The 230,686-nt window shown below is 54.2% G+C and carries 199 protein-coding genes (1 of these 199 cut by a window edge); 116 read left to right on the top strand and 83 right to left on the bottom strand.

Going from position 1 to position 230,686, the window contains the following annotated elements; translation table 11 throughout:
- Both corA and METLA_RS0110635 read left to right on the top strand, forming a co-directional pair.
- A protein-coding gene (gene corA / locus METLA_RS0110640) for a copper(I)-binding protein CorA (RefSeq protein ID WP_024298543.1) crosses the window boundary here: on the top strand, window positions 1-502 show its 3' portion. Its footprint begins 170 nt before the window's first position; only the last 502 of its 672 coding nucleotides appear in the window; the start codon falls outside the window, past its left edge; the stop codon is at window positions 500-502.
- Between the two features lie 77 nt (window positions 503-579).
- Window positions 580-2,694, top strand: coding sequence for a cytochrome-c peroxidase (locus METLA_RS0110635; RefSeq protein WP_024298542.1), 2,115 nt, complete (start codon window positions 580-582; stop codon window positions 2,692-2,694).
- Between the two features lie 93 nt (window positions 2,695-2,787).
- On the opposite strand, the gene metG is transcribed toward METLA_RS0110635, so the two are convergent.
- Window positions 2,788-4,809, bottom strand: a complete 2,022-nt coding sequence (gene metG, locus METLA_RS0110630; protein ID WP_024298541.1) for a methionine--tRNA ligase — start codon at window positions 4,807-4,809, stop codon at window positions 2,788-2,790.
- Window positions 4,810-4,989: 180 nt separating this feature from the next.
- Here metG and apbC point away from each other — a divergent pair, with 180 nt between their 5' ends.
- Window positions 4,990-6,081, top strand: coding sequence for an iron-sulfur cluster carrier protein ApbC (gene apbC, locus METLA_RS0110625; protein WP_024298540.1), 1,092 nt, complete (start codon window positions 4,990-4,992; stop codon window positions 6,079-6,081).
- A 219-nt stretch (window positions 6,082-6,300) separates the two neighbouring features.
- On the top strand, window positions 6,301-6,960 hold the full coding sequence (locus tag METLA_RS0110620) for a hypothetical protein (protein ID WP_024298539.1): 660 nt from the start codon (window positions 6,301-6,303) through the stop codon (window positions 6,958-6,960).
- Window positions 6,961-7,067: 107 nt separating this feature from the next.
- Here the strand turns inward: METLA_RS0110620 and rpiA are convergent, their stop codons facing one another.
- Window positions 7,068-7,721 (bottom strand): ribose-5-phosphate isomerase RpiA, encoded by a 654-nt coding sequence (gene rpiA, locus METLA_RS0110615; protein ID WP_024298538.1) that lies wholly within the window; start codon window positions 7,719-7,721, stop codon window positions 7,068-7,070.
- Between the two features lie 118 nt (window positions 7,722-7,839).
- Window positions 7,840-8,298: an EVE domain-containing protein gene (locus METLA_RS0110610; protein WP_024298537.1), complete on the bottom strand. Its 459-nt coding sequence runs from the start codon at window positions 8,296-8,298 to the stop codon at window positions 7,840-7,842.
- 179 nt (window positions 8,299-8,477) lie between these two features.
- On the opposite strand from METLA_RS0110610, the gene METLA_RS0110605 reads away from it, so the two are divergent.
- The 3 genes from METLA_RS0110605 (at window position 8,478) to parE (ending at window position 12,033) form a co-directional block, all read left to right on the top strand.
- Window positions 8,478-9,239, top strand: a complete 762-nt coding sequence (locus tag METLA_RS0110605; protein ID WP_024298536.1) for a flagellar motor protein — start codon at window positions 8,478-8,480, stop codon at window positions 9,237-9,239.
- Window positions 9,236-10,063, top strand: coding sequence for a flagellar motor protein MotD (gene motD / locus METLA_RS0110600; protein WP_024298535.1), 828 nt, complete (start codon window positions 9,236-9,238; stop codon window positions 10,061-10,063). The genes METLA_RS0110605 and motD overlap by 4 nt, the downstream gene beginning before the upstream one ends.
- 77 nt (window positions 10,064-10,140) lie before the next feature.
- Window positions 10,141-12,033, top strand: coding sequence for a DNA topoisomerase IV subunit B (gene parE / locus METLA_RS0110595; RefSeq protein WP_024298534.1), 1,893 nt, complete (start codon window positions 10,141-10,143; stop codon window positions 12,031-12,033).
- On the opposite strand, the gene METLA_RS0110590 is transcribed toward parE, so the two are convergent.
- Window positions 12,026-12,808 (bottom strand): M90 family metallopeptidase, encoded by a 783-nt coding sequence (locus METLA_RS0110590; RefSeq protein ID WP_024298533.1) that lies wholly within the window; start codon window positions 12,806-12,808, stop codon window positions 12,026-12,028. The two genes, parE and METLA_RS0110590, sit on opposite strands and share 8 nt — an antisense overlap.
- Window positions 12,809-12,925: 117 nt before the next feature.
- Between METLA_RS0110590 and yoaA the strand changes: the two genes are divergently transcribed.
- From yoaA to METLA_RS0110570, 4 genes are all read left to right on the top strand, one after another.
- Entirely contained in the window at window positions 12,926-14,860 is a 1,935-nt protein-coding gene (yoaA, locus tag METLA_RS0110585; RefSeq protein WP_024298532.1) for a DNA repair helicase YoaA, read from the top strand.
- 90 nt (window positions 14,861-14,950) lie between these two features.
- Window positions 14,951-15,340: a preQ(1) synthase gene (gene queF / locus METLA_RS0110580; RefSeq protein ID WP_024298531.1), complete on the top strand. Its 390-nt coding sequence runs from the start codon at window positions 14,951-14,953 to the stop codon at window positions 15,338-15,340.
- 8 nt (window positions 15,341-15,348) lie between these two features.
- Window positions 15,349-16,203: an archaetidylserine decarboxylase gene (gene asd, locus METLA_RS0110575; protein WP_425411759.1), complete on the top strand. Its 855-nt coding sequence runs from the start codon at window positions 15,349-15,351 to the stop codon at window positions 16,201-16,203.
- Window positions 16,204-16,460: 257 nt separating this feature from the next.
- The gene (locus METLA_RS0110570) at window positions 16,461-16,808 is read left to right on the top strand and encodes a hypothetical protein (RefSeq protein WP_024298529.1); all 348 of its coding nucleotides are present in this window, start codon (window positions 16,461-16,463) and stop codon (window positions 16,806-16,808) included.
- Window positions 16,809-16,834: 26 nt separating this feature from the next.
- On the opposite strand, the gene METLA_RS0110565 is transcribed toward METLA_RS0110570, so the two are convergent.
- A complete protein-coding gene (locus METLA_RS0110565; RefSeq protein ID WP_024298528.1) occupies window positions 16,835-17,644 on the bottom strand; it encodes a GntR family transcriptional regulator in 810 nt (269 codons plus the stop codon).
- A gap of 226 nt (window positions 17,645-17,870) precedes the next feature.
- On the opposite strand from METLA_RS0110565, the gene hflK reads away from it, so the two are divergent.
- Together hflK and hflC are read left to right on the top strand one after the other, a co-directional pair.
- A complete protein-coding gene (gene hflK / locus METLA_RS0110560) occupies window positions 17,871-18,851 on the top strand; it encodes an FtsH protease activity modulator HflK (protein WP_024298527.1) in 981 nt (326 codons plus the stop codon).
- Window positions 18,848-19,816, top strand: coding sequence for a protease modulator HflC (hflC, locus tag METLA_RS0110555; protein WP_024298526.1), 969 nt, complete (start codon window positions 18,848-18,850; stop codon window positions 19,814-19,816). The genes hflK and hflC overlap by 4 nt, the downstream gene beginning before the upstream one ends.
- Window positions 19,817-20,093: 277 nt before the next feature.
- Here hflC and METLA_RS0110550 read toward each other — a convergent pair whose 3' ends face one another.
- Window positions 20,094-20,393 carry a hypothetical protein gene (locus tag METLA_RS0110550; RefSeq protein ID WP_024298525.1) on the bottom strand — a complete coding sequence of 100 codons (300 nt, stop codon included), beginning with the start codon at window positions 20,391-20,393 and terminating at the stop codon, window positions 20,094-20,096.
- 104 nt (window positions 20,394-20,497) lie between these two features.
- Between METLA_RS0110550 and METLA_RS0110545 the strand changes: the two genes are divergently transcribed.
- Both METLA_RS0110545 and METLA_RS0110540 read left to right on the top strand, forming a co-directional pair.
- Window positions 20,498-20,725, top strand: coding sequence for an MbtH family protein (locus METLA_RS0110545; protein WP_024298524.1), 228 nt, complete (start codon window positions 20,498-20,500; stop codon window positions 20,723-20,725).
- A 739-nt stretch (window positions 20,726-21,464) separates the two neighbouring features.
- Window positions 21,465-31,922 carry a non-ribosomal peptide synthetase gene (locus METLA_RS0110540; RefSeq protein ID WP_084480120.1) on the top strand — a complete coding sequence of 3,486 codons (10,458 nt, stop codon included), beginning with the start codon at window positions 21,465-21,467 and terminating at the stop codon, window positions 31,920-31,922.
- Window positions 31,923-32,353: 431 nt separating this feature from the next.
- On the opposite strand, the gene METLA_RS0110535 is transcribed toward METLA_RS0110540, so the two are convergent.
- The 4 genes from METLA_RS0110535 to METLA_RS0110515 all read right to left on the bottom strand — a co-directional run bounded on the left by METLA_RS0110535 (window position 32,354) and on the right by METLA_RS0110515 (window position 41,216).
- The gene (locus METLA_RS0110535) at window positions 32,354-34,060 is read right to left on the bottom strand and encodes a LeoA/HP0731 family dynamin-like GTPase (RefSeq protein WP_024298522.1); all 1,707 of its coding nucleotides are present in this window, start codon (window positions 34,058-34,060) and stop codon (window positions 32,354-32,356) included.
- Complete coding sequence (locus METLA_RS0110530) at window positions 34,060-36,261, bottom strand: AAA family ATPase (RefSeq protein WP_024298521.1); 2,202 nt, start codon at window positions 36,259-36,261, stop codon at window positions 34,060-34,062. The genes METLA_RS0110535 and METLA_RS0110530 overlap by 1 nt, the downstream gene beginning before the upstream one ends.
- A 710-nt stretch (window positions 36,262-36,971) precedes the next feature.
- Window positions 36,972-40,043 (bottom strand): efflux RND transporter permease subunit, encoded by a 3,072-nt coding sequence (locus METLA_RS0110520; protein ID WP_024298519.1) that lies wholly within the window; start codon window positions 40,041-40,043, stop codon window positions 36,972-36,974.
- Window positions 40,044-40,046: 3 nt separating this feature from the next.
- Window positions 40,047-41,216 (bottom strand): efflux RND transporter periplasmic adaptor subunit, encoded by a 1,170-nt coding sequence (locus METLA_RS0110515; RefSeq protein WP_024298518.1) that lies wholly within the window; start codon window positions 41,214-41,216, stop codon window positions 40,047-40,049.
- 560 nt (window positions 41,217-41,776) lie between these two features.
- Between METLA_RS0110515 and METLA_RS0110505 the strand changes: the two genes are divergently transcribed.
- The 7 genes from METLA_RS0110505 to METLA_RS0110475 all read left to right on the top strand — a co-directional run bounded on the left by METLA_RS0110505 (window position 41,777) and on the right by METLA_RS0110475 (window position 53,678).
- Complete coding sequence (locus METLA_RS0110505) at window positions 41,777-43,255, top strand: NarK family nitrate/nitrite MFS transporter (protein WP_024298516.1); 1,479 nt, start codon at window positions 41,777-41,779, stop codon at window positions 43,253-43,255.
- 12 nt (window positions 43,256-43,267) lie between these two features.
- The gene (locus METLA_RS0110500) at window positions 43,268-45,004 is read left to right on the top strand and encodes a bifunctional protein-serine/threonine kinase/phosphatase (protein WP_024298515.1); all 1,737 of its coding nucleotides are present in this window, start codon (window positions 43,268-43,270) and stop codon (window positions 45,002-45,004) included.
- A gap of 370 nt (window positions 45,005-45,374) precedes the next feature.
- A complete protein-coding gene (nirB, locus tag METLA_RS0110495) occupies window positions 45,375-47,942 on the top strand; it encodes a nitrite reductase large subunit NirB (protein ID WP_024298514.1) in 2,568 nt (855 codons plus the stop codon).
- Entirely contained in the window at window positions 47,939-48,271 is a 333-nt protein-coding gene (gene nirD, locus METLA_RS0110490; RefSeq protein WP_024298513.1) for a nitrite reductase small subunit NirD, read from the top strand. The genes nirB and nirD overlap by 4 nt, the downstream gene beginning before the upstream one ends.
- 2 nt (window positions 48,272-48,273) lie before the next feature.
- The gene (locus METLA_RS0110485) at window positions 48,274-49,185 is read left to right on the top strand and encodes a PhzF family phenazine biosynthesis protein (protein WP_024298512.1); all 912 of its coding nucleotides are present in this window, start codon (window positions 48,274-48,276) and stop codon (window positions 49,183-49,185) included.
- A gap of 372 nt (window positions 49,186-49,557) precedes the next feature.
- Entirely contained in the window at window positions 49,558-51,750 is a 2,193-nt protein-coding gene (locus tag METLA_RS0110480) for a molybdopterin oxidoreductase family protein (RefSeq protein ID WP_024298511.1), read from the top strand.
- Window positions 51,751-51,764: 14 nt separating this feature from the next.
- Window positions 51,765-53,678: a DmsC/YnfH family molybdoenzyme membrane anchor subunit gene (locus METLA_RS0110475; protein WP_024298510.1), complete on the top strand. Its 1,914-nt coding sequence runs from the start codon at window positions 51,765-51,767 to the stop codon at window positions 53,676-53,678.
- A gap of 52 nt (window positions 53,679-53,730) precedes the next feature.
- On the opposite strand, the gene METLA_RS0110470 is transcribed toward METLA_RS0110475, so the two are convergent.
- Window positions 53,731-54,372, bottom strand: coding sequence for a HEAT repeat domain-containing protein (locus METLA_RS0110470; RefSeq protein ID WP_024298509.1), 642 nt, complete (start codon window positions 54,370-54,372; stop codon window positions 53,731-53,733).
- A 242-nt stretch (window positions 54,373-54,614) separates the two neighbouring features.
- Here METLA_RS0110470 and METLA_RS0110465 point away from each other — a divergent pair, with 242 nt between their 5' ends.
- A complete protein-coding gene (locus METLA_RS0110465) occupies window positions 54,615-55,457 on the top strand; it encodes a GlcG/HbpS family heme-binding protein (RefSeq protein WP_024298508.1) in 843 nt (280 codons plus the stop codon).
- A 148-nt stretch (window positions 55,458-55,605) separates the two neighbouring features.
- On the opposite strand, the gene METLA_RS0110460 is transcribed toward METLA_RS0110465, so the two are convergent.
- Window positions 55,606-56,013: a ketosteroid isomerase-related protein gene (locus METLA_RS0110460; RefSeq protein ID WP_024298507.1), complete on the bottom strand. Its 408-nt coding sequence runs from the start codon at window positions 56,011-56,013 to the stop codon at window positions 55,606-55,608.
- 119 nt (window positions 56,014-56,132) lie between these two features.
- Between METLA_RS0110460 and METLA_RS0110455 the strand changes: the two genes are divergently transcribed.
- The 3 genes from METLA_RS0110455 (at window position 56,133) to METLA_RS23530 (ending at window position 57,477) form a co-directional block, all read left to right on the top strand.
- Window positions 56,133-56,786, top strand: a complete 654-nt coding sequence (locus METLA_RS0110455) for an SOS response-associated peptidase (RefSeq protein WP_024298506.1) — start codon at window positions 56,133-56,135, stop codon at window positions 56,784-56,786.
- Between the two features lie 104 nt (window positions 56,787-56,890).
- The gene (locus METLA_RS23535; RefSeq protein WP_024298505.1) at window positions 56,891-57,169 is read left to right on the top strand and encodes a hypothetical protein; all 279 of its coding nucleotides are present in this window, start codon (window positions 56,891-56,893) and stop codon (window positions 57,167-57,169) included.
- Window positions 57,160-57,477 (top strand): hypothetical protein, encoded by a 318-nt coding sequence (locus METLA_RS23530; RefSeq protein WP_024298504.1) that lies wholly within the window; start codon window positions 57,160-57,162, stop codon window positions 57,475-57,477. The genes METLA_RS23535 and METLA_RS23530 overlap by 10 nt, the downstream gene beginning before the upstream one ends.
- Here the strand turns inward: METLA_RS23530 and METLA_RS0110440 are convergent.
- The 8 genes from METLA_RS0110440 to METLA_RS0110405 form a co-directional block, all read right to left on the bottom strand.
- The gene (locus tag METLA_RS0110440) at window positions 57,461-57,631 is read right to left on the bottom strand and encodes a rubredoxin (RefSeq protein WP_024298503.1); all 171 of its coding nucleotides are present in this window, start codon (window positions 57,629-57,631) and stop codon (window positions 57,461-57,463) included. The genes METLA_RS23530 and METLA_RS0110440 overlap by 17 nt on opposite strands.
- A 35-nt stretch (window positions 57,632-57,666) precedes the next feature.
- Window positions 57,667-58,680 carry a Gfo/Idh/MocA family protein gene (locus METLA_RS0110435; protein WP_024298502.1) on the bottom strand — a complete coding sequence of 338 codons (1,014 nt, stop codon included), beginning with the start codon at window positions 58,678-58,680 and terminating at the stop codon, window positions 57,667-57,669.
- A gap of 10 nt (window positions 58,681-58,690) precedes the next feature.
- Complete coding sequence (gene hxlAB / locus METLA_RS0110430) at window positions 58,691-59,872, bottom strand: bifunctional 3-hexulose-6-phosphate synthase/6-phospho-3-hexuloisomerase (RefSeq protein WP_024298501.1); 1,182 nt, start codon at window positions 59,870-59,872, stop codon at window positions 58,691-58,693.
- A 222-nt stretch (window positions 59,873-60,094) separates the two neighbouring features.
- The gene (locus tag METLA_RS0110425) at window positions 60,095-60,517 is read right to left on the bottom strand and encodes a protealysin inhibitor emfourin (protein ID WP_198408467.1); all 423 of its coding nucleotides are present in this window, start codon (window positions 60,515-60,517) and stop codon (window positions 60,095-60,097) included.
- Window positions 60,518-60,560: 43 nt separating this feature from the next.
- Complete coding sequence (locus tag METLA_RS0110420; protein WP_024298499.1) at window positions 60,561-61,646, bottom strand: M4 family metallopeptidase; 1,086 nt, start codon at window positions 61,644-61,646, stop codon at window positions 60,561-60,563.
- Between the two features lie 353 nt (window positions 61,647-61,999).
- Window positions 62,000-62,995 (bottom strand): RNA polymerase sigma factor RpoS, encoded by a 996-nt coding sequence (gene rpoS, locus METLA_RS0110415; protein ID WP_024298498.1) that lies wholly within the window; start codon window positions 62,993-62,995, stop codon window positions 62,000-62,002.
- Window positions 62,996-63,037: 42 nt separating this feature from the next.
- Window positions 63,038-63,784, bottom strand: a complete 747-nt coding sequence (locus METLA_RS21450; RefSeq protein WP_245598781.1) for a peptidoglycan DD-metalloendopeptidase family protein — start codon at window positions 63,782-63,784, stop codon at window positions 63,038-63,040.
- A gap of 83 nt (window positions 63,785-63,867) precedes the next feature.
- Window positions 63,868-64,311 carry a DnaJ domain-containing protein gene (locus METLA_RS0110405; RefSeq protein WP_245598780.1) on the bottom strand — a complete coding sequence of 148 codons (444 nt, stop codon included), beginning with the start codon at window positions 64,309-64,311 and terminating at the stop codon, window positions 63,868-63,870.
- A 224-nt stretch (window positions 64,312-64,535) separates the two neighbouring features.
- Between METLA_RS0110405 and mobB the strand changes: the two genes are divergently transcribed.
- The 3 genes from mobB to METLA_RS0110390 all read left to right on the top strand — a co-directional run bounded on the left by mobB (window position 64,536) and on the right by METLA_RS0110390 (window position 67,122).
- On the top strand, window positions 64,536-65,060 hold the full coding sequence (mobB, locus tag METLA_RS0110400; RefSeq protein ID WP_024298495.1) for a molybdopterin-guanine dinucleotide biosynthesis protein B: 525 nt from the start codon (window positions 64,536-64,538) through the stop codon (window positions 65,058-65,060).
- A complete protein-coding gene (gene moeA / locus METLA_RS0110395; RefSeq protein ID WP_024298494.1) occupies window positions 65,057-66,295 on the top strand; it encodes a molybdopterin molybdotransferase MoeA in 1,239 nt (412 codons plus the stop codon). The genes mobB and moeA overlap by 4 nt, the downstream gene beginning before the upstream one ends.
- Before the next feature lie 311 nt (window positions 66,296-66,606).
- Window positions 66,607-67,122: a hypothetical protein gene (locus METLA_RS0110390; RefSeq protein ID WP_024298493.1), complete on the top strand. Its 516-nt coding sequence runs from the start codon at window positions 66,607-66,609 to the stop codon at window positions 67,120-67,122.
- Between the two features lie 185 nt (window positions 67,123-67,307).
- Here the strand turns inward: METLA_RS0110390 and METLA_RS0110385 are convergent, their stop codons facing one another.
- The 7 genes from METLA_RS0110385 to gcvH form a co-directional block, all read right to left on the bottom strand.
- Window positions 67,308-67,826 (bottom strand): copper resistance protein NlpE, encoded by a 519-nt coding sequence (locus METLA_RS0110385; protein WP_024298492.1) that lies wholly within the window; start codon window positions 67,824-67,826, stop codon window positions 67,308-67,310.
- Between the two features lie 263 nt (window positions 67,827-68,089).
- A complete protein-coding gene (locus METLA_RS20850; protein WP_024298491.1) occupies window positions 68,090-69,265 on the bottom strand; it encodes a D-alanyl-D-alanine carboxypeptidase family protein in 1,176 nt (391 codons plus the stop codon).
- 367 nt (window positions 69,266-69,632) lie between these two features.
- The gene (locus tag METLA_RS0110375; protein WP_024298490.1) at window positions 69,633-70,652 is read right to left on the bottom strand and encodes a glycoside hydrolase family 17 protein; all 1,020 of its coding nucleotides are present in this window, start codon (window positions 70,650-70,652) and stop codon (window positions 69,633-69,635) included.
- Between the two features lie 132 nt (window positions 70,653-70,784).
- Window positions 70,785-71,591 carry a nucleoside triphosphate pyrophosphohydrolase gene (gene mazG, locus METLA_RS0110370; protein WP_024298489.1) on the bottom strand — a complete coding sequence of 269 codons (807 nt, stop codon included), beginning with the start codon at window positions 71,589-71,591 and terminating at the stop codon, window positions 70,785-70,787.
- Between the two features lie 5 nt (window positions 71,592-71,596).
- A complete protein-coding gene (locus METLA_RS0110365) occupies window positions 71,597-72,532 on the bottom strand; it encodes a carbohydrate kinase family protein (protein WP_024298488.1) in 936 nt (311 codons plus the stop codon).
- On the bottom strand, window positions 72,529-72,900 hold the full coding sequence (locus METLA_RS0110360; protein ID WP_024298487.1) for a diacylglycerol kinase: 372 nt from the start codon (window positions 72,898-72,900) through the stop codon (window positions 72,529-72,531). The genes METLA_RS0110365 and METLA_RS0110360 overlap by 4 nt, the downstream gene beginning before the upstream one ends.
- A 70-nt stretch (window positions 72,901-72,970) precedes the next feature.
- Window positions 72,971-73,357 carry a glycine cleavage system protein GcvH gene (gene gcvH / locus METLA_RS0110355; RefSeq protein ID WP_024298486.1) on the bottom strand — a complete coding sequence of 129 codons (387 nt, stop codon included), beginning with the start codon at window positions 73,355-73,357 and terminating at the stop codon, window positions 72,971-72,973.
- A 238-nt stretch (window positions 73,358-73,595) separates the two neighbouring features.
- Here gcvH and METLA_RS0110350 point away from each other — a divergent pair, with 238 nt between their 5' ends.
- The 7 genes from METLA_RS0110350 (at window position 73,596) to METLA_RS0110320 (ending at window position 82,842) form a co-directional block, all read left to right on the top strand.
- Window positions 73,596-74,261 (top strand): protein-L-isoaspartate(D-aspartate) O-methyltransferase, encoded by a 666-nt coding sequence (locus tag METLA_RS0110350; RefSeq protein WP_024298485.1) that lies wholly within the window; start codon window positions 73,596-73,598, stop codon window positions 74,259-74,261.
- A 52-nt stretch (window positions 74,262-74,313) separates the two neighbouring features.
- Window positions 74,314-75,051 (top strand): protein-L-isoaspartate(D-aspartate) O-methyltransferase, encoded by a 738-nt coding sequence (locus METLA_RS0110345; protein WP_024298484.1) that lies wholly within the window; start codon window positions 74,314-74,316, stop codon window positions 75,049-75,051.
- A 17-nt stretch (window positions 75,052-75,068) separates the two neighbouring features.
- Window positions 75,069-77,489 (top strand): spermine/spermidine synthase domain-containing protein, encoded by a 2,421-nt coding sequence (locus tag METLA_RS0110340; protein WP_024298483.1) that lies wholly within the window; start codon window positions 75,069-75,071, stop codon window positions 77,487-77,489.
- Window positions 77,490-77,809: 320 nt separating this feature from the next.
- A complete protein-coding gene (locus METLA_RS0110335; protein ID WP_024298482.1) occupies window positions 77,810-79,435 on the top strand; it encodes a PD40 domain-containing protein in 1,626 nt (541 codons plus the stop codon).
- A 216-nt stretch (window positions 79,436-79,651) separates the two neighbouring features.
- On the top strand, window positions 79,652-81,298 hold the full coding sequence (locus tag METLA_RS0110330; RefSeq protein WP_024298481.1) for a PD40 domain-containing protein: 1,647 nt from the start codon (window positions 79,652-79,654) through the stop codon (window positions 81,296-81,298).
- Window positions 81,299-81,645: 347 nt separating this feature from the next.
- Complete coding sequence (locus tag METLA_RS0110325) at window positions 81,646-82,116, top strand: M23 family metallopeptidase (RefSeq protein ID WP_029646586.1); 471 nt, start codon at window positions 81,646-81,648, stop codon at window positions 82,114-82,116.
- A gap of 3 nt (window positions 82,117-82,119) precedes the next feature.
- Complete coding sequence (locus METLA_RS0110320; protein WP_024298479.1) at window positions 82,120-82,842, top strand: hypothetical protein; 723 nt, start codon at window positions 82,120-82,122, stop codon at window positions 82,840-82,842.
- Between the two features lie 82 nt (window positions 82,843-82,924).
- On the opposite strand, the gene METLA_RS0110315 is transcribed toward METLA_RS0110320, so the two are convergent.
- Together METLA_RS0110315 and METLA_RS0110310 are read right to left on the bottom strand one after the other, a co-directional pair.
- Window positions 82,925-83,812 (bottom strand): carbon-nitrogen hydrolase family protein, encoded by an 888-nt coding sequence (locus METLA_RS0110315; RefSeq protein WP_024298478.1) that lies wholly within the window; start codon window positions 83,810-83,812, stop codon window positions 82,925-82,927.
- On the bottom strand, window positions 83,802-84,401 hold the full coding sequence (locus tag METLA_RS0110310; RefSeq protein ID WP_024298477.1) for a GNAT family N-acetyltransferase: 600 nt from the start codon (window positions 84,399-84,401) through the stop codon (window positions 83,802-83,804). The genes METLA_RS0110315 and METLA_RS0110310 overlap by 11 nt, the downstream gene beginning before the upstream one ends.
- Window positions 84,402-84,961: 560 nt before the next feature.
- Between METLA_RS0110310 and METLA_RS0110305 the strand changes: the two genes are divergently transcribed.
- Window positions 84,962-85,888 carry a multicopper oxidase domain-containing protein gene (locus tag METLA_RS0110305; RefSeq protein WP_024298476.1) on the top strand — a complete coding sequence of 309 codons (927 nt, stop codon included), beginning with the start codon at window positions 84,962-84,964 and terminating at the stop codon, window positions 85,886-85,888.
- 15 nt (window positions 85,889-85,903) lie between these two features.
- Window positions 85,904-86,917, top strand: a complete 1,014-nt coding sequence (locus METLA_RS21445) for a multicopper oxidase domain-containing protein (RefSeq protein ID WP_051459768.1) — start codon at window positions 85,904-85,906, stop codon at window positions 86,915-86,917.
- Between the two features lie 89 nt (window positions 86,918-87,006).
- Here the strand turns inward: METLA_RS21445 and METLA_RS0110295 are convergent, their stop codons facing one another.
- On the bottom strand, window positions 87,007-87,261 hold the full coding sequence (locus tag METLA_RS0110295; RefSeq protein WP_024298474.1) for a Rho-binding antiterminator: 255 nt from the start codon (window positions 87,259-87,261) through the stop codon (window positions 87,007-87,009).
- Between the two features lie 185 nt (window positions 87,262-87,446).
- Here METLA_RS0110295 and METLA_RS0110290 point away from each other — a divergent pair, with 185 nt between their 5' ends.
- Window positions 87,447-88,166, top strand: a complete 720-nt coding sequence (locus tag METLA_RS0110290) for an SIMPL domain-containing protein (protein ID WP_024298473.1) — start codon at window positions 87,447-87,449, stop codon at window positions 88,164-88,166.
- Window positions 88,167-88,378: 212 nt separating this feature from the next.
- Here METLA_RS0110290 and METLA_RS0110285 read toward each other — a convergent pair whose 3' ends face one another.
- Window positions 88,379-89,482: a Do family serine endopeptidase gene (locus tag METLA_RS0110285; RefSeq protein ID WP_024298472.1), complete on the bottom strand. Its 1,104-nt coding sequence runs from the start codon at window positions 89,480-89,482 to the stop codon at window positions 88,379-88,381.
- Between the two features lie 421 nt (window positions 89,483-89,903).
- Between METLA_RS0110285 and METLA_RS0110275 the strand changes: the two genes are divergently transcribed.
- The 3 genes from METLA_RS0110275 to METLA_RS0110265 all read left to right on the top strand — a co-directional run bounded on the left by METLA_RS0110275 (window position 89,904) and on the right by METLA_RS0110265 (window position 92,786).
- Complete coding sequence (locus METLA_RS0110275) at window positions 89,904-90,941, top strand: transporter (RefSeq protein WP_024298471.1); 1,038 nt, start codon at window positions 89,904-89,906, stop codon at window positions 90,939-90,941.
- A gap of 110 nt (window positions 90,942-91,051) precedes the next feature.
- Window positions 91,052-92,221, top strand: coding sequence for a sialidase family protein (locus METLA_RS0110270; RefSeq protein ID WP_024298470.1), 1,170 nt, complete (start codon window positions 91,052-91,054; stop codon window positions 92,219-92,221).
- A 28-nt stretch (window positions 92,222-92,249) separates the two neighbouring features.
- Window positions 92,250-92,786 (top strand): TlpA family protein disulfide reductase, encoded by a 537-nt coding sequence (locus METLA_RS0110265; protein WP_024298469.1) that lies wholly within the window; start codon window positions 92,250-92,252, stop codon window positions 92,784-92,786.
- A 431-nt stretch (window positions 92,787-93,217) separates the two neighbouring features.
- On the opposite strand, the gene METLA_RS0110260 is transcribed toward METLA_RS0110265, so the two are convergent.
- The 3 genes from METLA_RS0110260 to METLA_RS0110250 form a co-directional block, all read right to left on the bottom strand.
- The gene (locus METLA_RS0110260; protein ID WP_024298468.1) at window positions 93,218-94,210 is read right to left on the bottom strand and encodes a zinc-dependent alcohol dehydrogenase family protein; all 993 of its coding nucleotides are present in this window, start codon (window positions 94,208-94,210) and stop codon (window positions 93,218-93,220) included.
- 126 nt (window positions 94,211-94,336) lie between these two features.
- Entirely contained in the window at window positions 94,337-95,518 is a 1,182-nt protein-coding gene (locus METLA_RS0110255; protein ID WP_024298467.1) for a type III PLP-dependent enzyme domain-containing protein, read from the bottom strand.
- A gap of 8 nt (window positions 95,519-95,526) precedes the next feature.
- Window positions 95,527-96,123: a 5-formyltetrahydrofolate cyclo-ligase gene (locus METLA_RS0110250; RefSeq protein ID WP_024298466.1), complete on the bottom strand. Its 597-nt coding sequence runs from the start codon at window positions 96,121-96,123 to the stop codon at window positions 95,527-95,529.
- Between the two features lie 144 nt (window positions 96,124-96,267).
- On the opposite strand from METLA_RS0110250, the gene METLA_RS0110245 reads away from it, so the two are divergent.
- Together METLA_RS0110245 and METLA_RS0110240 are read left to right on the top strand one after the other, a co-directional pair.
- Window positions 96,268-97,176, top strand: coding sequence for an NAD(P)-dependent methylenetetrahydromethanopterin dehydrogenase (locus tag METLA_RS0110245; RefSeq protein ID WP_024298465.1), 909 nt, complete (start codon window positions 96,268-96,270; stop codon window positions 97,174-97,176).
- Window positions 97,177-97,386: 210 nt separating this feature from the next.
- Window positions 97,387-98,292, top strand: coding sequence for an NAD(P)-dependent methylenetetrahydromethanopterin dehydrogenase (locus METLA_RS0110240; protein WP_024298464.1), 906 nt, complete (start codon window positions 97,387-97,389; stop codon window positions 98,290-98,292).
- Between the two features lie 147 nt (window positions 98,293-98,439).
- Here METLA_RS0110240 and rplI read toward each other — a convergent pair whose 3' ends face one another.
- Genes rplI through rpsF form a run of 4 tightly spaced genes read right to left on the bottom strand, consistent with a single transcriptional unit; the run spans window position 98,440 to window position 100,549 of the window.
- Window positions 98,440-98,886: a 50S ribosomal protein L9 gene (rplI, locus tag METLA_RS0110235; RefSeq protein ID WP_024298463.1), complete on the bottom strand. Its 447-nt coding sequence runs from the start codon at window positions 98,884-98,886 to the stop codon at window positions 98,440-98,442.
- A gap of 44 nt (window positions 98,887-98,930) precedes the next feature.
- Entirely contained in the window at window positions 98,931-99,824 is an 894-nt protein-coding gene (locus METLA_RS0110230) for a YybS family protein (RefSeq protein ID WP_024298462.1), read from the bottom strand.
- 22 nt (window positions 99,825-99,846) lie between these two features.
- The gene (gene rpsR / locus METLA_RS0110225) at window positions 99,847-100,071 is read right to left on the bottom strand and encodes a 30S ribosomal protein S18 (RefSeq protein ID WP_024298461.1); all 225 of its coding nucleotides are present in this window, start codon (window positions 100,069-100,071) and stop codon (window positions 99,847-99,849) included.
- Between the two features lie 31 nt (window positions 100,072-100,102).
- A complete protein-coding gene (rpsF, locus tag METLA_RS0110220) occupies window positions 100,103-100,549 on the bottom strand; it encodes a 30S ribosomal protein S6 (RefSeq protein ID WP_024298460.1) in 447 nt (148 codons plus the stop codon).
- Between the two features lie 303 nt (window positions 100,550-100,852).
- On the opposite strand from rpsF, the gene METLA_RS0110215 reads away from it, so the two are divergent.
- Entirely contained in the window at window positions 100,853-102,790 is a 1,938-nt protein-coding gene (locus METLA_RS0110215) for a hypothetical protein (protein WP_029646582.1), read from the top strand.
- Window positions 102,791-102,839: 49 nt separating this feature from the next.
- Here METLA_RS0110215 and METLA_RS0110210 read toward each other — a convergent pair whose 3' ends face one another.
- Together METLA_RS0110210 and METLA_RS0110205 are read right to left on the bottom strand one after the other, a co-directional pair.
- Window positions 102,840-103,163: a rhodanese-like domain-containing protein gene (locus METLA_RS0110210; RefSeq protein ID WP_024298458.1), complete on the bottom strand. Its 324-nt coding sequence runs from the start codon at window positions 103,161-103,163 to the stop codon at window positions 102,840-102,842.
- Window positions 103,164-103,166: 3 nt separating this feature from the next.
- Window positions 103,167-104,333: a pyridoxal phosphate-dependent aminotransferase gene (locus METLA_RS0110205; RefSeq protein ID WP_024298457.1), complete on the bottom strand. Its 1,167-nt coding sequence runs from the start codon at window positions 104,331-104,333 to the stop codon at window positions 103,167-103,169.
- 111 nt (window positions 104,334-104,444) lie between these two features.
- Between METLA_RS0110205 and dksA the strand changes: the two genes are divergently transcribed.
- Together dksA and gluQRS are read left to right on the top strand one after the other, a co-directional pair.
- The gene (dksA, locus tag METLA_RS0110200) at window positions 104,445-104,879 is read left to right on the top strand and encodes an RNA polymerase-binding protein DksA (RefSeq protein ID WP_024298456.1); all 435 of its coding nucleotides are present in this window, start codon (window positions 104,445-104,447) and stop codon (window positions 104,877-104,879) included.
- Between the two features lie 14 nt (window positions 104,880-104,893).
- Window positions 104,894-105,796: a tRNA glutamyl-Q(34) synthetase GluQRS gene (gluQRS, locus tag METLA_RS0110195; protein ID WP_024298455.1), complete on the top strand. Its 903-nt coding sequence runs from the start codon at window positions 104,894-104,896 to the stop codon at window positions 105,794-105,796.
- Between the two features lie 175 nt (window positions 105,797-105,971).
- Here the strand turns inward: gluQRS and METLA_RS0110190 are convergent, their stop codons facing one another.
- The 7 genes from METLA_RS0110190 to METLA_RS23335 all read right to left on the bottom strand — a co-directional run bounded on the left by METLA_RS0110190 (window position 105,972) and on the right by METLA_RS23335 (window position 111,870).
- Window positions 105,972-106,562 (bottom strand): LOG family protein, encoded by a 591-nt coding sequence (locus METLA_RS0110190; protein ID WP_024298454.1) that lies wholly within the window; start codon window positions 106,560-106,562, stop codon window positions 105,972-105,974.
- Between the two features lie 186 nt (window positions 106,563-106,748).
- Entirely contained in the window at window positions 106,749-107,342 is a 594-nt protein-coding gene (locus METLA_RS0110185) for a DUF2238 domain-containing protein (protein ID WP_024298453.1), read from the bottom strand.
- Window positions 107,343-107,562: 220 nt separating this feature from the next.
- The gene (locus METLA_RS23210) at window positions 107,563-107,736 is read right to left on the bottom strand and encodes a hypothetical protein (protein WP_198408465.1); all 174 of its coding nucleotides are present in this window, start codon (window positions 107,734-107,736) and stop codon (window positions 107,563-107,565) included.
- Between the two features lie 427 nt (window positions 107,737-108,163).
- Entirely contained in the window at window positions 108,164-109,180 is a 1,017-nt protein-coding gene (gene ilvC, locus METLA_RS0110165) for a ketol-acid reductoisomerase (protein ID WP_024298452.1), read from the bottom strand.
- Window positions 109,181-109,231: 51 nt separating this feature from the next.
- Window positions 109,232-109,726 carry an acetolactate synthase small subunit gene (gene ilvN, locus METLA_RS0110160; protein ID WP_024298451.1) on the bottom strand — a complete coding sequence of 165 codons (495 nt, stop codon included), beginning with the start codon at window positions 109,724-109,726 and terminating at the stop codon, window positions 109,232-109,234.
- On the bottom strand, window positions 109,726-111,465 hold the full coding sequence (locus METLA_RS0110155; RefSeq protein ID WP_024298450.1) for an acetolactate synthase 3 large subunit: 1,740 nt from the start codon (window positions 111,463-111,465) through the stop codon (window positions 109,726-109,728). Before METLA_RS0110155 ends, ilvN begins: the two co-directional genes overlap by 1 nt.
- A gap of 141 nt (window positions 111,466-111,606) precedes the next feature.
- On the bottom strand, window positions 111,607-111,870 hold the full coding sequence (locus METLA_RS23335) for a hypothetical protein (RefSeq protein ID WP_152539419.1): 264 nt from the start codon (window positions 111,868-111,870) through the stop codon (window positions 111,607-111,609).
- Window positions 111,871-111,898: 28 nt separating this feature from the next.
- Between METLA_RS23335 and METLA_RS0110145 the strand changes: the two genes are divergently transcribed.
- Together METLA_RS0110145 and trmL are read left to right on the top strand one after the other, a co-directional pair.
- Window positions 111,899-114,400 carry a glycogen/starch/alpha-glucan phosphorylase gene (locus METLA_RS0110145; protein ID WP_024298448.1) on the top strand — a complete coding sequence of 834 codons (2,502 nt, stop codon included), beginning with the start codon at window positions 111,899-111,901 and terminating at the stop codon, window positions 114,398-114,400.
- Between the two features lie 9 nt (window positions 114,401-114,409).
- On the top strand, window positions 114,410-114,880 hold the full coding sequence (gene trmL, locus METLA_RS0110140) for a tRNA (uridine(34)/cytosine(34)/5-carboxymethylaminomethyluridine(34)-2'-O)-methyltransferase TrmL (RefSeq protein WP_024298447.1): 471 nt from the start codon (window positions 114,410-114,412) through the stop codon (window positions 114,878-114,880).
- A gap of 77 nt (window positions 114,881-114,957) precedes the next feature.
- Here trmL and METLA_RS0110135 read toward each other — a convergent pair whose 3' ends face one another.
- On the bottom strand, window positions 114,958-115,590 hold the full coding sequence (locus tag METLA_RS0110135; RefSeq protein WP_024298446.1) for a helix-turn-helix transcriptional regulator: 633 nt from the start codon (window positions 115,588-115,590) through the stop codon (window positions 114,958-114,960).
- Between the two features lie 501 nt (window positions 115,591-116,091).
- Here METLA_RS0110135 and METLA_RS0110130 point away from each other — a divergent pair.
- The 8 genes from METLA_RS0110130 to METLA_RS0110095 all read left to right on the top strand — a co-directional run bounded on the left by METLA_RS0110130 (window position 116,092) and on the right by METLA_RS0110095 (window position 125,756).
- A complete protein-coding gene (locus METLA_RS0110130; protein ID WP_245598779.1) occupies window positions 116,092-116,949 on the top strand; it encodes a multicopper oxidase domain-containing protein in 858 nt (285 codons plus the stop codon).
- Window positions 116,950-116,966: 17 nt separating this feature from the next.
- On the top strand, window positions 116,967-118,781 hold the full coding sequence (locus METLA_RS0110125) for a YVTN family beta-propeller repeat protein (RefSeq protein WP_024298444.1): 1,815 nt from the start codon (window positions 116,967-116,969) through the stop codon (window positions 118,779-118,781).
- 233 nt (window positions 118,782-119,014) lie between these two features.
- Entirely contained in the window at window positions 119,015-119,422 is a 408-nt protein-coding gene (locus tag METLA_RS0110120) for a c-type cytochrome (protein ID WP_029646581.1), read from the top strand.
- A 77-nt stretch (window positions 119,423-119,499) separates the two neighbouring features.
- Window positions 119,500-119,826, top strand: a complete 327-nt coding sequence (locus METLA_RS0110115) for a cupin domain-containing protein (protein ID WP_024298443.1) — start codon at window positions 119,500-119,502, stop codon at window positions 119,824-119,826.
- An 872-nt stretch (window positions 119,827-120,698) separates the two neighbouring features.
- Window positions 120,699-121,136: a hypothetical protein gene (locus METLA_RS0110110; protein WP_024298442.1), complete on the top strand. Its 438-nt coding sequence runs from the start codon at window positions 120,699-120,701 to the stop codon at window positions 121,134-121,136.
- A 212-nt stretch (window positions 121,137-121,348) separates the two neighbouring features.
- A complete protein-coding gene (locus tag METLA_RS0110105; protein ID WP_024298441.1) occupies window positions 121,349-122,944 on the top strand; it encodes a DHA2 family efflux MFS transporter permease subunit in 1,596 nt (531 codons plus the stop codon).
- Window positions 122,941-124,530 carry an efflux transporter outer membrane subunit gene (locus tag METLA_RS0110100; RefSeq protein ID WP_024298440.1) on the top strand — a complete coding sequence of 530 codons (1,590 nt, stop codon included), beginning with the start codon at window positions 122,941-122,943 and terminating at the stop codon, window positions 124,528-124,530. Before METLA_RS0110105 ends, METLA_RS0110100 begins: the two co-directional genes overlap by 4 nt.
- 98 nt (window positions 124,531-124,628) lie before the next feature.
- Window positions 124,629-125,756 (top strand): HlyD family secretion protein, encoded by a 1,128-nt coding sequence (locus tag METLA_RS0110095; protein ID WP_245598778.1) that lies wholly within the window; start codon window positions 124,629-124,631, stop codon window positions 125,754-125,756.
- A gap of 71 nt (window positions 125,757-125,827) precedes the next feature.
- On the opposite strand, the gene METLA_RS23525 is transcribed toward METLA_RS0110095, so the two are convergent.
- The 3 genes from METLA_RS23525 to METLA_RS0110080 form a co-directional block, all read right to left on the bottom strand.
- A complete protein-coding gene (locus METLA_RS23525; protein ID WP_245598777.1) occupies window positions 125,828-125,995 on the bottom strand; it encodes a hypothetical protein in 168 nt (55 codons plus the stop codon).
- Window positions 125,982-126,197 carry an HTH domain-containing protein gene (locus tag METLA_RS23520; protein ID WP_024298438.1) on the bottom strand — a complete coding sequence of 72 codons (216 nt, stop codon included), beginning with the start codon at window positions 126,195-126,197 and terminating at the stop codon, window positions 125,982-125,984. Before METLA_RS23520 ends, METLA_RS23525 begins: the two co-directional genes overlap by 14 nt.
- 278 nt (window positions 126,198-126,475) lie before the next feature.
- On the bottom strand, window positions 126,476-127,705 hold the full coding sequence (locus METLA_RS0110080; protein ID WP_024298437.1) for a pyrophosphate--fructose-6-phosphate 1-phosphotransferase: 1,230 nt from the start codon (window positions 127,703-127,705) through the stop codon (window positions 126,476-126,478).
- Between the two features lie 236 nt (window positions 127,706-127,941).
- Here METLA_RS0110080 and METLA_RS0110075 point away from each other — a divergent pair, with 236 nt between their 5' ends.
- Genes METLA_RS0110075 through METLA_RS0110060 form a run of 4 tightly spaced genes read left to right on the top strand, consistent with a single transcriptional unit; the run spans window position 127,942 to window position 131,357 of the window.
- Window positions 127,942-129,288 carry an ABC transporter permease gene (locus METLA_RS0110075; protein WP_024298436.1) on the top strand — a complete coding sequence of 449 codons (1,347 nt, stop codon included), beginning with the start codon at window positions 127,942-127,944 and terminating at the stop codon, window positions 129,286-129,288.
- A 30-nt stretch (window positions 129,289-129,318) separates the two neighbouring features.
- Complete coding sequence (locus METLA_RS0110070) at window positions 129,319-129,501, top strand: hypothetical protein (protein ID WP_029646580.1); 183 nt, start codon at window positions 129,319-129,321, stop codon at window positions 129,499-129,501.
- Complete coding sequence (locus tag METLA_RS0110065; protein WP_024298434.1) at window positions 129,491-129,751, top strand: type II toxin-antitoxin system RelE family toxin; 261 nt, start codon at window positions 129,491-129,493, stop codon at window positions 129,749-129,751. The genes METLA_RS0110070 and METLA_RS0110065 overlap by 11 nt, the downstream gene beginning before the upstream one ends.
- Window position 129,752: 1 nt before the next feature.
- Window positions 129,753-131,357 carry an ABC transporter ATP-binding protein gene (locus METLA_RS0110060; RefSeq protein ID WP_024298433.1) on the top strand — a complete coding sequence of 535 codons (1,605 nt, stop codon included), beginning with the start codon at window positions 129,753-129,755 and terminating at the stop codon, window positions 131,355-131,357.
- On the opposite strand, the gene METLA_RS0110055 is transcribed toward METLA_RS0110060, so the two are convergent.
- The 3 genes from METLA_RS0110055 to METLA_RS0110045 all read right to left on the bottom strand — a co-directional run bounded on the left by METLA_RS0110055 (window position 131,309) and on the right by METLA_RS0110045 (window position 134,651).
- Entirely contained in the window at window positions 131,309-132,610 is a 1,302-nt protein-coding gene (locus tag METLA_RS0110055) for a glycosyltransferase (protein ID WP_024298432.1), read from the bottom strand. The two genes, METLA_RS0110060 and METLA_RS0110055, sit on opposite strands and share 49 nt — an antisense overlap.
- A gap of 81 nt (window positions 132,611-132,691) precedes the next feature.
- A complete protein-coding gene (locus tag METLA_RS0110050; protein WP_024298431.1) occupies window positions 132,692-133,120 on the bottom strand; it encodes a secondary thiamine-phosphate synthase enzyme YjbQ in 429 nt (142 codons plus the stop codon).
- A gap of 52 nt (window positions 133,121-133,172) precedes the next feature.
- Window positions 133,173-134,651 (bottom strand): lipase maturation factor family protein, encoded by a 1,479-nt coding sequence (locus METLA_RS0110045; RefSeq protein ID WP_024298430.1) that lies wholly within the window; start codon window positions 134,649-134,651, stop codon window positions 133,173-133,175.
- Window positions 134,652-134,808: 157 nt separating this feature from the next.
- On the opposite strand from METLA_RS0110045, the gene METLA_RS0110040 reads away from it, so the two are divergent.
- From METLA_RS0110040 to METLA_RS0109905, 26 genes are all read left to right on the top strand, one after another.
- Window positions 134,809-135,177 carry a thiol-disulfide oxidoreductase DCC family protein gene (locus tag METLA_RS0110040; protein ID WP_024298429.1) on the top strand — a complete coding sequence of 123 codons (369 nt, stop codon included), beginning with the start codon at window positions 134,809-134,811 and terminating at the stop codon, window positions 135,175-135,177.
- Between the two features lie 299 nt (window positions 135,178-135,476).
- Window positions 135,477-135,962 carry a ribosome maturation factor RimP gene (gene rimP / locus METLA_RS0110035; RefSeq protein ID WP_024298428.1) on the top strand — a complete coding sequence of 162 codons (486 nt, stop codon included), beginning with the start codon at window positions 135,477-135,479 and terminating at the stop codon, window positions 135,960-135,962.
- Window positions 135,952-137,466 carry a transcription termination factor NusA gene (gene nusA, locus METLA_RS0110030; protein WP_024298427.1) on the top strand — a complete coding sequence of 505 codons (1,515 nt, stop codon included), beginning with the start codon at window positions 135,952-135,954 and terminating at the stop codon, window positions 137,464-137,466. Before rimP ends, nusA begins: the two co-directional genes overlap by 11 nt.
- 14 nt (window positions 137,467-137,480) lie before the next feature.
- On the top strand, window positions 137,481-140,162 hold the full coding sequence (infB, locus tag METLA_RS0110025; protein ID WP_024298426.1) for a translation initiation factor IF-2: 2,682 nt from the start codon (window positions 137,481-137,483) through the stop codon (window positions 140,160-140,162).
- A 6-nt stretch (window positions 140,163-140,168) separates the two neighbouring features.
- On the top strand, window positions 140,169-140,543 hold the full coding sequence (gene rbfA / locus METLA_RS0110020) for a 30S ribosome-binding factor RbfA (protein WP_024298425.1): 375 nt from the start codon (window positions 140,169-140,171) through the stop codon (window positions 140,541-140,543).
- Window positions 140,540-141,442 carry a tRNA pseudouridine(55) synthase TruB gene (truB, locus tag METLA_RS0110015; RefSeq protein ID WP_024298424.1) on the top strand — a complete coding sequence of 301 codons (903 nt, stop codon included), beginning with the start codon at window positions 140,540-140,542 and terminating at the stop codon, window positions 141,440-141,442. The genes rbfA and truB overlap by 4 nt, the downstream gene beginning before the upstream one ends.
- A 297-nt stretch (window positions 141,443-141,739) precedes the next feature.
- The gene (rpsO, locus tag METLA_RS0110010) at window positions 141,740-142,009 is read left to right on the top strand and encodes a 30S ribosomal protein S15 (protein WP_024298423.1); all 270 of its coding nucleotides are present in this window, start codon (window positions 141,740-141,742) and stop codon (window positions 142,007-142,009) included.
- 94 nt (window positions 142,010-142,103) lie between these two features.
- On the top strand, window positions 142,104-144,188 hold the full coding sequence (pnp, locus tag METLA_RS0110005; protein ID WP_024298422.1) for a polyribonucleotide nucleotidyltransferase: 2,085 nt from the start codon (window positions 142,104-142,106) through the stop codon (window positions 144,186-144,188).
- A 690-nt stretch (window positions 144,189-144,878) separates the two neighbouring features.
- Entirely contained in the window at window positions 144,879-146,264 is a 1,386-nt protein-coding gene (locus METLA_RS0110000) for an undecaprenyl-phosphate glucose phosphotransferase (protein ID WP_024298421.1), read from the top strand.
- Window positions 146,265-146,749: 485 nt separating this feature from the next.
- Complete coding sequence (locus METLA_RS23205) at window positions 146,750-147,037, top strand: hypothetical protein (RefSeq protein ID WP_084480117.1); 288 nt, start codon at window positions 146,750-146,752, stop codon at window positions 147,035-147,037.
- 458 nt (window positions 147,038-147,495) lie between these two features.
- A complete protein-coding gene (locus tag METLA_RS0109990; RefSeq protein ID WP_024298419.1) occupies window positions 147,496-148,968 on the top strand; it encodes an O-antigen ligase family protein in 1,473 nt (490 codons plus the stop codon).
- A complete protein-coding gene (locus tag METLA_RS0109985; RefSeq protein WP_024298418.1) occupies window positions 148,958-150,244 on the top strand; it encodes an outer membrane beta-barrel protein in 1,287 nt (428 codons plus the stop codon). The genes METLA_RS0109990 and METLA_RS0109985 overlap by 11 nt, the downstream gene beginning before the upstream one ends.
- Before the next feature lie 16 nt (window positions 150,245-150,260).
- Window positions 150,261-150,809 (top strand): polysaccharide biosynthesis/export family protein, encoded by a 549-nt coding sequence (locus METLA_RS0109980; protein ID WP_245598776.1) that lies wholly within the window; start codon window positions 150,261-150,263, stop codon window positions 150,807-150,809.
- Window positions 150,810-150,868: 59 nt separating this feature from the next.
- On the top strand, window positions 150,869-153,094 hold the full coding sequence (locus METLA_RS0109975; RefSeq protein WP_024298416.1) for a GumC family protein: 2,226 nt from the start codon (window positions 150,869-150,871) through the stop codon (window positions 153,092-153,094).
- 688 nt (window positions 153,095-153,782) lie between these two features.
- Window positions 153,783-154,205, top strand: a complete 423-nt coding sequence (gene mntA, locus METLA_RS0109970; protein WP_024298415.1) for a type VII toxin-antitoxin system MntA family adenylyltransferase antitoxin — start codon at window positions 153,783-153,785, stop codon at window positions 154,203-154,205.
- Window positions 154,190-154,609, top strand: a complete 420-nt coding sequence (hepT, locus tag METLA_RS0109965; RefSeq protein WP_024298414.1) for a type VII toxin-antitoxin system HepT family RNase toxin — start codon at window positions 154,190-154,192, stop codon at window positions 154,607-154,609. Before mntA ends, hepT begins: the two co-directional genes overlap by 16 nt.
- A gap of 711 nt (window positions 154,610-155,320) precedes the next feature.
- Window positions 155,321-156,034: a tyrosine-protein phosphatase gene (locus tag METLA_RS0109960; protein ID WP_024298413.1), complete on the top strand. Its 714-nt coding sequence runs from the start codon at window positions 155,321-155,323 to the stop codon at window positions 156,032-156,034.
- Complete coding sequence (locus METLA_RS0109955; protein ID WP_024298412.1) at window positions 156,031-156,966, top strand: hypothetical protein; 936 nt, start codon at window positions 156,031-156,033, stop codon at window positions 156,964-156,966. Before METLA_RS0109960 ends, METLA_RS0109955 begins: the two co-directional genes overlap by 4 nt.
- Window positions 156,967-157,194: 228 nt before the next feature.
- Window positions 157,195-158,487 carry a lipopolysaccharide biosynthesis protein gene (locus METLA_RS0109950; RefSeq protein ID WP_024298411.1) on the top strand — a complete coding sequence of 431 codons (1,293 nt, stop codon included), beginning with the start codon at window positions 157,195-157,197 and terminating at the stop codon, window positions 158,485-158,487.
- A 27-nt stretch (window positions 158,488-158,514) separates the two neighbouring features.
- Window positions 158,515-159,786 carry an O-antigen ligase family protein gene (locus METLA_RS0109945; protein ID WP_024298410.1) on the top strand — a complete coding sequence of 424 codons (1,272 nt, stop codon included), beginning with the start codon at window positions 158,515-158,517 and terminating at the stop codon, window positions 159,784-159,786.
- A gap of 124 nt (window positions 159,787-159,910) precedes the next feature.
- Window positions 159,911-161,023, top strand: a complete 1,113-nt coding sequence (locus tag METLA_RS21965; RefSeq protein WP_084480115.1) for a glycosyltransferase — start codon at window positions 159,911-159,913, stop codon at window positions 161,021-161,023.
- Window positions 161,024-161,866: 843 nt separating this feature from the next.
- A complete protein-coding gene (locus METLA_RS21960; RefSeq protein WP_161635404.1) occupies window positions 161,867-163,018 on the top strand; it encodes a polysaccharide pyruvyl transferase family protein in 1,152 nt (383 codons plus the stop codon).
- On the top strand, window positions 163,011-163,568 hold the full coding sequence (locus METLA_RS21955; RefSeq protein WP_084480222.1) for an LbetaH domain-containing protein: 558 nt from the start codon (window positions 163,011-163,013) through the stop codon (window positions 163,566-163,568). The genes METLA_RS21960 and METLA_RS21955 overlap by 8 nt, the downstream gene beginning before the upstream one ends.
- A 12-nt stretch (window positions 163,569-163,580) precedes the next feature.
- A complete protein-coding gene (locus tag METLA_RS0109920) occupies window positions 163,581-164,540 on the top strand; it encodes a nitroreductase family protein (protein WP_024298407.1) in 960 nt (319 codons plus the stop codon).
- 26 nt (window positions 164,541-164,566) lie between these two features.
- Window positions 164,567-165,478 (top strand): glycosyltransferase family 2 protein, encoded by a 912-nt coding sequence (locus METLA_RS0109915; protein ID WP_024298406.1) that lies wholly within the window; start codon window positions 164,567-164,569, stop codon window positions 165,476-165,478.
- Window positions 165,479-165,963: 485 nt separating this feature from the next.
- Window positions 165,964-166,716 (top strand): hypothetical protein, encoded by a 753-nt coding sequence (locus METLA_RS0109905; RefSeq protein ID WP_024298405.1) that lies wholly within the window; start codon window positions 165,964-165,966, stop codon window positions 166,714-166,716.
- A gap of 85 nt (window positions 166,717-166,801) precedes the next feature.
- On the opposite strand, the gene METLA_RS0109900 is transcribed toward METLA_RS0109905, so the two are convergent.
- Window positions 166,802-167,827, bottom strand: a complete 1,026-nt coding sequence (locus METLA_RS0109900; protein ID WP_152539418.1) for a LamG domain-containing protein — start codon at window positions 167,825-167,827, stop codon at window positions 166,802-166,804.
- 138 nt (window positions 167,828-167,965) lie between these two features.
- Here METLA_RS0109900 and METLA_RS0109895 point away from each other — a divergent pair, with 138 nt between their 5' ends.
- The 10 genes from METLA_RS0109895 (at window position 167,966) to galE (ending at window position 177,722) form a co-directional block, all read left to right on the top strand.
- Window positions 167,966-169,246 carry a glycosyltransferase WbuB gene (locus METLA_RS0109895; RefSeq protein WP_024298403.1) on the top strand — a complete coding sequence of 427 codons (1,281 nt, stop codon included), beginning with the start codon at window positions 167,966-167,968 and terminating at the stop codon, window positions 169,244-169,246.
- Between the two features lie 163 nt (window positions 169,247-169,409).
- Window positions 169,410-169,793 (top strand): VanZ family protein, encoded by a 384-nt coding sequence (locus tag METLA_RS0109890; protein WP_024298402.1) that lies wholly within the window; start codon window positions 169,410-169,412, stop codon window positions 169,791-169,793.
- Window positions 169,794-170,160: 367 nt separating this feature from the next.
- The gene (locus tag METLA_RS21950; protein WP_084480113.1) at window positions 170,161-170,424 is read left to right on the top strand and encodes a DUF2442 domain-containing protein; all 264 of its coding nucleotides are present in this window, start codon (window positions 170,161-170,163) and stop codon (window positions 170,422-170,424) included.
- 324 nt (window positions 170,425-170,748) lie between these two features.
- Window positions 170,749-171,870, top strand: a complete 1,122-nt coding sequence (gmd, locus tag METLA_RS0109885) for a GDP-mannose 4,6-dehydratase (RefSeq protein WP_024298401.1) — start codon at window positions 170,749-170,751, stop codon at window positions 171,868-171,870.
- 5 nt (window positions 171,871-171,875) lie between these two features.
- Complete coding sequence (gene fcl / locus METLA_RS0109880; protein ID WP_198408464.1) at window positions 171,876-172,856, top strand: GDP-L-fucose synthase; 981 nt, start codon at window positions 171,876-171,878, stop codon at window positions 172,854-172,856.
- Window positions 172,857-173,059: 203 nt separating this feature from the next.
- Window positions 173,060-174,127 (top strand): dTDP-glucose 4,6-dehydratase, encoded by a 1,068-nt coding sequence (gene rfbB, locus METLA_RS0109875; protein ID WP_024298399.1) that lies wholly within the window; start codon window positions 173,060-173,062, stop codon window positions 174,125-174,127.
- Window positions 174,124-174,993, top strand: coding sequence for a glucose-1-phosphate thymidylyltransferase RfbA (gene rfbA, locus METLA_RS0109870; RefSeq protein ID WP_024298398.1), 870 nt, complete (start codon window positions 174,124-174,126; stop codon window positions 174,991-174,993). The genes rfbB and rfbA overlap by 4 nt, the downstream gene beginning before the upstream one ends.
- 2 nt (window positions 174,994-174,995) lie before the next feature.
- Window positions 174,996-175,544 carry a dTDP-4-dehydrorhamnose 3,5-epimerase gene (gene rfbC / locus METLA_RS0109865; protein ID WP_024298397.1) on the top strand — a complete coding sequence of 183 codons (549 nt, stop codon included), beginning with the start codon at window positions 174,996-174,998 and terminating at the stop codon, window positions 175,542-175,544.
- Window positions 175,541-176,461 carry a dTDP-4-dehydrorhamnose reductase gene (rfbD, locus tag METLA_RS0109860; protein ID WP_024298396.1) on the top strand — a complete coding sequence of 307 codons (921 nt, stop codon included), beginning with the start codon at window positions 175,541-175,543 and terminating at the stop codon, window positions 176,459-176,461. Before rfbC ends, rfbD begins: the two co-directional genes overlap by 4 nt.
- A gap of 232 nt (window positions 176,462-176,693) precedes the next feature.
- Complete coding sequence (gene galE / locus METLA_RS0109855; protein WP_029646572.1) at window positions 176,694-177,722, top strand: UDP-glucose 4-epimerase GalE; 1,029 nt, start codon at window positions 176,694-176,696, stop codon at window positions 177,720-177,722.
- 242 nt (window positions 177,723-177,964) lie between these two features.
- Here the strand turns inward: galE and METLA_RS21440 are convergent, their stop codons facing one another.
- Window positions 177,965-179,047, bottom strand: coding sequence for a hypothetical protein (locus METLA_RS21440; RefSeq protein ID WP_152539417.1), 1,083 nt, complete (start codon window positions 179,045-179,047; stop codon window positions 177,965-177,967).
- Between the two features lie 962 nt (window positions 179,048-180,009).
- Here METLA_RS21440 and METLA_RS0109845 point away from each other — a divergent pair.
- On the top strand, window positions 180,010-181,446 hold the full coding sequence (locus tag METLA_RS0109845) for a phosphomannomutase (RefSeq protein WP_024298393.1): 1,437 nt from the start codon (window positions 180,010-180,012) through the stop codon (window positions 181,444-181,446).
- Between the two features lie 416 nt (window positions 181,447-181,862).
- On the opposite strand, the gene METLA_RS0109840 is transcribed toward METLA_RS0109845, so the two are convergent.
- The 3 genes from METLA_RS0109840 to METLA_RS21435 form a co-directional block, all read right to left on the bottom strand.
- A complete protein-coding gene (locus METLA_RS0109840) occupies window positions 181,863-183,278 on the bottom strand; it encodes a mannose-1-phosphate guanylyltransferase/mannose-6-phosphate isomerase (protein ID WP_024298392.1) in 1,416 nt (471 codons plus the stop codon).
- Between the two features lie 462 nt (window positions 183,279-183,740).
- Window positions 183,741-185,843: a sodium-translocating pyrophosphatase gene (locus METLA_RS0109835; protein ID WP_029646570.1), complete on the bottom strand. Its 2,103-nt coding sequence runs from the start codon at window positions 185,841-185,843 to the stop codon at window positions 183,741-183,743.
- A 357-nt stretch (window positions 185,844-186,200) separates the two neighbouring features.
- Window positions 186,201-186,983 carry a methyltransferase domain-containing protein gene (locus METLA_RS21435; RefSeq protein WP_024298390.1) on the bottom strand — a complete coding sequence of 261 codons (783 nt, stop codon included), beginning with the start codon at window positions 186,981-186,983 and terminating at the stop codon, window positions 186,201-186,203.
- 81 nt (window positions 186,984-187,064) lie between these two features.
- Here METLA_RS21435 and METLA_RS0109825 point away from each other — a divergent pair, with 81 nt between their 5' ends.
- Together METLA_RS0109825 and METLA_RS0109820 are read left to right on the top strand one after the other, a co-directional pair.
- Window positions 187,065-187,805 (top strand): PEP-CTERM/exosortase system-associated acyltransferase, encoded by a 741-nt coding sequence (locus METLA_RS0109825; protein ID WP_024298389.1) that lies wholly within the window; start codon window positions 187,065-187,067, stop codon window positions 187,803-187,805.
- Window positions 187,806-187,919: 114 nt separating this feature from the next.
- The gene (locus tag METLA_RS0109820) at window positions 187,920-190,679 is read left to right on the top strand and encodes a bifunctional diguanylate cyclase/phosphodiesterase (protein WP_245598774.1); all 2,760 of its coding nucleotides are present in this window, start codon (window positions 187,920-187,922) and stop codon (window positions 190,677-190,679) included.
- 335 nt (window positions 190,680-191,014) lie between these two features.
- On the opposite strand, the gene METLA_RS0109815 is transcribed toward METLA_RS0109820, so the two are convergent.
- The 3 genes from METLA_RS0109815 to METLA_RS0109805 form a co-directional block, all read right to left on the bottom strand.
- Window positions 191,015-192,184 (bottom strand): hypothetical protein, encoded by a 1,170-nt coding sequence (locus tag METLA_RS0109815; RefSeq protein WP_245598773.1) that lies wholly within the window; start codon window positions 192,182-192,184, stop codon window positions 191,015-191,017.
- Window positions 192,185-192,233: 49 nt separating this feature from the next.
- Window positions 192,234-192,710, bottom strand: a complete 477-nt coding sequence (locus METLA_RS0109810; RefSeq protein WP_245598772.1) for a substrate-binding domain-containing protein — start codon at window positions 192,708-192,710, stop codon at window positions 192,234-192,236.
- 405 nt (window positions 192,711-193,115) lie between these two features.
- Window positions 193,116-194,624: a hypothetical protein gene (locus tag METLA_RS0109805; protein ID WP_024298385.1), complete on the bottom strand. Its 1,509-nt coding sequence runs from the start codon at window positions 194,622-194,624 to the stop codon at window positions 193,116-193,118.
- A gap of 121 nt (window positions 194,625-194,745) precedes the next feature.
- On the opposite strand from METLA_RS0109805, the gene METLA_RS23850 reads away from it, so the two are divergent.
- The 6 genes from METLA_RS23850 (at window position 194,746) to METLA_RS0109770 (ending at window position 201,043) form a co-directional block, all read left to right on the top strand.
- Entirely contained in the window at window positions 194,746-195,423 is a 678-nt protein-coding gene (locus METLA_RS23850; protein WP_342665868.1) for a pilin, read from the top strand.
- A gap of 513 nt (window positions 195,424-195,936) precedes the next feature.
- Window positions 195,937-197,673, top strand: coding sequence for a hypothetical protein (locus tag METLA_RS0109790; RefSeq protein WP_029646568.1), 1,737 nt, complete (start codon window positions 195,937-195,939; stop codon window positions 197,671-197,673).
- Entirely contained in the window at window positions 197,673-198,122 is a 450-nt protein-coding gene (locus METLA_RS0109785; protein WP_024298382.1) for a GtrA family protein, read from the top strand. Before METLA_RS0109790 ends, METLA_RS0109785 begins: the two co-directional genes overlap by 1 nt.
- 11 nt (window positions 198,123-198,133) lie before the next feature.
- Window positions 198,134-199,723 carry an NAD(P)/FAD-dependent oxidoreductase gene (locus METLA_RS0109780; RefSeq protein WP_024298381.1) on the top strand — a complete coding sequence of 530 codons (1,590 nt, stop codon included), beginning with the start codon at window positions 198,134-198,136 and terminating at the stop codon, window positions 199,721-199,723.
- Window positions 199,724-199,777: 54 nt separating this feature from the next.
- Window positions 199,778-200,545 (top strand): TfpX/TfpZ family type IV pilin accessory protein, encoded by a 768-nt coding sequence (gene tfpZ, locus METLA_RS0109775; protein ID WP_024298380.1) that lies wholly within the window; start codon window positions 199,778-199,780, stop codon window positions 200,543-200,545.
- A gap of 255 nt (window positions 200,546-200,800) precedes the next feature.
- Window positions 200,801-201,043, top strand: coding sequence for an AbrB/MazE/SpoVT family DNA-binding domain-containing protein (locus METLA_RS0109770; RefSeq protein ID WP_024298379.1), 243 nt, complete (start codon window positions 200,801-200,803; stop codon window positions 201,041-201,043).
- A gap of 308 nt (window positions 201,044-201,351) precedes the next feature.
- Here the strand turns inward: METLA_RS0109770 and METLA_RS0109765 are convergent, their stop codons facing one another.
- From METLA_RS0109765 to METLA_RS0109705, 13 genes are all read right to left on the bottom strand, one after another.
- Window positions 201,352-201,927, bottom strand: a complete 576-nt coding sequence (locus tag METLA_RS0109765) for a Uma2 family endonuclease (RefSeq protein ID WP_024298378.1) — start codon at window positions 201,925-201,927, stop codon at window positions 201,352-201,354.
- 37 nt (window positions 201,928-201,964) lie between these two features.
- Window positions 201,965-202,351, bottom strand: a complete 387-nt coding sequence (locus METLA_RS0109760; RefSeq protein ID WP_024298377.1) for a VOC family protein — start codon at window positions 202,349-202,351, stop codon at window positions 201,965-201,967.
- Window positions 202,352-202,524: 173 nt separating this feature from the next.
- Window positions 202,525-202,755, bottom strand: a complete 231-nt coding sequence (locus METLA_RS0109755; RefSeq protein ID WP_036282336.1) for a DUF4926 domain-containing protein — start codon at window positions 202,753-202,755, stop codon at window positions 202,525-202,527.
- Between the two features lie 2 nt (window positions 202,756-202,757).
- Window positions 202,758-203,093: a DUF6883 domain-containing protein gene (locus METLA_RS0109750; RefSeq protein ID WP_024298375.1), complete on the bottom strand. Its 336-nt coding sequence runs from the start codon at window positions 203,091-203,093 to the stop codon at window positions 202,758-202,760.
- A gap of 49 nt (window positions 203,094-203,142) precedes the next feature.
- Entirely contained in the window at window positions 203,143-204,324 is a 1,182-nt protein-coding gene (locus tag METLA_RS0109745; protein ID WP_024298374.1) for an O-succinylhomoserine sulfhydrylase, read from the bottom strand.
- Window positions 204,325-204,399: 75 nt separating this feature from the next.
- Complete coding sequence (purF, locus tag METLA_RS0109740; RefSeq protein ID WP_024298373.1) at window positions 204,400-205,908, bottom strand: amidophosphoribosyltransferase; 1,509 nt, start codon at window positions 205,906-205,908, stop codon at window positions 204,400-204,402.
- A gap of 27 nt (window positions 205,909-205,935) precedes the next feature.
- Entirely contained in the window at window positions 205,936-206,448 is a 513-nt protein-coding gene (locus tag METLA_RS0109735) for a CvpA family protein (protein ID WP_206740949.1), read from the bottom strand.
- Window positions 206,449-206,465: 17 nt separating this feature from the next.
- Window positions 206,466-207,266 (bottom strand): SPOR domain-containing protein, encoded by an 801-nt coding sequence (locus tag METLA_RS0109730; protein ID WP_024298371.1) that lies wholly within the window; start codon window positions 207,264-207,266, stop codon window positions 206,466-206,468.
- 4 nt (window positions 207,267-207,270) lie between these two features.
- On the bottom strand, window positions 207,271-208,545 hold the full coding sequence (gene folC / locus METLA_RS0109725) for a bifunctional tetrahydrofolate synthase/dihydrofolate synthase (RefSeq protein ID WP_024298370.1): 1,275 nt from the start codon (window positions 208,543-208,545) through the stop codon (window positions 207,271-207,273).
- A 21-nt stretch (window positions 208,546-208,566) separates the two neighbouring features.
- Window positions 208,567-209,520: an acetyl-CoA carboxylase, carboxyltransferase subunit beta gene (gene accD / locus METLA_RS0109720; protein WP_024298369.1), complete on the bottom strand. Its 954-nt coding sequence runs from the start codon at window positions 209,518-209,520 to the stop codon at window positions 208,567-208,569.
- Window positions 209,521-209,562: 42 nt separating this feature from the next.
- A complete protein-coding gene (gene trpA, locus METLA_RS0109715; protein ID WP_024298368.1) occupies window positions 209,563-210,366 on the bottom strand; it encodes a tryptophan synthase subunit alpha in 804 nt (267 codons plus the stop codon).
- On the bottom strand, window positions 210,363-211,565 hold the full coding sequence (gene trpB / locus METLA_RS0109710; protein WP_024298367.1) for a tryptophan synthase subunit beta: 1,203 nt from the start codon (window positions 211,563-211,565) through the stop codon (window positions 210,363-210,365). The genes trpA and trpB overlap by 4 nt, the downstream gene beginning before the upstream one ends.
- Window positions 211,555-212,193, bottom strand: coding sequence for a phosphoribosylanthranilate isomerase (locus tag METLA_RS0109705; RefSeq protein WP_024298366.1), 639 nt, complete (start codon window positions 212,191-212,193; stop codon window positions 211,555-211,557). Before METLA_RS0109705 ends, trpB begins: the two co-directional genes overlap by 11 nt.
- A gap of 286 nt (window positions 212,194-212,479) precedes the next feature.
- On the opposite strand from METLA_RS0109705, the gene METLA_RS0109700 reads away from it, so the two are divergent.
- Together METLA_RS0109700 and METLA_RS0109695 are read left to right on the top strand one after the other, a co-directional pair.
- Window positions 212,480-213,409 carry a Gfo/Idh/MocA family protein gene (locus METLA_RS0109700; protein WP_024298365.1) on the top strand — a complete coding sequence of 310 codons (930 nt, stop codon included), beginning with the start codon at window positions 212,480-212,482 and terminating at the stop codon, window positions 213,407-213,409.
- A gap of 450 nt (window positions 213,410-213,859) precedes the next feature.
- Window positions 213,860-214,957, top strand: a complete 1,098-nt coding sequence (locus tag METLA_RS0109695; RefSeq protein ID WP_024298364.1) for a DegT/DnrJ/EryC1/StrS family aminotransferase — start codon at window positions 213,860-213,862, stop codon at window positions 214,955-214,957.
- A 52-nt stretch (window positions 214,958-215,009) separates the two neighbouring features.
- On the opposite strand, the gene METLA_RS0109690 is transcribed toward METLA_RS0109695, so the two are convergent.
- Together METLA_RS0109690 and METLA_RS0109685 are read right to left on the bottom strand one after the other, a co-directional pair.
- A complete protein-coding gene (locus tag METLA_RS0109690; RefSeq protein WP_024298363.1) occupies window positions 215,010-215,531 on the bottom strand; it encodes an NUDIX hydrolase in 522 nt (173 codons plus the stop codon).
- A gap of 170 nt (window positions 215,532-215,701) precedes the next feature.
- The gene (locus tag METLA_RS0109685; RefSeq protein ID WP_024298362.1) at window positions 215,702-216,283 is read right to left on the bottom strand and encodes a beta-class carbonic anhydrase; all 582 of its coding nucleotides are present in this window, start codon (window positions 216,281-216,283) and stop codon (window positions 215,702-215,704) included.
- Between the two features lie 197 nt (window positions 216,284-216,480).
- Between METLA_RS0109685 and METLA_RS0109680 the strand changes: the two genes are divergently transcribed.
- The 5 genes from METLA_RS0109680 (at window position 216,481) to METLA_RS0109660 (ending at window position 220,828) form a co-directional block, all read left to right on the top strand.
- Window positions 216,481-217,395: a LysR family transcriptional regulator gene (locus METLA_RS0109680; RefSeq protein WP_024298361.1), complete on the top strand. Its 915-nt coding sequence runs from the start codon at window positions 216,481-216,483 to the stop codon at window positions 217,393-217,395.
- A gap of 50 nt (window positions 217,396-217,445) precedes the next feature.
- Complete coding sequence (locus METLA_RS0109675) at window positions 217,446-218,051, top strand: TetR/AcrR family transcriptional regulator (protein ID WP_024298360.1); 606 nt, start codon at window positions 217,446-217,448, stop codon at window positions 218,049-218,051.
- Between the two features lie 110 nt (window positions 218,052-218,161).
- Window positions 218,162-219,337, top strand: coding sequence for a cytochrome-c peroxidase (locus tag METLA_RS0109670; RefSeq protein WP_024298359.1), 1,176 nt, complete (start codon window positions 218,162-218,164; stop codon window positions 219,335-219,337).
- Window positions 219,324-220,400 (top strand): metallophosphoesterase family protein, encoded by a 1,077-nt coding sequence (locus tag METLA_RS0109665; RefSeq protein WP_024298358.1) that lies wholly within the window; start codon window positions 219,324-219,326, stop codon window positions 220,398-220,400. The genes METLA_RS0109670 and METLA_RS0109665 overlap by 14 nt, the downstream gene beginning before the upstream one ends.
- A 20-nt stretch (window positions 220,401-220,420) precedes the next feature.
- Window positions 220,421-220,828 carry a hypothetical protein gene (locus tag METLA_RS0109660; protein ID WP_024298357.1) on the top strand — a complete coding sequence of 136 codons (408 nt, stop codon included), beginning with the start codon at window positions 220,421-220,423 and terminating at the stop codon, window positions 220,826-220,828.
- Between the two features lie 285 nt (window positions 220,829-221,113).
- On the opposite strand, the gene METLA_RS0109655 is transcribed toward METLA_RS0109660, so the two are convergent.
- The 6 genes from METLA_RS0109655 to METLA_RS0109625 all read right to left on the bottom strand — a co-directional run bounded on the left by METLA_RS0109655 (window position 221,114) and on the right by METLA_RS0109625 (window position 227,068).
- Window positions 221,114-221,629: a hypothetical protein gene (locus tag METLA_RS0109655; RefSeq protein ID WP_152539416.1), complete on the bottom strand. Its 516-nt coding sequence runs from the start codon at window positions 221,627-221,629 to the stop codon at window positions 221,114-221,116.
- A gap of 284 nt (window positions 221,630-221,913) precedes the next feature.
- On the bottom strand, window positions 221,914-222,273 hold the full coding sequence (locus tag METLA_RS0109645; protein WP_024298355.1) for a DUF1428 domain-containing protein: 360 nt from the start codon (window positions 222,271-222,273) through the stop codon (window positions 221,914-221,916).
- A gap of 41 nt (window positions 222,274-222,314) precedes the next feature.
- Window positions 222,315-223,193 carry a GyrI-like domain-containing protein gene (locus tag METLA_RS0109640; RefSeq protein WP_024298354.1) on the bottom strand — a complete coding sequence of 293 codons (879 nt, stop codon included), beginning with the start codon at window positions 223,191-223,193 and terminating at the stop codon, window positions 222,315-222,317.
- A 59-nt stretch (window positions 223,194-223,252) separates the two neighbouring features.
- Window positions 223,253-223,726: a VOC family protein gene (locus tag METLA_RS0109635; protein WP_024298353.1), complete on the bottom strand. Its 474-nt coding sequence runs from the start codon at window positions 223,724-223,726 to the stop codon at window positions 223,253-223,255.
- A gap of 49 nt (window positions 223,727-223,775) precedes the next feature.
- Window positions 223,776-224,258 carry a VOC family protein gene (locus METLA_RS0109630; protein ID WP_024298352.1) on the bottom strand — a complete coding sequence of 161 codons (483 nt, stop codon included), beginning with the start codon at window positions 224,256-224,258 and terminating at the stop codon, window positions 223,776-223,778.
- Window positions 224,259-224,380: 122 nt separating this feature from the next.
- Window positions 224,381-227,068, bottom strand: a complete 2,688-nt coding sequence (locus METLA_RS0109625) for a cation-transporting P-type ATPase (RefSeq protein WP_036282333.1) — start codon at window positions 227,066-227,068, stop codon at window positions 224,381-224,383.
- Window positions 227,069-227,797: 729 nt separating this feature from the next.
- Here METLA_RS0109625 and METLA_RS21430 point away from each other — a divergent pair.
- The 3 genes from METLA_RS21430 to METLA_RS0109610 all read left to right on the top strand — a co-directional run bounded on the left by METLA_RS21430 (window position 227,798) and on the right by METLA_RS0109610 (window position 230,661).
- Window positions 227,798-228,625, top strand: a complete 828-nt coding sequence (locus tag METLA_RS21430) for a winged helix-turn-helix domain-containing protein (protein ID WP_024298350.1) — start codon at window positions 227,798-227,800, stop codon at window positions 228,623-228,625.
- 320 nt (window positions 228,626-228,945) lie between these two features.
- Window positions 228,946-230,187, top strand: coding sequence for a beta strand repeat-containing protein (locus METLA_RS0109615; RefSeq protein ID WP_024298349.1), 1,242 nt, complete (start codon window positions 228,946-228,948; stop codon window positions 230,185-230,187).
- Window positions 230,188-230,298: 111 nt separating this feature from the next.
- Entirely contained in the window at window positions 230,299-230,661 is a 363-nt protein-coding gene (locus METLA_RS0109610; protein ID WP_024298348.1) for a hypothetical protein, read from the top strand.
- Window positions 230,662-230,686: the final 25 nt, after the last annotated feature.

The raw sequence follows: 230,686 nt of genomic DNA, 5'->3' as shown, positions 1-230,686 counted from the left end.
GACCATGGGCTTCACCGGCTGGACGCATCACTCGTCCTGGGGCTGGATGAAGCTCAAAAAAGGCAAGCCGGTGACCATTGCGCTGGAAACAGCGGTTGCGGGATTGCACCCCGCGCTGACCGTTTGGAGCCGGCCGCAAAAGAAAGGCTGGGTCCCCGTAGATTATGTGGATTCTCATTCCTATAACCAGTCCAACGATATCTATGCTTCGAACGTTCAGCTGACAGACGATCCGGCAAAACCGGTAAAGCTTGGAAAGCTGCAAATGACTTTCATCGCGAATGCTTTCGACCGGGACGGCATGGGCGATATGCTGCCCGAAGAGTTTGATCAATCGATGCTGAATCGCGCATTGGACGGAACGCCAGGCAAGGTCAGTCTGACCTTTACCCCGGAAGTCAACGGCGTTTATCAATTCGTGGTGGGCGGCGTCCATCCGGACGAAGGACTCAGCACGACGGATTTCCACCCCGTGAAAGTGACGGTCAGCTTCCCGGAATGAGGGAGATTTTCGAACGTTGAGGTCATGCAGGCAGGGTGGTTGTCGTCCTGCCTGCTTCGTGATTGCGGGAAAAATGTATGTATAACCTCGAAACAAAGCACACGGCCCGGCGTTTAAGCCGGTTCAAACTCGGCGCGGCCGCCATCTCCCTTATCATGCCGAGCTGGGCGCTTGCGCATGGCAATATCAATGCCCAAACGCTCAAAGGCGTGAAAATCCCGGAGACTCCCGGCCTGGTCAACGGCAAGACCGCCGTAGTGGTCGATCAGGCTGCGGCCGTTCAGTTAGGCAAGGCCCTGTTTTGGGACACGCAGGTGGGTAGCGACGGCGTCGCCTGCGCCAGTTGCCATTTCCATGCCGGCGCCGACCGAAGAACCCGAAATCAGTTGGGGAGCGGCATTCTGCACACGAGCGACGCGGCGAGCGCGAGTACTTTCGCAATCGGCGGTCCCGATTACGAACTGAAAGCGAGCGATTTTCCTTTATTTCGTTTTGAATATCCTTGGGACAAATACTCAAAGTTACTTTTTTCAACGGATGATGTCGTGGCTTCGGCCGGTGCCTTCCGCCGGCAGTTTAATGAGGTGAATGAAACCGGCGACGGTCACGATCTGTGCGAGACGCAAACGGACGATATACACCATATCGTCGATTTCAATGCGCGTCAGGCCACCAAGCGTAATGCGCCGACTGTGATCAATGCCGCCTTTAACTTTCGGAATTTCTGGGACGGCCGCGCTAACAATCTTTTCAATGGCGCATCGGCTTTCGGTAACCGGGATCCGAATGCCGGGGTATGGGTCGCCAATAACGGCGGCAAAGCGAAGAAAAAACAGTTGTTGCTGAAAAACGCCGCGCTGGCATCGCAGGCCGTCGCGCCGCCGTTGGACATGATGGAGATGTCTTGCCAGGGACGGACATTTCTCGAACTGGGTAGAAAATTACTGGATCGCAGGCCTCTCGAAACTCAGCAGGTCCATCCGGAAGACAGCGTGCTGGGAAGCGTGCGCGATGTCTCCGGCAATGGGCTGAATACCTCTTATGGCGACTTGATCAAAAAGGCTTTTGCGAAAAAATTCTGGTTGGGCAAAGGCGACTTCGGCGCATCGGGTTCGGGTGTCCCGTATTCGCACATGGAGGCCAACTTTGCCTTTTTTTTCGGGCTGGCGATTCAGCTTTATGAAAATACCTTGATAGCCGATCAGACGCCCTTCGATGATGCAGTGGGCGAGGACGGATTTCCTGTCGGATACACCCTTCAGCAAAAAAACGGTTTGGCCGTATTTCAGGATGCGCATTGTTCCAATTGCCATTCCGGGCCGACCTTCTCGGCCGCGATCAATCCGGAGGTTTATGCGCCCCCCGGCAAAAAACTCAGCTATTATCCGCTGGTGGACAGAACCGTGTTGACCGAGCAAGGCGATAATTTCGGCGTCGACAGGACGCTTGTCGATACCGGTTTCGCGGATACCAGCGTCGTTCCGAATGACTACGATCCAGGATTGGGCGGCACCGACCCCTTTGGCAATCCGTTGTCCTTTACCGGGCAATATTTGGCGACTTTGGCCGATCCCAAGAAGAAGATGGCCGATCCCGTCAAAATTCTGTCCTGTGAGCTGGGCGACCCGTTCGTAATCGATTTTTTGTCCAATGAATTGATTGCCGACAAACGGGGTGGCGGGCGTTGCAAAGGCTACAAAAAATTGTCGAGGACGCCGTCGCCCGCTGTCGTCAAGGCTGAACTGCAAAAACCGGATCAGGGCCGCTTATCGATGGCCGTGAACGGCGCCTTCAAGATACCGACGCTCAGAAACATCGAACTGACGGGGCCTTACATGCACAATGGCAGCATGAAGTCGCTGGAAGAAGTCGTCGAATTTTACGATCGGGGCGGGAATGGGACCAACCGGCATCACTTCGCTACGCTGGTATTCCAGCAAGGGTTTACGGCGAAGGAAAAGGCGGACCTGGTCGCCTTTCTGAAGACCTTGACCGATGAACGCGTGCGCTGGGAACGGGCGCCTTTCGATCATCCGGAACTACTGGTTCCGCAGGGTCACGAAGACGGTGTGAATCCATTGGGGCCTGATCTGGCCAAGGACCGCTTTCTCCAGGTTCCTGCGGTCGGCCGCAGCGGCCGTACTGTCGAGCAGGGGCCTTTGAAACCCTTCGATAGTTATCTTGAGCCTTGAAGGTGAATGCCGGGCTGAATAGCGATTAAAAGTAACTGAAAAAAAGGGGCGTTTTAACGCCCCTTTTTTTACTGTTACCCTGCCGGTATTCGGCTATTTAACCCGCATTCCCGCCTCAGCCCCCGCATCCGGGTTCAACACCCATAAATCCTTGCCGCCCGGGCCCGCGGCCAGGACCATCCCTTCCGAGACGCCGAAGCGCATCTTGCGCGGCGCAAGGTTCGCGACCACGACGGTCAGTTTCCCTTCCAGGTCTTCCGGCGCATAGGCCGATTTGATGCCGGCGAAGATGTTGCGCGTTTCGTCGCCGATATCGACGGTTAGTTGCAGCAATTTCTCGGCGCCGTCGACATGCTGGGCTTTGACGATTTTGGCGATGCGCAGGTCGACCTTCGCGAAGTCGTCGTAATCGATGGTCGCCGCGATCGGCTCGCTGGTCTTCGCTTTCGGCTGGCTTGGCGTTTTTTCGAGATTTTCTTTCGAGGCTTCGACGATCGCGGCGATTTTGTCGGCCTCGACGCGGGTCATCAACGGCTTGAACGCATTGATCGTATGGTCGAGCAAGGGACCTGCCAGATTCGGCCAGGATTGCGGTCCGATGTTCAAAAACTCTTCGGCATTGGCTGCGAGTGCGGGCAGCACCGGGCGCAAATAAGCGGCGAGCAGGCGGAACAGGTTGACGCCCATCGAGCAGACCGCGTGCAGTTCGGCGTCTTTGCCTTCTTCCTTCGCGATCAGCCAGGGTTTTTTCTCGTCGATATACTGATTGGCCTTGTCCGCCAGCGCCATGATTTCGCGCATCGCCTTGCCGAATTCGCGCGTTTCGTAATGGCTTGCAATCGTTTCGTTAGCGTCGATGAAGTCCTGCCACAAGCCGGGTTCCGAACACTGAGCGGCCAGTTTGCCGTCGAAGCGCTTGGCGATGAAGCCGCTGCAGCGGCTGGCGATGTTCACGACCTTGCCGACCAGGTCGGAATTCACGCGCTGGGTGAAATCGTCGAAATTCAGGTCGATGTCGTCGACGCCGGCGCTGAGCTTGGCCGCGAAATAATAGCGCAGGTATTCGGGGTTCAGATGATCCAGATAGGTGCGCGCGGTGATAAAGGTGCCGCGCGACTTGGACATCTTCTCGCCGTTGACGGTCAAGAAGCCGTGCGCGAAGATCGCGCTCGGCGTTCTCAGCTCGGCGCCGTGCAGCATCGCCGGCCAGAACAGCGCGTGGAAATAGATGATGTCCTTGCCGATGAAATGGTAGAGCTCGGCATCGCTGTCCTTGGCCCAGAATTCGTCGAAGTTCAGGCCCCGGTTGTCGCACAGGTACTTGAAGCTGGCCATGTAGCCGATCGGCGCGTCGAGCCAGACATAAAAATATTTGCCGGGCGCATCCGGAATCTCGAAGCCGAAATACGGCGCGTCGCGCGAAATGTCCCATTGCTGCAGGCCGCCTTCGATCCATTCGGCCATCTTGTTGCGGACTTCCGGCTGCAGGTGGTCGCCGTCATTGATCCAATCGCCCAGCATGCCCTCGAAATCGGTCAGATTGAAGAAGTAATGCACCGAATCCTTTTCGATCGGTTTGGCGCCGGAGATCGCCGACACCGCGTTCTTCAGTTCGGTCGGGGAATAGGTCGCGCCGCAGGCTTCGCAGTTGTCGCCGTATTGATCCTTGGCGCCGCATTTGGGGCAGTCGCCCTTGATGAAGCGGTCCGGCAGGAACATGTTTTTGACCGGGTCGTAGGCCTGGGTGATCGTGCGCGAGCTGATATGGCCGGCGTCACGCAGGCGCTCATAGATCTGCGCGGACAAGGTCCGGTTTTCTTCGGAATGGGTGCTGTGGTAATGGTCGAAGGCGACGCCGAATTCGGTGAAGTCGGCCAGATGCTCCTTGCCGACCTTGGCGATCAAGTCTTCCGGCGTGATGCCTTCCTTGTCCGCGCGCAGCATGATCGGGGTGCCGTGGGTGTCGTCCGCGCACACGTAATAGCATTGCTGGCTGCGCTGCTTCTGAAAGCGCACCCAGATATCGGTTTGAATGTACTCGACCAGATGCCCGAGATGGATCGGGCCGTTGGCGTAGGGCAGGGCGCTGGTGACTAATATTTTTCTATCCGACATGAGTGATAACTGGTGAATACGAAGACAAACAAGTCTGGTATTATCGCATAAATCAGGCGCATCTTTCGAATATGGAAACGCCTCGCCGAAGTGTTGTAAAATGGTTTATATTCCGAGTAATTTAATGGGTTATTACCTGCGAATTGTCTCGGCCTCTCCATTCATTATCTGGAACAAACAATGGCTAGCATCGAAAAAATTGATGTCGAAAACTGCTTGAAAAACGTGATCGACCCGAATCACGGCCTCGATTTGGTCGCCGCCAAGTCGGTCAAGTCAATTACGGTCGAGGGTTCCAATGTCGCGGTCAAGCTGGAGCTTGGCTATCCTGCCAAGTCTTATGTGACGGAGCTGCAGGCGGCGGTCGAGCAGCAGTTGAAGACGCTGCCCGGCGTCGGCAGGGTGACTGTCGAAGTCACCGTCAAGATCATCGCGCATTCGGTGCAACAAACCCTGAAGCCGCATAGCCAGGTCAAAAACATCATTGCGGTCGCCTCCGGCAAGGGCGGCGTCGGCAAATCGACCACCGCGGTCAATCTGGCCTTGGCGCTAACAGCCGAAGGCGCGAACGTCGGCATTCTCGATGCGGACATCTACGGCCCGAGCATTCCGACCATGCTGGGGCTGTCGGGCTACCCGGTCAGCCATGACAATAAAACGATGCAGCCGAAGATCTCCTTCGGCATCCAGACGATGTCGATCGGCTATCTGGTGGATGCCGGCCAAGCGATGATCTGGCGCGGGCCGATGGCGACGAATGCCTTGCAGCAGTTGCTGAGGGATACCGCCTGGGACCACCTGGATTATCTGATCGTCGATCTGCCGCCGGGCACCGGCGACATTCAATTGACCCTGGCGCAGCAGATTCCGGTCAGCGGGGCGATCATCGTGACCACGCCGCAGGACATCGCGCTGATCGACGCGCAGCGCGGCCTCGGCATGTTCGAGAAGGTGAATGTGCCGGTTTTGGGCATCGTCGAAAACATGAGCGTACATATTTGCAGTGAGTGCGGCCATGCGGAAGCGATTTTCGGCGAAGGCGGCGGGGCGTTGATGGCAGAGACCAATCATGTCGATTTTCTGGGGGCGCTGCCGTTGGACATCCATATCCGCCAGTTTGCCGATTCGGGCCGTCCGACCGTCGTCGCCGATCCTGAAGGACGTGCGGCCGGAATTTACCGGGAGATCGCGCGCAAGATGGCGGCCAGGCTGGCGCTGAAGGCAAAGGATTTCAGCTCGAAATTTCCGAATATCGTGATCCAGAATACTTGATCTTGAGCGAGCGAAAGTCAAAACCAGCAAGGCAGGAGGCTATATACGTTAGGGTAAGGCTCTGTTGGCTATGTGTTAGCATTATCTTTCACGTTAATCTGTGAACCAGTTCCGCATCCAATCAGGTATCGAAACTAGACTCTAGTTCAACAATCTTGGTGAGGCTCCTAACGGGTTTCATCTAGTAATAGAGTTAAGCCGATATTTGAGGGGAAGAACATGAAGAACAGAGTGCTGATTTCATTGATCCTGATGGCCTCGGTTGGTGCTAGTGCTCCGGTTTATGCAACGAACGACGGCCATTTGGACGGCGTCTGGTTGAGCGGCCGCATTACCACGACGATTCCTAAAGCCATCAATACGTCAGGTCCAAGCCCCTGGGCGCAATTAAAAAACCTTAAAATCGATAGCGGGATTAATAATTGTTATGCCCAATTGACTTGGGCCGGCGAAGGCTCCTATGTCTATCAACTGGTTTCGTATTGTATGAATGGCAATGGACAATGGGAGCGGGGGGAATACAGCAGCGAGCTTTGGGAGCTTAATGACAGCAGGCAAAGTCTGGGTTCGGATTGGGGATCAATTTATTTTGTGCAACAAGGCAAGGCATTCCATGGCTTTCCAGCGAATTATGCATTCATCGGCTACGAAGGGTCGCTTGAATTCATGCCGAAATATAATCAGAAGGGCAGTCTGAGCGGTATTAGCGTCGGTGCCAGTTCCGGCATGGTTTACTCATGGGACTCAGGCTCAAAGATAGGAGGCACTTCGCGTTCGGGAGGATTGAAACTGCGTTTTGTCAATACGGATCAGGTTCCGCAAGGCGCCATCAATTGCGCGGCCGGCGCATCGCCGCTGTGTGTGGAGTCCGAGAGCTAGCCTTCGGGCGCTCAAAGGCAGCGGGCGATCGAAAAAGCCGTACTTTCAGGTACGGCTTTTTTATTGGAGCCCATGCCAATCGGCAAAGGCCCATGAGCCGATAAAAATTACCAGCTGCTGATTTCTTGACCTTGGCTGACCAGGATGATGTCGGCCGGGCGCATCGCGAACAGACCGACGCAAACCACGCCGGTAATGTCGTTGATGGTCTTTTCGAGTGCAATCGGGTCCAGGATGTCCAGGTTATGCACGTCCAGGATATGATTGTGGTTGTCGGTCACGAAGTTTTCGCGCCAGACCGGCTGTCCGCCCAGCTTGACCATTTCTCTCGCGACGTAGCTTCTGGCCATCGGGATCACTTCGATAGGCAGCGGGAATTTGCCCAGCACGTCGACGCATTTGGAGCCGTCGGCGATGCAGACAAATTTTTTGCTGGCCGCGGCGATGATTTTTTCACGGGTCAGCGCGCCGCCGCCGCCTTTGATCAATTGCTTGCGCGGATTGATTTCGTCGGCGCCGTCGATATAAATGTCCAGCGTGCCGACTTCGTTCAGGTCGAGCACAGGAATGCCGACTTTTTTCAGGCGTTCGGTGGTGCCGACCGAGCTGGAAACCGCGCCTACGATCGTGTTTTTATAATCGGCCAGCATGTCGATGAAATAATTGACCGTCGAACCGGTGCCGACGCCGATCAGCGGGATGTCCTTGACGTATTCCAGGGCGGCGGCAGCGACTTTTTGTTTTAATTCGTCTTGAGTCATAAATGTCCTGTTGTTCTTGTGAGGGTGGATTAATCCGCGCGATGATACCGCATAAATCGGCATTATTCAGCCGATTTTTGAAAAAATGATGGCCTGGCGGGAATCGGGCGATTGATGCTCATGCCAGCGAGAGAATGAAATCCCATTGCGCCTCCGTGACCGGCATGATCGACAGCCGGTTGCCGCGCCTGACCAGGGCAAGGTTGGCGAGTTCTGCTTTTTCTTTCAATTCCCGCAGCGTAATCGTGCGCGGCAAGTGCCTGACATACTTCACATCGACCATGAACCAGCGCGGATTGTCAGCAGAGCTTTGGGGATCGAAGTGCGGATCGCTAGGATCGAATGCCAGGAAGTCGGCGTAGCCCTCCCTCGCCACTTCCATGATGCCGACGATGCCGGGTTCGGCGCAATTCGAATGATAAAAGAAAACCTGATCGCCGAGCCGCATTTGATCACGCATCATGTTGCGCGCCTGATAGTTGCGCACGCCGTCCCAGTGTTCGGTGCCGCCGGGTCTTCGGCAGAGATCGTCGATACTGAAGGTATCGGGTTCAGACTTCATCAGCCAGTATTGCATGCGTAAGGGCTCCTTTGTGCTGGGTGGTATTGGCATTTATTGGCAAGGCGTTATAGCGTTTTTAGACGCCCGAGTCCACTTTGCATCGAGCGAATTTGACTATACTTTAGCTGCGTTACGCGCTTGCCGCGCGTTGACGATGGTATAAATTGCAAAACTGAGCGGATAAAACAAATTTGATGGATATCTTAAGTGTCATTGGCGTACTGATCGGCATCGGCGCGCTGCTGTTCGGAAACTTTCTGGAAGGCGCCAATCTCGACTCCCTGGTCAATGGTCCTGCCTTTATTATCGTGTTCGGCGGCACGATTGGCGCGACGTTGTTACAGTTTCCGCCGCAAATTTTTGTTCGCAGTTTGAAGCTCGGATTATGGGTGTTTTTTCCGAAGAAAAAGGATTTGACGGTCGAGATCGACAAGATCGTCGAATGGAGCCAGTTGGCGCGCAAACAGGGCCTGCTGGGACTTGAAGATAAGATCGATAGCGAGCCCGACCTGTTTATTAAAAAAGGCCTGCAATTATTGGTTGACGGCAATGAGCCGGAAGATATTCGCGATATTCTGGAGTTGGAGATCAACAACCGGGAGGACGTGGATATGCAGGGCGCGAAAATGCTCGAAGCGATGGGCGGTTATGCGCCGACGGTCGGCATGCTCGCGGCGGTGATGGGGCTGATCCATGTGATGGAAAACCTGTCCGATCCGCAATTGCTCGGCGCGGGTATCGCGACCGCATTCGTGGCGACGGTCTATGGCGTCGGTTCGGCGAATCTGTTTTTCTTGCCGATGGCGAATAAAGTCAAAACGTATGTGTACGCGTCTTCGCAGGCCCGGGAAATGATAGCGGAAGGATTGATCGCCATTTCGCAGGGCGAAAATCCGCGCAATATCAAATTGAAATTGAGCGGTTATCTGCATGAAAAGGAGAGCGTCAGCTTATGAGAAGGCGGCGCAGAAGAATGCCGAGCGAAACCGTCAATCATGACCGCTGGCTGATTTCCTACGCGGATTTCGTGACCCTGCTGTTCGCTTTTTTTGTGGTGATGTATGCGATTTCCGCGGTCAACGAAAACAAATACCGAGCGTTTTCGATGTCGCTGGAAAAAGCCTTTATCGAAAAAAAACGCCAGGTCAGCCAATTGGAGAATGCGCTGTCGGGCCCTGACAATGCCGCAAATCCAGCCAATACGGCAGAAAGTTTGGCCGCGGACAGCCGGCAGTTGCAGCATACGTCCGAGCAATTGACTCAAATCTTGGAAGGCTTGATTAGCGAAAATCTGGTGACCGTCAAAAAAGGCAATTACTGGATCGAGTTGCAAATGAACAGCGAACTGCTGTTTCTGAGCGGCTCGGCGGAGCTCGCCTTAGCCTCGCGGCCGGTGCTCAAAAAAGTCGCGGAAGTCCTGAAACCTTTGCCCAATCAGATCAATGTCGAAGGCCATACCGATAATTTGCCGATCGATACGGTCAAGTTCCCGTCCAATTGGGAGTTGTCATCGTCCAGAGCCACGACCGTGGTGCGCGAGTTCGTCAATAACGGCATCGATCCTCCGCGCCTGTCGGCGATAGGTTACGGCGAGTTTCATCCGATTGCGGACAACAGGGTAGAGGAAGGCCGCTTCAAGAACCGCCGGGTCGTGTTATTGATCATTTCGCAGGGCTACGCGCGCCACCGCTTGCTCGCAGAAACGGCGCAAAATGACCAGAAGCCCATGCCGGAATTAGCGCCGGCCGGTCAGCGCGAGATTGATCGTAACCGATTATAAAGTGTTCGTCCTTGATTGTTTCTAAAGCTGAACCCTACAATAACGCGAATAATCCTGGATCTTGAATTTGAGTCATCATGAGTAACGAATATAACGCCGCCGCGATCGAAGTCCTGAGCGGCCTGGAGCCGGTGCGAAAGCGCCCCGGCATGTACACCGATACCACGCGGCCGAATCATCTGGTGCAGGAAGTCGTCGATAACAGCGTCGATGAAGCCCTGGCCGGCCACGCGGACACGATCGAGGTGGTGCTGTACAAGGACGGTTCAGTCAGGGTCGGCGACAACGGCCGTGGCATGCCGGTCGACATCCACCCTGAGCAGGGCATGCCGGGCGTCGAGGTGATCCTGACGCAACTGCACGCGGGCGGCAAGTTTTCGAATAAGAATTACCAATTTTCGGGCGGTCTGCACGGCGTCGGCGTCTCGGTCGTGAATGCCTTGTCCGCGCATCTCGAAGTCGAGGTCAAACGCGGCGGCAAGGTTTACCGGATGGCATTCGCCGACGGCGAGAAACAAAGCGATCTGGCCGAAGTCGGCACGGTCGGCCGCAACAACACCGGCACGACGGTGACCTTCCGGCCGAACGAAAAATATTTCGATTCGAGCAAGATTTCGGTGACCCGGCTGAAGCAGAATCTGCGCGCGAAGGCGGTGCTGTGTCCGGGCTTGACGATCAGCCTGAAGGTCGAACAGCCGGAGGAAGAGATCGTCTGGTGTTATCAGAACGGCCTCAGGGAATATCTGCTCGACCGGATCGGCGATATCGAATACCTGCCCGAGCAGCCGTTCATGGGCAGCATGGCGGCCAATCATGAAGCGGTCGAATGGGGCATCATCTGGGCGCTCGAAAACCCCGGCGAAGTGCTGACCGAAAGCTACGTGAATCTGGTGCCTACCGCGCAGGGCGGCACGCACGTGAACGGTCTTCGCGCCGGTTTGACCGAGGCGATGCGCGAGTTTTGCGACATTCGCAATATCCTGCCGCGCGGAGTAAAGGTCGCGCCCGAGGACGTCTGGGAAAACTGCCATTTCGTGCTCTCGGTCAAGCTCGAAGACCCGCAGTTTTCCGGGCAGACGAAGGAAAGGCTCAGCTCGCGCGAATGCGTCGCCTTCGTCTCCGGCGTCGCGAAAGACAGTTTCAGCCTCTGGCTGAATCAGCATCCGGCCGAAGGCGAGAAGATCGCCGAAATCATCATTACCAGCGCCCAGAAACGCCTGCGCGCGAACAAGAAAATCGTCCGCAAGAAAATCACGTCAGGCCCCGCCTTGCCCGGCAAGCTGGCCGATTGTTCGGCGCAGGACATCAAACGCACCGAGCTGTTTCTGGTCGAAGGCGATTCGGCCGGCGGCTCGGCCAAGCAGGCGCGCGACCGCGATTTTCAGGCGATCATGCCGTTGCGCGGCAAGATTTTGAATACCTGGGAAGTCGATTCGAATCAGGTGATGGCGTCGCAGGAAGTGCACGACATCGCGGTCGCGCTCGGCATCGAGCCGGGCTCGGACGATCTGGCCAATTTACGCTACGGCAAGGTCTGCATCCTGGCCGATGCGGATTCCGACGGCAACCATATCGCGACCCTGATCAGCGCGCTGTTTTTCCAGCATTTCAACGCCTTGGTCAGGGCAGGTCACGTGTTCGTCGCGATGCCGCCCTTATACCGTATCGACGTCGGCAAGCGGGTGTTTTATGCGCTCGACGAAGCCGAGCGCCAGGGCGTGCTGGACCGGATCAAAGCCGAGAAGATCAAAGGCCAGATCAATGTGCAGCGCTTCAAGGGCCTCGGCGAAATGAACCCGAGCCAGCTTCGTGAAACGACGATGAACCCGGATACCCGCAGGCTGGTACAGATGACGGTGACCGACGATGACGACACCGGCGCTCAGTTCGATCTGCTCTTGGCCAAGAAACGCGCGCCGGACCGGAAAATCTGGCTGGAAACCAAGGGCAATCTGGCGGACATCAAGTGAAATCACGGGCTGTCCGCAATAACGGATTTTGCCGGTAATAGCGGCACAATTGCTCGTACACGGCCGCAAATTGCGACTGCAATAGGTCGGGCGCGCAGAAAAAATACTCGCTCACCACCGCGAAAAATTCGGCAGGGCTCTCCGCCGCATAAGGGTCGATGCAAGGCCGGTGATGATGATCGATCCGCCGGACCAATTGCTGATAAGCCGAGCTGAGCGCCGTTGACCAGGCGGAAACGGACATGCCGTGATGCAGCGGCGGATAGCCGTCGGCCGGTCCGTTCAGCATGTCGAGCTTGTGGGCAATCTCATGGATGACCACGTTGCGTCCGGATGGAGCCTTCCGCAGATCCTGTTCGATCTCGTCCCAGGATAAGATCAGGGGGCCCCGCGACCAGGATTCGCCGCACAACGCGTGTTCCTGATGATGCACGACGCCGGCGGCATCGGTTTCGTCTCGGCGGACGCGAAAAGCGGTCGGATAAACGATCACTTCGCTCCAGCCCTCCAGGCAGTCAATACCGAGCCCGAGTATCGGCAGGCAGGCGAGCGCGGCGATGACCACGCGCATCGCCTCGGTGAGGTCGAGTCCCTGGACGCCGACGAGGGTTTTCTGATGCAAAAACAGCGTCGCCAGTTCGCGCAAGTGCGCTTTTTCGACCGCACTCAATCCCTGAAAAACAGCGATTTCCTCGGTGGCTTGCCGCCACATATCATGCGCAATCGCATGGCGGTGCAGGATATAGCGAATCCGCGCGCGTTTGAAAAAGTGCATGACTTTGGCTTTTGAGACGAGTGAAAAACGAAAAAACATCACGATGGGGCTTTACCGGCCTTATTATATGCATTATTTATCACAGTGTCAGAGTCCAGGGCACAACCTGAAAACCGAGTGACCGAATTAGAATTATTTTTCAGCAGCGAAGGCGGCCTGGCCAAGACAATCAAGGGCTTCCGGCCGCGCGACCCGCAAATCGAAATGGCCAGGGCGATCGCGGCCGCGATTCAATCCCATCGGCATCTGATCGCGGAGGCCGGCACCGGCACCGGCAAGACCTTTGCCTATCTGGCGCCGGCGATCTTGTCGGGGCAAAAGGTGATCATTTCGACCGGCACCAAAAACCTGCAAGATCAGTTGTTCAACAAGGACCTGCCGGTGATCCGCAAGGCGATCAAGGCGCCGTTTCTGGCCGCGCTGCTGAAAGGCCGCAGCAATTATCTGTGCAGCTACCGGCTCGAAAATTCGCTGAATTCCGCCTTCGGTTTCAGTAAGGAAGATGCGGATGCATTGAGCAAGATCAAGTCCTGGTCGAAGCGCACGAAGACCGGCGATATTGCCGAAATGTCCGATGTGGCCGAGGCGAATCCGGTCTGGTATCAGGCCACTTCGAGCGTCGATAACTGTCTCGGGCAGGATTGCCCAAAATATTCCGACTGTTTTCTGTTCAAGGCCCGGAAAGAGGCGCAGGAGGCCGAAATTCTGGTCGTCAATCATCACTTGCTGTGCGCGGACTGGTCGATTCGCGACGGCGGCTTCGGCGAACTGTTGCCGCAGGCCGAAGTGATCATCGTCGACGAGGCGCATCAGCTGGCCGATACCGCATCCAATTTTTTGGGCATCAGCGTCAGCAGCAAGCAATTGCACGATCTGGCCGCTGACGCCTTGACCGAGTATTTCAAGGACGCGACCGACATGCCGGCCTTGCGCGCCGCCTGTGAAGAGCTCGAACACGGCAGCAAGGACTTGCGCCTGGCCTTCGGCATCGAACTGAAACGCGGCGAATGGCGGGACATCGACAGCAACCCGAAGATTACCGGCGCCCTGGCGGATGTTCTGGCGCAATTGCAGCGCCTGGCCGCAGAGCTCGAACTGGCGTCGGTCAAAAGCAAGGGGCTGGAGTCGTGCTTCAAGCGCGCCGAGGAACTGGTGCAGCAGTTGAAGGTTATCTCCGAAGAGCCGGGCGGCAAATGGATACGCTGGTATGAGACGCATCGAAAAACGGTCACCTTCAGCCGGACGCCGCTCGACATCGCCGCCGAATTCCGCAGTTTCATGCAGCTCAGCAAGGCGGTATGGATCTTTACCTCGGCGACCTTGAGCGTCGCGCAGAGCTTCGATCATTTCGCGAACAGTCTCGGTGTCGCCAATGCCGACAACGCGCGCTGGGACAGCCCGTTCGATTATGCGAGCCAGTCGCTGTTCTATCATCCGAAAGGTCTGCCGAAGCCCGATCATCCGGATTTTACCGCGATGATCGTCGATTTCGTGGTGCCGGTTTTGCAGGCGAGCCGGGGGCGGGCGTTTTTTCTGTTTACCAGCCACCGCGCCTTGAAAGAGGCCGCCGAACTGTTGGCGGATAAAATCCCCTATCCGCTGCTGATTCAGGGCAGCCGGCCGAAAGGCGCGCTGCTGGATCAGTTCACGAAGACCGAGCATGCGGTGCTGCTCGGCACCGCAAGCTTCTGGGAAGGCGTCGACGTGCGCGGCGAGGCGCTGTCGTGCGTAATCATCGACAAGCTGCCGTTTGCGTCCCCGGGCGACCCGGTGTTGAAGGCGCGGATGGAGGCGATGCGGAAGTCGGGCCGCAATCCGTTTTTCGAATATCAATTGCCGGCCGCGGTGATCGCGCTCAGGCAAGGTATCGGTCGGCTGATTCGAGACGTGACCGACCGCGGCGTGCTGATGGTCTGCGACCCGCGCCTGCTGAAACGCTCCTACGGGCAGATATTTCTGGACAGCGTGCCGGCCATGAAACGCTCCCGCGATATTGCGGAGGTGCAGGCGTTTTTCGCGCAGGAAAAGCAGGCGTCCAAAGACAAGGCTTAGCGGCATTGAGGCGCGCGAGTGATCCAGTCAGCCATTTTGTCCCGGATGCTGGTAAAATAAGCGGTTATTGATTCAACTCCCCTTTTTTAAATGAGCACAAAACCCAGCAAAGACCTCGAAACCTTCGTCAACCCCGAGCCCGGCCGGGACTACACGATCCGTATCGACATCCCCGAATTCACCTGTTTGTGTCCGAAAACCGGCCAGCCCGATTTCGCGACTATCCGCCTCGAATATGTGCCGGCGGCGGCCTGCGTCGAACTGAAGGCGCTGAAGCTGTATATCTGGACGTTCCGCGATCAGGGCGCCTTTCATGAAGCGGTGACCAATCAAATCCTGAACGACATCGTCGCCGCGATTCAGCCGAATTTCCTGCGCGTGCGCGCCGAGTTCAATGTGCGCGGCGGCATCTATACGACGGTCGTCGCCGAGCATCGCAATCCTGAGTGGCAGGCGCCGCAGCCGGTGCATCTGCCCTGAACATGACGATGATCAAAGACACGCTGACCACGCTGCCGCAATATCTGCTGCCGCAGCATACTTTGTCGCGGCTGATGAGCCGGCTCACGCATTCGAAAAACGTCGCCTGGAAGAATTTCTTCATCCGGCAGATCGTCCGCCATTACGGCGTCAATATGGACGAAGCGTTCGAATCGAATATCGAAGCCTATAAAAGCTTCAATCATTTTTTCACGCGCGAGTTGAAACCCGGCATCCGGCCGTTGACCAGCGCACCGAATGCGATCGCCTGTCCTGCCGACGGCGCGGTCAGCCAGGCAGGTGCGATCAGCGGCGGCACGATCTTTCAAGCCAAGGGCAAAAGTTTTACCGCGGTCGATCTGCTCGGCGGCAGCGCGGAACGCGCCGCGCCGTTTCAGGACGGCGTGTTTTCGACGATTTATCTGTCGCCGAAAGATTACCATCGCCTGCACATGCCGCTGACCGGCACGCTGCGCGAGATGGTGCACATTCCAGGCCGCCTGTTCAGCGTGAACACCGCCACCGCGAATGTCGTGCCGGGGCTGTTTGCGCGCAACGAGCGCGTCGCGGCGATTTTCGATACCGAGGCGGGGCCGATGGCCTTGGTGCTGGTCGGCGCGATTTTCGTATCGAGCGTCGAAACGGTCTGGCATGGGGTCGTGACGCCGCCGACGGTCAGCACGGTGCAAAGCTGGCGCTACGACAACGGCGCGCCGACGCTGCAAATCGGCGAGGAAATGGGCCGTTTCAACATGGGGTCGACGATCATCGTGTTATTCGGCAAAGACCGGGCGGCATGGACCGAAAGCCTTGCGGCCGGCAAATCGGTCAGGCTTGGAGAAATGATCGGCAAAAAGTTGTAACGACAACTTGCCGACATAAAAAAAGCGCCCTTGTGGCGCTTTTTTTATGTGTGCTCGGAATTTAAAACAACCTTTAATCGGAGCCATTGTCAAAACCAGTCGTCGGCACGGGGTTGCATAACATGAGAGGGTTAAGGCATTGGATATGCAAAGGAAAGTGCCGGCAGAATAGCGCCGAAAAACTTGCCGTATCGGCTTGCTGGCGAAGGATGCGCGAGAGGGCCGATGCGGGTTCGCTAATAAACGAGGAGAACATCATGAAACTGATCATCAATCCGCTGATTCACGGTTATATCGATTATGCTACCGTCGTCATCTTCCTGCTCGCGCCCTCGTTGCTGGGGCTGGGCGGCGTCGCCGGCATGCTGGCCTATGCGCTGGCGGTTATCCATCTGGCGATGACGCTGGTCACCGATTTTCCTTTGGGCGCCGTCAAGCTGGTGCCCTTCCGTCTGCACGGCTGGGTCGAAAGAATCGTCGGTCCCGCGTTATTGCTGGCGCCTTTTTTACTCGGATTCGAAGGCGCCGCGCGCGGTTTTTATTTCTTGCTCGGTGCGGTGATCATCGTCGTCGGTTTGTTGACCGATTACGAGGCGGCATCATAAAAAAAACAGCGCCTCGATGCCTTGTTTTACTTGATCAAAACGGGAGCCGGCGGCAAGGGGCCGAGATTGACTTTATAGACGTAGGAGTCGCCGCGAAAGGTGCCTTCGACATACTCGATCAATTGATTCGCGGCCGAATAGGTGTGACGTTTCAACAGCAGGCAGGGGCTCGGCTGCTCGAAGCCGAAGACTTCGGATTCCTCGGGCGTACTCATCACCGCTTCGATCGACTGAGCGGCGCGCACCAGCGCAATGCCGCAGTGATCCTGCAAAAAGGCATAGACGGAGCCGAGGGTGTCCCAGTCTTCCAGCGCCGGCGCGGCGGTTAAGTCGTACCAGGCGACCTCGCGGGTCACCGGCACGCCGTCGGCCATGCGCACACGCACCAGACGCAGCAACGGCGCCACCGACGGTCTCTTGAACAGGCAGGCGATCGTGCGTTCGCTGACCACCTCGCAGTGCAGCACCCGGGTCGAGGAGGTTTTACCCTGTTCGCGCATTTCTTCGGTAAGCCCCTTCAGGCGTCCCGTTGCCGAATTAGCGCGCGGCGGCGCCTGTACGACGGTGCCGCCGCGCCCATGCGTGCTCAGCAAGCAATTGGAGCGCAATTCGTCATAACACCGCTTGACCGTGGTCCGGCTGACCCGCATCGCTTCCGCCAGCGTCCGCTCGGAAGGCAGGTTCACGCCCGACTCCAGGACGCCGCCTTCGATCATCGCATGCAACTGCCGTTTGAGTTGCAAATAATAAGGCTCCGAACTCTGCTCGTTGAGCTGCAAGCGCTTGATCAAATCGGTGACTGGGTCGTTTTTTTGAGGCGAATAGCCTAGGGTCATAATTTAGTCACCTATATCAATTTGGCAGAGCTTATGCCATTATCAGCAAGGATCAGGTAAATAAAAGCTGGCTTTGGACGTTTGATTTTTAGGTTCGCCGGCGTTTATTTTTTGAGCATTTATGCGGCCTGATGGCTCTTGTTAAATGTAAGTTATTGACTAGTATAACAAATTAAAGTTTAGTGAATGCTTAACCGAAATCTGATTTCAAACGAGAGGAACTGCTATGGAGTACTCGAACACCGTGTGGGAGCGTCTGCCGGAACCCAAGCTGCCGGTATCGCTGCCGTTTCTGGCCTTGATTTTTTTTGTGTTGATCGGGCTATGGTCGTCTTTTTTCACGATTCCGGCCGAGTCCGAAGGCATCGTGTTGCGCTTCGGCAAATATATCAACAAGGTGCCGCCGGGGCTGCATTTCAAGATTCCATTCGGCGTCGATAAAATCGTCGAAGTGCCGACGCAACGCCAGCAAAAGCTTGAATTCGGATTTTTCACGCCCGGCTATTCGAACCCCGATCAGATAGGCGATGAGCCCGAACTCGAAAAATCGATGGTGACCGGCGACCTGAATTCGGCGCTGGTCGAATGGATCGTGCAATACCGGATCACCGAGCCGGAGAAATATTTGTTCGATGTGCGCGATCCCGGCCTGACCTTGCGTGATCTTTCCGAAGCGATGATGCGGGAAGTTGTCGGCGACCGTACCGTCGATGAGATCATCACGATCGGGCGGCAGGAGATCGAGGACCGCGTGCTGCAGCGTATGCGCGAGTTGGCCAAGCGTTATCAGCTCGGCGTGACGATCAACCAGGTGCAATTGAAAAACGTGAATCCGCCGCTGCCGGTGCAGTCCTCGTTCAACGAAGTGAATAGGGCGCAGCAGGACCGCGAGAACATGATCAACATCGCGAACGGCGAGTACAACAAGGCGGTGCCGCGGGCGCGCGGCGAGGCCGATCAAAGGATTCAGGCCGCCGAGGGCTACCGCTTCAAGCGCATCAACGAGGCCGAAGGCGATGCCAATGCCTTCACCTCGGTGCTGGAGCAATACATAAAGGCGCCGTCGGTCACCCGCGCCCGCATCTATCTCGAAACCCTGGGCCAAGTGCTGCCCCAGGCCCGGCAGCAGATCATCGTTGACGATACCGTGCAGCAGATCTTGCCGATGCTGCCTTTCCCGGCCACGGCACTGGAGGCAGGAAAATGATCCATTCCAAAACCCTGATTTCAATTGGCGCGGCGATTGCGCTGCTACTGCTGTTGCTGTCGGCCTATACGGTCAATCAGGCCGAGCAGGTGATCATCACGCAATTCGGCAGGCCGGTCGGCGATCCGATCATCGAGCCCGGCCTGCACTTCAAATTGCCGTTCGTCCAGGACGTGAATCGTTTCGACAAGCGCTATCTGGCCTGGGACGGGCCGCTGGTCGAGATGTCCACGAAGGACAAGACTTACATTCAGGTCGATACCTTCGCCCGCTGGCGGATTACCGATCCGATGCGTTATTACCTGCGTCTTCGCGACGAGCGCAGCGCGCAATCCCGGCTCGAGGACATTCTCGGCAGCGAGACGCGCACCGCGATCGCCCGCCATGAATTGATCGAAGTCGTGCGCACCGACAAGGAACGGACGCCGATGCGAGACGAAACCCTGGCCGTCGCGGCGGGCGAAGGCACGCTGGGCGTGCTGCGCCCGATCCAGTTCGGACGGGCGCGGATCGAACAGGATGTCTTTCATGCCGCCCAGCCGAAACTGGCCGAATTCGGCATCGAACTGCTCGACGTGCGCTTCAAACGGATCAATTACAACCAGCAAGTGCTGGAGCGGATTTATCAGCGGATGATCAGCGAACGCCTGCAAATCGCCCAGCGCTTCCGCTCCGAAGGCGAGGGCGAAGCCGCGCGCATCAACGGCAAGAAAGAGCGCGACATCAACGAAATCGAATCGGCCGCTTATAAAAAGATACAGCAGATTCACGGCGAGGCCGATGCCAAAGCGACCGAAGTCTATGCCCAGGCCTATACACAAAACCCCGAAGCGGCCGAATTCTTCAAGTTTACCAAGAGCATGGAAACCTACCGCAAGATTCTGAACAAAGACGCCACCATCGTGCTGTCGACCAACAGCGATGTGTTCGAATTGCTCAAACGGGGCGAGCAGAAGCGGCCGTAGCCTGCCGCCGGATGTGACGCTGCGGGCGCGGGTTGCGATGATCCCGATTCCGCTGCGTTGCATCCGGCCCGCCCGGCGCGGCGTAAAAACAATACGACGCCGCCCTTCAAATCATTCACGCCAAGTCAACCCGGGCATGTTTTCGATGAAAACAGCGCTGGATCTAATTTTTTAGCGCCCGTTAACTTTCGGTTAAGCACTTAAGCTGGGAAAGCCAGTATCATAAGCATTATCCCTTTTGTTTGTCAGTTTAATAACCAGTTAAGAAAAGCGCTGGTTAACTGCCGAAATCGATCACATTCAGACAGGTCGGGTGAGCCGTGATAACGAGTATCAGAGTGTTCCTGCCAATGCCGAAACAGGCCTTCTTAACTAACGTATCCCAACTGCTTTCTATCGGTAGCGGATAACAGATTTCATCGAGTTGTAAAAAAAAGCCCGTATCATAAGCGGTATGTATTTTTGTTTGCCAGGTGGTATCCAGGTGCGGTGAGTCGGGATAACCATTCCGTTCAGCCGGATTCGGCGATCCGTGATAACGAGTATCAGCGTATTGCAGGCAATGCAGAACGGCCATTTCTAACTAACATATCCAGGCTGTCTCCTGTCAGGGCGGAGCAAGGGATTTCGTGCCTGTGTAAGCGTCAGCGCAAGATTTGATTACGAAAAAGGAAACAGTGTATGAGTCGGGACAAAGAAGAGGACCGGACGACCTATGAGGTCGTTGTTAACCGCGAAGAGCAATATTCAATCTGGCCGGATTTCAAGGATATTCCGGACGGTTGGCAGGCAGTCGGCAAGAGCGGAAATAAAGAAGCCTGTCTGGCCTACATCAAAGAAGCATGGACCGATATGCGCCCCCTCAGTCTCCGCCGACAGGGGGATGCCGCTGAAAATGCGGAACGATAGCCGGAGAGCGTCACGCTGAGAAGGGATTAGCGCGCGCTTGGGTAGAGGGTGACGGGGTTTCCATCGAAGTCTCAAATCGGCAGCAAAAATAGGCCTTTTCTGTTTCCTTAGGCGAAGGGTGGCCACCGTATTCTGTTCTTGGTCAAAACATTTTTGGGATGGGCGGATGTGTGCCCGGTAAGTTTGCCAGGCCGGAATATCCGTCTTCACGAGAAAACCTTTAAGCCGTTGGCGCTGTGAGTGTCCGAACTCCGATCGGCGTGGCTCCGTATCTCGATTTTCCCTTTTCCCGGCGCCTCTTTCTTCATACCCGAATGATGACGCTATTGACCATGAGCGTCCTATATATCGATGTATGGGTTTACAGGGCGGCCTAATGGGCGTCAGGAGATCCCGTTTTCGACACTCCCGCACCCTTACCATCTCACATCCCTAACCCTAAATAGCTACAGTCCAGGAAGGAAATGATTGGCGGCCGCCTCATGCCGGCCAAGGCCTGGTAACCGTATGCTTTATTGCACACATTGCTTTAGACCAGTCCGCCTCCTCAGCACGGGAACATAATTCGCCCTAATCCCCGTTACGAATGACATTTGCTGCGAAGGCCGTCGGAATCGTCGCCTTTTTCGGGCGGTTCAAACGCTCGATACCGGGGAATGATTGCAGTCATCGTGCGCCACAAGATAACCGCCCATCGGCGAAAGACACTCTGAATCACAGGTAAAACAGGAAAAATTGTATGTGTGAATATGAAGCTCAACTTAGGATAGCAGAAAAAAATCATGTTGCTGGAATGCATAGTGAGCTATCTAAAAATAAATTCGAGAACGTTCTGTCTCTGTCCGCCGCGCAGACCGGAATGTGGTTCGCACAGAAGTTAAGTTCACCGGATTCGATATTCAATCTTGCCGAAGCCATAGAAATCCACGGGCCAGTCGATCCTGCGCTATTCGAGGCCGCGTTGCGGCAGGCCGCCATGGAGGCCGACACGGTGCGCGTACGCTTTATCGAGGATAGCGATGGGCTATCGCAGTGCATCGCCCCGTCTTTCGACGCCGATATCCCGTTTATCGATGTCAGCGCCGAGGTGGATCCGCAAGCGGCGGAACGCTGGATGATGGCCGAATTGACCCGGCCGGTCGATTTGCTGACCGGCACCCTCTGGAAGTCTGCCCTGTTTAAGGTCGCAGCCGACCGCTTCGTCTGGTATCACCGCAGCCATCACATCATCATGGACGGCTTTACTGCCGGCCTCTTTACCCGGCGCGTGGCACACATCTACACCGCGCTCGTCGAAGGGAGGTCTCCCTCTGATGACGATGCGTTCTCTCCTTTGTCCTTGCTGATCGAGGAAGAGGCCGCCTATCGCAGCTCGGAACGCTTCACGCGCGACCGCGAATATTGGCTGGGCCGCTTCGCCGATAAGCCGGAAGCCCTCAGCCTCGCGAGCCGGCAGGCGCCGAATGTCGGCGGGCTGCTTCGCCAAACGTCAAATCTCTCCCCCAATACCGTCAATGCGCTGCAGAGATTTGCGCAGGCCGCCGGCTCCAGCCTGCCGCAGACTTTGATCGCGGCAACCGCGCTTTATCTTTACCGGGTAACGGGCGTGGAGGATATGGTGATCGGGCTTCCGGTCACGGCGCGCTCAAATAACCGTATGCGGCGCGCACCGGGCATGGTTGCGAATGCGGTGCCGCTGCGTCTGGCGATGGCGTCGGAGATGAGTGTGGCCGAACTCCTCCAACAAGTCGGCAGGGAAGTTCGCCAGATCCTGCGGCATCAGAGCTACAGATATGAGGACTTGCGGCGGGATCTGAATCTTCTGGCCCATAACCAGCATCTTTTTTCGATGGTCATCAATATCGAGCCTTTCGATTACGACCTTAGCTTCGCGGGCCATCCTGTCACCCCGCATAACCTTTCGAACGGTACGTCCGATGATCTTGCGATCTTCGTTTACGACCGGGGCGACGGCAAAGGCCTTAGGATAGACTTTGACGCCAATCCGGCCCTTTACACCTCAGAAGATCTTGCCGCTCACCAGCAGCGTTTCTTAAAACTTCTGGAGGCCATTACGCACGATTCCAGCCTGCCCATCGGCCGGATCGACATTCTCGATCCGGCGGAACGCCGGCAGGTTCTGGCCGACTGGAACGCCACCGCGGCCGACTACCCGCAGGATCTCTGCATCCACGAGCTGTTCGAGGCGCAAGTGCGGCAGACTCCCGAGGCGGCGGCGGTGGTGTTCGAAGACCGGCAGCTGACCTATGCCAAGCTGAACGCCAGGGCCAACCGGCTGGCGCACCACCTCCGGGCGCAGGGGGTGGAGCCGGAGGCGCGGGTGGCGATATGCCTGGAGCGGAGTTTCGAGATGGTGGTGAGCTTGTTGGCCGTGCTGAAGGCGGGCGGGGCCTATGTGCCTCTGGACCCGGCCTATCCCGAGGAGAGGCTGGCCTTTATGCTGAGCGACAGCGCGCCGCGGGTGTTGCTGACCCAGGGCGATCTGGCCGCAGGTTTCCTCGATGCGGCGCCGGACGTTCCGGTGATCGACCTCGCCGAAGCGGAGCAATGGGCGCATCGGTCCGATCACAATCCGGACCCGGCGGCGGTCGGCCTGACCGCGCGGCACCTCGCCTACATGATCTATACCTCCGGCTCCACCGGCAGACCGAAGGGCGCGATGAATGAGCACCGGGGCGTGGTGAACCGCCTCCTGTGGAAGCAAAGCGTCTATGGGTTGGAAGCCTGTGATGCGGTATTGCAGAAAACCCCGTTCAGTTTCGATGTCTCGGTATGGGAATTCTTCTGGCCCTTGTTCACCGGTGCGCGGCTGGTCATGGCGCGCCCGGAGGGACACAAGGACCCCGCTTATCTGACGGATGTCATTCGGCGGGAAAACATCACGACGCTGCACTTCGTGCCTTCGATGCTGCAAGTGTTTCTCGACCATCCGCAGGCGGCGGCATGCACCCATCTGAGCCGCGTGATGTGCAGCGGCGAAGCGTTGCCGGAGGCGCTGGCGCGACGCTTCCACGAACGCTTGCCGGGCGTGGAGTTACATAACCTTTACGGGCCGACCGAAGCGGCCGTGGACGTGACCGCTTGGGCCTACACCCCGGATTTCACCGGCGCGAGCATTCCGCTCGGCCGGCCGATTGCGAATACCCAGATGTACGTCCTGGACCCGCAGGGGGAGCCCGTCCCGATCGGGGTGGCAGGAGAACTTTTCATCGGCGGCGTGCAGGTGGGGCGGGGCTATCTGGATCGTCCCGATCTGACCGCGGAGCGCTTCGGGCCAGACCCGTTCGGGCCAGCAGGCGCTCGCCTCTATCGGACCGGCGACTTAGGTCGCTGGCTGGCGGATGGTACGCTCGAATATCTCGGTCGCAACGATTTCCAGGTCAAGCTCCGCGGCTTCCGCATCGAGCTGGGCGAGATCGAGGCGCAGCTGGCATGCTATCCGGGCGTGCATGAGGCGGTGGTGCTGGCACAGGAGAGCGGCGCGGGCGATCCGCGGCTGGTCGCTTACTACACCGCCGAGGAACCCCTCGCGATAGATCTTCTGCGGCAGCAGTTGGGAGAACGATTGCCGGAGTACATGGTGCCGTCGGCCTTTGTCTGGCTGGAGGCATTGCCGCTGAGCCCTAACGGCAAGCTGGACCGCAAGGCGCTGCCGGCGCCGGAAGCCGACGCTTACGGCGTCATGGGCTACGAGGCGCCCCAGGGCGAGGTCGAAGAGCGCCTGGCGGCGCTGTGGGGCGAATTGCTGGAGCTGGATCAGGTCAGCGCGACCGCCAATTTCTTCGAACTCGGCGGCCATTCGCTGTTGGCAACCCGGCTGGTGGCACTGATTCGGCGGGAGTTCGGCGTGGATCTTCAGATCGTTACGGTGTTCAGCCATTCGACGCTCCGAGGACTGGCAGCGGCCATCGACCGCGCCGAAGCGCGCAGCGATATTCCTGCGCTCGAACGGGTCGCGCGGAACGGCGCCCTGCCGCTGTCCTACGCCCAGCAGCGGCTATGGTTCCTTGATCAGCTCGAAGGCCCCAGCTCCCGCTACAGCCTCTCGGCAGCGTTGCGGCTCCGGGGCACGCTCGATCGGGCGGCACTCGCGCGCACGTTCGGCGAAATCGTGCGGCGCCACGAGAGCCTGCGCACCACTTTCACCGCCGTCGACGGCGAAGCGCAGCAAATCATCCAGCCGGCGACCGAAGTGCCCCTGCCGCTGACGGATTTACGGGACCTGCCGGAGGCGGCGCGGGCGGCCGAGGCGGAGGCATTGCTTACGGCCGAGTCGGCGCAACCGTTCGACCTCGGCCGAGGCCCGCTGCTGCGGACCCGGCTGCTGCAATTGATGGACGAGGAACACCTGCTGCTGGCCACGGTACACCACATTGCCGCCGACGGCTGGTCGGTGGGTGTTCTGATCCAGGAGGTGGCGGCGCTCTATACCGCCTACGCGCGTGGTGAAGCCAGCCCGCTGACGGAACTGCCGATTCAGTATGCAGACTACGCCGCCTGGCAGCGGCGCTGGTTGCAGGGCGCCGAGCGGAATCGTCTGGAAAACTACTGGCGCCGCCAGCTCAAGGGCCTGCCGGAGCTGCACAGCCTGCCGACAGACAGGCCGCGGCCGGCGCTGCCGAGCGACCAGGGCGCGGTCTACCGGCAACAGCTCGGGTGCGAACTGACCGCCGAGCTAAACAAGCTGGGCCAGCGGGAAGGCGCTACCCTGTTCATGACCTTGCAGGCGGCTTTCTCGGTGCTGCTGGCGCGCTACAGCGGAGCCTCTGATATTGTGCTGGGTACGCCTATCGCCAACCGCACCCAGGCCGAGTTGACGCCCCTGATCGGTTTCTTCGTGAACACCCTGGTGCTGCGCCTGGATCTTTCGGAGGATCCGCGCTTTCTCGACCTCTTGCGGCAGGCCAAGCAGACGGCGCTGGAGGCCTACGCCCACCAATCATTGCCATTCGAACAAGTGGTGGAGCTGATGGACCCGGAACGGAGCCTCAGTCATCATCCTTTATTCCAGATCATGCTGGCCTTGCAGAATAACGAGCAGGCGGACCTGGCTCTGCCGGATCTCAGTCTGAGCGTGGTGGAGGCGCCGCTGATGGCGGCAAAGTTCGACCTCTTGCTGAACCTAGAGGAAGGGTCTGAGGGTCTGGAGGCCACCTGGGAATACGCCGCGGATCTATTCGATGCTGCCACTATTGAGCGCATGGCGGAGCACTTCCGGCACCTGCTAGAAGGGATAGCGCGCGCTCCCGAACAGCGCATCCGGCAATTGCCGCTGCTCGACGACGCGGACATCCGGCGGATTCTGATCGACTGGAACGCCACGGCGGTCGAGCTCCCTAAGGACCGCTGCATCCACATGCTATTCGAAGCGCAGGTCATCAACAAGCCGGAGGCGCCGGCGGTGGTCCATGGCACTCGGATTCTAAGCTACGGTGAACTCAACGCTCGGGCCAACCGGCTGGCCCACCACCTGCGCGGCTTGGGGGTGGGGCCGGATGTCCGGGTCGGGCTCTGCATGGAGCGTAGCTTCGAGCTGGTGTTGGGGCTGTTGGCGGTGCTCAAGGCGGGCGGCACCTATGTGCCGCTGGACCCCGCATATCCCGAGGAGCGGTTGGGATTCATGTTGGCCGATAGCGCGCCGCTGCTGATGTTGACTGACGCCGGCGTCAAGGCCCGGCTGGCAGGCCCTGCGCGGATCGATCTTAGCGCAGACGAGGCACAGTGGATGCATCAGCCCGCCGAAAATCTCGACCCGGCCGGCATCGGGCTGACTCCGGCGCATGTCGCCTACGTCATCTATACGTCCGGCTCCACAGGCCGGCCCAAGGGCGTCATGGTGCCCCACGCCGCCTTATACAACCATACTTTGTGGATGCAGGATGCGTTTCCTTTGGACTCGTCGGATCGTTTTCTGCAAAAAACGTCCATCGGCTTCGACGCCGCGGTGTGGGAGTTCTTCAATCCCTTATCTTTCGGTGCGCCGCTGGTCCTCGCGCCGTCCAATTGGCAAGAGGATCCGCGCACCTTGCTTCTGGCAATCCGGGAGCATGGCATTACGACACTGCAAGCCGTGCCCAGTCTGCTGCGGCTGCTGCTCGATACGGACGGCGGCGTCGCCTTGCGTTCTTTAAGGCGGATTTTCTGCGGCGGTGAGGAGTTGCCGGCGCCGCTGGCGCAACAGTGTCGCGGCCGTCTGGATGCAGAGCTGATTAATCTATACGGGCCGACCGAAACCTGCATCGATGCGAGTTTTTGGGTTTGTCCGTGCGATTTCGACGGCGCAAAAACGACGATCGGCCGGCCCGTCGCGAACACCCGCGCCTACTTGCTGGACAACAGCTTAGCGCCGGTCCCGGTCGGGGTTGCCGGCGAGCTGTACCTTGGCGGCGCCGGACTGGCACGGGGTTATCTGGACCGTCCCGATCTGACCGCAGAACGGTTCGTGCCGGACCCATTCGGACCCGCTGGCGCGCGTCTCTACCGGACCGGCGACCTGGCGCGCTGGCTGCCGGGCGGCACGCTCGACTATCTCGGCCGCAACGATTTCCAGGTCAAGCTCCGCGGTTTCCGCATCGAGCTGGGCGAAATCGAGGCGCAATTGGCAGGCTATCCTGACGTACGCGAGGCGGCGGTGCTGGCGCGGGAGAACGGCGCGGGCGATCCGCGGCTGGTCGCCTACTACTCCGCCGACGAGCCCATCGCGATAGATCTACTGCGGCAGCATTTGAGCGAACGGTTGCCGGAGTACATGGTGCCGGCGGCCTATGTACGGCTGGACGTGCTGCCGCTGACTCCCAACGGCAAGCTGGACCGCAAGGCGCTGCCGGCGCCGGACGCCGACGCATTCGGCGTCTTGGATTACGAGGCGCCGCAGGGCGAGGTCGAGACCGCGCTGGCTCGGATCTGGTCGGAACTGCTCAAGGTCGAGCGAGTGGGGCGGCATGACCACTTCTTTGCGCTCGGCGGTCATTCCCTGCTGGCGGTGACCCTGATCGAGCGGATGCGGCAGGCGGGCCTCAAGGCCGACGTGCGCGCTCTGTTTACCACGCCGACGCTGGCGGGATTGGCGGCTGCCGTAGGGACCCGAGTCAGTTTGGTCGAGGTGCCCAGCAACCGGATTCCTCCGGGAAGCGGGGAGATTACCTCCGAGATGCTGCCGCTGGTCGCGCTCCAACCGGCGGAGATCGCGCGCCTGGTAGACGCGACGCCGGGCGGCGCGGCCAACATTCAGGATATCTATCCTCTTGCGCCCTTGCAGGAAGGCATTCTTTTTCACCATCTGATGACCGAAAAGGGGGATACCTACCTGCTTCCTTTCATGCTGGCGTTCGAAACGGCCGTACGGCTTAGGGAGACCCTCGATGCGCTACAGTCGGTGATCGCCCGACACGACATCCTGCGCACCGCGATGGCCTGGGAGGGCTTGCCGGAGCCGGTGCAGGTGGTATGGCGTGAGGCCCAGCTGACCGTCGAGGAGGTCGTTTTCGACCCTGAAATGGGCGACATCGCCGATCAGCTGCGGGCACGATTCGACCCGCGCCATTTCCGCCTCGATGTGCGCCGGGCGCCGATGATGCAGGCTTACACGGCTTACGATGCAGCCAACAATCGCTGGCTTCTGCTGTTGCTCACCCACCATCTGGCGCTCGACCACACCGCGCTCGAAATCCTGCTGGAAGAGACTCGTGCCCATCTATCAGGCCACGCGGACCTGCTGCCGGAGCCGTTGCCGTTCCGGAACTTTGTGGCGCAGGCGCGCCTGGGCATTAGCCCGTCCGAGCACGAGGCGTTTTTCCGGGAGTTGCTCGGCGATGTGGACGAGCCGACGGCGCCGTTCGGCGTGCTGGATGTGCAGGGCGACGGTTCGGGCGTCGAAGAAGCGGCGCACACACTCGACGCCGATCTCGCCCGGCGCTTGCGGGAGCGCGCACGGGTGCTGGGCGTCAGTTCCGCGAGTTTGTGCCATCTGGCATGGGGGCAGGTGCTGGCGCGGACCACCGGGTGTCGGGACGTGGTGTTCGGCACGGTGCTGTTCGGCCGCCTGCAAGGCGGGGCCGGTGCCGACCGAGTGCTGGGCATGTTTATCAATACCCTGCCGGTGCGGCTTGAGATTGGCATCGAGGGCGCGGAGGAGGCCGTGCGGCGGACCCATGTGCGGCTGGCCGATGTGCTGCGCCATGAACACGCTCCACTGGCGCTGGCGCAGCGCTGCAGCGCCGTGCCGGCGCCGACGCCGCTGTTCACGACGCTACTCAATTATCGTCACAGTCCAGGCATGGAGAACGGCGAGACCGCGCGCCTATGGGAAGGGATCGAGGTGCTGGCGGGCGAGGAGCGCACCAATTATCCGATTGTCCTCTCGGTGGACGATATGGGAACGGGGTTCCGTTTGACCGTGCAGGCGCAGACGTCTATTGATCCTGCGCGTTTGTGCGGCTACATGCACAACGCGCTGGCGAGTCTGGTGGAGGCCCTGGAACAGGCGCCGCATAAGGCCGTTTGTGCCATCGATGTGCTGGGACAGGAGGAACGGGGCATGCTGCTGGAAGTGTGGAACGCCACCTCGGCCGCCTATGCTCAGGATCGTTGCATCCACGAGTTATTCGAGGCGCAAGTCCGCAACGCCCCGGATGCAACGGCGTTGGTCTATGCCGATATCCGCTTGACCTACGCCGAGCTCAACGCCCGGGCCAATCGGCTGGCGCACTACCTGCGCAGCTTGGGCGTGGGGCCTGAGACACGAGTGGCGCTGTGCCTGGAGCGGAGTGTCGAGGTGGTGGTGGGGCTCCTTGCTGTGCTGAAGGCGGGCGGCGCCTATGTGCCGCTGGACCCGGCCTATCCGAAGGAGCGGCTGGATTTCATGCTGGCCGACAGCGGCGCCGCCGTGCTGCTGACCCAGGCAGCGCTATTGGATGATCTGCCTTACCATCCCGTCACTTTCTGTCTGGATCGTGATTGGGCGACGATTGCACAGGAGAACTCGGCGAATCTTGACGGCCTGACGGTTCCGCAAAATCTCGCCTACGTCATCTATACCTCCGGCTCCACCGGTGCGCCGAAGAGCGTGGCGGTACCTCACGCCGGGGCGGTAAACCTGGCGTCCTGGCACAACCTGCGGTTTAAGGTGAGCGCCGCCGATCGGGCCACCCAATTGGCCGGCCTGGCTTTCGATGCGAGCGCCTGGGAAACCTGGCCCTACCTTCTGGCGGGCGCGAGTCTGCACCTGATCCGACCGGAATTGCTGGGTCAGCCGGAGGCGCTATGGCAGAAGCTGGCCGACGACCGCATCACCGTGTCGTTCATGCCGACGCCCCTCGCCGAACTGATGCTGGCCACGCCTTGGCCCGAGCATCTTGCCTTACGCTTCCTGCTGACGGGCGGCGACCAGTTGCACGGTTATCCGCCGGCCGGCCTGCCGTTCGAACTGGTCAACAACTACGGCCCTACCGAGAACAGTGTCGTCTCGACCTCCTGTGCGGTGCCGGCGGGCAGGGAAGGGCTGCCGCCGATCGGCCGGCCCATCGCCAACACCCGCGCCTACCTGCTGGATTCAACCTTCGCGCCGGTTCCGATCGGGGTGGCGGGCGAATTATACGTGGGCGGCGCCGGGCTGGCGCGGGGCTATCTGGATCGTCCTGAGCTGACCGCTGAACGCTTTGTGCCGGACCCGTTCGGGACCGCTGGCGCGCGTCTCTACCGGACCGGCGACCTGGGTCGCTGGCTGCCGGACGGCACCATCGAATTCCTCGGCCGCAACGACTTCCAGGTCAAGATTCGTGGTTTCCGCATCGAGCTGGGCGAAATCGAGGCGCAATTGGTGGGCTGTCCGGGCGTGCGCGAGGCGGTAGTGCTGGCGCGCGAGAGCGGCGCGGGCGACCTGAGGCTGGCGGCATACTATACCGCCGCCGAGCCTATCGCGGCAGATCTTCTGCGGCGGCATTTACAGGACCGGCTGCCGGAGTACATGGTGCCGACAGCTTATGTATGGCTGGAAGCGCTGCCTCTGACACCGAACGGCAAGCTTGACCGCAAGGCGCTGCCGGCGGATGCGGGCTTGGCGGACGGCAAAGTCGCCGTGGCTCCGCGGAATCGGTACGAGTTGCAGATGCTCAGGCTTTGGCAGTCGCTGTTCAAGCTCGACGAGTTGAGCATCGATGACAATTTCTTCGAGCTGGGCGGACATTCGCTGCTGGCCGTACAACTGATGGCGAGAATTGACGCCGAACTCGGCAAGCAGTTGCCTCTGGCGGCCTTGTTCAAGGCACCGACCATCGAGCAATTGGCGCGCCTGATTGCGGACGACTCCGCCGATGCAATGTGGGAGCCTCTCGTTCCGCTCCGCGCCACAGGATCTGGTCCGGCCCTGTTTTGTGTGCCCGGCGTGGGAGGACAATGTCACTATCTCTACCATTTGGCGGCGGCTATGGGGGGCGGGCATCCGGTTTACGCCTTCCAGGCTAAAGGGATGGATGGGCAAACTGCGCCTCACGCCAGCATCGAGGAGATGGCCGCTTATTACGTCGATCTTGTCTTGCAAACCCAGCCCGAGGGGCCGTATTACCTGGCAGGCCACTCTTTAGGAGGAAGCGTGGCGTTCGAGATGGGCAGACGGTTGGAAGCGTCCGGCCGGCAGGTCGGATTCGTGGCGCTCCTGGATGCGGGCATACCTTCCGGGGTAGACGCCTCCGACGCGGAGCTCATCGTCCAGGCTCTCAGGGTCATGGGTCACGCTTTCGGCCGAGACATCTCCATCAATGCGGAGGATCTAGCCGGATTAGCCGAGGAGGAGCAACTTCATCTGATCAAGCCTTATCTGGTGGACTTGGGCCTGGTGCGGGAAGATGCCGGCGTATTCATCGTGCGCGGCTTGCTCGACATCTTCAAGAACCAGTTCCGCATGACGTATCAGCCGGATGGCAGTCAGGTGGAGCAACTGCTGTTTATTCAGGCCCTGGAGAGAGGCGAGGAGGGAGAACCGCAGCCTCTGAGCCGCGCTGTCAGCCAGTGGAAGCTGCTGTCACGGCGTCCGGTGGTGCACGCTCATACGCCCGGAGACCATATCAGCATGTTGAATCATGAAAACGCGCGTATGGTGGCGGAGGTTCTGCAGGCGTGGATGCTGCCGGAAGAAGCGAAGGTTTCGGAGCCGGAAGCCTTGGAGTTGGAGATTGCGTAGATGGGTAGCGCTATAGTGAAACCCATCTACGCAGGCTCCGGGCCTTTCGCCAATTTGAAGTTAGGGTCGGGGCGAAGTTAACCTACCGAAATTCATTCACTTCTGGTTACCACGCGCCGCGTGGTAACCAGGGCGGACGCGCCAGCCGTCCCCTCTCGCGACGCTGGCGCGTCTTTGACTGCGTTCCCACGCGGGCGAGTCACTGCCATTAAGTTAAGGATGGCCGGTTCCTTCTCACTCCGGAAGAAGGCTAGGATGACGACTGCAAGGATGCAGGAGTTAGAGCAATGCCGGAGCTATTGCCGAGGAGATCAAAATAAAAAATTTTCCTTATTTTATTTCCCTCACCCCGACCCTCTCCCGAAGGGAGAGGGAGATAACCGCCTTAACTTAATGGCAGTGACGCAGGCGAGTGGGAACGAGGCAAGGGATCAATCCTGCAATACGCTGAATTCAGCGTCGATGACTTCAACTGTTTCGCACCATTCATGGAGCTTTTGCCGTTGTTCACGCCTTTGCGTCAGGATTTTCTGAACATCCTGCACTTTGCTTTGCAGTTCGAGATAATCGGCAAAGAACTGCTCGATGAATTGTGGTCCGCTGATCAAATCGAGCAGCTCGCTCCGTTGTTTGTTGAAATTTTCTACCATATCTTCTAACGACTTGTGGAAGGCTTCTTCACGCTTCGCTTGCTCCCAACTGTCCCATGCTTCCAGCGCAATCCCTGCGAAGGCGAGAGCTCCATTGATTCCCTTGGCAAGTTTTACGGCGCCCCAGGGCTTGAATTTCAGAAATTTACCCAGATCCATCCCAACCGTTTTTGCAACGGTAACGATACCATCACGCACACCTAGTACCGTGGTGTTGTTGATCAGGTTGCTTTTGACTACATAATTCAGCCCCTGCTTACCTAGCACGTTGACAGCGGTATTGTAGTGATTGATTTCCGCCTCAAAACCCACCTTCATCTTGCTAACTTCAAGAGTGACGGATCGTAACTGACGTTCAAATTCATTCTGCAAACGAGTCGCAAGGACTACGCCTTCCGCCCCCACTTCACGCTCGAAGAACTCAGTAAAGGTTTCAATGCTCAAGCCATTGGCCTGTAGAATCAGGTCTGAAAAGTAATCCGAAACAAACTGGCGCAAGCTGATTCGCAGGTCCGAGATCTGACTGTCGGTTGAATTGAGCTGTTTTTTCAACCTGACGCACATATCTTCGAGCCTGTCGACTTCCAGGCCTATTTTTTCATTGGTGTCGATCGCAATAGGCAATTGCGTGTGCAACACATCGCGAATGATACTCTTTTTAGTTTCGTCAACGATGGCTGCCGCGCCGCCATTAGCCCTGACTTTCTCAGATGTCGCCTCCTGCAGCAAAGCAATATGGGAGAGCTCTTTGAACTTGTCCAGGTTCGATAGCCAGTACTCAGTACCCATATCGAACGGGTTCGCTGCTACCGCGATAATGGCCAGTTCATCGGCTTCTTTCTTATCAAGGTCGATCAGGTCCTGTAAACGACCGATCACATTGTTTCGTTTAATCTTCAGGTTTTCCCTGTAATCCCAGTCGTCTTCTACATCTGCTACGTCATCGAAGCGACTCAGTACAAAAACCGTACGAGGCAGTAGGTTCAATGTTCTGAACAACCAAACTAGGTCTTCCTTGTGACTTTCCTTGATGGGGTTGGTTGAGTTCATCACGTAAAGAACTAGATGCGCTTCGCTCACATACTTCTTAGAGATATCCTTGTATTTTTCAATTGAATGGGTTTCTTCGTTGTACTGCTCCTTGAAGCCAAACAACCCCGGCGTGTCGATCAAGACAAAATCTGAATCTACATCGTACAATTTCACTTCATTGGAAGATTCCTGGTTACTAATCTTCATACTGGATTTGTCCAGTTGTTCCATCCAGGCGGCGGCGATAGAAGTCTTACCCTCCGAGAAGCCACCGACCAAGGCTATCTTGAGTTTGTCGCCGGCGATACTTTGGATAGCCGTCTGTAATTTGTTTTTTAGGTTGGGGTCTATCTGTACCCCGACACTTTCGCCCCGCTGCAAAAAAGCCTGGAGTCTTTCCAGAATTTTCAAGGCTTGGGATTGTTGTGTCTTGAATGCATCTAATGTTTTGTTCATTACCTAGCGCCTTTTGCTTCTATTGTGTTGGATAGTATCGTCAGCTTTTCTGCAGATTCGACTAGCGTCGCGATTATTTCAGCGACCTGTCTGGCGGGCTCTTCCACCGCGTTTTTGATCTCGTCTACCTTTGTCTGCAACGCCGGAAATGCGTCATCCAGGCTTTTGCGCATCTCGATCTCCATCTGATGTTTGATTTTTTGCAGGTTTTCATCAGCAGCTTGGCGCTGCTGTGACATTTTGTAGCTAGAGCTAAATAAGCTGATAAGCGCCTTACCTAGACTGACCAGTAAGGTAACGACACTCAACGCCAATACGACCCAACCGGCGGGGTTCCAAAACAGAAACGCACCTCCTACAAGAGTACCAACCAAGTTCTGCCACTTAACACCGTTATCGATATCAATTTTCAATTCGAACTTGCTATCCAAATGCCGCGCTTGAATCTTAGAGTAAGTTTCCATCGATTCTCTGACATATTCCCGGAATCTTTCGATTACCGCGGAAATTTCAGATTGAAATTTCTTCAGCTCAGATTCTATGGCCTGCGGCAGGCGACTCTGCAGGACTACCTGTTCTTCCTCGATAAAGTTTTGAAGCGCCGTCTTGAAAGCGTCATTACTAATGTCTTTTTCAATGCGTTCGTAAATTTTCTTTCGAACTGTATTATTGAAATCGCTGATCGCACGCTCCCCCTGTGTCTCCAGCCTGTTTTTCAAGCCTTTCAGCGCTAAATCCAACTGGATGCGCGCATCTTCTGTATTCTGCTTTAGTTGCTGGCTAAGCGGAAGGAATGTCTCTCTCTGTATTGTGGTGACTTGAGTTGTAGCAGCCTTAACTACTTGGTTAGCTTTATTGAAATTGGAGCGTTTAATCTTGCTCTTGGAGTCTTTTAACAGCTTACTAGTCAGCAGTTCATGGAAATTCGACACATTGGATTTACATAGCACTTCCTGGGTACTGAACTTGCTCAGGATTTTTGATCTGCTCTTGGCATTGGATGAGTCTGGCAACAGGCAGTCGGCAACTGCTAAGAAGGCAGGCTGAGCGCTCAACGGAAACACTTTCTGATAATTTTCCCCCAGTTGCTCGCGCATTTTACTGTCAAGATCTTGCAGGCTATCCTGCTCGTCCTGGCTGATCAGTTCGCCTTTCTCCAATTGGAGCGGGTTGGTAATGCGTTTATTGAAGATCGTCCAAACTTCAGTTTGCGCATCGAGATGCTCCTTGATTTTCTCAAGTGTACCTTTGTTACCTTCACTCCCCTTTTGAGGGGCCGCCGCCTTACCTGTCACATAAAATACCGCGTGCGCTTTCTGTACCGCATTTCCAATGCTCTCGATGACTTGTGATTCCTTGCCTTCGATGCCGGGCACATCAAGCAAGATAAATTTCTGATTTTCCCACTCGAATGTATAGGGCTCAGTTTCGACAGTAAAGTCTGAGCGGCCATTGCCGATGATTCCTCCATCGGCAAAGACCTCCAGGTGTTTCAATTTTTCTTCAAGGCGTTTGTGTTCCTTTTCGAGGGCTGTTTTCCGCCTCTGCTCCTTAAGCTGCTGCTGAGTGAACCGCTTGATGTCGTTGCGTCTCTCAGCCTCAACCGTTTTCAAGTTTTTCATTGCCTTCTTTCTTGCTTTTTCTTCAGGCAGCTTCAGAAATAAACGCAAGAGTTTCTGCCATAAAGACGCCGCTTTCATTTTTTCAGCTGTCAAAAGTTGTAAATGACGGATCTTTTCCTTTAGAGCATCTTCCCGCGCCTCATGCTGCTGAACGCTATCCTTCAGATCATTTTGCAATTGGGTGAGCGATTCTTCGTTCTGCAGGATCGCCTGACGTAAAGCCTCGAAACGTTCATCGCTAATGCCATGCTTGTTCATCAAAGATTTGAATCTATGCTGTGCCTTGATCTTACTCTGTTCCCTTAGCATGATCCGAAGTGTTTCTATGATTGTCGACTTACCGGCATTAGTTTCACCATAAAATGCGATGGTAAAGGTATCCCATTCTGCATGTCCCTTAAGTGCAGCTATATCAATATTAATCTTCTCCTGAAGGTCTTTCAGAATTTTCCTGGCACTTTCTGTTGCCGCCGAAATTTTCTCATTCTCTGGAGATCCTTCAAGTTTTTTTAAAATCCTGTCAACTTCAACCGAAACGTTTCGATATATGGTCTTCGGAGATTCCGTATCATTTAGCATTAAATCTCGTCCTTAATCAAAGTTTTTTGCGGTCTTCATGTGGTGACCTGCGTCAAAAAATAGATGGGTGATAGTGTTTTGCGGGAAACATGCTAGCGATGTAGCAAAAGTCATACAAATAATTTCCTATTAATCGAGTATCGGGTAATTAACTCGGAAATTCCATGATCCACAAAAAATAATCTCGATGAGGGTTGTAGCAAAGCTGTTCAAATAAGAATTGAACCTTGTATTTTAAAAGAGCATTCAAATTTTGCCAATTTTGTCGACTTTTCTGCACAAACAAAGCCTCGCTGAGCAGATGTTCCCGTCCTTTATATTCGTGCAAAACGATTGCACGGAGTTGATTTTTCAAAGCCCATTTCTTGTTCAAAAATTTCGATAGCTTTGTCCCATTCCTCACGACTTAAAACACGATCTGGGTTTAATTACGCGTGATAAAGCGGCTTTTGCATCGTGTGCTGTTGACGCCGTTAGATAGTCAAATTTCAACCGACACTAACACACAAAGGTTAACGAAACTATAAAGCCAACGTCAAAAACCGGCGCGACAAATGACTAACGATACGAATGACTACTTTCCGAGTTTGACCTGCCATCTGTTTAGTGCATTTGGTTGGCGGTTTTTGGCCTTGTTGCCAATGTATAAAACTCATCACCAACGGCAGTTTCGAAATTGCAGCAAGGCCGGTCCCAACCAATAAAACCGGTCAATTTGCCCCCGCCACCGACACCTTCCCCTGCCGACTAAGGCGTCCCAACCCTTGCTTCAACCCATCAACATAAGTAAACACCACCGGCACCACCAGCAAACTCAGCAGCGTGGAGCTGAGCAAGCCGCCGATCACCGCAATCGCCATCGGTTGCCGGAAGCTGGCGTCGGAACCGAAACCCAGGGCAATCGGCAGCATGCCGGCAATCATCGCGACCGTGGTCATTATGATCGGGCGGGCCCGCTTATGGCAGGCATCCACCAGTGCGTCATGCCGCGACAAGCCGCGCTCCCTCCTTGCCGCCAGCGCATATTCCACCAGTAAAATCGAGTTTTTGGTGACGATGCCCATCAGCATGATCAAACCGATCATCGAGGGAATATTCAACTCGCCGCCGGTGATCAACAGCGCGATAAACGCTCCGCCCAGCGACAGCGGAATCGCCGACAAGATGGTCAGCGGCTGGAAGAAATCCTTGAACAGCAGCACCAGCACGCAGAACACGCAAAGCAGGCCCGTCAACATCGCAAAACCGAAACCGCCGGCCATCTCTTCCATCATTTCCGCATCGCCGGTCTCGATCAGCTTGACGCCGGACGGCATGTTCTTCACCGCCGGCAGCGCCTTGGCGGCCGCCAAGGCGGCGCCCAACGACATCCCGCCCAGTTCGGCATTGACGGTGACGAAGCGGCGGCGGTCGTAACGGTTCAACTGCGCCGAGCCGCCAGCCAGCGATAACTCGGCGACGCTGGACAGCGGCACCAGGCCGTTGCTGGACTTGATCCTAAGATTGCTCAGCACCTGCAAATCCCGGCGGGCGGCATCGGCCATCCGCACCCGAATCCCAAGTTGCCGGTTGTCCAGGTTGAGCTTGGCCAGTTGCGTGTCGAAATCGCCGCTGGTGGCGATGCGCACGGTTTCGCCTATCAGTTCGGCGGTGATACCCAGTTCGGCGGCGCGCTGCCAGTCGGGCCGAATCACGATTTCCGGGCGTTCCAGACTCGCGGTGCTGGTAATGTTGCTTAGCGTGCCGATGCTGCGCAGGTCCCGTTCCAATGCCTGGGCGCTGGCTTTCAGCGCCGGGGCATTCTCGCTGGACAGAATCAGCGACATCTTTTCGCCCGGACCGCCGACGCCAAGGGAGAAACGCGCGCCGGCGACATCACGCAAGGCCTGACGCACCGCCTGTTCGATTTCGGTTTGCGACGGCCTTTGGTCGCGTTCCTGCAACGTCAGCGTCAATGAACCCTCGCGCACCTCGCCGGCCCGGATCAGGGCCCCGTCGGCTATATGGCCGCTGCCGACCGCCGTGAACAGGTGGTCGATGCCGGCTACCGGTTTCAGCGCCACCCGCACGGCTTCCGCCACCCGACTGGCATCGGTTATCGAACTGCCGGGCGGCAATTCGAAATGCACCAAGGTATAACCGCGATCGGAGGCCGGTACGAAGCCGGCCGGAATCATCGGCACCATGCCGCAGGCGACAACGAAGAACAGCGTCGCCAACCCCAGCGTGGTCTTGCGCTGCGTCAGCGTCCAGCGCACCATTTGCAGATAAGCCTGCATCAGCCTGCCGTCCGGCGTCGCCGGATGATGGCGGTCGGTAAGCAGAAACACCGCCAGCACCGGCGTCAGCAAGCGCGCGACCAGCAGGGATGCCAGCACCGCTACCACCGCCGTCCAGCCGAATTGCTTGAAAAACATCCCGGTAATGCCGTTCATCAATGCGGTCGGCATGAAGACCGCCACCAGCGTCAGCGTGGTGGCGATCACCGCCAGCGCGATTTCGTCGACCGCGTCGGCGGCGGCCTGGCGTACCGTTTTACCTTGCTGCACATGACGAGCGATGTTTTCGATTTCGACGATGGCATCGTCGACCAGGATGCCGACCACGATCGCCAAAGCCAGCAAGGTCAGCATGTTCAGCGAAAAACCCAACCAATGCATCACCGCAAAGGTCGGCAGGATCGACAAGGGCAAGGCCGATGCCGACACCAGCGTCGCCCGCCAGTCGCGCAGGAACCACCATACCACCAGCACCGCCAGCAGCGCGCCTTCGTACAGCATCGTCATCGAACCCTCATACTGTTCCAGCGCATAATCGACCGAACCGGAAATCAAGGTTACGCTGATGCTTGGATCGGCTTCCTGCAAACGTTGCAACGCCTGTTGCACACCTTCGGCGACTCGGGTTTCGTCATGGCCTTTGGCGCGGTAAACATTGAAGCCTATTACCGGCTTGCCATCCAGCAAGGCCACCTGGGTACGTTCGGCCACGGTATCCCTGACCGTGGCGACTTGCTCCAGACGCACGTCGCGGCCGTTGCCCAGCGCTATCGGCATAGCCGCCAGTTCCGATGCCTGACGTACCGTCGCCAAGGTGCGCAGCGATTGTTCCGCTAGCCCGAGATTGCCGCGTCCGCCGGAGGATTCCTGCTGCACCTGTTTTAGCGCCCTGGATACATCGGTGGCCGTCACGCCCAGCGACGCCATCCGCACCGGGTCGACTTCCACCTGGACTTCGCGCTGCACGCCGCCCAGACGTTCGAAGCGGCCGAGCCCCGCCACGCCGGACAGGGTCTTGCCGACGGTGTCATCGACATACCAGGATAAGGCTTCTTCATCCAGCTTTGAGGAGGCAATCGCATAGGTCAGCGTCGGTACGCCGCCGACAACGACGGCGCTGACGCTGGGTTGCTGCACGCTGGTGGGTAAATCCGAGCGCACCCGGTCGACGGCATCCTTGGTTTCGGTCAAGGCGTCGGACAGTTTCTTCTCCAGCACGAATTCGGCACTGATTTGCACCAGGCCGTCGGTGATCGAGGTGCGGATATGCTTGAGGCCGGACAAGGTGGCGATGGAATTCTCGACCTTGCGCGCCACTTCGGTTTCCAGCTGCGCCGGCGCGGCGCCGGGCTGGCTGAGCTGGATGATGATTCCGGGCAGATCGAGGTCCGGCAGGCTTTGGATGGACAACTGCTGAAAGCCGCGCAAGCCGGCAAACGACAGCATGATGAACAACAACACCGCCGGTATCGGATTGCGGATGGACCAGGTCGCCAGATTCATCGCTTAACCCTCGCTGCCGGCGGCAGGGGCCGGGGCAATCTGCACTCTATCGCCGTCGTTCAGAAAGCCCGCGCCTTCGACGACGATGCGGTCGGTGTCGCCGAGGCCTTTGACGATTTCGACCTCGGCGTCCTGCCGGCGGCCGGTCTCGACCGGATGCAAAGCGACCGGAGCGACGGCGTCGGCGCTTTTCAGTTTCAACACATAGCTGCGGCCGTCGCGGATCACCACGCTGGCGGCCGGCACCGTCAGCGCCGGGCTCTCGGTCAGCAGCAGCAGGCCGGCGGCATACATGCCGGCGCGCGCCTTGCTGCCGGGAAGCAGGTCGGCATAGACGATGCCCAGACGGGATTGCGGGTTCAGGGCGGGGGCCAGTTGCCGTAAGCGGGCTTCGGCACGGCTGCCGTCCGGCAGGCTAAGACTGATGTGCAGGCCGGGGCGGGTTTGCGCCATTTGCGCGGCGGTCAGTTCGCCGCGCCATTCCAGACGATTCTGGCGTATCAGCCGAAACAGCTCCTGACCGCCGGCGGTCACGGAGCCTAGCGTCGCCTGGCGGGCGCTGATGATGCCGTGGTCCGGCGCCAACACCTCGGTATAGCTTAATTCCAGCCGTTTGGCAGCCAGCTGGGCCTTGACCGCTTCGACCTGGGCGCGGGAGGTTTCCGCTTCGGTCTCATAGCGCAATATCTCCTGCTGGCTCAGGCTGCCGGCGTTTTTCAGCTTCAATACCCGTTGTTTATTGGTTTCGGCCTGCGCCGCCGTGGCCTGGGCCTGGGCCAGATTGGCTTTGAGCTGGGCCAGGTCGGCGCTGATCATGTCGGCATCGAAACGCGCCAGCAACTGACCGCGTTTGACCGCGTCGCCGACATTCGCCCGCACTTCGACCAAGCGCAATCCGGACAACTGCGCGCCGATCACCGCTTCCTGCCAAGGCTCGATGGTGCCCGAGGCGTCGATCGTCTCGGACCATTGCCGCCATTGCGGCGCGGCGCGGGTCACCGTCAATGCCGCCGCAGGTTGCGCTTGGCCGGTTTCAGTCGGCTTGGGCGCGGCCCGCAAGTACATAACGCCGGCCGACAACGCCAGTAAGGCAAAAACGCCTGCCAGTAAGGTCCCACGGCCGATGCCGCGCAGTGTCGATAGGTTGGAGGAAAGGAATTTGGGTGTCATCATGACGGATAATCTCGGCGGGGAAGAGTGACTTATAACTGAATCGTTCGGTTTAAATAGATTTGACAGAATCGAGCTGTCAATCGAACCTGAACCGGTTAGTTTACTCAAGAAATGTTACATGCGAATTTAATCGGCGATGTGACAGGCGAAAAAAAGCGACGAAAGCCGTCAGGCCCTCCTCGATAAAGAGGGATTCAATTCCCGTCCCGGCAATAAAGCGGTGCGCGGCGCACAAGCATCATTCACATGGCGCAGACGCCGGCCTCTTTTCGCTTCACTATTGTGGCAAAGCGCACCATGTTGATGCAATAGGCATTGCTTTGGTGCTTTCCCATGTGGCGCTTCACTGTCATTAAGTTAAGGCGTTCGCTGAGCGAAGTCGAAGCGATTTTCTGGTTCCCGCGCGCCGCGTGGGAACCCAGGGCGGACGCGCCGGCGTCCCGCCTCGCGACGCTGGCGCGTCGTGACGGTATTCCCACGCAGCGCGCGGGAACGAGGATTGAATTGGCATGCAACCTGCTTGTGCATAGCTCAATCGATTAACTTCTGAGAAATCCATCATGTCGAGCGCAAATTTTAATCTGTTGTCCTTTTCGGGAAGAATGAAGATTCTTCACATGACCTGGCTGGCGTTTTTTATCAGCTTCGTGGTCTGGTTCAACCATGCGCCGTTGATGCTGGTGATCGCCAAGACCTTGAATCTGGACGATTCGCAGATCAAGACGATCCTGATCCTGAACGTCGCGTTGACCATTCCTGCGCGTATCGTGATCGGCATCCTGGTCGACAAGTTCGGCCCCAAACGCACTTATTCGATACTGCTGGGGCTCGGCAGCATTCCCTGTTTCATGTTCGCGCTGGCGGAGAGTTTTGAGCAATTGGCGCTGGCCCGCTTCTTACTGGGCTTTATCGGCGCCGGTTTCGTGATCGGCATCCGGATGGTCGGCGAATGGTTTCCGGCCCGGCAGATCGGCATCGCCGAAGGCGTTTACGGCGGCTGGGGCAACTTCGGCTCGGCGGCGGCTGCGGGCTCCCTGCCGCTGATCGCGCTGCTGTTCGGCGGCGATGAAGGCTGGCGCTATGCGGTCGCGAGCACCGGCGCGATCGCGCTGGTGTATGCGTTCATCTATTATTTCAGCGTCACCGATACGCCGAAAGGATCGACCTATTTCAAGCCGAAAAAGGCGGGCGCGATGGAAGTGACCAGCGTCGGCGATCTGATTTTTTATATCGTGATGACGATCCCTCTGTATGCGACCTTGTCGGTGCTGACCTGGAAATTGTCCCCGGCCGGCGTGAGCCTGTTGCCGGGCATGATCGCCTATTATATCCATGCGGCCATCTGGGTCTTGTTTTTGTACAACGTCCATAAGATTGTTCAGGTGAACAAGGATCATGTCTTCGAGCCGGTCGAAGCCATTCACCAATACAAATTCAAGCAGGTCGCGATTCTGAATTTATCTTATATGATCACATTCGGCGCCGAACTGGCGGTCGTGTCGATGCTGCCGCTGTTTTTCTTCAATACCTTTCATGCAACGCAAGGCGTCACGATGGTGCAGGCGGGGCTTCTGGGCGGCAGCTTCGCGTTCATGAACATGGTCGCGCGCCCCGGCGGCGGTTGGTTCAGCGACCGTTTCGGCCGCAAGCTGTCGCTGACGATCGTGACCGCGGGCGTGTTGATCGGTTTCTCGTGCATGTCGCAGATCAATGCGTCCTGGCCGGTCTCGGCTGCGGTGGGTGTCACCCTGGTCTGCTCCTTTTTTGTGCAGGCCGGCTGCGGCGCGGTCTATGCGATGGTGCCGCTGATCAAGCGGCGGATGACCGGCCAGATCGCCGGCATGGTCGGCGCTTACGGCAACGTCGGCGGCGTGATGTTTTTGACCGTGCTGTCGTTCGTGACCCCGTCCGAGTTTTTCCTGGTGATCGGCGCGGTCGCTTTCTTCGTGATGGTCGCGGTGCAGTACATCGACGAGCCGGCGGGGCATATGGTCGAGGTGCAGGAAGACGGCACGATCGAGATGATTGAAGTGAATTGATAGCCGTTCTTCATGACTTCAGCCAAATTATCCGTCAGCATTGCCTTTGCCAGCGAGCCGGGCGTCAAGGAAGAGAATCAGGACTTTGCCGGTTCCCTGATTCCGGACGATCATCAATTGGCTTACAAAGGCATCGCGGCGGCGATTGCGGACGGCATGAGCGGCTGCGATGCGGGCAGGGAGGCGAGCCATTGCTGTGTCGCGGCGTTTCTGGACGACTACTACAGCACACCTGAATCCTGGTCGGTCAAATACGCCGGACAAAAGATTCTGTCGGCGACCAATTCCTGGCTGTACAGCCAGGGCCAGCGCCGTTATCAGTCGACGCACGGCATGGTCAGCACGCTCAGCGCGATCGTTCTGAAATCGAACACCGCGCACCTGTTCCATGTCGGCGATTCGCGCATCTATCGGCTGCGGGGCGGCAACCTGGAGCAGCTGACCCGCGACCACCGGGTCCGTGCCGGCAATGAGCGCGATTATCTGAACCGGGCGATGGGCATCGAGCCGCGCCTGGAGGTCGACTACCAGGCGCTGCCCTTGCAGAGAGGCGATCTGTTTGTGATGACGACCGACGGGGTGCATGACTTCATCGATCAGAAGTCGTTAAAAAAGCGGCTGCTGGATGGCGGCGATCTGGACGGTCTGGCGCAGAGCCTGGTCGATCTGGCCGCGCAAAACCGGAGCGACGACAACCTGACCTGCCAAGTGCTTAGGATCGAGGCACTGCCGCTGCTGAAGGAAGACGAAATTCTGCGCCGCCAGAGCCAGTTGCCGTTTCCGCCGCCTTTGAGCCCCGGCATGATTCTGGACGGCTACCGGATCGAGGCGGAAATGCATGCGAGCAAGCGCACGCAGATTTACCGCGCGCTCGACACCGAAACCGGCATGCGGGTGATCCTGAAAACCCCGTCCGTACTGTATGACGACGACACCCATTACATCGAGCATTTTCTGCATGAAGAATGGGCCGGCAAGCGCATTCATAATGACCATGTGGTCAAAATACTCGGCTCCGACCGCGACAAAAGCTGCCTCTATTATGTGACCGAATATCTCGAAGGGCCGACCCTGGCCGAATGGATGCAGGCGAATCCGAAGCCCGAGATCCGGGATGTCAGGAAAATCATCGAGCAGATCGCACTGGGCCTTCGGGCATTCCACCGGATGGAGATGCTGCATCAGGATTTGAAGCCCGAAAACATCGTATTCGACCCTAACGGCTCACTCAAGATCATCGATTTCGGCTCGGTCAAGATCGCCGGCATCGCCGAGATGACTCCGCTCGATCATGGCTCCCCCGAAAACATCCTCGGCACCTTGAACTATACCGCGCCCGAATACCATCTGGGCCTGCGCGGCTCGATCAAGTCCGATCTGTTCTCATTGGGCGTGATCGCGTATCAAATGATCAACGGCGCGCTGCCGTTCGGCCGGGATATGCCGGAAAAACCGAACCGGACGAATCTGGACAAACTCCGCTATGTGCCGAGCATTCATTGCAATCCGATGGTGCCGGTCTGGATCGACGGCGCGCTGAAAAAAGCGACCTCGATCCAGCCGGAGTTCCGCTACGACGACCTGTCCGAATTTCTTTACGACCTTTCCACCCCGAATCCGAAGTTTTTGACCGCCGAGGAAGCGTTGCCGCTGATGCAGCAAAATCCCTTGCTGGTCTGGAAAACGCTGGCTCTTCTCCTCCTCGTCGCCAATCTGGTGACGCTGTATTTCCTGCTCAAGTCGAACTGACTCCTATCCCCGAGATAACAAGTCGTTTGTGGGAGCGACGCCCACGTCGCGACTTGCGACTTGTTTTCAATCGCGACGTGGGCGTCGCACCCACTGTAATGCCTTCTCACGGATGATTTTCGGTCTGTGCTGTCTCCGGCTTGGCCTGGATCGAGGCTTTACGCACTAAAGGTGATTGCCGTGCACTATTAAAGGGTGCCGGATGGCCGATTGGCGGATGAATGCACCATTGTCGTGCGATTTGTGCGCGGTATTCTTTAGCGGTTTTGTCGGTTTTTGATAAAAATAATAATAAACAATGGGTTATATAAAATGGCCTGCATATTGCTTAGGTTGGGTACTGGGCGTTAATCTGTTGATTGAGGGTGTCATGAGTACAAAACAAACAATCGTCGTGATCGGCAACGGCATGGTCGGGCAGAATTTTTTGGCCAGCTTTGCCTCCAGCGGCAAACAAGCCGATTACAACATCGTGACTTTTTGCGAAGAACCGAGAGCGGCTTACGACCGGGTGCATCTCTCTTCGTTTTTCAGCGGCAAGACCGCCGACGATCTGTCCTTGGTCGAGGAGGGTTTCTTCGAGCAAAACGGCATCACCGTACACCTCGGCGACAAGGCCGCGAGCATCGACCGGGCCGCCAAAACGGTCAGTTCCGCCAAAGGCGTTACGGTCGCCTACGACAAGCTGGTGCTGGCGACCGGATCCTATCCTTTCGTGCCGCCGGTGCCGGGGCATGAGCGCCCGCACTGTTTCGTCTACCGCACGATCGAGGATCTCGAAGCGATCACCGCTTCCGCGCAAGACGGCAAGGTCGGGGTCGTGATCGGCGGCGGCCTGCTGGGATTGGAAGCGGCCAAGGCGCTGACCGATCTGGGCCTCAAAACACATGTGGTCGAATTCGCCCCGCGGCTGATGGCGGTGCAGCTCGACGAGTCCGGCGGCGCGATGCTCAGGCAAAAAATCGAAGCGCTCGGCGTGGACGTGCATACCGGCAAGAACACCAGCGTGATCAAGGACGGCGACACTTGCCGCCATAAGATGTGTTTCGCGGACGGCACAGAGCTCGAAACCGACCTGATCCTGTTTTCGGCCGGCATCCGCCCGCGCGACGAACTGGCCCGGGCCTCGGGTCTTGACATGGGGCCGCGCGGCGGCATCGTGATCGACAATCAATGCAGGACCTCCGATCCGAATATCTACGCGATCGGCGAATGCGCGCTCTGGAACGGCATGATCTTCGGCCTGGTCGCGCCCGGCTATGCGATGGCGCGGACCGTGGCCGCCGACCTGACCGGCGGCGAGGGCAGTTTCACCGGCGCGGACATGAGCACCAAACTGAAGCTGATGGGCGTCGACGTGGCCAGCATCGGCGATGCGCATGCGAAAACGCCGGGCGCGATGGTTTATACCTATCAGAACGGCGCGACCGAAGTCTATAAACGCCTGGTGGTCAGCCAGGACAAGAAACGCCTGCTCGGCGCGGTGCTGGTCGGCGATGCGTCCGGCTACGGCACCCTGCTGCAATACTGTCTGAACGGCATCGAACTGCCGGAAAATCCGGACGCGCTGATTCTGCCGAGCCGCTCCGACGAATCGGTCGGTTTGGGTCCCGATGCATTGCCGATGTCCGCGACGATCTGCTCCTGCTATAACGTGACCAAGGGCGACATCTGCCAGTCTATCGACGGCGGCTGCACCACGATCGGAGGACTCAAAGCCGAGACGAAGGCCTCGACCGGCTGCGGCGGCTGCGCGGCGCTGCTCAAATCGGTATTGAACTCCGAACTTTCGAAGCACGGTTACGAGGTCAATACCGACATCTGCGAACACTTTCCCTACACCCGCCAGGATCTGTACAACCTGGTGATGGTCAAGCAAATCACGACTTTCGACGAACTGCTCGAAAAATACGGCAAGGGCAGTGGCTGCGACATCTGCAAGCCGGCGGTCGGCTCGATCCTGGCCTCTTACTGGAACGATTACATCCTGAAAAACGATCACCTCGGCCTTCAGGACACCAACGATACCTTCCTGGCGAACATGCAGAAGGACGGCACTTATTCGGTCGTGCCGCGCATCACCGGCGGCGAGATCAAGCCGGACATGCTGATCGCGCTCGGCCAGGTCGCGAAGAAATACATGCTGTATACCAAGATCACCGGCGGTCAACGCGTCGATCTGTTCGGCGCGCGCGTCGAGCAGCTGCCGGCTATCTGGAAGGACCTGATCGATGCCGGCTTCGAATCCGGCCATGCCTACGGCAAGTCGCTGCGCACGGTCAAATCCTGCGTCGGCAGCACCTGGTGCCGCTTTGGCGTCGACGACAGCGTCGGCCTCGCGATCGAACTCGAAAACCGCTACAAGGGCCTGCGTTCGCCGCACAAGATCAAGTTTGCGGTCTCCGGCTGCACCCGCGAATGCGCGGAAGCGCAAGGCAAGGACGTCGGCGTGATCGCGACCGAAACCGGCTGGAACCTCTACGTCTGCGGCAACGGCGGCATGAAGCCGCGGCATGCCGATCTGTTCGCAACCGGGCTCGACAAGGAAACCCTGATCAAATTGATCGACCGCTTCCTGATCTTTTATGTGCGCACCGCCGACCGCCTGCAGCGGACCTCGGTCTGGATGGAAAACATGGAAGGCGGTCTCGATTATCTGAAAGCGGTGGTCATCGACGACAAGCTCGGCGTGTGCGAACAACTCGAACAGCAGATGCAATACGTGATCGACACCTATCAATGCGAATGGAAGACCACGATCAACGACGAAGCGAGGCTCAAGCGCTTCCGCCATTTCATCAACAGCGATGCGCAGGACGACAACGTGCTGTTCGTCGAGGAACGCGGCCAGTTTAGGCCGGCCGGTGAGGACGAGCGCAAGCATTTCAAACTGATTTCTGAAACAGAACAAGAAACCATAACGGGAGAGGTGGAATGACCGAATGGATCGATGTGTGCGGCGCGGACGACCTTCAGCCCAATTCGGGCGTCTGCGCGCTGGTAAATGGACAACAGGTGGCGATTTTTTTCATGCCGAAAGAACAGGCCGTGTTTGCGATCGGCAATTACGATCCGATCGGTCAGGCGAACGTGCTGTCGCGCGGCATGATCGGCGACATCAACGGCCAGATCGTGGTCGCCTCGCCCTTGTATAAACAGCATTTCAACCTGCAGACCGGGGTCTGCGTGGAGGATGCGGCGGTATCGGTGCCCGTGTACCCGATCCGGATTGAAAACGGCCGGGTCGCAGTCGGCATCGGAGACTAAAGATGAAATATCAGTATTACATTGCCGACGTATTTACCCGGCAGGTCTTCAACGGCGCGCAAATCGCGGTGTTCCCGAACGCGGACGGCCTTGGCGACGTTGAGATGCAAAAAATCGCGAACGAGTTGAATCTGTGGGAGACCGTTTTCGTCTTCCATCCCGGCGGCGACCTGCGCAAACTCAGGATGTTTTCGCCGAAGGCCGAGGTCGATTTCGCGGGGCACCCGATCATCGCGACCGCCTATGTGCTCGGGCTGTGCGGCGACATCAAGCTCGACGATCCGGTCACGCCGGTCGTGTTCGAACAGAATGCGGGGCCGATCGAGGTGAACATCACCGCCGAGAACGGCAAGCCGATGTTCGTGCAGTTCACGAACAAGGTGTCCTCGATCATCGACCGCTTCGCGCCGACCGACGAGGAACTGGCGGCCGTGCTGTCGATCCAGCAAGCCGATCTCGATCACATCAAATATTCGGCGCGCCTGGTCGCCTGCGGCATGCCGTATCTGGTCGTGCCGGTCTGGAAATATGAAACGGTGCGCAAGGCGCGCTTCAATTACGCGGCCTGGAGCCGGTCCGCCGCGCCGCAGACCGCCGCGCAGGAAATCCTGCTGTTCGCGCCGAAAACGCCTTATTCCGATTCCGATTTCAACCTGCGCCTCTTGGGGCCGCACATCGGCCATGACGACGATCCGCCGGTCGGCGCGGCGGTACCGGCCTTCGCCTCCTACCTGTGTTCGTTCGAGCAGACGCGCAAGGGCACCCATACCTTCGCGGTGGACCGCGGCGACGAGAACTCGCGCCGCAGCGTGATCAACATCGAAATGGATCACAAGGGCAAGGCGCAATTGACCCTCCGGGTCGGCGGCAGCGCGGTGATTTTTGCCCAGGGTACGGTGTTTTTGCCGGATTGATGGCCAATGTAAAGTGCGCATTTATGCCCTTCAGGGTATCGCGCCCCTTTTCCGGTTCCCGCGTGCTACGTGGGAACCGAGTCCAGCCGCGCTGCGGACTGGTTGCCGCGGCGCGGGCGCGCCTAAACCGCATGCCCACGCGGCGCGTCACTGCCATTAAGTTAAGGCAGTTATCTCCCTCGCCCTTCGGGAGAGGGTAGGGGTGAGGGGAATAAAATAAGGAAAAATACTTTATTTTGATCCCCTCATCCTAGCCTTCTCCCGGAGGGAGAAGGGACCGGCCATCCTTAACTTAATGGCAGTGACGCGGCGCGTGAGAACGAGGAGAGGCAAAGCAAAGGACGAATGATCACACAACAGAGTTGACGATTTATGCTATTTGGACGAAATAAAAAAAATCCGATCAAGATGGCCGATAAGGGCGTCGTAAAATGGACGTATTCAACTTGCGGCTATTGTTCCACCGGTTGTTCGATTGAAATCGGCAGCAATGCCGAGGGTAAACCGGTGGCGACTCGGGGCGTCGGCGGCGCCGATGTCAATCGCGGCAAGCTGTGTCTCAAAGGGATTTTCGAATATCAGGTGTTCGAAGCCCCAGGACGCGGCCAGAAGCCTTTGCTGCGAAACTCGATATACCAGCCCTACCAGGATGCGGAGTGGGACACGGCGCTGGATAAAATGGCGTCGGAAATCAAGCGGATTCAGCGCACCTACGGGCGCGACGCCTTCGCGATCGTTTCGACGGGGCAACTCCTGACCGAGGAGTTCTATACACTCGGCAAACTGGCGCGCGGCGTCATCGGTAGCAACAATTACGACGGCAATACCACGTTGTGCATGGCGTCGGCGGTGTCGGGCTATAAACGCTCGTTCGGTTCGGACGGCCCTCCGGGATGCTATGAGGATTTCGAGCATACCGACTGCCTGATTGCCTGGGGTTCGAACCTGCCGGAACAGCATCCGATCATTTACTGGCGTTTGAAGGAAGCATTGGAAAAACGCAAATTTCCGTTGATCGTCGTCGATCCGCGCGTGACGATGCTGGCGCAGTTTGCCGATATCCATCTGCCGATCACGCCGGGCACCGATGTCGTGCTGCAAAATGCGCTGATTCATGTGATTCTGGCCGAAGGTCTGGAAGATCGCGAGTATATCGATACCAACACCACCGGCTTCGAGGAGCTGGCCAAAGAAGTGCAAAACTACGATCCTGAGACTGCATCAATGATTTGCGGCATCGACGCCGAAACCATCCGCACAGTCGCAAGATATTACGCCAAGGCGGACCGCGCGATGAGTATCTGGACGATGGGCATCAACCAGAGCACCCACGGCTCGGACGGCGTCGTCGGTATCAACAATCTGAATCTGGTCACCGGCAACATCGGCAAGCCCGGCGGCACCAGTTTGTCGATCACCGGCCAGTGCAATGCGATGGGGACGCGCGAATGGTCCTCCTGTTCCGGCTTGCCCGGTTATCGGGCATTGGAAAAGCCGGAGGAGCGTGAGGAAATTGCAAAATTCTGGGGCATCGATCCCGAGTTTTTCCCCAAGCAGCGCGGCCTGACCGAAACCGACATATTTCCCGCCATTGAAGCCGGCGAGATCAAGGGCTTGTGGCTGGTTGCGACCAATCCGATGACGTCGATGCCCGACACCGCGCGCATACGCAAAACCCTGAAAAAACTGGAATGCCTGATCGTGCAGGATTGTTACGCCGACGCGGAATCGAATCAATACGCTCATATCTTTTTACCTGCGGCGACCTGGGCGGAAAAGGAAGGTGTGTTTACCAACACCGAACGTCGGGTCAACATTACCCGCCAGGTCAAAGCTCCTTACGCCGATTCGAAATCGGACCTGGAAATTTTCAATCTGCTGGCCAAGCGTTTTGAGCAAGGACAGAAGATTAAATTTCCGGATCGTCCCGCCGACGTGTTCGAGGAAATGAAGCAGCTGTCCAAGGGCCGCCTTTGCGATATTTCGGGCATGAGCCATGATCTGATCGAACAAAAGCGCGGCATCCAATGGCCCTATACCGAAGACCAGGCGAAGCAGGGCGTCAATGGCGAACAGCGGCTGTACACGCAGTCTCAATCCTTTCGCTACAAAGGCGGTAGGGCCAAATTGATTCCGCTGCCGTTTATCAATAACAATGAAGTACCGGATGGCGACTATCCGTTCTGGCTGAATTCCGGCCGTCTGGTCGAGCACTGGCATACCCGAACCAAGACCGGAAAAATCGGCAACAACAACAAATTTAGCCCGATCCCATTCATGGAGATGAATCCCGAAGCCGCGGAGGCCCTGGGTATAGAGCATCAATCTTATGTACGCGCTGTCTCGCGCCGGGGCGATGCGGTGGTGATGGTGATGTTGACTCAGCGCGTTCCCAAAAACATGGTGTTTATTCCGTTTCATTTTTTCGATTGCGTCAACCGGCTCACCTTGGGCCTGCTCGATCCCCACTCAAGGCAGCCCGCATTCAAGCAGCAGGCGGTCAGGATTGAAAAGGTCGATCAGCAAATTGCCGCCCAGCTAAACAAAGAATCGCGCACCTATTAATATCGGAGATCATGATGGCTGAAGTACGAGCAGACGAGCCCAAGTATGCTTTTTTAAATGACAAGGCGGCGCAAAAACAAAATCGTTATGGACAGAATATCGAGCTGACCCATAAAGCCAGCGAACTGAGAAACAGCAGCCTGAACATCAATAACATTCCCGTCATAGGAGAAAATCCCAACCGCTATAAACAGCACGGCTTTTATTTTAACGCCGACAACTGCATCGGCTGCCATGCCTGTGAATCGGCTTGCAGCGAAAAAAACGATCTGCCTGTTCATCTGGCTTACCGTTCCGTGGGCTTCGTCGAAGGCGGTTCTTATCCCGATTACAAGCGCCTGAATATCTCGATGGCGTGCAATCATTGCGACGATCCGGTGTGCCTGAAAGGCTGTCCGACCCGCGCCTACACCAAGTTCGCCGAATACGGCGCGGTGCTGCAGGACCCCGACATCTGTTTCGGCTGCGGCTACTGCACCTGGGTTTGCCCCTATAACGCGCCGCAACTCGATCCGGTTAAGGGCGAGGTGTCCAAATGCAATATGTGCGTCGACCGTCTAGAAGTCAATCTGAAGCCGGCCTGCGTCGCCGCCTGCCTGGGCAATGCGCTGGATTTCGGGGTGATTGAAAACATTCCGCAAAACCGGGTGCAGGCTAAAACCTCGATTCCGGGCTTCCCGTCCACCGATATTACCCATCCCAACATCCGTTTTCAGCAAAACCGCCCGATGCCGAAGGAAGTCACCCGCACCGATGCGGTGCCGCTGAAATATCTGCGCGACGACGAGGAAAAAGGCAAATTCAAGGCGACCGTCCATGACAAGCACCGATGGGAAAAGCACTGGAATTTGAAAAAACTGCTGACCAGCCATGAGAGCGCGCATGTCATCTTCACGTTATGCACCCAGGCGACGGTCGGGGCTTTTATCATGACGATAGCGGCTTCCTGGCTGGGCTTGCCTGCGCTGGCGGCATTGCAGGAACCGTATCTCAAATGGCCCTTGCTGACCGGCTTGGTGATGATTGCAACGACGGGGCTGTTCAAATTGAACATGCACCTCGGCAAACCGCATCGTTTTTACCGGGGTTTCAATAATCTGAGATGGTCGCCGGTGAGCCGGGAGATCGCTGGGGTTTCGCTGTTTTATACCGGTCTGCTGGGTTATGTCTTCTTTGCCTTATTCGATCATGTTTTTGCCCGGTTTCTGGCGAACGGTTTCGCGTTGATCGGCGTGGCCGGCGGCGCAATCGGTTTATTCTATATGTACAAACTCTATAGAATTCCAGCCCGGCCTTTTTGGAATCACTGGCAAACCGGAACGGCATTCTTCGGTTCCATGCTCAGTTTGGGGGCGTTGATCATTGCCTCGGTTTGTGTGCTGACACAGCCGCTTGCTGCCGAAAGCTCCCAAATATTGCTGCACATACTCGTCTTCATCATAATGACAGGACTGGCGCTGGAAGGCGTTGGCCATCTGGCGCATGCCCATGAAATGCAACACAGCAACCACGAAGGTGCGGCATCGTATTATCGCCAGGTGACCCAATACGGTAAGTCATATATATTCCGTAATGCCTTGCTGGTAACGAGCCTGTCGCTCGCTCTCCTGTTGACCGTCCATGGCTTTTCAGATGGTTTCGGCCTGATTGCAGGCCTGATGTTATGCCTGTTGATGCTGACCAGCAGCGTTTTCAGCCGTTCGCTGTTCTTCGTGCTGGTGATTCCGACCACGATGCCCGGCGCGTTCTTCTGGAAAAACAGCGGCTTCATCGAACATGCCCGCGAGACAGGACTGGCCGATATGCCTCAGCACGGCGTTGCTTATGAGCGGCATCATGAATTCAAGGTGAAGGAATTGATGCAGACGATCCGAGAAAATTCGCTCAAGGACATGATCGCGCATGTGAAGTGGATCGTTGGAAAATGAGTTCAGGTCCGACTGCCGGACAAGGTTTCCGGCAATCGGGTAGAGGTAAGATTTAGTCGAAGTCCGCCATTTCCAGCGCAGTCTTCGCGGCCTCGCTGATGTCTTCGTTTTTATCGTTGCTGAGCTCCTTGATTTTCTGCATCAACGCCGGGTCATCGAGTTCTGAAATCGATTCCAGCGTCAGCACCACGATATCGGGCTTGTCATTGGTCAAGGCCGTCAGCAGCATTTGCTGGCGTTCTTTTTCATCTTCCCAACTGGTGATCTGATTGACCGCCTGCTCCCGGACGCTGTCTTCCGGGTCGTTCAGCGCATAAAGTATCGCTTCCTTGGCTTTGGGATCGGGATATTCGCCCAGAGTCATCAGCGCCGCCTCGCGGTCTTGTTCGTCTTCAGCCGAATAAAAGTCGTTTAAGGCCTCCTGCAATGTTTCCAAGTCTTCCTGGGTGTCATCGATCCCCTCCGGATTGTTGGATGCCAATGGCGCCTGCGTGCCTTGCCGCAATAGATCGTTGATTTGATTGGTGCTGCTCGGAGTTGTAGGGCTTGAAGTTGATTGAGCGGGTGCCGCGGAGCTGTCTGGCGCTTCAGCAGACTCCGTTAAATTTGAAAGTCGATCGAAATTGAGCGCAACCAAAGCGGCAGCGATCAAAAACAGCGAAATAAGAGCGAAATAAAATTTTTTATTTTTCACGGTGTTAGAGGATTCGAAGTGGAAATTATTAAAAAATGCTTAGTGGAATGAACTTAGAAGTTAAGCAAAATTTACAAAGAAAGACCAAGCGGCTAGAATCTTGCTCCGACAATTATAATCTTGAAATTAAGACCAAGACAAATTGTCACGTCGGCACTATCAAGTTGTCTTCGTCCTTATAAATTTTAGAGTGACTGATAACTTGTAGCATCAAATTCCAACGATTGATAAGGGGTTCAAAAATGAATAAAGCATTAAAAACGATTGTGTTGGCAGGCGGTCTGGCATTGGTTTCGGCTCATGCCTTTGCAGATAAAGATAAAAAGGGATGTAAGGATCTGCCCGATTATGCTGATTTGACTGCAGCTTTGAAAGCGTCAGTGCCTGCATCTGCCGGTGGTACCTTATCTAAATACACTAGCGGTCCAGCAAATGGAGCAGCAAACGGAGGACTCGAAGTTCCCATGTGGGCGACGCTGGTAGACAAATTTGGACACGTTTGTGCCGTAACCTACTCAGGGTCTGATAATCGTGCGCAATGGCCGGCGAGCCGGATCATTTCGATGCAGAAAGCCTATACTGCAAATTCTTTGACCATTCCCGATTTTCCTGGCATTTGGTCCACCGCGAAATTATTTTATCCAACACAGCCAGGGCAGTTTCTTTGGGGTCTTGATCAAAGCAATCCGGTCAATCCTGCTGTCGTCTATCAAGGGCCGACTGCGCGTTGGGGAGCGGCCAATGATCCGGCCATTGGAGGAATACCCGGCGGCAACAACCGTTTCGGAGGGGGGCTCGCACTCTGGAAAAATGGTAAAATTGTTGGCGCGATCGGTGTCAGCGGTGATACTTCATGTGCTGACCACAATATTGCCTTGCGGGTTCGTAATAATTTGATAGCAAATAATGGGCTTAGCGATGTTCCCGGGGCAGATAAATACGCCGATAATATCATTTATGACATCGTGGGCGGTAAAAGTGCCTCCGGATTTGGCCATCCTGCTTGCCCAGGCACTTTAGAGGAAGAGGTTAATACTGAGATTACCGGAAAAGCACATCCTACACATGATGATTTTCCAAATTAATTACGGCTGGAGGTAACTGTTTAGGTTGGGTTGCTAACCAACAGGCACTCCAGCATTCAGTACGTTGGGTTAACGCCAAAGCCAAAGCCAAAGCCAAAGCCAAAGCCAAAGCCAAAGCATTAGCTGTTAACCCAATCTTCCCTGTTATTTAACCGCCAACCTGCGCGATCCAGTCGTTCAGGTTGTAATAATTCGTGATCCGCGCGACCTTGTTGTCGCGGATATCAAAAAATGCGCCGGCCGGCAGGCGGTATTTCTGGCCGTTCGCGGCGGGCAGACCTTCGTCGGATTGCAGATATTCGCCGAGCACCACAAATTCGGCCGCGGCGCGTTTGCCGTCTTCGCTTGCCATGATCACCATATCGACCAGTTGTTCCTTGTAGTTGTGGTTCATGCAGGCCATGAACTGCTTGAACGCATCCTTGCCGATCTCGCGCTTGCCCTGGTTGATGTCGTGAATCACGTCATCGGTCAACAGGTTCAAAAAAGTATCCATATCGCCGGCGTTGAAAGCGGCATAATAATTTTGAATCAGCTTGATGCTCTCTTGGTTCATAATGATTCTCTGGTGAAAAAAATAAAAGCCTGTTATTTTACCGCGAATGAGCCGTTTTTACCTTGTGAAATTTGACGATTTCCTGACCGCAGGCACGTCTATGGCAACGGAGATTGATGATGTGCGGACGCTTTAATATGCTGGCAACGCCCGAACAATTGATCGAAACCTTCGGTCTGGAATCGGTGCCGGGCTATAAGATCAGCTACAACATCGCGCCAGGGCAAAAAATTCTCGGCATTGTGCAGCCGGATCGGAACGGCCTTAGCGCGGTCAGCCTCGATTGGGGGCTGGTGCCTTCCTGGGCCAAGGACAGCAAAATCGGGCATTCGCTGATCAATGCGCGGGCCGAAACGCTCGGCGAAAAGCCGTCGTTCAAGGCGGCTTATCACAAGCGGCGCTGCCTGATTCCGGCGACCGGTTTCTATGAATGGCAAAAGACCGAAAACGGCAAGCAGGCCTACCATATCTGCCGGGAAGACCACCGGTTGTTCGCCTTTGCGGGCTTGTGGGAGCATTGGGAGCATGGCGCCGACACGCTGTATTCCTGCACGATCATCACGACCGCCGCGAATGCATTGGGGCAGACTATTCATGACCGGATGCCGGTGATTATCGATGCCGAAAATTACCGCTTCTGGCTGGATCCGCGGCAGTCGCAGCAGAGTCTGGATCAGCTCCTGGCGCATTCTGCTTATGACGGGATGCGCCTGTATCCGGTCAGCGACCGGGTCAATAATCCGCGCCATGATGATGAACATTGTTTAGAGTAAAGAAGCGGCTAAGCTCCGTTGTTGTCTTGGCGCGGCAGGAGAACTTTTTCAGGAAGGCAAGGACAAATAAGGAGCGCCCGCGCATTGAACAGTCGGGGGCTAACATGCATCACGATCATCGCATCAGGGTCCTAGGGATCATCACCTTGGCCTCGATTATCGCGGTCTTCAATTTTGCTCCGATTCCTCAGGACCCGGCCTATCATCGCTTCGCGGATCAGCGTCTGATCGCCGGGCTGCCGAATTTTTACAATGTGATTTCGAATATTCCGTATCTGTTGATCGGGTGGATTGGCATGCGGCTGCTTGTTATGCAGATGCCGACGGGAGGCTTAGCCGATTTGCGCTGGATCTATTTCACTTTTTTTTCGGCGTGTTTCTGACCAGAATCGGCTCTTCCTATTATCATCTGCATCCGGACAATCGGACACTGGTCTGGGACAGATTGCCGATGATTCTGACCCCGGTGATCCTGTGGCTGTTCAAGTCCGGCCCGGACGGAAACCTTTTCTACTGGGGTGTGATCGCGGCCTATGCACTATCGAAGGCCGCGGAGTATTTTGATGCGGGACTGTATGACTTATTCGGCGCGGTCAGCGGGCATACGCTGAAGCATTCGATCGGGGCCGTAGCACCCTACCTTTTCTATCGGGCGCTACGGCAAAAAGAAAAGATTATTCGAGCAGCTTGAAAAAACTTTTCGGCGCGCCGCAGATCGGGCATTCCCAGTCGTCCGGAATGTCTTCCCAGCGGGTGCCGGGCGCGATGCCGCTGTCCGGGTCCCCTTTGGCTTCGTCGTAAATGTGCTCGCATTCTTTGCAATGGTATTTCTTGTAATCCGCCATGTTTGCCTCTCGCGTGTTGTTGAAAGTTGTCTCTGTTAACCCAGTTTGATCAGCCGGCCTTCGGCGGCCGACTGCATCGCGGCCTCGAGAATCCGGCAGTTATCCTTTGCGTCATCCAGCGACAGCGCGGGTTCCCGGCCGTTTAATACGCAATCGCTGAAATGTTCGATTTCGAGACGGAAATGATTCGCCGGCGGCAGTCTTTCTTCGCACTGGCGGCCGTCTTCGGTCCACCAGGAAATGATCGGGATGTCGCCCGGCAATTGCCAGACCGTGTGGCATTTGATGCCGCCTTTGCTGCCGATCACCTCGTATTCGGAGCGGCGCGCGCGTTCGAAACTGAAGTCGAATTGCGCAAAGCGGCCGCGGCCGAAATCGATCACGCCGCTGCTCGAAATATCGGCGCCGCTGCCGACATAACTCGAAACGGCCGATACCGCGACCGGCGCGTCCTCGAAAAACATCCGCGCCGAATGCACCGCGTAACAGCCGATGTCCCACAAGGCGCCGCCGCCGTTTTCGATCGGCTGTTCGAGCCGGTATCTGCGTGCCGGACGCATCATGAACGAATAGGTCGCCCTGACCGAGCGGACTTCACCGAACAGGCCCGAATTGACCAGTTCCTGCACGCGGGCATGTTGGGGATGAAAGCGGTACATGAAGCCTTCCATCACGGTGACCCCATGTTGCTGCGCGGCGGTTTCTATCGTGCTGATATCGTCTACGGTCAAGGCCATCGGCTTCTCGCAGAGCACATGTTTGCCGGCTTCGATCGCGCGCAGCGCCCAGTGGGCATGCTCGTGATTGGCCATCGGCAAATACACCGCATCGACTTCGGCGTCGTTCAACAGGTCTTCAAGATCGACATAGGCGCGGGCCCGGGTTTGATCCGGGCCGTATTTGGCCAGCGTTTCGGCCGCAGCTCCTGGCCGGCGGCTCGCTATCGCAACGAGTTCCGCGTTTTCCGCTTCGACGATCGCCGGCAGCAGGCGCTCGTTGATGCGCGCCGCGCCAAGAATGCCCCAGCGTAGTTTGGTTCTGATAGTCATCGTTGTTCTCTTATTCGAGGTTGGCGTGCCGGTATCTCATCACTTCTTCGGCGATGCCTTTTTCGTGGATCAGATGCGATACCAGGGCTTCGAGGAAAGACAGGGTCGATAATTCGAACACCGTACCCATCGGCATGCCGACGACCTTAACATACTGGTCCGATGCGCCGACCTGGATCACCTCGTCGGCCATTTCGCCGATCGTCGAGCCTCCCTTGGCGGAGATCAGACAGATTTGCGCGCCGACTTCGCGGGCTTTCTTCGTGAACGCGATCAATTGCTCGGTTTCGCCTGAGCCGGAAATGATAATCAACAGATCGCCTTTTTTGATGCTCGGGGTCACGATTTCGCCGACCACGCTGACATCGTAGCCGCTGTGCATCAGCCGCATCGCGAAGAAGCGGCAGACCAGGCCGGAACGTCCAGCGCCCGATACATAGACGCGCTTGGCGTTGTCGAGCATGTGGGTCAGCTTGACCGGCAGGTTGTCGTCGGTGGCTTCCAGGATCGATTTGATTTTGTTGAGGATCAGCGTTTGATGCGGCGAGCCGATGGTGCCGTCCACGAGCTGACGGATCTGTTTGGCGGCCGTCGCCGGGCAGGGGGCGCCGTAAATCGCCGCGCCGACCACGATGATGTCCGCGCCGGCCTTGACGACTTGATCAATGGTGGCAGGCTTGATGCCGCCTGCGACCGAAATTCTGACATCCAGGCCGAGGTCGGCGATCTCTTGCAGGTCCCCGAACGGCGTTTGGCCGGCGGCTTGCGCGTCGAGACCGGTATGCACGCCGATGATCTGCGCGCCGAGTTCTGCCGCGGCGCGCGCGCAGGCGGCTTTATCGGGCACATTGATCAGGTCGAGCTGCACTTCGGCATTGTGCGCCCTGGCCGCCTTGATCACGCCGCCGATCGTCGCGAGTCCGGATACGCCGAGCACGGTGCAAATGTCCGCGCCTGCCGCATAAAAAGGCGTCGCTTCGTATTCGCCGGCGTCCATCGTCTTCAGGTCGACCAGGATCAGTTTGTTCGGAAATTTTTCCCGCAACGTTCTGACCAGTTCGACGCCGTTGTGTTTGATGCAGGGCGTGCCGATCTCGAAAATATCGACATAAGGCGCCGTTTGTTCGGCGAGGCTGAGGGTTTGGTCGAAATCCAGAGAATCCAGTGCCAATTGTATTAATGGTTTTGCCATTGTGCGCTCCCAATCGTTATTGTTATTGTCATGATGTGTATCAACGACCAACTCTAAATCAGGATGCGGGTGGATGTCAATTGCCCGCCGGCGTTGGCCAAAATGTCTGCGCACTTTAATGGCGGCGTTTTTTGCATCGGGTCGCGGCGCCTTCGGCAAGCGCGTGAAATCGTGAAGAAAAGCATCAAGCCGTCGGCTGCACGGTAAAGCCGGTCAGCCAGGCTATCTGGCGGTCCGGCCTAATCTGATCAACCAATCCACCAGCGGCTTTAATTCAGCGGGCAGCGCGTGCTCCGCGGCGGTGACGCTATGCTTTTTACCGTCCTCTTCGATGATGATTTGATATTCAAAGCGGTCGGGTTGGGGTTTTGAGGGGATCAACGCCGGCAATTCAAAAAAATGCGCCGTTTCGATCATTTGTTGCAGCGCGGTGATTTCGGATGCCGAAAGGCTGGCGGCATCGATCGACTTGATCAACGGGATGCCGGCAAAGCCGCCTGTTCTTTGAAGGGTCACATGCATGATTTTATCTTCCATAGTGATCGGCTTGGCTTGAAGAGTACACGCCACGGCGCCGGTGCAGAGCAGGCAGAGGGTCAAGGCGCGCAGGGCGATGTGCCGGCGCAAGGATGCGAAGATCAGCATCGGATTTCCGGACGGGGCGGGCCCCGTCCGTAGCGGCTGAACCTTAAATGACCCCCACAGCCCGCCAGGCCACGCGCACCGCCGTTTGTTCGGCGCTGTTTTGTCCGTAGAGATCGCCCGCCACCCGGATCGTGGCGCCGGCGGCGCCGCTGAAGGTCGAGCGGGAACGCAGCACGTCCCTGAGCGCGATATACCAGATTTTGCCGGCTTTTTCCCAGGCATGGCCGCCGATCGCGATGGCCGCCAGATAAAACGCATGGTTCGGAATGCCCGAATTGATATGCACGCCGCCGTTGTCCTGGCGTCCGCGAAAACGCTTCGCGTAATGCGAGGGCTGCGGATCTTTGCCGAGCATGGCGTCATCATAAGCGGTCCCCGGCGCTTTCAGCGAACGCAGTCCCTGACCGTTCACGCCCGGCGCGAACAGGCCCGCGCCGATCAGCCAGTCGGCCTGATCGGCGGTTTGATTCAACGTCCGTTGCTTGACCAGGCTGCCGAACACATCCGCGAACGACTCGTTCAAGGCCCCCGATTCATTCAGATACTGCAATCCGGCTTCAAACTGCACGACGCCGTGCGTCAATTCATGGCCGATAACGTCGATCGCAATCGTAAAGCGGTTGAACAGCCGGCCGTCGCCGTCTCCGTAAACCATTTGGTTGCCGTTCCAGAAGGCGTTGTCGTACTGCACATCGTAGTGTACGGTCGAATCGATTCGCAGGCCTCGGTCATCGACCGAATTGCGTTCGTAAATCTGGCTGAATAAATCATAGGTCCCGCCGGCGCCGTCATAGGCCTCGTTGACCGCGATGTCCCGCTTGGCCCGTCCGCCCTCTCCGCGCACCAGGCGGCCGGGCAGCGTTACGCCTTGCTTCGCATCATAAACGGTGCGCCGTTTCTCTCCGGTCGAAACCGCAAGCGCCGGCATGCTGCCCATGATGCCCCGGATGCCCCGGAACTGTTCGGTCATTCGCATCGTTTCCATGGTCAAGTCGCGCATGGCTTCATCGCCGTGCTTGAGGATGTGGTCGGTCATATGCGGCGGGATGATCGTGCAAAACGCGCAAGCGTGCGATCCGGATTGGCGAGCGTGTCTTGAGCCTTGTGAAGCATTGTGTTTGATTGCCATGACCCCCCCTTGACGGTTAATGAAAAAATCAACTGAGACTTTTGGGGTTTATAACGCGATGGCTTAGCGTTGTCAATCGTTGAGCGCGTTCGGGTGACGCGAACCGCGGCAGGCGATTGCAATGCAACGCCGGAAGATCGTTTTCGGTGATAAAGCCGCACGGCGGCTTCCAGCTTTTAAACTGAGTGGGTGACGGGCAAAAGGCTGTGCTTGAGCCCCGCAAACAGGGATTCGGCAAGCCTGTCGATCCGCTCCGATCTTATGCCTTGAAGCATTCTATGCCAGGGGTGGCGGCGCTCTGCGCCGGAGCGACGAGGGGGCGTCCGGGAACCCAATCCCAACCGGCCGCCAGTTCAATTGAAGATCGTTTCGAACGAATAGCCGTTCACATGCAGGATCTCTTTTAAGCGTTTCAATCCGTCCATCTGAATCTGCCGCACACGCTCGCGGGTCACGCTCAATTCCAGTGCGACCTGTTCGAGTGTTTCGGCCTCATAGCCGCAGAGCCCATAGCGCCGGCAGATCACTTCGCGCTGCTTTTCCGGCAATTGATAGACCCAGCCGGAAACGCTCTGGCGGATGCCGTCTTCCTGGATGCGGTCGGCGGCCGACGGGCTGTCTTCATCCGAAATCGTCTCGACCATCGGCTTATCGACATCCTTGCTGCACGGCACATCGATCGAGGTAACACGTTCGTTCAATTTGAGCATCTTCTCGACCTTATAGGCCGGTTTATCCATAAATTGCGCAATTTCCTCGGCGCTCGGATCGTGATCGAGCGTCTGTTGCAGATGGCGCTGCGCCTTCAGATACGTGTTCATTTCCTTTACGATATGAATCGGCAGACGGATCGTGCGGGTCTGATTCATGATCGCGCGTTCGATCGTTTGCCGTATCCACCAGGTCGCATAGGTCGAAAAACGGAAGCCGCGGTCCGGATCGAACTTTTCGACCGCGCGAATCAAGCCGAGATTGCCTTCCTCGATCAAATCGAGCAGCGGCAGTCCCCGGTTGAGATAACGGCGGGAAATCTTCACGACCAGGCGCAGATTGCTTTCGATCATGACCTTGCGGGCCTCGGGGTCGCCGCGTAAGGCTTTGGCGCCGTATAGTTTTTCCTGGTCGGCCGATAAGAGTTTCGAGCGGCCGAGATCGTTCAGATAGACGCGAGTCGCGTCGAAATTGTCATCGCGGGCTTTGAGCGTCTGGACTTCACTTTCGATGTCTATCTCGTCGATCACATCGTCCGCTTCCTCGAACTCTTCCGCTAAAAACAGCTCCTCATCCTCTGCATCTTCAAACGGTGGGCCGATGTCATCATCAGCGGGCTCTACTATCTCTTTTTTCATCTTATTCCCCCTGACGCTTCGCTTGATCATTCAACAGTATCGTCATAGCTTCGGTAATAATGTAAGCGGATTGACCGACTTACCCTGTTTGCGAATTTCAAAATGCAGCATGGCTTTTTGCGCGGCGCTCGCGCCAACCGTGGCGATCCCTTGTCCCTTCTCGACAACGTCACCCTCCTTGGCCAATAAGGCGCTGTTATTCGCATAAGCGGTCAAATACTGACTATTATGCTTTATGATAAGCAGATTACCATATCCGATCAATCCCTGTCCGCTATAGACGACCTTTCCGGCCTCGGCGGCCCGTACCGTTTGCCCTTTTTTGCCGGCGATGCGGATGCCTTTTTTGCCGGTCTGGGTATAGCTCTTCAAAATGTTGCCGGCCAACGGCCAGCCGAAGTTCAAATCGGCATGATCATTTTTCGCAAGGGTTCGGCTTGGCTTTTTTTCGTGTGCCGTGGCTTTCCGAGCCGGTTTTTCCGGCTCGGTCTTTGGCATTATACTTTTTTTGGCCGTTAGCGCAGAAGCAATTGTTTTGGGCTTGCGCTTGGCTTCATTCCTCTCGGCCGGCATGACGGGATCAGGCCTGGCTGCCGGCGCTTCCCGTTTCACCGGGATCGATGCCTTCGGGTAAGGATGGGGCGGCGCAGGCGGCATTTTCTGCTGGCGCTGCTGTGGTGGAACATAGCCGCTCGTCACCGGCGGCGGATAGGAATCATCTGGATAGGGCTCATCCGGATAGGCATCGTTGATATGTTGATGGCCGGACAGTACCGGCGCTAAATCCACGCGTTCGGTACAGCCGGCCGTGATCGCAGCCAAAACCGCAACCGACATCAACACGGCGCTTCGACAAACATTTGGCATGGCACTTATCTTTCTAATAGTGTCTTTTTGGCCAGATTGATTTTTGCGGCCAGATAATCGGAGCCGCCCCGGTCCGGATGAATTTTTTGCATCAGCCGGCGATGTGCCTCGATGACTTCCTTGTCGCTTGCGCCTATTTTCAATCCCAAAATCTCGTAAGCTTCCTCCGCGGTCATTTTGCCGGACGTATGCCGGGTTTCCTGTTGCTGAGATTGCCCCCGCTGCGAGCGTTGCCAGGCCATCCAGATTTGATGCAGATAGGGCGCATTTTGCAGCAAGGACGGCAGCAATCTGAGCAAAAACGCCGCCGCCAGGCCGAGCAAGGCAAACAGTCCGCCGAGCCAGCTGGTCATGCCCATATACCCCAGCACCACGAGGCCGCCGGCGAGCATCAGGTAACGCAGAAAACGGGCCTTTACGGCGGAAGGCGCTTTTTGTACTTTATGCAAAGCAAAAAAAACAAGCAAAATCAGCAGTAGAACAAACACAATGCGAATCAAGGTTGACTCCGGGGATCACTCAGGTTTGGCGCACACAATCAAAATCGCGCCGGACGACCGACCGGCGTGATGGCAGGCGATGATAACAGCCATGCCGCCGTTATCGTAGTGCCGGCGTAAATAATACCTTAGAATAGCCTGATTATTGACTCCGATCCAATCACGCTAACGCCATGCAACATGCACAAAAGCCGATCCTCGGTTTTGCCGCCGCCAGCGGCACCGGCAAGACCACCTTACTGACGCAATTGATTCCTTTGCTGAAACAACGCGGTCTGCGGGTCGGCCTGATCAAGCACAGTCATCATAGCTTCGACATCGACCATCCCGGCAAGGACAGTTATCGCCTGCGCATGGCCGGCGCCTCGCCGGTGATGCTGGTTTCCAAATACCGTTATGCGATCATCAACGAATTCGAAACGCCCGAGGAACCGAGCCTGGACCGGCAGCTTAAAATTCTGGATCAATCCGGCCTGGATCTGATTCTGGTCGAAGGCTTCAAGGCCGAAAAATTTCCGAAGATCGAATTGCACCGGCCGTCGCTGCAAAGGCCGCTGCTGTTTCCTGATGACCCGGATATCATCGCGATCGCGAGCGACAGCCCGGTCGAAGCGCCGGAATCTCTGGTCAAGCTCGATCTGAACCGCGCCGACCTGATCGCCCGCTTCATCCTGGAGCATTACCGGGAGTTCAAATGACCGATCTGTGCAGCCGCGAGGCCCTGCTTTCGATCGAGGCCGCGCGCGCGCGGATCGCGGCCGCGATACAGCCGGTTTCCGGCAGCGACAGAGTGACGCTGCAACACGCGCTCGGACGCGTATTGGCCGACCCGGTGCGCTCGCCGCTCAACATTCCGCGCGACAGAAACGCCGCGGTCGACGGCTATGCCTTCAGCAGCCGGGACATCGACGTAAGGCAGCCCTTCCATCTGCGTCTGGCGGGTGTTTCCTGGGCCGGCAAGCCGTTCCTGGGCCAGTTGAGCGCGGGCGAATGCGTCCGGATATTTACCGGCGCGGTCGTGCCCAATGAGGCCGATTCGGTCGTGATGCAGGAATTCGTGAGCGTTGACGGCGACCACATCGAGTTTCCGGCCGCGGTGCCGGCGCGCCGTTTTGTACGCGAAATCGGCGAAGATGTCAAACGCGGCGAGCTATTGTGCCGCGCCGGCAAAAAACTCGGCGCGATCGAACTCGGCCTCTTCGCCTCGGCCGGCATTTATGATGTCGCGGTCAAAAGGCCGGTCACTATCGCTTATTTTTCGACCGGCGACGAACTGACCGGCATCGGCCAGCCCCTGGCGCCCGGCAAGATTCATGACAGCAACCGCTACATTCTCGGCGGCCTGTTGGCCGATCCCGGCTACCGCGCCTCTGACCTGGGCGTGATCGGCGACGATAGGCAGCAGCTCGAAGACGCGTTGAGCCAGGCGGCCCTGAATCATGACGTGGTCATCACGACCGGCGGCGCCTCGGTCGGCGAGGCCGATTTCATTCAGCAGGTGCTCGAACGTCTCGGCGAAGTGCATTTATGGAAGATCGCGATGAAACCCGGCAAACCGCTCGCCTTCGGCAGAATCGGCAACGCCTGGTTCTTCGGCCTGCCCGGCAATCCGGTCGCTGTCGCGGTAACTTTTCAGCAAATCGTCGAGCCGGCGCTCAGGCGGCTGGTCGGCTTAGCGCCGGCAAACCCGCTGCGCATCAAGGCTACCTTGACGACCCCGCTCAAAAAGGAAAGGGGCCGCCTCGAATTTCAGCGCGGCATCCTGACCCAGGACGCGGACGGCGAATTTTTTGCCGCCTCCGCCGGCGGCCAGGGCTCGCACATGCTGGGCGCGATGTCCGCGAGCAACTGCTACATCATCCTGCCGGCCGACTGCGGCGGCGTTCCGGCAGGCGAGCCGGTTTGGGTCGAGCCTTTCCGGACGGCGCTATGACAAAAACGGCTGGCGGCGCGGCCTGGCTTATCCACAATTATTGTGGATAACTTTGTGGAAAAGCTCTCGATAACCGTTCGCGAAGCCGAGGAATCCTGCCCTGTCATCAAATTGTAAAAATTTTATACAAAATAAATTAGTTGTTTAATATCAGCGGCTTGTATAGATAAATCGGATGTTGGCGGAGCCTTGGGCCTGCCTAAATCAGAACGGATGACAAGCGCTCGACTGTGTGCATAACATAGACAAAAACCGCAAATCCAATCCCATTGGATGCCATTTTAATAACAATCAGATCAACGGATTAGCGCATGCTCGTTTTCATTCTGCTCAGTCTTACCCTTGGCTATCTCGTACAGACAGGGCATCCCTTGACAAGCCTGTTGGTGGGGGAGTTTTTTCTCTATCTTGGCATCGGCGGCGCCTTGCTGGCGATCGCCGGTTCGCTGGTCAAAAAAGGACATTTCAGGCTCTGGTTCGACCTGTTTGCTTCGAGCGCGTTACTGGTTTGGTTCGCCTATTGGAAAACGCAGTTCAACGATGACTCGCCGATGTTTTTTTTCTTTCCGGTGTATTTTGCCGCCATGAGCGCATTCATCTCGCTCGCTTTCATCGGCCCATCCGAACGCCTCGATCCGGAGTCCCTCCGCTACATGCGCCTGCTTGCAGAGCACAAAGGCTTGCAGCCCTGGATCATCATGCTGGGTACGCTCGGGAGTTTACAATTGCTGGATCATTATCTGGTTTTTCCGGTACTGATCACGCTGTTGCTGCTGCGCTTTGCGCTGGATTCTTGTGTCGAGCTGAATAACCGGAGGAATGCGTGAGCCGGAAAAAATTAACCGTCTCCCATCGCCCCCTTGTCGCCAAAGACACTGAGGGCGACAGAACCCTGATCGTATTTGACACCCTGCTTCGGCAATAAAAAACCGCCTTTGCTGTTACCAAGAGGCGGTTTGTTTTAAGACGCTCAGTCGGAAGCGCTTGCCGCTGCTTTCGAGCGGATTATCCGTTAGTGAATATGCACCTCACGCGACTTATAAGTATCGCTTCTTTGCAGAACATAATCATTCTTTTTTATGCCATCGGCATTCAGCTGAATCAGCGTTCCTTCGTCTTCAATATGATAACTCCGTGTGCTTGTCCCTCCGTTTTTTGGCGTTAACACCACGGTACGCTTTTCTTCATTCCAGTCATATTTGCCTCTTTCATAATACTCCCGCGATGACGCTTTGGCGGGCTGAGTCACCAACAGATAATTGTGCTTTTGTTGTAAAGACAGCGTCGTTTTAACCCCGTCGCAATCGTTGCAGGGGAGATAGCCGTAGAAAACGCCATGAAACTCCAGGCTTTTATCGGCAGGGTTTTGATGTGCTGAGTGATCTATGCCCGGCTGGGTCTTTGCACGCGCTCTGGCGAAACCTTCTTGGGCTTCGAAGTCCGATGCGGCCATGGCAGGAATGGCGGAAAGCAGACCGCTAAAAAGAAACAAAGCCAGATTGTGTTTTAATTGTTTTTTTAATGCTCGCATGATGACTTTCCAGAAAAGTAATGAGGGGGCTAATGGAAACGGAGTGGGAAATTTACCAGATTTACCCAAAATGAGCTTCTAAATTCGTCAGCACGTCGGCCCTGGAAGCGCCTTTGTGCGGAACTTGCCGTCGTTGATGACTGAGGCGGCGCGAGGAGAGGGCGCATTCAAGTCTTTGCAAGCATCGCGCACCTTTCAAAATCTCGGCTTGTGCTGAAACTGAAAAGGGTGCGCGGTGTGTAACCGGCAGGAAGTGATTTTTTCTACGCGGATTTGCTTCTTTTCTTGATTGTTTTTCGAGCGACCGAAGACTTCGCGGTTTTCTTGGCGACTCGAGTCACCCCGCCGCGCTTGTTTTTGGCGACCATAACGCTGCGCTTCGCGCTTCGCTTGCTGATTATCTTCTTGCCGGTTTTGGTTTTGCCGGCTGCGAGGCGGTGATAGCCGGAGGCGGCGCGGGTTCGCTGGTGAGCACGGTAATGCTTGGCGGCGGGCCGATGATAACTCGCCGGCTGGATATTGTCATTGCCATTGCCGGAAGCGACCGTAATGCCTTTGCGATTGCCGCAACCGAGCTGATAAGGTGGCTCGCCGCCCATGCTGGCGGTCAATGTGTCGATGTTGCGATACGAGCCGTCGCCATAGCGGTTGGAAAAGCCCCCATCCATCATGTTCATCATCAGCTGGTAGCGTTCCGCGCTGGTCATGCCGCCCATCACAACGCCGATCAAGCGCTTGCCGTTCTGTGATGCCGAGCTCATCAGGTTGAAGCCGGAGCCGCAGGTGAAGCCGGTTTTCATGCCTTCCGCGCCGGGGTAGCGGGCGGTGAACTTGTTGATGCCGCGCAGTTCGCGTCCTCTGAAGGAAAAACCGTGGCTGGCAAAATAAGGGTAATAGTTGGGAAAATTCTTCATGATTTTCCAGGCCAGCACGGCCAAATCGCGCGGGGTGGTGACCTGCAAATTGTTCGGCAAACCGGTCGCGTTCATGAAACGGGAATTATACATGCCCAACTGGTGCGCCTTGGCGGTCATCTGCGATGCGAATGCTTCCTCGCTGCCGCCCAGATGTTCGCCCAGCACGACCGCCGCATCGTTCGCCGAGCGGGTAATCACGGCCAGAATCCCCTCTTCGACGGTCAGGGTTTCGCCCGCACGGAGGCCCAGCTTGCTTTGCGGCTGCCGGGACGCATGATGGGACGCGGTCATCCTATCGTGCAGACCGATCTGCCCTCGGCTTAACGCCTCGAAGGTCATGTATAGCGTCATCACCTTGGTTAGCGACGCCGGATACCAGGGGTGCGTCGCATCGATTTCATGCAGCACATTGCCGTTTTCGGCGTCGATCATGATCGCGGCATAGCGCGCATGGGCGGAGCCGGCCAGCAGAAATGCCCCTAACGCCAGTAGTACAACAACAAACGACTTTACTTTACTCATTGAAAAATCTCAAAAAAATCTGACCGACTCAAACAGGGTGGGGGCATGGGACGCGCGGAACGGAGTAAGGCGAATCGCTCGGCGCGTTGCCGTGAGGTCAACGCGGGCCAAGCGGCATACCATGAAAACTGTGTGGCAACGGGACGAATAACCCGTTAGCATAACAGTAAATTCCGTAAATTTTCCTTAAGCTGTACCCATGGCTATTATTTTAGCAAAGTACGGAAAAGGGGAGGAATCTATTTAGGATCAGCTAATACTTGCCCCAGAGTCGCTCGGTTAAACCGTTCAGGGTTAGGCATTCTCACCGTGAACGGATTAACGAGATGGATTGAAGTTTTTCTTTAGAGTCTGCCGTTAGCCGAGCTCAGTGCCGCTTGTTTTTTTGGGGCTGGGCGGTCAAATCGGTCAGACATTCATGCGGCGGTTCGCCGGAACAGATGCCCCAGGAGCCTCCGAACTGGCCTTCGTGGCTGGATTTCCAGTTTTCCGAAATGGCTTCGAAGACAACGCCGGACCATTGCTTTTCGGCCAGTTTTTTCAGCGTCGAACGGATCACCAGAGCCTGATTTTTGCGGCTGGCGATGCCGCAATGCTCGCCGGTATGCACATTGGTTTCGGTTGCGCCTTCGGGCGCATAGGGCCAGCCGAATTCGGTCACGATCACGTCCTTGCCGGGGTAGGCGCGCCGGACATCTTCGATTCTCGCCAGATGAAAATCGGCCGCCTTCTCGGCCGGTGTGCAGGGAAACAGGTCGGCATACATGTTCTCCCACCAGGGAAATATATTGATGCCGATCCAGTCGACCGAGTTTGCAAAAACGGTCTGCTGGCAAGGCGTGGCGCGGTTGCACCATTCCCACCAGGTATCGATCGTGGTGACCGGCTGCGCGATCTTCGCCTCGCGCATCGCGTTGATGCAGCGGGTTATCTCGCTATCCAGCGCGTTGCCGTGGCGGGTGCGGACTTCCGAACCGCAGCTGAGCTTGACGATCGTTTTCGGATAGGTTCTGGCGAGGGCGATGCCTTTCGAGATCGAGGCGGAATTGACCTCGATGTCCTTGTCGATCCACAGGATCGCAATCACCTTGATTCCTCTCGCCTCGGTCGCCGCAAACGTCGCGTCGAGGCCGTTCAATACGCCGTAGGTCATGATGCAGCGGAAAGGCGTTTTTTTGACCAGCACGTCGAGCAATTGCTCGATCTGGGCTTTGGAGGGAGGCGGGCCGTAATCGGGGTTCAACTGGCCGACGTAAGGACTGAAGGCGACGCATTGCAGCGGCGCCGGTTGGGCGGGTTTCTGCGCGGCTTGTTGCCCGCGGGCTAAGGCGAGCGGGCTGGTCATCAACATCGATGCCAGCACTAGAGAGAATAAAATCTGTTTCATGAGAACCTGTAATCGAATCGACGGGAGTTGGCTTTCAGGGCGGGACGGAGGGCGACCTCTTTCCAAACTCACCCACCCTCGAAATCAATTTTCGAGATAGGGCAGGGAAGCATGAGGGGACGACAGATGAATCTAATCTGATTTACGCTTGAGCACTTGTTTCGCCTCGTGCCAGAAGGCATCGAGCTCATAAAGATCGCAATCGGTCAGATTGCGGCCGGAGGAGGCGACCTGCTGTTCGATGTAATTGAAGCGGCGCGAGAATTTTTTGGTGCTTTCCTTCAGCGCCTGCTCGGCATTCACATCGAGATGCCGGGCAAGATTCACGACCACCAGCAACAGATCGCCGATTTCCTCTCGAATATGATATTGATCGCCCGATTGCCAGGCTTCCCGGACTTCCTCAAGTTCCTCCATCACCTTGTCGAAGACCGGCGGCGCGTCGGGCCAGTCGAAGCCGTGCTGCGCGGCGCGGTCCTGAATCTTTTCGCATTCGAGCAAGGCCGGCAGACTGCCTGCGACGCCGGCCAGTACGCTGACCGGTTTTTCAGAGGTTTCTTTGGCCCGGCGCTCTTCGGCCTTAGCCTGTTCCCAGGCCTCTTGGCGCTCGGCGTCAGTTTCGAAGACCGCGTCGGCGAATACGTGCGGATGCCGGCGAATCAGTTTGTCGCTGATGCTTGCCGATACCTGCTCGAAATCGAACAGGCCGCGTTCCTTCGCCAGTTGCGAGTGAAAAACGACCTGCAATAACAGATCGCCGAGCTCGGAGCGCAGGTCGTCCATGTCGTTGCGTTCGATCGCGTCGACGACTTCATAGGCCTCTTCGATCAGATAAGGGATCAGCGTCGCAAAATCCTGGCGCAGATCCCAGGGACAGCCCTGCTCGGGATCGCGCAAGCGGGCCATGATGTCCAGGAGGTTTTGGGTGTTTTTCAGCATGTCGGTCAAAACTCGGAGCCGAAACTTTCCCGGTAGCGCTGCTTGAAGGCATCCATGTCGAAGCTGTGGTTCTGTGTGCCGTTATGTTCGATCTTGATCGTGCCCATCAGGGACGCGATCCGTCCGGTCACTGCCCAGTCGAATTCGTTCATCAGACCGTACAGGAGGCCTGCGCGGTAAGCGTCGCCGCAGCCGGTCGGATCGAGCAGTTGTTTCGGCGGCGCGGACGGAATGTCGATGCAGCGGCCATGCGTATAAATTTTCGAGCCCTGTGCGCCGAGCGTCACGATCAGCGCCTCGACCCGCTTGGCCAGTTCGTCGAGCGACAGGCCGGTGCGCTGTTGCAGCAATTCGGATTCATAGTCGTTGATCACCGCCCAGGTGGCCTGGTCGAGGAAGGTCAGCAGCTCTTCGCCGTTGAACATCGGAATGCCCTGGCCCGGATCGAAAATGAACGGGATATCGAGTTCTCTAAACTGCGCCGCATGCAAGATCATCCCGTCCCTGCCGTCCGGCGAGACGATGCCGATCGTGATGTCGTCCCGATGGGTCGGCACCGAATTCAGGTGCGACTCGCTCATCGCGCCCGGATGGAAGGCGATGATCTGATTGTCGTCTTCGTCGGTGGTGATGTAGGCCTGACCGGTGTAATGGTTGTCCAGAATCCGGATGTACTCGCGCGACAAGCCGGTCTGGCAAAGCCATTGCATGTAAGGCTCGAAATCGTGGCCGACGGTCGCCATGATCAGCGGCTCTTCGTCGAGCAGATTCAGGTTATAGGCGATGTTGCCGGCGCAGCCGCCGAACTCGCGGCGCATCACCGGCACCAGAAACGAGACGTTTAGGATATGCACCTTGTCCGGCAGGATGTGATTTTTGAAGTGGTCATGGAACACCATGATCGTGTCGTATGCCATCGAACCGCAGATCAATGCGCTCATGATTTAACTCCTAATAGTATGTAAGTCCAAGTCACCGCCGCCCAGACCAGCGACAGCATCACCGCCGACGAGCCGATGTCCTTGGCGCGGCCCGATAATTCGTGACGTTCCAGCCCGACCCGGTCGACGACCGCCTCGATCGCCGAATTCAGCAATTCGACCAGCAACACCAGCACGATGCTGCCGATCAATAGCAACTTTTCGATCGGCGTCTGGCCCAGCCAGATCGCCAATGGCATGGTGACCGCAAACAGCAGCACCTCCTGCCGGAACGCTTCCTCATGTATCCAGACCGCCTTGAATCCGGCCGCCGAAAAATAACACGCATTGATCAGGCGTTTTAGGCCTTTCTCATTTTGATTTGCCATGCACTTTCATAAAAGGTTGTTTGAAAACGAACTGACGATGCGCAAGGCGCCGTCGATTGCCGGGTTCTGCTTAATCGGCGTCTATCATTTGTTGATAGGCGCCGGCATCCATCAATTGATTCAAGGCGGAAGTCTCGTCGGCTTTTACGCAAAAAATCCAGGCGTCGTAGGGCGCATCGTTGACCTGTTCGGGACTGTCGGACAGACTGTCATTGACCGCGACAATCTCGCCGCTGACCGGACTGTACAGGTCGGAAGCGGTCTTGACCGATTCGACCACCGCGCACTGCTCCTGCGCCTTCACCTTGCGACCGACTTCCGGCAACTCGACATAGACCAGGTCGCCCAGTTCCTGTTGCGCGAAGTCGGTGATGCCGACGCGCACCACATTGTCGCCTTCCTGTTTTGCCCATTCATGGGTCGCGGCGTACTTTAGATTTTCCGGCAAATCACTCATATCGTCCTCTGTTGATAAATTACAAATTCTTTGGGCGGCGCAGAAGCCCGCGCCAGGCATCATTTCTGCGTCCATCATACCATTGAAGCGCCTGCTTTCTCCACCGGGCCGAGACGAACGGGCGCCCGGTTCGCCCGGCGCAGGCCGGCGGATATTTTTTAGCCGTCCGGAACCTTCAGGCGATAATCTTGTTTAACTTCAAGTCCAAATCTTCGTCAAGCCATTGTACCAAGAGACTATGAAAAATATTCATCACATGCTGGAAGACATTCGGCAGGAGATCCTCCTGACCGCTTTTTTGACCGGCCGTAAAACACTCTCGCCGGAGGTGATGGAGGCGATACGCGACGTGCCGCGCGAGCAGTTCGTCGATCCCGGCATGATATCTTTGGCATTTGATAACGGCCCCTTGCCGATCGGTTACGGTCAGACCATCTCGCAGCCCTTCATCGTCGCGCTGATGACCGACTTGCTGGCGATCCAACCGACCGATGCGATCCTCGAAATCGGCACCGGTTCGGGGTATCAGACCGCCATCCTGTCGCTTCTGGCCGCTCGGGTTTACACGCTCGAGGTGATAGAGGATTTGAGCCTCGAAGCGGCCGATCGTTTCAAAAAACTCGCTTATCAAAATATCCACGCCAGGGTCGGCAACGGTTATGAAGGCTGGCCGGAACAGGCGCCCTATGACGGTATCATCGTGACCGCCGCCGCGCCTTATGTGCCGGACGCGCTGATCGACCAGTTGAAAGCCGGCGGGCGGCTCGTGATTCCGCTCGGCCGGCCTTTCGGGCACCAAGAACTGATCGTGCTCGAAAAACGGGCGAAAGGGCCACACAAGATCAGCAAAATCCTCGATGTCGCTTTCGTGCCCTTGGTCGATCATCCGAAAAAATGGCACTAAATACAAGGTTAAGGGTCGCATAGCTAGTACCTGCGCGTAGGAGTTCATCGCGATGACCATGCCAAACTATTTGCCGGCCGCGGCGTTGCTGTTTCTCTCGATGGGCGCCGTAAGGGCCGAAGAGGATGTTTTTGCACGCCAGCGCGCGGCGATGGTGGCCGAAATCGAAGAGTATATGCAATACACGGCCGCTAGGCTGGGGCGAAAAGCCTTGAGCCATCCCGTCGCGGGCGCGCTGCGCAACGTGCCCCGGCATCAGTTCGTCGGCGAGGATCAACGCCCGTATGCCTATCAAAATCGGCCGTTGCCGATCGGCCATGGCCAGACCATTTCACAGCCTTACATCGTCGCGGTGATGACCGAATTGCTCGATTCGAAACCCGGCGACAAGGTGCTCGAGATCGGCACCGGTTCGGCCTACCAGGCGGCTGTGCTCGCCACGGTCGGCGCCGACGTTTACAGCATCGAGATCATCGAACCCTTGGCCGATAGCGCCCGCGAACGGATCAAAAAGCTGGGCTATCAAAACATCCACACCCGCACCGGCGACGGTTATTACGGCTGGCCCGAAGCCGCGCCGTTCGACGCGATTCTGGTGACCGCGGCGGCAAGCCACATTCCGCCGCCCTTGATCAAGCAGTTGAAAGCGGGCGGGCGCATGCTGATTCCGGTCGGCGACCGCTTCAATGTGCAGCAACTGGTGTTGGTCGAAAAAGACCGGGATCAGAAAATCAAAACCCGGCAGTTGCTGCCGGTGGCCTTCGTCCCTTTGACCGGAACGCACCCTTGAGCAACAACCCGGATGCAATGAAGCGCTGCCCGGGCCTGCCGCTGGCGATCGCGCTGGTTTCGGGCGCGGCGATCGGCTACGAAATTTTGCTGATGCGGCTGTTTTCGATCATCCAGTGGCATCATTTCGCCTACATGATCATCAGCCTGGCCTTGTTGGGCTACGGCGTCAGCGGGGTGGTTCTGGCACTCTGCCGGGACTGGCTGAACGCGCGCTTCGCATGGGTGTTTCCGGGCGGAATCGTGCTGTTCAGTCTCGCGGCGCCGGGCTGCTTCTGGCTCGGGCAGCGCCTGCCGTTCAATCCTTCCGAGCTATTTTGGTCGCCGGCCCAGCCGCTGTATCTGTTGACGCTCTATCTGCTCTTGGCCTTGCCGTTCTTTTTCGCGGCCTCAGCGGTCGGGTTGGCGCTGTTCCGCTTCCGCGATGAGGTGTCGAGCATCTATGCGGCCGATCTGGCCGGCGCCGGCCTCGGCAGCCTGGTCATTATCGGTTTATTGTTTCTGGTGCCGCCCGATCAGGCGCTGATCGCCTTGGCCCTGGTCGGCCTCGCCGGCATCCTGCCGGTCTCGATCGCCTGGAAAAAAAACGGGTGGGGGCCGGCCATCTGCGCGGCCGTGCTGGCGCTCCTGTGGCTCGCGCCTTCGGACTGGAAAACCCTGCACATTTCTCCGTACAAGGAGATGCAGCAATTGCTGCGCATTCCGGGAACCCGCATCATCGACAGCTTTTCGAATCCGATCGCCTATACCGATGTGGTCGAAAGCGTGACCACGCCGCTGCGGCATGCGCCCGGCCTCAGCCTGAATGCCGAGCGCGAGCCGCCCGCCCAGTATGCGCTGTTCTCGGATGCCGGCAACATGTCCGCGCTGACCCGCTACAATGGTGATCGGGCCACGATTTCGTATCTGGATCAGACCACTTCCGCGCTTCCTTTCCACCTGAACAAGCCGGAGCAGTTGTTGATCTTGGGCGTCGGCGCCGGCAGCGATCTGCTGCAGGCCGAATGGTTCGGCGTTCCCTCGGTCGATGCGGTCGAACTGAACGGCCAATTGATCGATTACATCAAGACCCGACACGACGCCTTCAGCGGCGGCATCTTCACGAATGAACGCCTCCGGCTGCACATCGGCGAGGCGCGCGGCTTCGTCTCCGGCACGAAGCAGCGTTTCGACCTGATCCAGATCGCCTTGATGGATGCCTACGGCGCCTCGTCGGCAGGACTCTATGCCTTGAGCGAAAATTATCTCTATACGGTCGAAGCGTTGCAGGAATATATCCGCCATCTGCAGCCGGGCGGCTATCTGGCCTTGACCCGCTGGGCCAAGATGCCGCCGCGCGATGCGTTGAAATTGTTTGCGACCGCCGCCGAAGCGCTGGAGCGCTCCGGCATCAGCGAGCCCGGCCGGCGACTGCTGTTGATTCGCGGCTGGCAGACCAGCACCTTGCTGGTCAAGAACGGCGAGGTCACGCTGGGGGACATCGGGAAACTCAAGACCTTTTGCGAGGACCGCAGTTTCGACATCGATTATTATCCCGGCATCACCGAGTCCGAGACCAATCGCTTCAATCAATTGCCGGAATCTTATTACTACCAGGGCGCAAGCCAGATGCTCGGCGCCGGGCGGGCGGCCTATCTGGACCGTTACAAATTCGCGATCGATCCCGCGACCGACGACCGGCCGTATTTCTTTCAGTTTTTCAAATGGACCACCTTGCCCGAAATCCTGTCGCTGTACGGGCAGGGCGGCATCTCGCTGCTAGAAACCGGCTACATCATCCTGGTCGCCGGCGCGCTGCAGGCGCTGTTTGCCGCCGCCCTGTTCATCGGCCTGCCGATGTGGCTCTGCAAGCAAAGGCTCGGGTTACCTGATTATTCGCCGCGCTTGTGGCGGATGATGGGCTACTTTTTCCTGCTCGGCAACGCCTTCCTGTTCATCGAAATCGCCTTTATCCAGAAATTCATCCTGTTTTTGCATCATCCGGTGTATTCGGTCACCGTGGTGTTGTGCACGTTTCTGATTTCGGCCAGCCTGGGAAGCTATGCGTCGCGGTCGCTGCACGCTATGCGCCATGGGCATTTTGCGCCGATCCTCGGCATTGCGGCGCTGGCGCTGTTCTATATTCTGTTCTTTAAAAACCTGACCGGTGTGTTTCTCGATCAGTTCGTCCCGGTCAAAATCGCGGTGACCGTGCTCTTGATCTCGCCCCTGGGGTTTTTGATGGGCATGCCGTTCCCGCTCGGCCTGCAACGCGCCGCCGTCTTATCGCCGAGCCTGATCCCCTGGGCCTGGGGCGTCAACGGTTTTGCCTCGGTGATCAGTGCGAGTCTTGCGACTCTGATCGCGATCCACGGCGGCTTCAATGTGCTGATTTTGACTGCGGTGGGGCTTTATTTGGGTGCGGCGGTTTGTCTGCCGCGTGTTGATGAAGCATTATAAAGCCTCGGCCGGACAAAACAGGAATGGCTGTCATGAATGGAATAATCCAATAAATTATTGGTAGTTAATCTTTCGCTTGAGTTCATTCAATTATGGGAAGGGAGTCGTGTTCTATCCTAACTTGATTAGAGCGTAGCGAAAAGTCTGTTTGTATTCTTCAGGTATTCATAAGGTATTGATTTAAGGTTAGCTTATGGGTTGCCTGTCTTAACGCAATCGATCAATATTCCCTGTCCAACTGCATTAAAAAAGCTTATTATTTCAGAGCTAGCTGTAGTTTTTTGACGTTAGTATTTATTATAAATATTGGGGGAAATCTTATGAAATTTTTTAACCGAAACTTGTTGTGGATATCCGTGCTAGCCGCCGTGACGCAACAAAATGCCATAGCGGGCAGCACCTCGATGGTCAGCGTCAACGCGCAGCAAATCGTCGGTAACAGCGACAGTTACGATGCCTCCCTGTCGAACGGCGGCGTAGCAGTCGCGTTTGAGTCGTCCGCAACTAATTTAGCTCAAGGTGACGGCAATAGGGCCAAAGACGTATTTCTAAAGAGCGGGGGTAAAACCCTGACCCGCATCAGCGTTAATAGCCTGGGCCAGGAGGGATTCAACAGCGCATCAAGTTGGGGGAGTTCGAATAACTATGCAGACAGTGGAAGCCCATCTATTTCAGCCGACGGAAAACTTGTGGTCTTCCAATCCAATGCAGACAATTTGGATCTATTAACGCAAGACACGAATAACGACACCAACAATGGCAAAGAAACGGATATTTTTCTGCGCGATGTCGCTAAAAAGAAAACCTATCGGCTGAGCGGGATTATGGACGGTGCCGACAATGTGATAACGCCCGACCTTAAAGATGCAAAGAACCAGCCCCTAGTAAAAGCCGACGCTCCCTGGAAAATTCTGACAGAAGCCAATGATGCCAGCACTAACCCAGTCATCGCCGGCACGCTGAAAGCCGGAGTTGTCGCGTTCGAATCGAAAGCAACCAATCTATCGCCTCTGACAACAACCGCCAATATTAGAAATATTTATATCATCGACCTGAAAACCAAAAAAATCGAATTGATCAGCGCAATCCATGATCCCGAGACCGGCGCTCCAACGGACCAGGCCCGAGATGCCACGCCCGCTGCTGTCGATAGTTTCAACCCGGCACTTTCTCCCGACGGACGTTTTGTCGCGTTTCAAAGCCGTGCGACCAATTTGGTATCTGGCGTCAGCGATACAGCGAAAACCGACATTTTTCTCTACGACCGGATAACTTTTAGAATGTATCAACTGAGTGGCGCCTTGAGTGCCGCTGCTCCATTTTCGGTGACTGCCGAAGGCAATGGCGACAGCGGCAATGCATCCATTACCGGAGGTGGCAAGAGCAAGAGCTACCTGATTGCATTCGACTCAACGGCTACCAATCTTGATTCCGTGCCAGGAGGCGATACAGGCTCCGACTTGGATGTTTTTGTGGTCGAATTTAAATCCGGCACATCCACAGTACCTAATGATCCTTTGAGCGTTGGCGAAATCCTGTCGGTTAAGCGAATCAGCGGGCCGGTTGACGCAAACGGCAATGTGACCGAGGAGGCACGAAGAGATGGCAGCGGTACAAGCGGCAGTGCTGCCCCAGTCATTGCGGGTAGCAATACTGCCTATACAGTGGCCTTTCATTCAATTGCAGACAATTTGTTAGCGGATACGCTGGATATTTTTTGGAATGAAGACAGCAATCAAAAAGCCGACATTTATGTTTACGACAGCAAGACCCGCTTATTCTCCCGTGCCAATGTCGACGCCGGGGGAGAACAAGGAAGCGTAGATGCTATACGACCTTCCTTATCACCGGATGGGAAAGCCGTTGGATTTGAAACTAGGGATGATTATCTGGTCCCATTTTTTGGTGACAACAACAACTCTCAAGTCTATCTTCGTAAACGTTAACCCCTATTGAGCCAATATTAACAAGGCCCGCTTAGCGGGCCTTTTTTTTCTCACCCAGGTTGTGCTGTTAACTTATTGCCAACGACTATTTTTGCCAACCACTTAACACAATCAATCAAGATTCCTCTGTTCCAGTGGCTTAAGAAAGTTTCAATTTTAAAGCTAGCTATACTTTTTAAGCTTTAGTTTTTCTTATTAATCTAGGGAGGAGATCCTGTGAAATATTTTAATCGAAACCTGTTGTGTATAGCTGTTCTAGCTGCTATGACGCAACACAATGCCATAGCGGGCAGCACCGCGATGGTCAGCGTCAATGCCCAGCAAATCGTCGGTAATGGCAGCAGTAACGATGCTTCATTATCGAAAGGCGGGACTGCAGTCGCATTCGAGTCCGATGCCGAAAATCTAGCATTCGGCGATGGCAACAACGCCACAGATGTATTTCTGAAGACCGGTGGCAAAGTCGTTTCCCGTATCAGCGTGAACAACTTGGGTCAGGAAACCAGAAACGACGATTCCGATTGGTGGTCGCCTGATGATTTTGCAGATAGCGAAAATCCATCCCTATCCGCCGATGGCAAGCTGGTGGTATTTCAATCGAATGCAGATAATCTGGATCTGCTAACGTTGGATAGTAATCTTGATACCGGCAATGATAAAGAGACGGACATTTTTCTGCGGGATGTCGCCAAAAAGAAAACCTACCGTCTCAGCGGCATTATGGACGGCGCTGATGGCTTGATAGATACCGCGAATTCGAAGGATATTTTCGGTAAAGCTTTATCCAAAATCGATGCGCCATGGAGAGTTGTTATCGAGGCTAACGACGCCAGCACCAATCCTGTCATTGCCGGCACACTCAAGGCAGGCTTTGTCGCATTCGAGTCGGAAGCGACGAACTTAATTCCCGGGTTTTCGATGAGTGCTAGCAATAAGAAAAATATTTACTTGCTCGATCTTAAAACCAAGACAATCGAATTGATTAGCGCTGTCCACACAGCCGGAACCAACACGCCATCCGATGAAGCTAAAGACAACTCGCCTGCCACAGTCAGCAGCACAAATCCGGCAATATCACCGGATGGACGTTTCGTCGCTTTTCAAAGCACTGCTACCAACTTGGTTTCGGGCGTGACGGGCACGTCGAAAAGGGATACTTTTCTTTATGACCGGCTTACGTTCAGAATGTACCAGCTTAGCGGCGCCTTAGAGGCTACCTCTGCAACGGGATTTTCCGTTTCTACTGAAGGCAATGACGACAGTTCTAACCCCTCGATTACCGGAGGCGGCAAGGGCAAAAGCTACCTGATCGCTTTCGAATCGAAGGCGGACAATCTTGATTCAGTTGCTGCTGACGTTGGTGACAACGATTCAGATGTGTTCGTTGTCGAATTTCAGCCCGGCTCTTCGAACGACCCTCAAGACGACTTGAGTAAAGGCGAAATCAAGTCCGTTAAACGTATCAGTGCCCCACATGGCGTAGATGGTAATGTGACTGGAGAGGCTTCTAGGGAAATAACTAAGAATGCAGAGAGTACGGCCCCTGTTATTGCGGGTATTTCCACAGCCTATACCGTGGCGTTTAGGTCAACCGCCGATAATCTTATATCGGATCAGTTGGGTTTGGGCCTGTTCTGGAATGGGGATACTAATAACAAAGCCGACATTTATGTTTATGACAGCAAAACCAATCTGATGTCGCGCGCCAACGTCGATTCCGGGGGTGAACAAGGAGCGGCTGATGCAGCTGGGCCCGCTATTTCGCCGGACGGAAAAGCTATTGGGTTTGACACCGCGGATGATTATCTGGTCCCATTTTTTGGCGACAATGACAAAACTCAAGTCTACATCCGCAAACGTTAACTCCTATTGAGTCAATATTAAAAGGCCCGTATTGCGGGCCTTTTTTTTCTCGCCCTGTCAGCCGGTGATGCATGATTTTGCATTTTGAGGGCTGCCTCTGCTTTCTTTCCATGAGTCCTGTAGGGCAATGACATTTCGCATGACTTACAGCTTGTCTCAGTTTTTTTTGATTCGACATGAAGGCCGGTATTGGGGTATGCTTTTTGCTTAAGAAATAATTAAAATGTTTGGGCTGATTCGAAATCAACATCGGTATGAGAGGTTGCAAATACAAGCCAATGGATGCCAAATTCAACATAAGCAAACGTGAATGGGGTGGGATTGCGCTCCTGGCTTTGCTTTTCTTTATGCTCGACATCGGACTCTTTCTCGAACAAGACCTGATCATTCCGGTGGAAGGCGCAACCGCGAAGGACTGGAATCGGGATGCGTTCTGGCGCGAACCTTGGGGAAAATCCGGTGTCCATAAAGGCATCGATATTTTCGCGCGCCGGGGAACGCCCGCTCTGGCGGCGGCTTCCGGCGTGGTCGTGTATCAGGGCGAATTGAAACTCGGCGGCAATGCGCTGATGATCTTCGATTCGAAATGGCGTCTGCATTATTACGCTCATCTCGACTCGGCAACGGTCGGCATGGGGACTTGGGTGTACAAGGGGAATGTGGTCGGCACGGTTGGAGACAGCGGGAACGCCCAAGGCAGGCCGACGCACTTACATTATTCGATCATGAGTCTGATTCCTTACCTCGACCGGTATTCCACGCGCACGGAGGGATGGAAACTCATGTTTTATCTGAATCCTACTGATTATCTGCGCTGACGTATGAAAAATACAAACGACGACGATTCAATCGCGAAAGCGCTCCAGGAGCGCTATACTCGCATACTGGGGGTGGATGAGACACTGGCGCCCACCGGAGTGCCTAAGAAAAGCCCGCGGCGGTATGTGTGGATTTTCATGATAACCCTAGTGATATTGGCCACGGCGTTTGGCGGCTGGTATTTCCTCAGGCCGCCTGCGTTGATCCCAACGGATGTCGCGGATACTTCTGCCGAAACGGAGCCTCAGCAACCGCAGCCCGGTCCTGCGCACTCGGTACCACTCCAAAAAACCGAGGCGGGGCAGTCGGAGCCGCTTATTTCTGAACAAGCCGTCTCGCACGCGAATGAGGGAGAATCCGCGGCGCCTGCTGAATCCGGTGATTTGGCGAGTATGTATAAGCAGCAGCTTTCCGAGTCGCGCCCTTCGAGCAATGGAGAGATGAAGCCTAAACCGGCAGTCCCCGGCGCATCGCTAGTCGTTCTATTATCGACAACATCGAAAGATGAAGCGATCGAGCGCGCCAAGGAACTTATTAACAGCGGTAACCCGAGCGAAGTGATATTAAGCGCATCGGGTTACTATGGTGTCGTGCTGCGGCGCGAGACCTACGAACAAGCCCAGGCCGCGATCAAAGTGCTTGTCGCCTCGGGCGTCGCCAAGACAGCGCCTTACATCATGTCCTCGGATCGCGTTAAAGAGCGGGTCTATCCTGAAATACGCTAAGGATTCGGGCAAAATGACGGCGCAGATGACCTGCGAGATTCTCAAAACCTCGCAGGTCCGGGCTGTTTTTCGCGGTTAAATCCTAGGCGTTGTTTGACGCGGTGCCGAAAGCCGGCGCATGCTGCAACGGCCAATCCCGGTAATTGAATACCTGACCGTTTTCCCGCACCCTGGCGATGCCGTCCAGATCGATTTCCGCAAACACCCACTGGCTCGCGTTCAACTCGCCGATCGCTAAAACGCCGTTATCCGGAAAGCCACGATCGACCGGCGTATAGATCGCCGCCGCGCCGATATTCACATCGACCGCTTCGGACCACGGTGCAAGGCCGACCGTCGGCGACTGCACCACATAGCACTGGTTTTCGAGCGCCCGCGCCTGGCAGCCGATGCGGACACGGTGATAACCGGCCAGCGTGTCGGTGCAGCTCGGCACCAGAATCAGATTCGCGCCCGCTTCGACCTGTTTTCTGGCCAGCACCGGGAACTCGCTGTCATAACAGACGTTGATCGCGATGCGGCCGTAGTCGGTGTCGAAACACTTCAATTCGAGGCCGCGATTGATCAGCCATTGCTCGTTCTCGAAGCGGGTCATCATCAGCTTGTCCTGATAATCGAACTCGCCGTTCGGCATGAACAGATAGGCGCGGTTGTGATAAATCTCGCCGTCGATCCGCACCGGAAACGTGCCGGACTGGATATAGCATCGATGCTTTTGCGCGAGTTCCTTGTACAGCGCGATATAGTCGTCGAGCAGAGACTGCATCGCTTCGAGCTGCTTGCTCAGCGAGGAATAAATGGCCTGGCCGAACAATGATGCGAGCTCCATGCTGCCGTATTCGGGAAACAGCAGAATCTTCGCGCCCTGGTCTGCTGCCTCGCCGACCCAGCGTTCGACCTTTTGCCGGTAATTGCCCCAGTTTTCGAGAAAACCGATGTCGTACTGCGCCGCAGCGATCTTAACTTTCATGTTTCAGCCAGAAGGTCATCGGTTTCGGGGTTTCGACTTCATCGTCCAGGTCTTTCCAGAGATAAGTCGTCTTCAGTTCGGGATGCTTCACATAGCCACGCTTGTTCCAGAACTTGTCGAGCGGCACATGATCGGCCGGCCGGCGCGGATGGTCTACAGGCCGTTCGACGCAGCAGAAGGTGATATGCTTGAAACCTCCCAGTTCCTGCGCATGCGCCTCTCTTTCCTCGAAAAAGCGCACGCCGATGCCGAGGCCCCGGTAATTCTTGTCCAGCACCGATTCGCTGCAATAAAAAACCTCTTCCAGCTTATAACCGTTTTCGATGAACGGCCGTTTCATCTCCTCGGTTTCGTACTGCATCGGAATCGCGGTCGAGGCGCCGACGATCTTGTCGCCGTCGAACGCAATCACGATCACGCTTTGTGGGCAGTTCAGATAGGTTTGCAGGTATTTTTCTTCATATTCATAAGTGCCGTCGTACAAATACGGGAACTCACGAAATACCTGGATTCGCAGACGAGCCAGTTCCTTGATATAAGGTTCGATGGCCTTGCCGCTAAATCTTGCAATGCGAATATCTTTGGACATGAAATGGATTAAAACGAGGTGAAAAAAGCGATAGTTTACCAGAGCTTATAAACCCTGTGCAGTCAGTGGCGCATTTGCCTTCTGCATTTGAGGCGATTTCCGCGAAAAATCCCACCCAATCATTCGATGAATTAATGTTTGCCGATAGGAATGAGCGCGACGGGGTTTCCAACCCCGTTGCTTACGTTTTGTGCCTTGCGCGATGGCAAAGGATACGAAACGTCACGGTCGGGTTTGCAAAACCCGACCGGCGGGTGGGGTAATCATTCACGGAAATGGTCTGAGCTATTTTACGCCATTCACCTGCTATTCCGAGCCTTCTTCTATGGATCAAAAAACAGGTCATATGCCACACCCATTCTGTGGCATATGACCTGTTTTTTTCTCAATCCCCCTCAAAAGCATTAGTTTATCGACATAAAGTAATTGGCATGCGTCTTGCCTTAAATGCGATCTTGTAGCCCGTTGTTCGATGGCAAAGCCTGAAAGCCGTCGCCGTCAAGCGTGGGATATAAAAAGACCGGGGACACCGGCAATCTCATTAACTAAAGGAAAGAAACATGCTTAAAAAATTGGGCTTTTATGCCTTGTTGCTGATAGGACAGCATTGTATTCTGCAAACCGACGCGGTGGCGGCGGTGCGAGACTTTACACTACACATCGATAACGGCGATTTAACCATCACCGGCGCAGGCGGCACCACCCTGTCGGTGTGGGGCTATGGGCAAACGGCCGGCTTGCCTATCGTGCCGGCGCCGACCTTGGCGGTCAATGAAGGCGATACGGTCAACGTGACCGTGTATAACCACCGCACGGTGCAACATAATTTTGTCGTCCAAAACGTGACGACAGATACCAATCCGATCGCGCCGGGCGGCAGCAAGGTCTATTCGTTCACCGCGCCGACCGCGGGCAGCTATCTGTACAGCGACACGCTGAACAACACTATCAACCGGGAAATGGGCATGCACGGCGCCTTCATCGTGCGCCCGGCCGACAACGGCAATACCGCCTGGAGCGGCGGCCCCGCCTATGACCACGAGCGCACCTGGGTGATCAGCGACATGGACAAGCCGCGCTGGAACGATGTCGCATCCACAGGCGGCACGGTCAACACTTCGGTGTACAAGCCGAATTATTTCATGATCAACGGCCTCGGCGGCTTCGACGCGATGATGGACCATGGCACGATGATCATGGGCATGATGGACGAGGTGACGCTGGTGCGCATCGTCAATGCCGGACAATTCAGCCACTCGCTGCATTTCCATGGCAATCACTTCGAGGTCATCAACATCAACGGCAACCGTCAGCCAGTGCCGTTTGAACAGCTAGACACGATCAATGTGCCGCCGATGAGCGTGGCCGAAGTGCTTTATACCGTCAACCAGACCGGCGAATACCCGATGCACTTTCATACCGCCCAGTCCGAGACCGCCAATGGGGTGTATTTGAACGGCGGTGCCACCATGATCATGATGCAATAATCCAGGAGGAAACCCATGAAAAAATCAGTATCCATTCTATTGTTAAGCGTCATAGGCCTGGCTTCATCGCCGCTATCGGCGGCTACCATTAACAAAACCCTCTGCGTCGGCTCGCTGAACAAGTCTCTGAGCGGTCAATCGGTCTCATTCTGGGGTTATTACGATTGCAGCGGCGGCATGATGGGCGGTGGAGGAATGGGGGGAGGTGGCATGATGGGCAGCGCAACTACCCCGGGGCCTATTCTGGAAATCGGCGCCAATGATACGCTGAACCTGACGTTGAACGTGAATATGATGACGCCGCAGGAATCGTTCCCCTATAACGGTCACACCGTTCATCTGCACGGCGCCGATGTTCAAACCAGCGAGGACGGCGTGCCCGAAACGAACGGCAACACCGTCACCGGCGATACTTACACCTGGTCGCCGTCTGTCGGGCATGAAGGCAGTTATGCCTATCATTGCCATGTGCACACTGTCAAACATCTGGAAATGGGGATGTATAGTGCCGTGATCGTGCGGCCGCGCGATGCGTCCGGCAATTTTCTGAACCGTCTGAATCAGGATCCGGCAACGGCCTATGATTATTCGCAGGTCTATGTGTTGAGTACGGTAGACCCTGCCTACCATAGCGCAAGCGGCGATTCGACGGTCTTTGCCGACTACAATCCGCAGTATTTCCTGCTCGGCGGCAAGGAAGGCAAAACGACTTCCGCGCCGGCCCAGACCCTGTCGGCGGCGAAAAATAAAAAGGTCGCGTTTCGCCTGATCGGCATGCATTCGACCAATTCGACTTTTCAAATCAAGGACGTGGCCGGCAATCTGAAAGCGTTCACCGTTTATATCCGCGACGGCCGCGCCCTGCCGACGTCGAAGACCGTGACCAGTTTCGACATTTCGCCGGGCCAGAAGGCCGACTTGCTGGTTACACTGCCTTCGACATCAAGCACTTGGTATCCGCAAGTGGTCTATAAAAAGCTGCGCGATAATGCGCCTTACGCGACCGTATACGGCAAAATTACCTTTTAACGGAATTTCAAAGCGGGACGGGATTTCCTATCCCGTCCTCAGCAGTGGACGGCGTTTCAAACGCCGTCCAGCCAAGATCCTGTGCGTTGTTAAAACGCCACTTCTTTAAAAGACGCATTCGGCGTCAATGTTGTCATCCGGGCGAGTTGGTTCAGTTCGACCTGCTGTTTCTGCCCGTTGTCGATCACCAAAAATTCCCGCTTTTCTGCCGTCGTCATCACATCGACCAACTTGCCTTCAAGACTTTGGCCGTCTTTGAATTCGAGTTTGACCCGGTAGCCGTACATGCAGGCGATTTCGATGTAATCGTGCAATTCGCAGGAGATAGCGTTGCATTGCGTCATGACAGTGTCTATTTAACGTTGTTGTGAAAGCCGGCATTTTAGCGCGGTATGGCGCAATTCCGGCAACGGATTTTTGTTGAATGGCTTGTGATTGCTTTAATGGTAACTTAGCATATATGTTAGTCTAATCGCGCCCAGCCTTTGCCTAGGCTGATCCATTTTCAAGCCCAAAGGACATCAGAGTTATGAAGAACATCACTGCTATCGTTGTCATGCTGCTATCGTCAATGACCGCTGCCATGGCAAAAGAATTGCCGGAATTTCCTTTTATCTACGTCGGGGGAAGTGCGGAAAAGGAAGTCCCGCCCGATATGGCGACAATTACCTTCACAGTAGAAGTGCAGGACTCGAAACCGGAGGCTGCGCTTGATGTGGTTTATAAACGGGGAGTGGAGTTGATTGCGTTGTTCAAAGAAATGGGAATTCCGGAACACGATTTTGAAACTTACAACATAGACAAACAGTACCGGAAAGATGACGAAAATCAAAAAATCAGCGGTTATGAGGTAACGCAGCGCTTCAAGGTCAAGCTGCGTGGTCTGACGCATTACATCCCTTTGTACGAAAATTTGCTGAAAATGAAGAACGTCGTGGATATCAACGCGGATTTCGACATCGTGAAGCGAAAAGAGATCGAGGCAAATTTGATGGCTGAGGCTTGCGCCGATGCGAAAAAACAGGCTGAGAATATGGCCAATGGGATTGGCGTTAAACTGGGTTCTGTATATGGTATTTCGAAACTCAGTTTTGATGCTATTGGAGACAGATTCAATGCGCCTGGCTATTTCAAAAAAAGCATGATGGGTAGCGACGACAGAAGCTCATCGCAAATCATTTTTGCTCCTGCCACGATCATGCTTAGAAATAGCGTCAATGTGATTTATAAGATGGAAAACCAACGATGAAAAAGCGTATCGGTAAAAATTCAAAATATCCAAAGGGTAATCTGTCCATACCATCGCCGTTCTCTGCATTATTCCAGGCGAAGGAACTATGACTGTTGGTGACATTTGCATGCCCTCTGTTATGCAGCGATACCGGTGTCTGTATCGACCACGCTTGAGCTGCGGTTCGGAACGCCGTAAAGCGTTACAAACCGCGGACTTTCGATCGAAGATTAATACGGCTGCGGCCGTCTGACCGCGACCGGTTTGGCGATCCTGGCCTTGATATTCAGTTCGCCACCGTCGCGCAGGATATCCAGGCTGACCATGTCGCCGACCTGCATCAGGGCAATGTGATTGTGCAGCTTGGTGGCGGAGTCCACGGCTTGGCCGTTCACCGCAATCACCACGTCGCCTCTTTGCAGTCCTGCGTTCTCGGCTGGCGAGCCCGGCACGATGCCGGCTATCACCGCACCATGCTGCTGTTTGATCCCGAACGCACTGGCTAGGTCCGGCGTCAGGTTCTGTATCTGAATGCCGAGCTGGCCGCGTTGAATCTTGCCGAACTGAATGATCTGGTTGACAACCTGATTGGCCAGGTTGATCGGAATCGCGAAACCGATGCCGACGTTGCCGCCGCTGGGGCCGACGATCGCGGTATTGATGCCGATCAGTTCGCCTTGCAGATTGACCAAGGCGCCGCCGGAGTTGCCGGGATTGATCGAGGCGTCGGTTTGAATGAAGTCTTCGTAGCCCTCGATGCCCAGGCTGCGGCGGCCCAAGGCGCTGACGATACCCGAGGTGACGGTTTGCCCCAAGCCGAAAGGGCTCCCGATCGCGACCACAAAATCGCCGACCTGCAAACTATCCGAATTACCTTTCGGTAGTTCGACCAGATTGCCGCCGGGTATCTGGATCAGTGCCACATCGGTGGTCGGGTCGCTGCCGACCAGCTTGGCTTCCACATTGCGGCCGTCCTGTAGCGTGACGGTGATCTTGTCGGCTTTGTCGATCACATGGTTGTTGGTGATGATATGGCCCTTTAAGGCGTCGATGATCACGCCCGAGCCCAGGCTCTGTCTTTCGCGTTCCAGCGGCATATTCGGAATGTCGAAAAAACGCCGGAAGAACGGGTCGCGCAGCAACGGGTTTTCTTCGTAGCGGATTCGTGTCCGGGTCGAAATATTCACGACGCCGGGAACGACTTTTTTGAGCATTTCCGGCAGCGGGTTATTCACGAGAGGCAAGTAGGCCGCCGCATGAGCCGGCTGCAAGCCGATTGTCAACATGACTAACAACATCGTGTATTGGAAATGGCGGAATATTTGCGTTTTCATATTACCGGTCCTTAATTTTAGGGTTTACCCCTATGAAGAATAAATTCATGCCGGTTATGCAACGGAAAATGAATTTCTGTAAGTTTCCGGCGTTGTATGCCTGGATTGCGGTGATAAAGGAGAGGGTTAAAAATCAAAACCTAGCCGCCTTAAGGTAAAATCAATTTCGCCTTGTGCACAGTAAGTAAATGGTTTAATTTATTATTGGTGAGAGACAAAATACCCAAATGTTTGGCGCCATTAGAACAAAGCAGGGTCAAGAAAAATAGTGGTATGAATACCTAGCAAAATCCTAATAAAGGGTTGGCAGAAGCATGCCGTTGAATGTCAGGTGTCTCATTGAATGGTCGATAGCCCATTTCGAATTCAAATAATCAATATTCATCAAAATTCTTTTTCTATCCTATAAGGAATCAAGCCTATGCAACAGTTCAAAAAAATCTTGCCGGCTATCCTTTTGGCTCCGGTCATGCTTGCGCAAAGCCGTGCGGTGTTTGCGGATCACGGATCCCTCGGTTTCGGTATCGGCACGGCCGCGCCGGTTATCACGCAAACGGCGGTTTCTTTGCCGGACGGTATGTGGGCGGGAGGCATCGTGACCAATTTCACGAGCTTCGATAGCGCTTCGGATGCTGAATTACTCAGCCTGAAGAATAATGCGGTCGACGATGCCCATGGCGATGTGCATAGCATCGGCACCTATTTGCAGCCGTCTGTGTTTGCCGCCTATGGAGTCACCGACGATCTGACGCTGGGTTTGCGGGTGCCCTATATATTGCGCTCCAACATTCGTTCGCCGGATGAGCCTGAAGATGAGGGCTCGCCTGTGGATCACGTGACCAAAATGGGCGACGCTAACGGTTTTGGCGATGTTAGGTTTTTCGGTCAGTACCGTTTTTTTCATACCGACGACAATTTGAATCATGTGGCGCTGCTTTTCAGCCTGAAAACGCCGACCGGCCGAACTTCGGTCAAGGACAATCAAGGCAATTTCTTTGAAGCGCATCATCAGCCGGGCAGCGGTTCCTGGGATCCTTCAATGGGGCTTGCCTTTACGCGAACGATGGGGGCGTTCTCCCTTGATACCAGCGGACTCTATACGGTCGCGACGAAAGGCGCGCAAAATACCAATCTGGGTGATTCGTTCGAATACAACATCGCGCTTTCCTATGCTTTCGGCGCGCCGGTGCGTAATGCGTTTTTCGCTTCCAGCAACAATGCGCCGTGGACGGCTATTTTGGAACTTAACGGCGAGTGGCGCGACAAACAAGAAACCGGCGGCTTATCCGATCCGAATTCGGGCGGCAATACGGTGTATATTTCGCCCGGCGTCCGTTTTTCCGGCGGTAAGCATTGGAATACCGCCTTGTCGTTTGGGGCGCCGATCGTAAAGGATTTTAACGGCTATCAAACACCGCCGGATTACCGGATCGTTTACCGTCTCGTTGCGGCATTTTAGTGTGCAGTCAGTCGCGTGGAGTGTTATTTTGTGACGATGAAGCGTAGGGCCTCTCTATGGCAATGAATGCGGGATATAGCTCGAGCGTGGCGTTGCGTCGACCTTCTTGGATGGGCTGGCTTTTTTTGATCGGCGCTTTCGGCCTGCTGTCCTGTGCGCAAAGCACACAGCCCGTCGATTCCGATGCGAGCCGTGTTCATGTTCACGGCGGATTGCAGGTAGCCGCGGCTTTCGGCCCTGACGGCAAATTATGGCGAGCCACGCCCGATAAACAGCATATTTATGTCGACTATTCGACCGATCAGGGCAAGACTTTCAGCGCGCCTGTGGTGATTAATCCCGAGTCGCAGCGGATCAAGGTCAGCGGTGAAAATCATCCCGGCATCACCGTCGATCGCGCCGGAAATGTCTATGTGATCTATCCGGCCGAAGGCGAAAAACAACCGGCGATGCTTTATTCCAGCGTGTCGGCGGACGCCGGCCTGCATTTTACTTCGCCCGCGCCGGTCGGCGGCAAGGAGGAAGAAGCGAACCGCTATCAAGCAAAATTAATTCCCGGCGAGGCGGGCCGGGTTTACGCTTTTTGGCATGATGAGCGCGATCGTAGCGACTGGAGGCTGCCCGGCAATGCGATTTATTCGACTGTCCTGGCGGCGAAGAGCCCTTCCGGGGAGATGGTTAGCAAGGTCGCCGACACGCTTTGCGAGTGTTGCCGCATTGCCGCGGCGTTGGACAATAAGCAGCGACCGGTGTTGCTGGCGCGCTTTATTTACCCCGGCAGTATCCGCGATCATGGCTTGATCTTGCTGCAGGAGGATGGCAAGCCGCCTTTATTGCGGCGCGCGACCGTCGATCAATGGAAGATCGAGGCCTGTCCCGAACACGGTCCGGCCCTGGCGGTCGGCGCCGACAACCGCTTCCATCTTGCCTGGTTTACGCAAGGCGGCGTCCGGCAGGGAGTGTTTTATGCGTATTCGATCGATCAGGGCGAACACGTTTCCGATCCCTTACCGTTCGGAAACGCCGAAAGGTTGCCCAGCCATCCCGACATTATGGCGCAGGGACAGCATGTCGTTCTGGCCTGGACTGAATATGACGGTGTTAAAACGCAGCTTCAGGTCATGGAGTCCGGCGACAGTGGCCAGAGCTGGTCTGCCGCGAGAGCGGTCGCCGAAGCCAGGAACGAAGCCGACTATCCTTTTTTATTAAGCCATCAGCAGGGCATTTTCGTTTCCTGGAACAGCAAAACCGAAGGATACCGCCTGATACCTCTGCATTGAAAACTTCAAAATTTCTCGATTATTTTCCATGTCACGAAAAACCCTTTTTGCCCGCCTGGTATTGATTGTCTTGGTCGCAGTCGTTCGGATCGCTCAGGCCGGTGATGAACGCTTGCCGGCCGAAAAAACGGAGGTCACCGTCCCGTCCACCACGCTGCAAGCCTTTGTTTCGGGAAGCTACCCGCAGATTTTGGCAAGCCATGCCGGTCAACCGTTCATCCTGGCGGTGTGGTCGGTCAATTGTCCATCCTGTATGAAAGACATGGCGTTGCTGCACCAAATCCACCAGGAAAAACCGGAACTCAAAATCGTCCTGCTGGCCGCCGATGATTTAAGCGCAAGCGAGGAAATTCAACAAATCTTGGGCAAAATTCATTTGGCCGATGTGGAAAACTGGGTTTTTGCGGAGGAGGACACGCAAAAACTCCGTTATGAAATGGATCCGAAATGGTATGGCGAAATACCCAGAACTTATTTCTTCGATGCGGCGCATCAACGCGAAGGCGTCAGTGGGGTATTGTCCGAGGCGGATTATCAAAACAGGATCAAAAAAATCTTACCGTAGCCGCTAACAATGGTCTGGATGTCCGTTTTCATGCTCTCTTTTCAAATCGAAACATGGGTCAAGTCTGTCTCTAACATGCTGGATACGCACTATAGGTGTGCAATCATCGCTCAAAAACCCACAAAAATCCTGTTTTTAGTGCACGATTTAATGCGTTAGGGTAACAGTCGGGACTTGCCGGGATCGGATGGCGCGGCTTTTTCAGGGTCAATCTCCTCAGCATCCAGTCTGATGGCAGAACTGCGCGGTCGCTCAATGAGGGGGCGGGTAGGCGCATTGCAATTTGGCACCAAAAATGCTGAGTAAATGATGTGTTCTAGGGATGGAGCTGTGAGTTCTCTCCTCCAATGTTGTTATGGATGTTGGCGCTTAATCGATTAGGTTAAGCGCCTTTTTTTTGTGACCGCAAATGATTTGGCGATCGGGCAGGGCTAAATCGTCAATACGATTTTTCCTTGGGCATGACCCTCTTCGATCTTTGCGTGCGCGAGCGCGGCGTCCGCCAGCGGCAATTGCTCGCCGACATGAATCTGTAAGCGGCCCTGGTCGAACCAGGTTGCGCATTGGTTCAGCATAGCCACATGCCTGTCGCGTGCCTCGTGCAAGTCCCTGAGCATCGGCGTCAGCATCAACTCGAAGCCGATCAGCAGATTGCGCATCCGGGCTTCGGCCCAGTTCAGCGCGCCGGGGTCGAGGATCGTGATCAGGCGGCCGAAATGCGCGGTGGCCGGAATGCTTTGTTCGAATACGGCAGGTCCGACCGTATCGAAAACCAGATCGCAGCCCTTGCCGGCGGTCAATTGATCGACCGCCTCGGCAAAGTCATGGGTTCGATAATTGATCACCTCGTCCGCGCCCAGCGCCTCGACGAATTCGGCTTTTTGTTCGGAGCTGACCGTCGTGATCACGCGCGCGCCTTTCAGTTTCGCGAGCTGTATCGCGACATGGCCGACGCCGCCCGCGCCGGCGTGGATCAGCACGGTTTGGCCGGCCTGCAGGCCGCCGTGGTCAAAGAGCGCGCCCCAGGCGGTGATCAACACCAGCGGGGAGGCGGCCGCTTCGGCGAACGACAAGGTCGTCGGCACCAAGCCGGCCCAGCGTTGGTCCAGCACCGTATAGTCGGCATAGTTGCCTTGTTCGCGGCCGAGTCCGCCATGACAGAACCAGACCTTGTCGCCGGGTTTGAAGCGGTCGACCGCGGCGCCGACCGCGACGACTTCGCCCGCACCGTCGCAGCCCAGTACCGCCGGCAGCGGATTCGGGAAAAACACGCCCCGGCTGCGGACCTTGGTGTCGATCGGATTGACGCCGGCCGCATGCAGTTTGACCTTGATGTCGGTCGGCGAGGCAATTTGGGGTTCGTCGATGTCCTGGAGCGACAAGACTTCGGGGCCGCCGGCGGCGGTCATCATGATGGCTTTCATGGCAATTCCTGTAGTCAATTAATGGCTGATGTTACGCATTGTCCACGAAAATCACGAAAGGCACGAAAAATTTTATGGCGCAATCCGTTAACCGTGGCTTTCGGATAGTTAATTTTGACCGAATCCTTAGGCGGTGAAGGCCGCTGCCGGGTTCAAGAATCTATCCCGTTCGCATCGCCATTGTCTGCGAAAATCATCAAAGCTGAACTGTTTCACGCAGTCGAGCCTGCCGTCGCCGGCGATATAAATATCGGGCAGGTTGCAGCCGTTGAAACGATTCGCCTTGACCAGGCTATAGGCGCCGACGTGCGTGAACACGACCCTGTCGCCGATCGCGAGCGGCGCCGCGAAGCGGTATTCGCCGAACAGATCGCCGGCCAGGCAGGTGCTGCCGGCTAGAATCGCCGCATATTGGCCTTCCGGCTGATGCTCGGCCAGGTCGGGCCGGCGCTGGTATTCGAACACCTCGGGATGATGGTTGACGCTGGTGTCCAGAATAGCGACGGTCTTGCCGTCGCTGATGAAAACATCCAGCACCGCCGCGACCAGATGGCACGCGTTGCCGACGACCGCCTTGCCGGGCTCGATAACGGCTTGCACGCCGTAGCGGCTTTCGAGCCGCAGGATGAGATCGATGAACGGGCGATGGTCGGTGATGTTGCCGTATAAATAGCCGCCGCCGAGATTGATCCAGTCGAGTTGGCCTAGCTTGTCGCCAAAACGGTCTTCGATCTTTTGCAGGGTTTCGATCAACGCGCTATAAGCGGTCGCGGAAAAGCTGTTGTGCAAATGCAGACCTTCGATGCCCGCCCAGGAATCCAGACTTTCGAGGTCCTCGATCGCCACGCCGAGTTTGGAATGCGGGCGGCAAGGGTCGAAGCGTTCATCATTTAAATTGGATAGCTTCGGGTTGATCCGCAGTCCGGCCGATGCCTTGCCGCGCAACGCCGGGCTAAAGCGCTGAAATTGGCTTAGCGAGTTGAAGCTGATATGGGTGCAGCACTCGCTCAAGGCGTCGATCTGATCCGGCCGGATGCCGGGCGTCGTCAGATGAATGCTGCCGGTTTCTTGCAGGATTTCTTTCGCGAGCCGGGCTTCAAACAGCGAGCTGACCGAAAAGCCGTCGACGAAGGGCCTTGCCGTTTGCAAGACCTCCGACAAGGGCAGCGACTTGATCGAATATAACAGGTTGACGCCGCTCTGTTTCTTCAGTTCGGCCAGGGTTTGTAAATTGGCGCGCAGGGCGTCCTTATCGATCACGAAGGCGGGCGAAGTCGCCAGTCCGCTCTTTATTGTGTTTAAATCCATCGTGCTGGCTAGCGTTCGCGGCAGGGATAAAGGGCTTTTTCGGTGATCACAAAGTCCATCGGGATGTCGTGAGCGTCCATCTCGACCCGATCCAGCAACTGCGACTCGAAACAGACGCCATACAACACCGTATCCTTTCTTATGCCGGCAAGCAGGCGGTCATAATAACCCGCGCCATTGCCGAGGCGGCCGCCATGCAGATCGAACGCGACGCCCGGAACGATGATCAGATCGAGTTCGGAAGGCGAAACTTCCTTGCCGGCTTCGCCCCAGCGCGCCTTCGGCGGCTCCGGAATAGCCCAGGTGCCGGGCGCCAGTTCGGCAAGATTTTGAAGATGCCACAAACCCAGCTTGCGCCGGCCGTGCTCGTCGTGCGTGCAATAAGGAATCACGATGCGCTTGTGCTTATCCAGTTCGAAGCGCAAGGACGGCAGCGTTCTGACCTCGGATTTGCAGCCGATATACCACAGCACCGTGTCGGCGGCTTGATAGGCGGCTTGCGCGTTGATTCGGGTGCAGAGAGCCGCGCTGAGCGCATCCTTGTCGGTTTGTCGATCGCGCGCCAGGCGGGCTGTGCGGCGTTGTTCGTCTTTGCGGGAAGGCATCGGATAAAGGGGCGAATTTCCCTGGTAAAATCCCAGATCATACACAAATTCCAGGCTATTTTAAATCCGTCAGGTGCTTTTGATTGTTTTTGCTGAGGGAATTCTTTTATACTTTACGGTTATTTTAGTTAAGGGGGTAGTACCATGGAAAAACCATTTATTTTACACATGCTGACAACCGCCAAAAATCTGAGTCCGTTCGACGTCAATATGGCGATGGATGCCGGCTGGATTTCGGCCGTGCCTTATATCAATGTCGAACCGAGCGAAGTTCAGGGTTTGGTTCAGGATGCGATTTTTTCGCGCAGCGCGAAAAACTTGAAACGCACCGGCATCTTTATCGGCGGACGCGATACCAAACAGGCGATGGACATGCTCAAAATCGCCAAACGCTCGATGGTGCCGCCTTTTGAAGTCTCGGTGTTTGCGGATCCGAGCGGCGCTTTCACGACGGCGGCCGGCATGGTCGCGGCGGTCGAGCGCGAATTGATCAATAAATTCAATACCACGCTGGAAGGCAAAAACATCCTGGCGCTCGGCGGCACGGGGCCAGTCGGTCAAGCCGCGGCGGTGATTGCGGCGCGCGCGGGCGCGAATGTCAGAATCATCGGCCGCCAGCTCGATAGAGCGCAAAGCGTGGCGGACATGTGCAGCAATGAATTCGGCGAGGGCGAGATCACGATCACGGCCGGCGCGGACGCAGACAAGGCCGAGTACATCAAAACCGCCGATGTGGTGTTTGCAACCGGCGCGGCCGGCATCGAGCTGTTGAGCGCGCAATTGATCGCTTCGGCGCCGCAACTGAAAGTGGCGGCGGATGTGAATGCGGTGCCGCCGGCCGGTATCGCCGGCGTCGATGCGTTCCATAACGGTACGCCGATCGCAGGTTCGATCAGCGGCGCGGTCGGCATCGGCGCGCTCGCGATCGGCAATGTCAAATATCAGGCGCAGAACTTGCTGCTAAAGAAAATGATCAGCACCGAAAAGCCGGTTTACCTGCATTTCGACCATGCTTTCGAAGTCGCGCGGGAATATATCAAAACCCATCCTTAAATTACGGCGAAGGTGAAGCCGGGTATCGAATGGAGTGCCCGGTTCCAAAAATTCCGGGGGCCGGGTTCAGACATGAAACCCGGCTTAGCGTTCCCGCCCTGCTTCATTTCGGCTTGGCTTATCCGTCTTCCTCCGCAAGCAAAGATGTTCTTTGTATTTTAGTCTTTCCCTTTTATATTACGCTCTCCAGCAACGAAACAAGGATCACCGATGGAAAAACGCAGCATACTTCACATGCTTGACCCGATGCCCAACAACAGCCCGTTCGATATCAACATGGCGGTGGATGCGGGGTTTGACGTGTTGATGCCCTATAGCAACGTCAAGCTGGACAGCGTGAATGGGTTGACCCAGGACGCGATCTTTTCGCGGGGGCCGGCCGGCGTCAAACGGACTGCGGTGTTCATCGGCGGGCGCGATATCGGCCTCGCGATCGACATGCTCGCCGCGGCTAAGCGCGCGATGGTGCCGCCGTTTGAAGTTTCGGTGCTGGCCGACCCGAGCGGCGCATTTACGACCGCCGCGGCGCTGGTCGCCTGTGTCGAAAAGGAGCTGGCCGCGAAGCACGGCAAGACCTTCAAGGATTGCAAGGCTGTGGTTTTCGGCGGCACCGGCGCGGTCGGCATCACGACCGGCGTGATCGCCTCTCTGGCCGGTCTCGATGTCGCGATCGTCGATCACTTGTCGCTCGAAACCGCGAACGAAATTGCCGCGGCCTATAACCGCCGCTTCGACTGCCATATGAGGGGCGCATTTGCCGGTTCCGATGCGGAAAAAGCCGCACTGATCGCCGATGTCGATATTATTTTCTGTACCGCGAAAGCCGGTGTGCAGGTGTTGAATGCCGGGGTGTTGAAGGCCGCGAAAAATCTGAAGGTTGCTGCCGACATCAATGCGGTGCCGCCGCTCGGCATCGAAGGCGTCAAGCGCAGTCATTATGGCGAGCCTTTGCTGAATGCGGAACAATCACCTGGCGCGGTCGGCATCGGCGCGCTCGCGGTCGGCGATGTCAAATACAAGCTGCAAAATAAATTATTGCGCTTGCTGCTGGAGGCCGAGCGGCCGTTGTATCTGGATTTCAGGGAAGCCTTTGCGAAGGCGCGGGAACTGGTCTAAGAATCGACGCGTAGAAAGGGCGGGGGAGATGCGGAGATAATCGGAAGACGGTGTCTCCGGATTGCGCGGAAACAGGGCAAGATCGGCAAAGAAGTGCCTAAAACCGGGCGCCGATCAGCGCCCGGCAAGAATCGCTAGGAAGCGTTTTTATTCCGCAGCGATCGTGACCGGCAGAGTCACCACGACATCGGAGTGCAGGTTGATGTCGATTGGGTACTCGCCAATGTGGCGGATCGCGCCGTGCGGCAGACGCACTTCCGCTTTCTCAACCGCAACGCCGGCCGCGGTGATCGCTTCGGCGATGTTGTGGGTGCCGACCGAGCCGAACAATCTGCCTTCGTCGCCCGCTTTGTGGGTGATCACGATTTGCAGTTTGCTGATCGCGGCAGCGCGTGCTTGCGCGGCAGCCAGCTTTGCAGCGGCGGCTTTTTCGAGTTCCGCGCGACGCGCTTCAAACTCGGCGATTTTTTTGGTGGTTGCAGCAACTGCCTTGCCGGTCGGTATCAGATAATTTCTGCCATAGCCGGCCTTGATCGTGACTTTGTCACCCAGGGCGCCCAAGTTCGCTATTTTTTCAAGCAAAATAACTTCCATCTTTTAATCCTCTTATTCGGACGTTTAACCGATAAATGGCGCCCTCAGGCGCTCGTTTGATTCGAATTTCTTTTACGAAGGTTAAGCCACGCGTCGATCAGGCCGACGACAGCGACCGGGGGTAAGACTTGCGGCACCAGAAACAGCGTCACATAAAACAGCGGCACCGCGAAGCGGCTGATTGGGGTTTGTGAGAACACCACATGCAGCACCGAGGTGCCGATGACGGTGTAGAGCACAAACAACAAAATGGTCATGTTCCATGCAACTTCGGCCACGGTCTCGGTAGCAAAAAATGCGACCGCCAGCACGATCAGGCTGCTGATCGCCAGTTTCGGGCTGGTGTTCAGCAGCAAAAACTCCTGTTTGAATCCGCCCGGATTGAACAGCTGCGATTGCCACCAGCGCCCGAGAAACAGTCCGAACAACAGACTGAATACGGTGCCGGCGGCAAACATGCCGGTCATGTAATGGGAGAATTCGCCGATCCAGTTCTTGATGTCCTGGAGCGGTGCGGCTTGCTGCATCATCTGCTCGAGCAGTGCGGTCCACAGCGCGGCGGGGTTATCTATGAATAGATAAAATCCCGCAACGCCCAGCATGCCGATGAAGACCGCTATTTCAACCGCCAGGGACAACTGCCGTCCTTCCCGCAGGATGATCGAGATCGCCCAGACCGGCAACCACAACAGCATTGCGTAGAGCAGGGCGAATTGAAAGTTGTCGATCGCGAAATAACCGAGCAGGGCGGCGGCGATGCCGGCGCCGAACAGGATGTACAGGCCTTCGACGGCGCCGCGCCGGAGCGTGACGAGTGCGATGGTGGCCGAACTGAGAATGCTGATCGGCGGGAATTTCAGCGACAGCAGTGCCAGCGTCGAGGCCACGATAATGGCCTGTGTTCGCCCGCGCATGATGTAATCCGCCAAAATTCTCACAGTCTTACCTGGTCTGGCTCAATTATTTGTGTGCGTCGCAGTAAGGCAGCAGCGCAATGAAGCGTGCGCGCTTGATCGCGGTGCACAGCTGTCTTTGATATTTTGCACTGACCCCGGTGATGCGGCTGGGTACGATCTTGCCGGTTTCGGTGACATAGTCACCCAGCAAGTTCAGGTCTTTGTAATCGATTTCCACGCCGTTAGTGGCGCCGAAGCCTTTAGTTTTACGTCTTGCGTTACGTGCCATGATGTTCTCTTAATCCTGTTAGGTTGATGGGTTAGTCGGCAGCCAATTCGTCGGCGTCGAAGTCCTCGATGTCTTCGTCGGCTACAGCTTCGGCTTCAGCGGCAGCGGCGCGAGCGGCGGCTTCCTTGGCTTTGACTTCGGCGTTTCTGCTTTCTTCAGCGGCTTGCGTCGCGATCGAAGAAGGCGTGGTGACCGCTTGTTTTTGCAGCAGGGTCATGCTGCGCAGGATTGCGTCGTTGAAACGGAAGTTGCTTTCCAGTTCCGCCAGTGTCGGCTGGTCGCATTCGATGTTCATCAGCACATAATGCGCTTTGTGGATCTTGTTGATAGGGTAGGCCAAATGTCTGCGGCCCCAGTCTTCCAGGCGGTGAATCGAACCGGAAGCGCCTTCGATGACGGCTTTATAGCGATCGATCATCGCAGGTACCTGAGCGCTTTGGTCAGGATGGACTAAAAAGACAATTTCGTAATGTCGCATGGTTTTTCCTTACGGTTGAAGCCTTCCGCCGAACCTAAGCGCGAGCGGTAAAGCAAGGATGAGGCAAATGCCCCGATAAAACTTACCATTATATAAGGTTTGTGGTGTAAGGAAAAGCTTTAATTTCAATCCTTTGTAGAAGGCATAAAATCGGTGCGACAGGGATTCTGTGCGCGGAAAAGGAGCGGGGGGGTATGCAAAAAATGACAATAAAATGAAAGGCTAGCACTTATAATCAGGCTCTTGACAAGAACTGGTGTTTCCTTCATTGTGGCGGCGTCCACTTAATCTACAGGGGGAGTTATGCTTTGGAAATCTACTGTTTTAGTCTTTACGGCTGTGCTGGCGGGTGTCGGGGCGGGAAGCGCCTTCGCGGTCAGCGTTCTGGAACGTGCCGGCAACCCTTTCCGCACCGCCGCAAATAATCAGGAGTTCATTCTGAACAAGCAGAATGTCAATGCCAATCAATTCGGCCTGTTGCGAACGCATGATTTCGACGCGAAGGTCGAAACGCAGCCGTTGGTTGTGCAAGGCGGCGTCGGAGCGGACGATCTGGTGATCGTGACCACGATGAAGAACCAGGTGATCGGTATCAGCGCACGCACGAATCAGCGTTTGTACGAAGTCGATTTGGGTGTTGAAGCGGATTCGGCCGATATGGATGCTTGGGGGCATACGCCAACCTGGGGTATCGCCGCCACGCCGGTCATCGATGCGGCCACCAATACCTTGTATGTGGTGGCCTGGATGCGCAAAAATGCGAATGACAACCGCTATCGCGACTATAAGGTGTTCGCGTTGAATCCGATGAACGGCATGCAGAAATCGCCGCCGGTGCGCATCTTCGGGCAATCGCAGGAAGGCAATGGTTGCTGGTTCAATGATGCGGATGCGGTTTTTACCGAAAACGGCCAAACTCAACAATATGTGTATCCTAAATTGCGTGCCGGTTTGGCGTTGACCGGCAATAACGGGTTGGTGCTGGCCTTCGCGGCCAATGGGGAAAGCTTTCAGGGCGGACGTAAAAATCCGCACGGTTTCGTGATCGCCTACGATACCCGCGGTTTGCTCGGGCAGACCGGCTTTTCACGCGAGCCGGGCATCTTTTGCGCGACCGCTTTCAATAACTGGGGCGCCGGCATCTGGCATGCGGGCGGCGCTCCGGTCACCGAAGGCGATACGATTTACGTCGCGACTTCGAACGGCACCTCGAACAACGGCGGCGTCGACCTGACCGAAAGCATGATCAAGCTGCGTTTCGTGCCCGGTGCGGGCGGCAGCCGGCCGCTGCTGCAAAAAGTCGATTGGTACAAGGCCTTTCTCGACGAGCGGACTTCCGGTGATGGCTGCCTCTGGCCGGACAACAAGACCGAGGTTTCCTGCGGCCGCGCGGCAATCAACAAGGCCGGGTCGGATTGGGATTTCGGCGCGACCAGCCCGATGTTGATTCCGGGGTCGAACATGCTGCTCCAGGGCACCAAGGACGGCCTCATTTACGCGTTGAATAAAAACGATCTCGGCCAAAACGACCGCTTCAACAAGCTGATGTTCAGGCCGCCGCTGGTCGCCTCCTATGATGGCGGCGATGTGAATGAAAACTGGGCGCGCGCGAATCGGTTGAACGCGAGCATTCCCTGTCCCGATCCCGGCGATGTCGACGACGGCACCCGCAATTGGTTCCTACCATGCAGCGATCTGCGCCCGGAAAACAACCGCATGCACCACATCCATGCGATGGCGTACGCCAAGCGCGATGCGGCGCGGGGTATCGTCTATGTCTGGGGCGAAAACTCGCAGCTCAAGAGTTACAATTTTTTTACCGGGCCGGATACCTTGCCGACGTTTCGTGCGCAAGGATCGGAAATCGCCTCGGGCAATATGCGATCGCCTGGAGGCATGCCCGGCGGCTTGCTTTCCATCTCCGGGCGGCCGGCGGCCACGGATGCGATCGATTTCAATACCGCGATCGTCTGGGGGATTTATGCCAAATTCGGCGACAGCAACAAGAGTTTCGGCGACAGTCAGTTGGTCGCCTACGATGCGTCAACGATTCTGCCAGGCGGTAAATTGCGCCGATTGTTCAGAACGGGCGACGATAATCAAGGCGGGCTCGGTCTGATGGGCAAGATGATTCCGCCGGTTGTCGCCAACGGGCGGGTGTATGTGATGATCTACCGCCTGGCGCCCGGAACGGACCGGGTAATCGGCAGCCAATTAAAGGTCTACGGGCTGAAATCCTGATCTTCCGGCAGGAGAGGGGCGGCCTGATTCGATCCGCCCCGGTCTTCCCTCAATAACGCGGCACCGAACTGTCGCAATGCAGAGACCAGGCGTCGATCCCGCCGGTCAGGCTCGCGATGTTCGCAAAGCCCTGCTGCGCCAGATAATTGGCCGCCTGCATGCTGCGCATGCCGTGATGGCAGATCACCACAATGTCCCGCGCCGGGTCGAGATCGGCAATCCGCTGCGGTATTTGCTGCAACGGAATCAACGTGCTGCCGTCGATGTTCGCATAGTGATATTCCTGCGGTTCCCTGACATCGAGCAGGAAAAGGTCGGCGCCTTGCGCCAGGCGATCTTTCAGGTCGGTTGCGGATAAAGTTGTGACTGCCATGTGTTACCTTGTATTGATGAATCGTTCGAGTCGTTGCACCGCGTCCGCCAATTTTTCGAGCGAGGTCGTATAGGCAAAGCGCAGGGCATGATGGGCTTCGTGCGTGCCGAAATCCTTGCCCGGCGTGACCGCGAGGCCTTCGCTTTCGAGCAGGTCCAGCGCGAACTTGAAGCTGTCGTCGGTGAATTTGGCGCAGCGCGCATAGATATAAAATGCGCCTTCCGGTTTGATCGGTACCTCAAAGCCGATCCGCACCAGCGCATCGTACAGGAAATCACGCCGCTTTTCGAATTCGAGGCGGCGGCTTTCCAGTTCGGCGAGCGTGGCGTCGTCGAAGGCGGCCAGCGCGGCATGCTGGGCATCGCTCGATGTCGAGATGAAGATGTTTTGGGACAGTTTTTCGGTCGCCTCGATAAAGATTTCCGGCACGATCAGCCAGCCGATACGCCAGCCGGTCATGCCGAAATATTTCGAGAAACTGTTGATCACGAAGACTTCGTCGCTGAATTCGAGCGCGGTCGCCGCGGTCTCGCCATAGACCAGGCCGTGATAAATCTCGTCCGAATAAAAGCAGCCGCCGAGCCGTTGAGTTGTGGCGATCACTTTTTTGAGCTCGTCGCGCGGAATCATCGTGCCGGTCGGATTGGAAGGCGAGGCGATCAGGACGCCTTTGGTATAGGCCGACCAATGGCGCTCGATCAGGTCGGCGGTCAATTGATAATGGCTGTCCGCGTCGACCGGGATCGTGCGGGTTTTGCCGTCATAAAGCTGCACGTAATTGCTGTTGCAGGGATAGCAGGGGTCGGCCATCAACACTTCCTCGCCCGGATTCAGGCTCGCGCCCAGGGCCAGCAAAAACGCGCCGGTCGCGCCGGGCGTCACAAAGATGCGGCGGACCGGGATCGTCACGCCGTATCTCAGGCGGTAGAATGCCGCGATTTTTTCTCGGAGTTCGGGCAAGCCCGCCGCCGACGTGTATTTGACGTCGCCGGTCGCGGTGTGCGCAATCGCCGCCTTCAGGATCGTTGGCGGCGTCATAAAATCCGGCTCGCCGATTTCCATGTGAATGATGTCTCGGCCTTCGGCTTCCAGTTCCTTCGCACGCCTGAGCAGTTCCATCACATAAAAAGGCTGAATGCCCGAAATTCGCTCCGCTACCCTTAAGCTCATGCTGTTGCCGCTCGTTTCAAAAGACAGAATGATACCAATAAATCTTGCCAACCCGTAACTATTCTGCTAAAAATATAGGGTTTATTTAGCCTATCCCTTGGGAGTTATTGGATGATCGAAAGTTCTAAAGTTGGTGCATCACCGTTCAGTTTTACGCCTTATGTGGAACAGGAAGGCGAAGAATACATGAATGATGCTCAATTAAAGCATTTTGAGAACATTCTAAAAAACTGGAAAGCCGAACTGATGAAGGAAGTCGACCGCACCGTGCACCACATGCAGGATGACGCAGCCAACTTTCCCGATCCGAACGACCGGGCCACACAGGAATCCGAATTCAGCCTGGAACTGCGGACCCGCGACCGCGAGCGCCGACTGATCAAGAAAATCGACGAAGCGCTGAAGGAAATCGAATCCGGCGGTTATGGCTTTTGCGAGTCCTGCGGCATCGAAATCGGCATCCGTCGTTTAGAAGCGCGTCCGACCGCGACCTTGTGCATCGATTGCAAAACCCTGGATGAAATCCGCGAAAAACAAATGGGCTGATCTTTCGCCGCGCCGTGGCGGGGGCTAAGCCTTATGTCGGCCGGTTTGCACCGTCGCCGACCGGTCCCTTGCATCTCGGTTCTCTCTACACGGCGCTGGCGAGTTTCCTCGATGCGCGCGCCCGGCGCGGCCGTTGGCTGCTGCGCATCGACGACATCGACACGCCGCGCAATGCGCCGGGCGCCGTCGGCAGCATATTAGAGACGTTGGCAGCTTATGGCCTGCATTGGGACGGCGCGGTTTATTACGAAAGCCAGCACTTGGCCGACTATGAACAGGCGCTGGCCCGGTTGCAGCGGGAAGACCAACTCTATCCCTGTATTTGCAGCCGCAAGCTGCTGGCCGAACTGCCCGGCCGGCACGGCATCTATCCGGGGCTGTGCCGAAACCGGACCGCGATTCCATCCGGCCAGCCCTTTGCCTTGCGCGCCAGAAGCGACGGCCGCGACATCGTCTTCGAAGACCGGCTGCAAGGGCTCATTCGCCAGAACCTCGCGACCGAACACGGCGATTTCATCCTGAAGCGCAAGGAAGGCATCGTTTCCTACCAGCTCGCCTGCGTGATCGACGATCAGCTGCAAGGCATCACGCATGTCGTTAGAGGGTTCGACCTCGTCGACTCGACCCCGAAACAGATTTTTCTGCAACAACTGCTCGGCCTGCCGACGTCTTCCTACCTGCATGTGCCGATCATCATCGACAGCCACGGCTATAAGCTCAGCAAGCAGACGCTGGCCGAGGCGGTGACCTTGCGGAATGCGCCTGCGGTGATGTTCAAACTGCTGGAATTATTGCGGCAAAAGCCGCCGGTTGAGCTGAAGCAGGCATCCTGTCCGGAACTGCTGGACTGGGGCGTGCGGAACTGGGATCCCGCATCGTTAATTAAAACTCATGCGATTCAGCCAGAGATAAATTGAAAAAAGTTGAATTGGAAAGGGTGATGCTCGGTTGGCTCTCCGTTAAGCATCTCAATGATATACTTTTTCTGGAGTGAGGTGTGGTGAGGAACGAACCGTATCGCATCGTTCGCGATTGATGCGGTTCCTATCGTCACCTACGGCCCTGCGGCCAAACGTCTGCTCCCGACTCGCTTTAAATCTCGTCCTTCTCTACCCAGGTTTTGACGATCGGGGGCTGGTAATTTGCAAAGCGGTCCAGCAACTTCTCGGGATCGCTTTCCACAATCAGTATTGCGCGGTGAGAGGGGTGGACAAATTGTTCCGTTACCGCGTGATCCAGAAATTCGATCAACGGATCGTAATAGCCTTCCACATTGAGCAAGCCGCAAGGCTTGTCGTGAAAGCCAAGCTGGGCCCAGGTCCAAATCTCGAACAGTTCCTCCAGTGTGCCGAGGCCGCCCGGAAGCGCGATGAAGCCGTCGGACAGTTCCGCCATCCGCATCTTGCGTTCGTGCATTGATTGCGTGACATAGAGTTCGCTCAGCCGATAATGCGCGACTTCTTTGCGCATCAAGGCTTCGGGAATTACGCCGACCGCCTTGCCGCCTAGCTGTAGCACATGATCCGCTACCGCGCCCATGATGCCGATGCTGGCGCCGCCGTAAACGAGGCCGATGTTGCGGCTTACCAGGGCTTCGGCGAGGGCGCGGGCGGCGTCCGCATAAGCTTTTAGCCGTCCGGGGCTGGAGCCGCAATAGACGCAGATATTTTTGAGTGGTTTCATGAATTCCTGGTGCCGGACGGGATACACCTTGCGTCCGTCATGATTGGGGTCTGGATGATAGTTTGCATATGCGGGAGTTGTCAAAACTTTGGGTCGGGGCTGCAAAGCCGATTTGCTCGGCTGGCGGTGTCGATTAGGTGTTGACGGGGTGTCTGAATATCAACAGTCGATGGGGCGATAATCGGGCTAAAGCAGCCTTGCCAATTGGCGGTCATGCGTGCGGCTCAATGCGATCAACGCCAGCGCCGCGCCGGCCAGGGCAAAAGCCATGTCCGATTGCGTGTCCCAGGAATAGCCTTGGGTGCCGAGAAAGGCTTCGGCGCCGTCTTTGCTGAACAAGGCCGCTCCCCATTCGATCATTTCGTAAACGGCGCTGAGTGCCAGGCAGAAACAGAGGATCATGAAATTCAGCCAGTTGCGGCTGCGGAAAACCGCGTTTCTGATCAGGATTTCCCGGCTGACGATCGCCGGATCGAAGCCTTGCATGAAATGGCCGAGTTTGTCGTAATTATTCCGTTCGAGGCCAAAAACACTCTTGATCGTGTCGAACAGCGGGACTTCCGCGTAGGTGTAATGACCGCCGATGAACAGAATGATGCTGTGCGCGAGGATCAGCCAATAGGCCAGCGGCGTCAAGCGAAAGCGATTTCGGGTCGCGATGACCGCGATCATGCCGATCACGGCGGGTAGGGTTTCCATTATCCAGGTCGGATAGTCTTTCGGGTGAATGCCCGACCAGATGAAAGCCGCCAAGAACAGCGAGAGTCCGGTTTTATACATGGCTTATTAACAGCGTGAGTCCGTTGAGTGCTGTTATTATCGCAAAGCGGCGGTATTTTTTCATGCATCGAACATTTTCGATGCGCGCTCAATAGGACCCAGCCTTTGATCAGGTGGGAAATAATGACCCGATTTGTGACTTGCAGCGCCAATTTGGTGCGCCGAAGTAAGTTGGCTGACGGCTTAAATTGCGTTAACCGGGGGTTTTAGCCCATTCGCATCAGGACAGAAAGAGGTAGATGGCGCGCCGTGCTCTTTTGATCGCTTCGTCGTCGTCTTCGGCGGTCACGTTGATGATCGACCGCAATTGAGTGCCCAAAAACACGCGCAAATGATAGCCGTAATTATCACAGATCAACTCCGCGTCATTCCATTTTTCAACGATTCGTATCATAAAGTCTCCTTATCCAATGGGTGTAAACTTTTTCTGTAAAAAGTTTTGATAAAGCCCAGCAAAAAACGGGCCATACTCAGTTTTCGTTTGGTCGTTGCGGTGAATAGCGCAAATTTATAAGACAAACAATGCTTATGACCATGATGATAAGGATTTTTCTCCCAGTCACAGGTCTATTATTTTCCATGCAAGATGAATCCGCGATGAACGCCCGCAGGAATAGCGAGCAGACGGTTGTCGGGGAGGGTGGTGCTCGTTAACGATTTGGGTCAGTTGATTAAGATAGCAGATTTTTGGAAAAAGTGTATGTGTTTTTCAACTGAGCCGAAAAATTAGACAGGCGTTGCGGGGGGGGGGGTAGTGATTTTCGTTAGGCAAAAAAAAGCCCGTCATGTGACGGGCTTTTTGTCGAGCCGAATGAAGCGGATCAGTTTTTGGCTTTATCGACGATTTTGTTCGCCTTGATCCACGGCATCATCGCGCGCAGTTTTTCGCCGACGACTTCGATCGGATGTTCCGCGTTCAGACGGCGGCGAGCGGTCATTTCCGGATAGTTGGTCGCGCCTTCCATGATGAAGCGTTTCGCGTATTCGCCGTTACGGATGTTGTTCAGCGCTTCTTTCATCGCGCGGCGGCTTTCGTCGTTGATCACGCGCGGGCCGGTCACGTATTCGCCGTATTCGGCGTTGTTCGAGATCGAATAGTTCATGTTCGCGATGCCGCCTTCGTACATCAGGTCGACGATCAGTTTCAGCTCGTGCAAGCATTCGAAATAGGCCATTTCCGGCGCGTAACCGGCTTCGACCAGAGTTTCGAAGCCGGCTTTGACCAGTTCGACCGCGCCGCCGCAGAGAACGGCCTGTTCGCCGAACAAATCGGTTTCGGCTTCGTCGCGGAAGGTGGTTTCGATGATGCCGGAACGGCCGCCGCCGATCGCCGATGCGTAGGACAGGCATAGGGCCTTTGCGTTACCGGAAGCGTCTTGCTGCACCGCGATCAGATCGGGCACACCGCCGCCGCGGACGAATTCGGAGCGGACCGTGTGGCCGGGCGCCTTCGGTGCGATCATTACCACGTCGAGGTCGGCGCGCGGTACGACCTGGTTGAACAGGATCGAGAAACCGTGCGCAAACGCCAGGGTCGCGCCCTGTTTGATGTTCGGCTCGATTTCGGTCTTGTACAGCTGTGCTTGAAATTCGTCAGGCGTCAGAATCATTACCACGTCGGCGCCGGCAACCGCTTGCGCAACGTCCTGGACGGCCAGGCCGGAGCCTTGCGCCTTCGCGACCGAAGCCGAATTCGGCCGCAAGCCCACTACCACATCGACGCCCGAGTCTTTTAAGTTGTTCGCATGCGCATGGCCTTGGGAACCGTAGCCGATGATCGCGACTTTTTTGGATTTGATGATCGAAAGATCCGCATCTTTGTCGTAATAAACTTGCATTGTTGTACCTGTTGTGACTTTTTAATTGGAAAATGAAACGGTGCGTTTGGCTTATAAGTGCAGGCCGCTTTCGCCGCGCGAAATGCCGGTCGGGCCGGAGCGAACGACTTCGATGATCGCTTCGGCCGCGATCGCGGCGATGAACGCGTCGAGCTTTTCGGATGGGCCTGTCATCTCGACGACATAAGTGGATGCCGTCACGTCGACGATCTTGCCGCGGAAAATGTCCGCGAGGCTTCTGATTTCAAGCCGGTTCTGCTCGGTGCTCCTGATCTTGATCAGCATCAGTTCGCGTTCGATATGCGCGCCGACATCGGCTAGATCGAGCACCTTGACCACGTCGATCAGCTTGTTCAGCTGTTTGGTGATCTGTTCGATGATGTCGTCGCTGCCGCGCGTCACGATCGTCATCCTGGATAAAGTCGGATCTTCGGTTGCCGCGACGGTCAAGGATTCGATATTGTAGCCGCGTGCGGAAAACAGGCCCGCGACGCGCGACAGCGCGCCGGATTCGTTTTCCATCAAAACGGAGATGATGTGTCTCATTAGGCCAATTCCCTGTCGTCTGTTGAGGCGGAGTCGAGACCCCGAAGCTTCATGTCGTTATGAGCCTTGCCGGCTTCGATCATCGGAAACACGTTTTCGGTGCGATCGGTGATGATGTCCAGGAATACGGTCCGGTCTTTCATCGCAAATGCCTGTTCGAGCGCCGGCCGGACTTGTTCCGGCTTGTCGATGTGCATGCCGACATGACCATAGGCCTCGGCCAGTTTGACGAAATCCGGAATCGTGTCCATGTAAGAATGCGAGTAACGGCTTTCGTAGGTAAACTCCTGCCACTGCCGCACCATGCCCATGTAGCGGTTGTTCAGGTTGATGATCTTGATCGGCGTGTCGTATTGCAACGCGGTCGACAATTCCTGAATGCACATCTGGATGCTGGCTTCGCCGGTCACGCAGGCGACATCGGCGTCCGGGAAACCGAGCTTGACGCCGATCGCGGCCGGCATGCCGAACCCCATCGTGCCGAGGCCGCCGGAGTTGATCCAGTGGCGCGGCTTATCGAAGCGGTAATATTGCGCGGCCCACATCTGGTGCTGGCCGACATCGGAGGTGATGTAGGCGTTGCCCTTGGTGACTTCCCAGAGTTGTTCAATCACATATTGCGGCTTAATCAAGGGGCTATTGCGATCGTATTCCAGGCATTTCAGCGCCTGCCACTCGCCGATTTGCGCCCACCAGGCTTCCAGCGCCTTTTTGTGCGGCTTATGTTTGTGATCCTTGATCAGTTCGATCATTTGCTCCAATACCGGCTTCACCTCGCCGACGATCGGAATGTCGACCTTGACGGTCTTCGAAATCGACGCCGGATCGACATCGATATGGATGATCTTCGCGTGCGGGCAAAATCTGTCCAGCTTGCCGGTCACCCGGTCGTCGAAGCGCGCGCCGATCGCGATGATCACGTCGCTCTCGTGCATCGCCATGTTCGCTTCATAGGTGCCGTGCATGCCGAGCATGCCGATGAATTGCTTGTCGGTCGCCGGGTAGGCGCCAAGCCCCATCAGGGTATTGGTGATCGGATAGCCGAGCAGGCGGGTGAATTCGGTCAGTTCCCGGCTCGCTTCGCCGAGTACGACGCCGCCGCCGGAGTAAATGATCGGGCGTTCCGCGGACAGCAGCAAATCGACCGCTCTCTTGATCTGGCCTTTATGGCCGACCACGGTCGGATTGTAGGAGCGGATCGACACCTTTTTCGGGTAGTGATACGGCACCTTGATGTTGGGGTCGGTCATGTCTTTCGGGATATCGACCACGACCGGGCCGGGGCGGCCGGTGGTCGCGATATAGAATGCCTTCTTGACCGTTTCGGCGAGCTTGGTCACGTCCTTGACCAGGAAGTTGTGCTTCACGCAGGGGCGGCTGATGCCGATCATGTCGACTTCCTGGAAGGCGTCGCTGCCGATCACCGGCATCGAGACTTGCCCGGAGATCACGACCAGCGGGATCGAGTCCAGGAAGGCAGTCGCGATGCCGGTGATCGCGTTTGTCGCGCCGGGACCCGAGGTGACCAGCACGACGCCGGGCTTGCCGGTCGCGCGCGCATAGCCGTCGGCCGCATGGGTCGCGCCTTGCTCGTGCCGGACCAGAATGTGCTTGATGTCCTGTTGCTGGAACAGTGCATCGTACAAGTGCAACACCGCTCCGCCAGGATAGCCGAAAATATATTCAACGCCTTCGTCTTTAAGACTCTGCACCAAAATTTGTGCGCCGCTTAATTCCACCCCAATACCTCGTTCAACCTGAATTGTTCTCAAGCCGGCGGTCCGGCTTTGTGTTTTGCCGCATGGTTAATCCCGATGCGTTCAAAACGCATCGAAGAACCGCTAATTATAAGTCATTCTTCCGGCAATATCTCCTGTATTCTACTCGTTTCTTGGCAAAATTGTAATGTTCAATCTTAAATCCGTCCATAGCGGCTTGCGCTTCCAGGGTGTCGGCACGAGATTTGCATGTTTTACCGAAAAGAGGGCGGTGAGGCGGCTGATGCGGCATCTTGGCAAAGTATGCGTTTCAGATTCGCTGTTTTCGCTCCAAAATAGGGCCGTTGGCGCAAATTTGACGAAGATCGGCGAAAATCTGAAAACTTTGCTGAATGTTTTATTTGAAACGCCTAAAATGGCCGTCATCTATTATCAACTTACCGTAATTTGACCGATGCCTAAGAGACAATTAACAAAGAGTCAACCGAAAGCCGATATTACGAAGCTGCCTGCTCTGGGAATGGACAAGGAAGGCCTGAAGGAGGATTTCAAGCGTTACTATGGACACAGGCTGGGCCGGGATGAGCATTGCTGTTCGCTGCATTATGCCTACGAGGGGTTCTCGCTGGCGATCAGCGACCGCTTGATCGAGCGTTGGAAAAAAACCTATAACGCCTACAAAGAGGCAGACTGCAAACGCGCCTATTACCTGTCGATGGAATTTTTGATGGGGCGTACGCTGAGTAATGCGATGCTGAACCTCGGGATCAACGATACGGCGAAAAACGCGTTGTATGATCTGGGCCTGGAATTGGAAGAGTTGGTCGATAACGAGCCCGACGCGGGACTCGGTAACGGTGGCCTCGGTCGTTTGGCGGCCTGCTTCATCGACAGTTGTGCAACGCTGCAACTGCCGGTTACCGGTTATGGCCTGCGTTACGAATACGGCATGTTCACGCAAATGATCGTAAGCGGCGAGCAGGTCGAAAAGCCCGACCATTGGCTGCGCAACGGCAATGTCTGGGAGATTGAACGCCTCGAATTCAAGCAAAGAATCAAGTTCGGCGGCCGCACCGAGGTGCTCGTCGATGAATACGGCAAGAAACGGGTGGCGTGGGTCGATACGCATGATGTGTTGGCGATACCTTTCGATACGCCGATTCCGGGTTTCCAGAACGGCACGGTCAATACCTTGCGCCTGTGGAAGGCGGCCGCGACCGAGGAATTCAATCTGGACGAGTTCAATGCCGGCGATTACGCCGAGTCGGTCGCCGCGAAAAACACAGCCGAAAACATTACGATGGTGCTGTACCCGAACGACGCGAACGAAAACGGCAAGGCCTTGCGCCTGAAGCAGCAATATCTGTTGGCTTCGGCGAGTCTGCAAGACGTGCTCGAAAAATGGGTCGGCCGCCACGGCAAGGATTTCAGCCAGTTCGCGGCGAAGAATTGTTTTCAATTGAACGACACGCATCCGAGCATCGCGGTCGCCGAGCTGATGCGGTTGTTGATCGACGAGCATGATCTCGAATGGTATGAGGCCTGGCTGATCACGCGCGAAACGATGGCTTATACGAACCATACGTTGTTGCCGGAAGCTCTGGAAAGATGGTCGGTATCGCTGTTCAGAAGCCTGTTGCCGCGCCTTTTGGAAATCATTTTTCAAATCAACGCGGATTTCCTGACCGAAGTGTCGGCACGCTGGCCCGGCGACACCGATCGTCTGACGCGCATGTCGCTGATCGAGGAAGGTCACGAACAACATGTCAGAATGGCCTATCTCGCAATCGTCGGCAGCTTCTCGGTCAACGGCGTCGCGGAATTGCATTCGAAGTTGCTGCAACAGGGCTTGTTCCGTGACTTTTACGAGTTGTGGCCGGAAAAGTTCAACAATAAAACGAACGGTGTCACGCCGCGCCGCTGGCTCGCGTCCTGCAATCCGGAATTGGCCGCTCTGATCAGCGAAACGATCGGCGACGGCTGGCTGACCGATCTGACGCAGCTGAAAAAACTCGAGAAATTTGCGGACGACAAAAAGTTCCAAAAGCGCTGGCAGGCCGTGCGCCATAATGCGAAGAAGCGCCTGGTCGATCTGAAGAAAGTTGAGCATGACATCGATATCAACCTGGACGCATTGTTCGACGTGCAGGTCAAGCGGATTCACGAATACAAGCGCCAGTTGCTGAACGTATTGCATGTGATCCATCTGTACGACCGCATCAAGCGCGGCGATACCGCCAACTGGACCAACCGTTGCGTGCTGATCGGCGGCAAGGCCGCGCCGGGCTATTTCATGGCGAAGCGGATCATCAAGCTGATCAACAATGTGGCTGATGTGATCAACAACGATCCTGTGGTCGGCGATAAGCTGAAACTGGTGTTTTTGCAGAATTACCGGGTGTCGGCGATGGAAAAAATCTGTCCGGGCGCCGATCTGTCCGAACAAATCTCGACCGCCGGCAAGGAAGCGTCCGGCACCGGCAACATGAAGTTCATGATGAACGGCTCGTTGACGATCGGCACGCTTGACGGCGCGAATATCGAAATCCGCGAGGAAGTCGGTGATGAGAATTTCTTCCTTTTCGGTTTGACCGAACAGGAAGTCGAGGAAAAACGTCACCATTACGATCCGGTTTCGATCATCGAAGCCGACGAAGACCTGAAGCGGGTGATGAACCTGCTCGAGATACGCTATTTCAACTCCTTCGAGCCGGACATCTTCGATCCGATCATCGCCTCGCTGAAAAGCCCGCACGATCCGTGGATGACGATCGCGGATTTCCGCAGCTTCCTCGATGCGCAGCGCCGCGTCGAAGAGGCCTATCAGGACCAGGAGCGCTGGACGCGGATGAGCATTATGAACTGCGCCGCCAGCGGCAAATTCTCGACCGACCGCACGATTGCCGATTATAACAACGAGATCTGGAAACTGACGCCGGTTTCAGCCAAAGGCTAACGGCGCGCGATGTTTCATGTCGTGTTGTACGAGCCGGAGATTCCGGCAAATACCGGCAACATCATTCGGCTTTGCGCCAATACCGGCGCAAAGCTGCATTTGATCGAGCCGTTGGGTTTTGAACTGGAAGACAAGAAGTTGCGGAGGGCCGGGCTCGACTATCATGAATGGGCCGAGGTGAAGGTGTATCCGAAATGGGCCGATTTCATTGACACGGTGCGGCCCGGCCGGCTCTTTGCAATGACCACGAAAGGCAAGACGCTGTTCAGCGGCGCGGCGTTCAATCCTGACGATGCCTTGCTGTTCGGTCCCGAAAGCCGGGGCTTGCCGGCAAGCCTGCTGGCCGAGGTGGGAGAGGCGCAATGCCTGTATCTGCCGATGCGGCCGGAAAGCCGCAGCCTGAATCTGTCGAATACGGTCGCGGTCGCCTTGTACGAGGCCTGGCGGCAGCAAGGCTATGACGGTGCGGCGCTCAAATGAGCTTTTTATCCCAGCCGTATAAAACCTAACGTTAGGTTCTTTAGCGATGGCCTACGGGAGTCGAGAATTATTTTGCGTCATCTCTTACTGACTTTAAAATTGCAGGCGCAATCGCCTTTTGCCAAGCAACTCAACTGCTCTACTTTTTCACCCAGCAATGCCGTTATTAAGGCGAGATCGAATTCGCAAATTTCGTCGTATTGTTTAACCAGGTCATGGTAGACGCAATTATGCGCCTGGATACTGAATTCATCGGATTCGATCCGGGCATCGGCTTGTACTTCATAGCCGAGTTCATTCATGATTTTGAGCAGCTCATCGATTTTTTCATTGAGCTCGTTCCCTTCAAACCGTTTGCGCAGCTTTTCTGCCAATTTGAGCCCCAATTTTCGCATATAGCCCCTAAAACGCTCGGGGCCTATTTCCTGGCGCAAATCGCTCAGCATTAATTCCGAAAACCAGGCATATTGCTTGGGAAAATAGTTGATGCCCTTATCCGTCAGCGCATACACCGTAACCGGCCGGCCGGCGGTTTTATTCAAAGTCTTTTTTTTAATGTAGCCTTCATTTTCAAGCGCGGCAAAATGTTTTTGAACCGCGGTTCTCGAAATATCCAAAGCATCGGCGACGTTGTCGATGCACAGTCCTTTCCTGTTCTCGAGTAATAATTTAAGTATTTGATTCTGGCGAGAACTTATCTCTTGAGACATGACAACCTTCATTCGGGAAAATGTTTTTTGCAAGGATAACACAGGTGTCTTCCATGCTATTTAAAATTATAAATAATCTTATAAAACTTATAAGTTGCAAAAGTTTTTTTTGGGGTCTACACTAATTGCAACTGGAGCTTCTTTGTAAACCGGCTGCTCAACGGGTCCTCCTCATGCGACCATTGAGGCTCCAGTTACAAAGCAAGCTCGCTTGCTAGGCTTTAGAAACGCTGAAGAGGACTTGGAAAAAATTCTCGCCAGGCTCGATCGATGACGGATCGACCGTCGCTTCATTAGACAATTTTTTTGCGAAAGTCTGCAGGGATCTTTTCAGCCCTGTTTTTCCAATAGGGCAGGATGAAACGGGAGCTTCAGTTACAGCTCACTTGATAGAGAGGCATAAAAATGACAACAAAAATAGCCGTTTTAATATTCTGTGTATTTACGTTTACCCACATGGCGCAAGCCAACACGGAGTCGGGAAAAACTCACCTGATCACGATGAAAGCAGCCAAACTGGACTCTGGACAGTTGGCTTACCAGATGGTGACTCACAAAATACGCGACGCTTCCGGGCAGACCGAAGATATTACCCATCAGTATAGCACCGAGCCGACCATCCCGGGACCTGCGATCATGATGACCGAGGGAGACAAGGCGGAAGTGACGCTGGAGCAAGACATCAAGGGATCGAATGAGCCGGTCAGTATCCATGTGCATGGCGTCCATTACAAGATGGACAGTGACGGCACGATGAAAGTGTTCAATCACACTGCCGATCAGGCTGCTTTTCCGGGTAAACCTTATACCTATAAATGGACGGCAGCGCCTGGCACCGCCGGCACCTGGCCCTACCATGATCATGCCTTCGGCAATCCGATGCTGGGCGCCGAAGACAAAGGCCTGTACGGTACCCTGATCATCAACCCTAAGGGCGGCAAGGTCTCGGCGATGATCGACGGCCAGATAAAACAGGTGGATCTTAAGGACATCAAGCGCGAGTTCATCCTGTGGATGCACGAAACCACTTTCTGGGGTATGGAGCTTAACCATCTCGCCAACCGCCAAGTGCCCTTGTGGACTAACCCAACTATCGGAGCGCGTGAGGACGAACTGGTGCGTTTCCATGTCATCGGCATCGGTACGGCTTTCCACACCTTCCATCTGCACGGCCACCGCTGGATTCAACCAGGAACCTCGCATCTGGTTGATACCGTCAATATCGGTCCGATCGTGCGGGAGGCCTTCGTAATCAAGGCTGGCGAAGGGGTGGGCCCCGGCAACTGGCATTACCACTGTCATGTCCTGCAGCATATGCAGAGCGGCATGATGGGCGGTTTCAGAGTAATAGAAAATTAAAACCGGAGAATATTGCCATGACAAAAATTTCCAAATTAACGGCAGCGATTTTGATGGCCGGTTTCTCCGGGTCTTCCTGGGCGGCTCAATCGGGGGTTGACGATCTCATTCTCAGCGTGCCGGGGCTGATGCCTTCGGCGGTACTGGAAATGTCGGACGAGCCGGGCCTGTGGTTTAAAGATCCGGTCGATGGCGATGCCTTGGTGGTCCTCAAGCCCAAGCAGGCGGCGATGATCAAGATGACCGACACCAATACCGAGCATACCATTACCAGCCTCTTGTGGCCAGCGGGCGCGGAAAACTTCCCGGTCGATCAGGAAAAGCCCTCCAGCGCCAGCGTGACTCAGGCTTTCGATAAGCCGGGACTCTACGTATTTACCTGCAAGGTGCATCCTTACATGTTCGGTGCGGTCGTGGTGGACGATCCGGACACGAAAGGATTGGATATCGGCAAAGAACTGCAATTGGTGACCGGCGCCAAAGTGCCTGCCAGCAGCGACATCGCCAAGCGCCTGCTGCGGACTTTCTTCGTGGCCACCACCCCGAGCCTCTGGCGCGATTACAGCAAGCCCGAATGGGACGTCAGCCTGCCCGACATTCCGCTCAACATCGAGGGCAATACGATCAGTCTCAGCGCGCTTAGCATGACCATGCCCAATGAATTGAAAAAGCCCGCCACGCCGGGGGTCGGCGAAGTCTGGGTCAACACGCAGTTCGAGATGATCGAGGGCAAGAAAAAGGCCGGCACCGCGACACGAATTAATACGGGAGACTGGAACGTAGTCAGCAAGTTCAAGGGCGTCAAGGAAGATATGAACAATCCCCACAACATGTGGACCGACAAACGCTATCAAAATATCTATCAGACCGCGTGGTTCGATAAGAAACTGCTCACCTTCGACCGCGTCAGCGGCCAAACCTATAGCGAGGTCGTGGTCGGCGAATCGCCATCCCATGTCATCTCAAGGCCTTCGGATGACATGCTGTATGTCGCCATCAACGCCGGAGAGCAGGTGGTCAAAATGACAGGCGGCAAAAATCCGTCTGCACAGAAGAGCATCAATACCGGCCCCCATACGTCACCTCACGGCCACTATATCACCGAAGACAGCAAGTACATGGTGACCCCGAATGCGCTCGCCGGCAGCGTATCGGTGGTGGATCTAAATACCGATACGAACACCGAGATCCCGACCGGCGGCGTCATTCCAATCGCTGTCTGGGGCACGCCGAACGGTTCCACCGCTTACGCCGCCAATTTGCTCGGCACGCCTCCGCTGCTGAGTTCGCTGACGGTCATCGATATTCCCGGCAAGAAAAAACTGAAGGATATCAATCTGGCCGCGGACTACGATCCGGTGACCGGCAAGATCAGCGGCGAAGCCTATGGCCTGCTGCCGATCCAGACGCCTGTCAGTCCGGACGGCAAGTATGTGGTCACCGCCAATACCTTGAGCGCGACGGTCACCATCGTCGACACCGCCACCAACAAGGTGGTCAAGAGCCTGCCTTGCGAACCGGGCTGCCATGGCGCTCATTTCGGGATGAAGAAGGGCGGCGGCTACTACGCCTATGTGGCGAGCAAATTCGCCAACGATTTGATCGTCATCGACATGGATAAGCTGGAAGTCGCCGGCCGGGTATTGTTGTCCGATCTCAAGGACGGCAGCATCACGGCTCACAACGGTATGGGCGGTCAGGGTATCTTGCCTTTGCCGATCGTGGAGCACGGCTATCTGAAGGAAACCCTGAAGCTGTCCGGCAAAGGGGAGTTAAGTCCGGAAGTGGAAGGCTGGCTCAACGCCTTGACACCCGAGCAGAAAGGGATATAGCTGCGATAGGCGGGGATCAATCCCCGCCTTTTCAGGATCGATAAAAAATCCGTCGGTTGTTCCGAAGCAGACGAGACACCCGTTATTTTCCAAATTTAAATTGGAATTTAGAGAGATAAATACGCTCTCATATTTTGCGATAACAAGATCCAAGAGGGTAAGAATACATATCCGATGAATCGATCGTGGAGATAATACGGTGATAATCCATAACTTATTTAGGAGAGGCAACCATGAATAAAACAGCTCGTTACAATCGGAAAATGATGCCTGTCTGCGTCATGAGCATAGGCTTGGCATACATCTTTAACCCGGCTGCCTTCGCGCAACCTCCCTATACAGTCGAAGGAAACAGCGTCGATAAAGCAACTTTCAACGGCTGGAACATTTACAGAACGGAGGCTTGCGGAAGTTGCCACGGACCTACTGGCGAAGGCAACGTAAGCAATCCCAATTTACTTCACAGCATGGAAAACCTGACAAAGGAGCAGTTCCGTCGGGTTCTTATTGAAGGGCGAGGGATTATGTATTCATTCCGCGGCAATAAAATGGTAGTCGATGGCATCGACGATTTGTATGCCTATCTCAAAGGCCGTTCCGATGGCGCCATTCCCGCGGGCGATCTGAAGGAAATGAAGTGATTTCTATCCAATAGGAATAATCCGAAAGCGAAGCCAGAATAGTTAATGAATTTTTTTAAAAAGGGAAACCCATAATCATGGCAACACATCATGCAGCTCCTGGAGAAGTTGTTGATCTCGCGAATTGGGCGGGCGATCTGTCCAGCGAAAGAACCAAGATCATCGTTAAAACGGATCAAATACAATTAGCGCGTCTGGTAGTACCCAAAGGTAAAGAACTCCCCAATCATAAAATAGCGGATCCCTTAGTGGTTCAATGCATTAAAGGACAGATCGAGTTTACTGCGATGGGCGTGACACAGGAGTTACATCCCGGCCAACTGCTCTATCTTATGGCGGAAGAACCGCATTCCCTTAAAGGTATCGAAGATGCCGTCATCCTTCTGACGATCGCGTTCGCATAATAGTCAGCGATAAATTCACTCCCAGGCGAAAGGCTCCTTCCTATGATGCGTCCTGGGAAAACGCATCCTATTCAAGCCGGCAGAACACATCTATGATTCTGCCGGCTTTATTTTTCCATGAAATTAGAGCCCGGCAAAGCAGTGCCCATTTTCTGGCGGGTAACGCGCGCTTGTTTCCGCCCTCTTCCTATTTTACAGGCTCAAAAATAATATTCGATAAACCGATATTAAGTGTAAATAAAATTCGCTTGTCAAATGTAACGTTTGGATTATCATTATCCATCATGTGATTGGATAATTCTTTGTTTGTTGCGGGTCGTTGAGTAATGACTGGATTATGTCAATCGCAGATTCACTCATTGCGGCTTAAATGAAGAAATTCTTTAGTCATGACTAGCGAGGCAGACTCCAATGAATTGTAAAACTATCGATGAAAAAAAACTCATAGCGAAATTTAAAGTTTTTGTTATGACGCTTCTAATTATTAGTTTGTTGCGGTTCGCTTCGCAATGGCCGGGTTATGTTAATCGCAGATTCACTCATCTCGGCTTAAATAAAAAATTATTTAATCATGGCTAGCGAGGCAAGCTCCAATGAATTGTAAAATTTTCAATGAAAAGAAACTCATAACAAAATTTAAAGTTGTTGTTATGTCGATCCTAATTATTATCATCTATGCTAATTTTGATTTACGATTGCTGCATAAATATCCAGGCTCGTCACATTATAAAGCATTGATAAATAAAGATAGTTCTACTAGATGATGGTTTAGAAATGGCTGGGTTACGGTAATCGGAGAGGTTTTTTAAAATAAAACGTTAACGGGAAAAATCTCAGGTATTTCTGAGTTATGGCTAGCGGGGCAAGTTCCAATGAATTGGAAAGTCTTCCATGAAAATAAATTTTCAACAACACATAAAGTTATTGTGTGGATAATCCTGTCGATTATGGTTTTTAGCCAATTAGATATGGTTATTCACCTTGCGTTTGAGTCCCTTCATATTTTATTTGAAATACTGGAGTCGACTCTGGATCACTTGGTTGAACATATTTTTCATACCGATACTCGTGCTACACAGATAATAACTTTTTACCTCATGCTCATTATTGCGGCGCTTATTTTTTATATGCTGATTATCATGATATCTGCATGGTGTTGCAGTGTTAAATATAAGCTCCGCAACAGTTATCATCGGTGGAACGAAAATATTTTTGGGTTTTGGCGGACGGCATGCGTAACAAACAAAGCCAAATGGTGGGCTGTTTTTGTCGTGTTTTCCAGTATGTTGGCATTGGGTTTATTAGGTTAAGCATAAACAGACCACGAAAATCAATTAATAAATAATCAACATTCAATAGAGCCGTCCGCAATGAAAAATAAAAATATACTTGGATATTATCAAGATGTATACGCGTTGTTGAGAATAGCTAAAAATATGTCTGAAAAACGCCGAATTGCCCAAAGGATGAGGCATTATAAAAAATACACCGCCTAATAAAGCAGCCGAATAATTGAATATTCATGGCTACGACTTTTAGTGAACGCTTGCACGGCTGGCGCTTCGTCCTGTTTAATGCCGTGCTGGCTTCTGGGCATATGGCGGTTTTGTTCAATGCGGGTGCTTATATTGCTTTAATGCCTCATGTCGCCGGGGATTTGGGTGGGGTAAAACCCAGTTTTGGAACTTGGGCTCAAACCGATTTCATGATTGCCTTGGCATTGGGTTTTCCGTTAAGCCGCTGGCTTTCAGGCAAATACGGTGCTTGTGCAGTGTGGGTGGCGGCATTCGTCGCCTACGCGTCGGCGTCTTATTTGTGCGCGATCAGCGACACCCTGTGGCTATTCCTTCCGGCGCGCATTTTGTTGGGGTTAGTGGGCGGGCTCACGCTCCCGGTTGGCCAGTCCCTGCTGCTCGAAGAATATCCGGATCACTTGAAGCTGCTGGGCTTGGGGGTGTGGGGACTGATCAGCATGATGCCATTCACGATCAGTTTTTCAGTCGGCGGCATTATTGCCGACGAGTTTGGCTGGCGTTCCTTATTTTATTTAAATATCCCCGTTGCTCTCATTGTTGCCGCAATCGCCGGCGCCTTGCTTGCCGGCCGGGAATTCGAGCGTAGTTACATCCGTTTCGATGCTGTCGGTTTCGTGCTTTTAGCCGTCGTTTTGGGCGGTATTCAGACCATTCTGAATCAGGGAAACGATTTCGATTGGCTGGACTCCGCTTTTTTGCGCGTAGTCCTGGCTCTGGTCATCGTCGCTTTAATTTTATTTGTTGTCTGGGAGCTAGGCGAGCGCCATCCGGTGCTCGATATACGCCTCTTTAGCCATGGCAATTTCGTTATCGGCGCGCTCGCTTCGACCGTCGGATTTCTGTTGATCCAGGGAATCCTGTCGCTGTTTATTGTGCAACTGCAGGTCTTGCTGGGTTATTCCTCTTTTTTAGCCAGCATGGTTTTTCTGCCCATGATCCTGCTCGCCGTTCCTGTCACCCTGGCGATGCATGTGATGACCCTGGAATGGGATGCGCGATGGCTGGTCTGTCTCAATTTTCTTGGCTTCGCGGGCGTCTGGTACTGGCTCGGCCTATTCGACGATGCCGCCTCGTTCGATCAAGTATTCTGGCCGATGCTGCTGCTCGGATTCTGTCTGGGTTCATTTTTTGTGCCGTTAACCCGTTTAACCGTACACGGGTTGTCGGGCCGGCAAGAACGGCGCGCGGCCGAAGAAACCGGCCTGCTGCGTATCGTGGCGGGGGCATTCGGCATTACTTTGCAAGGCGTTTTATTTTTTCGCAGGACACCGTTCCATCAACTGCATCTTGCGGATAATTTTGGCGGAAGACGCTTCGCCTCGCTAAACCTATTGCAAGAATTTTCGCTGCGGTTGAAATCCGCCGGCGTTGCGCCGGAGGCCATCAATCATGAATTCGGGCTTTTCATAAAGAAGCAAGCGGCCATCCTGGCCATGAACGATGCTTTTTTACTGGCCGGTTATTTATTTGCGGGGCTCGCCGGCCTGATTTGGCTCGCTCCCCCGGCGTACCCTTCTGCACATCCCGGCAGACGCAAGGAGATAGAAGATATTCAAGCGGAACAATTGATGGAGGAGCCATGAGGAGTCCATTCAAACCGCGCCGATGGATACTGATCGTAACGGGCGTGGTAATGCTTGCCGTCTCGGGCTGCGCCTGGATACCCGAAGGCGAAAAGCCTGCGCGGTTTATCGAGGCGCCGTCCACGGAACACATCTCATCGCATGTCCATTTCGATAAGGCGAAGGCTCCGGCGAAACAATGGCCGAAGCCGGAGTGGTGGCGCGAATTCGGCAGCGAAGAACTCAATAGCCTGATGGCAAAGGCTTTGCAGGGCAATCCCGACCTGAAGGCAGCGGCCGCCAGACTGCGTCAGGCGCAAGCCTTGATTCGCGTGGAAGGCGCCCGCCTGCTGCCGTTTCTGGACGCGGATGCGGAGTTTGCGAATGAACGGATCTCGGAGCATGGCGTTTTTGCGGCGCTCAATCGCGAAGAGGCGGCCGGCGCCAATATTGTCTTCGGAAAAATGAATCCCTTGAGTTTGCGCTATGAGTTCGATTTTTGGGGAAAATACCGCGCGGCGCTTGAAGCGGCGATCGGCGAAGCGGCTTCCGAAGACGCGGAGATGGCCGAAACCCGGCTGCTGTTGACGACCGCGATCGCGCGTTCCTATATCCGCGGACTGGCGTTGCGCAGGCAACTCGATCTATCGCGAAAAATCGTCGAGTTGCGGAAGGAAATGCTGCATCTAGCCGAGATGCGGCTCAAACTGGGACTCGATTCCGAAGACCCGGTGGAACAGGCCGGCATCGAATTGGAGGCGGCCAACAAGCGCGAAGCCGGTCTTCGCGACCAATTGGATATTCAGAAAAATCTGCTGGTGCGGTTGACAGGGGGCGGACCGATTCCGCTGGATAAGCTGTTCGCCGCCGGGATTCATGATTCAAAAGCCCTGCAATTGCCTGCGAAGCTGCCCCTGGAACTGCTGGCCCATCGTCCCGATCTGGCGGCGGCATTGCGCCGTGCCGAGGCCGCTTCGGAGCGCATAAAAATGGCCAAAGCCAGCTTTCTGCCTACCATCGATCTCACCGCATTCGCCGGCTTCAACGCGTTGACGATGACCAAAGGCGCCAGCAGTTTAGCCAACCTGTTATTTTCAGGCGCCAGTTTCTCTTATGGCGTGGCGCCCGGCGTTCGCCTTCCCTTGTTCGAGGGCGGACGGCTGCGGGGAGAATTATCGGCTCAACTCGCCGAGTACGACGGCGCGGTGGAGCTTTATAACGATACCTTGCTGCACGCCGTGCAGGAAGTCGGGGATAGTCTCAGCAGTTGGGAGGAAACCCATTCCATATTGAAAGCTCAAGTTCGCTTGCTGTCTTCGTCACGCAAGAACCAGACGCTCGCGGAAGAGCGTTTCAGTATTGGCCTGGACGATCGCCAAACCGCGCTGAGCCGTGAATACACCGCGCTCGACCAGGAACATGCCTTGCAGGCGGTGGAAGCCGAGCATTGGATCGCCAGGGTGGATTTAATCGAAGCGCTAGGAGGCGGATACTCCAATGATCTTAAGATCGTGCAACAGAAAATCGCGCATTCTCAGGACCATCCCGAAGGTTTCAGCTTGCTCCGATGGTTGATTACCATGCCGGCAATGTTCGATAAAAAGTGAAGTGAGTTTTGTTAATGACACGTTCTATGAAAACGCATCATCAAGGTATTCGCGTCCTCCGTAAGCGTCGCTTGCAATGGGTTATTTTAATGTTGGTCATGTCGGCTTTGATTTATACCGGTTATTGGCTGTATCGCCGTGACTTGATCGTCAGCCATAATGCCTTCGTCACCGGCAACCTGATTCCGGTCGAAGCGGACGCGACCGGCATTGTGACTCATGTCTTGGTGGAGGAAAGCCAATTTGTCAAAAAAGGCGATCTTTTAGTCCGGCTTGACGAGCACCGCGCGCAAACGGCTTTAAAACAGACCGAAGGCGAACTTGGTCAATCGGTACGGGACATCGGTGCGCTTTTCCCCACGCATCGGCAAATGTGCCAAAAACTCATGGGGCGCGCCTCCAAACTGGCCCGAGTGCGCCATGATGTCGTCCGGTTTCGGCAAGGCGTACCCAGCGGCTCGGTGTCGCAGCAGGTTTTGCAAAACGCCGAAGATCAAATGGCGGCGCTCGATGCCGAGATGTTGGAGGCCAGATCCGAGCTCGAGGCGATTCAAGCCAGAATCGGCGGCACCAGCAGAGAGGATCATCCCGACATCGAAGCGGCCAAACATCGATTTATCACGGCTTACATCGAGTATACCCGTCAGCAAATTTATGCGCCGGTTTCAGGCTATGTCGCAAAACGGCGGGTCCAGATAGGCGACCGGGTGCAACCGGGCGACTCTCTGATGACATTGGTTCCATTGAATCATCTGTGGGTCGAGGCGAACTTGCGGGAAACCGAGCTGCGGCGCGTTAGGCCGGGCCAGCTGGCGGAGGTTGCCGTGGATCTTTATGGAGGCAACTACACTTTTCAAGGGACTGTTGAAGGGTTGGTGCCGGGGACCGGCAGCGTTTTCGCCTTGTTGCCTCCCGACAACGCCACCGGAAATTTCATCCATATCGTCGAGCGGGTGCCCGTCCGCATTGCCTTGCGGGAAGACGAGTTATTGAAACACCCCATTCGTCCGGGGCTCTCCACCGTTACGACCATTCATGTGGACAACACGGAAAAATCCCCCGGCGAGTCGCTCACCCAAGCTGTCAGTCAGGAATATGAAACGGACATTTTCGCTGATGAACTAGCCAAGGCCGAAGCCAGAGCGAAAGCCATCGTTGCCGGGAATTTGGTTACGCCCGACGCGGCGCTGGATTTGGATTGCGGTAGGGTAGCGCTGATAAAATGATCGGCCGACCCTGCATCGGTCGCCCCTCTTCACAAAAGCTGCCCATCGGGCGGAGATAAACAGCCCAGCGACTAGAGCTTAAGCGAGTAACCGTTCACGCCCCCGACGCGTTGGCGCAATTGAGCGATGGGGTCGCCGAAAAGGCCTTGCGACAATCTGCCGAGCAGGGCATGGCAGGTCAGAAGGCCCCACAGTTCTTCGGTGTTGAACCAGAGTCCCGGCAATTCATGGATGGGCACCCTTTTGATTGTCGTAGCGGTAGCCCTTCAATTGCCGGTCATACATGATCGGCGCGGCGAAATGAGCGCGCATGACGTCGATCAGCCGCTTGACGGTGATTTCGGAACATTCCAGCCGTTCCCGAAGCTCCCGATTGGCGATCGGCGTGCGGCGCCCGGACAGGAGTTGGTGCAGCTGGTAAATACGTTCGAAACGCTCCATGGTTGGGCAGGCTAGAGTCAAAAGTGAGCGTAATATAAACGCTCTTACGAATGCGCCTAAAAATTCTTTGTTTCAAAGACAAGGCTTAACAACCAGGCTCCAAAGCAAACGAGCGCTTTTGTTTGCGCCCCGAACGAGGACGATGGCGTGTTGGTCTTGATTTTGTTGCGGTTACGCGCAGATGCTTGCGGACACTTAGGAATATCTAAATCCCAGTATAAGCGGCTGGATGGTGGCATAGACCTGCCCGGTTTATCGGGCAGGTCTGGGTGAGGAGCTTAATGCGCGCTGCTGACCTTCTTGCCCTTGGTCTGGCCGATTTCGCCCAGGGCTTTTTCGAACCAATGCGCATCGATGTCGAACGGCTTGCCGCCCTTGATGCGCGGGAATTCGATCGCGCGCAGCACGTTGCCGTTGTCTTCGTCATGGCCGATCACGCCGGCCTCGCGGCGCATCGCGCATTCGACCGCGAGGTCGGCGCAGGATTTGATCAGGCGGATGTCTTCGGCGTTCGCGGCGGACGCGCGCGCGAAATAGCCGGATTTTTGCACCAGCGTTTTTTCCGCGCCGATCATCTGTGCGAATTGCTCGCCGAACCATTTGCCCGGATTGACCGCATCCAGTTTGATGTGGCCGAACGCATCGCGCGGCACTTCCTGGCCTTTCGCTTGCATTTCGGCGACGATCGCTTCGACGCCGGCGCCTTCGGAGACGAAAATGTTCACGCAGTCGACGGTGTCCATCACTGCGCGGAGACGCTTCGCTTCGGCGGCCAGGTCAACGTGCATTTCCGGCACGAAAATGCCGTGGACTTCGTAGGTGTCACGGCTCAGGCCGAGATCCGGCAGCCATTCGGCGCGGTCGAGGAGCTTCCGGTATTCCACTGCGGTCGCGGCGGTCAGCCAGCCGCAGCTGCGGCCCATCACTTCGTGCACGATCAGCATGCGCGGGTTCGAATTGTTTTCCGCGACCACGTTCCAGAAATAACGCGCGCCTTGCTCGGCGGCGGTCCATGCACCCAAAGATTGCTTGATCGGGAACACGTCGTTGTCGACTGTTTTCGGCAGACCGATAACAGTCAGGCCGTAGTTGTTTTGCGCCAGGAACGCCGCGAGGTCAGCCGCCGCGGTATTGGTGTCGTCGCCGCCGATCGTGTGCAATACGTCGACGCCGTCTTTAACCAATTGGTCGGCCGCGACTTTTTGCGGGTCCTGACCTTCCTGAACCAGGCCGCGCTTCACGCAGTCCTTCGCGTTGGTCAGTTTGACGCGGCTGTTGCCGATCACCGAACCGCCGAATTTTTGCAACAGGCCGGCGTTGTCGCGCACCGCCTGGGTGACCTTGTAATAGTCGCCGAGCAAGAGGCCCTTGTAACCGCTGCGGTAGCAGATGATTTCGATCGACGGATCGATTTCATTGTAGCGCTCGATCAGGCTGCCGATCGCAGAGTTAAGGCAAGGGGCCAGGCCGCCGGCGGTCAAAATTGCAACTTTTTTAGGTTTGTTCATGTGCGTTTTTATAATCATTGATGGTTAAAAAATGCGTGGGTAAGGCGGCGACTCGGTGCCGGCTTACCCTTAGGTGCCCGCGTCATTCTGTCGGATACGGTTCACCGGGTTAACCGGTGAATTTTATCATAGAACCGGAAAATATCCCGGCATTATCAAAATGCCGCGACCGGCCGTAAATTATGGGAAAATAACGGCAGCCAACGCTTTCCCTTTTCACACCGCAGGTTGTTTGCATGATCGTTTTATGGACCGACGCCTTGATCTTTCTGCTGATCGCGATGATGATCGGCCTGGGAGTCACGATTCGCGGCAAGGAGCATTTCAGGCGTCCGCTCCGTCAAATCGCCGCGAGCCATAGCGGCATGGTATCCTTGATCGTACTGCTGTTCTTCATCGTGATCGGACTCGCCGATTCTATCCATTTCAAGGCCTCCGGCGATGACGGCAACGATGTGATCAGTGTGCTGGACACTTGGGCCGCGCCAATGCGCCGGCATGGCGAAAAAACCTATTCGGCGCCGTTTTCGGCATTCGGCTACGGCAAGGAAATGGTCACGGAGGACGACGGCACGGCGCATTGGGACTATCCGCGCCTGAAATACGGCGGCGCGCATTTGAGCGATCCCGAGACGCAGCTTGCCGCCGATATACTGAAAAAGGGTTTATACGGCCTGTTCCAGGGCGCGAGCCTGTGCGCGTTTTTTGGGCTCATGCTGTGGGGCATTTTTGCCGCGCGGCAAAAGCCATTCCTGCATGGCTCGGGCCCGGGCAGGAGCACGCTGGCGGTCGGTTTTGCGATCGTGACGGTCGGCTATGCGCTGTGTTATTTGTCCCTCTATTATCATGTTCTGGGCACCGACAAGGTCGGCGAGGACGTGTTTTATCAGACGATTAAAAGCATCCGCACCGGCCTCGTGATCGGCACGCTGACGACCTTGATCATGCTGCCGATGGCGATTTTTTTCGGCATCCTGGCCGGTTTTTTTCAGGGCTGGATCGACGATCTGATCCAGTATATTTATACGACCCTGAACTCGATCCCCGGCGTCTTGCTGATCGCGGCGTCGATCCTGATGGTACAGGTGTACATGGCGAATCATGAGGAAGCCTTCACCAGCGTGGTCGTGCGCGCGGACATGCGGCTGTTGTTTCTGTGCATGATCCTCGGCGTGACCAGCTGGACCGGCCTGTGCCGGCTGCTCCGCGCCGAAACGCTGAAACTCAGGGAAATGGAATACGTGCAGGCGGCCAGGGCCTTGGGCGTCAAACAGGGCGCGATACTGGCGCGGCACATCCTGCCTAACGTGATGCACATCGTCTTGATCTCGGTCGTGCTCGATTTCAGCGCGCTGGTCTTGGCCGAGGCGGTATTGTCCTACATCAACATCGGCGTCGATCCGACGACCTACAGTTGGGGCAACATGATCAACGGCGCGCGTCTGGAGATGGCCCGCGAGCCGGTCGTCTGGTGGTCGCTGACCGCCGCCTTCGTGTTCATGTTCATTCTGGTCCTGGCGGCCAATCTGTTTGCGGATGTGGTGCAGGATGCGTTCGATCCGCGGCGAGCCGGCAACGGATAATCTCTCCATAAAATGGTGCGAGGTAAAGCTATGGCAAAACAATATATTACCGATTCGGAAGGTCACAAAATATCGGTCATTTTACCTATTGCTGAATATGAGCAACTCATGGAGGATTTGGAGGACGCGATGGATGCCTGTGCGGCGTTGACCGAAGCCAAGCGCGATGGATTCATTGACTGGGAAGATATTAAGGCAAAGCATGGCTTATAAGATCAAATTTACGCCAGCCGCCGATAGACAATTTGCCAAGCTTATCCCAGAACGAAAACGAGCTATTTCCGACGCTTTAATGCGCTTGGCTGAGAATCCGCGTCATCATGGCGTCATTAAATTATCCGGTGAACATGATTTATATAGGGTCAGAGTCGGTAACTATCGGGTCATTTTTCAGATAGAAGACGATGTGCTTTATGTCGTGGTTGTAAAAATCGGTCATAGAAAAGAAATATATAAGAGCTAGCATGACGAATCCGCTATTGTCTGTTCACAGTCTCAGTGTTGCCTTCAATCGCCATCAAAAGGTCGTCGATAACATCAGCTTCGCGATCAATCCAGGCGAAACCTTCGCGCTGGTCGGCGAATCGGGTTCCGGCAAGTCGATGACCGCGTTGTCGGTGCTGCGTCTGCTGCCGGATAACGCGAGCATCGAAGCCGAAGCGATCACCCTGAACGGCGACAATCTGCTCGAACATTCGGAGCTGGAATTATGCAGGGTTCGCGGGCGCCGCATCGGGCTGATCTTTCAGGACCCGATGTCGTCTTTGAATCCGGTCATGACGATCGGCAGTCAGATCGCGGAAGTGATCGAGAGCCATTTTTCGCTGTCCAAGGCCGCCGTGCAGGCGCGCGTGCTGGAATTGCTGCAACAGGTCGAGATTCCTCAGCCGGAGCAGCGGATCAACGATTACCCGCATCAACTCTCGGGCGGCCAAAGGCAGCGCGTGATGATCGCGATTGCGCTGGCGGGCAAGCCGGATCTGTTGATCGCGGACGAGCCGACCACATCATTGGATGTGACGATTCAGGCGCAAATCCTCACGCTGCTCAAAAGCATTCAGCAGCACACCGGCATGGCGCTGTGGCTGATCAGCCACGATCTGGCGCTGGTGTCGACGATGGCGGACCGGGTCGCGGTGATGCAGCGGGGCCAGATCGTCGAGTCCGGGGCGCTGCCGGATTTTTTCCACCAGCCGAAACATCCCTACACACAAAAGCTGCTCAAGGCCTTGCCGTCGATGCAGAGTTGCCTGAAACATCAGGCCCAGGCTGCGCCGCCGCTGCTGAAGGTCGAGGATTTTCGCTGCTACTATCCGATCCGTAAGGGCCTGTTCAAACGCGTGGTCGATCATGTGCGCGCGGTCGACGGCGTCAGTTTCACGATTCCGCGCGGCACGACCTTGGCGCTGGTCGGCGAATCCGGCTGCGGCAAGACCACGCTCGGCAAGGCCTTGTTGAATCTGATTCCGGGCGGCGAGGGACTGGTCAAGCTCGATGGCGTCGATCTCGGGCAATTGAGCGGGGAAGCGCTGCGGCAAAAGCGCGCGGACATGCAGATCGTGTTTCAGGACCCGTTTTCGTCGATGAATCCGCGCATGCTGGTCGGCGACATCGTCGCGGAAGGCCTTCGCGCCCTGCATCCTGGCATCGGCAGCGAGGCCAGGCGGGAAAAGGTCCGGCAGCTGCTCGAGCAGGTTGGTCTTCCGGCCGATGCGGCGCTGCGTTATCCGCATGAATTCTCGGGCGGCCAGCGCCAGCGCATCTGCATCGCGCGCTCCCTGGCGGTGAACCCGAAGCTGATCGTCTGCGACGAGCCGACCAGCGCGCTCGACGTGTCGGTGCAGGCGCAGATCATCGAATTATTGAAAACCTTGCAGCGCGAAAGCCAGGTCAGCTATCTGTTCATCACGCACGATCTGGCGGTCGTTGCCGAAATCGCCGACGAAGTCGCGGTGATGTACCGAGGCAAAATCGTCGAGCATGGCGAGGTGAAGCAGGTGCTGATCGAGCCGCGGCATGACTATACCCGCAAGCTGCTGGCCGCCGCGCCCGTGCTGGCGGCCGGTTGACACTCAAATTTCTCCGTCAGTAACGCGATGGCTCTGGCAACGCCATCATGCGTTTGCATTTGCGCTCCGATGCGCTGGGCTTGTTCTCGATAGCAAGGTTCTGACAGTATCTTCCCAATTGTCTGCGCCAAGGCTTCAGCTGTTACGCTTTTTGCCGGTAACGGTTTGCCGGCCACGCCTAAGGACTGAAGCTGCCTCGCCCAGAACAATTGCTCGTCCATGAACGACACCACCACGGATGGACAGCCTGCGCGCGTCGCCGCATGGGTCGTGCCCGCGCCGCCATGGTGCACCACGGCGGCACAACGTGCGAATACCGGTTGATGCGGATGTTTGCCGATAAAATAGACATCGCCTTGTTGGCTGCCTGCCGGATAATGGGCGGAACTGGTTTGGATGATGGCTCGGCAAGCGGATTTTTCCACGGCCTGCAAAAATAGGCCCATGCTCCATTCCGGTACCGCCTGCTGCAAACTGCCAAAGGTCATATACACCGGTGCCGGTCCCGCTTCCAGAAAGGCCGACAAGGATTCGGGCCACCGCCAGCGCCGGGTATCTTCGGTCAAATTGAGAAAACCGCAACTTTGATGAAATGCGGACCAATATTCGCTGCCCCGGCAAAACACCGGATCGACCGCCACCAGGTTCAATTGCTGCGAGGTTAAGAGTTCGCTGAGCATATTGGCGGGCGGTGTTAAGCCTGCCTCTCGCCATAATCGCGTCAGCGGTTGTTTCAAAACCCAGTTGAAAATCGCATCCAGCAGTTTCCAGCTGATCGGATTGAGGCATTTACCCAAATCCGGAAAGCTGAACGGCGGCAAGACCGGATTGGGAATGGCGGCATGACAGAAAGTCACGCTGTAAAATGGCTTATGTTGCAGTAGCGCCGCCAGTTTTAGCGGGTAAAGAAAATGATGGCCAATCACGCAATCGTTTTCGGCCACGAGGGCCTCCGCGGCTCGATAGATTAACGCTTCGGTCGGAAAAAAGGCTTCATCCAATAAAGCCCGGAGCCATTGCAAAGGATTCATCCGAAACGAGCGTTCGGCAAAATCTTCCATATCGAATGCGATGTGTTCGGGGACTTGCCGGTAGCCGATGTGCATTTGCTCGCAGATCGACTGGTAGCTTTGATTGTCGATGCTGCTGACCACCAGCGTGACCTGATGCCCTGCTTTTTGCAAGCCATCGGCCAGCGCCAGCAAGGGCCGGATGTCGCCATTGGAACCCCAAGTTTGAATGCCGATTTTCATAGTCGATGTCTTCCTGTCCGATCATCACCGCAACAGCCAACCCATTCATGACCGCATGCCGGCGATTATTTTATTAAACGATTATTCAACCGACTCGCCTTGAAGCGTCACCACCAGCTCTCGGCTTCCGCCATGGTTCCTGTGCTCGCACAGATAGATGCCTTGCCAGATACCTAGGTTCAGCCGTCCATGGGTGATCGGAATATTCAAGCTGCAGCCCAGAATGCTGCTCTTCAGATGGCTGGGCAGGTCATCGCTGCCTTCATAGGTATGCTTGTAATAAGGTTCATCCTCCGGCACCGCGCGGTTAAAGAAACTCTCAAAGTCCTGCCTTACCGTCGGATCGGCGTTCTCGTTAATGGTGAGCGAGGCGGATGTGTGCTTGATGAACACATTCAGCATGCCCACCGATACTTTCTCTAGCTCCGGAAGCTGCCTGAGGATGTCTTCCGTTACCCAATGAAAGCCGCGCGGTCGGGCTTTGAGCCGGATTTCTTTTTGTATCCACATCGAGGCGGTCCCTCACTGAAAAGGCGCATGATAGCATGGCCTGAAACCCAAGCTAACCGAATTCAGGATGGGGCGGCGGCCAGTATTGGCCGATCGCTTCGCGCTGCCAGAGTTGGCCGGTTTGCGTGCGTTGCTCCGGCGTTGCATAGGCATACCGGTACAGCATCGCGCGCACAAAAACCGGCGGACGGTCCGGAAAAGGATTCGTGCGCAGCAAGGCCAGGACGGGCGGCGATCCTTCCTGCAAGCGCGCCATGAACGCCGCAAACCACCCATCGAGCCTGGGGTTTTCGAGCGCGGCAAACCACAGTTGCCAGTCGAGCCGGGGCTGATGCGGAATGTTCCAGCGCAGATTGCGGGACAGATCTCCGGGCTTATCGTTGAATTCGTAAGCCTTCCAGGTCTTGCCGTCGTCGGAGCCCTCGATGATGATCTCGTGCCGTTCGGTATTCATCACCCCAAACGGGCCGTATTGATTGATCACCGCGAAATTCGAGGTCGTCAGCACCCAGGAGCGGAAGATTTGCGGGGTCCGACCTTGGGTGTTATGCATCCAGGCCGTAAGCGCGCAGACAATCAGCACGAAGGCGGTCCATGATCCTGCGATAAGATGCGCGGCATCGCCCGGACGCGGCTGCTGTTGCTGAATATGGGCGACCAGGCGCGCAGGCAGTCTGCCGGCCAAGTCCCGGTCGTCGAACAGCCAAATGCACAAGAGGATCGTCAGCAGGTTGAAGAAATTATAATTGCCGGTCAGGATGATCGCGCTTTGCAGGCCGATAAAGCTCCATGCGGCGAACAGGCGGAAAGGGTGCGGCAGAAACACGAAAAACGGCACGATCAGTTCAAGCCAAAGCACGCCGGCCACGCAAAGCTTGTGAAACCAAGACGGCAGGAAATACGCGTAGTAGGCCAAGGGCGTGGGCAAGGGTTCGGTCAGGTAATGATAATTCAGCGCGGTCAGCTTGGCCCAGGCCGGATCGCCGCTCGCCAGCTTGACCACGCCGCCCATGAACATGAAGCGCGCGATCAGCCAGCGGTACAGAAAAACGTTGAACCGCGAGCCCCAGCTCAAAAAGATGCCGATAAACCCGGATTCGAGCAAGAACACGTCCCACTGAAACGAGAAGAAATCCTGCCCGGCGACCGTGACGGACAAATACAGCAGATAGCAGAGGATCAAGGCGGCTTTCTGCGCGATGTTCAGCAGCAACAGCAAGGACGCTGCGATGCCTGCATAACAGACCAGCTTGAGCGCCGGATCGGAAGCCGCGAGCCAGAACAGGGTCGGGAATTCGAAATAGCCGGCGCTGCCATAAATCGCCGCCATCTCCGTGAGTTTCGCCTCGATCGGCAGGATGCCCTGAACGCCGATCAAACCCTCGATTTGCACCGACATCGAGGCGAACGCGGCCAGATAAATCAGCGCCAGACCCCGCAGAAAAAGCCAGTTGACGAGCGCAAAAGGCGGCTCGGAGGAATCCGGTGGGTTCAGTCGGCGTTTGATTGAGTCGGGAACACGCAAGAGCATTCTGGGTTCAAAGAAAGATAAAACGCGTCCGTGGGAGCGACGCCTACGTCGCGATTAAAACTTGCAAGTCGCGACGTAGGCGTCGCTCCCACCCCGTTCGCCTATCGATTTTCACGGTAAAGGCGGCGGTCGGTTAGTCAGCAGGTAGAAATCGATTATGCAGCAAAATAAAGTCACGGTCTATTACGACGGCGCCTGCCCGAAATGCATTCGCGACCGGCAAAATTACGAGAAACTGTCGGGGGACACCGGTGAGCAGGTCTGCTGGTTCGACATTACCGGTCAGGAAAATCGGCTGCGGGAACTCGGCATCGATCCCGAGAAAGCCTTGACGGAACTGCATGTGCAGGATGCCGCCGGGCGGATTCATGCGGAGCTCGACGCGTACATTCTATTGATGCGCAAAGTGCGGCTACTCAGGCCGTTGGCCTGGGTAATCGGCTTGCCGGTGATCCGGCCGCTGTTGGCGCGTCTCTATCACTGGCAGGTGAACCGGCGCTTGCGGAAGAGAAGAATTTTGCTTTAAAATCAACAATGATCTTTCGGTGAAGTTGCCGCGGTATTTTTAGGTTAACGGCGCAAAACACTTTGAAAGTTATTAAGCCTGTGGTATATTAATGCCTTTAGGATATTCCAGTGAGTTATCCTAATAGCAGGGGCTCGTAAAAGGTTGTTGGTTCGGATCCAGCCCCCGCTACCACTTACACGGAAGCCCCTTTATGGGGTTTTTTATTTTCTGGGCTCCGGTTTTGTGGTTGTAGCATTTGCTTGTCAATGTGAAGAGCCCTGGGCTCTTTTTTTTTGTGCGGTGAAAAGGTAGGAAAAATGAAGCAGGCTCCCGAACATTTGGTTGCCTTAATCGAGCCGGTCGTGGAAGGCTTGGGTTATGAATGTGTCGGCATTGAATATCACCCACATCCGCGGCATGGTTTATTAAGAATCTATATCGACAGTGACAACGGCATTTTGGTCGAGGACTGTTCGAAAGTCAGTCATCAGGTCAGCGGCGTGCTCGATGTCGAAGATCCGATTCCCGACAATTATCAATTGGAAGTGTCCTCGCCGGGGGCAGACCGGCCGTTTTTCAAGCTCAGTCAGTTTGAACGCTTCACCGGCAGCACCGTGTTGGTGAATCTGTTCAAGGCGATCGGCGGACGCAAGCGGATTACCGGTCTGATCGAAAAGGTCGAAGAAGATATCATTACACTGACCGAAAACGGCCAAACTTTTGAAGTGCCGTTTTCGGCGATCAGTAAGGCGCGTCTGGTGCCGGACTATTTAATCGAAAAAGGAGTACGCAGTGGCAAATAAAGAGATTTTGTTGGTCGTGGATGTCTTTTCCAACGAGAAAGCGATTGAAAAAGAGGTTGTCTTTCAGGCGATGGAATCGGCACTGGAAATGGCAACGACCAAACGCTATGCCAATCCAATCAAAGCCCGCGTCGAGATCGATAGAAAAACCGGCGATTATAAGACTTATCGGCAGTGGGATGTGGTCGCGCCGAATAGCGAAATCAACGGCGATGTCGAATTTCCGGGCACGCAGATATTGATCGATGTCGCGAAGTTCGACAATCCGAATGCCGAGGTCGGCGATGTGGTCGAGGAAGAGATCGAATCGGTCGACTTCGGTCGTATTGCCGCGCAGACCGCGAAGCAGGTGATCATTCACAAGATCCGCGAGGCCGAGCGCAAGAAAATCGTCGATGCCTATCAGAGCCGAGTCGGCGAACTGATTACCGGCGTCGTCAAGCGCATCGAAAAGGGCAGCGTGTATCTGGATCTGGGCGGCCATGTCGAGGCTTATATTGCGAAGGAAGAGATGATTCCGCGCGAAGCGGTGCGCGTCGGCGACCGTATCCGCGGTTATTTGAAAGATGTTCGTTCCGAGCCGCGCGGCCCGCAATTGTTTGTCAGCCGGACCGCGCCGGAATTGTTGATTGCGTTGTTCCGCCTGGAAGTGCCCGAGGTCAGCGAAGGCATGATCTCGCTGATGGGCGCGGCCCGCGATCCGGGTTCGCGCGCGAAAATCGCGGTCAAGAGCAACGATCCGCGTCTCGACCCGGTCGGCGCCTGCGTCGGCATGCGCGGATCGCGCGTGCAGTCGGTGTCGAACGAACTGGCCGGCGAGCGTGTCGACATCATTCTTTGGAATCCGAACGAAGCGCAATATGTGATCAATGCGATGTCGCCGGCCGAAATTCAGTCGATCGTGGTCGATGAAGACCGGCATTCGATGGACTTGGCGGTCAGCACCGACAACCTGTCGCAGGCCATCGGCCGCGGCGGCCAGAACGTGCGTCTGGCGACGCTATTGACCGGTTGGGAACTGAACGTGATCGATGCGTCGAAAGCCGAAGCGAATAGCGAAGCGGAAGCGATGAAGATCAAAGATATGTTCGTCCAGGAACTCGATGTCGATGACGACATTGCGATGACCCTGGTCGAGGTCGGTTTCAATACGATCGAAGAGATCGCCTATGTACCGGTCAGCGAAATGCTCGAAATCGAAGGCTTCGATGAAGAATTGGTGAACGAGTTACGTAGCCGCGCGAAAGATGTGTTGTTGATCAGCGCAATCGCGGCCGAGGAAAAAATTGAAACCAACGAGCCAGCCCAGGATCTTTTGGAGATGGAGGGTATGGACGAGGATCTGGCTTATGAATTGGCCAGCCGCGGTATAATCACGATGGACGATCTGGCGGAGCAGTCGATTGACGATTTGCTGAGCGTACCTGAAATGAATGAGGATCGCGCGGCAAAGTTGATTATGAAGGCGCGAGAGCCCTGGTTTTCAGAAGAGAAAGGCGAGTAAGGCAGGAGTAGGCGATGAGCGATCAAACAGTACGGCAATTGGCCGAGGTAGTCAGAATACCTCTGGAAAAATTATTGGAGCAGTTGAAGGAAGCGGGTTTATCGGCCACTACGCCGGACGACGTGATCAGCGAAGAGGAAAAATTGCGGCTCCTGACGCATTTGCGCAAACGCCACGGCAAGGATGAAAGCGGGTCTAAAACCGCGCCTAGTCGCGTGACGCTGGAACGGCGCAAGGTAATCGAAATGAAGCAGGCGAGCGTGCCGGGCACGGCGACCAAGACGATCAGCGTCGAAGTTCGCAAAAAGAAAACCTATATCAACAAGCGCGAGCTTTCTGAAGCCCCTGAAACGAAAGTGGCGGTGCCGCCGCAGCCGGTACACGCAGAGCCGCCGGTCGTAACCGCGGCCGAACCTGCGATTGTGCTTGAGCAAGCAGCCCTCCCGGTCGAAGCGGTCAAGGTGACTGAGCCGGTGGCGGCAGCGGTACAGCCGGTGGAGGCCAAAAAGGCGCCGGCGGCGGAACCTATCGTTGAGCCGCAGGAAGAATATGAGGAAGAGGTCGTTGAAGTTAAAGTTGAGCCGAAAGCGGCGGAACCGGTAACCCCGGCGGAAGCGGCCAAAGCCAAGGAAGCTAAAAAAATCAAAACCGAAAAAGCCGGCAAGCCGAAGGAAGCCGAAGAGGTCAAAAAGAAGATGACCGAAAAGGAGATCCGGGTCGAAGAATCGATCAAGCGGACCGCCGAAAAAGTCCGGCAACAGGCCCAGCAGAAGCAGGAAACGCTGCATCGTAAAAAACAGCGCGACGTCGGTGTGTTGACCGAAGGCCGTGATGCTCCGCGCCGGCCGAAGAAAAAAGGCAGCAAGGCGCCGCAGCAGCAGCGTTCCAGTGCGCCGCATGAAGGCAAGCACCAATTCGAGATGCCGTCCGCGCCGATCGTGAAGGACGTCACGATCCCCGAAACGATTCTGGTTTCCGATCTCGCGAACAAGATGAGCGTGAAGGTGGCGCTGGTGATCAAGCAATTGATGAAGCTCGGCATCATGGCGACCATCAATCAAAGCATCGACCAGGAAACCGCGGTGATTTTGGTCGAGGAAATGGGCCATAAGGCGGTCATGCAGAGCGACGACGATCTTGAAAAAGAAATGCTCGCCGAGGCACAAGTGGAAGAAACCTTCCCCGAACTGCCGCGCGCGCCGATCGTCACGATCATGGGCCATGTCGACCACGGCAAGACCTCCTTGCTCGACTATATTCGTAAAACCCGGGTTGCCGCCGGCGAAGCGGGCGGCATTACCCAGCACATCGGCGCCTATCAGGTCAAAACCGACCACGGTTCGGTTACCTTCCTCGATACGCCGGGCCATGCCGCGTTTACCGCGATGCGGGCACGCGGCGCCGATCTGACCGACGTGGTCATCGTGGTGGTCGCGGCCGACGACGGCGTGATGCCGCAAACGAAGGAAGCGGTCGAACATGCCCGCGCCGCGAATGTGCCGATCATCGTCGCGATGAACAAGATGGACAAGCCGGACGCGAACCCCGACAAGGTGATGCAGGAATTGTCGGTGATCAACGTCCTGGCCGAAGAATGGGGCGGCGATGTGCAGTTCCTGAAAATCTCGGCGAAGACCGGCGAGGGCATCGACGATCTGATCGAAGCCTTGGTCGTACAAACCGAAATTCTCGAATTGAAAGCGCCGATCGAAGGCCCGGCCTCCGGTATCGTGATCGAATCCCGTCTGGACAAAGGCCGCGGCGCGGTCGCGACCATCCTGGTGCAAAGAGGCACGCTCGAGAGTGGCCAGATGGTGCTTTGCGGGCAAGAATTCGGCCGGGTGCGGGCGATGTTCAACGAAAACGGCAAAGCGATCAAGGATGCGGGTCCCTCGGTTCCGGTCGAAATCCTCGGCTTGTCGGGTACGCCGAATGCGGGCGACGAGTTCCTGGTCGTGCAAAACGAACGGATTGCCAAAGACTTGGCTAAACACCGTGAAGAACGCAAGCGGACCACCCGCCATGCGGCGCAACAGGCTTCCAAGCTGGATGAAGTGTTCTCCAGAATGACCGCCGGCGAGGTCGCGAGCCTGAATCTGGTGATCAAGACCGACGTGCAGGGCAGTCTCGAAGCGCTGCGCAGCGCCTTGGTCGATCTGTCGAACCCGGAAGTCGAGGTCAAGGTGGTCTTTGGCGGCGTCGGCGGCATCAACGAAGGCGATGCGAACCTGGCGTTGGCGTCCGGCGCTATCCTGATGGGCTTCAATGTCCGTGCCGATGCGACTGCGCGCAAGCTGATCGAAGAGAAGGGGATCGACCTGCATTATTACAGCGTCATCTACGAAGCGATCGACGAAGTCAAAAACTCGATCAGCGGCATGTTGGCGCCGGAAATCAAGGAGCAGATCGTCGGTTTGGCCGAGGTCCGCGATGTCTTCCGTTCGCCGAAATTCGGCGCGGTCGCCGGCTGTATGGTTATCGAAGGTTTCGTCAAACGCAACCTGCCGATTCGCGTACTGCGCGAAAACGTGGTGATCTATGAAGGTCAGCTCGAATCGCTGCGCCGCTTCAAGGATGACGTGGCCGAAGTCAAGATGGGCATGGAGTGCGGCATCGGCGTCAAAAACTATAACGACGTCAAAGCCGGCGACCAGATCGAAGTCTTTGAGCGGACCGAAGTTAAACGCGTATTGTAAATAACCATGGCAAAAGAATTTGGGCGCAGCGCCCGCGTGTCATCCGAAATGCAGAAGGAACTGTCGTTCATTCTGCAGCGGATTGTGAAGGACTACCGGCTCGGCTTCGTGACGATCAATGAAGTCGTTCTGACCAAGGATTTGGCGGTCGCGAAAATCTATTTCACGGTGCTGAATGCGGACGCCGACGGCAAGAAGAGTCATGTTAAAAAGCTGAATCAGCTGGCGCCGGTGATTCGGCACGAGCTCGCGCAGCGGATGATGCTGCGGCACATTTCGGAACTGCGCTTTCTTTATGACGATTCGTTCGATACCGGCATGCGCGTCGCGGAACTGCTCAGCGACATCGACAAGACCGACAAAGACCCCGAGCAGGAATGAGCAAACGCGCTAACCGGCGCAATGTGCACGGCATATTGCTGCTGGATAAACGCCTCGGCGTGTCTTCGAATCAGGCGCTGCAGGAAGTCAAACGCTTGCTGAATGCCGCGAAAGCCGGCCATACCGGCAGCCTCGATCCGTTGGCGACAGGGCTTCTGCCGTTGTGTTTCGGCGAAGCGACCAAGGTATCCGGCATGATGCTCGATGACGACAAGCGCTACCGGGTCGTGATCCGGCTTGGCGTGTTGACCGATACCGGCGATGCCGAAGGCGCGGTGCTGGAAACCCAGCCGGTGCCGGAGATCACGCAGGCGATGCTCGATGCCTGTCTGCAACGCTTCACCGGCGAGCTCGATCAGGTGCCGCCGATGTACTCGGCGCTGAAGCTGAACGGCAAGAAGCTGTACGAACTGGCGCGCGAAGGCAAGACGGTCGAGCGCAAGGCGCGGCGGATCACGATCTACGCACTGAAACTGCTCGATTTCGAGCGCGACCGGCTGACGCTGGAAGTGTTCTGTTCGAAAGGCACCTACATCCGCTCGCTCGCGGAAGACATCGGCGCGCATTTCGGCTGCGGCGGGACGGTCGCGGAACTGCGCCGCCTGCAGGCGGGCATGTTTGATCTCGACCAGGCGTTTACGATAGAGCAATTACGCGCGCTGGACGCGCATCAGCTCGATGCCTGTTTGCTCGCTGTCGATGTGCCGTTGCACGCGCTGCCGGCCGTCGAACTGCAGGATGTCGATGCCGGCAAGATCAGAAACGGACAAGCGGTCAATGCCGAATTGTCCCCGCCGGGGCAGGTGCGTCTGTACCACGCCGGCGCGTTTTTAGGCTTGGGCGAAATGCGAATGGATGGTAAACTAGCGCCTTGCAGAGTGTTCAATTTGGCCGAATAAGCCGTTTCTGTCGGCATATGCTGGCAGGCTCTAAAAAGCAATACGTAGGGTGGATAAGCGCAGCGCATCCACCTCGGCGCCCGGCGGATGCGCGATGCTTATCCGCCCTACGGCTGAAAACAGCTTCCGCTGATCGTTCCCACGCAGAGCGTGGAACCATAAGCAATGTTTCCCCGCACCTGCGCGGGAGCCTAAGTTTGACCCATTCTCTACCCCCTATCGTGGAAATGGGTGTGTGACCCCGCCCTCATCAGGGCTTTTTTTAATTATCTAACTATATCCATAGGGTTTAATAAAATGCCATTTACTGCGGAACAAAAGAAAAAAATCGTTGAAGAATACCGTCTGTCCGAAACCGATACCGGTTCCCCGGAAGTGCAGGTCGCTCTGTTGACCGCGCACATCCAACACCTGACGCCGCACTTCGCCGCGCACAAGAAAGACAACCACTCACGTCGTGGTTTGTTACGGATGGTCAATCAACGCCGCAAACTGCTCGATTATCTGAAAAGCAAAGACGGTGACCGCTACCGCACGCTGATCGAACGTCTCGGTTTGCGCAAATAAGACCAGACTGAAAACGGCGCCGGTTCGGCGCCGTTTGCATTTCAGCGTTACCCCCGTTTTATCCTAAACAATTTCTACGCAAAGGAACCTAATAGTGAATCCTATCAGGAAAGAATTTCAGTACGGTGATCGCACTGTCACGTTGGAAACCGGTGAGATCGCACGCCAAGCCCATGGCGCCGTGATCATCGATGTCGAGGGCACCTCGTTATTGGTGACCGTCGTTAGCAAAAAAGATACAGGCGGCAACGACTTTTTTCCGTTGACGGTGAATTATCAGGAAAAAGCCTATGCAGCCGGCAAGATCCCCGGCGGTTTTTTCAAGCGTGAAGGACGTCCGTCCGAACAGGAAACGCTGATTTCGCGTCTGATCGACCGTCCGATGCGTCCGATGTTCCCGGAAGGCTACAGGGATGAGGTCCAGATCATCGCGACCGTGATCTCGCTGAATCCGGAAGTCGATACCGAAATTCCGGCCCTGCTCGGCGCTTCCGCGGCCTTGGCCGTTTCGGGCTTGCCGTTCAACGGCCCGGTCGGCGCGGCAAGAGTCGGCTTCAAGGATGGTCAGTATCTGTTGAATCCGTCACCGGCCGAATTGAAGGAATCGCGCCTGCAACTGGTCGTTGCCGGCACCGCCAATGCGGTGTTGATGGTCGAATCCGAAGCCGACTGCCTGACCGAAGAAGAAATGCTCGGCGCCGTGCTGTTCGGCCATGAGCACATGCAGACCGCGATCAATGCGATCAATGAATTTGCCGCGGCGGCCGGCGCCGGCGTGGTTACCTGGACCGCTCCCGATGCCGATGTCGAACTGGTGCGCCTGGTGACCGCCGAAGTCGAGGAAGACATCAAGGACGCCTATCGCATCGCTGAAAAACTGGTCAGACAGGATAGGCTGAAAGTGATTCGCAATGCGGCGGTCGAAAAACTGACCGCGACCGGCGAATATGCCGAAAAAGCGATCCGCCACATTATCGAAGATCTCGAATACAACATCGTCCGTCACGCGATCCTGAGCGAAAAGCGCCGGATCGACGGCCGCGAACTCGCTACGGTTCGCCCGATCACGATCCGCACCGGCGTGCTGCCGAGAACACACGGCTCGGCCTTGTTCACCCGCGGCGAAACGCAAGCTCTGGTCGTCGCGACGCTGGGCACCCAGCGCGATGCGCAAATCATCGATGCGCTGGCCGGCGAATACAAAGACCTGTTCATGCTGCACTACAACTTCCCGCCGTTCAGCGTCGGCGAAACCGGCTTCGTCGGTTCTCCGAAGCGTCGCGAGATCGGCCACGGCCGTCTGGCGAAGCGCGGTGTGTTGGCGGTATTGCCGGTCATGGAAGAATTTCCGTATGTGATTCGCGTCGTCTCCGAAATCACCGAATCGAACGGCTCCAGCTCGATGGCCTCGGTGTGCGGCAGCAGTTTGGCGCTGATGGACGCCGGCGTGCCGATCAAGGCTCCGGTTGCGGGTATCGCGATGGGTCTGATCAAGGAAGGCGACGATTTCGCGGTCCTGTCGGACATCATGGGCGATGAAGATCACCTCGGCGACATGGATTTCAAGGTCGCGGGGACTTCTGACGGCATCACCGCGCTGCAAATGGACATCAAGATCGACGGCATCACCGCCGAGATCATGAAGGCCGCGCTGGCGCAAGCCAAGACCGGCCGTATCCACATCCTCGGCGAAATGAACAAGGTGTTGTCGACCGCGCGCGAACACATGTCCGACTATGCGCCGCGCATCATCACCTTCAAGATCGATCCGAGCAAGATTCGCGAAGTGATCGGCAAAGGCGGTGCGACGATCCGCGGCATCACCGAAATCACCGGCGCGAGCGTCGATCTGACCGATGACGGCGTCGTCAAGATCGCCTCGGTCGACAAGGCGGCCGGCGAAGAAGCGCGCCGTCTGATCGAAGAGATCACCGCCGAAGTCGAAGTCGGCAAGATTTACGAAGGCAAGGTCGTCCGTCTGATGGACTTCGGCGCGTTCGTAACGATCCTGCCCGGCAAAGACGGCTTGGTGCATATCTCGCAAATCTCGAACGAGCATGTCGACAAGGTCAGCGACAAACTGGCGGAAGGCGATGTGGTCAGAGTGAAAGTGCTGGAGATCGACCGCCAAGGCCGCGTCCGGCTCAGCATGAAGGAAGCCGAGAAAGAAGAAGATTAACCTTTCTAGGTGTCCCAGTTATTAAAAGGGCCGCAAGGCCCTTTTTTTACGCTGTTTTATTGATAAAACCAAGATTCAACGGCTTTTAAAGGCGCTTTACGACACGTAAAGTCAAGGGTTCTGGATGTACCCGTTATGGGGTTTTTTTTCATCAATAATTCTATCTTAAGGGTTTGCCGTCATTTTTATTAAAAACGACTAATGTCTTAATATTATTTTAACATTTCGAGGGTATAATTCCCATAAACCTAAATACTCCCGTCACAGTTCTTTTCAAGCAAATGCATCAGTAACTGTCAATTGTTCTCGAATGAATCTTTGGTTGAAATTAATGCGTATTTAAGATGGCGGTGCTGCCATTGTGAATTCTTCCAGGTTATAAGTCGCTTTTCACTTCGTCACACTTAGAAGCATCCATGATTTTTATGTCGTTATGCATGGTTGTCAAGAATTGGTAACGAATAGTATTTACAATATATCGTTACTGCAAATAAACGGTGCTAGTATTTAATTTCTTTTCTGTTACTTGATCTATTTCACTATATCAGTAAATAATTGCGGTTAGAGTTCTTGTTTCTTAATATATATAGAGTGTAGGTCGCTTTTTAGGGCGGTCCAGATTACCGGTCATGTTGGGTTAACTCCTTAGGCATGTTAGACTGATTGTTGAATATAAAAGGGATGACAGCTATGAAAATTCTATCGGAACCACCGGTCATTGCTTTGGCTAAAAGAATAATAGACCCGTCCGTCTGTGGGTTAAGCTTTCTTGTCTTTATCTATGTTTATCAGGTTCCTTGGGATAGCTATCATTCTATCCTATTCATAGCGGCAATCTTGTTTTCCTCGATTGTTTCTCAAATGCTCAGGCCGTTGCAAAATTTTCGCGAAAGCAACGTTTATTCGTACATTTCCGCTGTTCTGCTTGGAAGCAGCTTATTTATTTTGCTGATTTATTCGGTGTTTTTAAACACCGAATTTTCTGAGCATGTAAAAGAGTACGTCGTGATGCTTTGGTTGCTATCCTTGCCGCTTTTTTTATTGGCCGCTCATGGAATGCTTCATGGTTGGCTGAAAAACCAGCACCAAAAAACCAGAATACGTAAATGTGTGATAGTTGGCGCCACAGAGGTGGCCTATCAGCTCAGCAGAGAATTTCAAAAGGATCGCAGTCTACTGATACAGGTTGAAGGATTTTTAGATTCTCGCGAGCAAGACCGAATTTGGCCAGACTGCAAAGAAAGCCTTTTAGGCGGGCTCGATAGGGTCTTGCCCTATGTTAAAGAGCATGGCATTCAGGTGGTTTTTATTGCCTTGCCGATCAGATATGAAGATCGAATCGCTAGTTTGCTGGAGGAATTGCGCGACACCACGGCTTCGATTTATTTTGTGCCGGACATATTGAGTTTTAACCTGATACAGTCACGTGTTGATTCCATTCACAACATCCCAGTCGTATCGTTATTGGAAAGTCCGATTCATCATCTCAATGCGATTTGGAAGTGCACATTCGATTTTTGTGCTTCATTATGCATTTTGTTGTTCATTTCTCCGATATTATTACTTATCGCATGCGTTATCAAACTATTATCTCCAGGTCCGATACTCTTTAAACAAACAAGATACGGACTCGATGGAAGAGAGATTAAAGTCTACAAATTTAGAACGATGAACGTATGCGATAATGGGACAAACATACAACAGGCAACGAAGGGCGATTCCCGGATTTATCCTTTTGGCGCATTTCTAAGAAAGACATCCTTGGATGAACTCCCGCAGTTTTTTAATGTACTTAAAGGAGATATGAGTATAGTGGGGCCTAGACCGCATGCCGTCGCACATAATGAGGAATATAGAAAGCTCATTCAGGGTTATATGTTGCGGCATAAAGTCAAACCGGGTATCACCGGTTGGGCGCAAGTACATGGATTACGCGGCGAAACGGAAACACTCGAGAAAATGGAAAAAAGAGTCGAGTATGATCTGGAATACCTGAAGAATTGGTCATTGTTATTGGATATCTTGATCATCATCCGGACGTTTGGCGTCGTGCTTAAAACCACTAATGCACATTAGAAAGTTATTTTGCTATCAACTGCGGCTTTCCTTGTTATTGAATCATGGACAGAAAATAAAATAACTTGGTGCTTTGGAGTAAGCATTCACCTCCCCCTTTGAAAAAGGGGGATCGAGGGGGATTTATTTAGAAAATCTCCCCTTCCCCTCTTTTTCAAAGAGGGGGGCTGAACGGTTACGCTTTGGATAACGCGGGAAGGAATCTAGCAAACTCTTGCCAAGAAAGAATCGCCTTAGATGCTTAGGATATGGTCATAAATAACTTCCCGATAAAATTTTCCGTTCGTCCTGAGCTTGTCGAAGGATGGACGGAAAATTCCCGGCTCATGCTGTCACCCGTTCATGCTTCGACGAACTCAGCACGAACGGGTGACAGCATTTAGGAAAGTTATTTTTGACAGAATCCTTAGTTTATGTTTGTGTCTTTATACATCCTGCGCAGCAGTAAGGCGTAGGGCTATGCATAATATTTTTGGATACAACCTATGACAAAGAATACGATAGTTTCGATTTCGGTTTTTTTTATTTTGATGGCTAGCGGTCAAGCATTTGCGGAACGAGGAAAAGATGCAGGTGAGGGCAGTAAGGGCTTGAAGATCGCTCTCGAGAAAGTAACCAATGCCGCTGATGACCGTCGTGGCAATGGCGGTGGCAACGGTAATGGCGGCGGCAACGGTAATGGTAATGGTAATGGTGGTGGCGACGATCATGGCGGTGGTCACGGAGATGACGGACATCCCGGTCACTGCCGGGGAAATGTTTCTCCCTGCTAAGGATATGGTCATAAATAACTTCCCGGCTCATGCTGTCACCCGTTCATGCTTCGCCGAACTCAGCACGAACGGGTGACTGCATTTAGGAAAGTTATTTTTGACGAAATCCTAACGATAAAATGCTTTAGTAAGGCAAGCTCCGGCTGAGTTTATTTTCTGGTTCCCACCTGCCACGTCACTGCCATTAAGTTAAGGCGGTTATCTCCCTCTCCCTTCGGGAGAGGGGCGGGGTGAGGGGAATAAAATAAGGAAAATTTTTTATTTTGATCCCCTAGGCAATAGCTCCGGCATTGCTCTAACTCCTGCATCCTTGCAGTCGTCATCCTAGCCTTCTTCCGGAGGGAGAAGGAACCGGCCATCCTTAACTTAATGGCAGTGGAGCGGCGCGTGGGAACGAGGAAACATGATCTTAAACCGGATTAGATGCGCATTTTGAAAGAAGACAGAGTTATTTGCAGATGAATGGATTCTCTTTATCCGGCTTTTTTCGCTGGCTGGAACGTTCAATCTATGTGGGTTTTATGGGGGCGTTTATCGTATCTCCATTACCCTTGGGCGGTAACCGAGGCTGGGCATTCTTGGCCTTGTCAGCCGTATTCCTGATTCTGCTGGCCGGGCATTTGCTTGTGCAATGGCACAGAGCCCTGATAGCGCCGACAAAAAAACAGACACCGTCTATCCATTTGGGTAAGTTTCTGTTAATCTTTGCGGCCTTTTGGATGTGGGCCCAGGCGACTCTTGAACTGCCGGCAAGCTGGCTGGCAAATCTCTCTCCGGCTACGCTGGAAATTTATACGTCGGCGCTAAATGTTTTGCAGCCAGGTCAAGCAGAGAACGCTTTTCCTATTTCATTAGAGCCAGGAAAGACACTCGATAGAGCCATGCTGACATTAGGCTGTTTTGCGATGGTTTGCTTAATGACCGGATTGATCAATAGCCGAAAGCGGCTGGTACAGTTTTGCTATATGCTGGTTTTGACAGGCGTGTTTCAAGCGTTTTATGGTGCCATGATGACATTAACCGGCGTGGAATATTTATTTTTAGTGCCAAAAGACGCTTATATCGGCAATGCGACAGGCACCTTCGTCAATCGCAACCATTTGGCCGGATATCTGGAAATGACTTTGCCCATAGGAATTGGCTTGTTATTAGGCTCACGCAAAGGATCAGATCAGGTTCGTCGGCATTGGCGCGGAATATTGACTTATATCCTGCAAACCTTGTTGAGCCCGATTGCCATTTTGCGCTGCTTGCTGGTCGTGATGGTGATTGGGCTATTGATGACTCATTCCCGAATGGGCAATGCAGGCTTTTTCAACGCGTTGTTGATTACCTCGGCGATCGCCTTTTTTTCGGCCAGGCAGTTTCGCCGTCCAGGCTTCGTCGCGATCATCATCAGTATTGTCGCGGTGGATATTGCTTTGTTGGGTACATGGTTCGATCTTAGCCAAGTCATGAATAGGATTGAAACTACCGGACTCGATCACGAAAGCCGAGACGAAGTTGTGCAATACGTGCTGCAGATGATTCCCGATTTTTGGCTGGCCGGAACAGGGGCGGGCACATTCGCTTATATTTTCCCCAAATACAGCCAATCTGTCGTTGGCTTTTACGATTATGCCCACAACGATTATCTGCAAATTTTGGTCGAACTGGGAGTTATCGGTTGTGTTCCCTTGGCGGGCTTGGTGATTCTCGGCTTGCTGAACGGATGGTCGCTGTTGCGGAGCAAAGATTCAAAATTGCTGACAGGAATCGGCTTTGCATCGATCATGGGCACGGTCAGTCTGCTGATTCATTCTACGGTGGATTTCAATTTACAGATACCCGCCAATATCCTGTTGTTTGTGACTTTGCTGACATTGCCGCAGGTTGCCCGGCAAGCGCTTAACCATCGCCCTTTAAGCCCACTCGAAGATTATGCGCATTAATCATCGCAAGTTTGCCTGGGGCTTGTTGGCTTTTTGTGGTCCGATAGCGGCCGAAGAGCTGGATATCAGGAAAGATCCGGTCATTATTCCAGCAGGTCCCTTTGAATTCGCGCCGATCTTCGAAGCGGCGGAGTCTTACAATGACAACATATTTCAGCAGAATAGATTCCAAAGAGACTCCTTATTGACGCAATTTCACGCGGGAGGTCAGCTAGCGTTGGAAAGGCAATTGAACCGCTACGCCGTGACTTATACTCTGCAAAGTTCTCAATATCATAACAGCCCGCAAGACGACTATATCGATCATTTTGTCGGCGGCACTTCGCATATTGAATTTACCAGTCGCAATCGGCTGGATGTGAATATGGGTTATCTGGATAGCCATTACCAGCGAGGGGTTTTTCTGGGAAGAGATTTGATAAGTCCAACAGGGCAGAACGGAATCGATGCGCTTAGCGCAACAGGGAGGTCAGGACCCGATCAATATCATCTGCATACCGCCGATGCGACCTATCGTTACGGCAGGGCCGAAGCCAAGGGCAATCTGGAGTTGAAGTTTAATGCCCTGGACTATACGTTCCAAAATAACCGCGAGTTTACGGCGAGACAAGATAGAACGCAGTTTGTTGTGACGCCCGGTTTTTATTTCCGGATAGCGCCAAAGACCACCTTGCAGACACAGGTTGAAAATCAATTGATCAAGCACAGACAGGCCGAGGTATCAGGCTTTGATAGTCTAAAACAGCGTTTTCTGCTCGGCGGAACTTGGGCATACTCGACCAAGACTCAAATTGGCGCACGGATCGGCTATTTGCGGCAGGAGTTCGATAACCCCACAGATCCCAAAGCAAAGGAATTTGATGATGTAACATGGGATTTATCAGCGAGTTGGTCTCCGTTGAGTTATTCGCGCTTCAATCTGAGCATCGCGCGCGACGTGAGCCCATCAGTTGCTAGTGATAATCTTCGTGCATCGGATCGCTATCGTTTGGGCTGGACTCACGATTGGACTCCGCGCGTGAAAACCCAACTGTTCGGATCGCGCGAAAATGCTGAAAATCTGGGTATCAAGCGACAAGATGATTACACCTCGTTTGGTGTTGATTTGAACTATGGCATTCGGCGCTGGTTAGGCATTGGTATCAATTACACTTACCGCAGCCTAAAGTCGGAAAACCAACAACTGGATTTCAATCAGAATGTAATTATGTTTTATCTGACTGGTAACCCGCGTATTTCCGACGACGCCAAAACCCCCTGGGCTTCATGGTATTGAAGTGATAAGAACATTCATGAACAAAATTTTATTTTTATATTTTGCGTTACTCATATCGGGTGCCGCTAATGCGACTACTGAGTCACCTGTTGAAAATGGATTAATGTCCAATTATGAACTGGGCGCAGGAGACAAAATCCTGATTACGGTGTTTCGCGAGCCCGATCTCACCTTGGAAGCCAAGTTGACCGACGCCGGCACCATTATCTTTCCTTTTCTGGGTGAAATGAGTGTGAAGGGCTTAACGGTGGGTAAACTCAAGGACAAAATCACGCAAGGTCTCATTGGCCGCTATCTGAAAGATCCGAGCGTCAGTGTGTCGGTCCTGACGTATCGCGAGTTTTTCGTGAATGGCGAAGTTAAACAACCGGGGGCGTTTCCCTACTTACCGGGGCTGACCGTGCAAAAGGCCATCTCGATGGCCGGCGGCTTTACCGAGCGCGCTTCGCAATCGAGTGTTCAGCTCGAACGAGAAAAAGACGCGAAGCGCCAAGGCATTGAAGTGAAGTTGGATGCAACTATCGCTCCGGGCGACGTGGTGATTGTCGAGGAGAGTTTTTTCTGATGAATGATTTAAGACTAAGGCCTACAACGCAGAACGCCATGCCTGAGCAAAGCTTAAGAATGGATAGATTTTTGCAGGATGATGCTTTTATTGAAGAAGAGAGCATAGACCTGCTCCATTACTGGCGCGTCGTGCGCCAATATCAATGGCGGATATTGCTGTTGGCGTTGGTGGCAACGGTACTGGCAGGGCTTTTCGTTTTTACGATCAAACCGGTCTATCGTTCCTCCGCAACGCTGCTGGTGGAGGGTAAGCAGGGCAATTTGCTTTCTTCGATCGAAGACGTTTATTCGATGGATACTAGCCGTGCGGAATATTTTCAAACCCAGTTTGAAATTATCAAGTCCCCCGATTTGGCGCGCAAAGTCATACAGCGCATGAAACTGGCTGGCCATCCCGAATTCAACGAGAAGAAGCCGGAAAGCGAGAGTCAGCCTTTTGGGAAGGAGTGGCTGGCGATGCTGCCGGCTCTCGCTCCCGACAAATCGGAAAGTGCCGAGGCGGATGAGGCTATAAAGGACGAAGAGCAGTTGCTTCAAGGGTTTCTTGATCGACTGACCGTCAAACCACGCCCAAAAACGCAGTTGGTGGATGTCAGTTTCGACGCCAAAGACCCCAAGCTGGCGCGCGATATAGTGAATACGCTGGGGGAGACTTTTATCGAAAGCGGCCTGGAAGCGCGCATGGATGCGACACGCAAAGCAGCGGAATGGCTCTCCGACCGATTGCAAGCGTTAAAGGATAAACTGACCGATTCCGAAAACCGTTTGCAGGCCTATCTGGCCAAGGAGCATCTGGTCGATTTGGAGGGCGTGTTAACGTTGAGCGCCAAGGAAATCGAAAAAAATACCGAAACCCTCGCTACTGTGCGCCAGGCGCGCATTGAAGCGGAGAGCACCTATAATAAAATCAAATCGGGCAATCGGCTCGATCAAATTCCCGAAGTCTTGCAGGATCGTGTGATCCAGGATCTCAAAAGCAAAGAGGCCGAATTGGCCGGCAAGGAATCGGATTTTGCCGAACGTTATGGGCCGGAGCATCCGGCGCTGGTGGCCGTTCGCTCCGAGCACGCGGCCATTCAGGCGCTGCTTGAAAAACAACTGGCGAGTATCGTATCCAGCATCAAGAGCCGTTATGAAATTGCCAGGGCCAATGAGCAAGCGGTTCTCGCCAGCATAGAAAACAACAAGGCGCAGGTGCAAAAAATTGGCAGCAAGCAAGGTCGGTTGAGCGAATTACAGCGCGAAGTGGACTCCAACAAAAAGCTTTACGAAACCTTTATCGACCGCTTCAAAGAAGCGAATGAAGCCGCCGAACTCGGCGCTGCCAATATCCGTTTTATCGATAAGGCGAGCATTCCGATCGAGCCGGTCAAGCCCAAGAAGAAGCTGATTGTGGCGTTGACCTTTGTCGGTATGATATTTTTGGGCGTACTGATCGCTTTCCTGCTGGACTTTTTGGATTCGACATTCAAATCGCCGGACGATATCGAAAGAAAACTCGATCAGCCATTCCTGGGGGTCATTCCGTTACTGGATAGGCTGCGCAACCAACCCGAAGCCTTGGGGCAATTAGTTGTGGATGAACCGCGTGGCGTGTTTGCCGAAGCCGTGCGTACGATAAGAACTGGTTTGGTATTGTCTGCATTGGACAGTCCGCATAACATCTGGATGGTCACGTCATCGTTTCCGGGAGAAGGCAAATCCACTCTTGCGATGAGTTTGGCGCAATCGCTTGCGCAACTGGAAAATGGCGACAAACGTGTTCTTTTGATAGAAGCCGACTTGCGCAGACCGACCCTGGCAAAACGCTTTCAACTCCCGCTCAAAGCGCCTGGTCTTACGCATGCGTTGGCGCTCCATGCCAAGCTGGATGAGTGTATACATAATGTTCAAGGGTTGCCGCTGGATGTTCTGCCCGCCGGCATGCCGCCGCCTAATCCGCTGGAGTTATTGGCATCCAAGTCATTTGCCGAATTATTGGAAGAGTTGGAAAAACGCTACAGTCTGATCCTGATTGACTCGCCTCCGGTGCATGCGGTCAGTGATGCGCAATGGTTGGCGCAACACGTGCGATCTGTCATCTATGCGGTCAAAGCAGATGCCACGTCGATAAAGGCGGTAAAAGACGGGCTCAAAACGCTTGAACGGTTTGGCGCGCCATTGGCGGGGGTGGTGCTGACCCAAATGGATGTCGAAAAAAGCAAGCGTTACGGGCACGGCGAATACAGTGGCTATTACTATTACCAAACGGCTTATGGAACCGATGAAACCAACTCCTCTTGATGCTTTCACCCTCTCCTGATGGACGACTGCATGGATGCAGGAGGTCCGACCACAAGGAGGTGGGAGGTAGAATCGCGTACGGAACAGCGATCGAGAGCATTGGAGGGAGCTATTGCCGAGAGGGTGGGTGAGGAGAAACAAAATTAAGGAAATTTGCCTTATTTGACTCCCCCTCATCCTAACCTTCTCCCTCAAGGGAGAAGGGACTGTTTCTTAACATAATGGCATGGAGTGGAGGGCGTAGTTCGACACTTTCTCTAAATAGCTTTGCGCTGGTTCCCAACCTCCTGGTTGGGAACCCAGGCTCTGGAAGCTCTAGCTTCCTGTATTAATGGGAAGCTAGAGCTTCCATGACGGCATTCCCAAGCTGGAGTTTGGGAACGAGAAAAGCCGATCCTCGCCGGACGGGGCATGTTGCCCCGTCCGCAAGATTTGGCAGGGTGTACCTCTCGCCGGACCGGGAAAGCCGCCTCATATTTGTTCAGGGGTAGGGTACGTACTGCGTACCCTACGACTGGAGCGTAGGAGCGATAGAACGCCCTGATAAATAGGGGGCAAGTTAATTTTAGTCCCCTTGTATTGAAGCTGCGGATACGATGTTAATGTCATATAGGGCATGGATAATAATGATTTCCCTGCATGGAAAATGTAGAATCCGACTGAAACACCATATCGTCATTAAGATAACATGAATAATAAGTTGCGTCAGGCATCGCAGAGTTTGGAGCTCAAGCAAGCCTTACAGTCCGTCCTTGCCAAACAGGAGGGGGTTAGGCTAGCCATTTTGTTCGGTTCGTTGGCGTCAGGCACTGCACGCGCAGAGAGTGATCTTGACGTGGCGGTGGATGCGGGGCACCCGCTCGACGCCGCCGAGAAAATGCAGTTGATCGGCGATCTGGCGGCCGCCACCGGCCGACCTATCGATTTGGTGGATCTGCAGTCCGTCGGTGAGCCGCTTCTGGGGCAGATTCTTCGGTACGGCAAAAGGCTTATCGGTAACGATACCTATTACGGTGATCTGATCAGCAAACATCTTTTCGAGCAAGCGGATTTTATGCCTTATCGCAACCGAATTCTGGCCGATAGGAGAAAAGCTTGGATCGGGAAGTAATCGAACAAAAACTGGAATCTTTGCGCCGTTGTCTTAGACGCGTCGCGCAAAAATGCCCAGCGGATGCGGAAGCGTTGGGCTTGGATCTTGATCTTCAGGACATCATAACGCTGAATCTAACGCGAGCAGTGCAATTATGCGTGGACATCGGAGCGCACCTAATAGCCAGCATGGAGGGCAGGCAGCCTCCGGATACGATGGGCAACACCTTTGATATCTTGGCCGAGGCCGGCGCCATCCCGGAAGAACTGGCGTTTCGTCTCAAGAAGGCGGTAGGCTTTCGGAATATTGCCGTGCATAACTATGAGGCCATCGATTGGATTATCGTGCATGCGATCGCTAGCCAGCACCTCGATGATTTCACGGAATTCGCTAAAGTCATCGCCGCCGAACTCGAGAAATGAACTTGCTCATCATTCCCGCGCGGGAGAATGGGAACGATGAAATGAAGTGGTTGAAACGAGAGAGACGGGGTTATAAACCTGTCTCTTGATCACAATTTTACCTTACGGAACAGATTATCAGTAGCGTAGGGTGGATAAGCGTAGCGCATCCACCGCATAGCTGCCGGATGCGCTACGCTTATCCGGCCTACTTTTTAAGGAAATTGCTAAATCCAGTAGCGTAGGGTCACTGCCATTAAGTTAAGGTTTTCCTCGCATAACTTATCGTTGGCTGAGCGGAGCCGAAGCCAACAAATCGCTTCGACTTCGCTCAGCGAACGGCTTAACTTAATGGTAGTGGTAGCGTAGGGTGGATAAGCATAGCGCATCCACCGCATAGCTGAGTTGTGATCAAGAGACAGGCATGTTGCCCCGTCCGCAAGATTTGGCAGGGTGTACCTCTCGCCGGACCAGGCATACTGCCCCGTCTGTAAGGCTTGGCGGCGTTTCCAGTCGAATGAGACCGTTGAAACGATAGAGACGGGGTTATTCCCAACCTCTTGGAACCCAGGCTTTGGAAGCTCTAGCTTCCTGTATTAATGGGAAGCTAGAGCTTCCATGACGGCATTCCCAAGCTGGAGCTTGGGAACGAGAAAAGCCGAGCTGTTGTAACGAATGATCGATAAAATCGACCCAAAAATTTTGATCTACCGGACAATTAATCCCTAACTTATGATCGACCTGCACTGCCACATGTTACCCGGCATCGACGACGGCCCAAAAACCATGGCGCAATCCCTGGAAATGGCGCGTTTTGCGGTTGAACAAGGAACCCGCCGCTGTGTGCTCACCCCGCATATTCAGCCAGGGTGCTACGATAACGAAGTCGAAAACATCCAGCGCATATTCGAAGCGTTCCAAAAACAATTGGCTGCGGAGAATATCCCGTTGCAGATCGGCATGGCGGCCGAAGTGCGGGTGTGCGCCGAGTTGCCTAGCATGATTGGTCAGGGCAAAATCCCGTTTCTCGGTCGCTGGCAGGGTATGAGGCTGATGTTGCTGGAATTCCCTCACGACCAGATTCCGGTCGGCGCGGACCGGTTGATTAATTGGCTGATCGAGCGCGACATTCTTCCGGTCATTGCGCATCCGGAGCGCAACCAGAGCGTGATGCGCCAGCCGGAAAAGATCACCCCCTTTGTTAATCAAGGCTGCCTGTTGCAAATTACCGCGGATTCGGTGACCGGATTGTTTGGCGAAGTCTCGCAAAAAGTGGCGCTTGCATTCATTCGGAAGGGCATGGCCACCCTGATTGCGACCGATGCGCATAATATGCATAAGCGCCGGCCGACCCTGAAAGCCGCGCGGGATGCGCTATTGCCGGTCATCGGCGCCGATAAGGTACAGGCTCTGTTCAGCGGTAATGCGGAGGCAATGCTGTCATGACCGTTGTCCGCCTTTTTGGTTTTAAAGCTCATGTTTATACACAAATGTCGTCATACCCGCCGGGAAGCGGGTCGACTGCAGGGATGCAGGAGTTAGAGCAACGCCAGGAGCAGTTGCCGAATCCAGGGCCAGGGATGGTAAGCTTAAAACATCCCTGTAATCTGGATTCCGGCAATCCCTGCCGGAATGACGGACTTGCGTATAAGGGCATGGGGTTATCGCGGGGACTACAGGCCGCCTTATACCTGCCGGCTATTTTGGGATTGATCATCCTAGCCAATATTGCTATCCGCTGGTCTTTGGCAGATGTTTACTCGACACAAGTTAGCCATCACCTGGATACGGTGAAAAAAGACTCGTCCAACAAAAATGCAAAACAATGGCGTCAAGCCCGTCAGCAACTGGAACGAACTTTGGAACTGCGCCCCGCTTATGCGCGATATTTTGAACTGGGGGAAGCTTTTTACCAAAAATTAGACTCACTGGAATTCCGTAAAGATCCCCTTATCCAGGAGCTGGCTTGGCATGATAATGCGCTTGAAGCCCTAAACTATGCCCGCCGGGGTTTGGGGCTAACCCCTTCCTGGCCCTATCTTTGGAATCGATTGGTGATTAGTAAATTTTTATTAAAACAATTCGATAACGAGTTGACAGGCGGGATGGAACGGGCTGTGCATTTGGGGCCTTGGGTGCAGCCTATTCAATACGGCGTGGCAATACTGGGGTTGGGTTATTGGCCAAACTTACAGGACGCCGCTCAACTGCACGTATTACAAGCCATCGAACAAACGTTGGCGATGGATCAAATAAACCACAGCAAGGTTTATGATGCAAAAAAAGTGTTGTCCCATGCTAATTTTTCTCAAACGTGCGAAAAATTAGCACAAGATATGATTGATTGGCAAATGTATATTCATTGTTCTTCGAAGTAGCTAGCAGTTATTTCTACTGGATATAGTAGGTTGCGTGACAAGAGATTTTTATCTAATTAAGTACTTAGCGTGAAATTTTTTGCAATGGAATATAGGTATAATCAATAGGTTACGCTAGTAAAAATATGTAAACAAACTTATTGCTACTCACTTATGAGCAAACAGAAGTGATTTTTAATTTATGAATCGGTGGGGTGATTTTTGAAAATTTACCGTGTTCTGAAAACTATGTCAGCTCACGGCTATGGTCAGCTGGTGACCATTTTGTCCACGATGTTCATTCCGTCTGTGGCCGTTGCAAAGTGGGGAGCAGAAGGTTATGGCTATTGGGTGACCCTGTCGGCGCTGGCTCAGTTTTTTCTGATGGCAGATTTTGGGGCGGCAACAGCCTTGTCAAATCAGCTATGTTTGAAGACTGCGCGCACTGCAGAGGAGGCGTGGATCCTAGTTCGCAATGTGCTTCGTGACTTCATTCTTAAGGCATTGTCTACTGTTGTAATCATTGTGGCTATTTCTTTATTTGTTTGGTCCTACTATGCGCATGAGAGAGCACCCGAACAGGCTATGCAGTTAGCAGTTGTCTTTGTGTCATTAGCGATATCCGCTGCTTTGCAACCACTGATTGGAATTTATTGTGCGGTTTGGCGTTTCATTGGAAAAAATGCAGCCGGTATATTTGTCAGCAATACGGTCCGATCAATCGAATTAATGGGGATCGTAGGTTGTGCCTTGATGGGGCGAGGGATTTTAACTGCAGCTGTTACAGCTTTAGCTTTAAGATTCATTGCTGCGTCAGTGGCTATTATCCATACTCCAAGGTTGCTATTGAGAGGTAGTGTTGCAAGAAAAACAGGTCGGAGCAAAAAGCGGAACAAGAATGCTAATGTGGAATTGGTTTCAGTCAAGCAGGCTGGACATGGGTTTATGCTGATATCTTTATCACAACAATTAGCCTTGCATGCCCCCGTACTTCTTATATCGGCCATACTGGGGCCGACTTCTGCTGCGGTCTTCGCCGCATGTCGTACCATTTCGCGGCTTCCTGTTCAGCCCCTTACAGTGGTTTTGGCTTCACTTAATCCTGAATTTACTGATTTGGTTGCCAGCAGACAACTTGCACAGTTAGCGAAGATCGTTCGCAGAGTGTTAGTTGCTGCAATCGCCGTATCGCTGATGGTTGGGGTAGCGGCTGTGTTTTATGCGAATGTCCTAGAGCGGGTTTGGTTGGCAGGGAAATTGAATTTGGATTTGAGCGTGTTGATTGCACTATGTATTGCAGCGTCCTTTTACATTGGCGGGCAAGTGCTTAACCAAACCTTGACGGCTGCTAATCGAACACGGAACCAGAGCAGGCAATTTATAGTGGTGACTACTCTAATGATTGTCTTGATGTTGCCTTTATTGATTTTTACAAATCAAATGCTATGGGTTGCTGTATTGCTTCTCATTTCCGAAAGTCTTATGGCTGTTCTATTGATTCGACGATATTCGATTTTTTTGTCTAGTCAATACATTACATAATGAATTAGATTCGTAGAAGAAATTTTTATGTTCCTGTTTATAGCATTTTTGCTACCCTTGTTTGGCACATATGGCGATAAAGGCAGCGTCATACAAGTAATTGGTATGCTTTTTTTTATTTTGGCGGGCGCTATCGATATTGTTAGGGCTCGATTAAATAAACGCTTGTTTAAACTAGATGGCGCAACCACTCTTATCTGTTTTTTGTTACCGATTTTCTCTTGCTTTGCTCTCTTGCTTAATCAACAGCCTGAGTTAATTCCGCAAACTTTAGCCTTTATGTTTTGCGCGCTTGCAGCCCGTGCCTTAATACTGGTTAATGGCGTAATAAAAACGATCAGGCTGATTATTTATGTCTCAATTACCATGACGGCACTTACGTTTTTTATTGAATACGAAAAGCTTGTGCAAAGCTTACATTTTGCCATAGGTGAAGATGGGGGCAGACTTAGGTTTTCTCCCTTCGATAATCACCCAAATTTAACAGGCCATATATATGGATTTTCATTTCTTGCCTGTGTAGTTTATCTATATTGGCATAAAGATAAGCGAGACAAGTTTTGGTTTGTCTCGATGCTGACTTCCGTTGCCTGTCTATTTATATTAGGGGGAACCAGTTCTAGAGGGACCTTTGTCGGCACCTTTGTTGCTTTAGGTGCTGTCTATGCCGTGCATTTATTGCATGGTGTGAACTTAGGTCGCAAGGTGATCAATATTGTCGTAGTTGGCGTATTGTTTTTTTTTATGATCTTATTAACAAATCCAGAGAAAATTGCCGATTATTTCTCAGAGCTTTTTGAGCTTAACTCAACGTATCGCGGCTTCGATAGTGGTTTAACAGGCAGGTCAGACAACTGGACAGTGATTTTTGCAATGTCCCTGGAGTCTTTCGATGGGGTTGTATTTGGGCACGGTATTCGCTCGTGGATTACTAGTGTATACGGCATTGCAACTGACAGCAGCTATATCAATTCCCTCTGGGAATCTGGCGCATTCCTTACTTTTGCCATCATCATGCTGATGGTAACTAAAATTTATCATGCAGGGATGGCAAGTCGAACATTTGTATCGGATTTTTATTTGGCAATTTTTGTATTTGCGGCTGTTGAGTCCATTGTTGCACGATATCTACTAGGGATTGGAAATCCTGCATCACTGATGATTTTAGTGGTATTGCTCACACCTAAATATATGTTCTATTCTAGGGGAAAGTTAAATGAAACTATTTTTTATCGTACTATTCGCGGCTGTATAATAAAGAAAACATATTTAGAAACTAAGCAAAATTCAGTGCGATAGTAATTTGGAATCATTAAATTATTCCTATTGTTTAGATGGCTCATATTAAAAGTTGTGCTGCGAGCAGTAATTAACATTCTTTCAGAAATAGCTACTAATGGCATATCAGTAAAAATTAATTTAAATGAACAAATACAAGAATATAATTTTCTGGATACCTTATGTTTGTGCGCATATTACCGAATTTATTGGTGAAGTTGCAAAAGCATCCCCAGGTGTGACTGTTTTATGTTTTGCTAATGAGGGTTTGTTATTAAGCAGAAAAAACCTAGGATGGGAGGAGGATTCTATATTCCCGTTTGACTGTTATGTAGAGCCGACAGCAGAGTTTATTAACCAAACTGTAAAAGGCTGTAAAGGTGAAAGTATTCATGTGTTCTATGGTTTTCGCTGGATGCATGTGCTGATTGAGGGGCTGAAATGCGTTAAATCTGCTGGAGACCCTTTTATAATTGTTCAAGAACCACGAGTTCGAGAAGGGCTGTCTGGTGAATTGCGATTTCTACATTCATGGCTGACAGAATCCTGGCATCGTCAAAAATGTCTGGGAGTCCTTGGTATCGGTAGACACGGACCTTCATGGTTTAAGTCAGTCGGTTACCCGCCGTCGAAAGTATTTCCTTTTGCTTATTTTGTTGATCCTTCTAATAATGTTTGTATCCCAGAGAAATTGAAGTCATTATCTATTGGCTATGTGGGCCGCTTGATAAAAATGAAAGGGGTTGACGATTTAATTGTTGCTACGCATCAACTTGGGATCGAGGCCCGCCTAACTATAGTTGGTTCTGGTGAAGAAACACAACCCCTCACTAGACTTTGCAAAGATATGGGAGTAAATGCTGAATTCTTGGGAGTAATACCTAAAAATGAAATTTCTGGCCTTATAGCTTCTTTTGATCTTTTAATATTGCCGTCTCGGAGCATGGACGATGGATGGGGGGTAGTAGTTAGTGAAGCACTGATGGAGGGTACGGCCGTAATTGCGTCAAGCTGTGTTGGTGCATCAATAGTTTTGGATAATCCGCTTGCCGGTATTATGGTCAATCCTAATTCGCCATCCAATATTGCAGCAGCCATTTCTCAATTACGTTCTAGAGAAGCCTTTTCAAGCTCAATGCGACTACAAAGAAAAGATTGGGCTCGTGCCCACCTTAGTGCTGAATCGGGTTCTCAATATTTTTTACGTATTTTGGATCATTTAATATCTGGTGGGCCAAGGCCAGATTCTTTCCTTTAGAAAATATATGGATATTTTCTAAAGTATCGTTCTTTGTAAAGTTATCAAAATCATAGGCTCAACAGTTAAATTAATAAAAATAGTAGATGTTTGTAAACTCATTAAAACTTCACTTCATGAACCTTTTCGCGCAATGCGCCGCCACTATTGGCGTATACGCTTAGGACTTAAACATGTCCATCCTACTTTTAGCGAGAGGATTCTCCTGCATCAGTCGAGACTTTTCAGCTTGGCGGTATAGATACGCAGCGCCAGGTTACTGTATTTCCTGTGGTGTAACGTTAAGAGTCTGCACAATGTTAGGTTCCGTCGTGCGAATTGTGGAAAACGATTACTGTTATGATAAAGTGAGGCGATTATTTCTAGCGGTCGCCGTGTAAGCTGACGAATATTGGCTTAGGTGTCTGGATAGGTGGTGGTGACATTATTATGTTAGGTGTTTCTATCAGTGATAGTGTAATTATTGGTGTAGGTGCTGTAGTTACAAAAGATGTCAAACCTTTGTGTTATTGTTGGTGGTGTTCCTGCAAAACACATCAGTAGACGGTTTATCTCATTACAAGACGAGGAGACTCATTTGGGACAAATATTATCTGATGTCATAAATGTCAATTATCCAGAGTCAATTCAATAATTAAGGTTTTGTGCAGAATTCGAAAGGTGGCAATAATGAGAGTAATTTTTTGATTGATTATTATTTAATAATGCACGGGCATAAGAAAAATATATGTATGTTATGCAAAAATTACAGACCCGAAATTTTGTGCATGCCAAATGAAAGTTTAGGGTATTAAACATTTTTTATAATAGGTTAGTAGATTTATTTGATGCTTAAGGATGGTTATGAGAGTTGGAATTTTGACTTATCACTTTAGTGATAATTTTGGTGCACTTTTTCAAGCTTATGCTTTGAGGCAATGGTTTTTGAATCAGAGTTGTGAAGTTGAATTTGTTAATTATCATCCTAACTATGTTGAGGCTGGCGGTAGCATACAGCTTGATGATTTATTTTCACGCAAGAATCTCAAGGTTATTTATCTTAAATTTTCCAAGCTAAAGTACAAATGGTTTGGTAATCGTCAACAGCAAGAAAACTTCCATTTTTTTAGACATGAATTTCTTGGGATAAGAGAACCGGAATATAAAACTATCGACTCTTTGGAGTCTGCATCCTTAAATTATGATTTATTGGTATGCGGTAGTGATCAAATATGGAATCCGTCGGAGCAGTTTGGCCTTGATCCAGTATATTTCTTGAATTTTTCGATAAATAATAAACGTGTTCGCCGTATTTCTTATGCGCCAAGTTTTGGACGGAGTGAGATTGATGCTCAATATCATAACGAGCTTGCAAGCTTGATTCTTAAACTTGATGGAATATCGGTAAGAGAGAGATTAGGTGTTTCGATTGTAAATGATCTGACTGGTGTAGAACCGATCTGCGTTCCCGATCCGACGATATTGTTATCAGATTACTCAGGGATTATGAAGTCGTATCCACTATCATCAGAAAAACATGTTTTTTGTTATGGATTGTGTACTAGAGAAATTATTGGTGAAGTGGCTGAAGCAGTGGCTAACAATTTTGGAGCAAAACTATACTCGCCTTATAACCCACATAGACGATGGAAGGAAATTGGTGAGACTGTTTATCCTTGTCCACGGCAGTGGTTATATTTGATGCAAAATGCCGAGTTTGTGGTCACTAACTCCTTTCATGGTACGGCACTAAGTATTTTATTGAACAAACCCTTCGTTGTGGTTGGAATACAAGGTAATAAAGCCGGCTTAAATAACAGGGTGCTAAATTTACTTGATTTTGCTGGACTACGTTCACGCTTTTTGAACGATTCGAAGCCAGAAAGCATTGCGAAAGTGTTAAAAGATTCGATTGAATGGGATGTTGTAAATGGGCAAATTGCAGATTTACGTTCTAAAGGAGCCTCATATCTGAAACAACAATTGTCGTTAGCAGAAGAGGTTGTTGGTGAGTGACTCATTCTCTCAGTATAAGTATATAGATAATATTCCTAAGAGAATAAAACTGGCTAGGTTGATTTGGAATACTGTATGGTTGTTGTTGTTTAGAACAACACCACGGTGGTGCCTAAATTCTTGGCGTATTTTTTTACTTAAGGTTTTTGGCGCAAAAATTGGTCTTGGAAGCAGAGTTTCTCCTTCTTGCTTTGTGTGGGCGCCTTGGAATCTGGAAATGGGTGAGTATTCTGTCCTTGCTGACAATGTTGATTGCTATTCTATGGATCGTATTCGTATTGGTTCCAAAGTGGCTGTTAGCACACGCACTTTTCTATGCACTGGCACACATGATATTTATTCGCTTCTGCGTCCGCTTGTGACTAAGCCAATAACAATTGGCGATCACTCTTGGGTATGCGCTGAAGCATTTATTGCACCTGGTGTTACCGTCGGCAAGGGTGCGGTTATAGGAGCTCGAAGTGTTGTAACAAAAGACGTATGTGAGTGGACTGTCGTTGCTGGTAATCCTGCTGCTTTCGTTAAAACTAGAACTATATCAGCTAATTAATGAGGTTTTTGAATGTTTTTTAAGTCGTTGCTCAATGTCCTGATTATACCGGTAGAATATATGTTTGATTTTTTTCGGGCATTTAGATGGAGTAACGCTTCTCCATTATGCCCAAAAAACAAGCAATTACACTACGATATTTTGTTATTAGCTCATACGGTAGAAAAAGGACTAAGCATTTCTAATCCAAGACTGAAATTTGGTCGAGCCAATATATTGAAATTGTTGAATTACCTACGTCAATATGATCATAAGTGGGGTGTCTTTCCATTAGAAAAAAGTTACGGATGCCTTCAATCCTATGTTAATTGGCATGCAGAGAAGCAAATTGATCTCGAAGATTTGGGGCTTCAGATCGATGATTTTATTACTAGGTGTGAAAATCTAAACATTCAACCTAAAGGGGGGCTCAAAAAAATTTCAAACTCCTCTATTAAAATTAACATTAATGCCGAAGAGTTTTTGAAAGCCCGCTTTAGTTGCAGACGATTTTTACCTGGAATAGTAGAAGAAGAACTATTGATCCGAATTATGGAAATTGCGCGGCAAACACCCTCTCAATGTAATCGGCAGTCAGGAAGAGTGCATTATTATTCAAAACCTGAGGATATTGACCGCCTATTGCGCTTGCAGAGAGGAGCTGAAGGATTTCGCGAATCTATTTATAATTTATTCGTTATTTCTTCGGAAATAAGTGCATGGAGCGGATTTAAAGCTAGAAATCAGGCATATGTTGATGGCGCTCTACTTGCAATGCAGGTGTTAAATGCATGCCAATCGCTTGGTCTTGGGGCCTGCCCATTAAATCTTGCAATTCCGAATCATAGAGAGCTTAAAATTTGTACAGAGGGAAGAATCCCCAAAGGTGAGCGATTAATTATGATGATTGCCTTTGGTTTTCCAGAGCCTATTGATCTTTTAGTTGCTAGATCCGAACGTTTGCCTGCTCATGATTTACTGGTAAATCACTAATACTCTCATAATATAAGGCATTAACAGTGAGTGATATTTCTGTCATTATTTTAACTTACAACGAAGAGCTGCATATTGAGCGCTGTATTAATAATATGCTTTTGATTGCTAAGGAAGTATTTGTGGTGGATTCATATTCTACTGACAGAACCGTAGAAATTGCGCAATCGTTAGGAGCAAAAGTTTATCAAAACACTTTTGTTAACCAAGCATTGCAATTTCAGTGGGCCCTTGATAATTGCCCTGTTAAGACGGACTGGGTAATGCGTATGGATGCTGATGAATATCTGGAATCGCTACTAGTAGAAGAAATTATTAGAAAGGTGCCGGAGTTGCCTAATAATATTAATGGCATTTATTTTAAGTATAAACTTCATTTTCTGGGGCGCTGGATAAAGCATGGTGACCGCTATCCACTGATATTGCTACGTCTTTGGAAAAACGGTCAAGCGCATATCGAAAATCGCTGGATGGATGAGCATATTGTTTTAGATGCCGGCAAATCCATCATCTTTGATGGCCATTTTGTCGACGCCAATCTGAATACCATTGAATGGTTTATTGCCAAGCATAATCGTTACGCCAGTCGGGAAATGATTGAAATTCTTAATCAGAAATATCACTTATTTCATCGTAATGGTTCTGTTGCAGAGAGCGAAACCAGCCAGCGTAAAATCAAACGGTTAGTCAAGGAACGTCTTTACAACAAACTGCCATTGTTTGCAAGGCCGATATTTTATTTTTGTTACCGTTATTTTTTAAGACTGGGCTTTCTGGATGGTAAGGAGGGGTTTGCTTATCACTTTATGCAGGGGCTTTGGTACCGTTGTTTGGTTGATCTTAAATGCCTGGAGGCGGAGCGATCTCTTCGTGGTGCCGAAACGAGAGCAGAGAAAATTGCTCGGCTTGTCAAATTGACGGGACTAATGCTTGAATAAATTCAGAAGCTAAGTGTTTAATCTGTGTGATCTCATTTCTGAAGAATAGAAATAAGTACGTGTGCAAAATAAATCCGGTATTTTTCAGGGCGCATTGTGAAATGTTCTAATAAAAACAATAGCATATCTTAACTTGCTGACAGGATAATTATGGATAGGTACTTAATGTAAGTCATTTCGTTATTGATAAGGTGCTAGTTGGCCAGAGATAAACTCGCCATAGAAGCTAAGTATTTAGTAATGCTATTTGGCAATATAGAAAAAAATATGTATTTTAATATTTAAAAAATGGTTTCAAGATGATTTCCTCACTAGTTAGCGCTCATATCGTTATTTGATCTCATTGAGGCCAAAGGTGTCTAAAAAATAAATATATAAAAGTAAGCGCAGTAAAGACAATAAGCCGCTTTCGGCGTTGAATTGCATACTAATAAATATTCATTTGCGTTAGCTGAGAGCCTTGATTATATACATGGGTGAGAGAAATGAAAAAACATCTTGCATATTTTATTATATCCAGCTTCATTTTGTTTTTGTCGGCTGAGGTATCGGTTAGGCTATTGGGTTTAATTGATTTCCCGATTTATGATGCCAATCCAATAATTGGGTATATTCCTGCTGCTAATCAACACGGTCGTTTTTTAAATAAGAATTATTGGCAATTTAATTCGTGGCATATGGGTGCCCCTGATTTTCTGACTAATTCAAAACCTGATGTTCTTCTTGTGGGCGATAGCATTGTTTTGGGTGGTAACATGCTGGCACAAGAGGATCGGCTCGGCCCGCAATTGCAGAAGATAATTGATCAGAATGTGTGGCCCATTTCTGCCGGGAGTTGGGCTCTTCAAAATGAACTGACCTATCTGCATACTAATCCTGATGTGGTCAGTCAAATAGAGTCCATTGTATTTGTGCTTAACTCGGCTGATTTTGCAGAAGCATCTTCATGGCGTTGTGACTTTACTCACCCGAGACAAAAACCAAAATTTGCACTGTGGTATCTCTTCAACAAATATATTTATGCGCTTGATAAGTGTGGTGAAGTACCTGAGATGTTGCAGGTCCCCCCAGGGAATCTTTCGGTTGAACTTGCTGAGTTTCTTAAGGCCACAAGACTCGACCCTGTTTTCATAATTTATCCGAATAAAGCTGAAGAAATTGATCCCGAGTTACGTAAAAAGACATTCGAACCTTATTTGTCACTTTTATTCGCAACAGGTGCTAAACGAGTAGTTTAAGTGGCGGATGACCGTAGATGGAGTCTGGACTATTACAGGGATGATATTCATCCCACAAACGAAGGTAATCGAGTGCTGGCTAAAATTATTGCTGAAACGATAATTCAACAGCGTTAGTTTTTTGCCAAACATGAACCCAGTCAACATTTAGTGGTTGGTTGACTCCAGTGCCAAGGATTACGACAAGATGGCTTTTATCCATAATACTGAATGTGTAATCTCCGACTGTGGTGGGTGGTCCTGATTTTGAGGCAATCCAGGATACTGTCGACATCAGTTTTCCATCAAAGTAGTTCTGCACGTAACCCATGCTGTTTAGAGGATTACTTGGTACCCATAACTGCCCGATGGTGTGAAATTTTGTCCAGTCAGTTTTTGTTGGTGTTTTGATGATTGCATTATTGAAGTGGCTTTCACTGTCATAATGATTATTGATTTTGCAGTAACCAGAAGAGCAGGTTTTGTTATAGATGCCAAACCAATCATGTATTGTAGCACTGTAGCTGTTGGGGCCGGCGAAAGAGGCTGTGTTGTACTCAAAGAAGTCATCCTCGATGAAATGCTTATAATCTGGTGTTCGCCCTATCCATTGGTCAGCGCCTTTTTGTGCCATATGCTCAATTGCCATAGACCAGAATGACGGCCATCCATTTGCTGTATTGACCGTGATTGGATCGAAGGAAATTCTTGCTTCGAAATAGGCGCCAGCGCCAAATGCTTTCCCAAGCCATCCTTGCTTATTGTTTCCAGGCATAGCAGTGGCAATATTGCTGTTACGAGCGCTATTTTTTGTGCTGTTAAGTGTCAGAACACCATTGCTAACTTCAATAACGCTAGGTTTTTTGCTTGATGGCCTAACAAAAAATGGCGTCGTGTACCATTTGAATTTTGGGTCACCTGTACCCTTGACATCGATGGTGGATGCCGAGTTGAACTCGTCACTAAAAACTAACTGATATCCAGAACCGCATGGGTTGTTTGGATCAAAAATTTCTGACATAGGTAAGCATGTGCAAGAAGGTATACAAAGCAAGGCTGCGAGTAAGCTAAGTATGAGAAAATTCCAGGTTAGGTTTTGTCGATCGTTATAAAATAAAAGAATTTTTTTCATGAAATATTCCGTAATTTCAGATTATATCAAAACGCACTCATTTTTTTATACCCACTATGCCTGCGTATATGGTGTACATTGGCTCTCCGGCCTAGCGTTATGTAATAGTTAGTCGACTTAAGCTACCAGTCAATATAAATGAAAATACTACTCTATGGAATCAATTACGCACCTGAATTGACCGGCATCGGCAAATATTCCGGTGAAATGTTCGACTGGCTGGCTGCAAGGGGACATGAAGTCAGGGTGGTTTGTGCTCCACCTTATTATCCCGAATGGCGCGTTGGCGACGGCTATTTAGGGGGATGGTATCGGCAAGAGCAACTGCATGGCGTCAAAGTGCTTCGCTGTCCGCTGTTCGTGCCGAAACGGCCGTCGACTTTAACCCGTTTATTGCATTTATGCAGTTTTGCACTGACCAGTTTGCCCGCTGTGTTGAGCCAATGGCGCTGGAAACCCGATGTGATCATCACGATTGAGCCGACATTTTTTTGTGTGCCAGCCGCATTACTACTGAGTAGAATGACCGGTGCCAGAAGCCTTTTGCATGTTCAGGATTTCGAACTGGATGCAATGCTGGGGTTGGGGATGGCGAACAACGGGCGCTTGATGGCTGTGGTTTGTCAGACGGTCGAGAGCTTTTTCATGCGCCGCTTTAGCGCGGTCAGTTCAATTTCGCAGTCGATGCTGGCTAGGGCCGTAAGAAAAACCCGCCAATCTGTGCCGTTGTATTTTTTCCCAAATTGGGTGGATACCGATTTCATCAAACCTGGAGTGGATGCTTCCGGTTTTCGCCAGCGGTGGGGGCTGTCGGACTCATCGCAAATTGTTTTATATTCCGGCAATCTGGGCAAAAAACAAGGGCTGGAGTTATTGCTGCAGGCTGCCAAGCACTTATCCTCCGAACCGGATGTCGTGTTTTTAGTCCTTGGCGAAGGCGTTGAAAAACAAACATTAATTGAACAGGCAAAAGAGCTTGATCTGCACAATATTCGTTTTGATTCGTTGCAGCCTTATGAGGATTTGCCGGCACTGATGGCTTTGGCCGACGTACATCTGGTTATCCAAAAGAAAGGCGCTGCCGATGCGGTGTTGCCGTCCAAACTGACCACCATACTGGCCGCCGGCGGTTATGCGCTGATTACCGCTGAAGCGGAAACAGAGTTAGGCCTATTGTGCGAGCAATATCCCGGCATCGCCGAACGTGTTGAGCCTGAAAATTTAGAGCAATTTCTTGCGTCTTTGAAGGCTATGCTCAACGCCGCGAAAACCGGCCGTCCGCGTGTCAATATGAAGGCCAGGCAATACGCTTTGGAAAAACTGCGTAAGGAAGCCATATTACAGAATTTTGATGACTTTTTAATGAGTTTGACTTCAAAAAGCGCACCACAAAAAAGCAATCCTAGAGAGATTTATTGATTCCTTCGATGTTTTATTTCGTTAAAACAACCCCCTGGCGGGACGGGATTTGCAATCCCGTCCCCACCGTTTAGGGGCTGCCGATACTCCTAGCATGCGGAAACCCTGTGGATGGGGCAGCATGCCCCAGCAGGCAAGAATATTTGGGCAAAGCAATATGACTATGTATAAGAAATTTTCCTGTTGGCGTATGTTCAGCTTGAGTTTCGCGCTGTGTCTAATGGCGATTTTATTCATGGCGGAACTGCAAGGCTGGACGGCGCATCGCGTCGCAGCGCCTTGGGATAAACTGGTTCATGCTTCCGTGTATGGTTTGTTAAGCGGACTGTTGGGATGGGGAATGGTTACTTACCATAGGTTTTGGCGGCTATTGGTCTTGATGGCCATTCTGGGCATGGCGCATGAAGGGTTTCAGTCTTATCTGCCGGGACGTACTTCAAGCGTCTGGGACTGGTCTGCCGATGTGGGGGGAAGCTTGATGGTTTTGTTTTTGTTGGCGTTGGCAAAACGCAAGGAAGATGATGTCGAACGTCGTTACTACCGATAACTTTGGCGCCGGACGGGATATGTGTCCCGTCCGTAATGTTTGCCGCTTTGGAATTCTCAGGATAATTCGCGTGGGTAAGCAGTTTTCAAACGTTTGGGGCGGGGTTGCAAACCCCGTCCCGCTCAGACAATTCAACCAGGAGGCAAGTATGCCTACGATTAGTATGTTTTATGGCATTTTGGTATCGATGTATTTGCTTGATACGCAAAAACATCTTCGCCGCATATCCCGGCGGGACGGGATTTGCAATCCCGTCCCCACCGTTTAGGGGCTGCCGATACTCCTAAGTATGCGGAAACTCTGCGGACGGGGCAGCATGCCCCGTACGGCGAGAAAAATCGACCCACTGCGCTGAGGCGTTTACCCTATGACACCCGATGTAGTCGCTGTTAAGGATTTAGCTAATTATGAATTGCTTGTCACTTTTGCTGGGGGAGAAAAGCGCCATTTTTCCATGCGTCCTTATCTTCACTATCCCGCATATCAACTATTGCGGCAACCCGGAAAATTCCGGTTAGCACACGTGTCGAATGGCACGGTTGCTTGGTCCGAGGATATTGATATGTCGCCTGATACGCTGTATATCAGGTTTCCTGGTTCCCAAGCTCCAGCTTGGGAACACATGTCGTGAAGCTCTAGCTTCACGGCCAATACTAGAAGCTGGAGCTTCCAAGACTGCGTTCCCAAGCACTGCCATTAAGTTAAGGCGGTTATCTCCCTCTCCCTTCGGGAGAGGGGCGGGGTGAGGGAAATAAAATAAGGAAAATACTTTATTTGATCTCCTCATCCTAGCCTTCTCCCGGAGGGAGAAGGGACCGGCCATCCTTAACTTAACAGACATGAAGCACGAGCTTGGGAACGAGGAGCCCAGCAGGCTGTCGCTATGACATGTGTATAACGATGAGCGCCACAGTGTGGATGCAATAAAAAGTTTTTCAATCAACGGAAAATGTAAATGACTAAGAAAGTAGCATTAATTACGGGTATTACGGGGCAGGACGGTTCTTATCTGGCCGAGTTTTTATTGAAGAAGGGTTATGAAGTCCATGGCATCAAACGCCGCGCTTCATTGTTCAATACCCAGCGCATCGATCATATCTATGAAGACCCTCACGTCAATAATCAACAATTCATACTGCATTACGGCGACTTGACCGATACGTCCAATCTGACCCGGATCATTCAACAGGTGCAGCCGGATGAAGTCTACAACCTGGGCGCGCAAAGCCATGTGGCGGTTTCATTCGAAGCGCCGGAGTACACGGCGGATGTCGATGCGATCGGCACCCTGCGCCTGCTGGAGGCGATCCGCTTTTTGGGGCTGGAAAAGAAGACCCGTTTCTATCAGGCTTCGACCTCCGAATTATACGGTCTGGTGCAGGAAATCCCGCAGCGCGAAACCACCCCTTTCTATCCGCGTTCGCCGTATGCGGCGGCCAAACTGTATGCCTACTGGATCACGGTCAATTACCGCGAAGCCTATGGCATGTATGCCTGCAATGGGATTCTGTTCAATCACGAGTCGCCGCGCCGGGGCGAAACCTTCGTGACCCGTAAGATTACCCGCGGACTGTGCAATATCGCGCAAGGGCTCGAACCGTGTTTGCATATGGGTAACATGGACTCGCTGCGCGATTGGGGGCATGCGCTCGATTATGTCGAAATGCAGTGGCTGATGTTGCAACAGGAACAGCCGGACGATTTTGTGATCGCGACCGGCGTGCAATATTCGGTGCGCCAGTTCATCGAAAAAGCGGCGCGTGAATTGGGCGTCGAGTTGACCTGGGAGGGGCAGGGCGTCGATGAAGTCGGCCGTGTCGCCGCAGTGACCGGCGACAAGGCGCCCGCATTGAAAGCCGGAGACGTGGTGGTGCGGATCGATCCGCGTTATTTCCGTCCAGCCGAAGTCGAAACGTTGTTGGGCGACCCGAGCAAGGCGCGCGAAAAATTGGGCTGGGTGCCGAGGATTACGCTGGATCAGATGGTTGCGGAAATGGTGACGACCGACCTTAATCATGCCAAGCAGCATGCCTTGCTGAAAAAGAACGGTTATGCCGTGTCGGTCAGCCGGGAGTAATGCGCATGAAAATTTCCGGAAAAGTCTATGTGGCCGGACACCGAGGCATGGTGGGCTCGGCGCTGGTCAGGCAATTGCAGGCGCGCGGCGATTGCGAAGTGGTCGTGCGCACGCATCGGGAACTCGATCTGACCGATCAGGCGGCGGTTGCCGAATTCATGCAGGCGGAAAAACCGGATGTGGTGATTCTGGCGGCGGCCAAGGTCGGCGGCATCTGGGCGAACAACACCTATCCCGCCGAATTTATCTACGAAAACCTGATGATCGAGTCGAATATCGTTCATCAGGCGTATCGCAGCGACGTCAAGAGACTGCTGTTTTTGGGCAGCTCGTGCATTTATCCGAAATTGGCGGCCCAGCCGATGCGTGAGGATGCGTTGCTGACCGGCGTGCTGGAAGCGACCAACGAGCCTTATGCGGTCGCGAAGATTGCGGGCATCAAATTATGCGAATCATACAACCGCCAGTACGGCGTGGATTATCGTTCGGTCATGCCGACCAATCTGTACGGCCCGAACGACAATTTTCACCCGGAAAATTCGCATGTGATTCCGGCGATGATGCGGCGTTTTCACGAAGCGATGCTGAATGAGGCGGCCGAAGTCGTGGTATGGGGTTCTGGCAAGCCGATGCGCGAGTTTTTGCATGTCGACGACATGGCGGCGGCATCCCTGTTCGTTCTGGAGCTGGACGAGGCCGCCTATCAGGCCAATACCGCCCCGATGCTGTCGCACATCAATGTCGGCACGGGCCGCGATGTAACCATTCGCGAACTGGCGGAAACCATGGCCAAGGTGGTCGGGTTTAAAGGTCAAATCGGTTTCGATGCAACCAAACCCGACGGCACGCCGCGCAAATTGATGGATGTTTCTCGCCTGGCCGATATGGGCTGGCGGGCTTCGATAGACCTGGAGCAGGGATTGCGGGATACTTATGCCTGGTTTCTTGCGCACGAAACCGAGTTGCGGGGAAAGGAAGGGCACTGAAGCGGCTTGGAGCCGGACGGGATATGCATCCCGTCCGTAATGTTTGAGGCCTTGGATTGGCGTAATGCTTTGCGCAGGAAGGTAGTCTGCAAACTTTTGGGACGGGGTTACAAACCCCGTCCCGCTCGAAAGGCTTCGACAAGATCAGGATGAATGGAGCTAACCCTTTATCACAACGCATCAATAGCATGAGATTTTATGAGATGAAAACTATCCTCATCACCGGCGGCGCGGGCTTCATCGGCTCCGCCGTCGTTCGTCAATTCATCAACGATACCGATTGCCGCGTGGTCAATGTCGATAAGCTGACCTACGCGGGCAATCTGCAATCGCTCGCTTCGGTGTCGGATAATCCGCGTTATCGCTTTGAGCAAGTGGACATCTGCAATGTAGCCGAAGTCGCTCGGGTGTTCCGTGAGCATCAACCGTCTGCCGTGATGCACTTGGCGGCGGAATCGCATGTGGACCGCTCGATCTCCGGCCCCGCCGACTTTATCCAGACCAACATCGTTGGCACTTATACCTTGCTGGAGGCGGCGCGTGAATACTGGAACGGTCTGGACGCTGAGCGCAAGGCCGCGTTCCGCTTCCACCACATTTCCACCGATGAGGTATACGGCAGCTTGGGCGAGAACGGATTCTTTACCGAGGAGACGGCTTATGAGCCCAATTCCCCGTACTCCGCCAGCAAGGCATCTTCCGATCACCTGGTGCGCGCCTGGCATCATACCTATGGCTTGCCGGTCGTCACCACCAATTGCTCGAATAACTATGGGCCGTACCATTTTCCGGAAAAACTGATCCCGCTGGTGATTTTAAACGCGGTCAACGGCAAAGCTTTGCCGATCTACGGCAAGGGGGACAACATCCGCGATTGGCTCTATGTAGACGACCATGCACGCGCTTTACGCTTGGTGCTGGAACGCGGCAAGCTGGGCGAGACCTATAACATCGGCGGCTGGAACGAGAAGACCAATCTGGAAGTGGTGCAATCCATCTGCGCCATTCTGGATGAACTGCACCCGCAAGGCGCCCCGCATCGCCAGCTGATTACCTACGTACAAGATCGACCGGGGCATGATCGTCGTTACGCGATCGATGCGACCAAGATTGCGCGCGATCTGGGCTGGAAACCGCAAGAAACCTTCGAGTCCGGCCTGCGCAAGACCGTCGAATGGTATTTGCAGAATACCGATTGGGTACAAAACGTGACCAGCGGCGACTATCAAAACTGGGTGCAAAAGAATTACGCGAACAGGAGTGTGGCATGAAGGGCATTATTTTGGCGGGTGGTTCGGGGACGCGGCTTTACCCTGTGACTCAGGCTGTTTCGAAGCAGTTGCTGCCGGTGTATGACAAGCCGATGATTTATTACCCGCTGTCCATTTTGATGTTGGCCGGGATTCGTGAAATTTTGGTTATCTCTACGCCGCAAGATACACCACGCTTTGAGCAACTGTTGGGCGACGGTAAACAGTGGGGGATCGATTTGAGTTATGCGGTGCAGCCTTCACCGGATGGCCTTGCACAGTCTTTCATTATTGGCGAAGAGTTCATCGGGGACGATGCCTGCGCCCTGGTACTGGGCGATAATATTTTTTATGGGCATGGGATGGACGTGCTGTTGCATACCGCGGCCACCAAACAAGAGGGCGGCACCGTGTTCGCCTATCATGTGGATGATCCGGAACGCTATGGCGTGGTTGAGTTCGATGAACAAGGTAAAGCGGTTAGCCTGGAAGAGAAGCCCGTGCAGCCTAAATCCAACTATGCGGTAACGGGATTGTATTTTTACGATAACAAGGTGGTGGATATCGCCAAATCGATCAAGCCTTCGGCTCGCGGCGAGCTTGAGATTACCACTGTGAATCAGATTTATCTGGAGCAAGGTAATCTGGACGTGAAGGTGATGGGGCGCGGCTATGCGTGGCTGGATACCGGCACGCACGAGTCTTTGCTGGAGGCATCGCTGTTCATTCAAACCCTGGAAAAACGCCAGGGGTTGAAGATCGCTTGTATCGAGGAAATCGCTTTTTCCAGAGGTTATATTTCTGCCGAGCAGCTAAAAGAATTGATCGTGCCGCTGGCCAAGAATGGCTATGGGCAATATTTGCAGCGGCTGTTAAGGGAAGGCTGATTATGCACATCGTTCCGACGGGCATCCCCGATTTGCTGATTGTTGAGCCTAAAATTTTTGGCGATGAGCGCGGTTTTTTTTTCGAGAGCTTCAATGCCAGGCGTTTCGCCGAGTTGACGGGTGTCGATTTGGCATTCGTGCAGGACAATCATTCAAAATCTGCGCGCCATGTTTTGCGCGGGCTGCATTATCAGATACGGCAGCCCCAAGGCAAGCTGGTGCGTGCGGTGGTGGGCGAGGTGTTCGATGTGGCGGTGGATATTCGCAAGTCTTCGCCGACTTTTGGGCAGTCATTCGGGCTGATTTTAAGCGCGGAGAACAAGCGCATGCTGTGGATACCGCCCGGCTTTGCCCATGGCTTCGTGGTGCTCAGCGAAACCGCCGAGTTCCTTTATAAAACCACCGATTATTGGGCGCCGGAATATGAGCGTTCGATTTTGTGGAATGACCCGGCATTGGCGATAGACTGGCAACTGCACGGTGCGGCGCCGCTGTTGTCGGCCAAAGACCAGGCAGGTCAATTGCTCAAGGATGCCGAGGTATTCGAGTGAAGGAAAAGGGCGGAACAAGAAAGATCCTGATCACCGGCAAGTCGGGTCAGGTGGGATGGGAGTTGCGGCGCAGTTTGTTCACGCTGGGGCAAGTGACGGCCGTTGGTTCCGCTGAATTGAATTTGGCCGATGCGGAGGCGATACGGGGTTTCATCCGGCAGCTGAAGCCCGACATTATCGTCAATCCTGCCGCTTATACGGCGGTGGACAAGGCCGAGTCGGAAGCCGATTTGGCGATGGCGGTGAATGCTGTAGCCCCCGGCGTTCTTGCCGAGGAAGCCAAGCGTTTGGGGGCCTTGCTGGTGCATTACTCAACCGATTACGTCTTCGATGGAACCAAGCAGGCGCCCTACGTCGAGGATGACCAGCCCAATCCGCTGAATGTCTATGGCGCAAGCAAACTGGCAGGCGAGCAGGCGATACGTCACTCTGGAGCGAATCATCTGATTTTGCGGACGAGCTGGGTCTACGGCGCACGCGGAAAGAATTTCTTACTGACCATGCAGCGTTTAGGCAGGGAGCGCGACGAACTCGGCGTCGTGAATGATCAAACCGGTGCGCCGACCTGGAGCCGGGCGATAGCCGAATGTACGTCCCAGATGCTGGCACAGCTTTATGTTCCTGGTGACAGTGCCGACTTGCCGGCCAGACTAAGCGGCACCTATCATCTGACGGCTCAGGGGCAGACGACCTGGTACGGATTTGTTAACGAAGCTATAGCTTGCGGTTTGCTGGCCGGCCGGGATCAGCCGCCTGTTATCAAGCCGATTAACACGTCTGCATATCCAACCCCGGCCGCTCGCCCAATGTATTCCGTGATGTCCAACGCCAAACTTTTCGAGACCTTTGGCATCCAGCTGCCTTCCTGGCAGCAGAGTTTGAATATGGTTCTGGAGGAGTTTCCGCCTAGGTGTTGAATTTAGTTCCGTAGGCCGGATAAGCGTAGCGCATCCGGCAGCTATGCGGTGGATGCGCTACGCTTATCCACCCTACCATATATTTATTTCTTAAACTTAACGGCACTGGCTCCGTCCGGCGAAGGCCTTTGGCATCCAGCAGCCTTCCTGGGAGCAGAGTTTATCGATGGTTCTGAAAGAGCTTCCGCCTAGGTGCTGAATTTAGCAATTTCCGCAAATAAATGTTCGAATGATGACAACTCATATTAATACCATTCTAGTCACCGGTGGCGCGGGTTATATCGGATCGCATACCTGCGTTGAACTTCTCAATGCAGGTTATCAAGTGGTGGTGTTCGATAATTTTTGTAATAGCCACCCTGAATCCCTGCGTCGCGTTGAGCAAATTACCGGTAAATCTGTCATTACCTGCCAAGCCGATATCCGCGATATGAACGCGATAACGGCCTGTATCGAGGAGCATGCCTGCCAGGCCGTCATTCACTTTGCGGGGCTGAAAGCCGTGGGTGAGTCGGTCGAAAAACCGCTTCGCTATTATGACAATAACGTGGCGGGGACGCTTTGCCTGTTACAGGCGATGCAAAACTGCGGCGTAAAAAACATCGTCTTTAGCTCTTCGGCTACGGTGTACGGCGAACCGCAATTCCTGCCGTTTACGGAAAAGCATCCGCTTTCCACCACCAACCCCTACGGCCAAACAAAACTGGTGATAGAAGAGATGCTGCGCGATCTTTACCGCTCGGATTCTTCATGGGGTATCGGTATCCTGCGTTATTTTAATCCGGTGGGAGCTCACCAAAGCGGCTTGATTGGCGAAGACCCGCAGGGTATTCCGAATAACCTGATGCCGTTTGTCGCGCAGGTCGCCGTGGGCAGGCGGGAGCAACTGAATGTCTGGGGAGGGGATTATCCTACCCCGGATGGCACGGGTGTCCGCGACTACATTCATGTGGTCGACCTTGCCGTGGGGCACTTGCGGGCGCTGGAGCGTCTTGCTCAGCCGCAGAGTTTTACGGTCAATCTCGGTACAGGGATAGGATACAGCGTGCTTGATGTCGTCAAAGCCTTCGAAAAAGCGAGTGACCGGTCTATTCCCTATGTGATCGGTCCGCGCCGTCCGGGCGATGTGGCTGCCTTTTATTCCGATCCTACATTGGCCGCAGAATTATTGAATTGGAAGGCCGGGCGCGGCATCGAAATCATGTGTGAGGATCATTGGCGGTGGCAGGTTAATAACCCCGATGGATATAGACAAACCTGATTATCATGCATCTATTTCGTGGTAATGATTTTTATGCGATATAGAAAATTTTCAGCGAGATGTAGCTTTCGCAAGCGGGACTGGGTTTGCAACCGCGTCCCTCAAGTTTTTGGCTGCCGATACCTTGAAGCTTGCAAGAAAGCCTACGGACGGAGCAACATGCCCCGTCCGGCGATAAGTGTTCAAACGAGTGGGGCGGAGGGTGTAACCCCCGCCCCGCTCGCCAAGCGCTTAATAAATGCTCAAGCCGGACTAACCGGAGTGACGTCTTTTATTATATCTTTCAAGGCTTGGGCATCTTCCAGAGCTTTTTGTGCGGCGGCTTGTTGAGCGGCCAATGCAGCCGCTGCTGCTGCGTCAGCTGCGGCCTGAGCTGCGGCTGCGGCTGCGGCTTTTGCATTGGCTGCGTCCAGGGCTTGTTGTTGCTGAGGGGTCAAAGTTCCGCCATTCGCGGTAATTTCTTGTAATTTATCGATCTTCGCTTGTGCTATCGCCGCGTCCTTTGCCGCTTGTGCGGCCTGTTTCTCCGCAGCTGCTTTTTGAGCCGCTGCTGCGGCGATTGCCTCTTCATTAGCCTGTTGAACTTTTGCCGCTTCTGTCAGCGTTATCAACGTTTGAGCGTCTTTTTCGGCTGCGGCTGTTTTAGCTGCAGCTGCAGCGTCTGCGGCCGCTTTGGCTGCCGCCGCTTGTTGAGCTTCTGCCTGGGCCGCAGCGAGTTTTGCTGGATTCGCATTGGGATCGGCCGCTAATTTTGCAGCTTTTTCGGCTGCTTTTTCCTCCGCTTTAGCGGCCTTCTCTGCGGCTTTTTGCGCAGCGTCAGCGGCTTTAATATTCGCACTTATGGTTTTTAATGCCGCAAGGCTTTCTTCTTTCTGCTGGTTTACCTCCGCTAAGCGAGTCGCGGCAGCAGTTTTTTCAGCGGCGGCTTGATCGGCTTTGGCAGCAGTTGCAGTCAATTTAGCTGACGCATCTTGCGCGGCTTGCTGAGCCTTGGCGAGCTCTGCAGGAGTCGTCTTGGGGTCAGTCTGTGCCTTTGACAATGCATTATCTGCTTTTGTTTTTGCACTCTGAGCCTTTTGCTCAGCAGCGGCAGCTTTCTTAGCAGCGGCTGTGGCCGTAGCCGCTGCTTTTTTGGCAGAGGCTTCGGCTTTTTTAGATGCTTTTGCTGCCTCGGCTTTTAGCGCCTTAATTTCCTTGTCCGTTGCTGTCTGCAAGGCTGCTGGCGACACCAAGCTGGTTGCAGTCACTGGCTTTGGTTCAGCTGCATTCGCTAAAGGCATTGCCATGGCTATCGTCATGGCAAGTAGTAAAGTACGTGTTTTCATATGTATTGTCCAAGAAAGTGAAGAGTGGTATTTAGAGCCTATCAAAAAATCGTAATGCTAATTTTTCAAATTTCATTGCTTGATAGTAGCAAAGTTTTATGAAATTTTGGGGCTAAACAGGGTTATCGTTTGCCGCATCAGTCGTGGAAACGAAACTTGATGCTGAATTGCGGGATCTGTAGATCGTGAATGCCTTCTCTATTTGATCCGTTAACAAATCGAATTCAGTTTTAGACCATAAAGGCGGTACATGAGCCTCACTCCGATGGCTCATACGGATCGCGGAAGGTCGTATGCCTCAGTTTTTAGTCTTCAGCTTGTTCTGAAGTCATGTTTGCTTGATTTTGCGGCCAAGCTCTCATCCTGCCTCTTAATTGGCAAAGCTGAAAAACTTGTATCTATAGATGCGAAGGCTCGCTGCGTATCGGCATCTGTTCGGTTTTTCGACAAAATCCGAGACTTAGATTTAGATATTATTTCGCTACTTAAAAATAGCGCTAGGCCAATAGTAATGCTTTTATCTTAAAATTACATTAATTAAGGCGAGAAGCCATAAATTTTAAAAATTCTTCTGGTTACCCTGAGTGCATCTCGTTATCCATAAATGCCGTAACACCGGCCTGGAAGCGGCAATCCCGGGCTAAGGACGGCAAGCGTAAAACCTCCCTTTGTGTCGGCAACCGCTCCTACGTTGCCTACCTTCTGCACCGTCCAGTCGTGGATTCCGGCAGTCCTTGCCGGAATGACGGACTTGTGTATAAGAGCATGCCCTGAGTGCTACCAGAGATCGCAGCAGGGCTAATCAGGATTTTATTGCGCCATGCCCAGTTGTCGGGCAATATTAGTGCGGTTAACAATAGCGTTTAGACTCAGTATTAATGTTTGTGCGACAGGCTGTGTCTGTCCCGGGCTTTCCGTGGCTGATTCGCTATTTATATTTTTAAATCAACTCAAAGGAATTCATGAAAAACAGCCGTGAAATCATTGCTCTCAGCCCGATCCGCTTCGGTACCAGCGGTGCGCGGGGCCTGGTGACCGATTTGAACGCCGAGGTGTGTTTCGCTTATACACTGGCCTTTTTGCACAGTATCGCGCCGCCGCCCGGTTCGCGTGTTGCCGTGGGTATGGATTTGCGTCCCAGCAGCCCTGCAATTGCCGGTGTATGCGTGGCGGCGATCCGTTACGCGGGTTTTGCGGAAGATTTTTGCGGCATCATCCCGACGCCGGCCTTGGCTTTTTATGCGCAGGAGCAAAATATCCCGGCGTTGATGATTACCGGCAGCCATATTCCATTCGATCGCAACGGCATCAAGTTTTATCGTCCCGACGGAGAAATCACCAAGCAGGATGAGGCGGCCATTGGCGATGCGAATGTGACGATGCCGGAGGTCTTGCCCATGGCCGCGCTTCCTGACGCCAACCGGGCGGCTTATCAAGGCTATATCGAGCGTTATCTGCAATTCTTTGCGCCGCAGCAACTGGCTGGCATGCGTTTGGGCTTGTATGAGCATTCGAGCGTGGCGCGCGATCTGCTGCGCGAACTTCTGGAGGCCCTGGGGGCCGAAGTGCTGTCAATCGAGCGCACCGATCAGTTTGTGCCGATCGATACCGAGGCGGTCAGCGCGGAGGATACGGCGAAAGCCAGGCAATGGGCCGAGGGCTTTGGCTTCGATGCGATCTTGTCCACCGACGGCGATGCCGACCGTCCGTTGCTCGGCGATCAAAACGGCCAGTGGCTGCGCGGCGATATTGTCGGCATCTTGTGTGCGCAATATGTCGGGGCCGGCGCCATTGCAACGCCGGTCAGCAGCAATACCGCTGTCGAAAAGTGTGGGCGATTTACCGTCAAACGCACCCGGATCGGTTCACCTTATGTGATCGAAGGCATGCAGGAGCTGATAGGGCAGGGCTATGATTCGGTGGTCGGTTTTGAGGCGAATGGCGGCTTTCTGGTGGCGACCGCATTAGAAAAAGAGGGGTGCAGGCTGCAACCGTTGCCGACGCGCGATGCGGTGTTGCCGATGCTGGCCTTGCTGGCGATGGCTCGGGAGCGCCGCGTCAAATTGTCCGAATTGCCGGGAAGCCTGCCGGGGCGTTTTACCGCCAGCGACCGTTTGCCCGCTTTCGCGGCCGAGAAAAGTCGGCATCTTTTGCACACGCTGGCGACCTCGGATGCCGCCGTCCGGGACTTACTCGGCGATTTGTGCGGTCAAGCGGCCGAAACCGATCAAACCGATGGCTTGCGTATTTCCTTTGAAAATGAGGAGATCGTGCATCTTCGCGCATCGGGCAATGCGCCGGAACTGCGTTGCTATGCGGAAGCCGGGACGCAAGCGCGCGCCGAAGAGATTGTCCGAGCTTGTCTGGCGCGCGTAAGGGATCGCGCAGATACCGAATAATCCGTTTTCCCACAGGCGGGCTCCAGTTTCGTTCCCACGGCCTCCGTCACTGCCATTAAGTTAAGGATGGCCGGTCCCTTCTCCCTCCGGGAGAAGGCTAGGATGAGGGGATCAAAATAAAGTATTTTTCCTTATTTTATTCCCCTCACCCCGACCCTCTCCCGAAGGGAGAGGGAGATAACCGCCTTAACTTAAGGCAGTGAGGGCCTCCGTGGGAATGCCGTTCACGCGCAGCGTCCCGGCCCGTGTTTCGCTGCCAGTGATGCTCCGGCGTCACGCACCGCTGGAGCGCTCATCGTTATACATCAATATCGTCATACCCGTTCGCAAGCGGGTCGACTGCATGGATGCAGAAGTTAGAGCAAGGCATGGAGCAGTTGCCGAATCCAGGCCATGGAAGCCAGGCAGAAGGGAGCCTAAGATACTAGCGTTTTAATCTGACGACCATATTGATCCGCAAAGCGAACAATATCATCCTCGCCCAAATAACTGCCCGATTGCACCTCGATCATCTCGAGCGGAATCACGCCTGGATTTTCCAGGCGATGAACAACGCCCAACGGGATAAAGGTCGATTGATTTTCCGAAATAAGCACCTGTTCCTCGCCTCGGCAGACCAACGCGGTTCCCTTGACGACGACCCAATGCTCCGCGCGATGATGATGCATTTGGACCGATAAACTGGCACCGGGTTTTACCACGATGCGTTTGGTCTTATGCCGTTCTCCTACGTCGATTTCATCGAAAAAGCCCCACGGCCGATAGACTTTGCGATGCGTATCGACTTCCGGACGTTGTTGTTGTTTCAATTTATCAACCAATAGCTTGACATCTTGCACTCTATCCTTGGGGGCTACCATGACCGCATCATCCGTTTCGACAATCACCAGATCGTGCACTCCCAAGGTTGCGACCAGCTTATTGCTGGAATGAATAAATGAATTGTGGGTATCGACGGTCAACACATCACCGCGTATCGCATTGCCCTCGGCGTCTTTATCGGTCACATCCCACAATGCCGACCAGGAACCGACATCGTTCCAGCCGGCATTCAGCGGAATCACCATGGCCAGATCGGTTTTTTCCATCACCGCATAGTCAATCGAGTCAGACGGACAGGTTTTGAAAATATCTCGCGAGATGCGTACAAAATCGACATCGCGTTGCGCGGCATTAAAAGCTTCCTGGCAAACCGCAAGCATTTGAGGATTAAATTTTGCCAATTCCTGTAAAAAAACGCCGGCTTTAAAGGCAAACATGCCGCTATTCCAGAAATACTCGCCGCTATCCAAATAGATTTGCGCCGTTGCCAAATCGGGTTTCTCCACAAAAGCCGACACCGGATAGGCCGAATTTTCCGCGGCATTGCCGCGCCTGATATAGCCATAGCCGGTTTCCGGATGCGTTGGCACAATGCCGAAAGTCACCAAATGGCCTTGCTGCGCTAATTGTTCCGCCTTTTTGACGGATTCCTGAAACACCGAAGCCTGCAAAATGACGTGGTCCGAAGGCAGCACCAACATCACCTCGTCCGGAGGCACGGCCAATGCCGCCAACGCAACGGCCGGCGCCGTATTGCGCCCCACCGGCTCTAAAATGATCGCACGGGGTTTAACATCGATTTCCCGCAACTGTTCGGCCACCATGAAACGATGGTCTTCATTACATACGGCAATCGGTGCGCTCAGTGCCTGAACTCCGACCAGACGCTGCCATGTTTCCTGCAACATCGTTTTTTCTGAAACCAAGGGTAAAAACTGTTTAGGCTGCTGGCTGCGAGACAGGGGCCAAAGGCGAGTGCCGGAGCCGCCGGATAAAATAATAGGGATCATGGGAAACAACACGAAATTTCGAGTTAATGTAATGAATGCAGTAAGGTGCAGTCGGTGAATGTCGCTATAGTTGCCGCAGGAAGGAATCGCCAATTTGGTGTTCCATTTCGCTAATCCTTTAGCTTTTTGTTGGAAGCTGAATAGAAATATTGAATTTTCTACGTGATGACTCTAAGGATAATATTTTATTCTTAACTAATTATTAAATGTCTGCTGGGAGAGTTAAATTTACAGATTTTCCTTGGCAGTGACGATGTTGTGAATGCCTTTAGAATTCCGTTAGCAACAATTTCCAATGATGGTTCCCACGCTCTGAGTCACTGCCATGATTGGCTTAACTTAATGGCAGTGATGCTCTGAGTGGGAACTCGCTCAAGGACGCTTGGCGTCCCGAACCGCGGGAGCGAGTTCAAGTCGTATTCCCACGCAGAGCGTGGGAATTGTGTGATACGCTAATTAAAATCAAAAACTTAGCCAACCTGAACCGAACGACGTCGCGAACACCAAGCTAACGATAGTCATCAGCTTGATCAGGATGTTCAGCGACGGGCCGCTGGTGTCCTTGAACGGGTCGCCGACCGTGTCGCCGACGACCGCCGCTTTGTGCGCGTCCGAGCCCTTGCCGCCGTATTGTCCGGTTTCGATCCATTTTTTCGCGTTGTCCCAGGCGCCGCCCGCATTCGCCATCATCACCGCGAGCAGGAAGCCGGAACTCATCGTGCCGATCAGGAAACCGGCCAGGGCTTCCTTGCCGAGCACATGGCCGATCACGATCGGCACGACGACCGCCAGGGCCCCCGGCAGGATCATTTCACGCAAGGCGCTTTCGGTGCTAATGCTGACGCAGGATTTGTAATCGGGCTGCGCGGTGCCTTCCATCAAGCCAGGGATTTCATGGAACTGGCGGCGCACTTCCATCACAATCGCATGCGCGGCCTTGCCGACCGCCATCATCGTCAGGGCCGAAAACAGATACGGCATCATCGCGCCGATCAGGATGCCGGGCAGCATGGTCGGGCCGAGAATGTTCAAGGTCTCGATTTTCGCGGCGCTGACATAGGCGGCCAGCAGCGCCAGCGCGGTCAATACCGCCGAGCCGATCGCAAAGCCTTTGCCGGTCGCGGCGGTCGTGTTGCCGAGGCTGTCGAGCGCATCGGTGCGGTGGCGGACTTCGCCCGGCAAATGGGCCATTTCGGCGATGCCGCCGGCGTTGTCCGCGACCGGGCCGTAAGCGTCGGTCGCCAGCGTGACGCCCAAGGTGCTCAGCATGCCGACGCCGGACAGCGCGACCGCATACAGGCCCGCCGCCATCGTGCCGTCGGCCTTGAAGCCGAGCCAGATGCTGAGCAGGATCGCGGCCGCGGTGATCAACACCGGCAGCAGGGTGCTCAGCATGCCGACCGCCATGCCCTGGATGATCGTGGTCGCGGGGCCGGTCTGGGTCGCATGCGCGATCGCGAGGGTCGGCTTTTCGGTGTAGGAGGTGAAATATTCGGTCGCGTAGGCGATGCCGTTGCCGGCGATCAGACCGACCAGGATCACCAGCCAGTAATTGAGGCTGACGCCGGAAATCAACACGGTCAACAGGCTGAGCGCCAGAACCGCGGCCGAGGCGCCCCAGACCGAACGGCGCAGCGCCGTCAGCAAATCCTCCAGCGTCGCCCGTTCGTCAATCTTCGCAACGAAGCGGCGGAGGTGATGGCTGTAGCGAATCCATAAGGAGTAGCCGGGGTAAATCTTCGTGGTGGCTTCGGTCGGGTCTTTCTCTTCGCCGGTCACCATGTAAATCCCGAACAGGCTGGACAACACGCCGACCGCCGCAACCAAGAACGGCAGGCCGATGAAGGCGGCCGCCTTGTCCGCGCCGAGCGTCGCGCCCAGGGTGGCGGCCGCGATGATCGAGCCGCTGTAGCTTTCGAACAAGTCCGCGCCCATGCCGGCGACATCGCCGACATTGTCGCCGACGTTATCGGCAATCACCGCCGGGTTGCGCGGGTCATCCTCGGGAATGCCTTTTTCGACCTTGCCGACCAGATCGGCGCCGACATCGGCGGCCTTGGTGTAGATGCCGCCGCCGACGCGCGCGAACAGGGCGATGCTGCTGGCGCCGAAGCCGAAGCCGGTCACGTAGGTCAGCTGGTTCGGATCGCCGTTGAATATCAAATAAAGCACCGTCATCCCGATCAGGCTGAAGCTGACCACCGACATGCCCATGACCGCGCCGCTGCCGAAGGCGACCCGGAGGCCTTCATGCAGTCCCCGGCTGGCCGCGGCGGCGGTTCTGACGTTCGCGCGCACGGCCACATACATGCCGAGATAACCCGCGCCCGCGGAGGCGATGGCGCCGACGACGAAGCACAGCGCGGTCTGCCATTGCAGAAAAGTTGAAATGACCGACGCCACGATCGCGACGAAAACGGCCAGAACCCGGTATTCCCGGGTAAGAAAAGCCGAAGCCCCTTCTTGAATGGCTTCCGCGATCGCTTGCATGGCGGCATTGCCGCGGTCGTAGCCAAGAATGATTTTAAATTGCCAAAGGACGTAAGCAACGCCCAGAAGCCCCATCAGTAACGCGATAATGATCGATAGCGATGCGGTTAACACCGTTCCTCCTATTTTTTAGTTATTGTTATTTAAATAGCCCGGTAACGGCCGGCGCGTTCTTTCTGGAATGAAAGGCATAAACCTGGTTTTGATCCTGCCCTGCAGCGGCCTTGCGAACCGATCGTCTCGTCCTGATGGGCGAATCGAGGGGTTGACAATTACACAAGCCGGGGAGTAGGTTACTGAAAAGTTTAAACAACCACAATAAAAAATTGACCGCTGCGATTTTCTTGCAGATGCTGCGCGCTGGCGCTTTTTACGGAGGGCCGCCGAGCAATGCGGCGAAGGGGCCCTAAACGGTAGTGATGATTGGCGGTATTATTGCGGCTTTATCGCGGAAACCATCACGAGCGTGATGCTGGCATAAAAGCAGCCGGCGTCGGCGGCGTGTTGAATCTCGCGGCGCCAAGCCAGCAGTTGCTCGGCGGTAATCCATTGCTCTGCGAGGGCTTGATCTTCGATCGCTTGCTGCATCGTCAAAAAATAAAACAGGTCCCGATCGGTGATGCAGAGCGGATAGGCTTCAATTTCAATATCGGCAAGCTGGAGCTGTCTGAATTGGCGGTACAAGCGGCGTCCGGAATAGCCGTTTTTGAGGACGCGCGTCAGCCGGTATTCGGACAATGCGCGCTCGATTGCCGGGTAAGGCGTATCGATCGACAGGCTGCTCCAATCGGTATCGATCACCACGATTTTGCCGCCGGCTCGGGTGACCCGAATCATTTCCGCCAGCGTGCGGTCGGGATCAGGAAGATGCATGAACAGGCGTTCGCTGCGGCAGCCGTCAAAACTATTGTCTTGAAACGGGAGTTGTAGCGCATCGCCCTGAATGAAACAGATCTGATCCTGTTCGAGGCTTGACAAGGCCTGCCTGAGCATGCCGATTTCCAGGTCGAAACCGATAACCCGGCCGGCAGCTCCAATCCTGTCTGCCAGGGCGGCTACATCTGCCCCCGGGCCGCAGCCGACGTCAAGCAGATGGCTTGCCTTGCCGATGGCAAGCCGTTCGTAACTGAGTTTTTTGAGCGGCGCCAAAACAGCCGCTGCCTTGGCGAGGTAGAGAGGGCTGACTTGGCCGTCGAAGGCCTTGGATTGGCTCATGAATTCTGTGGATTAATTAGCGTAATGCTTTACACTATCTTAATATAATATTAATAAGTGTGCTCGATCGAGGTGAACGCAATGCCTTGCGATTTAAGTCTTATCTCGCATTATCAGAAATATTTTCGCATGCTCAGGGCGACCAGTCCTGAATTAAAGAAAACTGCTTTCCATATCCGCTACCGTGTTTATTTTGAAGAACAAAACATGATTGCCGCCGATACGCTCGGCGAGCCCCTGGAAACCGACTTATGGGATCCCTGTTCGATACACACGTTACTGTATCATAAGCCGAGCGGTCAACCCATTGGGAATGTAAGACTGATTCCGCTGCATGTCAGCCCGACGAGGACGCTGCCGGTCGAAGAGCATTACCCCAAGCCATTCGACTTTAGTGCGGCGCCGGTTAAAGACATCAGAATCGGTAAAACGGCCGAGGTGTCCAGAATGTTGATTCTTTCTTCTTTCCGGCGCCGCAAGGGCGATCTGGACTATACGGTTGAAAACGATTTGTCTGACGGCGGCATGGGCTATAAACGTTTTCCGATCAATTATTTGCCGGTCTGCATGATTTTTGCGACCGCCATTTTGATGCTTGAAGAAAGGCTCGATTATGGAGTAGGATTAATAGAGCTCCGTTTGGCCCGCTTGCTGGCGCGATTTGGCGTCGGCTTGAACCAGATTGGCGAGCCGGTGGATTATTTTGGCCGAAGGGCGCCTTATTTGATATTTCCCGAGCCGATCTATAAAAATCTGAGTCCGGATTACCAAGACCTTTACGATACGATTCGATCCGACTTGCTTGGCGAGTCATCCTCTTAAACCGCAATGATTCCCGGTTTCTCTATGCGTAAAGAGCCACAACGTTTTTTAAGTCTGGTATGGCAGTCAATTTTGTCTGTTAGCTTTGCCACCTTTTTAGGCTCGGGGGCCATCATGCTGATCGGGCAGTATAGCCTGAATAAAAACTACCAGCAGGAAAGAGCCCGCCTGCACGACGCCTATTCCCATGCCTTTCATGGCGTTTTGGAGCAAGTCAAGAGCGACCGCATTGACATCGGTTGGCTGATTCCAGGCCTTTTGGAATCTTCGATGTCACCCGATAAAGCACTCAAGTCGATCAAAAAAATCATCGACACCAATTGGCCGCAAATAGAACTGCAATCGCAGATCATTTCGGTCTTTCTGTTTGACAAAGACACGCAACTGATCGGGCACTGGGGCGAAGCCAGGGCTCAAAAACAGTTTGACGACTGGTTAGGCCTGGTTGCCAAACACGAAATCACCTATGACTATATTGTGTGCGAGGATCGTTGCGTTCATTTCCGCGCCACGCCGTTTCTGCATAACGGCGATTTTTTGGGTATCTTCATCTTTGGCGTTGACTTGGCCGATACGGTTTTAAAATTGAAAAACGTGATCGGTCTGGATACGGCCATTTTGACCCGGCATTCGCGGATCGAAAATCCCGGTATTCTGCGGCTAGAGCCTTGGTCGATGAATGCGATGGCGTTGACCGAGCATCAAAAAAACTCGGCATTACTGAAAGAGCTCAGCAAGCGGCATCCTCAAGCGTTGCCGAAAGGATCGGTGATTCTCGAAGCCGGCGGCAAGACTTACGATCTGATTTCTCTGCCGTTTGACGACAGCAACGACGCTCGCATGCTGATCATCGAAGACGTCAGCGCCTCACTGAGCAGCGTCGAGCAGGCAAGCTCCCTGTACGCGCTGAGCGGTTTATTGAGTCTGTTGTTGTCCGGCGGCGTCTTGCTGTTTTTGTTGATCGGGCCGACGCGCCGGCTCCGCAGCCTGGTCAATGTGTTTCCTTTGATCGCGAAAAAACAATATCACGCCGTTGCGCGGCGGATAAGGCCGCCAAAACACGCCTGGGTCAAGGACGAGATCGATGTGCTGGAGGACGCGGCGCACGCGCTGATCGGCACCTTGCAGGAACTCGATGACCAGGTCAATCAGCGCACGCAAGCCCTGTCGAAGCAGGCCAAGGAGCTGCTGATCGAGAAAAACTTTATCGACAACATGCTGAATACCGCGCAGGTGATCATTCTGACCACCGACAAGATGGGCATGATCCGCACGGTCAATAAGTTTACCGAGCAATTAACTGGCTATTCGGCGGCGGAACTGCTCGGCAAACCCTTCTCCGAACTGTTTTTTAGCGCCGAGACTTCCGATCTGCTGCTCGTGTCGAACGGCATTTTTGATCGCACGCAGAGCCAAAATTTGCAGTTCGAGTGTCCGATGGTGGCGAGGGACGGCTCCGAACTTTATCTTTCCTGGTATTTATCGCCGCTGTTCATCGCGGAGATCGAAGCGGAATCCGCGCATGAAATCCTGGTGGTGGGGCTTGATCTGACCGAACGCAAAAAATCGGAAAACCGCCTGACCTGGCTGGCCGAACACGACCCTTTGACGAGTCTTTACAATCGCCGTAAATTCGAAAAGGAGCTTGAGCACGCAATCAGTCTGGCGCTTCGCCAAGGCCATACGTCCGCGATCGTGTTTTTCGATATCGACCAATTTAAATACATCAACGACAGCTGCGGTCATCAGGTCGGTGATGAACTGTTGATCAAGGTCGCCGAGAAACTGCGGCATATCACGCGTAAAGCGGATGTGATCGCGCGTTTTGGCGGCGACGAATTCATCGTTTTGGCTTCCGATATCGAGCAAAAACAGGCCGAGGAGCTGGCGCAGAAATTATGCAGCGAAATGGCGACGGTGGTGATCGATAGCGGCGGCGAGCAGCACCGCGCCTCGGTCAGCGCGGGCCTGTTGATGTTTCCCGAAGCCGATTGCGGCGCGCAGGATCTGCTCGCGTCGGCGGACATTGCGATGTATCGGGCCAAGGAGGAGGGGCGAGGCGGCTGGCGGCTGGCCAGCCATGATGACATCGGCCGCAAGGCCATCAAGAGCCGGGTGACCTGGAAAGCCAAGATCGAAAAGGCGCTTGAGGAAAACCGCTTTGTGCTGTATTACCAACCGATCATGCGGATTGCGGACCGGACGATCACGCATTACGAATGTTTGCTCAGAATGGTCGGAGAGGATGGAGAGATAAGCCCCCCGGCAAGGTTTATCGAGGTCGCCGAACAAACCGGGCTGATTTATCAAATCGATCTGCGCGTGATCGATTTGGCGTTCAGCAAACAGGCCGAACTTTTGAGGCAAGGCCTTGACATCAAGCTGTCGATCAACCTGTCGGCCGAAATGCTGTCCAATCCGGACGCCTTCGCCGTGATCAGCCGGTTTTTGCAGCAATACCGCCTCGAGCCGAAGCATTTCATCTTCGAGGTCACCGAAACACAGGCGGTGACCCGGCTACAGGCGGCCCACGATTTGATCGTGCAAATCGAAAGCATCGGCGGCAGTTTCGCGCTGGACGATTTCGGCGTCGGATTTTCGTCGATGAGTTATCTGAAACAGCTGCCGGTCAATTATTTGAAGATTGACGGATCCTTCGTTAAAAACATCTTGCATAGCCGCGAAGATAGGCTTTTCGTGCACGCAATCAACGGCGTCGGCCACGGCATGGGCATCAAGACGATCGCCGAATTTGTCGAAAACCAGGAGATTCTGGAGGTGCTGGCCGGCATCGGCATTGATTATGCGCAAGGCTACGGTATCGGCAAGGCCATGCCGCATCCCGAGTTTCATCAGAAGAATATCGTGGGTTGAGTCCTTTGGCTCCAGGCGGGACGGGATTTGCAATCCCGTCTCCACCGTTTTATGGCTACCGATATCCTAAGGCCTGCGGAAACCCTGCGGACGGGGCAGCATGCCCCGTCCGGCAAAGGTAAACTGATGATTCCGTTCGTGGTGAGCTTGTCGAACCATGAACGGAATCAACTCAAGCGGGACGGGATTTGCAATCCCGTCCCCACCGTTTTGGGGCTGCCGATACCCTAAGGCTTGCGGAAACCCTGCGGACGAGGCTCCGCTCAGCCAACGGCAAAAATCTCAACTCGGGCAAACAAATTTCCGTAAATCGCCTAAACGTGCATCCTGAGCGCTCAGAAATTATACGAAAGCATGAACGCGTACATATCCCAGTTTCGGGACTCGCCTTGCGGATTTTCCAGTCGCGCTAACCAGCCTGTGCCGTTGACGTGATGGTATTCGGCGCTTAGCATCAACGAGGGCAGAATTTCATAGCGCAAGCCGAATGTCCAGTCCCGGGCATAGCGCGAAAATTGAGGGCCCAGTTGAGCCGGCCAGCGATAGCCGTATTGATCGTCAAGATCCCAGACCAATTCATCGTAGCGCACGAGGCCTTCGAGCTTGTCGGTAAAATGGTAAGCGCCCTGGATGTAATAACTCTGACCGGTAAAGCTGACATCATTGACATTGAGATAATCCAGCCGGGTGTGGCGCAGCGCATATTCCGCGGTCAACGACCACTTTTCCGCATTGTATTGCGCCGATAAAATCAACGGATTGAAATGAAACGAACCCTGATTCCAGGCTTGCGAAGATGAATGAAAGTCGCTCAGAAAATCGGCGTAGGTGACGCCTAAGCGGACACGGTCTCCCGGCGATTCATATTCAACGCGGGCGACCCAGGAGGTATCGCCTTGCACGCTGCCCGAGCTGCCATTCAAAATCACGCTCTTAAAGTCCGGATCATCGGTGCGCGGAATCACCAGGCCGAAGTTGAAGGAAAAGTCGCCAATGTCGGTGCGATGCTCGCCATACAGATAGCCTCCGTCGGCCGATAAAGCCAGATTCCGATTGGCATCGAAATAAATCGACTGCGGCAAAAAAATGCTCGGCCGGGTCGACGCGACATCGCGGGTATCATTGTAAAAGCCCAGCGGCGTCGGCACTCTGCCGGCCCGGATCGCCAGCAGCGAGGATTCGGTGGACAGCAAATTGTAGCTGGCCAGTCCGTAATCGATGCGTAAGCCGCCTTCATCGGTTTGCCCCGCATCGCGCCAGACCACCTGCATCGCCAGCTGTAAATCGGGCTGCACGCTCCAGGAGCCGTTGAGCCCCAACTCCCTGAAGTCGGTCGAAAGCGAATCGTCGGAATGGCCGAAAAAATTATTATCGCTGGTATGAATGAAGCCTTGTGACAGAAAACCGTGCACCTGCATCGAGTCGGGCAGCCATTTGTCGAGCCGCAAGTCTTGCGCCGGGCTGGAAGCGCTGAACGCGAAAGCGGAGACACAACATCCGATCAAGAAGTCACGCTTGGTGTGTGTTGGCAAATGTCGCATGCAGGCTGATTCTCTATTCGATGTCCAATATTTTGACGTCTGCCGTCAAATCCTTGCCGCTTAAATAGCCGATTGCGCCCGGTGTTTCACGGATGCGTTTGATCATGTCTTCTTTCGTCTCGATCGCCAACGGCGCCTGGCCTGTGCCGCTGAAAACCTGTCTGTTCCAGCCTTTGCGGATTTGATGAGGAAATACGTGCAACTTCTGTTTGCAAAACGTTTTATGCAAAGGATCTTCATCCTGCAAGACATAAACCGTAATCGGAGATTCGTCGTTCCAGTGCCGTAAACGCATATTAAATATAGCATTCAAACCGGTTTGGCTGATATTTCTCTGCGGATTGGCTGAGTTGACTACGACATAAATGCCGTTAGGATTGATTTTATTTGGCAAAGAGTCAGGAAGCGCCCTGTCTGCCCAAAAACACAGCAAGATAGCCAGAGCTGCATGGTTTCTTGTAATTTTTAAAATGGGAACCTGATTTTTCAATTCGATTTCCTTAACCCTTTACAAGAATTGGGTGGGGTTATAAGTCTAGCGAAAAAGGAGTGTATTTTTCAATTTGAATAATTTTAACGGATCGAAAAAAATTTACGCTAACGGCAATTGACGGGAAGATCCAACAGAAATGCTATGCTGTAAGCATTTGGGCCGAAGCGGATTAGGACGTAAAGTGCGGCAATGCTTGCGGAGTTACGTCCTGTGTTCTGCACAAAATGCCGGCCGACGGACTCGATCACGCTTGATAATTATTTGCAGTGTGAATGGATCTGCGCTGTCAAGCATGAACTGATCGAGGACTATGATAATGCCAGAACGGGGAAGATTTTGCAACCGGTTTCACGCGTTAAGGATGGGATGCCTATCTCGTTCGGCGCCGAGTTTCAGGCCGGCTCAACAAAAACTCACCTGATAACGCGCAAAATGCGCGTTTAATTCAAGAAACTTCTCGACCTTCAGCGAAGCCGCGATAATCCCTCGGGAAATCGCCAATACCGTCGTATTGCCATGCCGGCAATCGGGCGGCAAAAATAGCTCGGAGGGTTCATTCTCGGGGCGCATGACAATGAAGCCCGGCTTGTTTCCAATTTCGACCGGATAAACCTCGCCTTCGACTCTTTCCAATAAAAGATTTCTAAACTGGGTATGGCTGTCAATCCGGATGTGCCGGATCACCGCAAAGCAAGGCGGCTGGCCCTCTTGCACGATAATCGTCGGTTCATCCTGAGAACATTTCTGATTGGCGATTTTGGCGACACAAAATGCGCGTTCATGGGTGGCAAAAAGCGTCAATTGGCTGGTCACAACACTATTCACGCCATTCAGGCCGGCCAGGATTTTCGAAGACAGCGACGCTATCGTGTTTTTAATTTCCAGCGGCACCAGTTCCAAATGGGATGCTTTCTTCTGGCTTTGGTTGGTGCCGCTAAGTTCCATGACCCGGTAGCGGCTGATCAGAATATTCAAGAATTTTGCGGATTGGGCGCTGCCGACGATCAGATCGCTTTTCTTGGCATGTAAAGGATCGACCGAACGCCGGATTTCGTAATAGGCGGTCAATCGGTTTAAAAGGCCCGGATAAGCCGCGAATTTTGCCTGCTGGTCCGGATGGTTTTCAAAAAAATCGATCAAGCCGCTGATGTCGAGCGACAACAGGCGTTGCTGAGTCTTTTCCGGGACGGTGCATTCGGGAGGGAGGAGAGCGTCAGGCCGCCAGCGGCTTAGGGAGAAATCGGTGGATGCGGGATCGAGCTGGACGTAAGCGGTCAATTCGGCGGTAGCGGTAAAAATATCGGCAATGTCGGAGGCCTCATATTGATAAGGATGGCAGCTGTGAAAGAGCAGCGCATGTTTGGCGGCCGCGTCAATCGTGGGTTGAGCGATCAACCCTGAAACACGGTCGTCGACCGCGAGCGTCAACCAGTGTCGGGTTTCCGCCAATAGATACAATTCGGCGAATTTTTTCCAGACGCTTAAGTCTTGAGCCTCATGGAACAGGGTGCTGCGTTTGTTCACCAAGCTCAAAATTTGCAGGGCTCGGTAGACGCAAACGATCTTTTGCGGATCGGGCAAACCGCTATCCTTAGTCAGTTTTGCAAAAGCAAACCCCAGTTTTTTGGGCAGTTGCATCGCCGCCGTCATCCATTTCCCGGCCTTATCCGGCGCATAATCCATCTTTTCGGCATGATGCTCCAGCAGCTTCGACAGCAGCAAAACGCTTTCGGTAAGCCTATCCAATATCACGAAAAGGGTATTTTTCTCGATCGGCGTGCTCACCAATAGGTTGAGTACGCTATTGAGTGAATTGACGCGTTCCGTAAGAAACAGTCGGTCGAGCGCAAGCAGCCAGTCGCTGACAGACTCGGAGGTAAGTTCGAAAGGCAAAGCGTGGGATTCTTGCATAAAATAAAGCGGAGTTATGGAGTTAACTTGTTCAGTAATGCAGCCTATAGCCTCCAGGTCGCAGAAGGACATCTAAGCCGGTCATAATGAAGGCAAGCATAGCACAGCCAAAAATCGGCGATTGACAAAAAACGTCACAAATCGACGCCAATTTTTGTCACTGTCCCGGCTTGCGACCTCTCTGTTCATTTGGGCAGCTGCGAGAAAATGCATTCGTAAAAAAAGCGATAATTTTCAAGCTATTGTTTATAAAGATAATATTGTTTTTCTGGTGGGTTGGAAACAGATTCTAAAGGCTTTGGCATGCAATCTGCTTATACCTGATTGTCCTTTGACAACAACCCCACCCAAAGAGGAATTCACAATGAAAAACATCACAATGCAAAAACAACAAGGTTTTACCTTGATCGAATTGATGATCGTGGTCGCGATCATTGGTATTTTGGCGGCAGTAGCGATACCTGCTTATCAAGATTATGTCACTCGAGCTAAAGTTTCTGAAATTATCCTCGCTGCAGATTCTTGCAAAAGCAGCGTTGCTGAATATTACCAATCCCAGGGCACTTTGCCAGCAGACATAAATACTGCTGGTTGTGCAAATAATGCTACACAATATGTCACTTCATTAGGTGTAGCTGCCGGTGTAATTACCGTTGCCTCTGCTATACCTGCTCCTGCCAACGGTAACTTTGTCTTAACACCAACCGAGGGTTCGGATGCCTCCAAACCGCTTGCTTGGAGCTGCACCGCGTCGACTATCTCGAAAAAGTTTTTGCCAGCAAACTGCCGTGGTACCTAATTAAGCCACATCTCGCCGGACGGGGCAGGCTGCCCCGCCCACAAGGGTTCACGGATGATGACTGCGTTCCCAAGCGCTGGCTTGGGAACGCAGTTTTGGAGGCTCCCGCTTCCAATACGCATCGTGAAGCGAGAGCTTCACAACAAGGATTCCTAAGCCGGGGCTTTAGGAACCCGCAAATCGTATGTTGTTGCCTTGTTTTGCTGGCGAAAGTCGGAGTAAGGCTAAGGTTTGATTCCCTCCTTCCCCGATCCCCTAGACATTCCTCGTTGGTTAAATCTCCCTGGATCAATGGCATGGTGGAAACGATGAACAGAAGATCAAGGCCGGCCAAACTTGCTTTTTCCGATGGTGGAACCGATCATGTTTCAATTTCACACCTTCCATGCCAAGCACAGGCAACTCAATCAGGCAGCGGGAATATTGGCGCTGATTGCCCTCTGGCTGTTGCTGCATCCCTATCTCGGCCTTTACCACGATGCCAGAATCTATATAGCGCAAGCGCTGTACCGCTTGCAGCCGGAAACCTTCAAGCTTGACCTGTTCTTTCGTTATGGCTCCCAGGATCAATTTACCATTTTCAGTTTAATTTACGCGGATGCGCTTGAGTTTTTGGGGTTGGAACGGGGTATTTATCTCTTGACGCTGGCAGGGCAATTGCTTTGGTTGGGTGCGGCGTTTTTTTTAGCCTCGTCTCTGGCAAGCGGTTTCGTATTGTGGCTTACGTTGTTGCTATTGACTACGCTACCCGGATATTACGGTTCGGAAAACATACTGGTATTTGGCGAAGGATTTTTAACATCCAGAGTATACGCCGAGGCCATCTCATTAGCCGGCATTGCTTGCGCGGTCAGGGAAAAATGGTCAAGCAGCGCGGCGTTAATCCTATTGGCTTTGTTGCTGCATCCGTTGATGGCGCTTTCCGCTTTGTTGACGGTACTGCTCTATCGCTATTCTCTCAGCAAGGAATTGTGCATTTTAGCCTTGGCAGGCGTGATGGTTGTGGCGTTGGCGGCATGGGCGGATATAGCGCCTTTTGATAGGCTGCTGCTGACCATGGATGGCGAGTGGCGCGAAATTGTGCTCAGAGATTCCCCTTGGCTGGCGTTGGAAAATTGGGAGATTGCGGATTGGGCGCTGTGGGCCGTTGGTGAAAGCACCCTGATGCTAGTTTGGCTATCTTCTGCCGATAAACTAAAAAGACTATTTTTCGCCGTGCTGGTGGTCAGTTTGCTTTCGACGCTGCTGGCATTTGTCGGCGGCTCGGTCTTCAAAAATGCGTTGCTGCTGCAAATTCAACTGTGGCGAGCGCTCTGGATCATGCAATGGTTTGCCTGTTTTGCCTTGGCTTGGTTTGCCGGCGAGCATTGGCATAAATCCGAGTTCGCGAAGGTTGTTATCTTGGTGTTGCTCAGCGCTTGGCTGATGCGCGGCCACGGCGGCGGCCTGGTTGCGGCTTTGACCATACCCGCGTGGATTTGGCAGCAAAAAAACGCCATTCCAATTTCATTGCCGCGCAGCATTCGCCTGGGCGCCTATTTACTGCTTATCCAAGCGTTGATCTGGTTTGCGCTGGACGCAATCGCCAATTATCAACTGCTTGATGTGTACGATAACCGCGCGGTTGGGGTGCATGGCTTTTTTGACTTCGGCAGCGGTGCGGTCTTGATACCGATGTGGCTAATGGGGCGGCGCTTTTTTGCATCTGCGCGGCCACAATGGCTATCGATTGCGGCTTGCTTCGTTTCCGTTATGGCATTGGCGGCAATCGTTGCCGGGTGGGACAACCGGCGAAGCGGCGACTTTCCGCGTCCCATTGAAAGCGCTGACGAATTTGCCGAATTTCGGCAATTCATTCCGAAAAATAGTACGGTGTATTGGGAAGGGAGTGGCGCGATGTATGTTTGGCTGCTTTTAAACAGACCCAGTTACCTTTCCGGCATACAAACGGCGGGCATTATTTTTAACAAACAGACCGCATTGGAGGGTTTCCGCCGTGCCAAAAACGTTTGGCCGTTAAGCCAAGAAGACAGCCGGTTTTTTTTACTCGCCAATCCGAATGCCGAACTCGCACGAAAAAAATCGCCAGTTGATCGCAATGATTTGGCGGCGGTGTGCCAAGACCCGATTCTGGATTTTGTCGTGTACTCGAAGCCTATTCTCGATGCCCGGCCAGTCGCCGTGCGTAAGGAACAAGCTACGCAAAGACTCTTTTTTCTTTATGATTGTAAAACCATGAGGTCACGGTAATGAAAACTCAATTATACAAAATATTGCGCTACCGGCCGGAGAGTAACTTATCTCAGTTTATTTGCTATTTTATTGTTGGCGGCGTTGCGTTTTCCGCGGATTTTTCGATGCTGTTCCTGCTGAAGGAATTTGCCGGTTTTTATTATGTCGTCGCCGCGAGTTGCGGATTCGGTGTCGGCGTTTTAATCAATTATCTGCTTTCGGTTTATTGGGTTTTCGACTATCGTGCGGTCGATAATCGCTATGTCGAGTTTTTACTTTTCGGCTTGATTGGCGTTATTGGATTAATACTAAACGCAGCTATAATTTATTTGCTGACGGAAAAAATGGCCGTATTTTATTTATATTCCAAGATCATTGCGACGGCCGTTATTTTTCTGTTCAATTTTACTGCGCGCAAAATCCTGTTGTTTACGAAACGCTATGTATATCAACGAGCCTATTCATGAAGGAATCTAAAATGGAATCTAAACAGACCGCTATTATCATCGGCGCTGGTCCGGCAGGGCTGACCGCCGCGTTGGAATTGATCCGCCATACCTCGATTAAACCGATCGTTCTCGAAGTGCTCGACGACGTCGGCGGTATTTCGCGAACGGTTAATCACCACGGTAATCGAATGGACATCGGCGGTCATCGGTTTTTTTCCAAATCCGATTGGGTCATGAACTGGTGGCGCGAGATTCTGCCGCTCGAAAACAATAACGAAGCGCAGATCGAAATCAGTTATCAAAATAGTAAACGTACGATAGAGGTAACGCAGGAGAATACAGGCGAAAGTTCAGAAAAGCGAATGCTGATACGTTCTCGGTTATCGCGAATCTATTTCTTGCGCAAGTTTTTTGATTACCCTGTCAAATTAAATTTGAATACGATTAATAATCTGGGATTGGTACGCCTGGTCGAGATTGCTCTGAGTTATATCCATATCCGTTTATTTCCCCGCAAGCCGGAAAAAAATCTTGAGGATTTTATTATCAATCGCTTCGGCAAAGCCTTGTATCTGACTTTTTTCAAAGATTATACCGAAAAGGTATGGGGGGTGCCGTGCCGGGAGATCAGCGCCGAATGGGGCGCGCAAAGAATCAAGGGGCTTTCGGTCGGTAAGGCTTTGTGGCATGCGTGCAAAAAGATATTCAGTACGAACACGATCGAAAATCAAAAAAACACCCAGACCAGCCTGATCGAGCGTTTTTTATATCCGGCTTACGGACCGGGACAGTTATGGCAGGAAGTTGCGAAACAAGTCGAAGCCGGCGGCGGCAAGGTGATTTTTCACAGCCAGGCGGTGGCATTGACGCTGCGTGACGGCAACATCGAAGCGGTGACGGTCAAAAATCTGCAAAACGGCGAGCTGACGACATTGGCTTGCGATTACGCCTTTTCGACGATGCCGGTCAAAGACTTGATCGCCGCGTTGGGCGAGCCCGTGCCGGCGAATGTGCGGCGAATCGCCGGGGAATTGCCTTACCGCGATTTCATCACGGTTGGCTTATTGCTGAAAAAAATGCAGCCGAATCCGCAGTCGCGCTCGCAACAGGCTAATTTCATGCCGCCCGACAACTGGATTTACATTCAGGAAAGCGACGTAAAAGTTGGCCGTTTGCAGATATTCAACAACTGGAGCCCGTACTTGGTTAAAGATCAGGACACGATATGGCTCGGCCTGGAATATTTTTGCCACGAAGGCGATGAGCTTTGGTCGCTGAGCGATGATGAAATGGCCGCGTTGGCGGTTCGTGAGTTGATAACCTTAAACATGCTCGAGAACGAAAGTCTGGTGCTCGATCGCAGCGTCATCCGGGTGCCGAAGGCGTATCCAGCTTATTTTGGCGCTTATCAAGAGTTCGATACGATTCGGCAATTCGTGGACGGCATCGATAATCTATTCTTGATCGGCAGAAACGGCATGCACAAATACAACAATCAGGACCATTCGATGTTGACCGCGCATTTGGCCGTGCAGAACATCATTGCCCAACAAGCCGACAAATCGAATCTATGGGCCGTCAACGTCGATGACGAGTATCATGAAGAAAAGGCGGCATAATCCGTGCCGGGGAAAGTAGCACTGTATCAACTTAGGCTCCAATTCTCTCGCTTTATGAAAAATCGACTTCTTGCATTTCTGATTCATTTGGCTTTGTCGGCGGTAATTGCCGCCGTGGTAATGGCAATCGTTTTTTGGGTTTGGTATCCGGCACCGCTGCATGCGGCGGTCGGCGTAACCGAGATATTTCTGCTGCTGATGGCGGTCGATGTCACGATCGGCCCAGTGATCACACTGATCATTTACAAGCCTAACAAGCCCTCGCTGAAATTCGATCTTGCCGTCATCGCACTGCTGCAATTGTGCGCACTGAGCTATGGCATCAACACGGTGTTTGCGGGGCGGCCGGCGTTTATCGTCTTCGCCAAGGACCGCTTCGAAATCGCCCGTGCCTCCGATCTCGACGCCAACAGCGTCGCCAAGGCAATGCAAAACGGCAATCAAACCGCCGTTGCCGGCTGGACACAACCCAGATGGGTGGCGGCCATTGAGTCTCCGGACCCGAAGCGCAATCAGGAAATCCTTTTTTCAGCCGTGCAGGGCGGTCCGGATTGGCCTTTGCTGCCGGAATTATTCGTGCCTTTGGCGCAAGTTAAAGAGCAGATATTGGCTAGTGCGAAGCCTTTGCAGGAGCTTCGGGAGTTACACAGCAAAGACGACCGCTTGAAATTATTGGCCGAGCGGCAAGACAGCGAGGCAAAATGGCTGCCTTTGCGCGGGATAGCCAAGAATATGACGGTTTTGGTCGACCCCGCTTCCGCTGCCGTCATCGATATACTCGATATTGATCCGTGGAATGCTACGGCAATTAGCAGCAAGTAGTTTCGATGCCTCGCCGGACGGTGCATGTTGCCCCGTCCGCAGGGTTTCCGCAAACTTTAGGGTATCGGCAGCCAGCAAAATGGTGGAGACGGGATTGCAAATCCCGTCTCGCTTGAAGGCCATTGTAATAAATGCACGCTCAACTTGTCGGACCGGGAATGTTACCTATAAGGTCTGGTCACGGTGTTATGAAAATTAGGGCCATAAATGATACGATATGACATATGTTGGAAAAAATAACATATGGGTGAAATTATGTCATCAATCACAGCTCAAGTCACAGCAAGGGGGCGCATAGTCATCCCAGCTGAAATCCGCCGAAAAATGGATATCCATTGCGGCGATCAGGTAATATTGTCCTACCATGACGGTGAACTGCATATCGCAACAAGAAAGCAACGGTTGCAGCAGGCTAAGGCAATTGTTAAGGCTTATGCCGGAGAAATTTCTTTAGCTGAACAGTTGGCTGCGGAGCGTAGGGCGGAAGCCAATGATTAAGGATTCAGTCAAAAATAACTTCCCGATATAACGCTGGTTCCCAACGTCAACTTTGGGAACTCGCTGTGCCAAGCTCTAGCTTGGCGAGACGGGAAGCTGGAGCTTCCCTGCCCGCATTCCCAAGCTGGAGCTTGGGAACGAGAAGTTCCGTAGGCCGGATAAGCGTAGCGCATCCGGCAGCTATGCGGTGGATGCGCTACGCTTATCCACCCTACGCTACTGATAATCTGTTCCGTAAGGTAAAATTGTGATCAAGAGACAGATTGCAAACCCCGTCCCGCTCGATGCCCCCACCCGCTCCAGGTTCTTCAAGATTGCGCAAACAAGACTTCTTCATAGAGCGATTGCAACGGCCATTCCAAATCCAGCGCGGGTATCCGGACAATTTCCTCTGCTTTTTCATAACCATGCAATAACCATTCGTTATTGTCAGTACGATTGAAACAATCCACCGACATTTTCCGGCTATCGATCAGCCAGTAGGTTTGCAGGCTTTCGAGTTGCCGGTAGGCGCTGAATTTTTGGCCGCGGTCGAAGGCTTCGGTCGAGGGCGAGAGCATTTCGGCGATGAAGACGGGATGTTGTTTGAATAGGGTGTTGTCCCGGTCTTTGGAATTGCAGGTGACCAACACGTCCGGATAGAAAAACGCATTGGCTTTTTCGACGTTGACTTTCATATCCGAGATATAGGCGCGGCAGGGCGTGCCTTTTAGCGACTGTTTGAGTAAAAATCCCAAATTCATCGCTATCGTAACATGCGCATCGGTCGCGCCGACCATCGCCCAGACTTCGCCGTTCAGATATTCATGCTTATATTCGGCCGACGCTTCACCCTGCAAATACTCCTCGACGGTGATCGGTAGTTTTTCTGCGGCTGATACCATGGCGGTTACTCCGAATAAAGGTTCAGAACGAGCGGGTTTATACCGTCTGCTCGATAATTTCGATCGCGTTGCCGTCCGGATCGCGGCAAAACAGCGCCCTGCGTCCCGAGATGCTGAGCGTGTAGTGAACTCGATTGCTTTCCAGCGACTCCAGCACCGGATTCAGCGATACGACCGTGAGCGCGACATGGCGGTCGCGGCCGCCATGTTCGGGGCGCCCTGTGGTTGGATCGGGATTGTCGAGTTCGAGCAAGTGGAGTTGCTGCACCCCGGATTCGCCGACTTGCAGCCAGGCGCCCGGAAACGGCAGCGGCGGCCGTTCGAGTTGCTTGAGTCCGAGCACGTTGCGATAGAACACCAATGACTTTTCGGTGTTCGAAACAATGAGGCTGGAATGATGCAGGTTCAAAAATTGGATTGGCATGAGGGAATGGGGAATAAAGGGAGATGCCAGGAATTATACTCTTTGCCGGACGGGGCATGTTGCCCCGTCCGTAGGGTTTCTGCAAACTTTAGGGGAACGGCAGCCCCAAAAACGGTGGGGACGGGATTGCAAATTCCGTCCCGCTAGAGTCGTGTTTTTTCTCTCCATTTCGCTCATGCCGCATCCAAGGGCCGCACCGCTAGCATATCGTGATAATCGATAGGGCGAATGTCGGCTAATTTCAGTGTGACTAAAGCTTGCGTTTTTCCTGAAGCCGAAACAAATTCCACTTCTACGCCGTCGGGTTCGTACAACGCAACGACAGCTCCTATATCGCCTGGTTGCAAGCCTGAATTCGGCAGTTCTTTTACCAGTACGACAGTATCCAGCAAATTGATATTCATATTCATTTTTCTCCCGGATAGGCTGTAATGAATCGGGGGATGTTTTCATTGTTGATCACGATCCAAGCCGTAACGATTTCCGCTGTTCGTAGAGATGGACTAACGATTTGACCTCTCACTTCGAATTTTTGTCCATACTCGGTACGTTCACCTTCTTTTGCATCGTTTTCAAGGATGGAACGAATATCTGTTTCCATACGTTGCCAATTTTCAGCGTTGTATCCCAATGATTGAAAAAACGCGGCTTTGAATTTTCCCACCGGATGCGAGGATGATAGCACGTAATCTCGTAATTTTTCCGGCGGTATTATGGCTTTGTCCTTATTGGGCAATTGCACTTTCTTGCCTGATTTGACGGGTATTTGGGGTCAGACGACAAAATGAGTGTTATAAACCTCGGGCAATATCTTTCTTAATATCCTCAATATTTTCGAGACCCACCGAAACCCTGACCAAACCATCCTTGATGCCGGCGGCGGCGCGCGCTTCGGGCGTCAGGCGGCCGTGGGTGGTGGTCGCAGGGTGGGTGATCGTGGTCTTCACGTCGCCGAGATTCGCGGTGATCGAAATCATTTCGGTCGCGTCGATCAGTTTCCAGGCATGGTCCTTGCCGCCGGCCAGTTCGAAGCTGACGATCGCGCCAAAGTGGCTTTGCTGTTTTTTCGCCAGCGCGTGCTGAGGATGCGATGCAAGGCCGGGATGATGCACCTTCGCGACGCCGGGTTGCCGCTCCAGCCATTCGGCGAGCGCCAGCGCGTTGTCGCAATGCGCCTTCATGCGGACCGCGAGCGTCTCGAGGCCGGACAGGAAGGTCCAGGCGTTGAACGGGCTCATCGTCGCGCCGCCGGTGCGGAGGTACGGATAGATCGATTTTTCGATGATCTCGTGGTTCGCGACGACCGCGCCGCCGATGCAGCGGCCATGTCCGTCCAGGTACTTGGTGGCCGAGTGCACGACGATGTCCGCGCCGAGCGTCAGCGGTTTTTGCAGGGCAGGGGTGCAGAAGCAGTTATCGACGACCAGAAGGCAGTCGTGCTGGTGCGCGATCCCGGCCAGTTCGGCGATGTCGGCGATCTCGGTCAACGGGTTCGACGGCGTTTCGAGAAACAAAAAACGCGTATTCGGTTTAATCGCGGCTTCCCAGGCGGCGGCATCGGTCAGATCGACGAAATCGGTCGCGACGCCGAATTTGCCGAAATAGTTCTGGAACAACAGTACCGTATTGCCGAACACCCCGCGCGAGCAGACCACATGATCGCCGGCTTTGAGCAGTCCCATGCCGACCGCCATGATCGCGGCCATGCCGGAAGCAAACGCGAGGCAGCGATCGCCCTTTTCGAGCAGGGCCAGACGTTCCTGAAACGCGGTCACGGTCGGATTGGTGAAGCGCGAATACACGTTGCCGGGCAGCTGGCCGGTAAAACGCAACGAGGCTTCCTCGGCGCTGTTGAACACGTAACTCGAAGTCGGGAAGATCGGGATGCTGTGCTCGCCTTCCTGGGTGCGGCGATGGCCGGCGCGAATGGCTTGAGTTTCGAGGGCGTAGTCGTTCCAGTCGGTGTCTTTCATGGGGTATCGAGATTCCTTAAATATGTGGTCGGGCTGCGCTAGCGCCACCCGACCAACCCTGCTTGCGCGTATTTTTTATTCGCAATTCTGCATTTCGATGATGAAATTCTCGGCATTGCGCTGTCCTTGCGCATGGTCGTTGCGCAGGCCTTCAATATGGTCGAGATAGGCATCGTCGATGTCGCCGGTGATGTATTCCTTGCTGAAGCAGGACGTATCGAAATGCTTGATGTCGGGATTGCCTTTGCGCACCGCGTCGATCAGATCCTGCAAATCCTGATAGATGATCCGGTCCGCGCCGATCGCCTTGCCGACTTCGTCCTCGGAAAGGTTGTGCGCGATCAGTTCATGCGCGGCCGGCATGTCGATGCCGTAAACGTTCGGATAGCGGACCGGAGGCGCGGCGGAGGCGAAATAGACTTTTTTCGCGCCGGCGTCGCGGGCCATCTGGATGATTTGTGCAGAGGTCGTGCCTCTGACCACCGAATCATCGACCAGCAACACGTTTTTGCCTTCGAATTCGAGACCGATCGCGTTCAGCTTTTGCCGGACCGATTTTTCGCGCATTTTTTGGCCGGGCATGATGAAAGTGCGGCCGATATAGCGGTTTTTGATGAAGCCTTCGCGGAATTTGACGCCCAGCTTGTTGGCCATTTGCAGCGCGGCGGTGCGGCTGGTGTCCGGGATCGGAATTACGACGTCGATGTCGTGGTCGGGCCATTCGCGTTGAATTTTTTCGGCCAGTTTTTCGCCCATCCGCAGGCGCGCCTTATAGACCGAAATGTCGTCGATGATCGAGTCGGGACGCGCGAAATAGACATATTCGAAGATGCAGGGGCAATGATCGACCGTGTCGGAACATTGCTGGGTATGCAGCTCGCCGGATTCTTCGATGAAGACCGCTTCGCCCGGTTCGATATCGCGGATCAGCTCGAAGCCGAGCACGTCGAGTGCGACGCTTTCGGAGGCGATCATGAATTCGGAGCCTTTGTCGGATTTGCGTTCGCCGTACACGATAGGCCGTATGCCGTGCGGGTCGCGGAAGCCCAAGATGCCGACGCCGGTGATCATGATCACGACCGCATAGGCGCCTCGGCAGCGGCGATGCACGCCGCGTACCGCCTCGAACACGTCGTCGACGCTCAAGTCCAGCTTGCCGAGGCTTTGCAGTTCGTGCGCGAACACGTTCAGCAGCACTTCCGAATCCGAATCGGTGTTGATGTGGCGCTGATCCTCGACGAACAGGGCCTTTTTGAGTTCATCGGTGTTGGTCAGGTTGCCGTTGTGCGCCAAGGTCAGGCCGAACGGCGAGTTCACATAGAAAGGCTGCGCTTCGGCCGAGCTGGTGCAGCCGGCAGTCGGATAGCGCACATGCGCGATGCCCATGTTGCCTTTCAGTTTCAGCATTTGCGCATTGGTGAAGACATCGCGGGCCAGGCCGTTCTCCTTGCGCAAATGCAGGCGACCGTTTTCGCAGGTCACGATCCCGGCGGCATCCTGTCCCCGATGTTGCAGAACCGTGAGCGCATCGAACAGCTCCTGGTTGACGTATTGATGGGAAACAATTGCTGCAATACCACACATGTCGATAAATCCAAGCCTTATTAAAAGTTAAGAATAATGAAGAAAGCCGGCGAAGCCGGTTGGAAAACGGGTTTTGAGCCAAGTGGCGGAGTTCTGAAAATACGGCAGAAATTTGGATTCCTGCCACCAGCTATCCCTGGGCAACGGCGTGAGGCCGGCAAAAAGCACCAGAATATTCACAAATATCAGGCCCCGCAGCAAAGCCACCGGCATGCCGGCGAAATGTCCCCATAGAGAAGGATACGTGCGTTTTTTCTTGAAACGGTAGATCATAAAAATCAGTGAGCTGACCGTCAGTGTCAGCACGAACAGTATGCCGAAGGCGATGGCGATTTGCGCCTTCGGATTCGTGATTGGCGAATTCATTACGCGGGTAAAGTCATCCGCGAAATACCAAGCGACCGTGCCCGCGAGCAGCCAGCAGGCCAGCGCGCGCGTCTCCAGCGCGACGCCGCGCAGCAGGCCGATCAATAAGAAAAATATCAGTAAAACCACAATCGCATAATCTATCCAGAGCAGTTGAGTAAAAAACTGGGTCATGTTCTGGACCGCTGCCATCACTCGGCCAGGATAATCGTTTTGATATTTTGCTGATTCAGACGGTTCCGTATGTCGAGCGCACGTTGTTTGTCCAGTTCGGGGCCGATTTTCAGGCGGTAGATGGTGCCTTGACCGGTGGACAAGGTTTCCAGCGTGGCGGGAAATCCGAGTTTACGCAGCTTATCGCGTTGCAAGGCCGCGTTTTCTTTTTTGGTGAAGCTGCCGGCCTGGATAGTCCAGCGCTCGAATTTCGTCGAGCTTTTGGGCGCAGGTTTGGCGGCCGGAGCCTCTACCGGTTTCGCCGGCACGGGCTTCACCACGGGAGCCGGCAGGGTCTGCTCGGAAACCGGAGCGATGGCTTTCGGCGCGATAGCTTTGGCCGGCGTGCTTTTCTTCGGTGCCGGCGGAGCTTGCTCTATGATCGGTTCCGGCTCGGGCGGGATGCTTTCGGCCTCCTCCTCCGGGGCCGCTTCGGCATCGGCGCCGGGCTCCACATCGGCGGGCGGCTCGTAATCGACAGGCGCGTTTTCCTGCAGGCCGGGCTCGATCTTTTCAATGCCTCCGGCGTTAAAATCCGTTGCCGGCGGATTGGCAGGCGATAACGCATTGCCGGCCGCGTTTTCGACGCTCGCGGCATTCGTAGGCAATTTGCTTTCGGCGGCATTAGGCGTATTGGCCGGCGCTTCCGGAATCGTCATTTCGCTGACCGTCTGGCCGCTGGTGTCGACCGGATCGTCGAACAGCATCGGGATAAAAATGGCCGCGAGCGCCGTGACGACAGCCGCACCGATCAATCGTTGTTTCAGTTCTTGATCCATTTCGTCATTCACCTTTGTCTAGCGCGGAGAGGCAATCGGATACCAAAAAAAATGAGCCAAAAACCAGCAGCAGATCGCCTTCTTGCAAGCGGTTTTTTGCGGCGGCAAACGCCTCGGTAAAATTTTGAAAGCCGAAATGCGTATCCTGGATGCCGCATTGCTCGAAAATGGCGCGCATTTGTGTCTCGTTGGTCGCCCTGGGATTCGGCAGCGGCGCGAAAAACCAATCGTAAACCAAGGGATGCATCAGTTCGAGCACGCTTTTGATGTCCTTGTCCTTCATCATCGAAAACAGCGCGCGAATGCGCATGTGTTGACAATGTTCCCGCAGATACGCGACCAGGGTTTTTACGGCCTCGGGATTATGCCCTACATCCAACAGGAGAGGGATTTTACCATCAATCAATTGAAATCGGCCGGACAGTTTTACATTTTCAAGGCCCTGGCGGATCGCCTCGGTGCCGACCGGCAGCATGGCCGATAGTTGTTTGACCGCCAGGATCGCCGAAGATGCATTTCGGTATTGATGTTCGCCTTTCAGGGCCGGCGGCGGCAAATTCTCGAGGCGCTGGTCGCCGCAATGCCAATCCCAGCCGGCCTCGGTTTTTCGATAGCTGAAGTCATGGTTTATGCAAAACAGTCTAGCATTTTTGTCGTTGGCGCATCGGATCAGCGAGGCGGGCGGTTCCGGGTCGCCGATGATCGCCGGCGATCCGCTGCGGAAAATGCCGGCTTTTTCGGCGCCTATCTCCTCGCGGGTCTGGCCGAGCCAATCGACATGATCGATGCCGATGCTGCTGATCAGGGCCACATCCGGGTCGACGATATTGACCGCGTCGAGACGACCGCCCATGCCGACTTCCAGGATCTGAATATCGACTTGATGACGCGAGAAAATATCGAGTGCGGCCAGCGTGCCGAATTCAAAATAGCTGAGCGATATGTCTTGGCGAGCCGCTTCGATGCGGGCGAATGCCTCGCAGATCAACTCGTCGGCGGCCGGGACGCCGTCGATCTTGATACGTTCATTGTAGCGCAAGATATGCGGAGAGGTGTAAGCGCCGACCCGATAGCCCTGCGCCCGGTAAATTGTTTCGAGATAGGCGACGCAGGAACCTTTGCCGTTGGTGCCGGCCACGGTAATCGTGGCCGGTTTCCGGTAATTCGGATCGAGCGCAGCAAAAACGCGCGCGACGCGTTCCAGTCCCAGGTCGATTGCTAAAGGATGCAGGCTTTCTTGCCAGGCCAGCCACTCTTTTAGCGTATTGAAACGCGGCATCAAGGATAGGGGGGTAATCGACTACTCGTCTTCTGCTACGATTTGACTTTCTCCGGCCGCGTCATCGACGCTTTCCGGTTCGGGCTCGTGGAGATATTCCAGGCGCGCCAAGGGTTCGATCTTGACCGGCGACAACATACTCAGGATGTTGGCGATTTTGTCGCGGATGTCGCGGCGGTCGATGATCATGTCGACCGCACCGTGTTCCTGCAAAAACTCGCTACGCTGAAAGCCTTCGGGCAGTTTTTCGCGCACGGTCTGTTCAATCACGCGGGGGCCGGCAAAACCGATCAGCGCGTTCGGTTCGGCTGCGTTGATGTCGCCGAGCATCGCAAGGCTCGCCGAGACGCCGCCCATGGTCGGGTCGGTCATGAACGAAATGTAGGGGATGCCCGCTTCCGACAATTTGGTCAGCGTGGCGCTGGTCTTCGCCATCTGGAACAGCGAAAACAACGATTCCTGCATCCGGGCGCCGCCGCTCGCGGTAAACACGATGAAAGGGCAGCCGAGCTCCAGGCTCCTGTTCACGCCGCGCATGAAGCGCTCGCCGACGACCGAACCCATCGAACCGCCCATGAAACTGAAATCGAACGCGGCCGCGACGATGTCGGCCCCCTTCAGCTTGCCTCTCATCACGATCAGCGCATCGCTTTCCTTCGTTTGTTTCTGCGCTTGAACGATGCGGTCCTTGTATTTTTTGCTGTCCCTGAATTTCAAAGGATCGGTCGGTTTGACGCCCTTGCCGATTTCCTCGCGGCCTTCCTCGTCCAGAAAAATGTCCAGCCGGGTGCGGGCCGAGATGCGCATATGGTGTTCGCATTTCGGGCACACATGCAGATTTCTTTCCAGTTCCAGATTGTAAAGAATCGCATTGCAGCTGGGGCATTTATTCCACAAGCCTTCAGGCACGGCTCCTTTTTTATTGGAGTTTTCCGTTCTGATCGTTGACGGAACCAGTTTCTGAAACCAACTCATTCGTTATCTGCCTCGTAGTAGCGTCGTGACGCCGTGATTTTTTTAATTATCCATCGCCTGGCGCATCGCGGCCAGCAACTCGACGATTTCTGTTTTTGCGCGCTCCGGATCGTCCAGATTCGCTTCGACTTTGCTGATCAGCGCGCTGCCGACCACCACGCCGTCGCCTAGTGAAGCCACGGTTTTCGCGGTTTCCGCGTCTTTCACGCCAAAGCCGATGCCGACCGGCAGGCTTGCGTTCGCGCGGATTTCTTTCAGTTTTTGTTCTACGTCGGCGGTATTCAGATGGCCCGCGCCGGTCACGCCTTTCAGCGAGACATAATAGAGGTAGCCGGAACCGATCTCGCCCATTTTTTTGATCCGCTCGGCGCTGCTGTTCGGCGCCAGCAAAAAGATCGTATCGATGTCGCGCGCCTTCAGTTCGGCCGCGCAGGCCTCGCCTTCCTCGGGCGGCAGGTCGACGGTCAAGACGCCGTCGATATCGGCTCTCTGTGCCGCATTCGCGAAGCCTTCATAGCCCATCGCTTCGATCGGGTTTAAATAACCCATCACGACCAACGGCGTTTTCGTGTCGGTGCGGCGAAACTCCATTGCGATCGCCAAGGTGCGGCGGAGGCTCATCTTGTGTTCGAGCGCGCGCTCGCTGGCGCGCTGAATCACCGGGCCGTCGGCCATCGGATCGGAAAACGGCACGCCCAGTTCGATGATGTCGGCGCCGGCCTGCACCATCGCGTGCATCAGCGGTACCGTGAAATCGGGGTTCGGATCGCCCGCGGTAATGAAAGGGATCAGCGCCTTGCGGCCGTTTTGGGACAGTTCTTCAAATTTGGCGGCTAATCGGCTCACAGTAAAATTCCCTCGCGTTTGGCCATCGTTTGCATATCTTTGTCGCCGCGGCCGGACAGATTGACAATGATGATCTGGTCTTTGTTCATCGTCGGCGCCAGTTTCATCGTATAAGCCATCGCGTGGCTCGATTCGAGCGCCGGAATGATGCCTTCCATCCGCGTCAACGCATAGAAACCATCCAGCGCTTCGTTGTCGGTGATGCTGACATAATTCGCGCGGCCGGTGTCTTTCAGCCAGGCATGCTCGGGGCCGACGCCCGGATAATCGAGTCCCGCCGAGATCGAATGGGTTTCGATGATTTCGCCGTCGTCGTCAGCCATCAAATAAGTGCGGTTGCCGTGCAGTACGCCGGGGCGTCCGGCCGACAGCGGGGCCGAATGGCGTCCGGTTTCGATGCCGTCGCCGGCCGCTTCGACGCCGTACAGTTTGACCGTCTCGTCATCGATGAACGGATAAAACAGGCCGATCGCGTTCGAGCCGCCGCCGACGCAGGCGACCAGCGCATCGGGCAGGCGCCCTGTCATGTCCTGGCATTGCTGCTTCGCTTCGCGGCCGATAATGGTCTGAAAGTCGCGGACCATCGCCGGATACGGGTGCGGTCCTGCGACCGTGCCGATGATGTAGAAAGTGTTGTCGACATTGGTGACCCAGTCGCGCAGGGCTTCGTTCAGCGCGTCTTTCAGTGTTTTCGAGCCGGATTCGACCGCGACGACCTTAGCGCCCAAAAGCTTCATCCGGTACACGTTCAGCGATTGGCGCGCGACATCGACCGCGCCCATGTAGACCACGCATTCGAGGCCGAGGCGGGCGGCGACGGTCGCGGTCGCGACGCCGTGCTGGCCGGCGCCGGTTTCGGCGATGATCCGGGTCTTGCCCATGCGTTTGGCCAACAAGGCCTGGCCGACCGTGTTGTTGATCTTGTGCGAGCCGGTATGGTTCAGGTCTTCGCGTTTCAGATAAATCTGCGCGCCGCCGAGTTCGCGGCTCCAGCGCTCGGCATGATACAGCGGTGACGGCCGGCCGACATAATGCTGCAAATCGTCATCCAGTTCGGCCAGGAATTCCGGGTCCTGCATATAGCGATGATAAGCTTCATTGAGTTCCTGGATCGGCAGGATCAGCGTTTCCGCGACGAAGGTTCCGCCGTAAGGGCCGAAATGGCCCCGAGCATCGGGCATATTGTATTTATCTGTCATAATTTGTTCTGTCACCCTTATTAACTTCTGTCAAAAATGCCGCCATTCTGGCCGCATCCTTGACACCTTTGGCCGCTTCCACCCCGCTGCTGACATCCAGCGCATAAGGTTTGACCGTCCGTACCGCATCATAGGCGTTCTCCGCATTCAACCCGCCCGCCAAAATGATCGGCAAGCCGCAGTGTTCGGGAATCCTGTTCCAATCGAAAAGGCTGCCGGTGCCGCCTTTCGCATCCGGATGCCAGGCATCCAAAAGCAAGCCCGCCGCATCGTAATAGTGCCCTGCCAGTGCCGCAATATCGGTTTCAGGTCTGACCCTGACCGCCTTGATATAGCGTTTATTGTAAATCCGGCAGGCATCGCTCGGTTCGTCGCCGTGAAACTGCAGGCAATCGATCGGCACTTTCTGCAAAATCTCGCGTATCCTGGCTTCCTCTTCGTCGACAAACAACGCGACGACCGTCGTAAACGCGGGCAGGGCGGCGGTTATCCGCAGCGCCTGATCGATGTCGACATTCCTAGGGCTTGGCGGATAAAACACCAACCCGATCGCATCGGCCCCGAGCCTGGCGGCCTGTACCGCATCCTCGGCGCGAGTAAAACCGCAAATTTTAACGCGAGTTCGCATAAAGTGATATGGGAATTTATGAAAAAAACCAAGCCCTATAGGATAACATAAATCGATTGGCCGGCCGGGCTCGATTATTGGGCGGTTTTGGAGGGAGGAGATTTTTTTCGCTACGCGCCGAAAACGCACCGGTTTGGCGGTCAGGCTTGCGGAAGCCGGCCTCGATTGAGCATTGCGAGATTGCGCCATTTGCTTAAATCAACGCATCCATTACAATGGACGGTTTGTTGCGTCGGCAAAACAGGCGGGTTGATCTGATGCCGACGCGGATAGCCGGAAAACACAGATGAAAAAATTAAAATGCGCGGTGATCGGCACGGGGTATCTCGGCAAGTTTCACGCGGAAAAATACGCCTCGCTGCCGGATGCGGAACTGGTCGCGGTCGTCGACATCGATGCAGCGGCCGCCCGCAACATCGCCGAAAAACACGGCGCCAAGGCGTTGACCGATTACCGGGAACTCCTGGGTCAGGTCGATGCGGTCAGCGTGGTCGTGCCGACGACGCTGCATCACAGCGTGTCGAAGGATTTTCTCTTGGCCGGCGCGCATGTGCTGGTCGAAAAGCCGATCACGGTCACGCTCGAAGAAGCCGACGAACTGATCGCGATTGCAAAAGAGAAAAACCGGATTTTGCAGGTCGGCCATCTGGAGCGCTTCAACCCGGCCGTGCTCGGGCTCGATAAAGAAGAAAAGCCGCTGTTCATCGAATCGCACCGGCTGGCGCCGTTCAATCCGCGCGCGAACGATGTCAGCGTCGTGCTCGACTTGATGATTCATGACATCGACATCATCCTGGCGCTGGTCGATTCGGAGGTCGAGCGGATCGACGCGAGCGGCACCGCCGTCTTAACCCAGGGCACCGACATCGCGAACGCCCGTTTGCAGTTCAAGAACGGCTGCGTCGCGAATGTGACCGCGAGCCGGATCAGCATGAAGCTGGAGCGCAAGATGCGGCTGTTCCGGCCGTCTTCGTATGTATCGGTCGATTTCCAGAACCGTGTGCTGACCAAGCACCGCACCGGCGACAAAGAAATGTTCCCCGGCATTCCGGAGATCGTGACCGAAGAATCGGTGTTCGCGACCAGCGACGCCTTGCTCGAAGAAATCAAACATTTTATCGCCTGCATCCAAAGCGGCGAAAAACCGCTGGTGCCGGGAGAAGCCGGGAGAAGGGCGCTCGCGACCGCGATCAGGATTACGGAGCTGCTAAATTAAGATCTGATGTTAGGCATTGTCCACAAAAAACACGAAAGGCACGAAAAATTTCATAACTCAATCCGGTCAGCCGTTGCTTTCGGATAGTGGTCAAAGTTGAGCAGCAAGTCCAGGTGCATTGCCGTCGCTTTCAGGTAATTCAGCACTGCGCCTTTATGCACTCACGGTGCAGCGAAAAGCGCTTTTATTTCAACAATGATGGAGGCGTAACAAGTTTTGTAACTGCCTTCTTTGCATCAAATTTCCTTATCCATTTTTTCGTGCTTTTTGAGTTTTTCGTGGATATTTAATCGTGCGTAACATCAGTTAAGATTATGCGTAGGGTGGATAAGCGAAGCGCATCCACCACTGTGGGCCAGCGTTGGTGGATGCGCTTCGCTTATCCACCCTACCTAGAAAGGAATTTTCTCGGTGGACATTACTGAATTTAGAGACATTTAGGAAGATAACATGATACCAATGGTAAACCTGAAGGCGCAGTACGCTGAAATCAAGGACGAAGTCGAGCGCGGCCTGGCCGAAACGATCGCGAACTGCTCGTTCATTCTGGGCCCGAACGTGCAGGCTTTCGAACAGGAATGCGCCGATTATCTGGGCGTCAAGCATGCTATCGGCGTCGCCTCCGGCACCGATGCGCTACACCTGGCGCTGATCGCGGAAGGCATCGGGCCCGGCGATGAAGTGATCACGACCGCGTTCACCTTCATCGCGACCGCCGAGGCGATCTGCTATGTCGGCGCGAAGCCGGTGTTTGTTGACATCGATCCCAAGACCTTCAACATCTCGCCGGAGGCGATCGAGCAGGCGATTACGCCGCTTACCAAGGCTATCATGCCGGTGCATCTGTTCGGCCAGCCGGCCGATATGACGCGGATCGCCGACATCTGCAAGCAGTACGATCTGAAACTGATCGAGGATTGCTGCCAGTCTTTCGGCGCCTCGATCAACGGCAAACAGACCGGCGCGATCGGCGATGCGGGCGCTTACAGCTTCTTTCCGAGCAAAAACCTCGGCGCCTACGGCGACGGCGGCCTGGTCGTGACCAACTCCGATGCCGCCGCCGAAACGCTCAAGATGCTGCACAATCACGGCTCGAAAGTGCGCTATTATCACGACATCATCGGCTACAACAGCCGACTGGATGAAATGCAGGCGGTGATTTTGCGCGCCAAGCTGAAGCGCATTGACCGCTACAATCAGGCGCGCCGCCGTGCCGCGCATCTGTATTCGGAGCTGATGGCCGATCTGCCGTTGGCGACGCCTTTTGAGGACGGCGTCGGCGAGCACGTGTATCACCAATACACCTTGCTATGCGACCGCCGCGACGAGGTGATGAAGGCCTTGCAGGAAAAGCAGATCGGCTGCGCGGTGTATTATCCGGTGCCGTTGCATCGGCAAAACGTGTTCAAGGAAGCCTGCGCCGGCGTCAAACTGCCGGTGACCGAACAGGTCGCGGCGAACTGTTTGTCTTTGCCAATCTGTTCGGAGCTGGACGAGTCAACGATCAGAATGATCGTGGCGGTGATCCGCGGGGCATTGCAGGGCTGATCGGCCGGGCGGGCGGCGCTTTGCCGCCCGCTAGCGAAGTAGGATAGGGGCGTCAAGCGCTCGCCGTGCCCCCCCAGTGCCGCCAAAGCATCTTGAAGGTCGGCGTCAGCTCTAAGTCATCGGCCTGCACGCGGGCGTCGATCTCGCCGGGCGTAAACCAGTCGCCGGCGTCGATCTCGTCCGCCGCCAGTACAAACGGGCCGTTATGCATGATCCGATAGACCTGGACGAACTCCATGCCGTTTTCAAGGGTTGGCGGAAGCTTGAGCATCGGCGCGATCGGGCCGTCGTGCTCGACGCCGAGTTCCTCGCGCAGTTCCCTGAGCGCGCTGGCATCATAATCTTCATGCGCATCGACGTGCCCTGCGGCCGAGGTATCCCAGAGCCCCGGATTCAGGTCCTTGCTCATCGAGCGTTTTTGCAGGAACAGGCGGCCGGATTCGTCGAATACCAGAATATGCACCGCACGGTGCATGAGGCCCGTTGCATGCACGATGTGCCGGGCGCAGGTGTCGATGACGTTGTCGTCTTGATCGACGATCGCGAGAAGTTCTTGATGAGGGAGTGGCTTCATGATTTTATGTCTGCGGATCGTGCGTTTCCGGTAAGCCTTCGCGGCGGAAGCGCAGCGCCATTTGGCCATTTCGGTCAGGCCGATAATGGGGATAAGTGGGCGAGGGCAATATGACAGCATAAGGTCTCCGCCCGCGCCCAGAGGGCGCGGGCGGATGGCACGGAGGATGCTTAAACTGCCTTTCCGGCTTCTGTTGCAGAGGGAACTTCGATCAAGCGTCCTGATTTGCAATCATAGATATAACCGTAAACCGGAATGTCGCGCGGCACCAAAGGGTGATTCCTGATACGGGTAACGTCTTCGAGCACGCTTTGTTCCTGGTTCGGGATCGTCAGCCAGTCGATATAATTGCCTTCGGCGGAGCCCGGACCCTGGCCGCTGTCATGCCAGCCGCTGGCGTCGATCGACGCGGTTTTCAGGCTGCTGTTCAGCAGGCGGCGCATGATGTCGTCGGTAAAGGTCTCCATACCGCAATCGGTATGATGCACCACGAACCATTCGCGGGTGCCGAGCAGTTTGTAGGAAATGACCAGCGAGCGGATCGCATCGTCGCTGGCGCGGCCGCCGGCATTGCGGATCACGTGGGCGTCGCCTTCGGACAGGCCCGCATACTTGGCCGGATCGAGGCGGGCGTCCATGCAGGTCAGAATCGCGAAGTGCCGGCCCGGCGGCATCGGCAAATTGCCTTTATCGCCAAAATTGTTGGCATAGTCGCGGTTGGCGGCTAGAACTTCATTCAGTATTTTGCTCATGAGTGCCTCTTATCGTTATTATTTAGGATCGAAAATCGGTTGATATAAAAAAACCGCTTGGTCTTGTCTCTTTCGATGCACAGGGCCAAGCGGCTTCTTCTAACTATCTCCGCTGCGCAATATACCCGACTAAACCCAGACTTTAAATAGAGTTAAAAATTTATAAAATATAAATCTATAGTTTATAGTTGGCAGCCATGGACAAATTGAACAACATGCGGGTATTTTGCCGTATCGTCGAACTCGGTACTTTCGCGGCGGTTGCGCGCGAAATGAATCTGTCCGCGATGATGATAACCAAATACATGGCGCAACTGGAAGAATCGCTCGGCGTTGCCTTGCTGAACCGGACGACGCGCCAGATCAGCCTGACCGAGGCCGGAGAGATTTACTATCACCGCGGCAAGCAATTGCTGGACGATTTTCTGGAACTGGACGAATCGACCTCGCAGCTCGGCAGAAACGTGCGCGGGGTGTTGAAAATCATAGCGCCGATCGACTTCGGCGGCTTGTTCATGGTGCCGGCGATCGAGGCCTATCAGCGCGAGTACCCGGACGTCAAAATTTTGATGACCTTGCGCAACAGTCATGTGAATCTCGGCGAGGGCAATTTCGATCTGTCGATTCTGGTCACCGACACCCTGGACCTCGGCGTGGTGGCCCGGAAAATCGCCGAGACGCGTCTGTGCGTTTATGCATCGCCGGAGTATATCGCAGCGCACGGCAAACCGGAATGCATCGAGGAACTCAGCGAACACCGCTGCCTGCATTACATGGATACGCCACACCGCGATTACTGGATTTTCCATGCCGGCAACGACGAGGTCAAGATCAAAACGAATTGGCATTTCGCCTCGAACAACGGCCGCGCCCTGTGCCAGGCCGCGGCGTTGGGCATGGGCATTACCCAGGCGCCGGAATTTTCGGTCGCGAATTATCTGGCGGAGGGCAAACTGGTCGAAGTGTTGCAGGCATTTCGGATTCCGTCGCTGGCGATTTATGCGACTTATTTGCAGCGGCGCTTTTTGCCGGCCAAACTGACCACGTTTGTCGATTTTATGGTCCGTTATTTCGCGGAAAACAGTCCGTCCAGCGCGGACCGGACGATTTGACAAGCGGCCTGATGCTGTCGCCGAGTCTTTAATCAACAACCTAAAACAGAATGGCAAGAAGAAGCCAACATACACTCCCAGAAATCAAGGCCATGGTGCTTCAGGCCGCCGAAACGCTGGTCGCCGAAGAAGGCAGCAAGGCGCTGACGATGCGCAATGTCGCGTTCGAAATCGGCTATACGGTCGGCAGCATCTATATGGTGTTCGAGAACATGAACGATCTGGTGCTGCAATTGAACGCCCGCACGCTCGATGCGTTGAGCGAGCAGTTCGACAACATGCCGCCTCAAGCGCCGGCACAGGCGATCGAAGCGATCGCGGAGATTTACCTGAACTTTGCCGACCGCCACTTCAATTGCTGGAGTCTTATCTTCGAGCATCGCCAGCCGGAGGGCGGGGAACTACCGGACTGGTACCAAGAAAAAATCGAACGCGCGTTTTCGCGTTTCGAAGCGGAATTCAAACAACTGGCCGAGGACCGAAGCGAGGCGCAGGCCAAACAGGCCGCGCGGACGTTATGGGGCGGCATCCACGGTATCTGCATGTTGTCGCTGACCGGCAAGTTCGCGGCCGTCGGCGCGGACGACATGAATGCGAGCGTGAAGCTGCTGGTTAGGCACTTCCTCGACAGTTGGCGGCGTCAGGACAGGCGGTAGATTTCTCCACGCTGCCGGTGGAACTTACCGTTTTGCTGAAGAGTGGAGAACGTTGCGGCACTTTTCCGGTCTATTATCCATCTGTATGAAGCAAACCGATGGAGGCTCCGATGCGTTTACTCTCCGTGCTGACGCTCAGCATCACCGCGTTGTTTGCGCAGGCGCAAACAACGGCCGCCCCCGAGACGAATCCCCCGGCAGCCAATCCACTGCTCGGTCTGCCGCCGGTGCCGATTCCGGCCGACAATCCGCAGACGCCGGCGAAGATTGCGCTCGGCGACAAGCTTTTTCACGACGCGCGCTTCTCGATCGACGGCACGGTCAGTTGTGCGACCTGCCACAGCGAAAAACACGCGTTCACCGACGGCAAACAATTCTCGACCGGCCATCATGGTCTGACCGGCACGCGCAACGCGCCGACCGTGGTCAATGCGGCGTTTTACACCTCGCAGTTTTGGGACGGCCGCGAGCCCGATCTGGAAGGCCAGTCCAAACAGCCGCCCGTCAATCCGGTCGAAGGCGGCCTGGCCAATCATGAACCGATCCTGCAGATCGTGCGCACCGATCCGGACTACAAAAAAGCGTTTACGGAAGTGTTCGGCGTCGCTGACGCGAAGTTGACGATGGACCATGTCGCGAAGGCTATCGCGAGTTTCGAACGTTCCATCGTGTCCGGCAACTCGCCCTTCGACCGCTATTACATCCAAGGCGACAAGCGCGCGTTGAACGCGGCGCAAGTGCGCGGCTTCCAGTTGTTCATCGACCAAGGCCGTTGTGTTTCCTGTCACACGATCGAAAACGATCAGGCCCTGTTCACCGACAGCAAGTTCCATAACATCGGCATCGGCATCAATGCGATTCAGGACGATGTGCCGCGTCTGGCCAGCGCGTCTCTGGAGGCGAAAGCGAAGGGCGGCGACGTCGATCAGATCGTGCTGACCGACAAGAAATCTTCCGAGCTCGGCCGTTTCGCGGTGACCGACAAGATGACCGCGATCGGCGCGTTCAAGACGCCGACCTTGCGCAACATCGACCTGACCGCGCCGTACATGCACGACGGCAGTCTGAAAACGCTGAAAGAGGTGGTGATCCATTACAACAACGGCGGCGTGACGCCGGCCGACGCCAAGGTCAACGATTTTCTGAGCGGCGGGATTCGGCCCTTGAATCTGACCGAGGCGCAGATCAATGATCTGGTCGAATTTCTGAAAGCGCTGACCAGCCCGCAGTTTGCTCAAACCGTCACAGCCGCAGCCCAACAGGAGGCAGGACATGAATCACATTAATCGCAGCCGCCGCCATTTCCTGCAAACCTCCGGCGCCCTGGCGCTCGGCAGCACCCTGCCGATCAGCCTAGTCGAACTGGCCTTTGCCGATGCGCAGCAGAACTTCACCTTTGCATATATATCGGATGCGCACATTCAACAGATCAAAGGTAACCGTTTCGTCAGAAACTGGGACCGCGGTCTGATCCGCGCGGTCGCCGAAGCCAATCTGTTGACTCCGAAACCGGACTTCGTGATGTTCGGCGGCGATCTCGCGCAATTGGGTTCGGCGCCGGAGCTTGATCATGGCGCCGAAATCCTATCGGCGTTGAAATATAAAACCCGCTATGTGATGGGCGAGCACGACTATTACCTGGATCTCGGCGCTTACTGGGAAAAGCTGTTCGGCCCGCAGTATTACAGTTTCGATCACAAGGGCGTGCATTTCATCGTACTGAACAGCATCCGCACTTACGACGACTGGACCTACCACCGCTGGCCGAGCAATGAACAGCGCATGCTGGAAATGGCTGGCCTCGACAATCCGAACAGTTCGCCATTCATGGTTGGCGACGAACAGCGCCAATGGTTGAAAAAAAATCTGGAAAAGATTCAGAAATCGACCCCGATCGTTGTGTTTTCGCATTCGCCGCTGCAAAAGATTTACAAGGGCTGGAATTTCTGGACCGAGGACGCCGAGCAGATTCAGGCCTTGTTGAAGCCTTTCAACAAGGTTTCGGTGATTTACGGTCATGTACATCAGATTCAATACAATCAGATCGGCAATATCAGTTTCAACTCGGTGATGGCGACCGCCTGGCCGTGGCCGTATCCTTCAACTTATGCGCAGGCCGAGCAATACCTGCCGAAACTGACCGTGCCGATGAACCGCGCCGACCCGTTCTTCGAACGCGATGCGACCGGCTGGCAGTTCATCAACGTCGCGAGCGGCCATGTCGATCTCAATTACCTGCTGCCTGAAAACACCGGCCGTAGCGTGGGTTTCGACAAGGCCGCCAAAAAACCGGTCGATGCAGAGTACCAGTCCGAAGGCGCGCGAATTCCGCCGCAAAGCCATTTTTAATCCGCCTTGGAGAATAAGTTATGAAATGCTTGTACACAAAAACATCGGTTTTGGGGCTGGCGGCGCTGATGGCCGCTGCTTCGGTTCAGGCTGACGAATTCAGCAAGGACGACCTTGAGCGCTGGCAAGGGCAATTCATGGAAGTCGTGAAACAGGGCAGGGAACTGTGGACCAGTCCGACCCTGGGCACGAACGGCGTCGCCTGCGGGCAATGCCATCCGAACGCGGCGAACACGCATCCCGAAACCTATCCGAAATTCCAGAAGCAGATCGGCAAGGTGATTCCGCTGTGGGAAATGATCAACTGGTGCTTGCGCAATCCTTTGGAAGGCCAGCCGTTAGCCGCCGACGATCCGAAGATGATCGCGTTGCAGGCGTATGTGGCTTATGAGAGGCGCGGCGTGAAGCTGGAGCCGGGTAAACATTGAGCTGTAGGGTGCGAACCACCCACCATTCAATAAATCTGGTGGAATATTTGACCCGTTTTCAGCATTCAGGCTAACAATCTATTCCGATTGCCAAGGTTTCTAGCTTGAATTGGCATCAAAAAGGGGAGCAATGCGTCCCGTACCTGACTCGTTCCCGTGCGCCGCGCGGGAATGCAGTCACGATGCGCCTGCGTCGCGATACGGGACGCAGGCGCGTCCGCACTGGGTTACCACGTGGCACGTGGGAACCAGAAAAAGGCTAGATACGTTGTATTTCACTGGTACTTAAATGTCAGCTTTTATTTCCGTTAACATTTGAGCCATCATTTTTTCTTTCACTCCATCTGTTAGCCCATACTTTACAGAAACCTCATCAGTTATCCGATTAACCTTATTCTCTACTTGTCTAAAGTATGCGTGGGTAGTTTCCAGTTCTGAGATCATTTCTAAGCGACCTTGTTCATTCATGAATTCCACAGCTCGTTCAGGAAAGTAACAATGTGCTAACCAATTGCGTTTTTTCAATGCCGTCTTGAGGTCTTGGCTTGGTTCATCGCAGGGAATACCCAACTTTTGTAATTTTCCAAGTAGTTGTCCCATCGTTTTAGACGAGGCATGACCGATAAATTCGTCAAAATTTTGAATCCATTCCTCTTCTGTTGTAAATGCAGCCACAGCATTTGGCATATGATCCAAAAATAGAATTTGAATGATTATGGCCTGTTCTAAACATTGGGCGCAAAACATTGCCAAACCGTAATGGGCATAAACGTCTTTACATTGTTGATCAGATTTGTCCATAAGCGTGTCTAATAAATGATTATACAGATTCCGTGTATCTTTCCTCATCCAAGTTTTCCTTGCAACAAATGGATGACGTTAGCCCTATTTTTCAAAGGGATGTCATCCAAAAATAAGGCGATGATCAGATACGGCTATCCTGAGTGATTTTTAAAGCAATAAATAAATGCTGTAGGGCGCATTAGCGACAGAGACATACGCCAGATGTTCAAGCATACATGCGGCCGAATTCGGCCGCCTATCGTCATTGAATTGCACCTTATCATTTTGCGCGAGCAGTAAGCTCAAAGCGAGACCAAACTGTTGAATCCGCCATAAGCCATCCGCTTGCAATCGAACGGCATGTTGTCGGGATCGCACAGGTTTTTGAGGCGCGGGTCCGCCATCACCTTGGCATTGACCTGATCGCGATGTTCGCGCGACTCGAAGACGATATACGAGAAGACGACCGTTTCGCCCGCCTGCGTTTTGATCAGTTCCGGAAAAGTCAGCGAGCCCTGGGGCGTCATGTCGTCCGCTATGCATTCCTGGAACGCCAACGCGCCGTGCTCGATCCAGATTTGTCCGGCTGCTTGCGCTTGCCGGCGGTATTCGTCGATGTTGCTGGTGGGCAATGGCAGTAAAAAGCCGTCGATATAAGCCATGATGGTATCTCCTACAAAAGAAAAGCTGTAGTGGTTTGTGTTTATTCGGCCAAGGGCAGCCAAATCTCGACGCCGCCGAGTCCCGTGGCCGGGTCGAATGCTTCGGTGTAGCGCTCGAACCAGGGTAGCGACGCGATATGAATCCCGCAGTCCGGTACCCATTGCGTCCAGATGGCATCAATCGTTTGTTTGATCGATCCGACGTGTTGGACATGAGTCAGCACGGCATATCTCCCGGCCGCCAATTGCAGATGCTCGAAGCCTGATGGTAAATGCGCGGTATCGTCGACCTCGACGCCGACCAGGTAATCGAAACTGCATCCTTCGCCGGGGTTCCAGCAAACGCCGTAAGCCGTCTTGCCTATTTGACCCGGAATATGGCCCAAATGCGGCACGAAGCGCTGCCAATGCAGAGGGATATTGCCGAGCGTTTCCAGGGAAAAGCGTGCGTTTAACCCGGCTATCGTGCGATTTTCCAGATTTTCAAAACGGACGGCGCCAAGTCCCAGGGCCATGGCCCGGATGCCTGCTTCCTGTTCGCGCAGTTCCGGGGTGAAGGCGTCGCCGAAATCGTCGGCTTCGAACAAAGGGCGGATTTCGATCTCGGACTCTTCCGGCATCGGATTCGGGCAGCGTTTGACCCAGTCGATCGCTTCTTCCATCGACTTGACCCGCCAAAGCCAATAGCCCGCGACCAGTTCCTTGGTTTCGATGAACGGCCCGGCGATGACCGTGCGCTGCCGGCCGGAAAAACGGACTCGAACGCCTTTTGAACTGGGCTGGAGGCCTTCGCCCGCGAGCAGGATGCCGGCCTTGGCCAGCTCTTCGTTGAATTGGCCCATTGCAGCCAACAATGCCTCGCTCGGCATTGTTCCGGACTCGGAACTTGGGCTGGCTTTGACCATGACCATGACTTTCATAGGCTGTGTCTCCTGATTGCAAGGTAGCTTTTGTTGATGATTTGATCCGGCGGCTTCTGTCAGTCGCCGCGATGCGCCTGTTGCAGCGCTTCGATATCCAGCTTGCCCATTTGCAGCATCGCCGTCATGACCCGCTGCGCCCTGGCGGACTCACTGTCGGACATCAACTGGCCCAAAATGGCCGGAACGACCTGCCAGGATACGCCGTAGCGGTCCTGCAGCCAGCCGCATTGCAGATGTGCCCCACCGTCGGCCAATTTCTCCCAATAATGATCGATTTCATCCTGGGTCTCGCAGTTCACGACGAACGAGATGGCCGGCGAGAAGGTAAACTGCGACCCGCCGTTCAAGGCGATGAACTCCTGGTTCGCCAGCAGAAAGCTGGCCGCCATGACCGTGCCCTTGGGCATCGGCGCGCCGTCACCGTAACGGGACACATTGAGCAGTTTCGAATCTTCGAAAACCGAAACATAAAAATTCGCCGCCGCTTCGGCTTGGCCGTCGAACCATAAAAAAGGCGTAATCTTCGACATCGCAACACTCCTGAAAGGTTGGGAATAACCGGACCGAGCCGGCGGTGCATCATTTTTTGAGACAGGCGTCTTCGGCAGCGCGCGCCGCTTCGATTAGCTCCTCTTTCGTCAACTGACGTTGATGTGTCGCCATCGACCAGCGGTGTCCGAATGGATCCTCGACGATACCGTAGCGGTCGCCCCAGAACATGTCCGCAACCGGCATGATCACGGTGGCGCCGGCATTCACGGCTTGGCTGAACAACGCATCCACGTCCGGAACCGTCAGGTGGATCGTCACCGGCGTGCCTTTCAGGGATTTGGGCCCGAGCATGCCTTGTTCCGGACATTCGTCCGCCAGCATCACGGCAGCGCCGTTGAGGCTTAAACAGGCATGCATCAGCTTGCCGTTCGCGGCGGGAAGCCGGATCATTTCGGTTGCTCCGAAAGCCTTGGCATAGAAATCGATGGCTGCGGCCGCGCCGGCGCAGACCAGGTGAGGGATAACGCCGGGCATGCAGGCTGAATTCGCGGGATTTTCTGCGTTGTTCATAGTGGTCTCCTCAATACAAAGTTGCTCAAGCGTGCCGCAACCGTTTTCAATGGGCTGCGCCGATGGGTTAAAATCATCGAAAGGGATGATCCTTTTCGACATAACTGTCCACAAAAAGTGGCTCAGCCGTTTGATTTTTTATTCATGAACAAGCGGATAAAAAACTTCTCGATCTCGACCAGAAAGAAGACGCTGGACGCGACCGCGATCATCAAGCCCCAGGTCGGCAGGTCGAGATCGACCGAGCCGAATAAGGTCTGCATCGGAGGCCAATAGGTATAAGCCAGCTGGAAACCCGTCAACACAAAGACGGCGAACCAGATGGTGCCGTTTCCGAACAGGCCGCGCGGACTCAGAACCGACTGATACAGGTAGCGGCTGTTGAAAACATAGAACATTTCAAACAGTACCAGTGTATTGACTGCTATCGTCCGCGCCTCCGCCACCGAAGCGCCGAGGGCTTGTTGATGTAAGAACAACCCGAAGGTGCCGCTCACCAGGATCAGCGAGACAAACAGAATACGCCATCCCAAAAATCCCGACAGTAGCGGCTCATGCGGATCTCTCGGTTTACGCCGCATGATCCTTCTCTCGGTCGGCTCGAAGGCCAGCGTCAGCGACAGCGTGACGGCGGTGATCATGTTGACCCAGAGTATCTGCACCGGGGTAATCGGCAGGGCTTCGCCGGTCATGATCGCGGCGGCGATCGTCAACGCCTCGCCGCCGCTGGTCGGCAGGATGAAGATGATCGATTTTTTCAGGTTTTCGTAGATGCTGCGTCCTTCCTCGACCGCATGCACGATCGAGGCGAAATTGTCGTCGGCCAGCACCATTTCGCTGGCTTCTTTCGCGACCTCGGTGCCATTCTTGCCCATCGCCACCCCGACATCGGCGCGTTTGAGCGCCGGCGCATCGTTGACGCCGTCGCCGGTCATCGCGACCACCTGATCGTCCGCCTGCAACGCGCTGACCAGGCGCAGTTTGTTTTCGGGACTGGTGCGGGCAAACACATCGACATCGCGAATCGCAACCTTCAGTTCGTCGTCGCTGAGTCGATCGATGTCCGCGCCGCTGAGCACCGAACCATTGCCGATATGCAGTTGGGCGGCGATTGCAGAGGCCGTCGCCGCATGATCGCCGGTAATCATTTTGACCCGGATGCCGGCCTTCTGGCACTTCCGGACCGAATCGATCGCTTCGGGGCGCGGCGGGTCGATCATGCCGACCACGCCGAGCAGGGTCAGGCCGTTCTCGACATCGGCAAACTCGATTTGGCTTCGGGTCGCAGGTTCGGTCTTGAACGCAATCGCCAGCAAGCGCTGACCGCGGCCTGCGATCTGGTCCAACACGCGGTGCCAGTGCGCGACCCGAATAGGCCGATCCTCGCCATGGTGGCGCTCGAGGCTGCACATCGTCAGTATCCGCTCCGGTGCGCCTTTGATGAACATGAACGCATGACCGAGATGATCGTGGTGCAGCGTTGCCATATAACGGTGTTCCGCTTCGAACGGGATGCTGTCGGTACGCGGCATTTCCTGGTTCAGCAAGTCCGGATCGAGCCCGGCCTTGTGCGCGAGCGTAATCAGTGCGCCTTCGGTCGGGTCGCCGTGCAGCCGCCAGTTGCCGTTGGCTTGCTCGATCCGTGCATTGTTGCAGAGCGCCGCCGCGCGCAGCAGTTCCCGCAGCTCGGGATAATCGTTGACGCTTGCACTCAGTCCTGCCAGTTTAAAATCGCCATGTGGGTCGTAACCGGCCCCTTCCACGGTGAACTCTTCGTTGTTCACAGAAATCGATTCGACGGTCATTTCGTTGCAGGTCAAGGTGCCGGTCTTGTCGGAACAGATCACGGTCACCGAGCCCAGCGTTTCGACCGCGGGCAGGCGGCGCATGATCGCGTTGCGCGCGGCCATGCGCTGCACGCCGATCGCCAGCGTAATCGTCACGATCGCCGGCAGGCCTTCGGGAATCGCGGCCATCGCAATGCCGACAGCCGACATGAACAGGTCTTGCAGCGATGAATGCCCGATAAACCAGCCGTAGCCAAAGGCGGCCAGCGCTAGGATCAGAATCGCGACGGTCAGCCAGCGGCTGAAACCGGCAATCTGCTTTAAGAGCGGCGTGGTCAATTGCGGCACTGTGCGCAAAAGCGAGCTGATCCGGCCGATCTCGGTGTTGTCGCCGGTCGCGACGATAATGCCGTGCGCGGTGCCGTAAGTGATCAGCGCGCTCGAATAGGCCATGCTGAAGCGGTCGCCCAGCGCGGCATGATCTTCGGAGGACGCCATGTTTTTTTCGACCGGGAGTGATTCGCCGGTCAGCATCGACTCGTCGGCGCGCAAATTTTTGACCTGCAACAGACGCAAATCGGCCGGCACCTTGTCGCCGCTTTCCAGGCTGACGACGTCTCCCGGCACCAGTTCTTCCGCGGGAATCTTGAGATGCCTGCCGTCGCGCAATACTATCGCCTCGTAGGTCAGCAGATTGCGGATCGCATTGAGCGCATGTTCCGCCTTGCCTTCCTGAATGAAACCGATCAGCGCATTGATCAGGACCACGCCGAGGATCACCGCGCTGTCCACCCAATGTCCGATTGCCGCGGTAATGCCGGCCGAGACCAGCAGGACATAGATCAGCACATTATGAAACTGCAGCAAAAAGCGCTTCAGGGTGCCAGTGCGTGTTGCCGGCGTCAGCCGATTGTAGCCGTGCTGCTTCTGTCGCTGTCTGGCTTCCTGCTCGGTGAGCCCTTTCGTGCCGCTGTCCAGGGCCTGGAACACGGCATCGGTCGAAAGCGCGTGCCACGCAGGCATGTCTGATTTTGCCGAAGTTTTTTTACCGATCATCAAAAGTCAAGCCTATTTATACAAAGTTTCTGCATCTTTCGATGTTGCATAGTCGACGCCGACACTGATCACGAAGCTCGATCGCGCTTCCTAGAATAATACAGGCGCTTCCGCATGCCTATCTTTCTTCGACATTGCTACACGGCCCCGAATCAAACTGTTTAGCATTGACGAGGACTTATCCACACGACTTATAAGTATTCATACGTATTATGTTTTCACCTTTCATGGTGTATAAGGGAGTTCAATAAAATTTATCCGATAGGTTCGTGTCAGACTTTACGCCTAGGATACCTGGATAGGAGATCAAGTTTCCAATCTTGCCCATGATGTTGAGAATTACCATACCGTCCTTACCCACTCTGTCAGACACACGTCTTCGATCTCTATCCGGTAACTGAGGAATCATTTTTTAATTACCGCGAAACAAGCGTCTCCGTAATGGTGCGGTAACGTTGAACAGAATATCCAACATTGAGGATGGACCAAGGCCCATGCGGAATGAGCATATTATTTCATCACGGAACGAGAAGGGAAATTTCCGGCGATAGTATTTAACCCATCAGTAACTTTACCCGATAATTTCAAGCTATAGGGGTGAGCCGACGCCCATCCTGTTCGGCTGATTTGTAAAAAATTAACGTAAAGTCAAGCGCATTGATTAAATAATTTTTAAAATAACAAGGAAGAAGAAATATGCAGGAAATCAGAAAAATTATGAATTTTTATAATGATCAATATTTTTTATTTATGCTTAAAGGTTACTGTTACTCAAATAATATTCAGATGACAGAAGCGTCATTCGATATAGATGGAATCAATGAAATCGCTTCTTTTAATCCTGAATTAATCTTTATTCCGCTGGATTTGATAAACGCTACAGAAGATATGAGTCATGAGGCAGCTTTATTAAGGCAGGCCTGCAAAAGCAGGGAGATAAAAATATGTGGTCTGAATGGAAAATCATGCGACACAGCCTTGGAAGAGACACCGGCATGGATCGATATGATCATCAATAACCCATTGGATATTGTCGAGATTGACAGTTTTATTAAAAAAACCGTTTTATGCGGAAGTTGTTTTACCGAAAGAAGAATAAATTCAGAAAGGCGTGTGTTTCCCGATAGAAGGTTGGACACTCGATTCAATGAGAGTCGTTACGATGAAAGTAAAGCAATAGAAGTCCGGGATCCTGCCTATCCGCATCATGCTGCCGGCAACATGGAATTGGCTGAGTTCCATATTGATTCCCGCAATAAAAGTTTGTTTTTAAAGGGGCATAAAATTGATTTGACTCCCAAGGAGTTCGATCTGATTGAATACTTGTCAACGGATCTTGATCGTATTTTTACGCCTGAAGAAATTATAAAATATCTTTGGCCTAAAAATGATAGAGCCACAAAATCGGATCTTTATCAATACATTCACTTGCTAAGAAAAAAAATAGAAAATGTCCATGATAACCAGAAACTGATTTTGACGATAAAAGGCTTTGGATACAGGCTGAATGTTTCAAAGAATTAATCAGGGTATTCATTGCCTTCCATGATCCATGTACTTATTTTACTCGGCATATCGCACAGCGGTTCTCCATGCATGGGTATTTCTATGTTCCTATGCCGCCGTACAAAGTCCATACACATAACGAAAAAGCACACTTTCTAAAGTGTTTTTAATTGAATTTTAAGATTGGCTCTATGGAATTTTGAGATGCAATTGAATGATACTAGCCGCCGGTAACAGCCAGCCTGATCCGCTTTAAATTATGGTGGGATGGCGTGTGCCAGTCATCGTCGGATAAAACATCCGATGGGATTTTATACTTTAATTCTGGAGTAATAGCTATGAAACAATTTAAGCAAAAAATCTTGGCTGCTAGTATTCTTTTGGCTTTAGGTACTGTTTCCAGCGCTTGGGCTAATCCTACTATTGACCTTTCACAAAGCGACGGCAACGCGTCATCTGCCAGTGTTGATGCGTCCGCCGGTCAGGGTAACGGTAATGCTGGGGCGAGCGAAAGCGGCACATCTACTGTCGGCGATGTCACCACAACAGAACATAGCAATAACCCTTGGGCTGATAACAGTAATGGTCTCCAAGGTTCTCCGACGGCTAGCCAAAATGGAACGGCAAACAATGGCAGTGGGTCGGCAACTTCTGCCAATACAGACACCAGCCATAGTAATAACACTGACAACAGTAATGGTTTGAATGGCATTGCGGCGGCTAGCGAAAATGGAACGTCAAACAATGGCAGTGGCTCGGCAAACTCTACCAATTCGGACTCCAGCTATAGCAACAATAGTCTAGATGGAGCAAATGGCCAATCGACGGCATCTAGTGGGGGTACTTCAAACAATGGCAGTGGCTCGGCAACTGCTACCCACGACAGCAACAACACTGATAACAGTGATGGTTACGCTGGCATTGCGGCAGCTAGCGAACATGGTACGTCAAACAATGGCAGTGGCTCGGCAACTTCTACCCACGACAGCAACAACACTGACAACAGTGATGGTTTGAATGGCATTGCGGCGGCTAGCGACAATGGTACCGCAAACAATGGCAGTGGCTCGGCGACTTCTACCAATACGCTTGAAGACTCACACGCATCAGGCACAGGTTCGGCATCAACCAATGTTGGAAATGCTGTTGCGCACACTTCAGATGCGTACGGATACGGCAATGCAGCAACCAATAATGGAGACGCTACGGCACACAGCTCATCAGCGTCAGCAGCCGGTTCAGCGGCAACCAACATTGGCGACGCTACCGCGCAATATGTCGAAGCGTACCAAGATGGCTACGGTAATGCACAGGCAATTAATGGTGATGCCACCAGTAACTACAAAGTTAACAATCAACTTCTGGATGGTTCTGTCACGGGTATCCCTGCTAGTGACACAACCGGAGGATTGCAATTGGCAGCCATACCTGTGGGGGATAACACGATGAACAGCTCGGTCGTTGGAAACGCGGGTGTGACCCAAGTCTTCCAAAATTCGGGCACCGGTTTGGCGCAACAATCTGTCTTAGTTGACGGTACTGTCAATGTTACCCAAGGCACGGCAACGGTTGGTCAGTAGCCTTAATGTTTATTAATTGTTTGAATTAATAAATTTTCGGTGGGCCGGTGAATGAGTCATTCGTTCACCGGCTATTGACTGACAACGCATCAATTATGAGGAGAGAACGTGATGGGAACGATACTAAAAAGCACCTTGTTGACGTTACTTATAATGATAATGAAGACCCAGCCGGTAACAGCCGATACCGTTCAAAATGAGGAAAGGCAGATCCTCTTTGCTACGGCCGAAAAAGCGTTACCGGATGAACTGGATAATGCAAGGGGCCGAGAAGGGTTTGATATGGCGTTGCTGAATATCCAGGATCTTCAAGCCACAATCAACGGCAATGCCAACCACAATGTGAACGGTTTCAACAGTATCGATAATGGCTCATTTACCCATGTCAGCGGCATTGCCAGCGTGATTCAAAACAGCGGTAACAACGTCATCATTCAGGATTCCACTATCGTGAGTGTAACGATCAGGCCTTAACGCCGTCCAGGTTAGATGGAACAAC

Source organism: Methylomicrobium lacus LW14, from assembly GCF_000527095.1.
Taxonomy (GTDB): Bacteria; Pseudomonadota; Gammaproteobacteria; order Methylococcales; family Methylomonadaceae; genus Methylomicrobium; species Methylomicrobium lacus.
Note: the sequence above shows the minus strand (reverse complement) of the source record. Positions and strands in the feature narration are given on the sequence as shown.

Bases quoted from the DNA above. Each gene is read 5' to 3' on its own strand.
- queF (WP_024298531.1), top strand. From the start codon at position 14,951: ATGAGCACAAAACCCAGCAAAGACCTCGAAACCTTCGTCAACCCCGAG.
- METLA_RS0110120 (WP_029646581.1), top strand. From the start codon at position 119,015: ATGAATAAAACAGCTCGTTACAATCGGAAAATGATGCCTGTCTGCGTC.
- METLA_RS0109685 (WP_024298362.1), bottom strand. From the start codon at position 216,283: ATGAGCAAAATACTGAATGAAGTTCTAGCCGCCAACCGCGACTATGCC.
- METLA_RS0110290 (WP_024298473.1), top strand. From the start codon at position 87,447: ATGAAGAACATCACTGCTATCGTTGTCATGCTGCTATCGTCAATGACC.
- METLA_RS0110480 (WP_024298511.1), top strand. From the start codon at position 49,558: ATGCTATTTGGACGAAATAAAAAAAATCCGATCAAGATGGCCGATAAG.
- METLA_RS0110385 (WP_024298492.1), bottom strand. From the start codon at position 67,826: ATGCGAGCATTAAAAAAACAATTAAAACACAATCTGGCTTTGTTTCTT.
- METLA_RS0110435 (WP_024298502.1), bottom strand. From the start codon at position 58,680: ATGACTATCAGAACCAAACTACGCTGGGGCATTCTTGGCGCGGCGCGC.
- METLA_RS0109615 (WP_024298349.1), top strand. From the start codon at position 228,946: ATGAAACAATTTAAGCAAAAAATCTTGGCTGCTAGTATTCTTTTGGCT.
- METLA_RS0110325 (WP_029646586.1), top strand. From the start codon at position 81,646: ATGCTCGACATCGGACTCTTTCTCGAACAAGACCTGATCATTCCGGTG.
- METLA_RS23210 (WP_198408465.1), bottom strand. From the start codon at position 107,736: ATGATACGAATCGTTGAAAAATGGAATGACGCGGAGTTGATCTGTGAT.
- METLA_RS0110360 (WP_024298487.1), bottom strand. From the start codon at position 72,900: ATGGCAAATCAAAATGAGAAAGGCCTAAAACGCCTGATCAATGCGTGT.
- infB (WP_024298426.1), top strand. From the start codon at position 137,481: ATGAGCGATCAAACAGTACGGCAATTGGCCGAGGTAGTCAGAATACCT.
- METLA_RS0109950 (WP_024298411.1), top strand. From the start codon at position 157,195: ATGTCAGCTCACGGCTATGGTCAGCTGGTGACCATTTTGTCCACGATG.
- METLA_RS0110350 (WP_024298485.1), top strand. From the start codon at position 73,596: ATGAAAAATATTCATCACATGCTGGAAGACATTCGGCAGGAGATCCTC.
- METLA_RS21445 (WP_051459768.1), top strand. From the start codon at position 85,904: ATGAAAAAATCAGTATCCATTCTATTGTTAAGCGTCATAGGCCTGGCT.
- motD (WP_024298535.1), top strand. From the start codon at position 9,236: ATGAGAAGGCGGCGCAGAAGAATGCCGAGCGAAACCGTCAATCATGAC.
- METLA_RS0110065 (WP_024298434.1), top strand. From the start codon at position 129,491: ATGGCTTATAAGATCAAATTTACGCCAGCCGCCGATAGACAATTTGCC.
- METLA_RS0110500 (WP_024298515.1), top strand. From the start codon at position 43,268: ATGACTTCAGCCAAATTATCCGTCAGCATTGCCTTTGCCAGCGAGCCG.
- METLA_RS0110055 (WP_024298432.1), bottom strand. From the start codon at position 132,610: ATGAAAATCGGCATTCAAACTTGGGGTTCCAATGGCGACATCCGGCCC.
- METLA_RS0109820 (WP_245598774.1), top strand. From the start codon at position 187,920: ATGCTGATCGGGCAGTATAGCCTGAATAAAAACTACCAGCAGGAAAGA.
- tfpZ (WP_024298380.1), top strand. From the start codon at position 199,778: ATGAAAAATCGACTTCTTGCATTTCTGATTCATTTGGCTTTGTCGGCG.
- METLA_RS0110545 (WP_024298524.1), top strand. From the start codon at position 20,498: ATGAGTCGGGACAAAGAAGAGGACCGGACGACCTATGAGGTCGTTGTT.
- trpB (WP_024298367.1), bottom strand. From the start codon at position 211,565: ATGACAGATAAATACAATATGCCCGATGCTCGGGGCCATTTCGGCCCT.
- METLA_RS0110245 (WP_024298465.1), top strand. From the start codon at position 96,268: ATGGAAAAACCATTTATTTTACACATGCTGACAACCGCCAAAAATCTG.
- METLA_RS0110270 (WP_024298470.1), top strand. From the start codon at position 91,052: ATGGGCTGGCTTTTTTTGATCGGCGCTTTCGGCCTGCTGTCCTGTGCG.
- METLA_RS0109840 (WP_024298392.1), bottom strand. From the start codon at position 183,278: ATGATCCCTATTATTTTATCCGGCGGCTCCGGCACTCGCCTTTGGCCC.
- METLA_RS0109920 (WP_024298407.1), top strand. From the start codon at position 163,581: ATGTTTTTTAAGTCGTTGCTCAATGTCCTGATTATACCGGTAGAATAT.
- METLA_RS0109680 (WP_024298361.1), top strand. From the start codon at position 216,481: ATGGACAAATTGAACAACATGCGGGTATTTTGCCGTATCGTCGAACTC.
- METLA_RS0110365 (WP_024298488.1), bottom strand. From the start codon at position 72,532: ATGAGCGCATTGATCTGCGGTTCGATGGCATACGACACGATCATGGTG.
- METLA_RS0110530 (WP_024298521.1), bottom strand. From the start codon at position 36,261: ATGCTAAATGATACGGAATCTCCGAAGACCATATATCGAAACGTTTCG.
- METLA_RS0109700 (WP_024298365.1), top strand. From the start codon at position 212,480: ATGAAAAAATTAAAATGCGCGGTGATCGGCACGGGGTATCTCGGCAAG.
- moeA (WP_024298494.1), top strand. From the start codon at position 65,057: ATGACCGATCTGTGCAGCCGCGAGGCCCTGCTTTCGATCGAGGCCGCG.
- METLA_RS0110315 (WP_024298478.1), bottom strand. From the start codon at position 83,812: ATGAAAGTTAAGATCGCTGCGGCGCAGTACGACATCGGTTTTCTCGAA.
- METLA_RS0110310 (WP_024298477.1), bottom strand. From the start codon at position 84,401: ATGTCCAAAGATATTCGCATTGCAAGATTTAGCGGCAAGGCCATCGAA.
- METLA_RS21965 (WP_084480115.1), top strand. From the start codon at position 159,911: ATGAACAAATACAAGAATATAATTTTCTGGATACCTTATGTTTGTGCG.
- METLA_RS0109900 (WP_152539418.1), bottom strand. From the start codon at position 167,827: ATGAAAAAAATTCTTTTATTTTATAACGATCGACAAAACCTAACCTGG.
- METLA_RS0109785 (WP_024298382.1), top strand. From the start codon at position 197,673: ATGAAAACTCAATTATACAAAATATTGCGCTACCGGCCGGAGAGTAAC.
- gcvH (WP_024298486.1), bottom strand. From the start codon at position 73,357: ATGAGTGATTTGCCGGAAAATCTAAAGTACGCCGCGACCCATGAATGG.
- apbC (WP_024298540.1), top strand. From the start codon at position 4,990: ATGGCTAGCATCGAAAAAATTGATGTCGAAAACTGCTTGAAAAACGTG.
- METLA_RS21430 (WP_024298350.1), top strand. From the start codon at position 227,798: ATGCAGGAAATCAGAAAAATTATGAATTTTTATAATGATCAATATTTT.
- METLA_RS0110135 (WP_024298446.1), bottom strand. From the start codon at position 115,590: ATGTCTCAAGAGATAAGTTCTCGCCAGAATCAAATACTTAAATTATTA.
- METLA_RS0109630 (WP_024298352.1), bottom strand. From the start codon at position 224,258: ATGAACAACGCAGAAAATCCCGCGAATTCAGCCTGCATGCCCGGCGTT.
- METLA_RS0109985 (WP_024298418.1), top strand. From the start codon at position 148,958: ATGCGCATTAATCATCGCAAGTTTGCCTGGGGCTTGTTGGCTTTTTGT.
- METLA_RS0109635 (WP_024298353.1), bottom strand. From the start codon at position 223,726: ATGTCGAAGATTACGCCTTTTTTATGGTTCGACGGCCAAGCCGAAGCG.
- METLA_RS0110255 (WP_024298467.1), bottom strand. From the start codon at position 95,518: ATGGATTTAAACACAATAAAGAGCGGACTGGCGACTTCGCCCGCCTTC.
- METLA_RS0110550 (WP_024298525.1), bottom strand. From the start codon at position 20,393: ATGGCCGTTCTGCATTGCCTGCAATACGCTGATACTCGTTATCACGGA.
- METLA_RS0109640 (WP_024298354.1), bottom strand. From the start codon at position 223,193: ATGAAAGTCATGGTCATGGTCAAAGCCAGCCCAAGTTCCGAGTCCGGA.
- METLA_RS0109990 (WP_024298419.1), top strand. From the start codon at position 147,496: ATGAATGGATTCTCTTTATCCGGCTTTTTTCGCTGGCTGGAACGTTCA.
- METLA_RS0109610 (WP_024298348.1), top strand. From the start codon at position 230,299: ATGGGAACGATACTAAAAAGCACCTTGTTGACGTTACTTATAATGATA.
- nirB (WP_024298514.1), top strand. From the start codon at position 45,375: ATGAGTACAAAACAAACAATCGTCGTGATCGGCAACGGCATGGTCGGG.
- METLA_RS0109825 (WP_024298389.1), top strand. From the start codon at position 187,065: ATGCCTTGCGATTTAAGTCTTATCTCGCATTATCAGAAATATTTTCGC.
- METLA_RS0110605 (WP_024298536.1), top strand. From the start codon at position 8,478: ATGGATATCTTAAGTGTCATTGGCGTACTGATCGGCATCGGCGCGCTG.
- METLA_RS0110390 (WP_024298493.1), top strand. From the start codon at position 66,607: ATGCTCGTTTTCATTCTGCTCAGTCTTACCCTTGGCTATCTCGTACAG.
- METLA_RS0110440 (WP_024298503.1), bottom strand. From the start codon at position 57,631: ATGGCGGATTACAAGAAATACCATTGCAAAGAATGCGAGCACATTTAC.
- METLA_RS0109655 (WP_152539416.1), bottom strand. From the start codon at position 221,629: ATGGACAAATCTGATCAACAATGTAAAGACGTTTATGCCCATTACGGT.
- METLA_RS0109780 (WP_024298381.1), top strand. From the start codon at position 198,134: ATGGAATCTAAACAGACCGCTATTATCATCGGCGCTGGTCCGGCAGGG.
- METLA_RS0110460 (WP_024298507.1), bottom strand. From the start codon at position 56,013: ATGAACCAAGAGAGCATCAAGCTGATTCAAAATTATTATGCCGCTTTC.
- METLA_RS0110570 (WP_024298529.1), top strand. From the start codon at position 16,461: ATGAAACTGATCATCAATCCGCTGATTCACGGTTATATCGATTATGCT.
- METLA_RS0109895 (WP_024298403.1), top strand. From the start codon at position 167,966: ATGAAAATACTACTCTATGGAATCAATTACGCACCTGAATTGACCGGC.
- ilvN (WP_024298451.1), bottom strand. From the start codon at position 109,726: ATGAGACACATCATCTCCGTTTTGATGGAAAACGAATCCGGCGCGCTG.
- METLA_RS0110540 (WP_084480120.1), top strand. From the start codon at position 21,465: ATGTGTGAATATGAAGCTCAACTTAGGATAGCAGAAAAAAATCATGTT.
- METLA_RS23535 (WP_024298505.1), top strand. From the start codon at position 56,891: ATGCATCACGATCATCGCATCAGGGTCCTAGGGATCATCACCTTGGCC.
- METLA_RS0110190 (WP_024298454.1), bottom strand. From the start codon at position 106,562: ATGAAACCACTCAAAAATATCTGCGTCTATTGCGGCTCCAGCCCCGGA.
- METLA_RS0109665 (WP_024298358.1), top strand. From the start codon at position 219,324: ATGAATCACATTAATCGCAGCCGCCGCCATTTCCTGCAAACCTCCGGC.
- METLA_RS0110590 (WP_024298533.1), bottom strand. From the start codon at position 12,808: ATGCACTTTTTCAAACGCGCGCGGATTCGCTATATCCTGCACCGCCAT.
- METLA_RS0110045 (WP_024298430.1), bottom strand. From the start codon at position 134,651: ATGCTCTTGCGTGTTCCCGACTCAATCAAACGCCGACTGAACCCACCG.
- parE (WP_024298534.1), top strand. From the start codon at position 10,141: ATGAGTAACGAATATAACGCCGCCGCGATCGAAGTCCTGAGCGGCCTG.
- METLA_RS0109805 (WP_024298385.1), bottom strand. From the start codon at position 194,624: ATGCAAGAATCCCACGCTTTGCCTTTCGAACTTACCTCCGAGTCTGTC.
- METLA_RS0110080 (WP_024298437.1), bottom strand. From the start codon at position 127,705: ATGAACAAACCTAAAAAAGTTGCAATTTTGACCGCCGGCGGCCTGGCC.
- METLA_RS0110070 (WP_029646580.1), top strand. From the start codon at position 129,319: ATGGCAAAACAATATATTACCGATTCGGAAGGTCACAAAATATCGGTC.
- rpsR (WP_024298461.1), bottom strand. From the start codon at position 100,071: ATGGCACGTAACGCAAGACGTAAAACTAAAGGCTTCGGCGCCACTAAC.
- mazG (WP_024298489.1), bottom strand. From the start codon at position 71,591: ATGCTGAAAAACACCCAAAACCTCCTGGACATCATGGCCCGCTTGCGC.
- METLA_RS0110095 (WP_245598778.1), top strand. From the start codon at position 124,629: ATGTCGGCTTTGATTTATACCGGTTATTGGCTGTATCGCCGTGACTTG.
- METLA_RS0109745 (WP_024298374.1), bottom strand. From the start codon at position 204,324: ATGAAAGACACCGACTGGAACGACTACGCCCTCGAAACTCAAGCCATT.
- hxlAB (WP_024298501.1), bottom strand. From the start codon at position 59,872: ATGGCAAAACCATTAATACAATTGGCACTGGATTCTCTGGATTTCGAC.
- METLA_RS0110610 (WP_024298537.1), bottom strand. From the start codon at position 8,298: ATGCAATACTGGCTGATGAAGTCTGAACCCGATACCTTCAGTATCGAC.
- METLA_RS0110040 (WP_024298429.1), top strand. From the start codon at position 134,809: ATGCAGCAAAATAAAGTCACGGTCTATTACGACGGCGCCTGCCCGAAA.
- METLA_RS0110240 (WP_024298464.1), top strand. From the start codon at position 97,387: ATGGAAAAACGCAGCATACTTCACATGCTTGACCCGATGCCCAACAAC.
- METLA_RS0110455 (WP_024298506.1), top strand. From the start codon at position 56,133: ATGTGCGGACGCTTTAATATGCTGGCAACGCCCGAACAATTGATCGAA.
- METLA_RS0110335 (WP_024298482.1), top strand. From the start codon at position 77,810: ATGAAATTTTTTAACCGAAACTTGTTGTGGATATCCGTGCTAGCCGCC.
- METLA_RS0110125 (WP_024298444.1), top strand. From the start codon at position 116,967: ATGACAAAAATTTCCAAATTAACGGCAGCGATTTTGATGGCCGGTTTC.
- folC (WP_024298370.1), bottom strand. From the start codon at position 208,545: ATGCCGCGTTTCAATACGCTAAAAGAGTGGCTGGCCTGGCAAGAAAGC.
- METLA_RS0110340 (WP_024298483.1), top strand. From the start codon at position 75,069: ATGAAGCGCTGCCCGGGCCTGCCGCTGGCGATCGCGCTGGTTTCGGGC.
- METLA_RS0110205 (WP_024298457.1), bottom strand. From the start codon at position 104,333: ATGAGCTTAAGGGTAGCGGAGCGAATTTCGGGCATTCAGCCTTTTTAT.
- METLA_RS21440 (WP_152539417.1), bottom strand. From the start codon at position 179,047: ATGAAAACACGTACTTTACTACTTGCCATGACGATAGCCATGGCAATG.
- rfbB (WP_024298399.1), top strand. From the start codon at position 173,060: ATGAAAACTATCCTCATCACCGGCGGCGCGGGCTTCATCGGCTCCGCC.
- METLA_RS0110265 (WP_024298469.1), top strand. From the start codon at position 92,250: ATGTCACGAAAAACCCTTTTTGCCCGCCTGGTATTGATTGTCTTGGTC.
- hflC (WP_024298526.1), top strand. From the start codon at position 18,848: ATGATCCATTCCAAAACCCTGATTTCAATTGGCGCGGCGATTGCGCTG.
- METLA_RS0110565 (WP_024298528.1), bottom strand. From the start codon at position 17,644: ATGACCCTAGGCTATTCGCCTCAAAAAAACGACCCAGTCACCGATTTG.
- METLA_RS0110295 (WP_024298474.1), bottom strand. From the start codon at position 87,261: ATGACGCAATGCAACGCTATCTCCTGCGAATTGCACGATTACATCGAA.
- METLA_RS0110250 (WP_024298466.1), bottom strand. From the start codon at position 96,123: ATGCCTTCCCGCAAAGACGAACAACGCCGCACAGCCCGCCTGGCGCGC.
- METLA_RS0109975 (WP_024298416.1), top strand. From the start codon at position 150,869: ATGGATAGATTTTTGCAGGATGATGCTTTTATTGAAGAAGAGAGCATA.
- METLA_RS23335 (WP_152539419.1), bottom strand. From the start codon at position 111,870: ATGACGGCCATTTTAGGCGTTTCAAATAAAACATTCAGCAAAGTTTTC.
- METLA_RS0110305 (WP_024298476.1), top strand. From the start codon at position 84,962: ATGCTTAAAAAATTGGGCTTTTATGCCTTGTTGCTGATAGGACAGCAT.
- METLA_RS0110620 (WP_024298539.1), top strand. From the start codon at position 6,301: ATGAAGAACAGAGTGCTGATTTCATTGATCCTGATGGCCTCGGTTGGT.
- METLA_RS0109770 (WP_024298379.1), top strand. From the start codon at position 200,801: ATGTCATCAATCACAGCTCAAGTCACAGCAAGGGGGCGCATAGTCATC.
- METLA_RS0109955 (WP_024298412.1), top strand. From the start codon at position 156,031: ATGACCGTTGTCCGCCTTTTTGGTTTTAAAGCTCATGTTTATACACAA.
- METLA_RS0110185 (WP_024298453.1), bottom strand. From the start codon at position 107,342: ATGTATAAAACCGGACTCTCGCTGTTCTTGGCGGCTTTCATCTGGTCG.
- hflK (WP_024298527.1), top strand. From the start codon at position 17,871: ATGGAGTACTCGAACACCGTGTGGGAGCGTCTGCCGGAACCCAAGCTG.
- rfbA (WP_024298398.1), top strand. From the start codon at position 174,124: ATGAAGGGCATTATTTTGGCGGGTGGTTCGGGGACGCGGCTTTACCCT.
- METLA_RS0109755 (WP_036282336.1), bottom strand. From the start codon at position 202,755: ATGAATATCAATTTGCTGGATACTGTCGTACTGGTAAAAGAACTGCCG.
- METLA_RS0110375 (WP_024298490.1), bottom strand. From the start codon at position 70,652: ATGAAACAGATTTTATTCTCTCTAGTGCTGGCATCGATGTTGATGACC.
- rpoS (WP_024298498.1), bottom strand. From the start codon at position 62,995: ATGAAAAAAGAGATAGTAGAGCCCGCTGATGATGACATCGGCCCACCG.
- METLA_RS21960 (WP_161635404.1), top strand. From the start codon at position 161,867: ATGAGAGTTGGAATTTTGACTTATCACTTTAGTGATAATTTTGGTGCA.
- mobB (WP_024298495.1), top strand. From the start codon at position 64,536: ATGCAACATGCACAAAAGCCGATCCTCGGTTTTGCCGCCGCCAGCGGC.
- nirD (WP_024298513.1), top strand. From the start codon at position 47,939: ATGACCGAATGGATCGATGTGTGCGGCGCGGACGACCTTCAGCCCAAT.
- mntA (WP_024298415.1), top strand. From the start codon at position 153,783: ATGAATAATAAGTTGCGTCAGGCATCGCAGAGTTTGGAGCTCAAGCAA.
- METLA_RS0110210 (WP_024298458.1), bottom strand. From the start codon at position 103,163: ATGGCAGTCACAACTTTATCCGCAACCGACCTGAAAGATCGCCTGGCG.
- METLA_RS0110145 (WP_024298448.1), top strand. From the start codon at position 111,899: ATGCCTAAGAGACAATTAACAAAGAGTCAACCGAAAGCCGATATTACG.
- METLA_RS0110635 (WP_024298542.1), top strand. From the start codon at position 580: ATGTATAACCTCGAAACAAAGCACACGGCCCGGCGTTTAAGCCGGTTC.
- METLA_RS0110100 (WP_024298440.1), top strand. From the start codon at position 122,941: ATGAGGAGTCCATTCAAACCGCGCCGATGGATACTGATCGTAACGGGC.
- METLA_RS0109675 (WP_024298360.1), top strand. From the start codon at position 217,446: ATGGCAAGAAGAAGCCAACATACACTCCCAGAAATCAAGGCCATGGTG.
- METLA_RS0110505 (WP_024298516.1), top strand. From the start codon at position 41,777: ATGTCGAGCGCAAATTTTAATCTGTTGTCCTTTTCGGGAAGAATGAAG.
- METLA_RS0110075 (WP_024298436.1), top strand. From the start codon at position 127,942: ATGATCGTTTTATGGACCGACGCCTTGATCTTTCTGCTGATCGCGATG.
- METLA_RS0109760 (WP_024298377.1), bottom strand. From the start codon at position 202,351: ATGCCAATCCAATTTTTGAACCTGCATCATTCCAGCCTCATTGTTTCG.
- METLA_RS0109695 (WP_024298364.1), top strand. From the start codon at position 213,860: ATGATACCAATGGTAAACCTGAAGGCGCAGTACGCTGAAATCAAGGAC.
- METLA_RS0110000 (WP_024298421.1), top strand. From the start codon at position 144,879: ATGAAAATTCTATCGGAACCACCGGTCATTGCTTTGGCTAAAAGAATA.
- METLA_RS0109980 (WP_245598776.1), top strand. From the start codon at position 150,261: ATGAACAAAATTTTATTTTTATATTTTGCGTTACTCATATCGGGTGCC.
- galE (WP_029646572.1), top strand. From the start codon at position 176,694: ATGACAACTCATATTAATACCATTCTAGTCACCGGTGGCGCGGGTTAT.
- METLA_RS20850 (WP_024298491.1), bottom strand. From the start codon at position 69,265: ATGAGTAAAGTAAAGTCGTTTGTTGTTGTACTACTGGCGTTAGGGGCA.
- METLA_RS23520 (WP_024298438.1), bottom strand. From the start codon at position 126,197: ATGGAGCGTTTCGAACGTATTTACCAGCTGCACCAACTCCTGTCCGGG.
- ilvC (WP_024298452.1), bottom strand. From the start codon at position 109,180: ATGCAAGTTTATTACGACAAAGATGCGGATCTTTCGATCATCAAATCC.
- METLA_RS0109625 (WP_036282333.1), bottom strand. From the start codon at position 227,068: ATGCCTGCGTGGCACGCGCTTTCGACCGATGCCGTGTTCCAGGCCCTG.
- METLA_RS0109835 (WP_029646570.1), bottom strand. From the start codon at position 185,843: ATGGGGCTTCTGGGCGTTGCTTACGTCCTTTGGCAATTTAAAATCATT.
- METLA_RS0109960 (WP_024298413.1), top strand. From the start codon at position 155,321: ATGATCGACCTGCACTGCCACATGTTACCCGGCATCGACGACGGCCCA.
- METLA_RS0109670 (WP_024298359.1), top strand. From the start codon at position 218,162: ATGCGTTTACTCTCCGTGCTGACGCTCAGCATCACCGCGTTGTTTGCG.
- METLA_RS0110275 (WP_024298471.1), top strand. From the start codon at position 89,904: ATGCAACAGTTCAAAAAAATCTTGCCGGCTATCCTTTTGGCTCCGGTC.
- rpsF (WP_024298460.1), bottom strand. From the start codon at position 100,549: ATGCGACATTACGAAATTGTCTTTTTAGTCCATCCTGACCAAAGCGCT.
- METLA_RS0110420 (WP_024298499.1), bottom strand. From the start codon at position 61,646: ATGGCAATCAAACACAATGCTTCACAAGGCTCAAGACACGCTCGCCAA.
- METLA_RS0109890 (WP_024298402.1), top strand. From the start codon at position 169,410: ATGTATAAGAAATTTTCCTGTTGGCGTATGTTCAGCTTGAGTTTCGCG.
- fcl (WP_198408464.1), top strand. From the start codon at position 171,876: ATGAAAATTTCCGGAAAAGTCTATGTGGCCGGACACCGAGGCATGGTG.
- METLA_RS0110535 (WP_024298522.1), bottom strand. From the start codon at position 34,060: ATGAACAAAACATTAGATGCATTCAAGACACAACAATCCCAAGCCTTG.
- METLA_RS0110425 (WP_198408467.1), bottom strand. From the start codon at position 60,517: ATGCTGATCTTCGCATCCTTGCGCCGGCACATCGCCCTGCGCGCCTTG.
- METLA_RS0109645 (WP_024298355.1), bottom strand. From the start codon at position 222,273: ATGGCTTATATCGACGGCTTTTTACTGCCATTGCCCACCAGCAACATC.
- METLA_RS0110465 (WP_024298508.1), top strand. From the start codon at position 54,615: ATGAATAAAGCATTAAAAACGATTGTGTTGGCAGGCGGTCTGGCATTG.
- purF (WP_024298373.1), bottom strand. From the start codon at position 205,908: ATGTGTGGTATTGCAGCAATTGTTTCCCATCAATACGTCAACCAGGAG.
- METLA_RS0110115 (WP_024298443.1), top strand. From the start codon at position 119,500: ATGGCAACACATCATGCAGCTCCTGGAGAAGTTGTTGATCTCGCGAAT.
- METLA_RS0110285 (WP_024298472.1), bottom strand. From the start codon at position 89,482: ATGAAAACGCAAATATTCCGCCATTTCCAATACACGATGTTGTTAGTC.
- METLA_RS0110110 (WP_024298442.1), top strand. From the start codon at position 120,699: ATGAATTGGAAAGTCTTCCATGAAAATAAATTTTCAACAACACATAAA.
- gmd (WP_024298401.1), top strand. From the start codon at position 170,749: ATGACTAAGAAAGTAGCATTAATTACGGGTATTACGGGGCAGGACGGT.
- METLA_RS0109765 (WP_024298378.1), bottom strand. From the start codon at position 201,927: ATGGTATCAGCCGCAGAAAAACTACCGATCACCGTCGAGGAGTATTTG.
- METLA_RS0109730 (WP_024298371.1), bottom strand. From the start codon at position 207,266: ATGGATCAAGAACTGAAACAACGATTGATCGGTGCGGCTGTCGTCACG.
- METLA_RS0110105 (WP_024298441.1), top strand. From the start codon at position 121,349: ATGGCTACGACTTTTAGTGAACGCTTGCACGGCTGGCGCTTCGTCCTG.
- asd (WP_425411759.1), top strand. From the start codon at position 15,349: ATGATCAAAGACACGCTGACCACGCTGCCGCAATATCTGCTGCCGCAG.
- METLA_RS0110050 (WP_024298431.1), bottom strand. From the start codon at position 133,120: ATGTGGATACAAAAAGAAATCCGGCTCAAAGCCCGACCGCGCGGCTTT.
- accD (WP_024298369.1), bottom strand. From the start codon at position 209,520: ATGAGTTGGTTTCAGAAACTGGTTCCGTCAACGATCAGAACGGAAAAC.
- trmL (WP_024298447.1), top strand. From the start codon at position 114,410: ATGTTTCATGTCGTGTTGTACGAGCCGGAGATTCCGGCAAATACCGGC.
- METLA_RS0109660 (WP_024298357.1), top strand. From the start codon at position 220,421: ATGAAATGCTTGTACACAAAAACATCGGTTTTGGGGCTGGCGGCGCTG.
- METLA_RS0110215 (WP_029646582.1), top strand. From the start codon at position 100,853: ATGCTTTGGAAATCTACTGTTTTAGTCTTTACGGCTGTGCTGGCGGGT.
- rbfA (WP_024298425.1), top strand. From the start codon at position 140,169: ATGGCAAAAGAATTTGGGCGCAGCGCCCGCGTGTCATCCGAAATGCAG.
- rimP (WP_024298428.1), top strand. From the start codon at position 135,477: ATGAAGCAGGCTCCCGAACATTTGGTTGCCTTAATCGAGCCGGTCGTG.
- METLA_RS0109705 (WP_024298366.1), bottom strand. From the start codon at position 212,193: ATGCGAACTCGCGTTAAAATTTGCGGTTTTACTCGCGCCGAGGATGCG.
- METLA_RS0110345 (WP_024298484.1), top strand. From the start codon at position 74,314: ATGACCATGCCAAACTATTTGCCGGCCGCGGCGTTGCTGTTTCTCTCG.
- METLA_RS0110485 (WP_024298512.1), top strand. From the start codon at position 48,274: ATGAAATATCAGTATTACATTGCCGACGTATTTACCCGGCAGGTCTTC.
- METLA_RS0109945 (WP_024298410.1), top strand. From the start codon at position 158,515: ATGTTCCTGTTTATAGCATTTTTGCTACCCTTGTTTGGCACATATGGC.
- METLA_RS0110520 (WP_024298519.1), bottom strand. From the start codon at position 40,043: ATGAATCTGGCGACCTGGTCCATCCGCAATCCGATACCGGCGGTGTTG.
- rplI (WP_024298463.1), bottom strand. From the start codon at position 98,886: ATGGAAGTTATTTTGCTTGAAAAAATAGCGAACTTGGGCGCCCTGGGT.
- truB (WP_024298424.1), top strand. From the start codon at position 140,540: ATGAGCAAACGCGCTAACCGGCGCAATGTGCACGGCATATTGCTGCTG.
- METLA_RS0109690 (WP_024298363.1), bottom strand. From the start codon at position 215,531: ATGAAGCCACTCCCTCATCAAGAACTTCTCGCGATCGTCGATCAAGAC.
- metG (WP_024298541.1), bottom strand. From the start codon at position 4,809: ATGTCGGATAGAAAAATATTAGTCACCAGCGCCCTGCCCTACGCCAAC.
- METLA_RS23205 (WP_084480117.1), top strand. From the start codon at position 146,750: ATGACAAAGAATACGATAGTTTCGATTTCGGTTTTTTTTATTTTGATG.
- METLA_RS0110130 (WP_245598779.1), top strand. From the start codon at position 116,092: ATGAAAGCAGCCAAACTGGACTCTGGACAGTTGGCTTACCAGATGGTG.
- METLA_RS0110260 (WP_024298468.1), bottom strand. From the start codon at position 94,210: ATGAAAGCCATCATGATGACCGCCGCCGGCGGCCCCGAAGTCTTGTCG.
- rpiA (WP_024298538.1), bottom strand. From the start codon at position 7,721: ATGACTCAAGACGAATTAAAACAAAAAGTCGCTGCCGCCGCCCTGGAA.
- METLA_RS0110475 (WP_024298510.1), top strand. From the start codon at position 51,765: ATGGCTGAAGTACGAGCAGACGAGCCCAAGTATGCTTTTTTAAATGAC.
- METLA_RS21435 (WP_024298390.1), bottom strand. From the start codon at position 186,983: ATGAGCCAATCCAAGGCCTTCGACGGCCAAGTCAGCCCTCTCTACCTC.
- rfbC (WP_024298397.1), top strand. From the start codon at position 174,996: ATGCACATCGTTCCGACGGGCATCCCCGATTTGCTGATTGTTGAGCCT.
- METLA_RS0110515 (WP_024298518.1), bottom strand. From the start codon at position 41,216: ATGATGACACCCAAATTCCTTTCCTCCAACCTATCGACACTGCGCGGC.
- METLA_RS0110060 (WP_024298433.1), top strand. From the start codon at position 129,753: ATGACGAATCCGCTATTGTCTGTTCACAGTCTCAGTGTTGCCTTCAAT.
- METLA_RS0109905 (WP_024298405.1), top strand. From the start codon at position 165,964: ATGAAAAAACATCTTGCATATTTTATTATATCCAGCTTCATTTTGTTT.
- dksA (WP_024298456.1), top strand. From the start codon at position 104,445: ATGATCGAAAGTTCTAAAGTTGGTGCATCACCGTTCAGTTTTACGCCT.
- METLA_RS0110320 (WP_024298479.1), top strand. From the start codon at position 82,120: ATGAAAAATACAAACGACGACGATTCAATCGCGAAAGCGCTCCAGGAG.
- rpsO (WP_024298423.1), top strand. From the start codon at position 141,740: ATGCCATTTACTGCGGAACAAAAGAAAAAAATCGTTGAAGAATACCGT.
- METLA_RS21950 (WP_084480113.1), top strand. From the start codon at position 170,161: ATGACACCCGATGTAGTCGCTGTTAAGGATTTAGCTAATTATGAATTG.
- METLA_RS0109845 (WP_024298393.1), top strand. From the start codon at position 180,010: ATGAAAAACAGCCGTGAAATCATTGCTCTCAGCCCGATCCGCTTCGGT.
- METLA_RS0109735 (WP_206740949.1), bottom strand. From the start codon at position 206,448: ATGACCCAGTTTTTTACTCAACTGCTCTGGATAGATTATGCGATTGTG.